This is a genomic window from Paraburkholderia fungorum, from assembly GCF_900099835.1.
In the GTDB taxonomy this organism is placed as follows: domain Bacteria; phylum Pseudomonadota; class Gammaproteobacteria; order Burkholderiales; family Burkholderiaceae; genus Paraburkholderia; species Paraburkholderia fungorum_A.
In genome coordinates, this window is sequence record NZ_FNKP01000002.1 from 1 (window position 1) to 227041 (window position 227041).

The 227041-nt window shown below is 61.6% G+C and carries 214 protein-coding genes, 3 tRNA genes, 3 rRNA genes, 2 pseudogenes and 1 riboswitch (1 of these 223 cut by a window edge); of the genes and pseudogenes, 138 read left to right on the top strand and 84 right to left on the bottom strand.

What is annotated here, in order from left to right:
- Positions 1-58 precede the first annotated feature (58 nt).
- The 5 genes from BLS41_RS39045 to BLS41_RS16275 all read left to right on the top strand — a co-directional run bounded on the left by BLS41_RS39045 (position 59) and on the right by BLS41_RS16275 (position 3334).
- Positions 59-217: a hypothetical protein gene (locus BLS41_RS39045; RefSeq protein WP_171910253.1), complete on the top strand. Its 159-nt coding sequence runs from the start codon at positions 59-61 to the stop codon at positions 215-217.
- 459 nt (positions 218-676) lie between these two features.
- Positions 677-970 carry a hypothetical protein gene (locus BLS41_RS16260; RefSeq protein ID WP_074766612.1) on the top strand — a complete coding sequence of 98 codons (294 nt, stop codon included), beginning with the start codon at positions 677-679 and terminating at the stop codon, positions 968-970.
- A gap of 153 nt (positions 971-1123) precedes the next feature.
- Positions 1124-2038 carry a 3-hydroxyacyl-CoA dehydrogenase family protein gene (locus tag BLS41_RS16265; protein ID WP_074766615.1) on the top strand — a complete coding sequence of 305 codons (915 nt, stop codon included), beginning with the start codon at positions 1124-1126 and terminating at the stop codon, positions 2036-2038.
- Between the two features lie 150 nt (positions 2039-2188).
- Positions 2189-2800: a flavin reductase family protein gene (locus tag BLS41_RS16270; protein WP_074766616.1), complete on the top strand. Its 612-nt coding sequence runs from the start codon at positions 2189-2191 to the stop codon at positions 2798-2800.
- Positions 2801-2899: 99 nt separating this feature from the next.
- Positions 2900-3334 (top strand): cupin domain-containing protein, encoded by a 435-nt coding sequence (locus BLS41_RS16275; protein WP_074766618.1) that lies wholly within the window; start codon positions 2900-2902, stop codon positions 3332-3334.
- A 138-nt stretch (positions 3335-3472) separates the two neighbouring features.
- On the opposite strand, the gene BLS41_RS16280 is transcribed toward BLS41_RS16275, so the two are convergent.
- The gene (locus tag BLS41_RS16280) at positions 3473-4945 is read right to left on the bottom strand and encodes a polyhydroxyalkanoate depolymerase (protein ID WP_074766620.1); all 1473 of its coding nucleotides are present in this window, start codon (positions 4943-4945) and stop codon (positions 3473-3475) included.
- 217 nt (positions 4946-5162) lie between these two features.
- On the opposite strand from BLS41_RS16280, the gene BLS41_RS16285 reads away from it, so the two are divergent.
- On the top strand, positions 5163-5834 hold the full coding sequence (locus tag BLS41_RS16285) for a glutathione S-transferase family protein (protein WP_074766623.1): 672 nt from the start codon (positions 5163-5165) through the stop codon (positions 5832-5834).
- A gap of 70 nt (positions 5835-5904) precedes the next feature.
- Here the strand turns inward: BLS41_RS16285 and BLS41_RS16290 are convergent, their stop codons facing one another.
- The 3 genes from BLS41_RS16290 to BLS41_RS16300 all read right to left on the bottom strand — a co-directional run bounded on the left by BLS41_RS16290 (position 5905) and on the right by BLS41_RS16300 (position 11728).
- A complete protein-coding gene (locus tag BLS41_RS16290) occupies positions 5905-7878 on the bottom strand; it encodes a methyl-accepting chemotaxis protein (RefSeq protein ID WP_074766625.1) in 1974 nt (657 codons plus the stop codon).
- A 369-nt stretch (positions 7879-8247) separates the two neighbouring features.
- The gene (locus BLS41_RS16295) at positions 8248-10944 is read right to left on the bottom strand and encodes a heavy metal translocating P-type ATPase (protein ID WP_074766627.1); all 2697 of its coding nucleotides are present in this window, start codon (positions 10942-10944) and stop codon (positions 8248-8250) included.
- A 115-nt stretch (positions 10945-11059) separates the two neighbouring features.
- The gene (locus BLS41_RS16300) at positions 11060-11728 is read right to left on the bottom strand and encodes an FMN-binding negative transcriptional regulator (protein ID WP_074766630.1); all 669 of its coding nucleotides are present in this window, start codon (positions 11726-11728) and stop codon (positions 11060-11062) included.
- 336 nt (positions 11729-12064) lie between these two features.
- Between BLS41_RS16300 and BLS41_RS16305 the strand changes: the two genes are divergently transcribed.
- The 6 genes from BLS41_RS16305 to BLS41_RS16330 all read left to right on the top strand — a co-directional run bounded on the left by BLS41_RS16305 (position 12065) and on the right by BLS41_RS16330 (position 22440).
- Positions 12065-13486 carry a DUF1254 domain-containing protein gene (locus BLS41_RS16305; RefSeq protein WP_074766632.1) on the top strand — a complete coding sequence of 474 codons (1422 nt, stop codon included), beginning with the start codon at positions 12065-12067 and terminating at the stop codon, positions 13484-13486.
- A 284-nt stretch (positions 13487-13770) separates the two neighbouring features.
- Entirely contained in the window at positions 13771-17529 is a 3759-nt protein-coding gene (locus tag BLS41_RS16310; protein ID WP_074766634.1) for a DUF748 domain-containing protein, read from the top strand.
- Positions 17530-17865: 336 nt separating this feature from the next.
- Entirely contained in the window at positions 17866-18924 is a 1059-nt protein-coding gene (locus tag BLS41_RS16315; protein ID WP_074766637.1) for an OmpA family protein, read from the top strand.
- 76 nt (positions 18925-19000) lie between these two features.
- Entirely contained in the window at positions 19001-19633 is a 633-nt protein-coding gene (locus tag BLS41_RS16320) for a response regulator transcription factor (RefSeq protein ID WP_074766639.1), read from the top strand.
- 81 nt (positions 19634-19714) lie between these two features.
- On the top strand, positions 19715-21379 hold the full coding sequence (locus tag BLS41_RS39615) for a hypothetical protein (RefSeq protein ID WP_253189686.1): 1665 nt from the start codon (positions 19715-19717) through the stop codon (positions 21377-21379).
- Positions 21380-21381: 2 nt separating this feature from the next.
- On the top strand, positions 21382-22440 hold the full coding sequence (locus BLS41_RS16330) for a hypothetical protein (RefSeq protein WP_074766641.1): 1059 nt from the start codon (positions 21382-21384) through the stop codon (positions 22438-22440).
- Between the two features lie 122 nt (positions 22441-22562).
- Here the strand turns inward: BLS41_RS16330 and acnA are convergent, their stop codons facing one another.
- The 6 genes from acnA to BLS41_RS16360 form a co-directional block, all read right to left on the bottom strand.
- On the bottom strand, positions 22563-25280 hold the full coding sequence (gene acnA / locus BLS41_RS16335) for an aconitate hydratase AcnA (RefSeq protein ID WP_074766643.1): 2718 nt from the start codon (positions 25278-25280) through the stop codon (positions 22563-22565).
- A 40-nt stretch (positions 25281-25320) separates the two neighbouring features.
- A complete protein-coding gene (locus BLS41_RS16340) occupies positions 25321-26772 on the bottom strand; it encodes a bifunctional 2-methylcitrate dehydratase/aconitate hydratase (protein ID WP_074766645.1) in 1452 nt (483 codons plus the stop codon).
- Positions 26773-26797: 25 nt separating this feature from the next.
- Positions 26798-27307, bottom strand: coding sequence for a hypothetical protein (locus tag BLS41_RS16345; protein ID WP_074766647.1), 510 nt, complete (start codon positions 27305-27307; stop codon positions 26798-26800).
- Positions 27308-27411: 104 nt separating this feature from the next.
- Positions 27412-28599 carry a bifunctional 2-methylcitrate synthase/citrate synthase gene (gene prpC, locus BLS41_RS16350; RefSeq protein ID WP_074766648.1) on the bottom strand — a complete coding sequence of 396 codons (1188 nt, stop codon included), beginning with the start codon at positions 28597-28599 and terminating at the stop codon, positions 27412-27414.
- 165 nt (positions 28600-28764) lie between these two features.
- On the bottom strand, positions 28765-29781 hold the full coding sequence (locus BLS41_RS16355; protein ID WP_074766650.1) for an HpcH/HpaI aldolase/citrate lyase family protein: 1017 nt from the start codon (positions 29779-29781) through the stop codon (positions 28765-28767).
- Between the two features lie 204 nt (positions 29782-29985).
- Positions 29986-30969, bottom strand: coding sequence for a malate dehydrogenase (locus BLS41_RS16360; RefSeq protein WP_074766652.1), 984 nt, complete (start codon positions 30967-30969; stop codon positions 29986-29988).
- 493 nt (positions 30970-31462) lie between these two features.
- Here BLS41_RS16360 and BLS41_RS16365 point away from each other — a divergent pair, with 493 nt between their 5' ends.
- From BLS41_RS16365 to BLS41_RS16475, 23 genes are all read left to right on the top strand, one after another.
- Positions 31463-32263: a GntR family transcriptional regulator gene (locus BLS41_RS16365; protein ID WP_074766654.1), complete on the top strand. Its 801-nt coding sequence runs from the start codon at positions 31463-31465 to the stop codon at positions 32261-32263.
- A 157-nt stretch (positions 32264-32420) separates the two neighbouring features.
- Complete coding sequence (sdhC, locus tag BLS41_RS16370) at positions 32421-32837, top strand: succinate dehydrogenase, cytochrome b556 subunit (RefSeq protein ID WP_074766656.1); 417 nt, start codon at positions 32421-32423, stop codon at positions 32835-32837.
- A 3-nt stretch (positions 32838-32840) separates the two neighbouring features.
- A complete protein-coding gene (sdhD, locus tag BLS41_RS16375) occupies positions 32841-33209 on the top strand; it encodes a succinate dehydrogenase, hydrophobic membrane anchor protein (RefSeq protein ID WP_074766658.1) in 369 nt (122 codons plus the stop codon).
- A gap of 4 nt (positions 33210-33213) precedes the next feature.
- Entirely contained in the window at positions 33214-34989 is a 1776-nt protein-coding gene (gene sdhA / locus BLS41_RS16380; RefSeq protein ID WP_074766660.1) for a succinate dehydrogenase flavoprotein subunit, read from the top strand.
- 24 nt (positions 34990-35013) lie between these two features.
- Positions 35014-35718: a succinate dehydrogenase iron-sulfur subunit gene (locus BLS41_RS16385; RefSeq protein WP_074766662.1), complete on the top strand. Its 705-nt coding sequence runs from the start codon at positions 35014-35016 to the stop codon at positions 35716-35718.
- Position 35719: 1 nt separating this feature from the next.
- Complete coding sequence (locus BLS41_RS16390) at positions 35720-35992, top strand: FAD assembly factor SdhE (RefSeq protein ID WP_074766664.1); 273 nt, start codon at positions 35720-35722, stop codon at positions 35990-35992.
- A gap of 72 nt (positions 35993-36064) precedes the next feature.
- Complete coding sequence (gene gltA / locus BLS41_RS16395) at positions 36065-37366, top strand: citrate synthase (RefSeq protein WP_074766666.1); 1302 nt, start codon at positions 36065-36067, stop codon at positions 37364-37366.
- A 472-nt stretch (positions 37367-37838) separates the two neighbouring features.
- Positions 37839-39248 carry a 3-isopropylmalate dehydratase large subunit gene (gene leuC / locus BLS41_RS16400; RefSeq protein WP_074766668.1) on the top strand — a complete coding sequence of 470 codons (1410 nt, stop codon included), beginning with the start codon at positions 37839-37841 and terminating at the stop codon, positions 39246-39248.
- A gap of 3 nt (positions 39249-39251) precedes the next feature.
- The gene (leuD, locus tag BLS41_RS16405; protein WP_074766670.1) at positions 39252-39905 is read left to right on the top strand and encodes a 3-isopropylmalate dehydratase small subunit; all 654 of its coding nucleotides are present in this window, start codon (positions 39252-39254) and stop codon (positions 39903-39905) included.
- Positions 39906-39981: 76 nt separating this feature from the next.
- Positions 39982-41049 carry a 3-isopropylmalate dehydrogenase gene (leuB, locus tag BLS41_RS16410; protein ID WP_074766672.1) on the top strand — a complete coding sequence of 356 codons (1068 nt, stop codon included), beginning with the start codon at positions 39982-39984 and terminating at the stop codon, positions 41047-41049.
- Between the two features lie 361 nt (positions 41050-41410).
- Positions 41411-42532, top strand: coding sequence for an aspartate-semialdehyde dehydrogenase (asd, locus tag BLS41_RS16415; protein WP_074766674.1), 1122 nt, complete (start codon positions 41411-41413; stop codon positions 42530-42532).
- Between the two features lie 139 nt (positions 42533-42671).
- On the top strand, positions 42672-45161 hold the full coding sequence (locus BLS41_RS16420) for a motility hub landmark protein FimV (RefSeq protein ID WP_083379995.1): 2490 nt from the start codon (positions 42672-42674) through the stop codon (positions 45159-45161).
- A complete protein-coding gene (gene truA, locus BLS41_RS16425; RefSeq protein ID WP_074766678.1) occupies positions 45158-45970 on the top strand; it encodes a tRNA pseudouridine(38-40) synthase TruA in 813 nt (270 codons plus the stop codon). Before BLS41_RS16420 ends, truA begins: the two co-directional genes overlap by 4 nt.
- On the top strand, positions 45967-46680 hold the full coding sequence (locus BLS41_RS16430; RefSeq protein ID WP_074766680.1) for a phosphoribosylanthranilate isomerase: 714 nt from the start codon (positions 45967-45969) through the stop codon (positions 46678-46680). The genes truA and BLS41_RS16430 overlap by 4 nt, the downstream gene beginning before the upstream one ends.
- Before the next feature lie 60 nt (positions 46681-46740).
- Positions 46741-47934 (top strand): tryptophan synthase subunit beta, encoded by a 1194-nt coding sequence (trpB, locus tag BLS41_RS16435; RefSeq protein ID WP_074766682.1) that lies wholly within the window; start codon positions 46741-46743, stop codon positions 47932-47934.
- An 11-nt stretch (positions 47935-47945) separates the two neighbouring features.
- A complete protein-coding gene (locus BLS41_RS16440; protein WP_074766684.1) occupies positions 47946-48854 on the top strand; it encodes a DNA-methyltransferase in 909 nt (302 codons plus the stop codon).
- A gap of 64 nt (positions 48855-48918) precedes the next feature.
- Positions 48919-49731, top strand: a complete 813-nt coding sequence (gene trpA, locus BLS41_RS16445) for a tryptophan synthase subunit alpha (RefSeq protein ID WP_074766686.1) — start codon at positions 48919-48921, stop codon at positions 49729-49731.
- A gap of 78 nt (positions 49732-49809) precedes the next feature.
- Complete coding sequence (gene accD / locus BLS41_RS16450) at positions 49810-50682, top strand: acetyl-CoA carboxylase, carboxyltransferase subunit beta (RefSeq protein WP_074766688.1); 873 nt, start codon at positions 49810-49812, stop codon at positions 50680-50682.
- A gap of 277 nt (positions 50683-50959) precedes the next feature.
- On the top strand, positions 50960-52270 hold the full coding sequence (gene folC / locus BLS41_RS16455; protein ID WP_074766690.1) for a bifunctional tetrahydrofolate synthase/dihydrofolate synthase: 1311 nt from the start codon (positions 50960-50962) through the stop codon (positions 52268-52270).
- 29 nt (positions 52271-52299) lie between these two features.
- Complete coding sequence (locus BLS41_RS16460) at positions 52300-53229, top strand: SPOR domain-containing protein (protein ID WP_074766692.1); 930 nt, start codon at positions 52300-52302, stop codon at positions 53227-53229.
- 7 nt (positions 53230-53236) lie between these two features.
- Entirely contained in the window at positions 53237-53731 is a 495-nt protein-coding gene (locus BLS41_RS16465) for a CvpA family protein (RefSeq protein WP_074766695.1), read from the top strand.
- A 159-nt stretch (positions 53732-53890) separates the two neighbouring features.
- Entirely contained in the window at positions 53891-55441 is a 1551-nt protein-coding gene (gene purF, locus BLS41_RS16470) for an amidophosphoribosyltransferase (protein WP_074766697.1), read from the top strand.
- A 288-nt stretch (positions 55442-55729) separates the two neighbouring features.
- Positions 55730-56920: an O-succinylhomoserine sulfhydrylase gene (locus BLS41_RS16475; RefSeq protein ID WP_074770997.1), complete on the top strand. Its 1191-nt coding sequence runs from the start codon at positions 55730-55732 to the stop codon at positions 56918-56920.
- Positions 56921-57057: 137 nt separating this feature from the next.
- Here BLS41_RS16475 and BLS41_RS16480 read toward each other — a convergent pair whose 3' ends face one another.
- Positions 57058-57837 carry an AraC family transcriptional regulator gene (locus BLS41_RS16480; protein WP_074766699.1) on the bottom strand — a complete coding sequence of 260 codons (780 nt, stop codon included), beginning with the start codon at positions 57835-57837 and terminating at the stop codon, positions 57058-57060.
- A 62-nt stretch (positions 57838-57899) separates the two neighbouring features.
- Positions 57900-58241, bottom strand: coding sequence for an FKBP-type peptidyl-prolyl cis-trans isomerase (locus BLS41_RS16485; protein WP_074770998.1), 342 nt, complete (start codon positions 58239-58241; stop codon positions 57900-57902).
- A gap of 206 nt (positions 58242-58447) precedes the next feature.
- Between BLS41_RS16485 and BLS41_RS16490 the strand changes: the two genes are divergently transcribed.
- Together BLS41_RS16490 and BLS41_RS16495 are read left to right on the top strand one after the other, a co-directional pair.
- Complete coding sequence (locus BLS41_RS16490; protein WP_074766701.1) at positions 58448-59257, top strand: sensor histidine kinase; 810 nt, start codon at positions 58448-58450, stop codon at positions 59255-59257.
- A gap of 91 nt (positions 59258-59348) precedes the next feature.
- A complete protein-coding gene (locus tag BLS41_RS16495; protein ID WP_074766703.1) occupies positions 59349-60692 on the top strand; it encodes a hemolysin family protein in 1344 nt (447 codons plus the stop codon).
- A gap of 103 nt (positions 60693-60795) precedes the next feature.
- Here BLS41_RS16495 and treY read toward each other — a convergent pair whose 3' ends face one another.
- The 8 genes from treY to BLS41_RS16535 form a co-directional block, all read right to left on the bottom strand.
- On the bottom strand, positions 60796-63657 hold the full coding sequence (treY, locus tag BLS41_RS16500) for a malto-oligosyltrehalose synthase (RefSeq protein ID WP_074766705.1): 2862 nt from the start codon (positions 63655-63657) through the stop codon (positions 60796-60798).
- On the bottom strand, positions 63654-65867 hold the full coding sequence (gene malQ / locus BLS41_RS16505; protein WP_074766707.1) for a 4-alpha-glucanotransferase: 2214 nt from the start codon (positions 65865-65867) through the stop codon (positions 63654-63656). The genes treY and malQ overlap by 4 nt, the downstream gene beginning before the upstream one ends.
- Complete coding sequence (gene treZ, locus BLS41_RS16510; RefSeq protein ID WP_074766709.1) at positions 65864-67789, bottom strand: malto-oligosyltrehalose trehalohydrolase; 1926 nt, start codon at positions 67787-67789, stop codon at positions 65864-65866. The genes malQ and treZ overlap by 4 nt, the downstream gene beginning before the upstream one ends.
- Before the next feature lie 100 nt (positions 67790-67889).
- Entirely contained in the window at positions 67890-70109 is a 2220-nt protein-coding gene (gene glgX, locus BLS41_RS16515; protein WP_074766711.1) for a glycogen debranching protein GlgX, read from the bottom strand.
- A gap of 111 nt (positions 70110-70220) precedes the next feature.
- Positions 70221-72431 (bottom strand): 1,4-alpha-glucan branching protein GlgB, encoded by a 2211-nt coding sequence (gene glgB / locus BLS41_RS16520; RefSeq protein ID WP_074766713.1) that lies wholly within the window; start codon positions 72429-72431, stop codon positions 70221-70223.
- Complete coding sequence (treS, locus tag BLS41_RS16525; RefSeq protein ID WP_074766715.1) at positions 72424-75870, bottom strand: maltose alpha-D-glucosyltransferase; 3447 nt, start codon at positions 75868-75870, stop codon at positions 72424-72426. Before treS ends, glgB begins: the two co-directional genes overlap by 8 nt.
- The gene (locus BLS41_RS16530; RefSeq protein ID WP_074766717.1) at positions 75867-79319 is read right to left on the bottom strand and encodes a maltotransferase domain-containing protein; all 3453 of its coding nucleotides are present in this window, start codon (positions 79317-79319) and stop codon (positions 75867-75869) included. Before BLS41_RS16530 ends, treS begins: the two co-directional genes overlap by 4 nt.
- A 488-nt stretch (positions 79320-79807) precedes the next feature.
- Positions 79808-80470 (bottom strand): DUF1345 domain-containing protein, encoded by a 663-nt coding sequence (locus BLS41_RS16535; RefSeq protein WP_074766718.1) that lies wholly within the window; start codon positions 80468-80470, stop codon positions 79808-79810.
- Between the two features lie 339 nt (positions 80471-80809).
- Between BLS41_RS16535 and BLS41_RS16545 the strand changes: the two genes are divergently transcribed.
- Positions 80810-81547 carry a metallophosphoesterase gene (locus BLS41_RS16545; protein WP_074766721.1) on the top strand — a complete coding sequence of 246 codons (738 nt, stop codon included), beginning with the start codon at positions 80810-80812 and terminating at the stop codon, positions 81545-81547.
- Between the two features lie 42 nt (positions 81548-81589).
- Here BLS41_RS16545 and BLS41_RS16550 read toward each other — a convergent pair whose 3' ends face one another.
- Positions 81590-82291, bottom strand: coding sequence for an RES family NAD+ phosphorylase (locus tag BLS41_RS16550; protein WP_074766723.1), 702 nt, complete (start codon positions 82289-82291; stop codon positions 81590-81592).
- Positions 82288-82725 (bottom strand): MbcA/ParS/Xre antitoxin family protein, encoded by a 438-nt coding sequence (locus BLS41_RS16555; RefSeq protein WP_074766724.1) that lies wholly within the window; start codon positions 82723-82725, stop codon positions 82288-82290. Before BLS41_RS16555 ends, BLS41_RS16550 begins: the two co-directional genes overlap by 4 nt.
- Positions 82726-82838: 113 nt before the next feature.
- Between BLS41_RS16555 and BLS41_RS16560 the strand changes: the two genes are divergently transcribed.
- A complete protein-coding gene (locus BLS41_RS16560) occupies positions 82839-83438 on the top strand; it encodes a hypothetical protein (protein ID WP_074766726.1) in 600 nt (199 codons plus the stop codon).
- 308 nt (positions 83439-83746) lie between these two features.
- Here BLS41_RS16560 and BLS41_RS16565 read toward each other — a convergent pair whose 3' ends face one another.
- A complete protein-coding gene (locus tag BLS41_RS16565) occupies positions 83747-84598 on the bottom strand; it encodes a LysR family transcriptional regulator (RefSeq protein ID WP_074766728.1) in 852 nt (283 codons plus the stop codon).
- A 99-nt stretch (positions 84599-84697) separates the two neighbouring features.
- Here BLS41_RS16565 and BLS41_RS16570 point away from each other — a divergent pair, with 99 nt between their 5' ends.
- Positions 84698-85081: a tautomerase family protein gene (locus BLS41_RS16570; RefSeq protein ID WP_074766730.1), complete on the top strand. Its 384-nt coding sequence runs from the start codon at positions 84698-84700 to the stop codon at positions 85079-85081.
- A 125-nt stretch (positions 85082-85206) separates the two neighbouring features.
- Here BLS41_RS16570 and BLS41_RS16575 read toward each other — a convergent pair whose 3' ends face one another.
- The gene (locus BLS41_RS16575) at positions 85207-85332 is read right to left on the bottom strand and encodes a hypothetical protein (RefSeq protein ID WP_436972003.1); all 126 of its coding nucleotides are present in this window, start codon (positions 85330-85332) and stop codon (positions 85207-85209) included.
- A 271-nt stretch (positions 85333-85603) separates the two neighbouring features.
- Here BLS41_RS16575 and BLS41_RS16580 point away from each other — a divergent pair, with 271 nt between their 5' ends.
- Entirely contained in the window at positions 85604-86440 is an 837-nt protein-coding gene (locus BLS41_RS16580; RefSeq protein ID WP_074766732.1) for a TOBE domain-containing protein, read from the top strand.
- A gap of 20 nt (positions 86441-86460) precedes the next feature.
- Here the strand turns inward: BLS41_RS16580 and BLS41_RS16585 are convergent, their stop codons facing one another.
- From BLS41_RS16585 to BLS41_RS16600, 4 genes are all read right to left on the bottom strand, one after another.
- On the bottom strand, positions 86461-87162 hold the full coding sequence (locus tag BLS41_RS16585) for a sulfate/molybdate ABC transporter ATP-binding protein (protein WP_074766734.1): 702 nt from the start codon (positions 87160-87162) through the stop codon (positions 86461-86463).
- Position 87163: 1 nt separating this feature from the next.
- Positions 87164-87838: a molybdate ABC transporter permease subunit gene (gene modB / locus BLS41_RS16590; protein ID WP_074766736.1), complete on the bottom strand. Its 675-nt coding sequence runs from the start codon at positions 87836-87838 to the stop codon at positions 87164-87166.
- Positions 87839-87863: 25 nt separating this feature from the next.
- Positions 87864-88637 (bottom strand): molybdate ABC transporter substrate-binding protein, encoded by a 774-nt coding sequence (modA, locus tag BLS41_RS16595; protein ID WP_074766738.1) that lies wholly within the window; start codon positions 88635-88637, stop codon positions 87864-87866.
- 182 nt (positions 88638-88819) lie between these two features.
- Positions 88820-89521, bottom strand: a complete 702-nt coding sequence (locus BLS41_RS16600) for a phosphatase PAP2 family protein (RefSeq protein WP_074766740.1) — start codon at positions 89519-89521, stop codon at positions 88820-88822.
- A 392-nt stretch (positions 89522-89913) separates the two neighbouring features.
- Here BLS41_RS16600 and BLS41_RS16605 point away from each other — a divergent pair, with 392 nt between their 5' ends.
- Positions 89914-91110, top strand: coding sequence for an extracellular catalytic domain type 1 short-chain-length polyhydroxyalkanoate depolymerase (locus tag BLS41_RS16605; protein ID WP_074766742.1), 1197 nt, complete (start codon positions 89914-89916; stop codon positions 91108-91110).
- A 108-nt stretch (positions 91111-91218) separates the two neighbouring features.
- Positions 91219-91395: a DUF3563 family protein gene (locus BLS41_RS16610; RefSeq protein WP_074766744.1), complete on the top strand. Its 177-nt coding sequence runs from the start codon at positions 91219-91221 to the stop codon at positions 91393-91395.
- Between the two features lie 116 nt (positions 91396-91511).
- On the opposite strand, the gene BLS41_RS16615 is transcribed toward BLS41_RS16610, so the two are convergent.
- From BLS41_RS16615 to BLS41_RS16645, 7 genes are all read right to left on the bottom strand, one after another.
- Complete coding sequence (locus BLS41_RS16615) at positions 91512-91970, bottom strand: TspO/MBR family protein (RefSeq protein WP_074766746.1); 459 nt, start codon at positions 91968-91970, stop codon at positions 91512-91514.
- Between the two features lie 48 nt (positions 91971-92018).
- Positions 92019-93518 carry a cryptochrome/photolyase family protein gene (locus tag BLS41_RS16620; RefSeq protein ID WP_074766748.1) on the bottom strand — a complete coding sequence of 500 codons (1500 nt, stop codon included), beginning with the start codon at positions 93516-93518 and terminating at the stop codon, positions 92019-92021.
- A gap of 209 nt (positions 93519-93727) precedes the next feature.
- On the bottom strand, positions 93728-94147 hold the full coding sequence (locus BLS41_RS16625; RefSeq protein ID WP_074766750.1) for an organic hydroperoxide resistance protein: 420 nt from the start codon (positions 94145-94147) through the stop codon (positions 93728-93730).
- Between the two features lie 170 nt (positions 94148-94317).
- Entirely contained in the window at positions 94318-94782 is a 465-nt protein-coding gene (locus BLS41_RS16630) for a MarR family winged helix-turn-helix transcriptional regulator (RefSeq protein WP_074766752.1), read from the bottom strand.
- Positions 94783-94953: 171 nt separating this feature from the next.
- Positions 94954-95760, bottom strand: a complete 807-nt coding sequence (locus BLS41_RS16635) for a BPSS1780 family membrane protein (RefSeq protein WP_074766754.1) — start codon at positions 95758-95760, stop codon at positions 94954-94956.
- Positions 95751-96746, bottom strand: a complete 996-nt coding sequence (locus BLS41_RS16640; RefSeq protein WP_074766756.1) for a homoserine kinase — start codon at positions 96744-96746, stop codon at positions 95751-95753. The genes BLS41_RS16635 and BLS41_RS16640 overlap by 10 nt, the downstream gene beginning before the upstream one ends.
- Positions 96747-97088: 342 nt before the next feature.
- Positions 97089-97484 carry a hypothetical protein gene (locus BLS41_RS16645; protein ID WP_074766757.1) on the bottom strand — a complete coding sequence of 132 codons (396 nt, stop codon included), beginning with the start codon at positions 97482-97484 and terminating at the stop codon, positions 97089-97091.
- Positions 97485-97682: 198 nt separating this feature from the next.
- On the opposite strand from BLS41_RS16645, the gene BLS41_RS16650 reads away from it, so the two are divergent.
- Complete coding sequence (locus BLS41_RS16650) at positions 97683-99209, top strand: AMP nucleosidase (protein WP_074766759.1); 1527 nt, start codon at positions 97683-97685, stop codon at positions 99207-99209.
- Between the two features lie 61 nt (positions 99210-99270).
- Here BLS41_RS16650 and BLS41_RS16655 read toward each other — a convergent pair whose 3' ends face one another.
- The 3 genes from BLS41_RS16655 to BLS41_RS16670 all read right to left on the bottom strand — a co-directional run bounded on the left by BLS41_RS16655 (position 99271) and on the right by BLS41_RS16670 (position 101367).
- Entirely contained in the window at positions 99271-99801 is a 531-nt protein-coding gene (locus BLS41_RS16655) for a chromate transporter (RefSeq protein ID WP_074766761.1), read from the bottom strand.
- Positions 99798-100367: a chromate transporter gene (locus tag BLS41_RS16660; RefSeq protein ID WP_074766762.1), complete on the bottom strand. Its 570-nt coding sequence runs from the start codon at positions 100365-100367 to the stop codon at positions 99798-99800. Before BLS41_RS16660 ends, BLS41_RS16655 begins: the two co-directional genes overlap by 4 nt.
- Before the next feature lie 256 nt (positions 100368-100623).
- Positions 100624-101367: an LOG family protein gene (locus BLS41_RS16670; RefSeq protein ID WP_074766765.1), complete on the bottom strand. Its 744-nt coding sequence runs from the start codon at positions 101365-101367 to the stop codon at positions 100624-100626.
- 1 nt (position 101368) lies between these two features.
- Here BLS41_RS16670 and polA point away from each other — a divergent pair, with 1 nt between their 5' ends.
- The 3 genes from polA to BLS41_RS16685 all read left to right on the top strand — a co-directional run bounded on the left by polA (position 101369) and on the right by BLS41_RS16685 (position 106571).
- Complete coding sequence (gene polA / locus BLS41_RS16675) at positions 101369-104110, top strand: DNA polymerase I (RefSeq protein ID WP_074766767.1); 2742 nt, start codon at positions 101369-101371, stop codon at positions 104108-104110.
- A 156-nt stretch (positions 104111-104266) separates the two neighbouring features.
- On the top strand, positions 104267-105619 hold the full coding sequence (locus tag BLS41_RS16680; RefSeq protein ID WP_074766770.1) for an NAD(P)/FAD-dependent oxidoreductase: 1353 nt from the start codon (positions 104267-104269) through the stop codon (positions 105617-105619).
- An 82-nt stretch (positions 105620-105701) separates the two neighbouring features.
- On the top strand, positions 105702-106571 hold the full coding sequence (locus tag BLS41_RS16685) for a dienelactone hydrolase family protein (protein ID WP_074766772.1): 870 nt from the start codon (positions 105702-105704) through the stop codon (positions 106569-106571).
- A 129-nt stretch (positions 106572-106700) separates the two neighbouring features.
- On the opposite strand, the gene BLS41_RS16690 is transcribed toward BLS41_RS16685, so the two are convergent.
- Both BLS41_RS16690 and BLS41_RS16695 read right to left on the bottom strand, forming a co-directional pair.
- Positions 106701-107570 (bottom strand): sulfurtransferase, encoded by an 870-nt coding sequence (locus BLS41_RS16690; protein ID WP_074766774.1) that lies wholly within the window; start codon positions 107568-107570, stop codon positions 106701-106703.
- A gap of 306 nt (positions 107571-107876) precedes the next feature.
- Entirely contained in the window at positions 107877-108983 is a 1107-nt protein-coding gene (locus BLS41_RS16695) for an aromatic ring-hydroxylating oxygenase subunit alpha (RefSeq protein WP_074766777.1), read from the bottom strand.
- Between the two features lie 287 nt (positions 108984-109270).
- On the opposite strand from BLS41_RS16695, the gene BLS41_RS16700 reads away from it, so the two are divergent.
- The 4 genes from BLS41_RS16700 to folE2 all read left to right on the top strand — a co-directional run bounded on the left by BLS41_RS16700 (position 109271) and on the right by folE2 (position 113499).
- Positions 109271-109579, top strand: coding sequence for an exodeoxyribonuclease VII small subunit (locus tag BLS41_RS16700; protein ID WP_074766779.1), 309 nt, complete (start codon positions 109271-109273; stop codon positions 109577-109579).
- Entirely contained in the window at positions 109576-110457 is an 882-nt protein-coding gene (locus BLS41_RS16705; RefSeq protein ID WP_074766781.1) for a polyprenyl synthetase family protein, read from the top strand. Before BLS41_RS16700 ends, BLS41_RS16705 begins: the two co-directional genes overlap by 4 nt.
- Before the next feature lie 85 nt (positions 110458-110542).
- Entirely contained in the window at positions 110543-112450 is a 1908-nt protein-coding gene (gene dxs, locus BLS41_RS16710) for a 1-deoxy-D-xylulose-5-phosphate synthase (RefSeq protein WP_074770999.1), read from the top strand.
- 242 nt (positions 112451-112692) lie between these two features.
- Positions 112693-113499 (top strand): GTP cyclohydrolase FolE2, encoded by an 807-nt coding sequence (gene folE2 / locus BLS41_RS16715; protein WP_074766783.1) that lies wholly within the window; start codon positions 112693-112695, stop codon positions 113497-113499.
- A gap of 100 nt (positions 113500-113599) precedes the next feature.
- On the opposite strand, the gene tsaD is transcribed toward folE2, so the two are convergent.
- The gene (tsaD, locus tag BLS41_RS16720; RefSeq protein ID WP_074771000.1) at positions 113600-114628 is read right to left on the bottom strand and encodes a tRNA (adenosine(37)-N6)-threonylcarbamoyltransferase complex transferase subunit TsaD; all 1029 of its coding nucleotides are present in this window, start codon (positions 114626-114628) and stop codon (positions 113600-113602) included.
- Between the two features lie 120 nt (positions 114629-114748).
- Between tsaD and BLS41_RS16725 the strand changes: the two genes are divergently transcribed.
- The 6 genes and pseudogenes from BLS41_RS16725 to BLS41_RS16750 all read left to right on the top strand — a co-directional run bounded on the left by BLS41_RS16725 (position 114749) and on the right by BLS41_RS16750 (position 121647).
- Positions 114749-115966 carry a BaiN/RdsA family NAD(P)/FAD-dependent oxidoreductase gene (locus BLS41_RS16725; RefSeq protein WP_074766785.1) on the top strand — a complete coding sequence of 406 codons (1218 nt, stop codon included), beginning with the start codon at positions 114749-114751 and terminating at the stop codon, positions 115964-115966.
- Positions 115967-116043: 77 nt separating this feature from the next.
- Positions 116044-116267: pseudogene (gene rpsU, locus BLS41_RS16730) on the top strand (30S ribosomal protein S21).
- A gap of 233 nt (positions 116268-116500) precedes the next feature.
- Positions 116501-116947, top strand: coding sequence for a GatB/YqeY domain-containing protein (locus tag BLS41_RS16735; protein ID WP_074766790.1), 447 nt, complete (start codon positions 116501-116503; stop codon positions 116945-116947).
- A gap of 83 nt (positions 116948-117030) precedes the next feature.
- Positions 117031-118905 carry a DNA primase gene (gene dnaG / locus BLS41_RS16740; protein WP_074766792.1) on the top strand — a complete coding sequence of 625 codons (1875 nt, stop codon included), beginning with the start codon at positions 117031-117033 and terminating at the stop codon, positions 118903-118905.
- A 127-nt stretch (positions 118906-119032) separates the two neighbouring features.
- Entirely contained in the window at positions 119033-121423 is a 2391-nt protein-coding gene (rpoD, locus tag BLS41_RS16745) for an RNA polymerase sigma factor RpoD (RefSeq protein WP_074766794.1), read from the top strand.
- A 136-nt stretch (positions 121424-121559) separates the two neighbouring features.
- Positions 121560-121647, top strand: a tRNA-Ile gene (locus tag BLS41_RS16750).
- 66 nt (positions 121648-121713) lie between these two features.
- Here the strand turns inward: BLS41_RS16750 and BLS41_RS16755 are convergent.
- The 12 genes and pseudogenes from BLS41_RS16755 to BLS41_RS16805 form a co-directional block, all read right to left on the bottom strand.
- The gene (locus tag BLS41_RS16755) at positions 121714-122724 is read right to left on the bottom strand and encodes a tyrosine-type recombinase/integrase (protein ID WP_074766796.1); all 1011 of its coding nucleotides are present in this window, start codon (positions 122722-122724) and stop codon (positions 121714-121716) included.
- A 225-nt stretch (positions 122725-122949) separates the two neighbouring features.
- Positions 122950-123195: a hypothetical protein gene (locus BLS41_RS16760; RefSeq protein WP_074766799.1), complete on the bottom strand. Its 246-nt coding sequence runs from the start codon at positions 123193-123195 to the stop codon at positions 122950-122952.
- Positions 123188-123688: a hypothetical protein gene (locus BLS41_RS16765; protein WP_074766801.1), complete on the bottom strand. Its 501-nt coding sequence runs from the start codon at positions 123686-123688 to the stop codon at positions 123188-123190. Before BLS41_RS16765 ends, BLS41_RS16760 begins: the two co-directional genes overlap by 8 nt.
- Complete coding sequence (locus BLS41_RS16770; protein WP_074766803.1) at positions 123685-123948, bottom strand: hypothetical protein; 264 nt, start codon at positions 123946-123948, stop codon at positions 123685-123687. Before BLS41_RS16770 ends, BLS41_RS16765 begins: the two co-directional genes overlap by 4 nt.
- Positions 123945-124562 (bottom strand): hypothetical protein, encoded by a 618-nt coding sequence (locus tag BLS41_RS16775; RefSeq protein WP_074766805.1) that lies wholly within the window; start codon positions 124560-124562, stop codon positions 123945-123947. Before BLS41_RS16775 ends, BLS41_RS16770 begins: the two co-directional genes overlap by 4 nt.
- Positions 124559-125146 (bottom strand): J domain-containing protein, encoded by a 588-nt coding sequence (locus BLS41_RS16780; protein WP_074766807.1) that lies wholly within the window; start codon positions 125144-125146, stop codon positions 124559-124561. The genes BLS41_RS16775 and BLS41_RS16780 overlap by 4 nt, the downstream gene beginning before the upstream one ends.
- Positions 125143-125403, bottom strand: a complete 261-nt coding sequence (locus BLS41_RS39620; protein WP_253189687.1) for a hypothetical protein — start codon at positions 125401-125403, stop codon at positions 125143-125145. The genes BLS41_RS16780 and BLS41_RS39620 overlap by 4 nt, the downstream gene beginning before the upstream one ends.
- Positions 125404-125496: 93 nt before the next feature.
- A pseudogene (locus BLS41_RS40090) lies at positions 125497-125691 on the bottom strand (hypothetical protein); the annotation flags it as partial.
- Between the two features lie 29 nt (positions 125692-125720).
- The gene (locus tag BLS41_RS16790) at positions 125721-126533 is read right to left on the bottom strand and encodes an adenine nucleotide alpha hydrolase family protein (protein ID WP_074766811.1); all 813 of its coding nucleotides are present in this window, start codon (positions 126531-126533) and stop codon (positions 125721-125723) included.
- Positions 126534-126580: 47 nt separating this feature from the next.
- Positions 126581-127033: a hypothetical protein gene (locus BLS41_RS16795; protein ID WP_074766812.1), complete on the bottom strand. Its 453-nt coding sequence runs from the start codon at positions 127031-127033 to the stop codon at positions 126581-126583.
- Between the two features lie 66 nt (positions 127034-127099).
- The gene (locus BLS41_RS16800) at positions 127100-128071 is read right to left on the bottom strand and encodes a hypothetical protein (RefSeq protein ID WP_253189688.1); all 972 of its coding nucleotides are present in this window, start codon (positions 128069-128071) and stop codon (positions 127100-127102) included.
- Between the two features lie 227 nt (positions 128072-128298).
- Positions 128299-128952: an ASCH domain-containing protein gene (locus tag BLS41_RS16805; RefSeq protein ID WP_074766816.1), complete on the bottom strand. Its 654-nt coding sequence runs from the start codon at positions 128950-128952 to the stop codon at positions 128299-128301.
- 42 nt (positions 128953-128994) lie between these two features.
- Here BLS41_RS16805 and BLS41_RS16810 point away from each other — a divergent pair, with 42 nt between their 5' ends.
- Entirely contained in the window at positions 128995-129186 is a 192-nt protein-coding gene (locus BLS41_RS16810) for a hypothetical protein (protein WP_074766818.1), read from the top strand.
- A gap of 14 nt (positions 129187-129200) precedes the next feature.
- Here the strand turns inward: BLS41_RS16810 and BLS41_RS39050 are convergent, their stop codons facing one another.
- The 4 genes from BLS41_RS39050 to BLS41_RS16825 form a co-directional block, all read right to left on the bottom strand.
- Positions 129201-129365, bottom strand: coding sequence for a hypothetical protein (locus BLS41_RS39050; protein ID WP_171910254.1), 165 nt, complete (start codon positions 129363-129365; stop codon positions 129201-129203).
- A 152-nt stretch (positions 129366-129517) separates the two neighbouring features.
- Entirely contained in the window at positions 129518-129727 is a 210-nt protein-coding gene (locus BLS41_RS16815) for a hypothetical protein (protein ID WP_074766820.1), read from the bottom strand.
- Between the two features lie 187 nt (positions 129728-129914).
- Positions 129915-130283: a hypothetical protein gene (locus BLS41_RS16820; protein WP_074766822.1), complete on the bottom strand. Its 369-nt coding sequence runs from the start codon at positions 130281-130283 to the stop codon at positions 129915-129917.
- A gap of 15 nt (positions 130284-130298) precedes the next feature.
- Positions 130299-131285 carry a helix-turn-helix domain-containing protein gene (locus BLS41_RS16825; protein ID WP_253189689.1) on the bottom strand — a complete coding sequence of 329 codons (987 nt, stop codon included), beginning with the start codon at positions 131283-131285 and terminating at the stop codon, positions 130299-130301.
- Here BLS41_RS16825 and BLS41_RS16830 point away from each other — a divergent pair.
- The gene (locus BLS41_RS16830; RefSeq protein ID WP_074766824.1) at positions 131284-131538 is read left to right on the top strand and encodes a transcriptional regulator; all 255 of its coding nucleotides are present in this window, start codon (positions 131284-131286) and stop codon (positions 131536-131538) included. The two genes, BLS41_RS16825 and BLS41_RS16830, sit on opposite strands and share 2 nt — an antisense overlap.
- 122 nt (positions 131539-131660) lie before the next feature.
- On the opposite strand, the gene BLS41_RS16835 is transcribed toward BLS41_RS16830, so the two are convergent.
- The gene (locus tag BLS41_RS16835; RefSeq protein WP_074766826.1) at positions 131661-131960 is read right to left on the bottom strand and encodes a hypothetical protein; all 300 of its coding nucleotides are present in this window, start codon (positions 131958-131960) and stop codon (positions 131661-131663) included.
- A gap of 98 nt (positions 131961-132058) precedes the next feature.
- Here BLS41_RS16835 and BLS41_RS39055 point away from each other — a divergent pair, with 98 nt between their 5' ends.
- From BLS41_RS39055 to BLS41_RS16920, 18 genes are all read left to right on the top strand, one after another.
- Positions 132059-132226: a hypothetical protein gene (locus BLS41_RS39055; protein ID WP_171910255.1), complete on the top strand. Its 168-nt coding sequence runs from the start codon at positions 132059-132061 to the stop codon at positions 132224-132226.
- A 139-nt stretch (positions 132227-132365) separates the two neighbouring features.
- Positions 132366-132806 (top strand): phage regulatory CII family protein, encoded by a 441-nt coding sequence (locus BLS41_RS16840; RefSeq protein ID WP_074766828.1) that lies wholly within the window; start codon positions 132366-132368, stop codon positions 132804-132806.
- A 2-nt stretch (positions 132807-132808) separates the two neighbouring features.
- A complete protein-coding gene (locus tag BLS41_RS16845) occupies positions 132809-133087 on the top strand; it encodes a hypothetical protein (RefSeq protein WP_143026298.1) in 279 nt (92 codons plus the stop codon).
- Positions 133084-133872, top strand: a complete 789-nt coding sequence (locus tag BLS41_RS16850; protein WP_143026299.1) for a helix-turn-helix domain-containing protein — start codon at positions 133084-133086, stop codon at positions 133870-133872. Before BLS41_RS16845 ends, BLS41_RS16850 begins: the two co-directional genes overlap by 4 nt.
- On the top strand, positions 133865-134380 hold the full coding sequence (locus BLS41_RS16855; RefSeq protein ID WP_074766834.1) for a hypothetical protein: 516 nt from the start codon (positions 133865-133867) through the stop codon (positions 134378-134380). Before BLS41_RS16850 ends, BLS41_RS16855 begins: the two co-directional genes overlap by 8 nt.
- Complete coding sequence (locus tag BLS41_RS16860) at positions 134377-134703, top strand: hypothetical protein (protein WP_074766836.1); 327 nt, start codon at positions 134377-134379, stop codon at positions 134701-134703. Before BLS41_RS16855 ends, BLS41_RS16860 begins: the two co-directional genes overlap by 4 nt.
- A complete protein-coding gene (locus tag BLS41_RS16865; protein ID WP_074766838.1) occupies positions 134700-135251 on the top strand; it encodes a DUF1064 domain-containing protein in 552 nt (183 codons plus the stop codon). The genes BLS41_RS16860 and BLS41_RS16865 overlap by 4 nt, the downstream gene beginning before the upstream one ends.
- Positions 135251-135721 carry a hypothetical protein gene (locus BLS41_RS16870; protein ID WP_074766840.1) on the top strand — a complete coding sequence of 157 codons (471 nt, stop codon included), beginning with the start codon at positions 135251-135253 and terminating at the stop codon, positions 135719-135721. Before BLS41_RS16865 ends, BLS41_RS16870 begins: the two co-directional genes overlap by 1 nt.
- On the top strand, positions 135718-136302 hold the full coding sequence (locus BLS41_RS16875; protein WP_074766842.1) for a hypothetical protein: 585 nt from the start codon (positions 135718-135720) through the stop codon (positions 136300-136302). Before BLS41_RS16870 ends, BLS41_RS16875 begins: the two co-directional genes overlap by 4 nt.
- Positions 136299-136667, top strand: coding sequence for a DUF4406 domain-containing protein (locus tag BLS41_RS16880; protein ID WP_074766844.1), 369 nt, complete (start codon positions 136299-136301; stop codon positions 136665-136667). The genes BLS41_RS16875 and BLS41_RS16880 overlap by 4 nt, the downstream gene beginning before the upstream one ends.
- Entirely contained in the window at positions 136664-137185 is a 522-nt protein-coding gene (locus BLS41_RS16885; protein ID WP_074766846.1) for a hypothetical protein, read from the top strand. Before BLS41_RS16880 ends, BLS41_RS16885 begins: the two co-directional genes overlap by 4 nt.
- 14 nt (positions 137186-137199) lie before the next feature.
- A complete protein-coding gene (locus BLS41_RS16890) occupies positions 137200-137625 on the top strand; it encodes a DUF1364 family protein (protein WP_074766848.1) in 426 nt (141 codons plus the stop codon).
- A 2-nt stretch (positions 137626-137627) separates the two neighbouring features.
- The gene (locus BLS41_RS16895; protein ID WP_074766850.1) at positions 137628-137957 is read left to right on the top strand and encodes a hypothetical protein; all 330 of its coding nucleotides are present in this window, start codon (positions 137628-137630) and stop codon (positions 137955-137957) included.
- Positions 137954-138208, top strand: a complete 255-nt coding sequence (locus BLS41_RS16900) for a hypothetical protein (protein WP_074766852.1) — start codon at positions 137954-137956, stop codon at positions 138206-138208. Before BLS41_RS16895 ends, BLS41_RS16900 begins: the two co-directional genes overlap by 4 nt.
- Positions 138205-138585, top strand: coding sequence for a phage protein NinX family protein (locus tag BLS41_RS16905; protein WP_074766854.1), 381 nt, complete (start codon positions 138205-138207; stop codon positions 138583-138585). Before BLS41_RS16900 ends, BLS41_RS16905 begins: the two co-directional genes overlap by 4 nt.
- Positions 138582-139181, top strand: a complete 600-nt coding sequence (locus tag BLS41_RS16910; protein WP_083379996.1) for a hypothetical protein — start codon at positions 138582-138584, stop codon at positions 139179-139181. The genes BLS41_RS16905 and BLS41_RS16910 overlap by 4 nt, the downstream gene beginning before the upstream one ends.
- 80 nt (positions 139182-139261) lie before the next feature.
- Positions 139262-139402 (top strand): type II toxin-antitoxin system HicA family toxin, encoded by a 141-nt coding sequence (locus BLS41_RS16915; RefSeq protein ID WP_366486423.1) that lies wholly within the window; start codon positions 139262-139264, stop codon positions 139400-139402.
- 93 nt (positions 139403-139495) lie between these two features.
- Positions 139496-139912 carry a type II toxin-antitoxin system HicB family antitoxin gene (locus BLS41_RS16920; protein ID WP_074766856.1) on the top strand — a complete coding sequence of 139 codons (417 nt, stop codon included), beginning with the start codon at positions 139496-139498 and terminating at the stop codon, positions 139910-139912.
- A gap of 104 nt (positions 139913-140016) precedes the next feature.
- Here the strand turns inward: BLS41_RS16920 and BLS41_RS16925 are convergent, their stop codons facing one another.
- The gene (locus BLS41_RS16925) at positions 140017-140283 is read right to left on the bottom strand and encodes a hypothetical protein (protein ID WP_074766858.1); all 267 of its coding nucleotides are present in this window, start codon (positions 140281-140283) and stop codon (positions 140017-140019) included.
- A 53-nt stretch (positions 140284-140336) separates the two neighbouring features.
- Here BLS41_RS16925 and BLS41_RS16930 point away from each other — a divergent pair, with 53 nt between their 5' ends.
- The 35 genes from BLS41_RS16930 (at position 140337) to BLS41_RS17105 (ending at position 168668) form a co-directional block, all read left to right on the top strand.
- A complete protein-coding gene (locus BLS41_RS16930) occupies positions 140337-140717 on the top strand; it encodes a hypothetical protein (RefSeq protein ID WP_074766860.1) in 381 nt (126 codons plus the stop codon).
- Between the two features lie 152 nt (positions 140718-140869).
- The gene (locus BLS41_RS16935) at positions 140870-141055 is read left to right on the top strand and encodes a hypothetical protein (RefSeq protein WP_074766862.1); all 186 of its coding nucleotides are present in this window, start codon (positions 140870-140872) and stop codon (positions 141053-141055) included.
- Positions 141052-141444, top strand: a complete 393-nt coding sequence (locus tag BLS41_RS16940) for an HNH endonuclease (RefSeq protein ID WP_143026300.1) — start codon at positions 141052-141054, stop codon at positions 141442-141444. The genes BLS41_RS16935 and BLS41_RS16940 overlap by 4 nt, the downstream gene beginning before the upstream one ends.
- 43 nt (positions 141445-141487) lie before the next feature.
- A complete protein-coding gene (locus tag BLS41_RS16945; RefSeq protein WP_253189691.1) occupies positions 141488-142072 on the top strand; it encodes a terminase small subunit in 585 nt (194 codons plus the stop codon).
- 3 nt (positions 142073-142075) lie between these two features.
- A complete protein-coding gene (locus BLS41_RS16950) occupies positions 142076-143791 on the top strand; it encodes a terminase large subunit (RefSeq protein WP_074766867.1) in 1716 nt (571 codons plus the stop codon).
- Positions 143792-143798: 7 nt separating this feature from the next.
- Positions 143799-145082 (top strand): phage portal protein, encoded by a 1284-nt coding sequence (locus BLS41_RS16955; RefSeq protein WP_074766868.1) that lies wholly within the window; start codon positions 143799-143801, stop codon positions 145080-145082.
- Complete coding sequence (locus BLS41_RS16960) at positions 145060-145905, top strand: head maturation protease, ClpP-related (protein ID WP_074766870.1); 846 nt, start codon at positions 145060-145062, stop codon at positions 145903-145905. The genes BLS41_RS16955 and BLS41_RS16960 overlap by 23 nt, the downstream gene beginning before the upstream one ends.
- A gap of 3 nt (positions 145906-145908) precedes the next feature.
- Positions 145909-147189 (top strand): phage major capsid protein, encoded by a 1281-nt coding sequence (locus BLS41_RS16965; protein ID WP_074766872.1) that lies wholly within the window; start codon positions 145909-145911, stop codon positions 147187-147189.
- Between the two features lie 64 nt (positions 147190-147253).
- Positions 147254-147412: a hypothetical protein gene (locus tag BLS41_RS39060; protein WP_171910256.1), complete on the top strand. Its 159-nt coding sequence runs from the start codon at positions 147254-147256 to the stop codon at positions 147410-147412.
- A gap of 3 nt (positions 147413-147415) precedes the next feature.
- On the top strand, positions 147416-147757 hold the full coding sequence (locus BLS41_RS16970) for a head-tail connector protein (RefSeq protein ID WP_074766874.1): 342 nt from the start codon (positions 147416-147418) through the stop codon (positions 147755-147757).
- Positions 147757-148110 carry a phage head closure protein gene (locus tag BLS41_RS16975; RefSeq protein ID WP_074766876.1) on the top strand — a complete coding sequence of 118 codons (354 nt, stop codon included), beginning with the start codon at positions 147757-147759 and terminating at the stop codon, positions 148108-148110. The genes BLS41_RS16970 and BLS41_RS16975 overlap by 1 nt, the downstream gene beginning before the upstream one ends.
- Complete coding sequence (locus BLS41_RS16980; protein ID WP_074766878.1) at positions 148103-148456, top strand: DUF3168 domain-containing protein; 354 nt, start codon at positions 148103-148105, stop codon at positions 148454-148456. Before BLS41_RS16975 ends, BLS41_RS16980 begins: the two co-directional genes overlap by 8 nt.
- 3 nt (positions 148457-148459) lie before the next feature.
- Positions 148460-148894 (top strand): phage tail tube protein, encoded by a 435-nt coding sequence (locus tag BLS41_RS16985; protein WP_074766880.1) that lies wholly within the window; start codon positions 148460-148462, stop codon positions 148892-148894.
- A gap of 3 nt (positions 148895-148897) precedes the next feature.
- On the top strand, positions 148898-149281 hold the full coding sequence (locus BLS41_RS16990; protein WP_074766882.1) for a hypothetical protein: 384 nt from the start codon (positions 148898-148900) through the stop codon (positions 149279-149281).
- A 2-nt stretch (positions 149282-149283) separates the two neighbouring features.
- On the top strand, positions 149284-149589 hold the full coding sequence (locus tag BLS41_RS16995) for a phage tail assembly protein T (RefSeq protein ID WP_074766884.1): 306 nt from the start codon (positions 149284-149286) through the stop codon (positions 149587-149589).
- The gene (locus BLS41_RS17000; protein WP_074766886.1) at positions 149582-149983 is read left to right on the top strand and encodes an HK97-gp10 family putative phage morphogenesis protein; all 402 of its coding nucleotides are present in this window, start codon (positions 149582-149584) and stop codon (positions 149981-149983) included. The genes BLS41_RS16995 and BLS41_RS17000 overlap by 8 nt, the downstream gene beginning before the upstream one ends.
- 79 nt (positions 149984-150062) lie before the next feature.
- On the top strand, positions 150063-152861 hold the full coding sequence (locus tag BLS41_RS17005) for a phage tail tape measure protein (protein WP_143026301.1): 2799 nt from the start codon (positions 150063-150065) through the stop codon (positions 152859-152861).
- Positions 152862-153197 carry a phage tail protein gene (locus tag BLS41_RS17010; RefSeq protein WP_074766890.1) on the top strand — a complete coding sequence of 112 codons (336 nt, stop codon included), beginning with the start codon at positions 152862-152864 and terminating at the stop codon, positions 153195-153197.
- A gap of 3 nt (positions 153198-153200) precedes the next feature.
- Positions 153201-154448 (top strand): hypothetical protein, encoded by a 1248-nt coding sequence (locus BLS41_RS17015; protein ID WP_074766892.1) that lies wholly within the window; start codon positions 153201-153203, stop codon positions 154446-154448.
- Entirely contained in the window at positions 154448-155128 is a 681-nt protein-coding gene (locus BLS41_RS17020) for a phage minor tail protein L (protein WP_074766894.1), read from the top strand. The genes BLS41_RS17015 and BLS41_RS17020 overlap by 1 nt, the downstream gene beginning before the upstream one ends.
- Entirely contained in the window at positions 155129-155872 is a 744-nt protein-coding gene (locus tag BLS41_RS17025; RefSeq protein WP_074766896.1) for a C40 family peptidase, read from the top strand.
- A gap of 3 nt (positions 155873-155875) precedes the next feature.
- A complete protein-coding gene (locus BLS41_RS17030) occupies positions 155876-156457 on the top strand; it encodes a tail assembly protein (protein WP_074766898.1) in 582 nt (193 codons plus the stop codon).
- Positions 156457-159726 (top strand): TipJ family phage tail tip protein, encoded by a 3270-nt coding sequence (locus BLS41_RS17035; protein WP_074766900.1) that lies wholly within the window; start codon positions 156457-156459, stop codon positions 159724-159726. The genes BLS41_RS17030 and BLS41_RS17035 overlap by 1 nt, the downstream gene beginning before the upstream one ends.
- Positions 159726-160031, top strand: a complete 306-nt coding sequence (locus tag BLS41_RS17040) for a hypothetical protein (RefSeq protein WP_171910257.1) — start codon at positions 159726-159728, stop codon at positions 160029-160031. The genes BLS41_RS17035 and BLS41_RS17040 overlap by 1 nt, the downstream gene beginning before the upstream one ends.
- Complete coding sequence (locus BLS41_RS17045; RefSeq protein WP_074766905.1) at positions 160031-160747, top strand: hypothetical protein; 717 nt, start codon at positions 160031-160033, stop codon at positions 160745-160747. Before BLS41_RS17040 ends, BLS41_RS17045 begins: the two co-directional genes overlap by 1 nt.
- A gap of 12 nt (positions 160748-160759) precedes the next feature.
- A complete protein-coding gene (locus tag BLS41_RS17050) occupies positions 160760-161074 on the top strand; it encodes a hypothetical protein (RefSeq protein ID WP_074766907.1) in 315 nt (104 codons plus the stop codon).
- 289 nt (positions 161075-161363) lie between these two features.
- On the top strand, positions 161364-161963 hold the full coding sequence (locus BLS41_RS17055; RefSeq protein WP_143026302.1) for a hypothetical protein: 600 nt from the start codon (positions 161364-161366) through the stop codon (positions 161961-161963).
- A 108-nt stretch (positions 161964-162071) separates the two neighbouring features.
- A complete protein-coding gene (locus tag BLS41_RS17060) occupies positions 162072-162386 on the top strand; it encodes a hypothetical protein (protein ID WP_074766912.1) in 315 nt (104 codons plus the stop codon).
- The gene (locus tag BLS41_RS17065) at positions 162383-162649 is read left to right on the top strand and encodes a DUF7940 domain-containing protein (RefSeq protein ID WP_074766914.1); all 267 of its coding nucleotides are present in this window, start codon (positions 162383-162385) and stop codon (positions 162647-162649) included. Before BLS41_RS17060 ends, BLS41_RS17065 begins: the two co-directional genes overlap by 4 nt.
- Positions 162636-163124, top strand: a complete 489-nt coding sequence (locus tag BLS41_RS17070) for a glycoside hydrolase family 24 protein (protein ID WP_074766916.1) — start codon at positions 162636-162638, stop codon at positions 163122-163124. The genes BLS41_RS17065 and BLS41_RS17070 overlap by 14 nt, the downstream gene beginning before the upstream one ends.
- Before the next feature lie 243 nt (positions 163125-163367).
- Positions 163368-163628 carry a hypothetical protein gene (locus tag BLS41_RS17080; protein ID WP_074766919.1) on the top strand — a complete coding sequence of 87 codons (261 nt, stop codon included), beginning with the start codon at positions 163368-163370 and terminating at the stop codon, positions 163626-163628.
- A 1434-nt stretch (positions 163629-165062) separates the two neighbouring features.
- Positions 165063-165278 carry a hypothetical protein gene (locus tag BLS41_RS17095; RefSeq protein ID WP_074766925.1) on the top strand — a complete coding sequence of 72 codons (216 nt, stop codon included), beginning with the start codon at positions 165063-165065 and terminating at the stop codon, positions 165276-165278.
- A 1329-nt stretch (positions 165279-166607) separates the two neighbouring features.
- Entirely contained in the window at positions 166608-167750 is a 1143-nt protein-coding gene (locus BLS41_RS17100) for a porin (RefSeq protein ID WP_074766926.1), read from the top strand.
- Between the two features lie 24 nt (positions 167751-167774).
- Positions 167775-167915: a hypothetical protein gene (locus BLS41_RS39065; protein WP_171910258.1), complete on the top strand. Its 141-nt coding sequence runs from the start codon at positions 167775-167777 to the stop codon at positions 167913-167915.
- A 399-nt stretch (positions 167916-168314) separates the two neighbouring features.
- Positions 168315-168668: a transposase gene (locus tag BLS41_RS17105; RefSeq protein WP_074766928.1), complete on the top strand. Its 354-nt coding sequence runs from the start codon at positions 168315-168317 to the stop codon at positions 168666-168668.
- A gap of 9 nt (positions 168669-168677) precedes the next feature.
- On the opposite strand, the gene BLS41_RS17110 is transcribed toward BLS41_RS17105, so the two are convergent.
- Positions 168678-169424, bottom strand: coding sequence for a Crp/Fnr family transcriptional regulator (locus tag BLS41_RS17110; protein WP_074766930.1), 747 nt, complete (start codon positions 169422-169424; stop codon positions 168678-168680).
- Between the two features lie 170 nt (positions 169425-169594).
- Between BLS41_RS17110 and BLS41_RS17115 the strand changes: the two genes are divergently transcribed.
- A complete protein-coding gene (locus BLS41_RS17115; protein WP_074766932.1) occupies positions 169595-171226 on the top strand; it encodes an acyl-CoA synthetase in 1632 nt (543 codons plus the stop codon).
- Between the two features lie 117 nt (positions 171227-171343).
- Here the strand turns inward: BLS41_RS17115 and BLS41_RS17120 are convergent, their stop codons facing one another.
- The 3 genes from BLS41_RS17120 to BLS41_RS17135 all read right to left on the bottom strand — a co-directional run bounded on the left by BLS41_RS17120 (position 171344) and on the right by BLS41_RS17135 (position 173027).
- The gene (locus tag BLS41_RS17120) at positions 171344-171568 is read right to left on the bottom strand and encodes a hypothetical protein (RefSeq protein ID WP_074766934.1); all 225 of its coding nucleotides are present in this window, start codon (positions 171566-171568) and stop codon (positions 171344-171346) included.
- A gap of 293 nt (positions 171569-171861) precedes the next feature.
- On the bottom strand, positions 171862-172065 hold the full coding sequence (locus BLS41_RS17130; protein ID WP_028225987.1) for a cold-shock protein: 204 nt from the start codon (positions 172063-172065) through the stop codon (positions 171862-171864).
- Between the two features lie 326 nt (positions 172066-172391).
- Positions 172392-173027, bottom strand: coding sequence for a LysE family translocator (locus tag BLS41_RS17135; protein WP_074766938.1), 636 nt, complete (start codon positions 173025-173027; stop codon positions 172392-172394).
- Between the two features lie 504 nt (positions 173028-173531).
- Here BLS41_RS17135 and BLS41_RS17140 point away from each other — a divergent pair.
- Both BLS41_RS17140 and BLS41_RS17145 read left to right on the top strand, forming a co-directional pair.
- The gene (locus BLS41_RS17140) at positions 173532-173795 is read left to right on the top strand and encodes an H-NS family nucleoid-associated regulatory protein (RefSeq protein WP_074766940.1); all 264 of its coding nucleotides are present in this window, start codon (positions 173532-173534) and stop codon (positions 173793-173795) included.
- A gap of 164 nt (positions 173796-173959) precedes the next feature.
- Positions 173960-175189, top strand: a complete 1230-nt coding sequence (locus tag BLS41_RS17145; RefSeq protein ID WP_074766943.1) for a serine hydrolase — start codon at positions 173960-173962, stop codon at positions 175187-175189.
- Positions 175190-175342: 153 nt separating this feature from the next.
- Here the strand turns inward: BLS41_RS17145 and pcaG are convergent, their stop codons facing one another.
- Together pcaG and pcaH are read right to left on the bottom strand one after the other, a co-directional pair.
- Positions 175343-175930, bottom strand: a complete 588-nt coding sequence (gene pcaG / locus BLS41_RS17150; RefSeq protein ID WP_074766945.1) for a protocatechuate 3,4-dioxygenase subunit alpha — start codon at positions 175928-175930, stop codon at positions 175343-175345.
- 3 nt (positions 175931-175933) lie between these two features.
- Entirely contained in the window at positions 175934-176638 is a 705-nt protein-coding gene (gene pcaH, locus BLS41_RS17155; protein WP_074766947.1) for a protocatechuate 3,4-dioxygenase subunit beta, read from the bottom strand.
- Positions 176639-176747: 109 nt separating this feature from the next.
- Here pcaH and pcaQ point away from each other — a divergent pair, with 109 nt between their 5' ends.
- Together pcaQ and hppD are read left to right on the top strand one after the other, a co-directional pair.
- Positions 176748-177758 (top strand): pca operon transcription factor PcaQ, encoded by a 1011-nt coding sequence (pcaQ, locus tag BLS41_RS17160; protein WP_074766949.1) that lies wholly within the window; start codon positions 176748-176750, stop codon positions 177756-177758.
- 243 nt (positions 177759-178001) lie between these two features.
- Positions 178002-179135: a 4-hydroxyphenylpyruvate dioxygenase gene (hppD, locus tag BLS41_RS17165; protein WP_074766951.1), complete on the top strand. Its 1134-nt coding sequence runs from the start codon at positions 178002-178004 to the stop codon at positions 179133-179135.
- A 46-nt stretch (positions 179136-179181) separates the two neighbouring features.
- Here the strand turns inward: hppD and BLS41_RS17170 are convergent, their stop codons facing one another.
- The 5 genes from BLS41_RS17170 to BLS41_RS17195 all read right to left on the bottom strand — a co-directional run bounded on the left by BLS41_RS17170 (position 179182) and on the right by BLS41_RS17195 (position 184126).
- Positions 179182-179820, bottom strand: coding sequence for a helix-turn-helix domain-containing protein (locus tag BLS41_RS17170; RefSeq protein WP_074766952.1), 639 nt, complete (start codon positions 179818-179820; stop codon positions 179182-179184).
- A 240-nt stretch (positions 179821-180060) separates the two neighbouring features.
- A complete protein-coding gene (locus BLS41_RS17175; protein ID WP_074766954.1) occupies positions 180061-180885 on the bottom strand; it encodes an isocitrate lyase/PEP mutase family protein in 825 nt (274 codons plus the stop codon).
- 399 nt (positions 180886-181284) lie between these two features.
- On the bottom strand, positions 181285-181584 hold the full coding sequence (locus tag BLS41_RS17185; protein ID WP_074766958.1) for a DUF4148 domain-containing protein: 300 nt from the start codon (positions 181582-181584) through the stop codon (positions 181285-181287).
- A 172-nt stretch (positions 181585-181756) separates the two neighbouring features.
- Positions 181757-182842 (bottom strand): aldose epimerase family protein, encoded by a 1086-nt coding sequence (locus BLS41_RS17190; protein WP_074766960.1) that lies wholly within the window; start codon positions 182840-182842, stop codon positions 181757-181759.
- Positions 182843-182875: 33 nt separating this feature from the next.
- A complete protein-coding gene (locus tag BLS41_RS17195; protein ID WP_074766962.1) occupies positions 182876-184126 on the bottom strand; it encodes a XylR family transcriptional regulator in 1251 nt (416 codons plus the stop codon).
- A 367-nt stretch (positions 184127-184493) separates the two neighbouring features.
- Here BLS41_RS17195 and xylA point away from each other — a divergent pair, with 367 nt between their 5' ends.
- The 6 genes from xylA (at position 184494) to BLS41_RS17225 (ending at position 192905) form a co-directional block, all read left to right on the top strand.
- Positions 184494-185816 (top strand): xylose isomerase, encoded by a 1323-nt coding sequence (gene xylA, locus BLS41_RS17200; RefSeq protein WP_074766964.1) that lies wholly within the window; start codon positions 184494-184496, stop codon positions 185814-185816.
- Between the two features lie 161 nt (positions 185817-185977).
- Positions 185978-187006 carry a D-xylose ABC transporter substrate-binding protein gene (gene xylF / locus BLS41_RS17205; protein WP_074766966.1) on the top strand — a complete coding sequence of 343 codons (1029 nt, stop codon included), beginning with the start codon at positions 185978-185980 and terminating at the stop codon, positions 187004-187006.
- 100 nt (positions 187007-187106) lie between these two features.
- Positions 187107-188666: a D-xylose ABC transporter ATP-binding protein gene (xylG, locus tag BLS41_RS17210; RefSeq protein WP_074766968.1), complete on the top strand. Its 1560-nt coding sequence runs from the start codon at positions 187107-187109 to the stop codon at positions 188664-188666.
- Positions 188663-189862 (top strand): sugar ABC transporter permease, encoded by a 1200-nt coding sequence (locus BLS41_RS17215; protein ID WP_074766970.1) that lies wholly within the window; start codon positions 188663-188665, stop codon positions 189860-189862. The genes xylG and BLS41_RS17215 overlap by 4 nt, the downstream gene beginning before the upstream one ends.
- 261 nt (positions 189863-190123) lie before the next feature.
- Positions 190124-192394, top strand: a complete 2271-nt coding sequence (locus tag BLS41_RS17220) for a xanthine dehydrogenase family protein molybdopterin-binding subunit (protein WP_074766972.1) — start codon at positions 190124-190126, stop codon at positions 192392-192394.
- 49 nt (positions 192395-192443) lie between these two features.
- Positions 192444-192905, top strand: a complete 462-nt coding sequence (locus BLS41_RS17225; RefSeq protein ID WP_074766974.1) for a (2Fe-2S)-binding protein — start codon at positions 192444-192446, stop codon at positions 192903-192905.
- 189 nt (positions 192906-193094) lie between these two features.
- On the opposite strand, the gene BLS41_RS17230 is transcribed toward BLS41_RS17225, so the two are convergent.
- The 8 genes from BLS41_RS17230 to BLS41_RS17265 form a co-directional block, all read right to left on the bottom strand.
- The gene (locus tag BLS41_RS17230) at positions 193095-194663 is read right to left on the bottom strand and encodes an efflux transporter outer membrane subunit (protein ID WP_074766976.1); all 1569 of its coding nucleotides are present in this window, start codon (positions 194661-194663) and stop codon (positions 193095-193097) included.
- Positions 194660-195700 carry an efflux RND transporter periplasmic adaptor subunit gene (locus BLS41_RS17235; protein WP_074766978.1) on the bottom strand — a complete coding sequence of 347 codons (1041 nt, stop codon included), beginning with the start codon at positions 195698-195700 and terminating at the stop codon, positions 194660-194662. Before BLS41_RS17235 ends, BLS41_RS17230 begins: the two co-directional genes overlap by 4 nt.
- Positions 195697-195906: a DUF1656 domain-containing protein gene (locus BLS41_RS17240; protein WP_074766980.1), complete on the bottom strand. Its 210-nt coding sequence runs from the start codon at positions 195904-195906 to the stop codon at positions 195697-195699. Before BLS41_RS17240 ends, BLS41_RS17235 begins: the two co-directional genes overlap by 4 nt.
- 45 nt (positions 195907-195951) lie before the next feature.
- Complete coding sequence (locus BLS41_RS17245; protein ID WP_074766982.1) at positions 195952-198054, bottom strand: FUSC family protein; 2103 nt, start codon at positions 198052-198054, stop codon at positions 195952-195954.
- Between the two features lie 6 nt (positions 198055-198060).
- A complete protein-coding gene (locus tag BLS41_RS17250; protein WP_074766984.1) occupies positions 198061-198705 on the bottom strand; it encodes a MarR family winged helix-turn-helix transcriptional regulator in 645 nt (214 codons plus the stop codon).
- A 335-nt stretch (positions 198706-199040) separates the two neighbouring features.
- Positions 199041-200699, bottom strand: coding sequence for an ATP-binding protein (locus BLS41_RS17255; protein ID WP_074771003.1), 1659 nt, complete (start codon positions 200697-200699; stop codon positions 199041-199043).
- Between the two features lie 5 nt (positions 200700-200704).
- A complete protein-coding gene (locus tag BLS41_RS17260) occupies positions 200705-202222 on the bottom strand; it encodes an ATPase domain-containing protein (protein ID WP_074766986.1) in 1518 nt (505 codons plus the stop codon).
- A gap of 77 nt (positions 202223-202299) precedes the next feature.
- The gene (locus BLS41_RS17265; RefSeq protein WP_074766988.1) at positions 202300-203217 is read right to left on the bottom strand and encodes a LysR family transcriptional regulator; all 918 of its coding nucleotides are present in this window, start codon (positions 203215-203217) and stop codon (positions 202300-202302) included.
- Positions 203218-203420: 203 nt separating this feature from the next.
- On the opposite strand from BLS41_RS17265, the gene BLS41_RS17270 reads away from it, so the two are divergent.
- The 5 genes from BLS41_RS17270 (at position 203421) to BLS41_RS17290 (ending at position 208613) form a co-directional block, all read left to right on the top strand.
- Positions 203421-204473, top strand: coding sequence for a porin (locus BLS41_RS17270; protein ID WP_074771004.1), 1053 nt, complete (start codon positions 203421-203423; stop codon positions 204471-204473).
- Between the two features lie 73 nt (positions 204474-204546).
- Positions 204547-205629, top strand: a complete 1083-nt coding sequence (locus BLS41_RS17275; RefSeq protein ID WP_074766989.1) for a hypothetical protein — start codon at positions 204547-204549, stop codon at positions 205627-205629.
- Positions 205630-205703: 74 nt separating this feature from the next.
- A complete protein-coding gene (locus BLS41_RS17280; protein WP_436972040.1) occupies positions 205704-206987 on the top strand; it encodes an MFS transporter in 1284 nt (427 codons plus the stop codon).
- A 48-nt stretch (positions 206988-207035) separates the two neighbouring features.
- Positions 207036-208043 (top strand): hypothetical protein, encoded by a 1008-nt coding sequence (locus BLS41_RS17285; RefSeq protein WP_074766993.1) that lies wholly within the window; start codon positions 207036-207038, stop codon positions 208041-208043.
- 129 nt (positions 208044-208172) lie between these two features.
- A complete protein-coding gene (locus tag BLS41_RS17290) occupies positions 208173-208613 on the top strand; it encodes a hypothetical protein (RefSeq protein WP_074771005.1) in 441 nt (146 codons plus the stop codon).
- Between the two features lie 64 nt (positions 208614-208677).
- Here BLS41_RS17290 and BLS41_RS17295 read toward each other — a convergent pair whose 3' ends face one another.
- Entirely contained in the window at positions 208678-209271 is a 594-nt protein-coding gene (locus tag BLS41_RS17295) for a histidine phosphatase family protein (protein WP_074766994.1), read from the bottom strand.
- Positions 209272-209365: 94 nt separating this feature from the next.
- Positions 209366-209452, top strand: a riboswitch (adenosylcobalamin (AdoCbl) riboswitch).
- A gap of 52 nt (positions 209453-209504) precedes the next feature.
- Here BLS41_RS17295 and BLS41_RS17300 point away from each other — a divergent pair.
- Together BLS41_RS17300 and BLS41_RS17305 are read left to right on the top strand one after the other, a co-directional pair.
- A complete protein-coding gene (locus BLS41_RS17300) occupies positions 209505-209726 on the top strand; it encodes a CbtB domain-containing protein (RefSeq protein WP_074766996.1) in 222 nt (73 codons plus the stop codon).
- An 11-nt stretch (positions 209727-209737) separates the two neighbouring features.
- Positions 209738-210478, top strand: coding sequence for a CbtA family protein (locus BLS41_RS17305; protein ID WP_074766998.1), 741 nt, complete (start codon positions 209738-209740; stop codon positions 210476-210478).
- Between the two features lie 277 nt (positions 210479-210755).
- Here BLS41_RS17305 and BLS41_RS17310 read toward each other — a convergent pair whose 3' ends face one another.
- On the bottom strand, positions 210756-212714 hold the full coding sequence (locus BLS41_RS17310; protein ID WP_074766999.1) for an FUSC family protein: 1959 nt from the start codon (positions 212712-212714) through the stop codon (positions 210756-210758).
- Between the two features lie 927 nt (positions 212715-213641).
- Here BLS41_RS17310 and BLS41_RS17315 point away from each other — a divergent pair.
- From BLS41_RS17315 to rrf, 5 genes are all read left to right on the top strand, one after another.
- Positions 213642-215172, top strand: a 16S ribosomal RNA gene (locus BLS41_RS17315).
- A 64-nt stretch (positions 215173-215236) separates the two neighbouring features.
- A tRNA-Ile gene (locus BLS41_RS17320) sits at positions 215237-215313 on the top strand.
- Positions 215314-215370: 57 nt separating this feature from the next.
- Positions 215371-215446, top strand: a tRNA-Ala gene (locus BLS41_RS17325).
- A 322-nt stretch (positions 215447-215768) separates the two neighbouring features.
- Positions 215769-218648, top strand: a 23S ribosomal RNA gene (locus BLS41_RS17330).
- Positions 218649-218814: 166 nt separating this feature from the next.
- Positions 218815-218928, top strand: a 5S ribosomal RNA gene (rrf, locus tag BLS41_RS17335).
- Together the 16S, 23S and 5S rRNA genes with 2 tRNA genes alongside form the textbook arrangement of a ribosomal RNA operon.
- A gap of 440 nt (positions 218929-219368) precedes the next feature.
- On the opposite strand, the gene BLS41_RS17340 is transcribed toward rrf, so the two are convergent.
- Positions 219369-219767 carry a carboxymuconolactone decarboxylase family protein gene (locus BLS41_RS17340; protein WP_074767001.1) on the bottom strand — a complete coding sequence of 133 codons (399 nt, stop codon included), beginning with the start codon at positions 219765-219767 and terminating at the stop codon, positions 219369-219371.
- A 148-nt stretch (positions 219768-219915) separates the two neighbouring features.
- On the opposite strand from BLS41_RS17340, the gene BLS41_RS17345 reads away from it, so the two are divergent.
- Positions 219916-220428, top strand: a complete 513-nt coding sequence (locus tag BLS41_RS17345; RefSeq protein ID WP_074767003.1) for a DUF3455 domain-containing protein — start codon at positions 219916-219918, stop codon at positions 220426-220428.
- A 45-nt stretch (positions 220429-220473) separates the two neighbouring features.
- On the opposite strand, the gene hmpA is transcribed toward BLS41_RS17345, so the two are convergent.
- Positions 220474-221655 (bottom strand): NO-inducible flavohemoprotein, encoded by a 1182-nt coding sequence (gene hmpA / locus BLS41_RS17350; protein WP_074767005.1) that lies wholly within the window; start codon positions 221653-221655, stop codon positions 220474-220476.
- 116 nt (positions 221656-221771) lie between these two features.
- Here hmpA and norR point away from each other — a divergent pair, with 116 nt between their 5' ends.
- Positions 221772-223376: a nitric oxide reductase transcriptional regulator NorR gene (gene norR / locus BLS41_RS17355; RefSeq protein ID WP_074767007.1), complete on the top strand. Its 1605-nt coding sequence runs from the start codon at positions 221772-221774 to the stop codon at positions 223374-223376.
- A gap of 144 nt (positions 223377-223520) precedes the next feature.
- Positions 223521-224375, top strand: a complete 855-nt coding sequence (locus BLS41_RS17360; RefSeq protein ID WP_074767009.1) for an HTD2 family dehydratase — start codon at positions 223521-223523, stop codon at positions 224373-224375.
- Between the two features lie 112 nt (positions 224376-224487).
- On the opposite strand, the gene BLS41_RS17365 is transcribed toward BLS41_RS17360, so the two are convergent.
- A complete protein-coding gene (locus BLS41_RS17365) occupies positions 224488-224817 on the bottom strand; it encodes a response regulator (RefSeq protein ID WP_253189693.1) in 330 nt (109 codons plus the stop codon).
- 1194 nt (positions 224818-226011) lie between these two features.
- A protein-coding gene (locus BLS41_RS17375; RefSeq protein ID WP_074767016.1) for a LacI family DNA-binding transcriptional regulator crosses the window boundary here: on the bottom strand, positions 226012-227041 show its 3' portion. It continues 44 nt past the right edge of the window; 1030 of the gene's 1074 nt are visible here — the last part of the coding sequence; the start codon falls outside the window, past its right edge — the gene reads right to left on this strand; its stop codon occupies positions 226012-226014.

Here is a 227041-nt window from a genome sequence, read left to right on the forward strand (position 1 = left end):
CCCTATACTTCTTCTTAAGGGAAAACCCTAGCAACGCAATCACCAACCGGGAGTCGCCATGAGCTTCATTTTTGCACTGTTCCAAAAGGTCAGCGATCTCTTTGCGTCGCCCCATCTGCCGCTGGATTCGGACTATTCGTTCGAGGCTCGCAGCCGCGAATCGGAGCGCGTGCGCAAGGCACAAGCAACGCTGTTCGGCATCAAGCTGACCGACTAAGAAAGCCACGTAGTACCAGCCCAATCGCGAAACAACGCGTATGGGCGCGCACGTCGGGTGCGCATTGAATTGATTGAGGCCACTGTTCGCAAACGCGTACCGTGGCTTTTTGTTTTGGGCAATCCAGAACGGGCGGGCGCTCTTGCTCGCTGTGTCTTAGCCGCGTTGCCAATTATTTCTCCTGCGAAATGAATGTAACGGAGCCTGACGTTCAGCCGACGTAATTTGCCTGCAATCTTTCGCGCAGGCCTTTGTTGGCAAGCGGGAAAGTCCGGCTGGGCGGCTTTTCATCCGTCCCTTACTCTGAAATGACCTCTTACAAGTGCTCACGTATTCGCGAGGTTTGCACCGCTAAAGTTGGTCTCAAGCGTACGGCGTCCGGTTCGATCCCGATGTCGCAGACCCAGGTCGAACGAACACGGACGCCGGCTTCGATACAAACTTTGATGGGAGGTCACAATGAAAACCTTTAACAAGACGTCGCGTTCGATTATTGCCACGCTGCTCGCAGGTGGCGCATTGCTCGCAGCAGGCAGCGCCTTCGCCCAGGAGCGGGTGTACATCGACAACGGCCCGGCCGCATACGGCCAGCCGCACATGACGCCGGTGGGCGTGTCGATCAACCTCGGCTGGCATGGCGACCGTTACTACGACGGTCACCGCTACTGGTCGCACGACGAATGGATGCGCAATCATCCGCACGACCGTGATCCGCACCATCACGACGATCATCGCGACCCGCACCACGATTAATGCGTGCATGACGCCGCCGCATCTGGCGGCGTGAAGTCCCCAAAGCCGGTCCTTCCTCGCGGAGACCGGCTTTGTTACGTTCGGCGCGGCGATCGGTGTGCTGCGTTATGCTTTTAAGCTTTCAATTCGATATTGGAAGCAAGGGAGAGTGTGGTGGACAAGGCGACAATCGGAGTGGTGGGCTCGGGGCTGATGGGCGTCGGAATCGCGACGCAAAGTGCGTTGCATGGACACAGGACGATCGTCCACGACGTCGACCCGGCGCGTCTGGCGAGCGTGGCGCCTAAAGCGGAAGCGGTGCTGGACGAACTGATCGACTGCGGGCGGATCGATCTCGCGGCGAAAACGGCCGCGCTGGCCCGCATCGAGACGCATACGCAGATCGATGTGATGGCGTCCGCGAACTTCGTGATCGAGGCGATTCCCGAGGTGCTCGAACTGAAGCATCGGCTGTATGCAACGCTGACCGGACTGCTCGCCGACGACGCGATTCTCGCCAGCAACACCAGCGGCTTCCCGCCCGACCAACTCGTCGCGCCGCTGCGCGCGAAAGAGCGTTTCGTGATCGCGCATTTCTGGAATCCGCCGCACATGATCCCGCTGGTCGAAGTCGTGCCCGGCACCGCAACCTTGCCGGAGGTCACGCAGCAAACCGCCGCGTTGATGAGCGCGATCGGCATGGAGCCGGTCGTGCTGGAAAAGGCGATTCCGGGCTTCGTCGGCAACCGGATCCAGTTTGCGGTGTTGCGTGAGGCGTTGAACATCGTCCGCTCCGGTGCGGCCACGGCGGACGAGGTCGATCGGGTGATGAAGGCGTCGCTCGGACGCCGGTGGAGCATCGTCGGCCCGTTCGAAGGCGCCGACATGGGCGGCCTCGATACTTTCCTCGATATCTCGTCGCATCTGATGCCCGAGCTTGCCAAGGACGAAGACGTGCTCGATCTGCTGCGCAAGCAGGTGGAGGCGGGGCGTGTCGGTGTGCGCAGCGGCGCGGGCTTCTACGAATGGGACGACTCGCATCTCGCGCAGGTCAGGGCGGGGCGTAAGAGCCTGATCAGCCGAGGCTGATGCAGCGTTAAAACCGGTGTGAAGCCGCATGCGTTGAAACCTAGATGCTCCACGCACGCGGCTTCGCACCAGGGCATGCCGGCATGCGCCGCCGCGCTGCGGTATAACTAGCCGTCCCGCCTCATCCACCGAATTTCCAAAATCACGCTCATGTCCCACTACTTCTACGACCCCGCCGCCGGTCACGGCCTGCCGCACGATCCGTTCAAGGCCATCGTCGCGCCGCGGCTGATCGGCTGGATTTCGTCACGCGCGACCGACGGCACGTTGAATCTCGCGCCGTACAGCTTCTTCGGCGCGTTCGCCACGTTTCCGGCGATCATCGGTTTTTGCAGCGAAGGGCGCAAAGACAGCGTGTCGAACATCGAGGCCACCGGCGAATTCGTGTGGAATCTGGCGAGCAGGCCGCTTGCCGAGCAGATGAACCGCTCGTCCGCGCCGGTCGCACCGCACGTCGACGAATTCGAACTCGCGGGGCTGACGCCTGCGCCCGGCCGCAATGTGTCCGTTCCGCATGTGGCCGAGTCGCCGGCCGCGCTCGAATGCAAATTGCTGCAAGTGGTGCGTCTGCATACGCTCGACGGCACGCCGATGGACAACTATCTGTCGCTGGGGCAGGTGGTCGGCGTGCATATCAACGAGGCGTATCTGAAAGACGGTCTGTTCGACACCCACGCCGCGCAACCGATCATGCGGGCGGGTTATCGCGCCGACTACGCGGAAATCGGCGAGATGTTCCAGATGTTCCGCCCAAACGCCTAGCCTTCCGCAGCAGTCGCGCTCACTGGCCCGCTTGATGCTTGCAACCGACGCTCCAACGCGTCGTTTTCAACTGCCGGCTCACTCTCCAGGAGCGCGATCATGTCCACCGAACTCGCTACGCAATTCAGTCATGTCCGTCCGCAAGACACGTCCTACGTGGATCAGGGCTTGCGGGACTTCTTTCTCTACCGCGATCTGGGCATCGCAGAGGCGACCGGCGGCAAGGTCCTCGCGCAACTCGTCAAGGCGAATCACGCACCAGAGCAAGGCACCGGCTGGCACCGTCATGAGGCCGATTTCCACATTGTGATCATGCTGAAGGGCTGGGCGCGCTTCATGTACGGCGACAAGGAGACGCTCGTCGCCGCCGGCGATTGCGTGCACCAGGCGCCGGGCATCGTCCACTACCTGTTCGATTACTCGCCGGATATGGAGTACATCGAAATCGTGTCGCCTGCCGATTTCAAATCGATCGATGCGGAAGGGCCGTGCGAAGTGCCGGGCGTGACGCCGTGGAAGAGCGTGGCGGCTTGAAGTCGGAGCCTGAAGGTCACGGCATGAAGCGTGAGGGCAGGAGCGCGGCCAACTTCGCGCTCTGGCGCAAACTGTTCGACGGGCGCGGCGCGAACCCGAGAAAAGGGTCCGCCGCGCGTTCGTAGAAACCGAACCTGTTCACTGCGCAGCCGGTGGCCGCCTGCGCGTCGCTCGCGTTGTCGACTGCGGCTTTGTCTTCGTCGTAGAAGCCCCGCTGCCGTTGACTCTCGCGGCAGAAGACCCATTCGACGCAGCCGCCTCCACCACGACATCGACCACTGCTGCGGCAGCCGGCGCAGCGGGCGCAACCTCGACAGCCGTAGCTACCGGCACAGACACCGGCTGAATCGTTCGCGCGCGCGAACTCACCAGTACCGCGCGCGGTTCGTTGTCGTAAATCACGGCCCGCACACGCGGATAAATCTGCCGCTCCCAGCGTCGTCCGTTGAATACGCCGTAGTGGCCGACGCCGGTTTGCACATGATGCGTCTTCAGATACGGCCTGAGTTTGTCGCACATATCCTGCGCGGCGAGCGTCTGCCCGACTGCGCAGATGTCGTCCTTCTCGCCTTCGACGGTCAGCAACGCAGTGCGCCGTATCTTCGACGGCTCGACCAGACGCCCTTGCACCTCGAGTTCGTGCAACGGCAGCGCATGCCGCTGAAAAACCGTGTCGACGGTTTCCAGATAGAAGTCGGCGGTCAGATCCATCGTCGCGAAATATTCTTCGTAGAACGTGTGAATCGTGTCGGCTTTCGCGGGATCGCCCTTCGCGCGTTCGTAGTACATCGTTTCGAACGAATCGAAATGGCGGTTCAGATTCATCGCCATGAACGCGGTCAGTTGCACGAACCCCGGATACACCCGCCGATGCGCGCCCGCAAAACCGAACGGCACCGCGCTGATCAGATTCCGCTCGAACCAGTCGAGCGGCTTGCTCTTCGCCAGATCGTTGACGCGCGTCGGATTGATCCGCGTGTCGAGCGGGCCGGCCATCAACGTCATGCTGGCCGGTTGCGCGGGATGATCGTCGGCGGCCATCAGCGCGACGGCGGCCAGCGCGGCCACGGTCGGCTGACACACGGCCAGCAGATGCGAGCCGGGTCCGATCTTCTCCGTGAAGTCGATCACGTGCTGCACGAATTCGTCGAAACCGAAGCGGCCCTGGCTGAGCGGCACGTCGCGCGGATTGTGCCAGTCGGTGATGTACACGTCGTGTTCGGCGAGCATCGTGCGCACGGTGCCGCGCAGCAGCGTCGCGAAGTGGCCGGACATCGGCGCGATGACGAGCACGCGCGGCTGCGGCGTGGCAGGCACGCTCGCCTTGCGGAAATGCAGCAGCGAGCAGAACGGCGTGCGGGCGGCGACTTCTTCGACGATCGCTACCGGCTTGCCGTCGCTCACCACGCTGTCGATCCCGAACGGCGGCCGCACGGGCGTCAGTCCCGCGAGCGTCAGCAATTCGCAGGACGCGCGGATCGAGCGGCCATGCGGCGAGTCGCCGAACGCGGGCCACGCATCGAGCGAGTGATTCATCAGCGCCGCGCTGTGCCGCAGCGGCAGCATCATGTCGGCGAAGGCCTGATAGGCCGGATATGCGAACAGGTTCATAACCTTCGCACGAGTGCAGGAAAGGAAGGAGTTCAAACAGAGGCAAGTCATGTGCCATGCATGCATACGCACTGACAGGGCGTGGTGCGCATTGGCATAGCATTTGCGCGCGTCAGTCGGATGGGCCGGAATTGCCGCGCTTTGGTGCGTGCGCGCACGACGGCGTGCATGGCGGCCGTCAGGCGTCGGTCGAACGCCTCATCTGGAGGAGAAACGTATGGCCAATACCCCGCAAACCTCGCTGACCACGCTCACGATCAGCAGCAAGAATTATTCGTCGTGGTCGCTGCGCGGCTGGCTCTTGACGAAATTCAGCGGCCTGCCGTTCGACGAAATCGTGATGCCGATCGACGACCCGGCGGCGCGCGCCGAATTGCTGCTGCTGTCGCCGTCGATTCTGGTGCCGTGCCTCGTTCACGACGGCATCAAGATCTGGGACACGCTGGCGATCGCCGAGTATCTGAACGAATTGAAGCCCGAGGCGGCGCTGTTGCCGAAGGACATTCGCGCGCGTGCGCATTGCCGCTCGATTTGCGGCGAGATGCATTCGGGTTTCGGCTCGCTGCGCTCGGCGCTGCCGATGAACCTGAAGGCGCACTTTCCGGGCTTCAAGGTCTGGGCGCGCGCGCAGTCCGATATCGACCGGATCGTGTCGATCTGGGGGGATTGTCTGAAGCAGTACGGCGGCCCGTTCCTGTTCGGCGAACGGACGGCGGCGGATGCGATGTACGCGCCAGTGGTGACGCGTTTCGTGACTTACGACGTGAAGCTCGACCCTGAGATCGTCGAATACGGGCAGCGGATCATGGCGCTGCCCGAGATGCAGGAATGGATCGCCGATGCGCAGCAGGAAGCCGAGGAGATCGACGAACTGGATGTCGAGTTCTGACGCCGTTGCGCTGCCGGCGTGGGTGCATTGAGACACACTGCGCCAGCAGCAGCTTTCATGACTCTACAAATCAATCGCGCGCGTTATCGAGCTTGAACACGCTGACCACCTGCGCAAGACGCGCAGCCTGATCGCGCAACTCGGCCGCCGCGATTTCCGCTTCTCCGACCATCGTCGCGTTTTGCTGGGTGGCCTCGCCGATCTGCGTGACGGCCAGGTTGATCTGTTCGATGCCGCCCGATTGTTCGCGCGACGCGACGCTGATTTCACCCATGATCGCGCGCACCTGCCCGACCTGTTCGACGATGCCCTGCATGGTCGCGCTGGCGTGTTCGGCAATCTTGAAGCCGCTTGCCACGGTCGCCGTCGACGTCGCGATCAGACTTTCGATCTCCTTCACCGAGGCCGCGCTGCGTTGTGCGAGCGCGCGCACTTCGGATGCGACCACCGCGAAGCCCTTGCCGTGCTCGCCCGCGCGCGCGGCTTCGACAGCCGCGTTCAGCGCGAGGATGTTGGTCTGGAATGCGATGCTTTCGATCACCGTCGTGATCTCGGCGATCTTCTGCGACGAGCGGCTGATTTCGCCCATCGTCGACACCACGCGTTCGACCGCGCGGCCGCCTTCGAGCGCGGCGTCGGCGGCGCGCGTGACGAGCGTGTTGGCTTGCGTGGCGTTGTCCGCGTTCTGCTGCACGGTCGACGTCATCTGCTCCATGCTCGCCGCCGTTTCCTCCAGGCTGCTCGCCTGCGTCGCGATCCGCATAGCGATGTTGCCGCTGCCTGTGGCGATCTTTTCGGTGCCGTGCGACATATCCGCCGATGCATGGCGCACCTGTGCAACGATTCGCGCAAGGCCTTCGCCGATGCCGTCGATCGACTGCATCAGCCGGCCGATTTCATCGGCGCGCGCGTTGCCGTGTTTTGCGACGCGCACCGAGAGATCGCCCGACGCGAAGCGCTCGGACGCGTTGGCGGCTTCGTCGAGCGGACGGCTCACGAGACGTCGCACCGCGATCAGGAACAGCACCGCGAAGCCGCCGACCAATGCGAAGCCGAGCAGCAGGAACTGATTGCGGGTCTTGACGACCTCGGCCAGCACCTCGTCGCGCGGCGCGATGCCGCCGACCAGCCATTGCCATTCCGGCACGGTCACGAACGATACGAACTTGTCGCGCGCGTTGGGCTCGCTGAGCGTGCTGTCGGCGGAACGGTAGTCGAGTTCGCCCTGTTTCAGGTCCAGCATCTGCTGATACGGGGCGTTCGCGTCGTCCGCTTTCTGGCCGGCGGCGGCCGGATGGACGATCAGCTTGCCGCGATCCGCGCCCTTCGACGCATCGACGACAAAGTAGTAACCGCTATCGCCGATCTTCAGATTGCGGATGCCGTCTTCGACCGATTGAATCTCCTTGTCCACGTTCACGCCGACGAACAGCGCGCCGATCACGCGGCCGCTCGCGTCGGTAATCGGCCGATATTGCGTAGTTAAACGTTTGCCAAAAAGCGCGGCCAGTCCCGTGTAAGACTGGTTCGCGAGCAGCCGCGCGTAAGCGGGTGCCTTGCGGTCGAGCAGCGTGCCGATCGCGCGGCTGCCGTCCTGTTTTTTCAGCGACGTCGTCACGCGGACGAAATCGTCACCCGTGCGCGCAAACACCGTGGCCACCGCGCCGCTGCGTTCGAGGAACAGGTCGGGGATCGTGAAATCCAGGTTCAGAACCTTGTCGCCGGCCTTGAGGGTGGGCGTCGCGATTCCGCCGATATCGACTTTTTGCGTTTCGTCGAGCGTGTAACTGGTGGGCAGGAAACTGGCGAACAGCGACATCGAGCGATCGACTTCCGCCGACAGCGCCTTGTCGAACAGCGTGATCATCGCGGCGATCGAGCGGTCCTTTTCGGCAATCCGTTGAAGAACCTGGTCACGGACCTGCTGGCTGGCGGAACGGGTGAGCGCCCACGTGAAGGCGGCGAAAATCAACGCTACCAGCGCGCACGACAGTACGGCGAGCCGGGCGCCAACGCTGGCGCGGCGAAGAGAGAGAAAATCCATTGGCAATCGCGGAGTAATAGGGGACAGGCGGATACGCGGACCATGCGCGGGCATGGCTGGCGTCGATGTCTGGTTAACGGCCGCGAAGGTGGTTGGCTTTAGTGGCGCGAAAGGGGTTTGTAATTGGGCGTGGGTTTGTTGCGGGTTGGGTGCGGCGCCGGGGTGCTTGCCACGCAGCTTGTGTGAACGCCAGCGCTTTATCGTTTTACGAATGACGTGACGTGCGTAGGAGTGGCGGAATTTCTCGTCACGCCACCCCACCCCACACGATTGCCACCACGCTGCCTTTTGTACGCGTCATCGCTGGCTCAGCCAGTGTCGGCTTCAGCAAGCCGTGCCAGATCTGCGGAGCAAATGGGGCCGCTCAGGTCAGCGCGCCCCGCGCCACGTCCGCAGCAGCAATGCGTTCGTCACCACGCTGACGCTCGAAAACGCCATCGCCGCGCCCGCCAGCATCGGATTCAACAAGCCCAATGCAGCCAGCGGAATGCCGATCAGGTTGTACACGAACGCCCAGAACAGGTTCTGCTGGATCTTGCGCCAGGTCTTGCGCGAGATGTCGATGGCGTCGGCCACCAGCGCCGGATCGCCGCGCATCAGCGTGATGCCGGCCGCGTGCATGGCGACATCGGTGCCGGTTGCCATCGCAATGCCGATGTCGGCGGCGGCGAGCGCGGGGGCGTCGTTGATGCCGTCGCCCGCCATCGCAACGATGCCCGCGCAGCGGATCTTCAGGTCGCGGATCACGCGGGCTTTATCGTCCGGGAGAACTTCGGCGTGGAATTCGTCGATGCCGAGCGCGTGGGCGACGCTCGCCGCGCTGCCGTGGTTGTCGCCGGTAATCAGCACGCTTTTGATGCCCATTTGCGCGAGCCGCTCGACGGCGGCGCGGGCGGTGGGCTTCACGGTATCGCCGAATGCGATGAGGGCGAGCGCGGCGACGTTGCCGGGGCTGCGCTGCATCAGCCAGGAAACGGTGTTGCCGGCGGCTTCGAGTTCGCTGGCGCGCGCGGCCGATTCAGGCGTGAGTTCGATGCCGAGTTCGTTGAGCCAGCGAGTACTGCCGAGCGCCAGCGTCCTGCCGTCCACGTTCGCTTCGACACCGCGACCGGCGATGGCGCGAGCGGCAGAGCCGGTTGGGACGGCTTGTTCAGCGGATTGGATCTCGGCTTGCGCAGCGGATGCAACCTGCACACCCGTTTGCATGCCCGCCGCCAATGTCGGCTCTGTCGCAGCCCCCACATCGGAGTTCCCGACTCCGCGCGCGATGAATGCAGCAAGCGCCGGATTTTGCGTTTCCGCCAGTTCGCCACGCTCGTCCGCTCCGGCCGCCACCGCTTCATACGCCTCGACCACCGCACGCGCCAACGGATGATCGCTGTGCCGCTGCACGGCCGCCGCCAATCGCAACGCCTCGTCGCGCGTAATCTGGCCGATTGGCTCGAATGCGGTCACCGATGGCCGGCCGAGCGTCAGCGTGCCGGTTTTGTCGAAGGCGACGATGTTCACCCGATGCGCCGTTTCCAGCGCTTCGGCATCCTTGATCAGCACGCCGTGCCGCGCTGCGACGCCGGTGCCGGCCATGATCGCGGCGGGCGTCGCCAGGCCGAGCGCGCACGGGCAGGCGATCACCAGCACGGCGACCGCGTTCAGAATCGCCGTTTCGCCGCCAGCCCCGGCGAGCAGCCAGCCGACCAGCGTGAGCGCCGCAATCGCCAGAATTGCCGGCACGAAGATTTCGCTGACGCGGTCCACCAACCGCTGGATCGGCGCTTTCTCAGCCTGCGCGCTTTCGACGAGGCGGATGATCCGCGCGAGTGTCGTCTCCGCGCCGATCGCCGTGGTCGTGACCGCAATCGCGCCCTCGCCGTTGATCGAACCCGCTGTGACCGCATCGGGCGCCTGCTTCGGCACCGGCAGGCTTTCACCGGTGATCAGCGATTCGTCGATATGCGTGCGGCCTTCGAGCACCGCGCCGTCGACCGGTACGCGTTCGCCGGGACGCACGATCACGACGGTGCCGACGCCCACCTGCGCGAGCGGCACGTCGCGTTCCTCGTGGCCGACGCGAATCCGCGCGCGATCGGGACGCAGCGCGTTAAGCGCGCGGATGGCGTCAGTCGTCTGACGCTTCGCGCGCGCTTCGAGCCATTTGCCGAAGCGCACCAGCGTAATCACGACCGCCGACGCCTCGAAATACAGATGCAGCGTGTCGCCCGGATGCCCCAGCAATTCGTACACGCTGATGCCATAAGCCGCCGACGTACCGAGCGCGACCAGCAGGTCCATATTGCCCGCGCCTGCGCGTATCGCCCGATAGGCCGCGCGATAGAAGCGCGCGCCGAAGCCGAATTGCACGATCGACGCAAGCGCGAATTGCAGCCACGGCGGCAGCATCGCGTGGATGCCTAACCATTCGCCGACCATCGGCGCGACCAGCGGCAATGTCAGCAAAGCGCACACGATGACGGCGACGAGGTCCTGGCGTGCCTGATCGCGTTTGCGGTCGGCGGGGGTGGCTTTGTCGGCGGTGTCCGCGGCGACAGGTGCTGCGGGCGGCGCGATTGGCTCGGCTTCGTAGCCGGCTTTCCTGACGGCGGCGATCAGCAAGGCGGCGTCCGGCGTCGCATCGTTCATGGTGACGGTGGCCGTTTCAGTCGCCAGATTCACCGATGCGCTCGCGACGCCCGGCACTTTCGCCAGCGCTTTTTCGACGCGCATCGCGCACGATGCGCAGGTCATGCCGCCGATCGCGAGTTCCGTCGCATGCGGAACGTGAGACGGCGCTGGTTCGGCGGAAACGGATGGCGTGGCGTCGTAGCCCGCCTTGCGCACGGCATTGGCGAGCGTTTCGGGATCGACGGTGTTGTCGCTTTCGATACGCGCCTGCTCGGTGGCGAGATTCACCGACGCACGCGTCACGCCCGGCACTTTCGCCAGCGCCTTCTCGACGCGCATCGCGCAAGACGCGCAGGTCATCCCGCCGATGTCCAGTTCGGTGGTGCGGCCGGGGAGTTGAGAAAGGGCAGCGCCTGCGGGGCGCTGCGTGTTGGCAAGTTCGGTCATGGTAGGTAAGGCTCGCAACGGCATGGGGCCGCATCGTGAACCCAGTATCGACCTTCCTATGATGGGAAGGTCAAGGACGGATTGTGTGGCGAGCCCCTTCAGGGCAAGTTCGGCCTCAGAATGCCGGCGGCGCATCGAGCATTGCCTGCCCGACGGCCTTCTGTTCGTCCGATGCGCGGTCCAGCAAAGTGTCGGCCGCCCCGCGCCGGTCCGCAGCTTCCTTGTTCTGCCCGAGCTTCCACTTGCCGACCAGCCGTGTCACCTCGATCTCGATCCCGACAATCGCCCCAAGCATCTGCTTGATGAAGTCAGCGGGCGCGTCGCCCATTTTCCATGGCACCGCTTCGCCGGCTTCCATCTTGCGCGTCAGCCTCGCGACCAGCCCGCGCACGAACGCTTCGTCATCGCGCACGGCAATCCGCCCATGCGCGTGCACAACGATGTAGTTATACGTAGGCACCTGCCGATGCGTGTCGTGTTTGCTCGGGTACCACGTCGGCGAAATGTAGGCCGCCGGCCCCTGAAAGATCACGAGCGCGTCGGGATTCGTCGCTGCTTCCTGCCAGACAGGGTTCGCGCGGGCGACGTGCGCACGCAGAATCAGGCGGTTTTCAGCCGATGCCGTCGCGTCGCCCGCTGCGGAAATCGTTTCGGCCTCGAACGGCAAATGGTTCGCGTCGAGCCCGTTCGGCCCATTCGTGATCAACGCGCCGAACGGCTGCTCGGCGATCAGGCGGTGGAGAACCTCTGGACGGTTCTCTTCGAAATGGGCGGGCATGTACATAAAACGCTCCGGATACGAAAAATAGGGGGACGAAAAAATGAAAATAAAAGCTAAATAAAGCGCCGGAAAGCCAGCGCGTAAAAACGACCCGTGACTCGCTCGCTGGCATAAGTGTCGCGAAAACCATCGACCGTACCGCAAATGACGCGCCCTGACGCGTTATCCCGCGCATTTCTTGCCTTTGCGCTTGCCTGACAGGCAAGGATACGATACAACCCGAAGTTGTCGGCATTGCGATCCGCAGACAGGCTGCGCTGGGCTTTGGGAGACCACGCAAACACGTATCGCTGCGCGCCGGCCTCTCCCATAGGACCGCACGTTCCGCCACCTCAACGAATGATAAAAAATCGCCGAGAACCGTTTTCGTTTCATTGGACCTGCGCATCGCTCGCAGGCCTCGCATTTCTGGCTGGTTGCGCTTCGTCCAGCCCGTCCGTGACGCCCAACAAGACTGGCTGGATCAAGGACGAAGTCGCCGATTCGTACGTCTTCGGTTATCCATTGGTGCTGATGGGCGTCGCGCGCGACGCGGCGGTCGGCACCGAGCCGGGGCAGGCTCCAATTAATACGCTGCGCCACGCGCAGGCGCTGCCGCCGATCGGCGCGGCCAATCCGACGCGCCCCAGTCTCGACACGCTCGACTCGACCGGCTGGCTCGACGTCGGCGCCGAACCGGTGATCATCTCTTTGCCCGATTCGCACGGCCGCTATGTCGACGCCCGCGTGCTCGACATGTGGACCAACGTGGTGTGGTCGACCAGTTCCCAGTTCGCCACGCGCGCGGCGGGCATCAAGGCGCAAAGCATTGCGTTCGTCAGCCCGGACTGGAAGGGTGATTTGCCGAAGAACGTGACGCGAGTCGACGTGCCGACCCACAACGCGTGGGTGAGCGTACGCATCCAGTCGAACGGCACGCGTGATCTGACGGCGGTGCGCAAGTTGCAACGCGCGATCCGGGTCGTGCCGCTGAGCGTCTACGTCGGCGACACGCATGCTGCCCAGGTTGCGCCGCCCCGCAGCAATTCCGCCGACACCGCCAGCGCCACCGCTACGACTCCGGCCGCGCAGGTCGCCGCGCTCGACGCGAACGGTTTTTTCAGCCGCCTCGCCGATGCGCTGCCTGACAATCCGCCGACACCAGCCGATCCGCACGCGCTGAAAATCCTCTCGGATTTCGGTGTGATACCCGGCGAACCGGTGAAGCTGCCGAACGCAACCGCCGTCGTCAACGCAGGTCTCGCGGACGGCCACGAGCGCGTCGCCACGCCGCCGACCAACGTGCTGAGCGCCAACGGCTGGAGCTGGTTCGGCGACGGCGTGGGCAACTACGGCCCCGACTACGCCTTGCGCGCTTATGCGGCGAGCACTCAGCCGGGCATCGGCACGAAGGACGACGAAGTACGCGCGGTCGTCACCCAGGACAGCGACGGTCACGCGCTGAACGGCGCGAACCGCTACGTGATTCACTTTGCGCCGAACCAGTTGCCGCCGGTGCGCGGCTTCTGGTCGATCACCGCGTACACGAAAGATGGCGCATTGGGTGAAAGTGCGCCTGCGCGCCTGGCGGTCGGCGATCGTAACGGCGCGCGCCGCAATCGCGACGGCTCGCTCGACGTGACCGTTTCGTCGACGCGCAGCAGAAGCGGCAACTGGCTGCCCGCGCCGCGCAGCGATCTGCAACTGGTGCTGCGTCTGTACGCACCGAAACCGCAGGCCACCGACGGAAGCTGGCAACCGCCCGCCGTCGTGCGTCAATGATGTGAGTCGATGCGATGCGTCGGTGACCGGATCACCGATGCATCGCGTCGCGCAAGACATTGCGTCCTGCGAAGTACGTCAGCGAGATGACAACGCGCTGTCAATAACACCTTGAATCGTGGTTTATTCGTTGCCTGATGGCGGCGGATAAACCACTCCGTCACGCGGATGTTTGTAAAACCGCGCTCGACATTTCTATCCCCCACGAGATTCACGTTTTATACTGCCGCTTGCGGGATTTTCGTTTTCGCGGCGGGCTTGCCGCCGCATTACCCAAGACCGAGATGGCAAGCCTTAATAAAGCATCACTAGCATCATCCATGCAGACCGTGCGCGAGGTTGCGCAGTCACGTCGCACGCGGCGGGTCCTGATAGGTCTGCTGATCTTTCTCGTATTGTTCGGTCTGCTCGGCTTTTTCGCGGCGCCCCCGCTGATCCGCCACATCGCCGCGCAACAACTCAGCAAGCAGCTCGACCGGCCCGCCTCGATTGGCCGCATCGCGCTCAATCCTTATACGCTCCGCCTCGAAGCCGACAACGTGCATATCGGCGAGCGCGGCGGCGCTGGCGATTTCATCGATATTTCGCGGCTGATCGTGAAGCCGTCGTGGAGTTCGCTGTTTCGCGGTGCGCCGATCGTCGATGAAGTGCAGGTCGACTCGCCACGCTTTCATATCGTTCGGTATGACGCGCAGCGCTTCAATTTCACCGATCTGATCGAGAAGTTTTCGAAGCAGCCCGCCAAGCCCGACAGCAAGCCGACGCTTTTCTCGGTGTCGAATATTCGTGTCGAAAACGGCCAGATTACGTTCGACGACAAACTGCTCGGCGCGACCCATGTGATCGACCAGTGGAAGCTCGGCATCCCGTTTATCGCCACGCTGCCTTCGAAAACCGATATTTTCGTCGAGCCGCTGCTGCGTGCGCGGATCGACGGCAGTCCGCTTGCTATCGACGGCCGGACCAAGCCGTTCGCCGCGTCGCGCGAGTCGGAAGTGTCGCTGCGTTTCGACGGGCTCGATGTGCCGCGACTGATCTCGTACGCGCCCACTACGCTGCCAATCGTCGTGCAGTCGGGCAAGCTCTCTACCGATCTCAAGCTCAATTTCGTGATGTCGAACGACGCGCCTTCGTTGCGCGTCGCGGGCACCGTCGATCTGAACGACGTGGATGTGCAGGACCGCAACAAAGCGCCGTTCTTCGCGGCGCGCGCGGTGCACGTGGCGGCGGCGTCGCTTGAACCGCTGAAAAGTCTTTACCACTTCGACGATATCCGTATCGACGCGCCCAGCGCCAATCTCGCGCGCGACAAAGACGGCGTGCTGAGTGTCGAGCGGATGTTTGCGCCAGCGCCTACGGCGCAGAATGCGCAGGCATCGGCGAGCGCGTCCGCGCCGGTCGCTGCGTCGGGCGCAGCGCCTGCCGCCAACACTAAAGCCGAAGAAAAGGCCGCCCCGCCTCTCGATCTATCGATCAAACGCTTCGCGCTCGCCGACGGCACCGTCAAGGTCCATGACGAGGCGGCCTCGCGCCCGGTCGACCTCGGTCTGCAAAAGCTCGCAGTCACGCTCACCGATTTTTCGACGCTCGCCACCACGCCCGCGCACTACACGCTGAACACGGAACTGGGCGACGGCGGTTCGCTCGGCGCCGAGGGTGCAGTGGGCCTCGTAGCGAAGACGGCCAGCGCGAAACTCGATCTGAAGTCGCTGAAGCTGCCGGTCCTGCAGCCCTACATCGATACCGCAACGGCGGCTCAGGTGACCGACGGCGCGCTGTCGGCGACGGTCAATATCGACGCGAACTGGTCGAAGTCGCCGGTCGCGTTGACGGTCGCCGATACGCAACTGGACGTGCAGTCGCTGAAGCTCGCCTCGCGCGACAATAAAGCGCCGGTGATCGCGCTCGCGCAGGGCCAGGTGGCGGTCAAGCAGGTGGACGTGGCGGCGCGTACGGCCGACATAACCAGCGTTGCCACCACTGGTCTCACGGTGGATGCGCAGCGTCTGAAAGACGGCAGCATCAACCTGAGTTCGCTCGCCGGGCCGCACGAAACCGCGCAGCAGCGCACCGCGATCCACGCGGCGAAAAAGGCGCACGAAGAAGGGCCGGCGTGGCACTACAAGATCGGCGAGTTGAACCTGAAAGACGCCACCGTCGATTTCACCGACAGCACCACGCCGCGTCCGGTCAAGCTGAGCATCACGCCGATGCAACTGAAAGTGCAGCAGATCAGCGACGACCTGAGCCGTCCGCTGCCGGTCGATCTGCAAGCCACGCTGAACAAAAAAGGCACGCTCGGCGTGAAGGGCGACGTCACGGCGACGCCGCTCAAGGTGGCCGTCAAGGTGAACGCGAACCGGCTCGACGTGGCGGCACTCGAACCTTACTTCGGCAGCAAGCTGAATGCCGTGATCGCGAGCGCGCTGCTCAACGCAAACGGCGATCTCGCGCTGAGCCAGGCGAAGTCGCTGAAAGCGAACTACCGCGGCGACGTGGCGCTCGTCGACGTGCGTATGCTCGACAAGGCGACTTCGGACCCGTTCGCGGGTTGGGGCTCGCTCGCGCTGTCCAACCTGAAGGCCGATTACGACGAACATGGCACGGTCGTGGACGCGGGCCGCGTCACCTTCACGAAGTTTTACGGAAGCGTGCTGCTCGACGCACAAGGCAAGCTGAATCTGAAGGACGTCGTCGCGCATGAAAGCGGCGCGGCGCAATCGCTCACACGAACCAAAGGGGGCACCGAACCCGTGCCGTTGACGCCGCCTGCGGCGTCGGCGGCGGTGGTTGCGTCCGCGCCCGTGGCGGCCTCGCCCGCCATGGTCACCGCGGCGACGCCGCCGCAAAGCCCGGTCAGGATGCACTTCGGCCAACTGGTGCTGCAACAGGGCCGCGTGACGTACACGGACAACTTCATCAAGCCGAATTACAGCGCGAACCTGGTCAACATTCAGGGTACGGTGGGCGCGTTCGGCACGCAGTCCACCACGCCCGCGCCGGTCGATATCGCTGCAAAGCTTGCGGCTAACGGTCCGCTGTCGATACGCGGCACGATCAATCCGCTGATCGCCAAACCGGCGCTCGATCTGACCGCGAGCGCGCACGATATCGAGCTGACCAACCTCACGCCGTATTCGTCGAAATATGCGGGCTATCCGATCACCAAGGGCAAGCTGAACGTCGATCTGCATTACAAGCTCGATAACGATCAACTGAATGCGGACAACCATCTGTTCATCGATCAACTCACGTTCGGCGATCACATCGACAACGATACGGCGACCAAACTGCCGGTGCGCCTCGCTATCTCGCTGCTGAAGAATTCGCGCGGTGAAATCGACGTGAATCTGCCGGTGTCGGGCTCGCTGTCGAATCCTGAGTTCAGCGTGGGCGGGTTGATCTGGCATGCCGTGCTCAACCTGTTGCAAAAGGCGGTGACTGCACCGTTCTCGCTGATCGCTCACGCGTTCGGCGGCAATGGCGAGGAATTGGGCTACGTCGAATTCGAGCCGGGTTCCGCGACGCTCTCGGATGCCGACAACAAGAAACTCGACACGATCGTGAAGGCGCTCGCCGATAAATCGTCGGTGAAGATGGACCTGATCGGCCGTGTCGATCCTGCTGTCGACGAACCGGCGTTGCGCACGCTGTACGTCGACCGCCTCGTCAAGCAGCAGAAGATCAAGGATGTGGTGGGCAACGGCGAGAGCGTGGATTTGTCGACCGTCACGCTCGATCCGAAGGACTACGACAAGTACCTGACCAAGGCCTACAAGTCCGCCGACTTCAAGAAGCCGCATAACTTTGTCGGCCTGACCAAGAGCGTGCCGGACAGCGACATGAAGGCGGCGCTCGCGGCCAATGCGCCGATCAACGACGCCAGCCTGCGCGAGCTTGCGCAACAGCGGGCGCAGAGCGTGCAGCAGTATCTGGACGGCAAGATCGACAGCAGCCGCGTGTTCGTCGTCGCGCCGAAGCTGAACGCCGATGGCATCAACGACAAAGGCGCGACCACGCGCGTCGATTTCGGCTTGAAATAAGGGCTTTTCTGAATGCGCATGCCGCAGCGTGTTGTACGCGCTGCGGCATGCAGGCGTGTCGAAAGCGCGTTGCCTTCTTGTTGTTCTTCCCCTCCCATGCATCGCTTTGCGGCAACCCTCGCCGCACGCGTTTTATCGCTCGATGCAAAGCCGATATGCACACTTTTTTACCTTGTATCGTGGCTGGTCATACAGCCGGATGACAGCCGCTATCCGATTCGCATGAAAGCGGTCGAAGCGTCTGATGGGAATCTAGGATTGCTCCCATTCCTTGCATGTCTTCTCGTATTCATACTCGGAGTCTTCTCCCGGACGATGCGCTAGACGCAGACCGCAATGACATTGCAGCTAACGACGCTGGTATGCGCTTTAGCCTTAACGGGCTGTGCAGGCCATGCAGCGCGTGAACGGCTCGGCATCCAGGATGCGAGCGTGCTGAAAACGGGCATTGGCGCCAGTCAGGGTGAAGCGGCGGGCGCGGCCAACTCTCAATGGGTCAACACCTACGCGTCGATCGGCAGCAGCCGCAAAGCATTGGCGTCGTTGCAAAAGCGTCTCGATCAGTTGCCGGGCGACAAAGACAACTACTTCCACGCCAAAGCGCAATGCTGGATCGACACCGCCAGGCAAACGCGCGACGCAAACGACGATTGGGGTTTCGTCGAAGAGGCCATCGGGCAGGCGGCTGAGATCACAATGAGCCTCGAGCGAGGCGAGCCGATTTCCGCTGCGAATCCCGCGCTACGTACCGTGTCCACGGTGCGGCCCGATCTGTGGAATATCGTCAACGCAATCAAGATGGATGCGGCCGTAGCCAGTTGTCCAGAAGCGCAACCGCTGCTCGCCTGCGCCGAAGTCGGGTTGATGCAGGCCGGTCACGATGCGTGGACCCGCAGCTTCGCCACTGCCGAAAAGCGCTTGCCGCAGATTCAGCAGAACCTGCGCGAATCGGCGGAATTGACCCTGCAATGCAAGACGGCGATGCCGCAGCGAATGTCAACGCCGGCTGAATCGTCGCCACAAAAGATGACGTTGCGCGCCGACTCGCTGTTCCGTTTCGGCGGCGCCGACAACAGCGCCATGCTTGCCGCCGGCAAGGTCGAACTGGACGCGCTAGCGGCGCACCTCAAGACAGCTTCTGTCACGAGCAAACTGAAAATTACCGGCTATACCGACCGGCTCGGCGGCAACGCCTATAACCGGCACTTGTCGCTGCAACGCGCACACACGGTCGAACAATATCTACGCGGACGCGGCGTGACATTGCCGATCAAGGTGCAAGGCCGGGGCAGTGAGAATCAGAAGGTGGATTGCCGGCAAACACAACGCGACGAACTGGTGCAATGCCTCGCACCGAATCGCCGCGTCGAGCTGGAATTTGCAGGCGCTGACTAGTCAGCAGCGCTTTTGCATCGGGGCGGCATGCAGCGCCAATAAACAACAGTGAGCGTTTTCACGAGGATAAAAAACCATGTCAACAACTCTGATTATCGATGACCATCCCGCATTCCGAATGATCATCAAAATGCAGCTCCAGCAGTTGCTGGGCATCGAAGAGGTAATCGAAGCGGACAACGGCCAAACCGCCGTTGAAATGGCCCGGCAGTTCACGCCGAAACTCGCCATTCTGGATCTGGATATTCCGCGTATCAGCGGACTCGATGTGATTCCACGGCTCAAGCTTGCTCATCCGCCCATTCGCGTTCTGGTGCTGTCCGGTCACGATCCCGCCACGTTTGCCCCGCGCGCAATGCGTTCGGGCGTTCACGGCTTTGTCGGCAAGTCGCAGGAAATGAAGGAGATCATGCGAGGCGTGGAGGCGGTGCTGGCGGGTTACACGGTGTTCCCGGTCACAGCCGGCGGCGGCGCGACGCCCAACATCAGCACCGAACACGAAGAAGACCGCGTGCGCATGCTGTCCGACAAGGAGCTCGTGATCTTGCAGATGCTGTCGAAAGGCATGTCGAACAAGGCTATCGGCGACGCGCTGTTTATCAGCGACAAAACCGTGAGCACTTACAAGAGCCGTATTCAGGAAAAGCTTGGACTGTCGTCGCTGGCCGCGCTGATCGAGTTTGCTTCGTTGCATAAGCTGATCGATTGAGTTTTGCGGTTTATGAATAACGTGACCATGGCGCGGTTTATCTTCGACTTCCGGTGCCCGTGCGTGCAAAAGGCGCGGCGCATGTCGATCCGTTTCGTGACGTTGTCGGGATGTTTCATTGCGTTTGTACTGCTGTTGTGTATGTTTCCGGCGCAGGCCAATGCGGCTTCGCGAGTTGGCGCCGCGTCAACGCCGGTACTCAACGGAAACTCCAGTCCCGCAGTTGAAGCGAACCAGCACGGCGCAGTCATCCCGTTGCCGCAACCGCTTGACGACATCGACGCACATGAAGGGGGCAGCTCCGGCCCCCCTCTCGCTACCATGGCGAGCGGTGACGGATCCGCGCTCGCTGAAACTGCACAGGACGATGCATTCGCGAGGCCTACGTGGTCGATCACGCTGGGGTTGGCGCTCGCTTTGTCGCTTGCGGCTGGTGTGAGCGTTGCGCTAATCGGCGCGTTTCTGTCCCGGTCTGCAACACGGCGGCTGGTTGAAAAGCAGAAACAGGTGGCCGACCAGTGGGCTCGTCGTTATGAGGCCGCAGACGCGCGATGGCGGACCGCGCAAATCCACGGATGGAATCACGCGCAAGCGCACGGCAATCCGTGCGCGGTTGACACTTCTAATTCGTTCGGGCTTTCCGGTGCGACACGTTTTCTTGTCGAGGCACCCTTGCTCGCAGTGGCGAATCTGCTCGATTGTTTCAACGTACCTGCCGTGCCATCCAGGCCTTCACCGCCACTGGCCACGATCCAATACGCGTTGCGGACGTGGAGTCAAACGCTCCGCGATCTGCTCGATACGTCTCCGCTGGAATCGCGCACTCTGGTTATCGACGAAAGCGAGACGAACCTGCGCGAACTCGCAGATGGAGTCGTCGGTTTATTGGCACCGTTTGCAGCGAACCAGGGTGTGCGTATCAGCGTGAATGTCGATCCCGCCGTGGCGGAGACGATTCTGGCCGACCATGCGCGCGTCGGCCAACTCTGTTTTCATCTGCTGGGCCGCGCGATTCAACTCAGCCGGCATCAGGAGATCGTGCTCATGGTGGGCGCTGAGCCTTTGAATGCGGGTTCGCAGCGAATCCTGATCGGCTTGATGGAGGCGGGTGAGAAAAGCGCGCCGGCTGAGCGACGTCCGCAGGCCGATTGCATCCTGTGTCAGCCAGACATGGCCGGCAAGCGGTCCGACGAAACGGATGCCTGTCTGCCACTGTGTCAGGCGCTTGCACAGCGCATGCAGGGTGAACTTTCAGTCTCGCGCGGGCTGGACGCAATCGCTAGCGTCAGCTTCGAGGCGCAGTTTGCCGTCGTGGAGAAGCGGTCGTTAGCAAGACCGGTTTGTGACGACGTGCAAACCTCCGCTTCCTCCATCGCGACGGGACTACCGGCTGACTCAGTCAGCGGCTCCTACGAGCCATTCGATCATCGTTTTCTGGATTCGCTGTCCGAAGAAGGGGTCAATCTTTCCATCTTTCTGGACGGCTGGCGACGAGCAATGGCCGACGACGTGGCACGCCTCGGCGTGTTGTGGCGTCAGGGTGAGCCTGATCATCTGCGTAGCGTGTTGCACCGGTTGAGCGGCGCTGTTGGCCTCGTCGGCGCGCGCAGCCTGATGGAAGCGTTGCGGCGGGCGAGTGTCTCGCCGCTGGAGCAAAGCACGATTTCGATTGAGTCGTTGATTGAACGGGCGAGGAACCTTGCGATGCAACTCGAAGCGCGGCCCGCAGCACCGGGGAGCACCTGAAGATGACCAGACCGTTGGCGCTGATTGAAGGCGATCTCGCGCTCCCAGACGCGCGGCTGCTGAGTAGCTTGCCGCCGCCGTTCGGTTTGCGCCCACAGCCAGCGCGCTCCACTGCGCAACGCGACGCGGAGCGAGTCGCCGCTGCCGCAGCACAAGAGGCAATCCGGACAACCGCGAGGCACAAGACGCCGGTGCGTCGAAAGCCGCTTCCGCCGGGCACCATGTTTCGCTTTTTTTACAAGGTGCGAACGCCACGCGACTATTCCGCTCATATCCAGGCACAACTGGACGAAGCGAGGTACTACCTCGAAGCCGGTAAAACACGTGTGCGTTCGTCGCGCCGAGATTACGTGCTGGGGGCGGGTATTTTCGCGGCTACGGGTATCGCGCTGGCCTGGTTGCTGACAACCACCGCAATGCGTGACGCTGAAAAAGCCGACGCGACGCTGATAGCGCGTCCCGCTGTGGTTCATTCGGAAGAAACGGCCTTGCAGGCTGAAGCGGCGTTCAAGGTTGCCCCGACGGTTGTGCAGAATGCGGCTTCGATGGCGAAACCGGTGCCTCTTGCCGTGCGTCCGGTTGAGTCCAAACCATCGCGTCAGGCTGCGCTTCCGGCCGAACTTGCGGCATCGTCGCGGCATACCGGGTCGTACAAGATCACGAGAACTCTGGCTTCCGACGCCGCTACTCGCCGCGCCAGTGCGAGCGTCAACGCTAGCATCGACACCAGGCCCAGCGCGCCGAGTTTGCATCTGGGCAAGACGCCGATCGACGATCGCCTGACACTAAGTCGCTCAGCAGATCCGTCCGCACAAGCTTCAACATCGGCGCAACCCGAGTGGACCGCACGCGTGCCTTCAACCGATGCGGCACCCGAGCAGGCCGCATTGCTCAACTGGGCCGCCCAGCAGCGGCGCACCTCGGCGGTTGCTGCGTCGACTACGATAACCCCGGTCAGCGCGTCGGCGACACCGGCCGACGTCACATGGAACGCCCGCATGACTCAGCGCCGGGTCACGGACAACCCTGGCGCGTTCAGCGCCAACGCATCCCAACGGTAAACAAAAAAAGCCCGACCAAAAGGTCGGGCTTCAAAGTCGGCTGCGCCCTCCACAGGACGCAGCCCCTGCAAAACAGCCATGCCGTTAGCCCGACCGTGAGGTCGGACTGAACTGAGTCGAGCTTAAGCAGCCAGCAGCGAACGCAGAACGAACGGCAGAATACCGCCGTGCTTGTAGTAGTCGACTTCGATCGGCGTGTCGATACGCAGCAGCACCGGCACGCGCTTCTCGCTGCCGTCCTTGCCGCGAATCACCAGCGTCACTTCCTGCTGCGGCTTGAAGTCCGAACCCAGGCCTTCGACGTCGTACGTTTCTTCGCCGGTGATACCGAGCGATTGCACGCTATCCGAGCCCTTGAACTGCAGCGGCAGAACGCCCATGCCGACCAGGTTCGAACGGTGAATCCGCTCGAAGCTGCGTGCGACCACAGCCTTCACGCCCAGCAGTTGCGTGCCCTTTGCTGCCCAGTCACGCGACGAACCCGTGCCGTACTCTTCGCCCGCGAACACGACAGTCGGAGTATCCGCGGCGATGTACTTCATCGCTGCGTCGTAGATCGATTCCTGTTCGCCGCTCGGCTGGTGAATCGTCAGGCCGCCTTCGACGCGCGAGCCGTCTGCCTTCGCCGGAATCATCAGGTTCTTGATCCGGACGTTCGCGAACGTGCCACGCATCATCACGTCGTGGTTGCCGCGACGCGAGCCGTAGCTGTTGAAATCGGCCTTCTGCACGCCGTTTTCCTTCAGCCAGCGGCCTGCCGGCGAGTCTTCCTTGATCGAGCCAGCCGGGCTGATGTGGTCGGTCGTGACCGAGTCACCGAAAATGCCCAGTGCGCGCGCGTTCCTGACCGGAGCGATGCTGTCGGCCGGCGTCATCGAGAAGTCGTTGCCGAAGAACGGCGGCTCAGCGATGTACGTCGACTTCGGCCAGTCGTAGACCTGACCTTCTTCGCCTTCGATCTTGCTCCACAGGTCGCCCTTCTTGGTCAGCGACGCGTAGTTCTTGCGGAACGCGTCGGCGTCCAGCGCGAACTTGAGCAGTTCGTTGACTTCTTCGCTGGTCGGCCAGATGTCGCCCAGGTAGATGTCCTTTCCGCCCTTGCCCTTGCCGACCGGTTCGGTCATCAGGTCGCGCGTGATGTTGCCGGCGATTGCGTAAGCGACGACCAGCGGCGGCGAAGCCAGGAAGTTCGCGCGGATGTTCGGGTGAATACGCGCTTCGAAGTTACGGTTGCCCGACAGAACCGCTGCCGCGACGATGTCGTTCTTCGTGATCGCTTCGTTCAGTTCCGGCGTCAGGTCGCCCGCGTTGCCGATACAGGTCGTGCAGCCGTAAGCGGCCAGCGTGAAGCCCAGCTTGTCGAGATACTTCAGCAGGTTGGTCTTCGTCAGGTACTCGGTGACGATACGCGATCCAGGGGCCAGCGAAGTCTTGATGTGCGGAGCGACCGTCAGGCCGGCTTCGACAGCCTTCTTCGCCAGCAGGCCAGCGGCCAGCAGCACGCTCGGGTTCGACGTGTTCGTGCACGACGTGATCGCGGCGATCAGGATGTCGCCGTTCTTCACGTCGACGCCGTTGGTCGTCGTGTATTGCGCGTCGAGGTCTTCAGCCTTCTTCGCGAAACCGTTTTCCGCGACCGGCTTCGAGAACAGGTCGCCGAAGGTCGACTTCACATTGCCGATTTCGATACGGTCTTGCGGACGCTTCGGGCCTGCCAGCGACGGAGCCACCGTGCCCAGATCCAGCGTCACGACCTTCGTGAAGTCGATGTCGCCGTCCTTCGGAACGCCGAACAGGTTCTGCGCCTTGAAGTAGTTTTCGAACGCCGAGATTTCTGCGTCCGTGCGGCCCGTGCCCTTGAAGTAGTCGATCGTCTTTTCGTCGACCGGGAAGAAGCCCATGGTCGCGCCGTATTCCGGCGCCATGTTGCCGATCGTCGCGCGGTCCGGCAGCGACAGCGTGCGCGTGCCTTCGCCGAAGAACTCGACGAACTTGCCGACAACCTTTTCCTTGCGCAGCAACTCGGTGATGGTCAGAACCAGGTCGGTCGCCGTCACGCCTTCGCGCAGCTTGCCCTTCAGGTTCACGCCGACCACGTCCGGCGTCAGGAAGTACACCGGCTGGCCGAGCATGCCGGCTTCAGCTTCGATGCCGCCCACGCCCCAGCCCACCACGCCGATACCGTTGATCATCGTCGTGTGGCTGTCGGTGCCGACCAGCGTGTCCGGGTAGTACACGGTGTCCGCGCCTTCGGCCTTCTTGTGCACGCCGCGTGCGAGGTATTCCAGGTTCACCTGGTGAACGATACCGACGCCCGGCGGCACGACCTTGAACGTGTCGAATGCCTGCATGCCCCACTTCATGAACTGGTAGCGCTCGTTGTTGCGCTGGAATTCCAGTTTCATGTTCAGATCGAGCGCGTTCTTTTCGCGGAAGTGATCGATCGTGACCGAGTGATCGACAACCAGATCGACCGGGACCAGCGGTTCGATCGATTTCGGGTCCTTGCCGACGCGCTGCGCGACACCGCGCATGGCAGCGATGTCGGCCAGCAGCGGCACACCGGTGAAGTCTTGCAGCACGACACGCGCCACGACAAACGGGATTTCGTCGACGCGTGCGCCGGTCGGGTCCCAGTTCGCCAGTTGCTTGATGTGTTCTTCGTTGACTTTCTTGCCGTCGTAGTTACGCAGCACCGATTCCAGCACGAGACGGATCGAAACCGGCAGACGGTCGATCTTGATGTTCAGTGCCTTGCCGAGTTGCGGCAGGGAGTAGAACTTGCCTTTGCCGGAACCGCTGTCGAATTCCTTGAGCGTTTTGTGGAGGTTGTGGGCCATGGTGTTTTCCTTGGTTTGATCGCGGAACTACAGTACTGAACTAGATGACGTAAAGATCGACATATTCATTGACCGGCATGGCTTCGAGCCTTGTCTGATCGAGCGACACGTCGAGAATCGCCAGTTGTTGCCTGACCGGAAAGCGCCGCGCGAGGTTGGTCCTGAACTTCTCGACCAGCAACGGAATCCCGTCTTCACGACGGCGCTTATGACCGATTGGGTATTCGACTACGACTTCGTCGAACCTTGATCCATCGTTGAATTCGACCGTCAGTGCATTGGCGATCGAACGCTTCTCGGGATCGTGGTAATCCTGCGTGAACTGCGCGTCTTCGACACATTCCATCCTGGCGCGCAACACATCGATACGCGCGTCCTGCGCGACCGAATCTTCGTAATCCGCGGCCGTCAGGCGACCGTGGATCAGCGGCACGGCGATCATGTACTGAATGCAATGATCGCGATCGGCCGGGTTGTCCAGCGGGCCCTTCTTGTCGATGATGCGGATCGCGGCCTCGTGCGTGCGAATCGTGATCCTGCTGATCTCGTCCACGCTCCGGCCTCGCGCCGCGAGTTGCGCGTTCAATGCGAGCGCTGCTTCCACCGCAGTTTGCGCATGGAATTCTGCCGGAAAAGAAATCTTGAAGAGTACGTTTTCCATCACGTACGAGCCATACGGACGCTGGAATCTGAACGCGTTGCCGTTGAACAGCACGTCGTAAAAGCCCCACGTCTTCGCCGTGAGCACCGACGGATAGCCCATCTCGCCGGTTTTCGACATCAGCGCCAGACGTACGGCGCGCGAAGTCGCGTCGCCCGCCGCCCACGATTTGCGCGAACCCGTGTTCGGCGCATGGCGATACGTGCGCAGCGCGTGCCCGTCGACAAAAGCCTGCGACACCGCGTTGATCAGCTCGTCGCGCGACAGGCCGATCATTTGACCGACCACCGCTGTCGACGCCACTTTCACCAGCAATACGTGATCGAGCCCGACCTTGTTGAAGGAGTTTTCGAGCGCGATACAACCTTGAATTTCGTGCGCCTTGATCATGGCGATCAACACGTCTTGCATCGTCAGCGGTGCTTTGCCCGCTGCGATGGCCGTGCGCGAGAGCCAGTCGGCTGTCGCGAGAATTCCGCCGAGGTTATCCGACGGATGCCCCCATTCGGCGGCGAGCCACGTGTCGTTGAAGTCGAGCCAGCGAATCATTGCGCCGATGTTGAAGGCCGCCTGAACCGGGTCGAGCTGGAACGATGTGCCTGGCACCTTGGCGCCGTTGGGGACGATCGTGCCCGGCACGATCGGTCCCATCAGCTTGGTGCAGGCCGGGTAGGAGAGCGCCTCGAGTCCACAGCCGAGCGTATCGATCAGGCAATGGCGCGCGGTTTCCAGCGCGAGCTTGCCGTCGATCGTGAAATCCAGAACGTAGTCGACGATATCGACCAGGACGGAATCCGGGTCGGGTCGTACGTTGGAAATCGGAGCGGACATCGGGGAGCGTTCCTGACGACGTTGTTTAGTTGGTGGTCCGGTTGATCGCGTTCGATTGCGTCGGAGCCGGCGCGCCTTGCGTCATCGCTGCCGTCTTGCATTCGTCGGCGAGGCGCGAGCTGTCCTTGTCCTGGAACAGCATTGCCTTGGTCGGGATCACGACCAGATCCATGCCCGTTGCGGCGTCGTGGAAGCGGTCTGCGCCGGTGGTGGTCGCTTCGCGCGGCAGATTGTAATTTTTGTTGGCCCAGTGAACCGTGACGATCTGGTCACGCTTCATGTCGCCCTTCAGGTCGAAAGCCAGACCTTCGGCGCACGACCACTTTTCCGAGCCGTCCGGTACCGGATCGACCTTCGCTTCCTTGGCCGGGTTAGCTTTGCGCTTGATCAGGCGACGCGGTTCCGGGCGCTTTGCCACGGCCTTCTTCGCTGCCGGCTTGGTGGTGGTCGCTGTTTGTGCGGCGGCTTCCGTCGACAGGGTCAGCATCGTCGTGGACAGGGCGCCAATCACGGCGGCGATCATCAGCTTTTTCATGGAGAAAACCTTTCTATCTAGTTTCAGTTAAACATTACGCGGGCTACCGGTCCTGGCGACCGCGTGGGTTGAACTGCACGCGCTTTGAAAGCGCACAGCGACCGCTATTTTCTCCTATTTAGCGGCAGGTACTTCAAATTCTCAGGTCCGGTGTAGTTCGCGCTGGGTCGGATGATCTTGTTGTCGACCCGCTGCTCGATGATGTGCGCGCTCCACCCTGCCGTGCGCGCGATCACGAAAATCGGCGTGAACATCGCCGTCGGCACGCCCATCATGTGATACGACACCGCGCTGAACCAGTCGAGGTTCGGGAACATTTTCTTCGCGTCCCACATCACCGATTCGAGCCGCTCGGCGATGTTGAACAGCTTCGTATTCCCCGCTTCCTTCGACAGCTTCTTCGCCACGTCCTTGATGACCACGTTGCGCGGATCGGAGATCGTGTACACCGGATGGCCGAAGCCGATCACGACTTCCTTATTCTCGACGCGCCTGCGGATATCGGCTTCCGCTTCGTCGGGCGTCTGATAGCGCGACTGGATTTCGAACGCGACTTCGTTGGCGCCGCCGTGCTTCGGGCCGCGCAATGCGCCGATCGCGCCGGTGATCGCCGAGTAAATGTCGGACCCCGTGCCTGCAATCACGCGCCCCGTGAAGGTCGACGCGTTGAATTCATGCTCTGCATACAGGTTCAACGACACATGCATCGCATCGACCCAAGCCTTCGACGGCTCGACGCCATGCAACAGATGCAGGAAATGGCCGCCGATCGAATCGTCGTCGGTTTCGACCTCGATGCGCTTGCCGTTGTGCGAATAGTGATACCAGTACAGCAGCATCGAACCGAGCGACGCCATCAGCTTGTCGGCGATATCGCGTGCGCCCGGCAGATTGTGGTCGTCCTTCTCCGGCAGCACGGTGCCGAGCACCGAGACGCCGGTGCGCATCACGTCAATCGGATGCGCAGCGGCGGGAATCCATTCGAGCGCGGCCTTGACGTTGGCGGGCAGGCCGCGCATGCCTTTGAGTCTGGTTTTATATGCCTGAAGCTCGGCCTGCGTGGGCAGCTTTTCGTGGACCAGCAGATACGCGATTTCTTCGAATTCGCAGGCGCTCGCGATGTCGAGAATGTCGTAGCCGCGATAGTGCAGATCGTTGCCGGTCTTGCCGACCGTGCACAGCGCGGTGTTGCCCGCCGTCACGCCGGACAGGGCGACGGATTTTTTGGGCTTGAAACCGCTTTGTGGGGTGCTGCCGCCTTGTGCGTCTGTGGATTGCGTCGTCTCACTCATCTCCCGCCATCTCCCTTGAGCTTGCGTGCGTTGGTCCTGCGAGCTATTTTCCCTACGTACTGCTGCTGCGCCAGCCGTATGTTCGACGCCGGTTTTTCATCGCCGCGAAGGCCTGTGCTGTGATCAAGGCAGCGCGCACCGGGCGCGATTGCATGCCCCGAACGCTCACGACGCAGCTTGTCCGTTAGCGCCCACTTCTGCGAAAAGCGGCGCGGCGTCTTGCGGAACCGCGCGGCCCGTCGCTTGCGCACGGCGCAGCACCGACCAGTAATAGCGATAGCTCGCGCGATCGTGCAGCGTGTCGTGATAGCGCGTCGGCCCCCATTGCGCCGACTGCGCGGCCAGCAGGATTTCAGTGGCCGTGGCGATCTCTTCGTCGCGCGGAGCAAATGCGGCGACGATCGCCTCGATCTGCGCCGGGTGAATGCTCCACATGCGCGTGTAGCCGAACTCGTTGCGGGCCCGCGCTGCGTCGTTCGCGACCACGCTCATGTCGCGCACTTCGGTGCTGACGTTATGCGACGGCACCTTGCCGTATGCATGACAGGCCGCCGAAATTTCCAGTTTCGCGCGACGCACCAGCGGATGATCGAACTGACCCGGAGAGCGCATGGCCGTGTCGGGAATCGCGCCGTTGTGCGCGGAGACGAAGTCCATCAAGCCGAAGCTCAATGCTTCGACGCCCGGCAGCGCGGCCAGATCGAACACGCGCGTGAGCGCACCGTGGGTTTCGACCAGCAGTTGCACCGGCACCGGCTGCGTGATGCCGAGCTCGCGCCGCGTCGCCTCGATGAACGCGACCATTTCGGCGGCATCGGGAACGTTGCGGATTTTCGGAAGGGTAATGTAAGCCGGCGCGCGCTTCGCGGCACGCAGAATGAGACGGACGTCGTCGCGCCAGTGCGCGTGATCGAAGTCGTGAATCCGTACGCCGACGCGCCCGAAACGGTCATGCTCGCTGCCCAGAAGCGACGCGACCAGTTCCGCGTGCTCCGCTTCGCGGCCGACTTGCGCACCGTCTTCGCAATCGAGCGTGATGTCGAACACCGGGCCGAGTTGCTGCTGCAGCGCGAGCGACTTCAGCATCAGCTTTTCGCTGCCGGCGTAGTGATCGCAGGCAGGTAGCACAAGCGGCGGCACTTCGCCGTCAAACAGCACTTCGGCGGGGGTGGGGGCGCGCATCGTCGGCGTCAGGGGCGTGGGGTTGTTTAGTGAAAATATGATTCGGATGAACTCTGCCTGAGCGTGACTGCTGTCAGGTGATTGCAAAGCGCATTCGGATCAGATGCGAAAGACCGGAATTGCATAAATTCCGGCATTCGCACGAAAAAAACCGGAACCCGCCGCGGTGAAGCTACGGAGTTCCGGTTTATCTGCATCAGGGGCTTAGCCGAGCAGGTGTTGAACGCCGTCGCGCTCTTCCAGCAATTCCTGCAGCGTGCCGTCCATCTTTTCGCGCGAGAACGCGTCGATTTCCAGACCTTCGACGCGCTTGTACTCGCCGTTTTCGCACGTAACCGGCACACCGTAGATGATGTCTTCCGGGATGCCGTACGAGCCGTCCGACGGAATACCCATCGTGACCCACTTGCCGTTCGTGCCCAGAACCCAGTCACGCACGTGGTCGATTGCAGCATTAGCCGCCGACGCCGCCGACGACAGGCCGCGCGCTTCGATGATCGCTGCGCCGCGCTTGCCGACGGTCGGGATGAACGTGTTGCGGTTCCATTCTTCGTCGTTGATCAGCTTGGTCAGGTCCTGACCTTCAGCCGTTGCAACGCGGAAGTCCGGGTACATGGTCGGCGAGTGGTTGCCCCACACAGCCAGCTTTTCGATCGACGCGACCGGCTTGCCCGACTTGGCAGCCAGTTGCGACAACGCGCGGTTGTGGTCCAGGCGCAGCATGGCGGTGAAGTTCTTCTTCGGCAGATCCGGCGCCGACTTCATCGCGATGTATGCGTTGGTGTTAGCCGGGTTGCCGACCACCAGAACCTTCACGTCGCGGCTGGCGACTTCGTTCAGCGCCTTGCCCTGAACCGTGAAGATTTCGGCGTTTGCCGACAGCAGGTCCTTACGCTCCATGCCTTTCGAACGCGGGCGTGCGCCGACCAGCAGGGCCACGTCTGCATCCTTGAATGCAACTTTCGGGTCGTCAGTGATCACGACACCCGACAGCAGCGGGAATGCGCAATCATCCAGTTCCATCACGACGCCTTTGACGGCGCCTTGCGCTTGCGGGAGGTCGAGCAGTTGCAGGACAACCGGCTGGTCCTTGCCGAGCAGATCGCCATTGGCGATGCGGAACAGCAGGGAGTAAGCGATTTGACCTGCGGCGCCGGTGACGGCAACGCGCTTTGCGGGCTTAGCCATTGAGAAATCTCCAGGACGATGCGTTAGACGCTAGGGAAAACGCCATTCTATATGCGCGTTCAGCGAAGCGTTATGAAACACGGCGGAATTCACTGTTCGCGTGCGGCCCTGTAATTCGACGGGGCCAGGCGGCGCGTTGCGGCAAGATCGCCGTGCCGGAAACCTTTACTGAGCGGGAGCGGAATAAGGTGGCGCCGAGGTAGCCGCTGCACGGTGCGGGCTCCTGCAAACAGCGCGTTTCGGCAAGCGTCTGACCAACGAATGGCGGCGAATCGAAACCTGAACTGCGAGGGAACTGCATGGTGCGCAGTGGCTGCCGAAGCGTCGCGGCGCTGTGTCAGAACAGCTGCCGAAAAACCCGCAAACCCTTGCTCGCCAAGGAGTGTAGGAGTCGTCATGCACAAAGTCAACATTATCTTATGTCTTATATAAGACACATCTATTGCGGGGAAAACCCTAGACGCACCCCAGCCCTTTATGATGAAATGCGCGCATGAATTCGAACCCGGCGAATACCACGAACCCGAGCGGCCAAGGGGCCGCGGGCGAGGGTGTACCCGCCAGCACTCCCGCCTCGTCGCCTACTTTTAGCCCCCTGTATCAGCAGATCAAAGGGCTGATTACGCAGAGCCTCGAAAGCGGTGAATGGAAGCCGGGCGAGATCATTCCTAGTGAAGTCGAATTGGCGGCAAGATACAAGGTCAGTCAGGGGACGGTGCGCAAAGCCATCGACGAACTGGCCGCCGACAACCTGCTGGTGCGCCGCCAGGGCAAGGGCACTTTTGTTGCGACGCACAACGAAGATCGCGCCCAGTTTCGCTTCCTCAGATTACTGGCCGATGACGGCGCGGAGCATCCGCACGTCAGCCGCCTGCTTGAATGCCGCCGTTTGCGCGCTTCTGCCGACATTGCCCGTCAACTCGATCTGAAGCCAGCCGACCCGGTGGTGCTGATCAAGCGTTTGCTGCAGTTCGACGGCGAAGTCACGGTCCTCGATGAAATCTGGCTGCCTGGCGCCGTGTTTCGCGGACTGACGCTCGAACGGTTGTCGGAGTACAAGGGTCCCCTCTACGCGATGTTCGAGACGGAATTCGGCACCCGCATGATTCGCGCCACGGAGAAAATCCGCGCGGTCGCAGCGGATCCTTCTGTGGCCGACCTGCTGCATGTGCCCGCGGGTTTTCCGTTGCTGTCGGTCGAACGCGTGTCCTATACCTATGGGGACCGGCCGGTTGAAGTCCGGCGAGGTTGGTATGTCACAACCGGGTATTACTATCAGAACGATCTGAGTTGAGTCGGGCTGAATGAAGGCGCGGCGTCCCACACGCGCGCCTGTTTGACGGCGTCTTTATCGCGTGTGCTGTAACGGACCTGTAGTGGTTTTCGCTGCAGCGCGATATAAAAAGGCGCTAAAATTGCGGATTAGTGTGACTACATAGTAGGGGTCTAGCATGGCAGAAGCCGTAAAAAAACCGAGGCCGGAATTCCGGAATATCGGTATTGGGCAGATATTGACGGCATACCGTCTCCCGCTCGCGGGGCGCGTGTCGATCTTGCACCGCGTGAGCGGTGGTCTTTTGTTTGTTTTCCTTCCGTTCCTGCTGTACCTCTTTGATCAGAGCCTGACTTCAGAATTGAGTTTCGAAGGCTTCAAAGGTTTCCTCTCCAATATCATCGTCAAGCTCATCACGCTCGTTCTGGCGTGGGGTTTCCTGTTCCACTTCTGCGCCGGCGTCCGCCATCTGATGATGGACACCAATCACGACTCCGTGACGAAGGAAAAAGGCAAGTCGACCTCCATCGTCGTTATCGTCGTGTCGTCGCTGCTCACCATCGCATTCGCGGCGAAACTGTTCGGAGCATTCTAAAAAATGTCATCAAATAACCGGATCGGTTCGAAGCGTCTCGTTGTCGGCGCGCATTACGGTCTGCGCGACTGGCTCGCGCAACGCATCACCGCCACGATCATGGCGGTCTACACGGTTATCCTGCTCGCCTGGTTCTTCGGCGCGCGCGATTTCTCGTACGACGGCTGGGCCTCGATCTTCGCGACGCAATGGATGAAGCTCGCTACGTTCGTCACGCTGCTTGCACTGTTCTACCACGCGTGGGTTGGTATCCGCGATATCTGGATGGACTACGTGAAGCCCGTTGGCGTGCGCCTGACCCTTCAGGTGCTGACGATCGTCTGGCTGCTCGCATGTGCGGGCTACGCTGCGCAGATTCTCTGGAGAGTGTAAAAGAATGGCTGCAATCAAGAATTCTCTGCCGCGTCGCAAGTTTGACGTGGTCATCGTCGGCGCAGGCGGCTCGGGAATGCGCGCTTCGCTGCAACTCGCGCGCGCCGGTCTGTCGGTCTGCGTGCTGTCCAAGGTGTTCCCGACGCGTTCGCACACGGTCGCGGCTCAAGGCGGCATCGGTGCCTCGCTCGGCAACATGAGCGAAGACAACTGGCACTACCACTTCTACGACACGATCAAGGGTTCCGACTGGCTCGGCGACCAGGACGCGATCGAGTTCATGTGCCGTGAAGCACCGAACGCAGTCTACGAACTCGAACACATGGGCATGCCGTTCGACCGTAACGCAGACGGCACGATTTATCAGCGCCCGTTCGGCGGCCACACCGCCAACTACGGCGAAAAGCCGGTGCAACGCGCCTGCGCGGCGGCTGACCGTACCGGTCACGCGCTGCTGCACACGCTGTATCAGCAGAACGTCGAAGCAAAGACGCAGTTCTTCGTCGAATGGATGGCGCTGGATCTGATCCGCGACGCCGACGGCGATGTGCTCGGCGTGACCGCGCTGGAAATGGAAACCGGCGACGTCTACATCCTCGAAGGCAAGACCACGCTGTTCGCAACGGGCGGTGCAGGCCGGATCTTCGCGGCATCGACCAACGCGTTCATCAACACCGGTGACGGCCTCGGCATGGCTGCGCGTTCGAATATCGCGCTGCAGGACATGGAATTCTGGCAATTCCACCCGACCGGCGTGGCCGGCGCGGGCGTGCTGATTACCGAAGGCGTGCGCGGCGAAGGCGGCATTCTGCGTAACTCGAACGGCGAGCGTTTCATGGAACGCTACGCACCGACGCTGAAGGATCTGGCGCCGCGCGACTTCGTTTCGCGTTCGATGGACCAGGAAATCAAGGAAGGCCGCGGCGTGGGTCCGAACAAGGACCACGTGCTGCTCGACCTGTCGCACATCGGCGCAGAGACGATCATGAAGCGTCTGCCGTCAATCCGCGAAATCGCGATGAAGTTCGCGAACGTCGATTGCATTAAAGAGCCGATTCCGGTTGTGCCGACCATTCACTATCAGATGGGCGGTATCCCGACGAACATCAACGGTCAGGTCGTCGGTACGGCGCGCGGCCACGAAGAAGTCGTCAACGGTTTCTACGCAGTGGGCGAATGCTCGTGCGTGTCGGTGCACGGTGCAAACCGTCTCGGCACGAACTCGCTGCTCGACCTCGTGGTGTTCGGCCGCGCGGCCGGCAACCACATCGTCAAGCACGTGCAGAGCATGAAAGAGCACAAGCCGCTGCCGGCCGATGCTGCCGACTTCGCGCTGTCGCGTCTGGACAAGCTCGACAAGTCGTCGTCGGGCGAGTACGCGCAGGACGTCGCGAACGACATCCGCAGCACGATGCAGGCTCACGCCGGCGTGTTCCGTACGTCGGAGTTGCTGGCGAAGGGCGTCGAGGCTATTCGCGAAGTGGCTGGACGTGTCGACAACATCCATCTGAAGGACAAGTCGAAGGTGTTCAACACGGCCCGCGTCGAAGCGCTGGAAGTGGCGAACCTGATCGAAGTGGCACGCGCCACGATGGTCTCGGCCGAAGCGCGCAAGGAAAGCCGTGGCGCGCACGCGCAGAACGACTTCGAACATCGCGACGACGAAAACTGGCTGCGCCATACGTTGTGGTTCAGCGAAGGCGACCGCCTCGACTACAAGCCGGTTCACATGCAACCGCTGACCGTCGAATCCGTGCCGCCGAAAGCGCGTACCTTCTAAGGCACCAGTCAAAGGAATTCAGAAATGGCAAAGCGTATATTTGAAATCTACCGCTACGACCCGGACAAGGATGCAGCACCGCGCATGCAAACGTACGAGATCGACATCGACTCGCACGAACGCATGCTGCTCGACGCGCTCCTGAAGCTGAAGGCCGTGGACGAGACCTTGTCGTTCCGTCGCTCGTGCCGTGAAGGCGTGTGCGGTTCGGACGCAATGAACATCAACGGCAAGAATGGTCTGGCGTGTCTGACGAACCTGAACGATCTGCCGCAAAAGATCGTGCTGCGTCCGCTGCCGGGCCTGCCGGTCATTCGCGACCTGATCGTCGACATGACGAACTTCTTCAACCAGTATCACTCGATCAAGCCGTACCTGATCAACGATACGCCGCCGCCGGAAAAGGAACGTCTGCAGTCGCCGGAAGAACGCGACGAGCTCGACGGCCTGTACGAATGTATTCTGTGCGCGAGCTGCTCGACGTCGTGCCCGAGCTTCTGGTGGAATCCGGACAAGTTCGTCGGCCCGGCTGGCCTGCTGCAAGCCTATCGCTTCATTGCGGACAGCCGCGACGAAGCGACGGGTGAACGCCTCGACAACCTGGAAGATCCGTACCGTCTGTTCCGTTGCCATACCATCATGAATTGCGTCGACGTTTGCCCGAAGGGCCTGAACCCGACCAAGGCGATTGGCAAGATCAAGGAATTGATGGTTCGCCGCGCGGTCTGAGATGGACGAAACATCGCATCAGTCCGACCCTCTCCGCCGGGCGCGCCTTCGTTGGCGTGCCCGGCGGGGCCTGCTGGAAAACGATCTGATCTTCGAACGTTTTTTCAGCCGATATGAGCATGACCTCAGCGATGCCGACGTAGGCGCACTTACGCGCCTGCTCGAGCTGAGCGATAACGACCTGATGGACTTGCTGCTTGTGCGCAAGGAACCGGAGGGCGAGCTTGCCGACCCGGATGTAATCCGTGTTCTGGAGCTGCTGCGCAACGCTTGAGCGCCGCCAGCCTGTTGTTCCAGGCGTGCAATTATCGAAACCCTGTTTCCATACTTCGATTGAGGATGTGCTATGACCCCGTCAGATGTTAAAGCCACGCTATCGTTCAGCGACAATTCGCCGAGCGTTGAAATGCCGATTTACAAGGGCACTTTGGGCCCGGACGTAATCGACATTCGCAAACTGTACGGCCAGACCGGCAAGTTCACGTACGACCCGGGCTTCATGTCGACGGCGGCGTGCAATTCCGCAATCACCTACATCGACGGCGACAAGGGCGAGCTGCTGTACCGCGGCTACCCGATCGACAACCTCGCTGAAAACGCAGACTTCCTCGAAAGCTGCTACCTGCTGCTGAAGGGCGAGCTGCCGAACGAGAAGCAGAAGGAAGAGTTCGTCAAGACCGTGACGAATCACACGATGGTGCATGAGCAAATGCACTTCTTCTTCCGCGGCTTCCGTCGCGACGCGCACCCGATGGCGATTCTGGTGGCTGCTGTCGGCGCGCTGTCGGCGTTCTATCACGACTCGCTCGACATCAATAACCCGCGTCACCGTGAAGTGTCGGCAATCCGCATGATCGCGAAGCTGCCGACGCTGGTCGCAATGGCGTACAAGTACAGCATCGGCCAGCCGTTTGCGTACCCGAAGAACGACCTGTCGTACAGCGCGAACTTCATGCACATGATGTTCTCGAACCCGTGCGAAGAGTACAAGGTCAACGACGTGCTGGTGCGCGCACTCGACCGCATCCTGATCCTGCACGCAGACCACGAACAGAACGCTTCGACCTCGACCGTGCGTCTCGCCGGTTCGTCGGGCGCGAACCCGTTCGCGTGTATCGCTGCAGGTATCGCCTGTCTGTGGGGCCCGGCGCACGGTGGTGCGAACGAAGCCGCGCTGAACATGCTGGAAGAAATCGGCTCGGTCGACAACATTCCTGAGTTCATCAAGCAGGTGAAGGACAAGAACTCGGGCGTGAAGCTGATGGGCTTCGGTCACCGCGTGTACAAGAACTACGATCCGCGTGCGAAGCTGATGCGCGAAACCTGCCACGAAGTGCTGGAAGAGCTGGGTCTGCACGACGACCCGCTGTTCAAGCTCGCCATGGCACTGGAAAAGATCGCTCTGGAAGACGAATATTTCGTGTCGCGCAAGCTGTACCCGAACGTCGACTTCTACTCGGGCATCGTGCAGCGCGCACTGGGCATCCCGACGTCGATGTTCACGTGTATTTTCGCGATGGCACGTACGGTCGGCTGGATTGCGCAGTGGAACGAAATGATCGCCGATCCGGAACAGAAGATTGGCCGTCCGCGTCAGCTGTTCATCGGCGACACGCAGCGCGAAGCCAAGCCGATCGCGCAACGTTGATTCGGTTGGAAGTTGTTTAGTTCGTAGCAGCAGTTTGCTGCGGGCAAAAGCAGTTTCGCAATCCGATGATGATTGAAAGACGCCCCAACGGGATTTATCCGTTGGGGCGTTTTGTTTTTTGCGCGGGAGACGGGCTGACTCTTTCGGGGTGCTCGCAAACGGGCATGCATCCATGAGCCCGACGCAATTGCAGATGGCGTGTGGGCGAGACCAAAGTGCCTTGGAGTCGTTGCGTTCGATAGAAACCGCTCCAGCTGTTTCAAAGCGCTTCATACGAATTAGCCGCATGCCGGCGCATGCACTCGCCGGTATGCTCACTCTTTCCGGGTGTCATCGATACAGGTATCGTCACTACCACCCAACTCCCTGTTTTTTATCGGTTTTTCCGCTGATGGAGGGTCGCGTGGCAAGGTTCTGCGTGGCATAATCGACTGACACAGTCAGCCCGAAAGCTATTACTACCCCGCATACCATGGCACAGACTCTCTACGACAAATTGTGGAACACGCACGTGATCCACACGGAAGAAGACGGTACTTCGATTCTTTATATCGACCGTCACCTGCTGCACGAAGTGACCAGCCCGCAGGCGTTCGAAGGCCTGAAGCTGGCTGAGCGTCCCGTGTGGCGCATCAGCGCGAACCTGGCCGTGTCGGACCACAACGTCCCGACTACCGACCGCACGCACGGTATCGCCGATCCTGTCTCGAAGCTGCAAGTCGACACGCTCGATTCGAACTGCGACGCCTATGGCATCACGCAGTTCAAGATGAACGATCTGCGTCAAGGCATCGTGCACATCATCGGGCCGGAGCAGGGCGCTACGCTGCCGGGCATGACGATCGTCTGCGGCGACTCGCACACGTCCACGCACGGCGCGTTCGGCGCGCTCGCGCATGGCATCGGCACGTCGGAAGTCGAGCACGTGCTGGCCACGCAAACGCTCTTGCAGAAGAAGAGCAAGAACATGCTGGTGAAGGTCGAGGGTCCGTTGCCGCGCGGCTGTACCGCGAAGGACATCGTGCTCGCGATCATCGGCAAGATCGGCACGGCGGGCGGTACGGGTTATGCCATCGAATTCGGCGGGTCGACCATCCGTTCGCTGTCGATGGAAGGCCGTATGACGGTCTGCAACATGGCGATCGAAGCAGGCGCGCGCGCCGGCATGGTCGCCGTGGACGACACCACGGTCGAATACCTGAAGGGCCGTCCGTTCTCGCCGGAAGGCGTCGAGTGGGATCACGCGGTCGAATACTGGAAGCAGTTCAAGTCCGACGACGGCGCGCATTTCGATCGCGTGGTCGAACTGAATGCCGCTGAAATCGTGCCGCAAGTCACGTGGGGCACGTCGCCGGAAATGGTCACGGCTGTTGACGGCCGCGTGCCCGATCCGGAACGCGAAAAAGATCCGGTCAAGCGCGACGCGATGGAACGTGCATTGAAGTACATGGCGCTCGAACCGAATGCGCCGATCGAGTCGATCAAGCCGGACAAGATTTTCATCGGTTCGTGCACGAACGCGCGTATCGAAGACATTCGCGCCGCGGCTTATGTCGTGCGCAAGCTCGGCCGCCGTGTTGCACCGAATATCCGTCTGGCCATGGTGGTGCCGGGTTCGGGTCTCGTGAAGGCGCAAGCCGAACGCGAAGGTCTCGACAAGGTCTTCACCGACGCCGGTTTCGAATGGCGCGAGCCGGGTTGCTCGATGTGCCTCGCGATGAACGCCGACCGCCTCGATCCGGGCGAGCGTTGCGCGTCCACGTCGAATCGCAACTTCGAAGGCCGTCAAGGCGCAGGTGGCCGCACGCACCTCGTGAGCCCTGCAATGGCAGCGGCTGCGGCAATCGAAGGTCACTTCGTCGATATTCGGAAGCTCGGGTAAATCATGGATAAATTCATCGTACACACTGGCCTCGTGGCGCCGCTCGATCGCGAGAACGTCGACACGGACGCGATCATTCCGAAGCAGTTCCTGAAGTCGATCAAACGCACTGGGTTCGGCCCGAACGCGTTCGACGAATGGCGTTATCTCGATCACGGCGAGCCGGGTCAGGACAATTCGAAGCGCCCGCTGAATCCGGATTTCGTGCTGAATCAGCCGCGTTATCAGGGCGCTTCGGTGTTGCTGGCGCGCAAGAACTTCGGTTGTGGCAGCTCGCGTGAGCACGCGCCGTGGGCGTTGCAGCAATACGGTTTCCGCGCGCTGATCGCGCCGAGCTTCGCCGACATTTTCTACAACAACTGCTTCAAGAACGGCGTGCTGCCGATTGTGCTGACCGAGCAACAGGTCGATCACCTGTTCAACGAAACGTACGCGTTCAACGGCTATCAGCTGATCGTCGACCTCGAAGCGCAAGTCGTGCGCACGTCCGACGGCAGCGCTGAATATCCGTTCGAAGTCGCCGGTTTCCGCAAGTACTGTCTGCTGAACGGTTTCGACGACATCGGCCTCACGCTGCGTCACGCGGACAAGATTCGTCAGTTCGAAGCAGAACGCCTGGCAAAGCAGCCGTGGTTGAATCACCGCATCGTCGGTTAAAGGTGTGCGGGCCTTTCGGGGCCCGTTCGCTGACTCGCGTTTGAAAAGTCCCGAAGAAAATCATCAAGGAATTCGCATGAAGATCGCAGTGTTGCCGGGCGACGGCATCGGTCCCGAAATCGTCAAGGAGGCTGTCAAGGTCCTGAACGTACTCGGTGAAAAGTTCGAACTCGAGGAAGCGCCGGTTGGCGGCGCGGGCTACGAAGCAAGCGGCCACCCGCTGCCGGATGCGACTCTGGCGCTGGCGAAAGAAGCCGATGCGATCCTGTTCGGCGCAGTCGGCGACTGGAAGTACGACAAGCTCGAACGCGCTCTGCGTCCGGAGCAGGCCATTCTGGGTCTGCGCAAGCATCTGCAACTGTTCGCGAATTTCCGTCCGGCTATCTGTTATCCGCAACTCACGGGTGCATCGTCGTTGAAGGAAGAGATCGTGTCGGGTCTCGACATCCTGATCGTGCGCGAATTGAACGGCGACATTTACTTCGGCGCGCCGCGCGGCGTGCGTGAAGCGCCGGACGGCCTGTTTGCGGGCTCGAAGGAAGGCTTCGACACGATGCGCTATTCGGAACCCGAAGTGCGCCGCATCGCGCACGTCGCGTTCCAGGCCGCGCAAAAGCGTGACAAGAAGCTGACTTCGGTCGACAAATCCAACGTGCTCGAAACGTCGCAATTCTGGCGTGACGTGATGATCGACGTATCGAAGGAATACGCGGACGTCGAGTTGTCGCACATGTACGTCGACAACGCGGCCATGCAACTCGTGAAGGCGCCCAAGGCATTCGACGTGGTGGTCACCGGCAACATGTTCGGCGACATCCTCTCCGACGAAGCCGCGATGCTGACGGGTTCGATCGGCATGCTGCCGTCGGCCTCGCTCGACAAGAACAACAAGGGCTTGTACGAGCCGTCGCACGGTTCCGCGCCGGATATCGCCGGCAAGGGCGTGGCGAATCCGCTGGCGACCATTCTGTCGGCCGCCATGATGCTGCGTTACTCGCTGAACAAGGCAGAGCAGGCGGACCGCATCGAAAACGCGGTGAAGAAGGTGCTTGAGCAGGGCTATCGCACGGGCGACATTCTCACGCCGGGTTGCAAGCAGGTCGGCACGGTCGCGATGGGCGACGCCGTTGTGGCGGCGCTGTAAAGCGCGTCGGAGCATCAACGGTAAGCAGGGCTGGCAACGGCCTTTAAAACGTAAATTGGCCTCTTTAGAGGCCAATTTACGCGTAAAACAGACAACAGCGACGGGCTGAAGCGGCGAACGACGTCGCCAGATCCCGGTTTTCGTGTATATTGTGACGATGGCGCAGATCTCAAAAATCTCCTCGATTTCCAAACTTCACGGCAAAACGGCCCGTGCGGTTGAACTCGCCATTACCACCATCAAAACGATTACCCCGAAAACGATCACGAAACGCTGATCGTCCGTCGTGCCCGCTCATCTTCCCCGCGCGGTCACTGCGGGCAAAGATGCGGGGAAGTTTCCATTCGAAGGGTATGAAGTCATGAACGTAGGTCTCGTAGGTTGGCGCGGCATGGTCGGCAGCGTCCTGATGCAACGCATGCAGCAGGAAGGCGATTTCGACTTGATCGAACCGGTGTTTTTCAGCACCAGCAACGCGGGCGGCAACGCGCCGTCGTTCGCCAAAAACGAGACCAAGCTCAAAGATGCGACAAGCATCGACGACCTGAAGAAGTGCGACGCGATCATCTCGTGCCAGGGTGGTGACTACACGAACGACGTGTTCCCGAAGCTGCGCGCAGCGGGCTGGAACGGTTACTGGATCGACGCGGCTTCGTCGCTGCGCATGAAGGACGACGCGGTCATCATTCTCGATCCGGTCAACCTCGACGTGATCAAGAATGCGCTGGTCAAGGGCCAGAAGAATTTCATCGGCGGCAATTGCACGGTCAGCCTGATGCTGATGGCGCTCGGCGGCTTGTTCCGCGAAGGCCTCGTCGACTGGATCACGGCTATGACGTATCAGGCCGCTTCGGGCGCGGGCGCGCAGAACATGCGCGAACTGCTGCAACAGATGGGCACGCTGTACGGTGCAGCCAAGGAAGACCTGGCTGATCCGTCGTCGGCGATTCTCGATATCGACCGTCGCGTGCTGGCTGCAATGAACAGCGACCGCATGCCGACCGACAACTTCGGCGTGCCGCTCGCCGGCTCGCTGATTCCGTGGATCGACAAGGATCTCGGCAACGGCATGTCGAAGGAAGAGTGGAAGGGCGGCGCTGAAACCAACAAGATTCTCGGTAAGCCAGCCATGGGCACGCCGGGCTCGATCCCCGTCGACGGCCTGTGCGTGCGGATCGGCGCAATGCGCTGCCACTCGCAGGCACTGACCATCAAGCTGAACAAGGACGTGCCGCTGGACGAAGTGAACAGCATCCTCGCGTCGGGCAACGACTGGGTCAAGGTCGTGCCGAACGAGCGCGAAGCCACCGTGCGCGATCTGTCCCCGGCTGTGGTCACGGGCACGCTGACGGTGCCGGTCGGCCGCGTGCGTAAGCTCGCGATGGGCGGTGAATATCTGTCGGCATTCACGGTCGGCGATCAGCTGCTGTGGGGCGCTGCGGAACCGCTGCGTCGCATGCTTCGCATTGTGCTCGACAAGTAAAGTAAACTACGCGCTCACGACGCGTAGAAAACTCAAGAAGCGTCGCGCTTGCGCGGCGCTTTTTTCATTGTGTGCTCCGAAAATCTTGTCTCTTTCCAATCGCAAAAAAGGGCTGCGCGCTGACGCGGCAGGAGTCCCGATGACCCTTCGACTCTCGTCCCTTCGGGCCATGTTCATTCATCGACGTAAGGGCCGTCTGGCGGCTGCGGCTGCACTGGCTTTGGCGCTAACCGGCGCGGGGCTGGGCAACGCGCTTGCCGCGCCGGATTCGACCGCGAGCGCGCCCGATGCCGCTTCGGTGTCGTATGCGGCGGGCAGTCAATACACGGTGAAGCCCGGACAGTCGCTGAATGACGTGGCGATCGCCGTCACGCAGTCACACGACAAGGCGACGCTCGCGCGGGCGTCGCACGCATTGTTCGACGCGAACCCGAATGCGTTTATGAGCCACGATCCGAGCCGGATGCGAGTCGGGGCGGCGTTGACGGTGCCGGCGCTGGATGCGACGGGTGCGTTGGCGGCTTCGGCTTCGTCGGCGGCCTCGGCTTCTGGGGCGGCTACGGCGACGACTGGCGCGACGCAGGCCAATGCGGCGGCGAGCAGCGCGGCAAGCGCTGTAACGCCCGCAACGGTTTCAGGGACGGCAAGCGCGACCACTGAGGCAAGCTCCCCGGCGCAGGCGGGTGCAGCTGCGAGCGGTGCGATTTCGTCGGCGCCGGCAGCAGGGTCGCAGCCGGCCGCTGTGTCTGCTAGCGACACACGCGCGTGGTCCGGGTCGGTTCAACCGTCAGCGAGCGAACCCGTTGCCGCGACACAGCCGCCGGCTACTGCTGCCGCGCCGGTGTCGGCTGCTCCACTGCCGGCATCGCAGCCGAAAGTCTCCAGTTTGCAGCAGTTGCTCGCGCTGAAAAACCGGGTGCTCATGGAGTTGCAGAAGCACGGCATTGGCGGCGCTCCGGCGGCGGGAGGGGCGGTGGCGACTAGCGGCGTGGCGTCGGCGGCTGGCGCTTCCGCGGCAACCCCGGTTGTGCCTGGTCATGGGGCGGCGACGGCTCCCACGTCGAATATTGGCGGGATGTCGCAACAGAATCTGAGCATCGCGGCAGCGATCGGCGCTGCGCTGGTCGTGCTGCTGACGGCATTGCGTATCCGTCGGCGTAAGCGCGAGAACGTCGCGGCGGCGCAAGCGGCGGCGGCAGATCGCGAGGTGGCGGCGCGGGAGGGCGAATCGCCGGCCATCGTTGCGACTCCCGACGAGACGTCGGTGTCCGACGCATCTGACGACAAGGACGCGGCCGTCATCTCGGCAGCAGCGCTGGCTGCCGCTGAACGCGAGGCGGCTGAGGGCGAGGCTGCGCAACGGGAAACAGCGGAGCGTGAGGCTGCGGAGCGCGAGGCGGAAGCCCGTCACGCGGCCTCGCAGGCGGCGGCCGAGCGCGCGGCAACAGAACAAGCCGCAGCAGAACAGGCCGCAGCCGAGCGTGCCACGGCAGAACGCGTGGCGGCAGAGCAAGCCGCAGCCGATCACGCACGCGCTCAGCAAGCAGAACACGAAGCAAAACAAGTAGCAGAGCACGAAGCCACAAATCACCCGTCACAAGCTGATGCGCTCTCGCAAGAGGCCAACCTGGCCGCGTCCAGCAATGTCTGGGAGGAGTCGCGTGCTACGACGCCCGCATCGGCCGAACCGGTTTCCGGGCTAAACCCGACTACCCCGCCGCCGGTCGACCTCGATTTCAGCCCGGAACCTCTACCTGAGCATCACCACGACCATATCGATGGGGCGACCACCGCAGCGAGCCTCGCTGCCGCGGCAGAACTCGGCGCCGAAGCTTTGCCGCTGACCGCACTCGAGCCAATCGATGAACCCATCCAGCAAGAGGAACTCGCTCGCCGCTTGCAATGGAATGACGAGCCGGCGCCGGGGGCGTCGGCGGAACAACAAGAACTATCGGCAGAGCCGCAAAACAATCAGAACGTACCACCACCTGTGATCGATTTTCCGCAACAACACGCCGAGCCGCATGCAATCGTGCCGCCCGGTCAGCCGTTCAATGACGCAAATCACGCCGACGCCGACGAAGCGAGCGATGTGCCGGTGCCTTCGGTTCCCACCATGTCGATACCGCCGGTGCCGACCGAATTCCCGGCCGATGCCATTGATGCCTTCAGCAGCCTCGACATGCCGCTGCCGCCGCGTATCGAATCGACGGCGGACGACATCCGCGCACCCGTCTCGCTGACGACCCAGCCGGTTGTGTCGCCGGAAACGACCGCCCAACAGGCATTCGCGCCGCGCGAGGACGACGCCCCCCATATCGCCGATGAAATCGCCGCCGGCACCGCAGGCCCGGCTGCTGTCGCGGGCCTCGGTGCAGCCGGTTTCGGCGCGCTGAAGCTCGACTTCGATCTGGAGTTGCCGCCGAGCCCGGCGCAGCCCTGGCCGGCGTTCACCCCGACCGATCTGATCCGTATCGCCCGCAACAAGCTCGATCTGGCCTCCGAGTACATCGAACTCGGCGACCTGTCCGGCGCGCGCACGCTTATCAACGAAGTGATCGAGGCGAACGATCCGGCCACCCGCACCGAGGCTCGCGCGTTGCTCTCGACTCTCGCCCCGTTGTCGTGAAGCGGGTTGCATTAGGCGTCCAGTACGACGGCGCGGCATTCGGCGGCTGGCAGATGCAGCCGCACGGCAATACCGTGCAGAACGTGCTCGAACACGCGTTGGCCGAGTTCGCGCGGACGCCCGTGCGCACGGTGGTGGCAGGTCGCACGGATGCGGGCGTGCATGGAATCGGCCAGGTCGTGCATTTCGACACCGAACTCGACCGCGCCGACAGTTCGTGGGTTCGCGGCACGAATGCGTTCCTGCCGAAAACGATCGCCGTGCAATGGGCCAAGCCCATGCCGGATGAATTTCACGCGCGCTTTTCGGCGTTCGAGCGAACCTATTACTACGTGCTCTACGTCAATCCCGTGCGCTCGCCGATGCTGGCGACGCGGGCCGGCTGGGTGCATACCCCGCTCGATGTCGACGCGATGCGTGCGGGCGCCGCGTATCTGATCGGCGAGCACGATTTTTCGTCGTTCCGTTCGTCGCAATGTCAGTCGAAAACGCCGATCAAACACCTGTATCAGATCGACGTCAGGCAGCAGGGCGATTTCATCCACTTCCGCTTCAGGGCGAATGCTTTTTTGCATCATATGGTGCGTAACCTGATGGGCTGCCTTGTCAGTATCGGACGAGGCAATTACCCGCCCGAATGGATGGCCGAGGTGCTCGCGGCTCGTAGCCGTGATTGCGCCGCGCCGACGTTTATGCCGGATGGGTTGTATCTGGCGCAGGTGGGCTATCCTGAGCAATTCGCCGTGCCCGCGCCGCAGACTGGCAGCGTGCCATGGAGCACTGTATGGACCGAGCAGGCGCAAACATGAAAGCAACCGAAAATCTGGTGAATTCCGCCGATGCCGCCGCGCCGCAGCAGCGCGCGCCGCATCGCACGCGAATCAAATTGTGCGGGCTGTCGAAGCCGGAAGATGTCGCACACGCGATCGATCTTGGCGCCGACGCGATCGGCCTCGTGTTCTATCCGCCGAGCCCGCGCTCGGTGAGTGTCGCGCAGGCGGTCGAACTGGTGCACGATGTGCCGCCGTTCGTGTCGGTGGTCGGCCTGTTCGTCAACGCGACGCCGGAGTGGATCAGCGAGGTGGTCAGCAATGTCGGGCTCACGTTGTTGCAGTTCCACGGCGACGAGACGCCGGAGCAGTGCGAAGCGCTCGCCAGCGTTGCGGGTTTGCCTTGGTTGCGTGCGTTGCGGGTTGCGGCGGATACTCAGCCGGCTGATTTGGTAAAATCAGCTTCCAACTATTCAGCAGCCAGCGGCCTCCTGTTCGACACCCATGTCGAAGGCTATGGCGGCGGCGGGAAGGTTTTCGATTGGTCACTTATTCCAGCAGAGCTCGCGCGTCGGGCCGTTTTGAGTGGTGGGTTGAACGCGCAAAACGTCAGTGATGCGATCCATCGCGTGCGCCCGTACGCGGTCGATGTCTCGAGCGGCATCGAAGTAGAGGGCGCCAAGGGCGTGAAAGATCACGCCCGGATGGCAGCGTTTGTACGCGCAGTGCGCGCGGCAGACGCCGAATGATTCAGGCGGCCGGTTTTCCTCCTGCGAAAACCTGGCGCCACACTGATAAGAGTGATCACCATGTATAACTTGCCTGACGAAAGAGGCCATTTCGGCCAATATGGCGGCGTGTTCGTCGCTGAAACGCTTGTGCACGCACTTACCGAGCTGCGTGAAGCGTACGAGAAATTCCAGAAAGATCCTGAGTTCGTCGCGGAATACGAGCGCGAGTTGAAGCATTTCGTCGGCCGTCCGTCGCCGATTTATCACGCGAAACGCTGGAGCGAAATGGTCGGCGGCGCGCAGATTTTTCTGAAGCGCGAAGACCTGAACCACACCGGCGCCCACAAGATCAACAACGTGATCGGCCAGGCATTGCTGGCGAAGCGCATGGGCAAGCCGCGCGTGATCGCGGAAACGGGCGCAGGTCAGCATGGCGTGGCGACAGCTACCATTGCCGCGCGTTTCGGTATGGAATGCGTGGTCTACATGGGCGCGGAAGACGTGCGCCGTCAGGCCGCTAACGTGTACCGGATGAAGCTGCTCGGCGCCACGGTCGTGCCGGTCGAATCGGGCTCGCGTACGCTGAAAGACGCGCTGAACGAAGCCATGCGCGACTGGGTGACGAACGTCGAAAGCACGTTCTACATTATCGGCACGGTGGCTGGTCCGCATCCTTATCCGATGATGGTGCGCGACTTCCAGCGCGTGATCGGTGACGAATGCAAGGTGCAGATGCCGGAAATGGTGGGTCGTCAGCCAGACGCCGTGATCGCGTGCGTTGGCGGCGGTTCGAACGCAATGGGTATTTTTTACCCGTACATTGACGACACTTCGGTGAAGTTGATCGGCGTCGAGCCAGCTGGTGACGGCATTGAAACCGGCCGTCACGCGGCGTCGCTTCTTGGCGGCACACCTGGCGTGTTGCACGGAAACCGTACCTATCTCCTTCAGGACGAAAACGGTCAGATCATGGAGACGCACTCGGTGTCCGCTGGTCTCGACTACCCGGGCGTGGGTCCCGAGCATGCGTGGCTAAAAGACAGCAAACGCGCTGAATACGTCAGCATCACCGACGAAGAAGCGCTTAAAGCGTTTCACGACTGCTGTCGCATCGAAGGCATTATTCCGGCGCTCGAGTCCAGTCACGCGCTGGCGTACGCCGCGAAGCTCGCGCCGACGCTGCCGAAGGACAAGGTCCTTCTGGTCAATTTGTCGGGCCGTGGCGACAAGGACATGCATACGGTCGCCGAGCGATCGGGCATTCAGTTCTGAGCGCCGCGACGATGCGTGACGAGTTCGACGAGCCGCAGCAGGCGATTGAAACGACGAGTCCGGCCACCGACGTAGCGGTGGCCGAGGCGCCCGCGCCTTTGCTGGCGCAGGTGCCTGCCGGCATTCAGCTGTTGAACCGCGATTTTCTGACCGATGTGGCGAACATTCCGGACGGGTCGATCGATCTGATCGTCTGCGACCCGCCTTACGGATTGGGCAAGGACTACGGCAACGACTCCGACATGCGCACCGGCGAGGATTTTCTCGCATGGACGCGTGCCTGGCTCGAGCTGGCGGTTCCGAAGCTCAAGCCGTCCGGCTCGCTCTACATTTTCTGCACCTGGCAGTATTCGCCGGAAATCTTCAGTTTCCTGAAGACCAAACTCGTGATGGTCAACGAGATCATCTGGGACCGGCGCGTGCCGAGCATGGGCGGAACGGTGCGCCGATTTACTTCGGTGCACGACAACATCGGCTTTTTCGCGGTATCGAAGGATTATTTCTTCGATCTCGATCCCGTCCGCATCCCGTACGATGCAGTCACGAAGAAGGCGCGTTCGCGTAAGTTGTTTGAGGGAAGCAAGTGGTTGGAGCTTGGCTATAATCCAAAGGACCTCTGGTCGATATCGCGGCTGCATCGGCAACACGCCGAGCGCGTCGCGCATCCGACCCAGAAGCCGCTGGAAATCGTCGAGCGAATGGTGTTGTCCAGTTGTCCGAAGGGCGGGCGCGTGCTCGACCCGTTCATGGGCAGCGGCACTACCGCCGTCGCTTGCGTCCGTCATCAGCGCGAATTCGTCGGCTATGAGATCAATGAAAGTTACTGCGCGATAGCGCGCGAGCGCGTCAGCGCCGCCGCTGCTCCTCCCGTGGCTCGCCGTGCCAAAGGCAAGGCGGCCCGGCAAGCCGAAGTCCAGTGAGCGAAGCGCTGCTCAAGTCAGCGCGCGCAAATCACGCGCAGTAGCCCAAATTCGAGAAAATTCCATGTCCCGTATCAAGAACACGTTTGCCGCGTTGTCCGCTGAAGGTAAGAAAGGCCTGATTCCGTTCATGACGGCCGGCGATCCGGACCCAGCTCGCACGGTCGAATTCATGCACGCGCTCGCCGCTGGCGGCGCGGATGTGATCGAGCTCGGTGTGCCGTTTTCCGACCCGATGGCCGATGGTCCGGTGATTCAGCAGTCGTCCGAACGCGCTTTGGCGCATGGCGTGTCATTGCGTCACGTACTCGCCGACGTCAAGCGATTCCGTGAAACAAACGACAAGACTCCGGTCGTGCTGATGGGTTATGCCAATCCTATCGAGCGGATGGGCGCCGAAGCCTTCGCGAAAGCCGCGCAGGATGCTGGCGTCGATGGCGTGCTGGTTGTCGATTACCCGCCGGAAGAGTGTGCTAACTTCGCTGATCAGATGCGATCTGCGGGGATCGATCCGATCTTCCTGCTTGCGCCGACTTCGACGGACGAGCGTATTGCCGAAGTTGGTAAAATCGCCAGCGGCTATGTCTACTATGTGTCGCTGAAAGGCGTGACCGGATCGGCAAATCTGGACGTTTCCAGCATCGCGAGTAAAATCCCGGCCATCAAGTCGCGCGTACCCCTGCCGGTGGGCGTCGGTTTTGGCATTCGTGACGCGCAAACGGCGCGTTCGGTGGCCGAAGTGTCCGATGCCGTCGTGATCGGCAGCCGTATCGTCCAATTGCTCGAACAGGCGGCTCCCGAAACCGCCGCCGAAACGCTCACGCGTTTCATCGCTGAAGTGCGCGAGGCGCTCGATAGCGTCGCGACTGCCCGATAACAGTTATTTTGTCGCTGTAGTGTGTGCGGCGGGTTTATCCCGCCGTTTGCACGACTGTTGACCCCAGAAGGATTCAATATGAGCTGGCTCGATAAGCTGCTGCCGCCAAAAATCAAACAAACCGACCCGAAGAACCGCAAGGGGATTCCGGAAGGCTTGTGGATCAAGTGTCCGTCATGCGAAGCCGTGCTGTATCGCAACGACGTCGAGGCGAACTTGCATGTTTGCCCGAAGTGCGACCATCACATGCGGATTGGTGCGCGCGAGCGGCTCGACGGCCTGCTCGATCCGGAAGGGCGCTACGAAATCGGCCAGGAAATCGTTCCGGTCGATGCGCTGAAGTTCAAGGACAGCCGTAAGTACCCGGATCGTCTGAAAGAAGCAATGGACGACACCGACGAAACCGACGCGATGGTCGTGATGGGCGGTGCGATCCACACGATTCCCGTGGTGGTGGCGTGCTTCGAGTTCTCGTTCATGGGCGGCTCGATGGGTTCGGTAGTCGGCGAGCGCTTTGCGCGCGGCGCACAGAACGCGCTCGAACAGAAAGTGCCGTTTATCTGCTTCACCGCTTCGGGCGGCGCGCGGATGCAGGAAAGCCTGCTCTCGCTGATGCAGATGGCGAAGACCACGGCCATGCTGACGAAGCTCGCCGAAGCCAAGCTCCCGTTCATCTCCGTGTTGACCGATCCGACGATGGGCGGTGTGTCCGCGAGTTTCGCGTTCCTCGGCGACGTGGTGATTGCCGAGCCGAAGGCGCTGATCGGCTTCGCCGGCCCGCGCGTGATCGAGCAGACTGTTCGCGAAAAGCTGCCGGAAGGCTTCCAGCGCGCCGAGTTCCTGCTGACGAAGGGTGCGGTCGATATGATCGTCGACCGTCGCAAGCTGCGGGAAGAGATTGCCCAATTGATGGCGTTGTTGAGCCATCAACCGGCCGACGCGGTCGCTTAAACATTCGATCGCACGGAAATTGACAGTGGTCCGCTGCTGAAGCGCGGCCCTCTCAGGCAGGAAAAGTAGTTAAAAATAGCGCGCCGCGTGAGTGATCAAGCGGCGCGCTGTCATTTCCGGGATAATCACGGTCTCGCAACGCGGCGGAGTTGTCCCAGTAGCTTGAGCGTGGCTTTGTGCGCATAAAGTCTGCGTCAGGCGTCGCTCCAGGGTCAAAGCCGGGCCGCCCCGCGCTCATCCGTACCACCGCCTAACCGATTTACTCGCGATTCACTCGATGACCACATTCCCCTCCCTCGACGCGTGGCTCACGCACCTTGAATCCGCGCATCCTGTCGGCATCGACATGGGTTTGGGACGCATTAGCCAGGTACGCGACGCGATGCAACTGTCGTTCGCGTGCCCGGTCATCACGGTCGGCGGGACGAACGGCAAGGGCTCGACGTGCGCGATCCTCGAATCCATTCTGCTGCGCGCCGGTTTCACCGTGGGTTGCCACACGTCGCCGCATCTGCTGACGTTTAACGAGCGCGCGAGGGTGAACGGCACCATGGCGAGCGACGCCGAACTGCTGCTGCACTTCGAAGCGGTCGAAACTGCGCGCCTCAGCCTCGCCGAGCCGGTTTCGCTGACTTACTTCGAATTCACAACCTTGGCGATCATGAGCCTGTTCGCATCGCGCGGACTGGACGCAGTGATTTTCGAGGTGGGCCTAGGCGGCCGGCTCGACGCGGTGAATATCCTCGATACGGATTGCGCGATCATCACGAGCATCGATATCGATCACACGGAATATCTCGGTGATACGCGCGAGAAAATCGCGTTCGAAAAAGCAGGCATTTTCCGTCCGGGCAAGCCGGCGATCTGCGCCGATCCGGTACCACCGCAATCGTTGATCGACCATGCGGAGAAAATTGGCGCCGAATTGTGGTTATTTGGCCGCGATTTCCGCTACGAAGGCCAGGCGGGCAGCGAGCGCCAGCAATGGAGTTACGTCGGTCCGACCATGCGTCGCTCGGCACTCGCCTACCCGGCATTGCGCGGCGCGAATCAGTTGATCAATACGTCGGCGGCATTGGCGGGGCTCGAGGCACTGCGCGACCGTTTGCCCGTGTCGGCGCAGGATATCCGCCTCGGTCTCGCCAACGTGGAATTGCCCGGACGTTTCCAGGTGCTGCCCGGCAAACCCGCGATCGTGCTGGACGTCGGCCACAACCCGCACGCCGCCGCGGTGTTGTCGCAAAACCTCGGCAACATGGGTTTTTTCCCGTACACCTACGCAGTATTCGGCGCGATGCGCGATAAGGACATCGCCGGCGTGCTGACGCATCTGAAGGGCGAAATCGACCATTGGTGCGTGGCCGATCTGCCTACTCCGCGAGCGGCATCGGCAGAAGAACTTGCTGCGGCGTTGCGCGAGCAGGGTATCGAAGACGGCGCCGACAGCAGCGTCACGCGCTACGCAACACCTGCAGAGGCTTTCCAAGACGCGCTAAAACGAGCGTCAGAGAATGATAGAATCGTGGTTTTCGGCAGCTTCTACACGGTAGCAGGCGTGATGGCCTACCGTAAATCGCAGCAACACTGAACGGGCGCCAGGCTCGAACCAAGCGATTCATGGGAATTTTCTCGTTCGGCAAGAAAGACGACGCACCTACCCGGCGCGGCGCAAACACCAGTTCCAATCGGGCTGCCCGTGGTGAGCGCGTGGAGCGGCGAACCCGCCGCACCGAGCGCCCCGTCGACGCAGACGCGATGCTGCTCGACCCCACGTTGCCGGAAAAGCAGCGTGCGCGGCGCCGGCTCGTTGGCGCGATCGCGCTGGTCGTGGCGGCCGTCATCATTCTGCCGATGGTGTTGGACTCGCATCCGAAGCCCGTCACAGACGATATCTCCATCGACATCCCCAGCCGCCCTGCGCCAAAAGTCTCACGCGCGGTCGAAGACACGCAGGCTGGCGTAGCGCCCGACAACCCAACGCCTGACGCAGGCCTCGCCGCGTCCGCGCTGGCGCCGGCAACGGCGGCGAACTCGGGCAAGAGCTCGACAAAGCAGGGCACAGACACCACGGCAGCGGCCTCGACGCCAGCAACGAAGCCAGCGGCGGCGAAACCGCAGGCACCGGCAACCGCAGTCAATGCCGCACCGGCTGCGCCTGTCGCGGCAGCCAAGCCGGCGGCCAGAACGCCGTCCACGCAATCGTCAGCGCGTAATACCGAAAGCGCAGCCACCGCCGGCGACGAGGACACCAACACAGCCGCCGCTAGCGCAATTGCGAACTCCGGCACGCCGGCATCGCCTCCTGGCAGCCGTTTCGCGGTTCAACTGGGTGCTTTCGCCGACGAATCCAATGCGCGTAACTGGGCAAGCAGGTTGAAAGCGGCGGGCGTGCCCGCATATACCGAACATCGAAAGCAGGCTGACGGCACAACGCTTACGTTGTTGCGCGCCGGTCCGTTTGCCGACCGTGCAGCGGCCACCGCCGCGATTGCGAAGGTTCGTGCGGCCGGCTTGACGTCGAGCTCGAACAGCGGCACGGCACAGTAAGCCAGCGATGTTCACTGCCTTCGACTACGCTGTAATGGCGGTGATCGGTTTGTCGGCGTTGCGCGGCACGTGGCGCGGTTTTTTGTCTGAGATATTCGGGCTGATCGGCTGGATAGCGGCGTTTTTCATTGCCTGCCGCTTTGTCGGTTACGTGGTGCCGCATATCCCGTCCACGTGGCCCGGCGGCGCGTTGACCCAGTGGCTGGTCGCTTTCGCGCTCGTGGTGATCGGTGTGGTACTGGTAGTGGGCGTGCTGAATGCACTGCTGAGCCGCATCGTGCAGGCAACCGGCTTGAGCGGCGTGGACCGCTCGCTCGGTTTGATGTTCGGCCTCGTACGCGGGGTGATTCTGGTGCTGATTCTGGTCGCCCTTGCTGGCTTGACCGAACTCCCGGAACAGGATTTCTGGCGCAACGCCCTGCTTCGGCCCTATGCGGTCGAGGGCGTGCACGTAATGAAACCGCTGCTTCCCGAGACGCTTGCTGCCTACGTCCGAGTGTGACGATCAGGTGAGCGGTCGGAGGAACATAGCAGGACTCCGGCGCAGCCGGCTGCCTTGATGCGACAACGCGCGTAACACCGCGCTTCGTCACATGACTTCGCGACCCTCATCGCAGGCACCGGACGCCATGACGAATTTCGTACCTTTGAAGGACATGCCATGTGCGGCATCGTAGGCGTAGTTTCCCACTCCCCGGTCAATCAGCTGATCTATGACAGCTTGCTGCTCCTGCAGCATCGCGGTCAGGATGCCGCCGGTATCGCGACAGCGGACGGCAGCAATTTCCACATGCATAAGGCGAACGGCATGGTGCGCGACGTGTTCCGCACGCGCAACATGCGCAGCTTGCCAGGCACGACCGGTATCGGCCAGGTCCGTTACCCGACTGCCGGTTCTGCATCGAGCGAAGAAGAGGCCCAGCCGTTCTACGTGAACGCGCCGTTCGGCATCATCCTCGCGCACAACGGCAATCTGACCAACTGGCAGCAGCTGAAAGATGAGATGTTCCGCATCGATCGCCGCCACATCAACACGAATTCCGACACCGAAGTCATGCTCAACGTGCTCGCGCACGAATTGCAGCTGTCCAGTTCGGGTCTGCAACTCGATCCGGCCGCGCTGTTCAAGGCGGTGTCGGGCGTGCATCGCCGGGTGCGGGGTTCGTACGCGATTGTTTCGCTGATCGCCGGTTACGGACTGCTCGGCTTCCGCGACCCGTTTGGTATCCGTCCGCTGTGCCTCGGCAAGCAGGAAACGGCTGAAGGCGTCGAATGGATTCTGGCGTCGGAATCGGTCGCGATCGAAGGTATCGGCTTCGAATTCGTGCGCGATATCGAGCCGGGCGAAGCGATTTTCATCGACATCGAAGGTAATCTGCACTCGCAGCAATGCGCGACGAACCCGAGCCTGAACCCGTGCATTTTCGAACTCGTGTATCTCGCGCGTCCGGACTCGGTGCTCGACGGCGTGCCGGTCTACAACGTGCGTCTGCGCATGGGCGACTACCTCGCCGAGAAGATCAAGCGCGAGCTGCCCGACGTCACGATCGACGTTGTGATGCCGATTCCCGATTCGTCCCGTCCGGCCGCGATGCAGGTCGCGAAGAAGCTGGGCGTCGAGTATCGCGAAGGCTTTTTCAAGAACCGTTACGTCGGCCGTACCTTCATCATGCCGGGTCAGGCAGTGCGCAAGAAGTCGGTGCGTCAGAAGCTGAACGCAATGGGCATCGAGTTCAAGGGCAAGAACGTGCTGATCGTCGACGACTCGATCGTGCGCGGCACGACCTCGCATGAAATCGTGCAGATGGCGCGCGATGCAGGCGCGAACAAGGTGATTTTTGCGTCGGCGGCGCCGCCGGTGAAATTCCCGAACGTCTACGGTATCGACATGCCGACGCGCGGCGAACTCGTCGCCCACGGCCGCACGGACGAAGAAGTTGCGCGCATGATCGGCGCGGATCACCTCGTGTACCAGGACGTCGAAGCGCTGAAGCAGGCTGTGCGCGACACGAACCCGGCGCTGAAGGAGTTCGAAGCATCGTGTTTCGACGGCAACTACGTGACCGGCGACATCACGACCGAGTACCTCGACCGCATCGAAACCGCGCGTCTCGCACCTTCGTCGCAATCGGATCGCGACGCAGCGAGCGAAGCGATCGACGGTGGCGCCCCGGCGCGTTCGCAACTGCATCTGCAGTTGTCGGTGGGCTAAACGCCCGTCACCGCTCGCGACGTGGCCCGCTGCACGCCACATCGCGAGCGTGTTAGCATGACGGCTTGCGTCGATTTGATCTCAGCTTGCGGACGCGGGGCAACCCGAAACAGCTAAAGCGAAAGGTGGGAAAGCCGCAATTATCCGCCTCCGCTCCAGCTTTCCCGCACATGAAGCCCGCTTATGCCGACGCAAAAGCGGGCTTTTTTGTTGCTGCCGTTCGTGGTCGCGCCTGGTTTGCCGAGGCGCACCGGACGCAGCCATCGAACATTGGAAACCAGAACCAACATGGACGACTCCCTGAATTTCGATACGCTGGCAATCCGCTCGGGTACAGCGCGCAGCGACTTCAACGAGCACTCGGAAGCGATTTTCCTGACCTCGAGCTTCGTGTTCGAGAGCGCCGCGGACGCAGCCGAACGCTTCAAGAACTCCGAAGACAACTTCACCTACTCGCGTTTCACGAACCCGACTGTGTCGATGTTCCAGGACCGGCTGGCCGCGCTCGAAGGCGGCGAGGCGTGTATGGCGACGGCGTCGGGCATGGCCGCGATCATGTCGGTGGTGATGTCCACGTTGCAGGCCGGCGACCATCTGGTCAGCTCGCAGGCGCTGTTCGGCTCGACGCTCGGCATGTTCTCGCAGATCTTCAGCAAGTTCGGCATTACGACCACCTTCGTCGATCCGACCGATCTGGACGCGTGGCAAAACGCAGTGCGTCCCGAGACGAAGATGTTCTTCCTCGAAACGCCGTCGAATCCGCTGACCGAAGTGTCCGACATCGCCGCAATCAGCAAGATCGCGAAAGCGGCGAACGCGGTGTTCGTAGTCGACAACTGCTTCTGCAGCCCGGCGCTGCAACAGCCGCTGAAGCTCGGCGCGGACGTCGTGATGCATTCGGCCACCAAGTTCCTGGATGGTCAGGGCCGCGTGTTGGGCGGCGCGCTGGTCGGCTCGAAGAAATTCATCATGGAAAAGGTGTTTCCGTTCGTGCGTAGCGCCGGGCCGACGCTGTCCGCGTTCAACGCGTGGGTGCTGCTCAAGGGCATGGAAACGCTGTCGTTGCGCGTCGATAAACAGTCGGCGAATGCGCTCGAAATCGCGCGCTGGTTAGAGACGCATCCGGCCGTGAATCGTGTGTTTTATCCGGGGCTGGAGTCGCATCCGCAGCATGAGTTGGCGATGCGTCAGCAGAAGTCGGGCGGCGCGATTCTGTCGTTCGAATTGAAGGGCGACACGCCGGAGCAAATGCGCGCGAATGCATGGCGCGTGATCGACAGCACGAAGATCTGCTCGATTACCGGCAATCTCGGCGATACGCGCACGACCATCACGCATCCGGCCACGACCACGCACGGCCGTGTGACGCCGGAAGCGCGTGCAGCGGCGGGTATCAGCGAAGGTTTGATCCGGCTGGCCGTGGGTCTGGAACATCCCGGCGATATTCGCGGCGATCTGGAGCGCGGTCTGGCGGGTTGATCTGCGGAGTAGGGGCGGGCGCGGGTTTCTGCGCCCGATGGTTCAGCGGGCCCCGGCACTCATTGAAGCAGGAATCGAAGCTACAAAAGCGGGCCGTTCTGTTCCGGGCGGCTCGCGCCATCCAACTCTCGTCAGACTCAATGACGCAACGCGCGCCACTGCCCGGGCGCGAGCCCGAAACGCCGCGTGAATGCGTGCGTGTACGCGCTCTGATCGCCGAAACCGATGTCTAGCGCGATATCGGTCAACGAAAGACGCGGGTCTGCGAGTAGCGTGATCGACGTGTCCAGGCGCAGCCGCTGCAAATAGCGATGCGGTGTTTCGCCGAAAGCGTCGATAAAAAGCTGATGAAAGCGCCGCATGCCGAAGCCGCAATGCGCGGCAAGATCGGCGATACGTAACGGCTCCGACAGATGCGCGCGCAGCCAGAGGTCAATGCGCGCAAAGTCGAGCCCCGCGCCGGTTGCCTGCATGCCGGCCGTCGTGCCCGCATCGGCGATCAACGCAGCGCCCAGGCGGGCCGCTGCATCCCAATGAAACCGCCGGCTGTCGAGGTCGTCGCCCTGTGCGCCGCCGGTGGCGTGCGCCGCGATCCGATGCACGAGTTGCGCTAGCGATGTGTCGACCGTCACGGCGCGTGCGCGGTCGAACAGGCGTTCCGGCACGGCCAGCGACGTAGCCGGTAAATCCAGCACCAACTGCCGGTTTTCGCCGACACCCGCATAGTCGTGCCGCGCGCCGGCCGGAATCAGCCACGCCGAGCCGGCGTCGATTTGCTGCGCGACGCCGTCTACCGCCATCACCATCGCGCCGTCCAGCCCGAGCACGACCTGGTGAAAGTCGTGCACGTCCGACGCCTCGATCGCGCCGTAACGGCGCAGCGAAACGCTAGGGGCAGTGACGGCAGCGTGGCTCATTCGCGTGCTTCAGCTTCGGCTTCAGTTCAGCGCAATGCGCAAAACCGAAAACAGCGAAAAACTTAAACGTCGAGCAATTCGACTTCAAACACGAGCGTCGCGTTCGGCGGAATCACGCCGCCCGCGCCGCGCACGCCGTAGCCGAGTTGCGGCGGAATGGTCAGCTTGCGGGTGCCGCCGACCTTCATGCCTTGCACGCCTTCGTCCCAGCCCTTGATGACCATGCCGCCGCCCAGCACGAACGCGAACGGGTCGTTGCGGTCCTTGCTCGAGTCGAACTTCTGGCCGTCGGTCAGCCAGCCGGTGTAGTGCACGCTGACGGTCTTGCCCGCGACGGCTTCAGCGCCGCTGCCTTCAACGATGTCTTCGTACTTCAGGCCGGATTCGGTAGTCACAGTCGACATGTGTCGCTCCTTGATCAATTCGTAAAAACCGACATTGTAGGCGTGTTGACGGCTTGCCGGCCACGATTGCCGACGAATGCCGCGTGGCACGCGGATTGCGTGACGCCAGCATGGCAATTAGCCATCCGGCCAGGCTGGTCGTGCCGGACGCCGTGCCTATAATGGGGCTATTTCAATCATCATGCACTGCCTGAGAGGGCTCGATTGTGACAACGTCTTCAACCGGCGCTGCTGGCGCATCGCCGGTGTCTTCTTCCGGCTTCGCCGTATCCGAACGCACGGCCCATCTTCGGGCAGAAACCGCACTGTTCATGCGCGATCATGTGCTGTCACTGGTGTCGCACGACTTGCGCGGCCCGTTGAATGCCATTCATAGCTGGGCGTATGTGCTCGAGCGCAAACTCGACGCGAACGATCCCAACGCGCAACGCGCGGTCACCGGTATTCGCAATGGCGTTGACCAGCAGGTGAAACTGCTGGAAACCATCGTCGACGCGACGCGCGCCGAGACCAAATCGCTGGCGCTCGCATACGCGCCGTTCCCGCTGCATCCGCTGCTCGACGAAACTGCGGAGGAGGTCCGCTCCGGCCTCGCCCGTTCGCGCGGCGTCGAAGTCGCGGTCGACTCGCAACTCGCCACCGAACAACTCAATGGCGACCGCGAACGCCTCGCTGCCGCGCTGTGGGTCATGCTCGCGTTCGCGGTCGAAGCGAGCGCCGAAGGCGCGGCCGTCACGCTGTCTGCGCGCGCGGACAGCGGCGCGTGGCACGCCACCGTCACCTACGTTTCGAACGAAACCGCGCTGAACGATCCGGCGCTGCCTCATCTGCTCGAAGCATTCGCGCGCAAGCAGGCCGGCGAGCCGCGCGAAGCGAAGCGGATCGCGTGGGTCTTTGCGCTTTGTAAACGGGTCGCGGAAGCGCATGGCGGCAATTTCGAGCAAAGCGATTCGAGCGGCGGCGAGCCGGTCACGCTTTCGTTACGTGTTCCGCTGAGCGCGGTCGGACCGAAGTGACGCGCGCCATTGCGGCATCTCGTGCGCGCGTAACTTTTCATCGAGCTTTCACCCTCTATACTGACAACTTTTGTTGCCGGAGCCCTTTGCTTTGATCCAGGTTGTCGCTCTCATTGGTGCGTTGCTTCTCGTTGCCCTCAACGGTTTTTTTGTCGCCGCTGAATTCGGCCTGGTCAAACTCCGGCAAACGCGCGTGCAAAGCCTCGCCACGCGGCACGGTTTGCGCGGACGTTTGCTCGCGAAGGTTCATGGGCGTCTCGACGCTTATCTGTCCGCGTGCCAGCTGGGTATCACGCTTGCATCGCTCGGGCTGGGCTGGATCGGCGAACCGGCATTTGCCGAGTTGATCACGCCGCTTTTCAAGCTTGTCGGCGTCGAGTCGGAACGGCTGATTCACGGTATCTCGCTGTTCTTCGCGTTCTCGTGCATTTCGTTCCTGCATATCGTGGTGGGTGAACTTGCGCCGAAGTCGCTGGCCATTCGCGAGGCGGAGAAGGTGTCGCTGTGGGCGGCCATGCCGCTCTACGGTTTCTACTGGGCGATGTATCCGTTCATCTGGGTGCTCAATTCGAGCGCCAATGCTGTGCTGAGAATGGCGGGTCTGGACGCCGATCACGGCCACGATTCGCATTATTCGACCGAAGAACTGAAGCTGATTCTGCGCGGACGTCGCGCGAATGTGGCGACTGAACTCGGTTCGCCTGCAGACGCGTATAGCCAGGACGAGTGGAACACAATTGCGCACTCGCTCGATTTCTCGCGTATGACCGTGTCGGACCTGATGCGCCCCGCGTTCGAGATGGTCGGCTTGCGGCGCGACCTGCCGTTGCGCGAGAACATGCAGATCGTCGCGCAGCATCGTTTCAGCCGTTATCCGCTGTTCGACGATGCGTCTGGCGAACGGGTGACCGGCATGATCCATTTGAAGGATCTGCTGCTCGCGCGTCACGCGGGCAGCACGCTTGACGACCTGTCGAAATATGCGCGGCCGGTTCAATACGTGAAGCCTGAAATGCCGGCGCTCGAACTGTTCCGGCGCTTCCGTAAAGGCGCGCCGCACCTCGCGCTGGTGGGTCACAAGAACGCGAAGCCGATCGGTTTCCTGACGCTCGACAACCTGCTCGGCGCGCTGGTCGGTCAGATTCACGACGAGTTCCGTCAGGGCGATGCCGACTGGACTCGCATGGACGACGGCACGTTGATGGGCAAAGGCAGTTTGCCGGTAGTGTCGCTGGAGCGCGCGTTGGGGATCGATATCGACGAGGGGAAAGCCGAATCGGTTGGCGGGCTGGTGATTCAGGCGCTCAACGATCTGCCGTCGGAAGGACAGCGGGTGGAGTTCGATCGCTTCGACGTGGTGGTCAAGAAAATGAAGGGGCCGCGTATCGTGCTCGTGCGCGTGTATCCGCGAACCTTCGACGACGAAGGCGGTTGATTTACGCGCCACTCGCGACAAGTCATCCAGTAAGAAAAGAGCACGCAAACCACGCGTGCTCTTTTTATTTCAAGGGTCGCCCGGAGCCAGCGCGGGCGAGTCCTCAACTGCGCGGCACACCGTCCTCGACCAGCACGGCAATCGGCATCGCCGCCAGCGCATCGCGCAAATACAGCAGGCCGTTTTCGTCGACCTTCGGCGCGGCAGGGCTCAGCCAGTCGAACAGCGCCCGCGATGATAGATCCGACGGCACTTCCACGGCCGTGTCCCCCCACTTCGCGGCGTCCACCAGCGGCAGTTCGCCGTCGTCGCCGAGTAGCCCCGCGGCCAGCCGGCTCGCCACCACCACTGCCCACGCATTGCCATGACGCCGCGCAAACGCAATCACGCTCGACGCATGCGTGCCGCGCACCGTCAGCGGCAAATAGGTGCTTTGACTCAGCAACTCCGGCAGATGCTCGCGCAACGCAAGCACACGTTGGACGACCGCCAGCTTCACACGTCCGTCGTGCCAGGTGGATAGAAATTCCGACGGCGGCGTCTGAACCAGTAACGCCTCGCGCTTCGCGAAATCGACGGGACGCCGATTGTCGGGATCGACGAGGCTGAAGTCCCACAGTTCGGTGCCTTGGTAAAGGTCGGGAATCCCAGGCGATGCGAGCCGCAACACCGTCTGCTGCAAGCTGTTCAGCGCGCCCGCCCGGCCGATTCGCGCGACAAACGCCGCCAGTTCCTTCAGGAAGCCATCGCGCCGCTGCGGCGCGAGTATGTCGAACAGGAAATCGCGGCAGCCCGCCTCGTAGGCTTCGTCGGGCGCGAGCCAGTTGGTTTGCAGCTTCGCTTCCCGCAGCGCCTTCAGCTGCCATTGCGCGACGCGCTCGGCCAGTTCCTTGACGCCCGCTTCGTCGTCCGGCTGCAGATCGGGTGGCCAGCACCCCACCAGCGTCTGATACAGCATCGCTTCGGCCGCCGCGCCGGGCGCCCAGTCGTCGCTGCGGTCCTGACTCACGCTGCTAATCGGCTCGCCATCGAGCGCACGACGATGCGGCACATTCAGCGTCGACCACGCGCGCAACGTCGCGCTCCAGTCGTCCGCGATTTCGCTCAGCACCGCGAGCCGCGCACGCACGTCCTCGCCGCGCTTGTGATCGTGTGTGGCCGTAGCCAGCAACGCGTGCGGAAACCGCTGCGAACGTTCCAGATTGGCCGCGTGAAATTGCTCGACCGACAAAGCGAATTCGCCCGGATCGGAGCCAACCTCGTTACGCGACAGCAACCGTCCATAGCGATAACACGCTGTATCTTCAACCGCCTTCGCAGCGACCGGCGCGGTCAGTTGCGAAAATAGCGTCTGCGCGGTGCGGCGTGACGAGCCTGCATGCGGCGGCGGTCCGCCACTCTGACCCGGCTGCTGCGGTTGCGCGCCGGGTCGTGGGTTCGGCATTTCTTCCGCGCTGCCGCCGAGCCACGCATTTACGCGCTCCAGCACGACGTGATCCGCGCGCGACAATGTTGCCTTCGCGCTCGCCAGAGCCTGATCGAAATAAATGTTGTCGGTCGCGCTGCGCAAGCCGTTCTGCGGATAAATCCGGTACACCGGAAAATGCACGACCAGTTCGGTCAGCACGCGGCGCAGCGTGGTGAACGTGAAGTCACGCGTCGTCAGCGAATCGCGTGCGATGCGATGCAATGCGCGCGCCGCGCGATCCAGTTCCGCCGACAGGTTTTCCGCGAGAATCTTGCGACGCGCGGCCAGTGCTTCGTCTTCGAAACGCGGACTGCGGCCGGTCAGTTCGGTCCACGTGCGCGCGAGCGGTTCCGCGCCGGCCGGGTCGTGCAGCAGCGCGCCGACGTCGCTCATGAAGTCGTAGCCCGTGGTGCCGTCCACGGGCCAGTCGTCTCGCAACGGCTCGCCCCGGCCGAGAATCTTTTCGACCACGACATACGGCGCCGTGTCGCGCAATTCCGTGAGCCGCTGCCGCAAGCGCTGACAATATTCGCGCGGTTCCGCGAGTCCGTCGACGTGGTCGATCCGCAGGCCATCCACCACGCCTTCCTGATACAGCCGGAAAACCAGCGCATGCACGGCGTCGAATACTTCGGGTCGCTCGACGCGCACGCCGGCCAGCGTCGAGATATCGAAGAAGCGCCGCCAGTTCACTTCATCGGATGCGGTGCGCCACCACGCGAGGCGGAAGTGCTGCCGCTCGATCAGACGATGCAAGCGGTCGCGCGTCACCGGATCGTCGGGCGCATACGCTTGCAGCACGAACTCGATCGCCGAGCCGCCGTGCTGCGCGACGAACTCGCGCAACGCATTGCGCGCTTCGGCGGCGCGCGGCTGGTCGGTCGGTTGCGTCGTCAGTCCCTGGAAACGCTCGGCGAGCGCGCTGAGGTCGGCGCGGTCCGCGCTTTGCAGGATCGACGCGTAATCGATCGGGCAGATCGGGAACACATGTGGGCCATAGCCGATGTAAAAGCGGCCCGTGTCGGCGGCGAAATGCAGCGCGATGCGGCCCGCCGCGAGTTCCTCACCGTAGGGCGCGCCGAGCGTGGGCTGCAGCACCTTGCCGCGCAAGGCCGGATCGGGTGAATGCCAGTCCACGTCGAAATGGCGGGCATACGCGCTATGGCGTCCCCATTCGAGGATGTCGAGCCACCACGCGTTGCTCGATCCGCCGACGCCCATGTGGTTCGGCACCATGTCGACGATCAGCCCCATGTTGTGCGCGCGCAGTTTGTCGACGAGGCGCTTGAGGGCCGCCTCGCCGCCGCATTCGGCGCTGACCTGGTTGTAGTCGACGGTGTCGTAGCCGTGCATCGAGCCGGGCTCGGCGGTCGTGATAGGCGATGCGTACAGATGGCTGATGCCGAGCGCCGCGAAGTAGTCGACGTGCTTCGCGGCGTCGTCGAAAGTGAAACCGCGGTGGAACTGGAGGCGAAGCGTGGAGCGCGGGACGGTCATGGCGTATCAGGCTCCGAAGAAGCGTTGGAAGAGGGAGTGGCAACCTGGGCGGCGCGGCGCGCGCGATCGACGGCGAGCAGGCGATCGCAGAAGGCCTCGTCGTTGAACAGTTCGTCGACCGGCAGGCTCAGACGACGCCGCCAGTTCGGGTGCTCGTCGATCGAACCGGGCAGATTCGGCTGATCGACCAGCGCAAGCAGATCTTCGAGCGGAAACGTGACGAGCGGGCCTGGGGTCGCCGCGACGAAGGCCAGCGCCTCGTCCACGGGCGCGCTGTCGGCGGGCGGCGCGCTCACGCCCGGTGCGGCCACGCCCGCCTGCTGGAACGCGCGCCACAACTCGACGCGTTCCTTCGCGCGTTCCTCCTGCGCAGCTTCTTCGGGATCACGGCCGTCGGCGCGCGCCATCGTCTGTCCGATTTTGTTGCGCCATGTGATGTCGCTGCCGCGCCACCAGCCGGTCACGGTCGGCAGATCGTGCGTGGTCGTGGTGCCGACCGCGTTGCGGTCCCACTCGCGCGGCGGCTTGAAACCGGGGCCGTCGTGCGCGCCCTCGAACCACAACACGCGAATACCGGCGATGCCGTGTTCGTCGAGCCGTTCGCGAAAACCGGGCGGCACGGTGCCAAGGTCTTCACCGATCACGATTGAGCGATGCCGCCACGATTCCAGCGCGATCAGCCGCAGCAGGTCTTCGAGCGGGTAGCGCAGATACGCGCCGTTGCGCGCGCTCTCGCCTTCGGGCACGAGCCATAGCCGCCGCAAGCCGAGAATGTGATCGATGCGGATGCCGCCCGCATGTGCGAACGCGGCGCGCAGCATGTCGATGAACGCGGAGAAGCCTTGCGTGCGCATCGCGCGCGGCGAGAAGGTGGTGAGCCCCCACGCCTGACCGGCCTGATTGAACAGGTCGGGCGGTGCGCCAACCGACACGCCTTGCAGCATGTCGTCGCGATACGACCACGCGTGACTGCCCGCACTGTCGCAACCCACCGCGAGATCGGCGATCAGGCCGACCGCCATGCCCGCGTCGTGCGCGGCTTGCTGCGCGTGCGACAAACCTTTCGCGGCAAGCCATTGCAGAAACAGGTGGAAGTCGACTTCGTGACGATTCGCGTCGGCGAACGCGTCGACTTCCGGGCTGCGCGGATCGCGCAATGCGTCGGGCCAGTCGCGCCAATGTCCGTGGCCGCCTTCCTGCGACAGTTGCGCCGCCTGCAGCGCTTCGAATCGCGCGTGGTCTTCGAGAGCACGGCCGGCGCGTTCGCAGAAGCCGTGAAATTCCAGCGCGCGCGGCGTGTGCTGCGGGCGTTCGTGTTCGCTGAAATGCTCGTACAGCGTGCGCAACACCTTCAGCTTCAAGACGACTGCGTTCGGCCAGTCGATCAACTGCAGGTCTTCGAGTCGTGACCAGGCATCCGCGGCCTGCGCGGCATTGAGCGCATCGCGCGCGGCGTCGGCGCCGAACACTGCAGCGGGATCGATATGCGTGACGTTCAGCCACAAACGCGACGACGGCGAATACGGGCTGAAGCGATTCGGCTCCGCGCTGAACATCGCGTGAGTGGGGCTGATGGCGAGCGCGTGCGCACCGCGTTTCCCGCTCTCGACGGCGACTTGCGCGAGCGCCGAGTAATCGCCGATGCCGCCGTCGCCGGACCGGCGCAGGCCGTACAGTTGCGCGGCGACGCCCCACAGCGGCGGCGTTTTCTTCGCGCTTTCGGGATGCAGCGTGCGCCACGCGTCGTCGACGGTGTAGCAGCGATGCGGCGCGACGGCCAACGTCACGCGTTGCTCGTTGATCACAAGCGTGTGATAGCCGGGTTCGTCGATCGGCGCGAGCAGCGCTTCTTCGCCTTTCGGCGAGGTAAAGCGTCCGTCGATGATCGAGCCGCTCTCCAGTTCAATCCGGTAATGGCTGCCCGACTTCACGGCGGCCATCGGCAACGCAATGCCGCGCCCGACTTCGGCCGTCATCAGCGGCGGCATTTTCTTGCCCGACAATTCGGCTTCGAGAGCCGCAGCGCTTTGCCGGATCTGCGTGGCGTTGCCGCACGGCAAACCCATTCGTTCGAGCAGCACCGCGAGGGTGCTTTCGGGCACCTGCTGCGTCGTGTGATGCGCGTCCTGCCACTCCACCTCGAAACCCGCGCGGGCGGCGAGGGTGACGATGGTTTCGTTAGGACGGCGGTTGGTTACTCGTGTCGTCACGCGTTGCGCTCCTGTTTTCCTGCGATGCGCGCATCGTGGCCGATCGCGTAGTCGCTGACGTCGCCGGTCATCCACGCGACGAACGCGTTTGGCGGCAACGTGCCGGCGGCGGCCTGTTCGCGTACGCGCGGCGGCGTTTCGAAAATCACCTTGCCGTCGGGCACGCGCTCCAACGCCACGTTTTCCTTCGACAGATTCAGCGCCATCGACAACGTCTCGCCGTCGCCCATTTTCCAGCGCGCAATCAGCGCGTTCGCGTCGCCGCCATTGGCTGCGGCGAGCACGGTTGCACCGAGCGCCTTGCCGTGCTTCAGGCGCGGCGTGATCAGCTTTGCGCGCACGGCGAGCGCGGATTTGTAGAAGTGCATCCAGTCGAGGCGGTCTTTCGCCTGCGTGTCGTCGTCGGCGGCGCGCGCTTTGTGAGGCGCGGGCGGTGACGACGCGTTAAACGTCTTCACGTCGTTCGGATCGGGAATCTGCGCGCGCTTCTTTTCGTCGCTGAACGACGAGAAGCGCGCGAATTCGCGGCGCCTTCCTTCGCGCACTGCGTTGGCGAGATCGCCGGTGTAATCGGTGAAGAAGAGGAAGGGCTGGGTCGACCCGTATTCCTCGTCCATGAACAGCAACGGGATTTGCGGTGACAACAGCAGCAGACCGGTGGCGGCGCGCAAGGCGTCGTCCGAAGTCAGCTTGCGCAGACGTTCGCCGAAAGCGCGATTGCCGATCTGATCGTGGTTCTGCAAAAACATCACGAACGACGTAGGCGGCAAATGTCCGCTCGATTCGCCACGCGGCGCACCGTCATGAATCGGCGACGGGTCGCCCTGATACGCGAAGCCTTCCGACAACACGCGCGCGAGACGGCGAATCGGCTGATCTTCGTATGCGTGGTAGTAGCCTTCCGTTTCACCGGTCAGCAGAACGTGCAGCGTGTTGTGCGCGTCGTCGTTCCATTGCGCGTCGAAATGCGTGTCCAGCAGGCTCGCGCTGTTGTGCTCGTTTTCGAGCACCAGATGCACGTGCCGTCCATGCTGGACGCCCGCGCGGATATGGTCGGACAATTTGCGCAGCCATTCGTGATTGTCGATCGCATGCACGGCGTCGAAACGCAGCCCGTCGATCCGGTATTCGTTGATCCAGTAGATCGCGTTATCGGTGAAAAAATCGCTCACTTCATTGCGATTGAAATCGATTGCCGGACCCCACGGCGTATGCGTGCCTTCGCGGAAGAACGAACGCGCGTAGGCGTGCAGATAATTGCCGTCGGGACCGAAGTGGTTGTAGACCACATCGAGGAACACCATCAGGCCGAGACCGTGCGCGGCGTCGATCAGCGCTTTGAGTTCTTCCGGGCGGCCATACGCGGAATCGGGTGCATACGGCAGCACGCCGTCATAGCCCCAGTTGTGCTTGCCAGGGAAGTCGTTCAACGGCATCAACTCGATGGCAGTCACGCCGAGCGCGGCGAGTTCGGGCAGGCGCTTCTGCACGCCCGCATAGCCGCCCATCGCGCCGACGTGCAATTCGTACAACACCGTTTCTTCCCACGGCCGCCCGTGCCAGCCGGTGTTTTCCCATCGATACGCGCGCGGGTCGATCACTTCGCTCGGTCCGTGCACGTCCTGCGGCTGAAACCGCGATGCCGGGTCCGGCACCGTCTGCTCGCCGTCGAGACGGAAGCGATACAACGTACCCGCGCCGCAATCGACGGTCGCTTCGAACCAGCCGTTGCCGGTGGGCGTCATATCGTGCGTACCCTGCGCCGCGCCGTTCTCTATCGCGATCTGCACGGTCTTGCACGAGGGAGCCCAGAAACGGAACCGCGTGCGCGGCTTCGTGCCTGTCGCGCCGAGTAACTGCGCGCTGAAGGGCAGGCAATGCGCGTGATGATGCGCATGAGGATCAATCGGACTTTCGGACATGATTCTTCACCATTCGAATGTGCTGTCGAGCCGCGTTTTACACGTAGGTCATGCCAACGATTCCGCGCATACCGTCATGGCGCGCTGCGCGCCGCGCCGTCTAGGTGCTCGGCGACGTGTCGCTACCGGGCGGATGCGCACCGGGATCGGGCGGTAGCGCAGTCAGAAGCCGTGGCCCGTGCTGCGCGCCGGCCATCCATCCGGCCTGCCAGTCCGCTTCGCCGACCGGTTGCGCGGCCAGCATCACCAGACCGTGCGCGGCCACTTCCACGTCCGCCGCTGCCAGCCGGTACGGCGCGTTGGCCGGTTCAGCCGTATCTAACAGCACGTGCCATTCCAGGTGCGGCGCGGGAGGCGTGAATCGCAGCGTTTCCTCGTTTGCGTTGAGCATCATCAACAATACTTCGGTTTCGCCGTTCGAACCGGGCCCCGCGCGACGCAGCGTGAACGCGCGGCCTTCGGGGTCCTGCCATGCTTCGATAGTGAGCGGATCGCCATGTTCGTCGAACCAGCCGACATCGAATAATCCCGGCAGTACTTCGCGGTCGCCGAACAGAAAACGCGTTTCGCGCAGTAGCGGATGCTGCTTGCGCAGCGCGATCACGCGCGCGACGAAGTCGGTCATCTGACGGCCGTCGGGTGAATCCGCGCGCTCCCAGTCGATCCACGATATGTCGTTGTCCTGGCAGTACGCGTTGTTGTTGCCGTTCTGCGTTCGCAGCGATTCGTCGCCGGCCAGCACCATCGGCGTGCCGAGCGCCATCAGCAGCGTGGCGATCAGCGAACGGGCGACGCGTTTGCGCGTGGCGAGAATCGCGGGATCGTCGGTCGGACCTTCGACGCCCCAGTTGCGGCTGCAATTCTCGTTATGCCCGTCGTTGTTGTCTTCGCGATTTGCTTCGTTGTGCTTCTGCTCGTACGCAGTGACATCCGCTAACGTAAAGCCGTCGTGTGACGTGACGAAGTTGATCGACGCCCACGGTTTTCTGAAGCGCCGGTTGAACAGATCCGCCGAGCCCGTCAGACGCGCGGCGAGGTCGGGCCGCAAGCCTGCGTCGCCGCGCCAGAAACGGCGCACGGTGTCGCGAAAACGGTCATTCCATTCGCTGAATCCCGGCGGATGATTGCCTAGCTGATAACCGCCAGGCCCGATGTCCCACGGTTCGGAAATCAGCTTGCGCTGCGACAGAACGGGGTCCTGGCGCAGCGCGTCGAAGAAACCCGAACCGGGATCGAAACCGTGCTGCTCACGGCCGAGCGTCACGCCGAGATCGAAACGGAAGCCGTCGATGTTGAACGCCGTCGACCAGTAACGCAGCGAATCCATCACCATCTGCAATACGCGCGGATGCGGCAGGTTCAGCGTATCGCCACAACCGGTGTCGTTAATATGGTGACGTTCATCGCCTGGAATAAGGCGGTAATAGCTGGCATTGTCGAGTCCGCGCCACGAGATGGTCGGCCCCATTTCGCTGCCTTCGCAGGTGTGGTTGTAGACCACGTCGAGAAACACCTCGATGCCGGCCGCGTGCAACTGGCGCACGGCGATGCGCATTTCGTCGAGCCGGTGCGTGCTCAGATACGACGGCTCGGGCGCGAAAAACGCGGCGGTGTTGTAGCCCCAGTAATTGCGCAGGCCGCGCTCCACCAGAAAGCGGTCGTTCAGAAACGCATGGACCGGCAACAGTTCGACGGCCGTCACGCCGAGCTTCAGCAAATGCTCGATGAACTCCGGCGACGACAGCGCCGCGAACGTGCCGCGCTCGTGCTGACGCAAATCGGCGCGCAACATCGACGCGCCGCGCACATGCGTTTCGTAAATAACCGTCTCTCCCCACGGCACGTTCGGGCGTTTATCGTGCGACCAGTCGAACGCTTCGTCGATCACCACGCACTTCGGCATCGCAGGCGCGGAATCGCGCCGGTCGATGGAAAGGTCCGCGCGATTCGAATGCACGCGATAACCGAACAGCGCATCCGACCAGCGAAACTGGCCGACGAGCTTGCGCGCATACGGATCGAGCAACAGCTTGTGCGGATTGAAACGATGTCCCTGATGCGGCTGATACGGCCCGTGCGCGCGAAAACCGTAAGCGGTGCCCGGGTGCGCATTCGGCAGATAGCCGTGCCAGACTTCGTCGGTACATTCGGGCAGCGTGTAGCGCCTGATTTCCTTGCGGCCCGTGGGGTCGAACAGGCAAAGCTCGATTTTCTGCGCATTCGCCGAGAACACGGCGAAGTTGACGCCCAGTCCATCCCAGCTGGCACCGAGCGGATACGGCGAGCCCGGCAACAGCCGGTCGGGCATTGCATGCGACATGATTCCCCTTCCTGTTCTAGTTTGTGAACGCTCGTTTGGGTCTTCATGCAGCGGACCGCGCGGAGCCAAGGCCGCGCGATCCGCTTTACAGCACTCTTTTCAATCGACGGCTCATTCTGCGCGCAATACGATCGTGGCGAGCGGCGGCAAAACGAGTGACGCGGAATGCGGTCTGCCGTGGCTCGATATTTCGTCGGTATGAATCAGGCCGCCGTTGCCCATGTTCGACCCGCCGTACACGCCTGCGTCGGTATTCAGCACTTCGGCCCAGCGTCCGCCGCGCGGCATGCCGATCCGGTAGCCCACGCGCGGCACCGGCGTCATATTGCAGACGACGACTACTTCCCGGCCTGCGCCGTCGGTGCGTCGATACGCGTAGACGCTGTTGCCGCTGTCGTCGCCGATCAACCAGTCGAAGCCGCCCGGTTCGCTGTCGAGCAGGTGCAACGCGGGCTCGCTGCTGTACAGATGGTTGAGGTCGCGGACGAGTTTCTGCACGCCATGATGATTCGGATCGTCGAGCAGATGCCAATGCGGCGACGTGTCGTGGTTGAATTCCGCCATCTGGCCGAATTCGCCGCCCATGAACAGCAGCTTCTTGCCCGGATGCGTCCACATGAAGCCGAAGTACGCGCGGAGATTCGCAAAGCGCTGCCATGTGTCGCCGGGCATCTTGCCGAGCAGCGAGCCTTTGCCGTGCACCACTTCATCGTGTGAAAGCGGCAGGACGAAGCGCTCCGAGTACGCGTACACCATCCCGAATGTCATCTGGTGATGATGGTACTGGCGATACACCGGATCCTCTTCCATGTAGTGCAGCGTGTCGTGCATCCAGCCCATGTTCCACTTGAACTGGAAGCCGAGTCCGCCGTCTTCGACGCTCGCTGTCACGCCAGGCCACGCCGTCGATTCTTCGGCGATCGTGATCGCGCCCGGCACGCCTGGCACATAGCCGACTTCGTGATTGAGCCGCTTCAGGAATGCAATCGATTCGAGGTTTTCACGTCCGCCGTAAATGTTCGGCACCCACTCGTTGGCGGCGCGCGAATAGTCGCGATACAGCATCGACGCGACTGCGTCGACGCGCAGGCCGTCGACGTGATAGCGCTTCAACCACGCGAGCCCCGACGCGACCAGGAACGCGCTCACCTCGTTGCGGCCGAGGTTGTAGATCATCGTGTTCCAGTCCTGGTGATAGCCCTCGCGCGGGTCCGCGTGCTCGTAGAGCGGCGTGCCGTCGAAGTCGATCAGGCCGTGTGCGTCGTTTGGAAAATGCGCGGGCACCCAGTCGAGAATCACGCCGAGTCCGGCTTCGTGCGCGCGGTCGACGAACAGCGCGAACTGCTCCGGCTTGCCGAACCGCGCGGACGGTGCGAACTGCCCAAGCGGCTGATAACCCCACGATCCGCCAAACGGATGTTCCGCGATCGGCATGAACTCGACGTGCGTGAAGCCCATGCTTTTCACGTACGGAATCAGCCGGTCGGCGAGTTCTTCCCAGTTGAGACCGCGCTGACCTTCTTCGGCGACACGAATCCACGATTCAGCGTGGACTTCGTAGATCGTGATCGGCGAGCGCGGGGTCTGCTTTTCAGCGCGCGACTGAATCCAGTCGTGATCGGTCCACGGAAACTGCTCGATCTCGTCGACATGCGCAACCACCGACGCCGTGCCCGGCGGCTTCTCCGTTTGCATCGCGCACGGATCGGCCTTGAGCGGCAGCGGATGGCCATCGCGCGACAGCAATTCGTACTTGTAGCGCGTGCCCGCACCGACGCGCGGCACGAACAATTCCCACACGCCCGCCTGATGACGCAACCGCATCGGATGACGCCGTCCGTCCCACGCGTTGAAGTCGCCAACCACCGACACGCGCCGCGCATTTGGCGCCCACACGGCAAAGCGCACGCCCGGCACACCGTCGACTTCCATCGGACGCGAGCCGAGCAGTTCGAGCACCGCGTATGGATCGCCGTTGGCAAGACGGCCTAGCGGTTCGTCGCCGAGAACGGGGCCGAATGAATAGGTATCCTCGACTTCCTGAATCACGCCATGCCAGTCGATCCGCAAACGATACGGCGCAGCCGACGTCACGCGGCCCGCGAACAGCCCCGGCCGCAGTTGCTCCAGTTCGCCGAGCGTCGCACCGTCCGCACGCGAAATCACCGTGACGTGCGCGGCATTCGGCAACAGCGCCCGCACCACTGGACCGATGTCCGTCTGATGCAGCCCGAGTTGCGAAAAAGGATCGGGGTGACGCGCTTCGACGAGCGCGTCGATCTCGACAGGTTGAAGGCCAACGGCCGGATCGTGCTCACTCATAATCGCCCTCGGCCGGGTTAGGCGGTGTGTCGGCGCCAGGCGCCGGGGTGGATGGGGTTTGCGACGCTGTGCTGCCCGTATCGCCGAGCAGACGGCTCGCGAGCGCGGCCAGGCCACGCACCGGCAAGCCGAGCCACGTCGGACGGTTGGCCGCTTCGTAGCGGATTTCGTACGCGGCCTTTTCGATCAGGAACAGATCGAGCAGCGCCTGCTCCGCTTCGGGTGCGACCAGCGGCGTCGGCGACTCCGCGACGGCGGCACGGTACTGCTGCAAAAACGCCTCGGTTGCGTGCACACGGAAGCGGTCGAACAACGCGCGCTTGCGATCGGCGGTTTGCTGCGGCGCCGCTTCGGTGGTGGACTGCGCCGCCGCGCTCGCATACGACAGCGAGCGCATCAGCCCGGCCACGTCGCGCAGCGGGCTCGACTTCTGCCGACGTTCTTCCAGCGAACGCGCCGGTTCGCCTTCGAAGTCGATCAGATACGCGTCGCCCTGTGCGACCAGCACCTGGCCGAGGTGGAAGTCGCCGTGAATGCGGATGCGCAGCGCCTGCGAGTCGGCGGAAACGAGTTGGTCGACCGCAGCGACAAGCGCCTCGCGACGATCGATCAGGCTCTGCGCGAGCGCCTTCGTCTCCGGGTCGCTCATCTGCTCGATACGCGGCGCGAGCAGATCGAGCGCGCTCGCGAGCATCGACTGCGTACCGTCGACCCATGCCTGCACCTGGGCCGCGTCGGCGGGTTCGGGCGAGAACGCGGGATCGTCGGTCGGCGACGCGAGCGCGACATGCAATTCGCCGAGCCGTCTGCCGATAATGCCCGCCAGTTCGCTATAGCCTTCGAGCAGAATCGCTTCGTTTTTCTCGGTATCGACGGCAATCGCGAGTTCGTCGACCGAGCGGCGCAGCGTGTCGAGCGACCAGTTCCACGCATCGCCCTGGTTGTCGATAAAGCCTTGCAGAATGCACAGCGTATGCGGCACGCCTTCGGGATCGACGCGCACCACTTCGCCATACAGCGGCGCGGTGTTCGCATAACCGAGATGCGTCAAATAGCGGCTGATTTCCGCTTCCGGGTGGATGCCGCTCACGAGCCGGCGCACGAGCTTCAGCACCGCAGCGTCGGCGATGATCAGCGAACTGTTGCTCTGTTCGGCAGCGAGCCAGCGGATTTCCGGACGATCGCCGAGATTGTCTAGTTCGGCGAAACGCTCGGTCGGCAGGAACTTGATTTCGCTCTTCTGCACGGTCGGCACCACCGCGCGTTCGCGCAGCTTGCGCATCACGTTGTGGGCGAAGATCGGCAACGCAAACGCGTCGGTCAGATGACCGACATTGCGGCCGCGCCGCACGCGCGCGAGCGCCAGTTGCATGAATAGCGGCGTGGTGGTTTCACCGCCCCACGTGATCGCAATCGGCACCACGTAACGCTCGGTATGGTCGCCCACGTCCACTTCGATTTCGGTGAACGCAAAGCCGCCGTTCGGGATCGTTGTCAGCGCGGCGAGCCGCACCGCATGCATCTTCTGATCCTTCGACGCAAACCAGCGGCGCCGGCTGAGCCATGACGGCAGCACTTCCGATTCGAGCAGACGCACGTTCTCCGGCGTCGGACCCGCTTGCCCTTCGCGAATCACGATCGTGACGAACTCCGGCAGCGGTTCCGAATGCGCCTGCGCCCACGTCGGACGCTGGCCGCCTGGGCACAGCATGAACCACAGGAAGCCGTACGGCGGGAACGTCAGCAGATAGGTGAGCTGGCCGATCGCGGGGAACACCGAATCGGCGGTCATTTCAATCGGCACGGAGCCGTTGAATTCGGACAGATCGAGTTCGACCGCCTGCGGCGCGCGCGAAAGATTCGCGACGCACAGAATCGGCGGCTCGCCCGGCATTTCCCGCAGATACGCGAGAATCTTGCGGTTTTCGGGCTTCAGGAAGCGGATCGTGCCGCGCCCGAACGTCTGCTTCGCGCGACGCGTGGCAAGCATGCGGCGCGTCCAGTTCAGCAGCGAATGCGGATCGCGGCTTTGCGCTTCGACATTGACCGCATCGAAGCCGTAGAGCGAGCCCATCACCGGCGGCAGCACCAGTTGCTCGGGATCGGCGCGCGAAAAACCGCCGTTACGATCCGACGACCATTGCATCGGCGTACGCACGCCGTCGCGGTCGCCGAGGTGGATGTTGTCGCCCATGCCGAGTTCGTCGCCGTAGTAGATCACGGGCGTGCCGGGCATCGACAGCAGCAGCGAATTGATCAACTCGATGCGGCGGCGGTCGCGCTCCATCAGCGGGGCGAGACGGCGGCGGATACCGAGATTCAGGCGGGCGCGGCGGTCGCTTGCGTAGGTGTTCCACAAGTAGTCGCGCTCGGAATCGGTGACCATTTCGAGCGTGAGTTCGTCGTGATTGCGCAGGAAAATCGCCCACTGGTTCGTCGATGCGAGATCCGGCGTTTGCCGCATGATGTCGGTGATCGGGAAGCGGTCTTCGCTCGCAATCGACATGTAGATACGCGGCATCAGCGGAAAGTGGAATGCCATGTGGCATTCGTCTTCGTCGCCGAAATATTCCTTCACGTCTTCCGGCCACTGATTCGCTTCGGCGAGCAGCATCCGGTTCGGATATTCGGCATCGATGGTCGCGCGAATCTTCTTCAGGATCGCGTGCGTTTCCGGCAGGTTCTCGTTGTTCGTCCCTTCGCGTTCGACCAGATACGGCACCGCGTCGAGCCGTAGCCCGTCGATTCCCATGTCGAGCCAGAAGCGCATCACCTGCAGCACTTCCTTCAGCACGGCCGGATTGTCGAAGTTCAGATCGGGCTGATGCGAGTAAAAACGGTGCCAGTAATAGGCGCCTGCTACCGGATCGTGCGACCAGTTCGACGGTTCCGAATCGATGAAGATGATCCGCGTTTCCTCGTACTTCTGATCGGTATCGGACCACACATAGAAGTTGCGATGATTCGAACCCGGCTTCGCGCGGCGTGCGCGCTGAAACCACGGGTGCTGATCCGACGTGTGGTTGATCACCAGTTCGGTGATCACGCGAATGCCGCGCGCGTGCGCTTCCTGAATGAAGCGCTTCACGTCGGAAAGCTGACCGTAGTCGGGATGCACGTTGCGATAATCGGCGATGTCGTAACCATCGTCGCGCCGTGGCGACGGATAGAACGGCAGCAGCCAGATCGCGTTCACACCGAGTTCGGCGATGTAGTCGAGCTTCGCGATCAGGCCGGGAAAGTCGCCTACGCCGTCGTTATTCGCATCGAAAAACGACTTGATGTGCACCTGATAAATGATCGCGTCCTTGTACCAGAGCGGATCGTCGCTCAGTGCCGCGGGTTTGCCGCGCCGGTTCGGGCGTGCTTTGGCCGTATTGCCGGGAGCGTTGCCCACCGGCGACTGCACTGTGGTTTGGGCTGGATCGTCACGCTTCATATCGCACCTTCCGTAGGGGTTGGGTTGCCAGCGTCGGCGTGAAGAGCGCTGTTGGAGTCGCTGTCGCTTTCATCGGGACGTTCGGCAGGCAAACCGCCGAGCGGCGCGATGCGCCAGATCGAGAACGGCTGACCGGACCCGAGTTGAACGTGCTGCCAGCGGCCATGCCATTCGAAGCGCGCGCCGGTCATCTGATCGGTCACTTCCAGCGCGCCATGATCGTGAAGATTCCATGTCTGGAAAGTCTCCCACGACAATTCAATATCCGCGCCCTGTTCGTTGAACGCATCGAGATTGATGGCGACGACGATCACGTTGTCGCGCGATTCCGTCGCCTTCTCGAAGAACAGGATGTTGTCGTTGTGCGCCGTCAGGAACGTGAGACCGAGATGCGTCTGCAGCGCGGGGTTCGCGCGGCGAATGCGATTCAGCGCGGTAATTTCGCCGGTGATGTTGCCGGGCCGGTTCCAGTCCCACGCGCGCAACTGGTATTTCTCGGAGTTCAGATATTCTTCGCTGTTGGGCAGCGCGGCGGCCTCGCATAACTCGAATCCGCTATACACGCCCCACAAACCGGCGAGTGTCGACGCGAGCGCCGCGCGAATCAGGAAGCCCGAACGCCCTTGTGATTGCAGATGGCGCGGGTTGATATCGGGCGTATTCACGAAGAAGTTCGGCCGATAGAAATCACGCGCGCTTGTCTGCGTGAGTTCGCTCATGTACTCGATGAAATCGCGCTTCGATTCGCGCCACGTGAAATACGTGTACGACTGCGAGAAGCCGATCTTGCCGAGCCGGTTCATCATGCGCGGACGCGTGAAGGCTTCGGCGAGGAAAATCGTGTCGGGGAAGCGCGCACGCACGTCGCCGATCACCCATTCCCAGAACGGCAGTGGCTTCGTGTGCGGATTGTCGATGCGGAAAATATGCACGCCCGCGTCGATCCAGAACAGGAACACGTCGCGCAACGCAAGCCACAGGTCGGGCTTTGCGTCGTGCGCGTAGAAGTCGGGATTGACGATGTCCTGATACTTCTTCGGCGGATTTTCCGCGTAGCGCAGCGTGCCGTCGGGACGCCACGCGAACCACGTCGGATGCTCCTTCAGCCACGGATGATCCGGCGAGCACTGCACCGCGAAATCGAGCGCGATTTCGAGGCCGTGCGCATGTGCGGCGGCGAGCATTGCCTTGAAGTCGTCGAGCGTGCCGAGTTGCGGATGCACGGCGGTGTGTCCGCCTTCCGCGCCGCCGATGGCATACGGGCTACCCACATCGCCCGGTTGCGCAGTGAGCGTGTTATTGCGGCCCTTGCGATTCGCGACGCCGATCGGGTGAATCGGCGGGAAATACAGCACGTCGAAACCCATATCGCGGATGCGCGGCAGCTTCGTGATCACGTCCGCGAAGGTGCCGTGGCGCGATTCGTCGTCGCTCATCGAACGCGGGAAGATTTCGTACCAGCTTGCGAAGCGCGCGGCGGTGCGCTCGGCGTCGATCCGGTAGATCACCGGATCGCGACTCAGGAACGGACGATGACGCGCGGCGGTCATCGCCTTCGCGGTGGTCGGCGCGAGCAGCAACGCGAGCTTCGTCGCCGCGTCGGACTTCGTGAACTCCTTCACGATATGTTCGAGCGGCGCGGTCACTGCGCCTTCCACCGTCTCGACCTCGGCCAGCACCAGCGCGAATAGATGCGACGCTTCGTCCAGTTCGAGTTCGACGGTTTGGCCCGCCTTCAGCTTCTTCTGAACGTGCTCGACCAGCGACGCGAAATCGTCGCGCCACGCAATCACGGTGAATTCGTGACGGCCCATGCGTTCGAGCGGAATCCGCGCTTTCCAGATATCGAGCCCGGCGGGTTGGGCGGGAGCCATCAGCACTTCGTGCCACGCGGTTTCGTCGGCGGCTCGCCAGATCACGGCGGCGGCGATCTTGTCGTGTCCCTCGGCGAAAATCGCCGCGCTGATTTCAGTGTGCTCGCCCACATTGCGCTTGACCGGAAAGCGGCCGTTATCGAACGAGGGCATCACGCTTTCGATCGCCACGCGCGGCGCGGCAATCGCTTCGACCACGGTCTTGCGGCCGCTGCGCTTGCTGTTGGCTTTGTCGATGGGAGGCGCGAGCCGGATCGGCTTTTCGGTGACCGCGCGGAACAGCCGCACGGCGCCTGCTGCCAGCGTGAACGGCGTCAGCGTGGCCGGCGACGTGCCGGCCGGTGCGTCGAGCGGCACGAAGCGCGTGAAGTTGCCGGGCACGCCCGCAAGGAAGCGCGCGGGATCGACGCGCACCGCCGCGCCGAGTTCGGGATTGACGACGATCAGGATCGACTCGTCGGCGTCGCGCAGGTCGGCCTGGTCCGCGCGCAGCAGGACCGCTGCGGGTGCACCGGGGCCGCTGAGCGGGCGCAATTCCCCGTTCGCGTGCAGTGTCTTCAGTTGGCTCGCGACTTCGTTCACATGCGTGACGGCGGCCGTGAGGTCGAACTTTTTCGCCTGGGCGGCGAGCGCGAATTGCGCGGCGTCGCCGCGCGTTTGCGACATCGGTTCGGTGATGCCGTATTCGAATCCCATCGGCATCATCCAGCCCGTGCCGATCACCGCCGACGTGAACAGCGCGCGGCGATAAGCGCGCTCGACAATCGCGGCATCGTGGACATCGGTCAGTTCGGCGGCGAGTCGGGTGCCATACGGCGCTTCGGGGAATGCAATCGGCGCGCCGATGCGAGCGAGCGCGGCGTGTTCCTCGACCATCCAGCTCGCGCGGAAATCCCACCAGCGCACCGACGAAAACGCGCTGTCGAAGCCCGCGCCTTCGAGACCCGGCAGGTCGCCGCGAGAGAGTCCCGGCGTCGCGGCCAGAAAGCGCACCTCGGGATGCTTCGCACGCACTGCGTCGAAGAGTTGCCGCCAGACGTCGGCGGGAACGCGATGCGGTGAATCGAAGCGGAATCCGCCGATGCCCGCGTCGGCGAGCGCCAGCAACTGCTGCGTCCACCAGCCGACGAGCGCGGCACGGCTACCCGGGTCGTCGAAGTTGGCATACGCGACGTTGTCTTCGCGATGCACATGGCGCGGATCGAGCCGCGCTTCGTCCGATTCGGACGGATGAAACCAGTCCGCATGCTCGGCGTAGAGCGCGCCGTCGGCGGCCATCCGGTCGATCACCAGGTCGGCCAGCAAGGTCAATCCGTTCTGCTTTGCCGCGCCGGCCAGCGTGCGGATCGCTTCGGACGCCGGCTGCTGCGTCTCGAACACCGGATGCAGCTTGGCGTGATTGCCGACCACTTGCCCGTGTCCCGCCTGGCCAGGTTCGAACAATCCGCCGATCAACGCATGATCGAAGCCGAGCGAGCCCGCATGTGCGAACTGCGCGGGCCAGGCATCGAGCGGCCCAACGAGGAGTGAATGAAAAAAGTAAATCCGCGGCGCGTACCCGTTTGGAGATTCCATCGGTGGTTTCCAGATTCGTCCTGCTGCGGTGTGGATGCAATTGGCATGCGATCACAGCGCTCATTGGGCTTCCAGAGCCGGTTGGCGCGCGATGCCGAAGCGAAGGCGCGCACAGGTCAATGTAGTGCAAAGATCGTCACGCCGCTGGCCAGTCGCAGGTGCTTAGACGCCAGACATCGGCTGCACGCGGCTCGCCAGAACTATTCGCAAGACGCAGCAAACGCTGTGCCAGTGAGGTCGGCACAGGATCGGCGGAAGGGGGAAGCGGGTGCCCCGCAGGAGGATGCGCGGCAAAGCGGCGAGGCAGGGCGAGAGCGGGATTCTCGCGCCGCGCATGTAAAACGGGTGGAGGTCGTCCGGGTTTTACATGGGGCGCGAGGAAGGCGATGTTATTACCGCAAAAGGCGAATTCGTTGCGGCGGGTTGGGGCAGATGGAGATTGTGTCAGCCGCGTTTATTCGCTGTGTCAGCGAGGTGACGAAGCAGGTTCACGAACCCAGCAGCCCTGCCGCGATGTTCACGCACAGGCCGAGCACCGCGACGTTGAAATAGAACGACAGAATGGATTGCGCGAGCCCGGCGCGGCGGATCGTGCGCGAACGCAGCACCACGTCCGAGGTTTGCGAAGCGACCGCAATCGTGAACGAGAAATACAGGAAGTCCCAGTAGTTCGGTTCGAGCTTGTGATCGGGGAACAGCAGCGCGGTTTCCTTCGCGTCGGTGTCGTAGTAGAGCCGCGCGTAATGCAGCGTGAAGATGGTCGGTATCAGGAACCACGCGCCGATCAGCGTGAAGCCGGTCAGCAGATAGTGCCAGAGGCCCGTTGCGCCGCCCGCGCCTTTTGCCGATGCCAGTTCGAGCACGATCGCCGCAATACTCGCGATAGTCGCCACGCAGATCACGAACAGCACGACGCCCGCGTTTTCATCGTCGCGTACGGCGTATTCGCGGACCAGGTGTTCATCGGCGACGGCCATGTGGATCCAGATCATCACCAGGTAGCTCCAGACGGCAGCGTCCCAGCCGATCAGCACCCGCGCCATCGTCGTGGTGTGCATGGGAATCAGCAGCGCGACCACGATGCCGATCGCGAGACCGATCACCGTGCGCGGCCGGTTGCGGAGAACCTGCGGATAATATTTGATGAGCATGGAGTCAGATTTGAGGCCGATAGTGTCGCGGATTCTACTCGCGCTGCGACGAATGTTTGCCCTATATCACGCTCTCTGGCGTCGCGCTGGCGAGAGTCTTTCGCGGCTTCTTGCGCGACGCTTTCAATCGGGTTTCGGGTTCGCCATCGGCAGGCTTTCTGTTTCGTTTCAGCGCGCGGTGCGCGCGGCAAGAGTGACTATCGGTAGGCGGCCGATTGGTGAGGCATCCCCGAAATACGCCATTTTTGCGTCGTTTCTGGTCATTTTCGTCCAACGACGCGTTCAGATACGATAGGCACCGCGCATACGGCCCTGTGTGAGCGGCACTATCATTGACGCATGGCTTCCGTCACCGTCAACCCTGTCGAGCATCATGCCGCCAACGAGAACGGCCGCGATTTCGTGGTCGGCGATCTGCACGGCTGCATGGATGCCTTGCGTTTCCTGCTACGCGTGATCGCGTTCGATCCGACGCGCGACCGGCTCTTTTCGGTCGGCGATCTGGTGGATCGCGGCGAGCATTCCGAGCAGGCGCTGGCGTTGCTCGACAAGCCCTGGTTCTATTGCGTGCTCGGCAATCACGAAGACACGCTGTGCGCGGTCGCCGAAGGACGCTTGCGGCCGCAGTGGTGGTATGGAATCGGCGGCATGTGGGCGATGGATTTGCCCGACGAGCGCCTGAAGCACTACGCGCAACGGCTGCGGACGCTGCCGCTCGTGCGTGTGGTGGGCAGCGGCAAGGAGCGCTTCAATATTCTGCATGCCGAATTCTTCGGTTCGGACGCCGATCTCGACGCAGGCAATTTCTCCGACACGACTCGCCAGCAATTGCTGTGGGGCCGCGAACTGGCGCTGGGCAACGCCGATCCGCAGCGCCAACGCGGGCTCTCGCTGACCTATTGCGGCCATACGCCGATGCAGGATATCAAGCAGACCGGCTCGCAAGTGTTCATCGATACCGGCGCATTCAGCCCGGACGGCAAGCTGACCATCGTGCAACCGCAGGCATTGCGCCGCTGGTCGATTTCAGTCGACGAAGCGCGAGCGGAAGGCGCGGCGGCTTTGGCGTTGCCGTGATGGCGCGCGCCTCCGCGCTTCGCCGCCTTTGATCACGTCGAATTACCCGACCTGATTCAGTTCGAATACCATATCGACGGTCGTGCCGTTCCAGTTGTATTCCAGATATGCCGCGTGATGGCAGTCGCGCAACAGCGTGGTGCGGAACGCGGCCAGACATTCGCCTTCTCTATCCCGCACCGACCGGTACACGATGCCGGGCGCATCCGCTTCGCGCACCGCACGTCCGAGCGACTGACCCGCCAGATAATCGTCCGGCGACAACACCGCGAGATCGAGCGAAGGATCGTCGCGGATATCGACCACCTTGCCTTGCGCGACCACCGTATAAAGCCGCATCTGCTGACGCATGGGCGGTTGGGCGGTCGCCTCCAGAAACTTGCCCGTGTGATAACGCGTTTCGGCAATCGCCGTGGCGCGCGAACGGGCGCAGTAGAACACTCCGTAGGTGCCGTCGGAAAAGCGGCTGCCTAGCGGGTTCAGATGCGTCAGCGCGGCCATGATCGGGCCGTAACCCGGACCAAAGCGGCGCTCGTCGCGCGGCACCAGATCGAGTTCGCCGACTTCGGTGCGCAGGCGGTCGTTGGTCATCGCTTCGAGCGCGTACAGCGCGTCGAAATCTTCGGGCGACGCGACGCGGTCGAATAGATTCACAGCTGGAAAGCGCGTGGGAATCACCCGGTATGCGGGCGACCAGTCGAGCGGCGCAACGGGCCAGCGGTCCTGCCAATGCGGTTTTGTCACGCCCAGCCGCCTCGCATCGCGTCGAGATACTGGCGCACGGCCACGAGATCGCTGATATTGCCCGCCAGCATACGGTCGAGCGCGCGACGGCCGCCGAACGGCGGCGCGCTGTTCGGGCGCTTGACCCAGGTGTCGGCGGCATTGGGTTGCGGCAGCAGGATTTGCAGCGCCTTGTAGATGCCGAGCAGCAGCGACAGCCGCTCCAGCGTGTCGCGCCCCAGCCGGGCGGTCTCGGGCGACGACTTCCATTTGAAGTAAGTGGAGCGGCCCGGCGAGCCGAGCAGCACGATCTGCTCCTCCGCGTTCAGATCCCAGTCGCGCGCAATGTTGAAGAAAGCGCGCAAACCTGCTGCGGACATTTCAGTCAGCGTAGGTTCCGAAGCGGGCCGTCGAATCGGCTCTTCAGGCGTGGAAAGGCGGGCAGCGTGAGCCATGAATAGGTTGGTCCTAATTTGTACTTATTGAAGATGTTAGTCCATATATAGATTAATGCAAGAGAATATAATCCTGGCTCGTTAAGTAGTCGAAAGATCAGGAGAAGCAGGTGATGTGGTTTCGAGCAGTAGCAGCGGCGCTGGCCGTTTGGGGTGTATCCGGCGCGGCAATGGCTGCGGGGTACACGGAAGTGTGGAATCCGCCGGAAGCCAGCGGGCATGCGGCGCCGAAGAGCGCGAAGAAGAAGCCGGCGGCGGTTAAGGCCAAAGCTGGCGCGAGTCGCAAGGGGGCCGGGCATGCGCCTCGGAAGGCGGCGCGCGGTGCATCGGTAAAGACGCACATCGGCGAGAAAACAGCGGCGCGCGGCAACCTGAAGACAGTCGCGGCCAAGGGGACGAAGGGCGGCGTCAAGCCGGCGGCCGTCAGTGCAGGCAAGGCCCGGCCGAAAACCGCCGTAGTCGCGCAAAGCAAAAAGCCACACGCGCAACTTGTTCACGCTAAAGCGGGGCAGGGCAAGGTCGTTCGCGCTGATCTGACGCATCCGGTTCGTCCGCATGCCGTTAGCGTGGCGGCGAAAAGCGCCGCTGCGAAACCGGTGGTGTCGCATTCGGCTTTGCCGGTTGCGTCCGCTAACTTCAACAGCGGTTCAGCGGATGCATCGACGAATCCGGCCACCGCGAGCAGCGGTTCGTTGCCGCCGATCATTCATTGATTGAGGTTCATGCGCGGGCGACGGGGTGACACCCGTGCGGCGCATGTAAAGCCGTCTGACCTGACATCTGCGATTCGAGCCCCGGCCATAAGGCGCTACAGTTAACGGCGCCTTCCTTGCAGCCGGGCGTTGCTTCAGATTCCGGCAGATTGACGTGGCCTGATGGCGCGGACCGCCATCGCTTCGGGTTCACTTTGGCGGCATCACTGCGCGTCGAACACAAGCCGCGCCATTTCTCCATCCCGCTTTTTTTAAGGTTGAATCTGGCCTGCTCGCCAGATCGGCCCGGCCTCCGCTCGGTCGCCCCGTTACTGCGACGCCAGCCCATTCGCCACCAGCCTCAGCGTCTCCACCGACTGCCGGTCGCGCACCCGCGAATGCAGCGTCACGCGAGACTCCGGCAGCGTCGGCAAACCCAGCCGCGCGCCGACATCGACCAGCCCGCGCGGCGCCACCCGACGCGCCAGCGGCGACACCGCCAAACCCGCCGCCACCGCCGCGCCAACGGCAGCCACCCCGCCGCCGACGAACACCTCCTGCCACGCCACCCCGTTTTCGGTGAGCGTGCGCAGCGCGATATCGCGGACGTTGCACGGCGGGCTCAACAACGCCAGCGGCAACGGCTCGCCGACCCGCGGCAACCAGGCAGCCGCCGCCAGCCAGACGAGCGGCTCGCTGAACAACACTTGCGTATCGTCACGCGGCGGTTCGTCGACGCCATAACGGACGATCACCGCATCGAGCCGGCGCTCGTCGAATTGCGCGAGCAGCGTGGACGACGAACCCAGATGCAACTCCACCACCAGCCGCGGATCGTGCGCATTGAGCCTGCCGAGCAACTGCGGCAGATCCGGTCCCGCGACGTGCTCGCTCAACCCCAGCGCGAGCCGCCGACGCTCCACCGACAGCGCCCCCAACGCGCGCTCATGCGCATTCAGCAGATCGCGCGCCGCGCCGAGAAACGCGTTTCCATCGACGGAAAGCCGGACCACGCGCGGCGTGCGCTCCAGCAATTGCTTGCCCAGATGGGCTTCCAGCCGCTTCAGCTTCAGGCTCACGGCTGATTGCGTGGTGTCGAGCGCGTCGGCGGCGCGCGTGAAACTGCGCAGATCGGCGACCAGCACGAAGGCCCGAACTGCATCGAGATCGAGAACTTTCATTTCATTTGAATATGGATGAAATAGCCAATGATGTCTGTTTATTATGGCTGAGCGAGCCTAAGCTGTGTTCACCCACCCAGCAAACAAAGGAGTTTCATCATGCCGCTTAGCCGAATTTCACTACGCGCAGGCAAGTCCGCCGAATACCGGAAGCAGTTGACCGAGGGCATCCAGCGCTCGCTGGTCGACATTTTCAACGTGCCGAAAGACGACGTCTTCATGCTGATCACCGAGCATGACGCCGCCAATCTGATCTATGACAGGCAGTATCTGAATATCGAGCGAAGCGACGATTTCGTCGCGATCCAGCTGACGGTGACGAATTCGCGCACGCTCGAGCAGAAGAAGGCGCTGTACAAGCGGATCGTCGACGAACTGGCGGAGTCGCCGGGCGTGCGGCGAGAGGATGTTTTCATCAGCCTCGTCGAGGTCGCGAAGGAGAACTGGTCGTTCGGCAATGGGATCGCGCAGTACGCGGTTTGAGCGTGACGGCCCTATAGAAAAGCCAGTCGCTGGGCCGATCGATCGCCAATGCAATGTCAATCGACCCAGCCGGCAATCAGGCGATCGCATCGCTCACTCCGTCGTCGGCCCGCAGCGCCGCGCGCTTAGTCGCCGAGGCCTGCGGCGAGCGTACGTACGCCACCATCATTCGCGGCCTCTTCAGTGATTGCCGCCCGCTGGATGATCGAACTGCTGCGATGCTCGCGCACGAATTCGGTGGTGGTAGCCACAACATGGGACACGTGTGGGACATGCCGGAAAATGCAAAGCGCGGAGTGCCCGCAAGACGTTCTCCGCGCTCACGGCGTGCGGAGCTTGCGAAGCGTCGAGCAGAAGGTATTCCATCGATCCTCTAGCGGTCGGCGGTCGGCGGTCAGCGGTCAGCGGTCGGCGCAGATTCCAACACGCATTCGCGTGAGACTGCGTCGTTATAATGATTCACCGTCCTTTACCCGACGCTCTTCTGCCCGTCCCCTCCAGCCTCGCTCCACGTTTCCAGCCATGACATCCGACCGCATCGACCCTTCCCGCGAATCACTCGAACTCAGCGGCTCCGTCTGGTTTCAGTCCGGCGGACATACGCTCGGCGGCGCGTCGCGAATTGCGCTGCTGGCTGCGATAGGCGAGACCGGCTCGATCACGAGCGCGGCGAAAGCGGTCGGCATGAGCTACAAGGGCGCGTGGGATGCCGTCGATACCATGAACAACCTCGCGGGCGAGCCGCTTGTCGTGCGTCTGACCGGCGGCAAAGGCGGTGGCGGCACCACGCTGACACCGCGCGCGATCAAGCTTATCGACACGTTTCGCGCGGTCGAGCGCGAGCATCGGCGTTTTCTCGAACGGGCGGGCGCGGCGATCGAGGGCTTCGAAACGGATTGGGATCTGATTGGCCGCATCGGCGTGAAGACGAGTGCGCGCAATCAGTTCTACGGCACGGTGTCGTCGATCACGCGCGGCACGGTCAACGACGAAGTCGTGCTCACACTCCCCGGCGGCCATACGATCGTCTCCGTGCTCACGCACGAAAGCACCGAGACGTTGGGCCTCGCTGAAGGCGTGGCGGCGTTTGCGCTGATCAAGGCGTCGTGGGTCGTGCTGTTCGTCGACGGCGAAAACGGCGCACCGCTCAAGCTATCGGCGCGCAATCAGTTGCGCGGCACGGTGTTGAGCGTGAAGCGCGGCGCGGTGAATGCCGAGGTGTCATTGGGACTGGAAGGCGGCGCGGTCGTGACGGCGGTCGTCACCAACGAGAGCGCCGAAACGCTCGGTCTCGTGGAAGGCGGTAGCGCGGTTGCCGTGTTCAAGGCGTCGAGCGTGATACTCGGCGTGAAAGACTAGGCGTCCCGTGAAGACGCGCTTTATGACCCACTGCGCGCATAACCCGTGAACGTCGGATTCTCGCGCACACAACCATCGCTGACCTGCACCACCTGATCGCCGAATGCGGCGACATCGTCGGGATCGTGCGTGATGAGCACCATCGGTATATCGAGCCGCGTTTGCAGATCCAGCAACTCGCGCCGCATCCGCTGACGCAACGCGCTATCGAGTGCGGAAAAGGGCTCGTCCAGCAACAGCAGGCGCGGTTGCGCAACCAGCGCCCGCGCCAACGCCACGCGCTGCTTCTGTCCACCCGAAAGCTGCGCCGGATGGTTGCCCGCTACGCTCCGCAATTCCAGCGCGTCGAGCCAGTAATCGACCTGCGGATGCGCCCGCCGCGCACCCGGATTCAACCAGCCCTGCTGCAAACCAAAGCCAATGTTCTGCCGCACGTTCAGATGCGGAAATAGCGCGTAGTCCTGAAACAGAAACGCGATCTTGCGAGCTTGCGGTTTCAGATCGATGCCTCGCGCGCTGTCGAACAACGCATTGCCGTGCAGCGTGATCGCGCCTTCGTCGGGGCGCAGCAGGCCGGCAATCGCCTGCAAGGTCAGACTCTTGCCCGCGCCGGACGGCCCGAACAGCACGACGCGCTGCGAGCTCGCGCGGAACGACACGTCGAGCAGGAAATGCCGCTCGGCGCTCACGAAGGTCTTGCGGATATCGACGGCGAGCAGCATGTCAGCGCGAGGTCAGAAGCGTGTGCTGCGGCACCAGCCGGCCCGCGAGCAACAGGATCACGACGCACGTCACCGAGGTTACGAGCACGAGGAAATTGGCGGTGCTGTCGTCGCCGGCCTGCACGGCGGCGTAGACCGCGACGGAGAGCGTTTGCGTGCGTCCAGGCAGGTTGCCCGCGATCATCAGCGTCGCGCCGAATTCGCCGAGCGCGCGGGCAAAGGCCAGCAGACCGCCCGCGAGAATGCCGCGCGAAGCCAGCGGCAAGGTCACGCGAAAAAACACTGCAGTCTCGCTGACGCCGAGTGTGCGCGCGGCGCGTTCGAGTTGCGGATCGACGGCTTCGAATGCGGCGCGCGCCGACTTCAATACGAGCGGAAAAGCCACCACGGTCGATGCGATCACCGCGCCCTGCCAGGTGAATACCAGCTGGATATCGAATCGGTCGAGCCATGCGCCGATCACGCCGCGCCGTCCGAGCAGCACGAGCAGGTAGTAGCCGAGCACGGTGGGCGGCATGACGAGCGGCAGCGTCAGCAGCGAATCGACCAGATCGCGCGCGCCGGAGCGCCAGCGCGACAAACCGAAACCCGCCGCGACGCCGAACACCAGGTTGAGCGCGGTGGCCCAGCCCGCTACTTTCAGCGACAGGAGCAGCGGAATCCAGGCGTGTTCCATGGGCGGCTTTTTATCGCGAGCGGAATCAGTGCGCGGGCTTGAAGCCGTACTTCGCGAGCACCGCCTGGCCGGCCGGCGACAGTACGAAGTCCGTGAAGGCCTGGGCGTCGGCCGCGTGGCGGCTGCCTTCGACCTGCGCGATCGGATAGGTGATCGGCGTTTGCGTCGGCACGTTCAGCGCGACCTTGACCTTGTCGGGCATGATCGCGGCGTCGGTGCCGAACACGAAACCGGCGTCGACTTCGCCGCGCGCCACGTAGTCGAGGCTTTGTCTCACATTCGACGCCAGCACCGCTTTGGCCGACACCGCGTCCCACACGCCCGCCGCCTGCAACGCGCCCTGGGTATAGCGGCCGACCGGCACCGAAGCCGGATCGCCGAACGCCACGCGTTTTACCGTCGCGGCGGTCAGATCGTTCAGCGCGGCGGGTGCGAAACGGCTGTCGGCTGGCACGATCAACACCAGCGAGTTGGCCGCGAAGTCGCGGCGCGTGGCAGGCACGATCACTTTTTCGGCGGCGGCTTTGTCCATCGCTTTCTGATCCGCGGATGCAAACACGTCGGCGGGCGCGCCCTTGACGATTTGCTGCATCAACACGTCGGACGCGCCGAAGTTCAGCAGCACCTTGGTGCCCGGACGCTGCTGCTCGAAGGCGTCGCTGACTGCCTTGAACGCGTTGGTCAGGCTCGCGGCGGCGGAGACCACCAGCTCGTCGGCGCGCGCCTGCACACTGACGACCACGGAGAGCATGCTGGCGATAAACAGCGCATTTTTCAGAAGGCGGCGGGACAGGGTCATGATGGCCTGAAGTCCGGCGAGGAACCGGAACGATGGGTTAAACCGCTATCGTAATATATGAAAGGATATAACGGACACCATGACAATTATTCGGCCACGAGCATGAAGCGGCCTGTGAAGCGGCTTGTGAAGTGGCCGGTGAAGCGACTTGTGACGCGACTTGTGAAACGGCGGGGAAATGCTCAGGCGTCGGACGACGAATGCGGCGCGAGCGTATTGAGCGTTTGCGACAACGGCGCGATGGACGGACGCACATCGCGCACCGCCTTCCACTTTGCGCGGATATACGGCCGGTCACGGCCGGACACTTTCAGCGCGATGTCGGTGACCCAGCGCTGGGTCGGCACATGCACGCCGTGCATCAATACCGCGAGGACCAGCATGCTGACGGTCACAGGCAGCACCGACAGACGCCCCGGCTCCGCATTCCACGCCATGCGCACGAACAGCAGCGCGGCGAGTGCGCCGACCAGACATCCGGTAACGGCTTCGGACGGCGAATGCGCGCTCAGCACGACGCGCGACAAACCGACCGCGATACCTGCCGCGAGCCCGGCCAGAACACCGATTAGCCGGATCGCGGGACGCGCCGGCAGAAGCAGCAGGAACAGGGACACGGGATAAACGGCGGTAGACAGCATGGCATGACCGCTGACGCCGGTGAAATCCAGCTCCTTCACGCCGACCCCCCAGCCGAGGAACGCCAGCTTGGTCACCGTTACCACGCCGATTGCCGCGCCGAGCAGCACCAGCCAGCCGGCGGCCATGCGCCACGAGTAGCCGACCGCCAGCCAGATCGCGATGGCGAACGCGAGCGGCAGCGTCATGCCGGCGCCGCCGAGGCTGGTGATGGCGTACCACAGATGGACTGGTAAATCGGGCATGGCAGGTTAGCGGCTCAGGCCGCGCGGAATCGGGTTGGCAAAATTCGCAAAAAAGTCGGGCTGATAAAGATTCAACGCGCGAGCGGTGCAAATCGCCGACGCGGGAAAAATCTGCGAAACACGTTGATTAAGCGTCAGTATAGACGGGTGTTGCAGCGCGGTCTTGCCATGCGCGGCGCATTTTGGCCTTCGCTCGTGGGCTGCCGAACAGGTGACGCAGCGGTTTGACGCCAGGCTCGCGCCAAGGTTCGCCGATCAGAAATTTCGACGGCCAATGAGTGCGCCAGCCTCCAGCATGGCCCGAAGAATGATGTTATTGTGCATTGCACAAGATATGTCGTTCGGGGTTTTTATCGTGCGGCACCTGTCCCTTTTTGCGAGGTTTTCCGCCGATGGCAAAAAGTCTATCGAAAATCTGGCTGCGCGGTCTTAAGCGGCTGCTCGCCATTCAAACCGAGCACGCTCAGAAGACCACCAAGCGCACTACGGCACGCCCGGCGCGGGCTGCCACGCCCAAGCCGTCCGCCAAGGCGCGTCCGCTGAAGCCCGCTGCCACGGTTCGCGCATCCGCCAAGCGCGAAGCGCCACGCCCGGCGGCGCGCGAGTCGCGGGTTCGTCCGCGCGCGTCCGCGTGGGCGAGCGGTTCGTGGACGCGCTCGTTCCACTCGGCGCCTGCCGCGCCGGGGCGGCTCGTCAATCATCTGCAATACGGTTTGTATGTTCCTTCGGGACATGCGCTCGAGTCCATGCCGCTGCTCGTGATGCTGCACGGCTGCACTCAGTCAATCGACGAATTCGCCGAGGGCACGCGCATGAACGTCCTCGCTGACCGCTTTGGCTTTGCCGTGGTGTATCCCGAGCAATCGAAGCATGTGCACTCGCACCGCTGCTGGCACTGGTATGACGCCGGCGACAGCGCGGGTGGGGCGGAGGCGCGCGCGGTGGTGTCGCTAGTGGATGCGCTGGTCGCGCAGCACGGTTTTGACCCCGAGCGCGTTTATGTGGCGGGCATTTCCGCTGGTGCGGGTTTGACGGCGTTGCTGGCGGTCAACTATCCGGGGCATTTCGCCGCAGTGGCGCTGCATTCCGGCCCTGCGTTCGGCGAGGCACGTTCGGGCATTACCGCCATGGACGTGATGCGCCGCGGCGCGCGCCGCGATCCGGCTCAACTGGTCGACGAAGTGACTAATGTGGCCCGTTATCCCGGCATGCCGGCGATCGTGATCCACGGCGATTTCGATCATGTGGTCGCGCCGGTTAACGCAGACCAACTGGGCGAGCAGTTTCTCCGCCTGAACCGCATGGTCGACGCAAACGGTGCGCGTAAATCCGGCGAAGTTCGCGAGGAGCGCAAAGGCGGCGTAGTAATGCGCGATTACGTTCGCAGCGGCCGGCGTGTCGTGCGGGTTTGCCGGGTGCAAGGTCTGGCGCACGCGTGGAGCGGGGGTGACGAGGCCGTGCCGTTCCATTCCGCCAAAGGCCCGGATGCGAGCGCCATGATCTGGGAATTTTTCAAGCATCAACGTCGCACGGGCGCGGGCCAGATCGCGGAAACCGCCGCCACGACGGGCTCTTCAGCCGATCGGTGAGTTTTGAGCAACACTTCGAAAATGAGCAGTGGCGCAACACTAGGGTTTTCCCTATAATACGGGTTATCCCCTAGGCGTTAACGCCTAAACTCATTGCCGAGGTAGACCATGTACCTGCTTAGCCGCCTTTTCCTGTTTCTGACCAAATCGCCCGACCAACTCGCGAAAGAACGCGCGGACGCATTCCTCGCCGAAGCTACGGACCTGTACGACCTGGAATTCCGTATGCGCAAGCTGGACCGTGAAGCGAATGTCCGCCAGCCGTCGTGGATGAGCCAGCACTAAGCTCGAGTCTTTGCGAAGTACAAAGCATCGGTGGGTCGTGAGACGCCGGTGTTCGGGGTAGGTCAATCTCCCCACGCTGTTTTCGACCGCTCAGTCGAAGTCGAACTGACGCAGGCTCACACAGCCGGATTCAATTGCCACAACGCGTGATTCAAAACCGCGGCGAACGCCACCCAGGCGACGTAAGGCACCAGTAGTCCGCCTGCCCAGCGGTCCCGTCGCCAGAACGCGAAAGTTAGCGCGACGATCAGAACCAGCAGAATTACGATGTCGGCCAATGCGGCCCCTGCTTGATGCAGACCGAAGAAGAGCCACATCCACGCTGCGTTGAACAGCAACTGAACCACCCATAAAACGATCGCCGCACTCAGGCCGTCGCGTTTCCACACGCGCCACGCGGAAATCGCCATCAGCACGTACAGTACCGTCCATGCTGGCGGGAACACCCAGTTCGGTGGATTAAACGCGGGCTTTTGCAGTCCTGCGTACCATGCGTCGGGCAGAAAACGGCTCGCTACCAAGGCAGCGGCCAGCGTCAACAGAAGAAATACCAGCAGCGACGGCAAACGGCGCATGCTTCACCTCCTTCAAGCGTCATCCATCAATTCGATGTAAGCGGGTACTCACTTGCCGAAACGGGCCAGTGTGCGCGCGCGAGCTTCCGCATGGTCGACAATCGGCTCGGGATAATCCTTGCCCAGCACGACCCCGAATTCCGCGAGGCGCTCCCGACCTGCCAGCCACGGCGCGTGAATCCACTTGGCCGGGACTTTTTCCAGCTGCGGCAGATAGCGCTTGATAAAACGACCTTCGGCGTCGAATTTTTCCGATTGCGTGATGGGATTGAAGATCCGGAAATACGGCTGCGCGTCGCATCCCGTGGATGCCGCCCATTGCCAGCCGCCGTTATTCGCCGAAAAGTCAAAATCGTTCAGCAGGTCGGCGAAATAGCGCTCGCCGAGCCGCCAGTCCACGCCCAGATCCTTGACCAGAAAACTCGCCGTCACCATGCGCAAGCGATTGTGCATGTAGCCGGTGCGGTTCAGTTGCAGCATCGCCGCGTCGATCAGCGGGTAGCCGGTGCGGCCGTCGCACCAGGCGGAAAACGCTTCGTCGGCTTCGGAGCCGCGTTCCCAGCGCAGCCGGTCATATTCCTCCTTGAACGACGCCCCGCTCGCCAGCCGCGGATGATGCGACAGGATCATGAAGTAGAAGTCCCGCCAGATCAGCTCCGACAGCCACGTGGCCGAGCCCTTGCCGTCGGGTTGCAACGACATCTCGTGCGCGATTCGCGCGAGCGTGCGGATCGATACGGTGCCGAAGCGCAAATGCATCGACAGATAGCTGGGGCCTTTGGCGGCGGGAAAATCGCGCCGATCCGCATAACTGTCGATGCGGCTCATGAAGTCGTCGAGCAGACTTTGCGCGCCGCTCATGCCCGTGGGCAGCTTCAGTTCCGCGAGGTTGCTCGGTGCGAAGCCGAGTTGCTTGAGCGTCGGCAACTCGCGATGCAGCTTTTTTGGCACCGCAGCCAGATGTTTCGCGTACTTTTCGACGGGATACGGCTTCAGATCGAAAGCCGTCAGCTGTTTGAGCCACGCATTCTTGTACGGGGTGAACACGGTGAACGGCTTGTTCTGGCCGGTCAGCACCTCGTCGCGCTCGAAAATCACCTGATCCTTGAAGGTCAGCCACTGTCGGCCGGCTTCGGTGAGTTGCTCGCCCACCTTTTCGTCGCGCTCGATCGCGACCGGCTCGTAATCGTGATTCGTGAACACCGCGTCGACGCCGAGTTCGGCGGCGAGCTTCGGAATCAGATCGGACGGATCGCCGTACAGCACGATCAGGCCGCCGCCTTTCGCGCGCAGCGCGTCGTCCAGTTCGCCGAGTGCGGCGAGAATGATCTCGATCCGCCGATCCTGCACCTGCTCATCGGGGTGACGGGCCTGCCAGGTTTCCAGCAGCGGTTGCAGGATCGTCGTATCGAACACGAATGCGCACCAGACGCGCTCGCAGTGCTTGAGCGCGTAGTAGAGCGCGGCGTTGTCCGTGTGACGCAGGTCGCGGCGGAACCAGACCAGACCGGTGTCGAAGGAGTCGTTCAGGCGTCGGGCGCGTGTCATTTAGGCGTGGGTCGAAGGTGAAAGGGCGCTCATGCAAAGGCCGGGGCGTCGGTATATGACCGGCGTTGCAGATTACATGCCGCGTCCGCAAAACGGAACAGCGCCCGCCCCAATGGTGAAAGGGCGGGCGCTGTTCATGGTGACGCGGTTGTGCCGCGCCGCCGTTTGCAACTCATTGCAGACTTTTCGGCATGCGCCGACGCCGCAGCTTACGCGACTTGCAGACGAACTTCGACGTTGTTGCGCGTGGCGTTCGAGTACGGGCAGACCTGATGCGCTGCGTCGACCAGTTCCTTGGCGGCGTCGGCGGCCAGGCCCGGCAGCGACACGCGTAGATCGATGTCGAGCGCGAAGCCGCCCTTGTCGTTCGGACCGATGCCAACCTCTGCTGTCACTTGTGTGTCGGCGGGCAAAGTCTGCTTGCGCTGGCCGGCGATGAATTTCATTGCGCTCAGGAAACACGCCGAGTAGCCGGCGGCGAAAAGCTGTTCCGGGTTAGTGCCCGCAGCGCCCGTGCCGCCCAGTTCGCGCGGTGCGGCCAATTTCACGTCCAGTGCATTGTCCGACGACACAGCACGGCCGTCACGGCCACCGGTACTCGTTGCAGTTGCTTTGTAGAGGATGTTCATGGTGCTGCTCCTTAATCTGGATTGTCAGGATTTGCATGCTTGCCGCCATTGAGGCCGCCGTTCTGGCGGAGCGCTATCGAAGCGGCATGTCGCTAAGATAGTGTACAAATCATTTGTGTGCAAATGATTTTTTAGATGGATGTGATAGCCGCTGGTTTGCAAGCTGTCCGTCAGTCGTCCGGGTGATCCATGTAATCGTTGAGCGTGGCGCGCAGGCGGGTCAGATCGTCCCGCAGGCGCAGCAGGAATTCCGGCGACTGCTGGGTCGCGCAGAAGATTTCCGCGGGCACTTCACGCGCCTGGCGTTTGAGAGCCGAGCCGGCTTTAGTGAGGCGGATATAGACCAGGCGCTCGTCGTCGACACCGCGTACGCGCTCCAGCAGTCCCTGTGCTTCCAGGCGTTTGAGCAGCGGCGTGACGGTGGCCGAGTCGAGATTCAGGCGTGCCGCCATGTCCTTGACGGTGACGTCGTCGGTTTCCCACAGCACCAGCATGGTCAGATATTGGGGATACGTGAGTCCCAATTTCTCGAGCAAGGGCTTGTACGCCTTCGTCATCGCGAGCGAGGTCGAGTAGAGGGCGAAGCAGAGTTGCTCGTCGAGCGTGAAGGGCAGGGTGACGGGGCGCTGGGTCATGATGCATCTCGTATGAAAGAGCGTGCAAATGGATTGCGCGCAAACTATTGTGCCGCAAATCGGCGTGGGTTGACGAGCGTGCAGCGAGGGGGACGGGAGATGGGATGTGGCTGAGGTTGCCACGGGAGACGGAAAGACGGACGCCAGACCGGCGTCCGCCACAGGTAATGCTTAAGCCGCCGGGGTGGTCGGCAGATCCGGCGTTTCGGGCGTCTGGACGCCGAAGCAGCCGCGATACGTTGCGTAAAACGAGCAGTACAGCATCGTCGTGACGATCATCGTCGCGGGCATCAGGATCGCGAACGCGAAGTCGCCCGCGCCGAGCGCCTGCAGCAGCGTGGACAAACCGAGCGACACAATCATCGCCACCGCAAACCACAACGCGCCGAACACGATGAACGCGCCGCGATTACGCCAGCAACTGACGATGCTGAAGAACATCGCCTTGACCGGCGGCACGTCGTGCCAAGCGGTGAGAATCGGCGAAAACCAGAAAATCATCGCCACCGGGATATAAAAAGCGAAGGCCGTGATGACCGCCAGCGAAATGTTGCTGTTGGCAATCGTGTCCTGATCCATCGTCGCGCCGCCGAGCATCACCTTGAGCAGCATGCCGCCGTCGGCGAGCGCCGATCCGGCCAGCACCAGGCCCATCGCGACGACATACGCCACTCCGAGCACCAGCAGGCGTTTCGCGACCACCGGGCCGTATGAGTGAAAGCCGTCCACCAGAATGGTCGGGAACACCGGTTTGCCCGCGATCGTATTGCGGCACGCCGCCATGAAGCCGACCGCGACGCCCGGAATGAACGCCAGCGGCAATACGCCACCGACCACCGGAATCTGCGCGACCAGCGTCATCACCAGCAGGTAGGTGAAAAACAGTGTTAGAAACGCGAGCGGGTTCTTGCGGAACAGCCAGATACCCTGGCGGAACCACACATAGCCGGTTTTCGCCGGGACTTCGATCAGTTGCATGGAGTGTGGGTGCCTGGATGTGGAACGCCGGCAAGGCGTTCGCGCAGAATGCGCTCGAAATGGCCCGGATCGTGCGGTTTGAGCAACTCGGCCGCACGCGGCAGGTGAAAGTCATACAGGCGCGAAACCCAGAAGCGGTACGCGCCTGCTCGCAGCATATCGCCCCAGTGGCGGTTTTCTTCGGCGGTGAACGGGCGCACGGTCTGGTACGCGCGCAGCATCGCTTCGGTGCGCGACTCGTCGAGCTTGCCGGTGGCGAGGTCGACGCACCAGTCGTTGACCGTCACCGCGACATCGAACAGCCACTTGTCGCAGCCCGCGAAATAGAAGTCGAAGAAGCCGCCCAGGCGTACTTCGTGGCCCGTTTCCGGCGCGGCATGCGCGAACATTGCGTTGTCGCGGAACAGGTCGGCGTGGCAAGGGCCTGCGGGCAATGCGGCGTAGTCGGCGGAGGCGAAAAAGGCTTCCTGATGCGCCAGTTCGGACGACAGCAACTCGCGTTGCGCGCCTTCCAGAAACGGCAAGACGGTCGGCACGGTTTCGCGCCACCACGGCAGGCTGCGCAAATTCGGCTGATAACCGGTGTAATCGCGCCCGGCGAGGTGCATGCGCGCCAGCATCTGTCCGACTTCAATGCAGTGCTCGACGCCCGGCGTCATTTCCGGCGCGCCTTCGAGCTTGGTGACGATCGCGGCGGGCTTGCCGAGCAGCATGCCGAACAGCGCGCCGTCTTCGCGCGGCATCGGATCGGGCACCGGCACGCGATGCGCGGCCAGATGACGCATCAGATCGAGGTAGAAGGGCAGTTGTTCAGCCGTCAGCTTTTCGAAAATCGTCAGGACGTATTCGCCGCGCGTCGTCGTCAGAAAGAAGTTGCTGTTTTCAATACCGGATGAGATGCCGCGAAACTCGACGACATCGCCGAGATCGTAGTGACGCATCCATTCTGCTAGTTGGGATTCGTTGACAGCGGTGAAGACAGCCATGCGGGGAACGTCGGATCAGGTTGGTCGGGCTGGCGCGGTGCGGCCAGTGCGATTTACGGCAAATTCGGTGGCAAACAACTTCTGGCAGATGCCGCTAACCGGTACGGTAGGCAAATGCAGCGGTGATACGTGGGCGGCGCCTCGGCGACATTCCGGCAATATGGCGAGGAAAACGCTGTCGAGCGGACGCCCGATTACGGTGCAGGCTGGCGAGCGCGATATTTCCACCTCACCCCGCCGAACTGACGCCGTGCAAACCGCTTGAACAACCCGGACGCCGCTTCGCGTCCACCCTCACAAAACCTGGACGGCAACCACGCCCGGCAGCCACCCAGGCACGAATCAATAGCTCAAATGGACCGACGGCAAGCGCGTGCTCGCGCGGCCATTGTCGCGCACCGTAGGCGACGTGTCGGCAGGCGCGCTCATCTGGTAACGCGTGCCGAAGTTCGACCTTACGTTGATTTCCACCGGCTTGCCCTTGTCGCGGTATTCGGTGATTTCAGTGCCGTTCGGGCTGGTTTCCTGAAAGCTCGGCGTACGCGGGACGTTGATTTCGACCTTCGAGCTGACCTCGGCGGCCGGACGATTGATCTTCGCCAGGTCGGGCAGACCGGCCCGCTCGTTGGCGGACTGAGGCGCGTCTGGCGAAGGGGTGTCGTCGACAGGCTGGGCAGCCATCGCGGCGTTGCCAAAGGCGAGGGCCAGTGCAACGGCGACGGGAAGGAGCGGCTTCATGGTGATTCTCCAAAATGGTCCCCGATTCTAGCAAATCCAGTCTGGCGTACGGGGCGCGATCGCCTTATTTTGCGCCGCTTTCACGCGATCTGCCCGCAATCCCGCCGGGGCGCGGCGACATGTGTTGCAACGCCGCCAGGTCATTTGGCTATCACGGGTTCCGTGGTAATGTCGTCTCATCAATAGGGGCACATGAAGATGAAGAACGATACCAATCAACGTGCAGTGCAAACTCCTGCCAACACCTTCCCAACCGAATCGTTCGATGACGCGACCGACGCCGTCACGCGTCTCTCGGCGATCTACGAAGCGAACACTTCGTTTTTGCGCGACGCCTTCGCGCGCTATCGCAGGAACGAGTCGTTCGAAAGCCGCGTGCGCGCGTGTTATCCGTTTGTGCGCGTGTGTACCGAGGTCAACACGCATATCGACTCGCGTCGCTCGTATGGTTTCGTGGCCGGCCCGGGCGAGTTCGAAACAACCGTGACGCGCCCCGATCTGTTCGGCGATTACTACCGCGAACAGTTGCGTCTGCTGGCGAAAAACCATCATGTGAAGATCGAAGTGGGCGTGTCGGATCAGCCGATTCCGATTCACTTCGCGTTCGCCGAAGGCATTCATCTGGAAGGCGATCTCGACCGCGAGCGTCTGTTCCTGATGCGCGACGTGTTCGACACACCCGACCTCGCGCTGCTCGACGACCGCATTGTGAACGGCACGTATGAACCGGGGCCGGGCGAGCCGCATCCGCTCGCGCTGTTCACGGCGGCGCGGGTCGATTTCTCGCTGCATCGGCTGAAGCATTACACCGCTACGTCGCCCACGCATTGCCAGAATTACGTGCTGTACACGAACTACCAGTTCTATATCGACGAGTTCGTCAAACTCGGCCGCACGATGATGGCCCATACCGACGACGCCGAATTGCGCGCGTATCGCAGCGAATACACGTCGTTTGTCGAACCGGGCGATGTGGTCACGTACAACGAGAATCTCGGCGAGCAATCGCAGGAAGGTACGGCGCCGCCGCGTCTGCCGCAAATGCCTGCGTATCACCTGAAGCGCGCGGACGGCAGCGGCATCACGATGGTCAACATCGGCGTGGGACCGTCGAACGCGAAGACGATCACCGATCACATCGCCGTGCTGCGTCCGCACGCGTGGATAATGCTCGGCCACTGCGCGGGTCTGCGCAATACGCAGCGTCTCGGCGACTACGTGCTCGCACACGGCTACGTGCGTGAAGACCACGTACTCGACGACGATTTGCCGCTGTGGGTGCCGATTCCGGCGCTCGCCGAAGTGCAGGTTGCGCTGGAGCGTGCGGTCGCGCAGGTTACGCAACTGGACGGCGTCGAGTTGAAGCGCGTGATGCGTACGGGCACGGTCGCGAGTGTCGATAACCGCAACTGGGAGTTGCGCGATCATCGTGAGCCGGTGCAGCGGCTGTCGCAAAGCCGCGCGGTCGCGCTCGATATGGAAAGCGCGACGATCGCCGCGAACGGCTTCCGTTTCCGCGTGCCTTACGGCACCTTACTCTGCGTGTCGGATAAGCCTTTGCATGGCGAACTGAAATTGCCTGGCATGGCGGATCAGTTTTATCGCGCGCAGGTCGACCAGCATTTGCAGATCGGCGTGAAGGCGATGGAGTTGCTGCGGATGAATGGGCTGCATCGTCTGCATAGCCGGAAGCTGCGGAGTTTCGCGGAAGTGGCGTTCCAGTAAGCGCTGGTCAGGTTTGCGGGCGTGCGAAAAAACCCCCGTGCGCCTGCAAACCGCTTCAACGTCATAGCTGCCCGAAACCCGTCAACCCGATCAGGCTCCCCGCTGCCAGCAGCCACAACGGATGAATCCGCGTTTTCATCGCCATCACGGCGGTGAACGCGGTGATTGCCCACGCAATCGCCGTCGGGTCCGACGCGCGGGCGATCAACGCCGCACTCGCCGCGACGATGCCGGCCGTCACCGGCACCAAACCCAGCTGCGCGTAGCGCCGCCACGGACGGTCCTTGAACCGCTCCCACGCATGCAGCGCGAGAATCGTCACGATCGACGACGGCCCGAACTTCGCGATCGACGTCACCAGCATCCCGGCCCACCCGGCCACATGCCAGCCGATCAGCGTGACGATCATCAGATTCGGTCCTGGCGCGGCCTGCGCAAGCGCGAACAACGCGCTGAATTCGCTGGCCGGCATCCAGTGATGCACGTCTACGACCTGACGTTGCATCTCCGGGAGAATCGTATTGCCGCCGCCGAACGCGAGCAGCGAAAGCTGGCTGAAAATAACCGCAAGCGAAATGAGCGTGTCGTTCATCGCGCGCTCCTCGATGCGATATAGATGCTGAGCGGTGTCAATACGAGCATGGTGGGCAGAAGCGGTAATCGCAAAACAGCAATCGCGACGAAGCCGAGCACGGCGATGAGTGCGGCCATCGGTTTATTGCGCAACGGCAGCACGATTTTGACGGCCATCGAGATGAGCACGCCCGCTGCGGCAGCGGCAAGTCCTGCAAACAGATGGCGAATATGCGGATCGTTTTGCGTGCGCTCATAGAGCACGCCCAGTCCGATCACAACGAGCGATGGCCCCGCGATCAGGCCTAACAAACCGGCCAATGCGCCGGGTACGCCGCGAAAGCGCATGCCCATTGCCACCGACAGATTGATCACGTTGCCGCCCGGCAAAAATTGGCATAAGCCGAGCAGATCGGTGAAATCGTCGGCGCTCAGCCAGCGGCGCTGTTCGACCAGCGCGCGGCGTGCGAGCGGCAGTGCGCCGCCAAAAGAAATCAACCCGAGCCCGAGAAAGCCGCCGAAGATTTGCCGTAATGTGGGCGTAGGCGCGAGTGCGGGTTCGGTCGAAGTGAGATCGTGATTCATGTCGCTGAGCTTCCGGTTCAAGCTCAGCAGGTTAGCGCCGAACGGGCGGCGAGCGGAAGGATTTTTTGCGGGCTGCGCAGCGATTCTGCCTGCCTTGCAAGCCGTAATGCACGGCCGTTTCGTCGCGCCTGTTCAGTCGATGAAACGAAAACGGGCAGCCAGATTCTGGCTGCCCGCTAAAGGTCATGTGCCGCGCTACCGCATACTCACTTCGCGCCTGTTGGACGCAAAGTAACGCACAGCACCAGCCTCGACATCACAGATAAAACATCCGGTCTTCATCCGATTTCGCCGGATGCGGCTCCGTCTCCTCACGGTCTTCATAAAACTTCAGCACCGCTTCGAGCACCTGATCCGGATCGTCGATCACCTGCATCAGATCCATGTCGGTCGGATTGATCAGGCCCATCGGCGTGAGCGAATTCTTGAACCACGCAAGCAGGCCTTCCCAGAACTCCGCACCGACCAGAATGATCGGAACGTGGCGCGACTTCTTGGTTTGAATCAGCGTGAGCACTTCGGCGAGTTCGTCGAGCGTGCCGAAGCCGCCCGGCATCACGATGACCGCGTCCGAGTTCTTCACGAACGTGACCTTGCGCGTGAAGAAATGGCGGAAGCGCAGCGAGATGTCCTGCCACTGATTGCCCGATTGCTCGTGCGGCAGTTCGATATTCAGACCGACCGACGGCGCCTTGCCCGCATGCGCACCCTTGTTGGCCGCTTCCATGATGCCGGGGCCGCCACCCGAGATAACCGCGAAGCCTGCGTCCGACAACTTGCGCGCGATTTGCGTGGCGAGTTTGTAGTACGGCGAGTTCGGTTTCAGTCGCGCCGAACCGTAGATGCTGACGGCCGGGCGAATCTCCGAGAGGTACTCGGTCGCCTCGATAAACTCTGCCATAATCGTGAACATCTGCCACGATGCGCGGGCCTTCTTGGCCGTTGCGCGCTCTTGATCTGCGAGTGATCGCAGGCTCGGAATCACTTTTCTCTTAGTCATAATGCCTGAAGAACGAAGCCTTGAAGGTAAGACCCTGCTATTGGTCGACGGTTCGAGTTATCTGTACCGGGCCTACCATGCGATGCCGGATCTCCGCGGCCCCGATGGTGGTCCAACGGGTGCGCTCTACGGAATGATCAACATGCTGCGGCGCATGCGCAAGGAAGTCACAGCAGAGTATAGCGCGTGCGTGTTCGACGCCAAGGGCAAAACATTTCGCGACGACTGGTATCCCGATTACAAGGCGAATCGTCCGTCGATGCCCGACGATCTGTCGCGTCAGATCGAGCCGATTCACGTGGCCGTGCGCGCGCTCGGCTGGCCGTTGCTGATGATCGAAGGCGTCGAAGCCGACGACGTGATCGGTACGCTCAGCACCGAAGCCGAGAAGCGCGGCATGAACGTGATCGTGTCGACTGGGGACAAGGATCTGGCGCAGCTCGTGTCGGATCATGTCACCCTCATCAATACGATGACGAACGAAAAGCTCGACCGCGCCGGCGTGATCGCCAAATTCGGCGTGCCGCCGGAGCGCATCATCGACTACCTGTCGCTGATCGGCGATACCGTCGACAACGTGCCGGGCGTCGATAAGTGTGGGCCGAAAACCGCGCTCAAATGGCTCACGCAATTCGACTCGCTAGATGGCATCGTCGCACACGCGGACGAGATCAAAGGTGCGGTAGGAGACAATTTGCGGCGGGCTCTCGACTTTCTGCCGATGGCGCGCAAACTCGTCACCGTCGAGCGCAATTGCAGTTTGACCGACCATATCGTGTCGATTGAGGAAAGCCTGCAAAGCCGGCCCGAATCGCGCGAGGAATTGCGTGACGTGTTCACGCGGCACGGCTTCAAGACCTGGCTGCGCGAAGTCGAAATCGCCGACGCGGTCGAAGGTCCTGAAACGGATGTGCCGCCCGCATTGTCGGTGGATCACGAGAAGCACTACGACACCGTGCAGACGTGGGAGCAATTCGACGCGTGGCTCGAGAAAATCAACGCGGCCGAGCTGACTTCGTTCGACACCGAAACCACGTCGCTCGATCCGATGACCGCGCAGATCGTGGGCCTGTCGTTCTCCGTCGAGCCGGGCCGTGCCTGTTACGTGCCGGTTGCGCACCGCGGTCCTGACGCGCCCGTGCAGCTTCCGCGCGACGAAGTGCTCGCGAAGCTCAAACCGTGGCTCGAAAGCGGCGACCACAAGAAGGTCGGTCAGCATCTGAAATACGACGAGCAGGTGCTGGCGAATTACGGCATCGAAATGCGCGGTATCGAACACGACACGCTGCTGCAATCGTACGTGCTCGAATCGCATCGCACGCATGACATGGACAGCCTCGCGTTGCGCCATCTCGGCATGAAGACGATCAAGTACGAAGAGGTCGCGGGCAAGGGCGCGTCACAAATCGGCTTCGACGAAGTCGCGCTCGAACAGGCGGCCGAATACGCAGCGGAAGACGCCGACATCACGTTGCGTCTGCATCTGGCGATGTATCCGCAAGTGGCGGCCGAGAAGGCGCTCGATCACGTGTACAAGGCGATCGAGGTGCCGACGTCACGCGTATTGCGCAAGATGGAACGCACCGGCGTGCTGATCGACGCCGAAAAACTGCGCGCGCAAAGCAGCGAAATCGCCACGCGTCTGATCCAGCTGGAAAGCGAAGCGTACGTGCTGGCCGGCGGCGAATTCAATCTGGGTTCGCCGAAGCAGATCGGACAGATTTTCTTCGAGAAGCTGGAGTTGCCGGTCGTCAAGAAGACCCCGAGCGGCGCACCGTCCACCGACGAAGAAGTGCTGCAGAAGCTCGCCGAAGACTATCCGCTGCCGAAGATCCTGCTCGAACATCGTGGCTTGTCGAAGCTGAAGTCGACCTACACCGACAAGCTGCCGCGCATGGTCAACGCGCAGACCGGACGTGTGCATACGAACTATGCGCAAGCCGTTGCGGTCACGGGGCGTCTCGCATCGAACGATCCGAATTTGCAGAACATTCCCGTGCGTACCGGCGAAGGCCGCCGCATTCGTGAGGCGTTCATTGCACCGCCAGGACATAAGCTGGTGTCCGCCGACTATTCTCAAATCGAATTGCGGATCATGGCGCATATTTCCGGCGACGAATCGTTGCTGCGCTCGTTCTCGCAAGGCGAGGACATTCACCGTGCAACGGCTGCGGAAATTTTCAGCGTGACGCCGCTCGAAGTGTCGAACGATCAGCGCCGGGTGGCGAAGGTCATCAACTTCGGCCTGATCTACGGCATGAGCGCGTTTGGCCTCGCGGCGAATCTCGGCATCACGCGCGACGCGGCGAAGATGTATATCGACCGCTATTTCGCGCGTTATCCGGGTGTCGCGCGATATATGGAAGAAACGCGTTTGAGCGCGAAGGCGAAGGGCTATGTCGAAACGGTGTTTGGCCGCCGCTTGTGGCTGCCGGAGATCAACGGCGGTAATGGCCCGCGTCGTCAGGGCGCAGAGCGCGCAGCCATCAACGCGCCGATGCAGGGCACGGCCGCCGATCTGATCAAGCTGTCGATGATCGCGGTACAGAAGTGGATCGAAGAATCGAAGATCGGCACGCGCATGATCATGCAGGTGCACGACGAATTGATCCTCGAAGTGCCGGACGCGGAATTGTCTGAAGTGCGCAAGCGTCTGCCGGAACTGATGTGCGGTGTCGCCCAGCTGAAAGTGCCGCTGGTCGCCGACGTGGGCGCCGGTCTGAACTGGGAAGAAGCGCATTGATGCGCAGGTAGCCACACGCGATAACGTCGTGCGCATGTCACACATGTGCACTGACGGCTTGTGACAACCCGTGCTGCTCGCGGACAATCGCTGGAAGGCGGCGCGCCCAGGCGCGTCGTCACGACGGATAATTCATCGGCAAACACGGAGAGTGCAATGCATCGATTTATCGTCGTTGGCGGGGGAGCAGGGGGGCTGGAACTGGCCACGCGTCTTGGCGACCGCTATGGCTCCGGCAAGAAGCGCGGCGAGCGCGCGCTGGTCACGCTGGTCGACCGCAATCCCACGCACATCTGGAAACCGCTGCTGCATGAAGTCGCAGCCGGCAGCATGGACCCGTTCACGCAGGAACTCGAATATGCCGCGCAAGCCCGCTGGCACGGCTTTGAGTTTCAACAGGGCGATCTGACCGGGCTCGATCGAACGAACAAGCGTCTCACACTGGGTATCGTGCTCGACGACGATGGCGCCGAACTGCTCCCCGAACGCGTACTCGAATACGACACGCTGGTGATTGCGATTGGCAGCACCACGGCGTTCTTCGGCGTGAAAGGCGCACCCGAGTTCTCCCTCGCACTCGATACAGTCGGCCAGGCCGAGCGCTTCCGCAAACGCCTGATCGCAGCATGCATGCGCGCCGAGCATCAGGTGCATGAGCCGGTCGAATCGCGACCGGGGCCGGGCACGTCGACCGCCAGTGAGCCGCGCATTCAGGTCGCGATTGTCGGCGGCGGGGCGACGGGTGTCGAACTGTCGGCGGAATTGCGCAACACCGCGCAGGTGCTGTCCGCGTATGGGTTGCACAAGCTTGATCCGCGGCACGATGTGGGCATCGTGCTGATCGAGGCGGGGCCGCGCATCTTGCCGGCGTTGCAGGAACGCGTTTCCACCGCCACCGCCGAACTGCTCACCAAACTCGGCGTGAAGCTGATGATTGGCGAGACGGTGGCGGAAGTCGCGCCGGGCATTATCCGCACGGCAAGCGGCCATACGGTGCGCGCCGATCTGACCGTGTGGGCGGCGGGCATCAAGGCGCCGCCGATTCTCAGTCAGCTCGACGGCCTGCCGGTCAACCGGCTCGGTCAACTCGTCGTGCGCCGCACACTGCAAACCGAAATCGACGACGACATTTTCGCGCTCGGCGATTGCGCCGCCTGCCCGTGGCCCGGCAACGAGCGCAACGTGCCGCCGCGCGCGCAGGCCGCGCATCAGCAGGCCAGTTTCCTGATGAAAGCACTGGCGGCGCGGCTCGGCAACCAGCCGCTGCCGGAATTCACCTATCGCGACTTCGGCTCGCTGGTGTCGCTCGGGCATTTCAGCGCGGTCGGCAATCTGATGGGCGGGGTGATCGGCGGAAATATGCTGATCGAGGGGCTGTTCGCGCGCTTTATGTATATGTCGCTGTACCGGCTGCACATTGCGGCGCTGCACGGCTATGCGCGGATGGTGCTCGATACCTTCGCGCACTGGCTGCGCCGCTCCACGCTGCCGCGCGTCAAGCTGCACTGAGCGCTCGCGGACGGTTGCTTCTGCAACAGGATGCGCGTCCGGCGTATCCTGTTGCATCAAATAATCTATCTAGGAGCGCTGGATGCTGAAACCCGAAATCGATAGCCTGGTTCCACACGTCCCATTCAACCGCCGTACCTTCATCAAGGCCGCGCTCGGCACTGGTTTTGCGGCAGCGGTGCTGCCGGTGTCGGCGCAAACCATCCATACCGATAGCGACGGCCTCGAAGCCGGCGAAATCGCCGTGCATTCGGGCGGCACGCTGGTGCCCGCCTATCGCGCGCAACCGAAGGGCAAGACGCACTTGCCGGTGATCATCGTCGTGCATGAGATTTTCGGCGTGCACGAACATATCGCCGATGTGTGCCGCCGCTTCGCCAAGCAGGGTTATCTGGCGATTGCGCCGAATCTGTACGAGCGCGAGGGCGATCCGACCGTCTACACAAGCATGCAGCAGCTCAACGAACAACTGGTCAGCAAGGTGCCGGACGAGCAGGTGCTGGCCGACCTCGACGCAACGGTCGCCTGGGCCGGCGAGAACGGCGGCGATCTGAACCGGCTCGGCGTGAATGGCTTCTGCTGGGGCGGGCGGATCGCGTGGCTGTACGCCGAGCACAACCCGCGTCTGAAGGCGGGCGTGGCGTGGTACGGGCGTGTCACGGGACAGAAAACCGCCAACACCCCCGCCAATCCGCTCGACGAAGTGGCGCAGTTGCACGCGCCGGTTCTCGGTCTGTATGGGCGGCAGGATCAAAGCATCCCGCAAGACACGCTCGAGCAGATGAAGCAGGCGATCGCGCAAGGTCCGGAGGCGGGGCGCGGCTCGCAGTTCGTCGTGTACGACGACGCGGGCCACGCGTTTTTCGCGGATTATCGGCCGAGCTACAAGAAGGCCGATGCCGAGGATGGCTGGCGTCGGGCGCTGGTGTGGTTCAAGCAGCACGGCGTGTGAGTTGATGCGGGGCGCGGCTGGACACGCGCTGCAATAGCCGGCGCCCTTTGCTTGAGATAAAAAAAGGCCGTTGCCGCATGTCCGCGGCAACGGCCTTTTGATTTTCCTTCGACTTACAGCTGCCCGCGCTTACGGATTAGGACCCGTCGCCACCGGCCGCTTCGAATCCGAACTCCACTCGCTCCATGAGCCCGCATACAACGCAGCGCCGTGCAGGCCGGCGACTTCCATCGCCAGGGCATTGACGCAAGCCGTCACGCCCGAGCCGCATTGCAGGACCACATGCTCCGGCGGCGTGTCGGCCAGCAGCGCGTGAAACTCCTCGCGCAACGTGTGCGCGGGCTTGAAGCGGCCGTCGGCGGTGAGGTTGTCCTTGAAGAAGCGGTTCAGCGCGCCGGGAATATGGCCGCCGACGCGGTCCAGTGTCTCGTTCTCGCCGCGATAGCGATCGGCCGCGCGGGCGTCGACCACCACGCGTTCTTTAGAGCCGATATTGCGTTCCACGGCCTGTGCGTCGACCGTCACGGCGAGCGGCGCGCCAGCCTTGAAGTCGCCGGTGTTCTGTGCGGGGACGTCCTGCGTCAACGATTGGCCGGCGGCCTGCCATGCCTGCAATCCGCCGTCGAGCAGAGCCACCGCGTCGTGCCCGAGCCAGCGCAACAGCCACCAGGCGCGGGCGGCGTACATACCGCCTTGTGCGTCATAAGCGATCACTTGCTGACCTTGCTTGAGCCCGCGCGACTCCAGCGTTTCCACGAGCCGCGCGCGATCCGGCAATGGATGCCGGCCATTCGTGCCGGTCTTCGGTCCCGACAGATCCCGATCGAGATGCAGATAATGCGCGCCCGGCAGATGCCCGGCCAGATACGCTTTCTCTCCCGCTTCCGGGTCGGCCAGATCGAACCGGCACTCGATGACGAACACGCTGCCTGGCGCGGCCGCGAGCCGTTCCGCGAGATTCGCCGCGGATATCAGTGTGGTGTAGTGAGTGTGGGGCATGACGTCTCCTGTCGACCAGAGTTGGCACTTTAGCGCCTGGCTATGGTTCCATGAAAGCTCGAATCGGGCGATGGCGGCTCCGTTCCGGCGTACTGATGTTCAGGCGCGTAAACGGATGGCCGATCCCGCTAGTCTAAACAAAAAAAGACGGGCCGAAGCCCGTCTTTCTTGTGCTGCCCGAAGGTAATGCGTGAGCATTTGCTCCGATCTCGTGCGAGATTTTGCCGCGAAGAATTTGTCTGCCGGAGAAGCGGATCAAACGCGAACGGCACAAGGCCGTGGCGTTGAAAAAGCTCCCGCAACGGATCAGATCTCGCCCAGTTCGCGCCGCAAAAATTCGTGGAAGTGCTGCATGCCGTCTTCCATCGGACTTTGATAAGGACCGACCTGCGATTCGCCGCGATTCATCAGCGCGCGACGGCCGGCGTCCATGCGTTCGGCGATCTCGTCGTCCTCACGGGCGGTTTCCATATAGGCGGCGCGTTCGGCCTCAACGAAATCGCGTTCGAACAGCGCGATTTCCTCAGGGTAATAGAACTCGACCACATTGGTGGTTTTCTGCGGACCGCGCGGAATCAGCCACGACACCACCAGCACATGCGGATACCACTCGATCATGATGCCGGGGTAGTACACCATCCAGATCGCGCCGAATTCCGGCGGATTGCCGTCACGGAAACGCAGCACCTGGTCGTGCCACTTGCGGTACGTCGGGCTGCCCGGCTGTTCCAGATCCTTGTGCACGCCAACTGTCTGGACGCTGTACCAGTCGCCGAACTCCCAGGTCAGATCGTCGCAGTTGACGAAACTGCCGAGGCCCGGATGGAACGGCGCGACGTGATAGTCCTCCAGATAGACCTCGATGAAGGTCTTCCAGTTGTAGTTGCACTCGTGCACCTCGACGTGATCGAACATGAAGCCCGAAAAATCGAAGTGCTGTTTGGTGCCCAGACGAGCCAGATCGCGCGCGACGTCGCGGCCCTGCGCTTCGAACAGCAGCCCTTGCCAGTTCTGCAACGGCGTGGCGCCGAGATTCAGGCAGGGGTTGTCTGCGAAATGCGGCGCGCCGAGAAGCTCGCCTTTGAGATCGTAGGTCCAGCGATGCAACGGGCAGACGATGTTCTCCGTCTGGCCGCGACCATTGAGCATGATGGCCTGCCGGTGGCGGCACACGTTCGACAGCAATTCGACCTGCGACTGCTGGTTGCGGACGAGCACGCGCCCCTCGCTTTCGCTGGGCAAGGCAAAATAATTCCCCGCTTCGGGCACCATGAGATCGTGGCCGATGTAACGAGGACCTTTCTTGAAAAGGGTTTCGATTTCGCGCGTAAGGAGCGCTTCGTCAAAGTAAGCCGTGACTGGCAGCTGGCTGTGAATAGACCGCAACTGCAATGCATTGCTCAGATTGGACATTCCCACTCCCGTGAAGACGTGAAAGCAGTGAACAACCCAACCATCGATAGATTCGATTTAGGGAGCCTGCGATTATAACAGTTTCGCCATGTCTGGGGCGCTTAAGTGCCTGATTTGGGTCAAAAAAGTCATGAAAGTTCGACCTTTTAGCCGCAGACTGATCGTTTTTTTTCTGCGAGACTGCTGGGGCGGCGCGGGATTCACGGGTGAGAGGGAAGGCGGCGAGCGGATCGGAATTGTCGCTTTTGCCGTAGAATGTCCGACTTGTTTTAATTTTGCGACTATTCATGGCGAAGACCGCGTCGAAAGAACCTGCAGCCGCGCCTGCTGAAGGCGTCGATAACACGCCGTTGCCCGGCAACTACGAGGCCGCGCAGGCAGAGCTGGAAGAGCTGGTTGCGCGCATGGAAGGCGGCAGCCTGAGTCTCGAAGAGTCGCTCACCGCCTACCGGCGCGGTGCGGCTCTGGTGGCGTTTTGTCAGCAGCAGCTCGAAAAGGTCGAGCAGCAGGTCCGCGTGCTCGATGGCGAGACGCTCAAGCCTCTGCCCATGAATACCGCAGGCACAGCCGCTACTGAAAGCGGGGACGACCTATGACATTCGAACAATGGACGCGCTCGGTACTCGAACGCGTCGAAACGGCACTTGAACACTATCTGCCGACCGAGGCGACCGAGCCCGCGAAACTGCACGAGGCCATGCGCTATGCGGTGCTGGGCGGCGGCAAGCGGGTTCGCCCGCTGCTGTGCCATGCGGCCGGCGAGCTGACCGGCGCGCGCGCCGAATGCCTGGATGCGGCAGCGGCAGCGCTGGAAATGATCCACGTGTACTCGCTCGTGCACGACGACATGCCCTGTATGGACGACGACGCGTTGCGTCGCGGCAAGCCGACGGTACACGTCAAATATGACGAAGCGACGGCATTGCTGGTCGGCGACGCGCTGCAATCGCAAGCTTTCGTTGCGCTGACGTCCGAGGTTCTGGCGCCGGCGCAGCAGGCTTCGCTGGTGCGTGAACTGGCGTTGGCGAGCGGCTCGATCGGCATGTGCGGCGGTCAGGCAATCGATCTTGCTAGCGTCGGCCACACGCTGACGCGTCCGCAACTGGAAACCATGCATCGGCTGAAAACCGGTGCATTGCTGCGCGCCGCGGTGCGCATGGGCGCACTGGCGGGCGAAACGCCGGACGCGGAAGCCATGCGTGCACTCGACGCCTATTCGGCCGCTGTCGGCCTCGCGTTTCAGGTCGTCGACGACATTCTCGACGTCACGACCGACTCCGCGACGCTCGGCAAGACCGCAGGCAAAGACGCGAAGGACGGCAAGCCGACCTACGTGTCGATTATTGGCCTTGACGCTTCCCGTGCGCTCGCAGCGCAACTGCGCAGCGACGCCCACGCCGCGATTGCGCCGTTCGGCGCACGCGCGCAGCGTCTTGCCGAATTGGCCGACCTGGTAGTGAACCGGGTTAGCTGAACGCGAAAGCCCGCCGCCGCGCACCTTTATCCCCGGGTGCATGTATGAAGTGCGGGCGCGTAAGTTTTCCTACAATGGAACGACGATGTACGACTTGCTGAAAACCATTGACGACCCGGCAGCCTTGCGCCGCCTCGATCGCCGCCAGTTGCAACCGCTTGCAGACGAGTTGCGTGCCTTTGTGCTCGACAGCGTATCGCAGACGGGCGGCCATCTTTCGTCCAACCTCGGCACGGTCGAGTTGACCATTGCTCTGCACTATGTGTTCGACACACCGCGCGACCGGATTGTCTGGGACGTCGGTCATCAAACGTACCCGCACAAGATCCTGACGGGTCGCCGCGACAAGATGCACACGCTGCGTCAGCTCGACGGGATTTCGGGCTTCCCGAAGCGCGACGAGTCGGAATACGACACGTTCGGCACCGCGCACTCCAGCACGTCCATTTCGGCTGCGCTCGGCATGGCGGTCGCGAGCAAGCTGCAGGGCGATAACCGCATGGGCATCGCCGTGATCGGCGACGGCGCCATGACGGCTGGCATGGCTTTCGAGGCGATGAACAACGCCGGTGTCGAAGACGACGTGCCGCTGCTGGTCATCCTGAACGACAACGACATGTCGATTTCGCCGCCGGTCGGCGCGCTGAATCGCCATCTCGCGCGCCTGATGTCGGGCCGTTTCTACGCCGCCGCGCGTGCGGGCGTCGAACGCGTGCTGCGCGTCGCGCCGCCGATGCTCGACCTGGCTCGCAAGCTCGAAGAGCACGCTAAGGGCATGATCGTGCCGGCCACGCTGTTCGAAGAGTTCGGCTTCAACTACATCGGCCCGATCGACGGTCACGACCTCGATTCGCTGATCCCGACGCTGCAGAACATCAAGGAACTGCGCGGTCCGCAATTCCTGCACGTCGTCACGAAGAAGGGTCAGGGCTACAAGCTGGCCGAGGCCGATCCGGTGCTTTACCACGGCCCGGGCAAGTTCAACCCGGCGGAAGGCATCAAGCCGGCCACCACACCGTCGAAGAAGACCTACACGCAAGTGTTCGGCGAGTGGCTGTGCGACGCGGCCGAGCTGGACGCGCGCGTCGTCGGTATCACGCCGGCCATGCGCGAAGGTTCGGGCATGGTCGAGTTCGAGAAGCGCTTCCCGGAGCGTTACTTCGACGTCGGCATTGCCGAGCAGCACGCCGTGACCTTCGCGGGCGGTCTGGCTGCGGACGGCATGAAGCCGGTCGTGGCGATCTACTCGACCTTCCTGCAACGTGCGTACGATCAGTTGATCCACGACGTCGCGCTGCAAAATCTGCCAGTGGTGTTCGCGATCGACCGCGCGGGTCTGGTCGGCGCGGACGGCGCCACGCACGCAGGCGCTTACGATCTCGCGTTCCTGCGCTGCATCCCGAACATGACGGTGATGGCTGCGTCGGACGAAAACGAATGCCGTCAGATGTTGTACACGGCGTTGCAGCAACCGAATCCGACGGCGGTGCGTTATCCGCGCGGTGCGGGTACGGGTGTCGCCACCGTCAAGCAGATGGCGGCGTTGCCGATCGGCAAGGGCGAAGTGCGTCGCGAAACCTCGCAGCCGGCCGGCAAGCGCATTGCGATTCTGGCGTTCGGCACGATGGTTGCGCCGTCGCTCGCAGCCGCTGAGCAACTGGACGCGACGGTCGCGAACATGCGCTTCGTCAAGCCGCTCGACGCCGAACTGGTCCGCCAGCTGGCCGAAACGCACGACGCCATCGTCACCGTCGAAGAAGGCTGTGTGATGGGCGGTGCAGGTTCGGCTTGCGTCGAAGCCCTGCTTGAAAGTGGGGTTATTCGTCCCGTACTACAATTGGGCCTCCCCGACCAGTTCATCGATCATGGGGATCCGGCCAAGCTGCTCGCCGCGTGCGGTCTCGACGCTACGGGCATCGCCAAGTCGATTCGCGAGCGCTTTCTGTCGAGCGGCGCGGTCGGCGGTCAATCTTCGGTGAAGCGCGTCGCTTAATTGCGCTGCCGTTTGCCATGTTGCCGCTGTGTCAGCGCGGCCATGGCGGTTTCCCACTTGAATCGGTGAGCCTCTGGCCCATCTTAAAACGCCGGCCCAGGCCGGCGTTCGCCGTTGCGCATCCTGATTCGCACGGCCGCCGAGCACCCCATCCGGTCGACTCGCGACAGCCCTCGATCCCCAACGGGATCGTCGGGCGCGGACAACCTGGGCGGCCCGGCGTCTCCTGAAAGGACAAAAAAATGAACCAGATGAATCCCGCCTTTGTGATGCCCGACGTGCAAAGCACGCCCGATACGCGTCAAATTCCGATTCAACGAGTCGGCGTCAAGGGCGTGCGTCATCCGTTGACGGTGCGTACGCAAGCCGGCGAAGTGCAGCCGACGGTCGGCACGTGGAACCTCGACGTGCATCTGCCGGCTGAGCAGAAGGGCACGCACATGTCGCGTTTCGTCGCGTTGCTCGAAGAGAACAAGGCGCCGCTCGAATCGGCCACGTTCCGCACGATGCTCGCGGCGATGCTCGACAAGCTCGAAGCCGAAGCGGGCCGTATCGAAGTGTCGTTCCCGTACTTCGTGAACAAGACCGCGCCGGTGTCGGGCGTGCAAAGTCTGCTCGACTATGAGGTCACGTTGACCGGCGACGCGCGCAACGGCGCGACGCGTCTGTTCCTGAAAGTGCTGGTGCCGGTCACGAGCCTGTGCCCGTGTTCGAAGAAAATCTCGCAGTACGGCGCGCACAATCAGCGCTCGCACGTGACGATCAACGCCGAACTCACGGGCGATGTGGCCGTTGAAGAACTGGTGCGGATCGCCGAAGAAGAGGCGTCGTGCGAACTGTGGGGCCTGCTCAAGCGCCCGGATGAGAAGTTCGTCACCGAGCGCGCGTATGAAAATCCGAAGTTCGTCGAAGACCTCGTGCGCGACGTCGCGCAACGTCTGAATGCGGACGAGCGGATTGTCGCGTATTCGCTCGAAGCCGAGAACTTCGAGTCGATTCACAATCACAGCGCGTATGCGGTGATCGAGCGGGACAAGCGGGTGGCCTGACCGTCACGCAGCGCACTGCCTTAGCAGCGCAAGAAAAAAGCCGCTTTTCAAGCGGCTTTTTTTACGGCTCGAGTTGCCCGGGTAGGCCCGGATGCGCAGCCTAGCGCGCGAGCGACGTCAGATCCCAGCGCGGCTTCACGGTGAACGCGTAATCCTTGCCCGACTGATCCGGCCAACGCTGCAAACGCAACGCGCCGGCCAGCGCGATCATCGCGCCGTTGTCCGTGCACAGCGACAGGTCGGGGTAATGCACGTAGAAATTGCGCTTCTTCGCGGCAGCGGAGAGCGCTTCGCGCAGTTGACGGTTCGCGCCCACGCCGCCCGCGACGACCAGCCGGTTGAGCTTCGTCTTCTTCAGCGCAGCCAGCGATTTGGCGGCCAGCACGTCAACCGCTGCATCGACGAAACCTCGCGCCAGATCGGCTTTCGCCTGTTCGCAGATGTTCGCGCCGCCGAGCTTTTTGGCGTTCGTCAGCACCGCCGTTTTCAGGCCGCTGAAGCTGAAATCGAGGTCGCCGGAATGCAGCATCGGGCGCGGCAGAACCACGGCGCCCGGTGTGCCGAATTCGGCCATGCGCGAGACTTCCGGGCCGCCTGGGTAGCCGAGGCCGAGCAGCTTCGCGGTTTTGTCGAAGGCTTCGCCGGCGGCGTCGTCGAGCGTTTCGCCGAGCGTCTCGTAGACGCCCACGTCGGTCACGCGCATCAATTGCGTATGTCCGCCGGACACCAGCAACGCAACGAACGGGAACGGCGGCGGTTCATCCACGAGCAGCGGCGACAGCAAATGGCCTTCAAGGTGATGGATGCCGATGGTCGGCTTGTCCCACGCCATCGCCAGCGAATTGGCGACGCTCGCGCCGACCAGCAGCGCGCCCGCGAGCCCCGGCCCTTGCGTGTAGGCGATCGCGTCGATGTCGCTGCGCACGGTGCCCGCGCGTTCCATCACCTCTTCGAGCAACGGCAGCGCGCGCCGGATGTGATCGCGCGACGCCAGTTCCGGCACGACGCCGCCGTACTCCCGATGCATCGCGATTTGCGAGTGCAGCGCGTGCGCGAGCAGGCCGCGCTCCGTGTCGTAGAGCGCGAGACCGGTTTCGTCGCAGGAGCTTTCGATGCCGAGAACGAGCATGATGGGTGGTTTGAACGGCGCAAAAGTGGTGACCGCGCGCGCGTCCGAAAGAAAAAGGTAAGCCTGAAAGTATAGCAGCGTGGGTAAGCGCCCGCAGACGCGCGGGTACAATGCGGCCCCATGGAATCCTTCGATATCGCAGTGATCGGCGCGGGCGCGGCCGGCATGATGTGCGCGGCCGTGGCCGGGCAACTCGGCCGCCGCGTGGTGCTGATCGACCACTCGCAGCGTCTCGCGGAAAAAATCCGCATTTCCGGCGGCGGCCGGTGCAATTTCACGAATCTTTACGCGGGGCCGAATAATTATTTGTCGGCGAATCCGCATTTCTGCCGTTCGGCGCTGGCTCGCTACACGCCGCGCGACTTCATGGCGCTGCTCAAGCGGCATCACGTGACATGGCACGAGAAGCACAAGGGGCAGCTTTTCTGCGACCAGTCGAGCGACGCGATCATCAACGTGCTGAAGGCCGAGTGCGATGCGGGCCGGATTGCGTGGCGCACACCGCTGTCGGTGGAAGAAGTGCGTCAGGACGCGCAAGGCCGCTTCACGCTGGACACCCCGTCGGGTCCGATCACCGCGAGCGCGCTGGTGGTGGCGACCGGCGGCCTGTCGATTCCGAAAATCGGCGCGACCGATTTTGCTTACCGGCTCGCCAAGCAGTTTGGTCACAAGCTGATCGACACGCGCCCGGCGCTGGTTCCGCTGACTTTCGCCGCAGCCGACTGGGCGCCGTTCGCGGCGCTTTCGGGCGTCTCGCTCGACGTGCAGCTGGCGACCGGCAACAAGAAAACCGGTGCCGAATTCAACGAAGACCTGCTGCTCACTCACCGTGGTTTGTCCGGCCCAGGCGTGCTGCAGATTTCGAGCTACTGGCAGCCTGGCGAGCCGATTCATATCAATCTGCTGCCTGAACGCGACGCCACCGCCGACCTGCTGGAGGCGAAAACGGGTACCAAACGCCAGATCGCCAACCTGCTGTCCGAGTGGGTGCCGCAGCGGCTCGCGCACGTCTGGCTCGACACCCACCAGATTCCCGCTGAGGCGCGCGTGGCGGATCTGCCGGACAAGACGCTGCGGCGAGTCGGCGACGCGCTGTCGCGCTGGACGCTGACGCCGAACGGCACCGAGGGCTATCGCAAGGCGGAAGTCACGCGCGGCGGTGTCGATACGCGCGGTTTGTCGTCGTCGACGATGATGAGCGAACGCACGCCTGGCCTGTATTTCATCGGCGAGGCGGTCGATGTGACCGGCTGGCTCGGCGGCTACAATTTCCAGTGGGCATGGGCCTCTGGCGTGGCTGCCGGGCAGGCCGCCGCCGAGTTCGCGCGGGCAGCATAAAGGGCTTGACGGCGCATTAGCTTTGTGAGAAAGCTCTGCTATACTCCTGAACCTCTGCGGGGTTTCGTTGTTGAAAAATGACGATAATCCGCGTGAAAGGCAACGAGCAGACAACGAGCCGCTTTAGGTCGCCATGCGCCGTTTCAGGCGCACCGCGGAGAAAAACGGCTTGCTGACCGAGCTTCGCGCTCGCGGGTTTTGCAAAAAACCTACGGCTGGGCGCAAGCGCAGGAAGGCGGCTGCGGTGAAGCGTCATTTCAAGCGTCTGCGTGGTCAGATGCTGCCAAAGAAGTTCTACTGATTCTGGCGTTGCCGCGGTTCCGTCTGAACGGAGCGGCGACATCCAACCGGTGGCGGCACAGCAGGTGCCATCACGGAAACACGGCCCTTCGGGCCAGCCGGCAGGGTCGCATCCACTACGCATATTGCGCCAACCCGCTTGAGGAAGCAGTCCCCAAGCGGGTATTCGTGTTGATGCAGCGGAGTGGTGTCCGCCCCGCCGGTTTTTCAAATTTCAACGCATTCAGGTGAGTGATGACTCTCAAGGACCGGATCAACGACGATATGAAAGCTGCCATGCGGGCGCGCGAGACCGAGCGTCTCGGCACGATCCGTCTGCTGCTCGCCGCCATCAAGCAACGCGAAGTCGATGAGCGCGTGACGCTCGACGACACCGCGATCACGGCGGTCGTCGACAAGATGATCAAGCAGCGCAAGGATTCGATCAGCCAGTTCGAAGCCGCCGCCCGCACGGATCTCGCCGACAAGGAAAAGGCCGAGCTGGCCATCCTCGCTGCGTACATGCCGGAGCAGATGTCCGAAGCGGAAATCGTTGCCGAAGTTCAGGCAGCGGTCGCGCAAACCGGCGCAGCCGGTCCGCAGGACATGGGCAAGGTGATGGGCGTGCTCAAGCCGAAGCTGGCCGGCCGCGCCGACATGACTGCGGTTTCGGCGCAGGTCAAAGCTGCGCTCTCGAAGTAATTTCTGTTTGACCCCGGCCTGCGCGCCACGCCGCCCGACGGCGGCGCGCGCAGCGTTGAGCTTTTAAGGTAGCGTCATTTACTGTGATTCCACCGTCATTCCTGCAGGACCTGCTCAACCGCGTCGATATCGTCGACGTGGTCGGCCGGTACGTGCAGTTGAAAAAGGGCGGCGCGAACTTCATGGGGCTTTGTCCGTTCCACAACGAGAAAAGCCCTTCGTTTACGGTTAGTCCGACTAAACAGTTCTATCACTGCTTCGGCTGCGGCGCGCATGGCACGGCCATCGGCTTCCTGATGGAGCACGTCGGTTCCTCGTTTCCCGAGGCGGTCAACGATCTGGCGCAATCGGTCGGCTTGACCGTGCCGAACGAACCGTCGCCGGGATATGGCGGTGGCTCGGGCGGTTCCGGCGGTTATTCGTCGGGGGCGTCCAAAGCCGTCACGACCGCGCTGTCCGACGTCATGCAAACCGCCTGCGATTACTACCGCAAGCAGCTGCGCAGCGCGCCCAATGCCATCCAGTATCTGAAGAAACGCGGCTTGACCGGCGAAATCGCGGCCCGTTTCGGCCTCGGCTATGCGCCGGACGGCTGGCAGAATCTCGAGCCCGCATTTCCCAATTACCGGGACGATTCACTGGTCGAATCGGGGCTGGTTATCGTCAGCGAAAAGTCGGATGCGCAAGGGCAGAACCGCCGTTATGACCGATTTCGAGAGCGGATCATGTTCCCGATCCGCAATGTCAAAGGGCAGGTGATCGGCTTCGGCGGCCGCGTGCTGGACGGCGGCGAGCCCAAGTATTTGAATTCGCCCGAAACGCCGCTATTTAACAAAGGCAGCGAGCTATACGGCCTGTTCGAGGCGCGGCTAGCGATTCGCGAGCAACATTACGTGCTCGTGGTCGAAGGCTACATGGACGTGGTTGCGCTGGCCCAGTTGGGGTTCCAGAACGCGGTTGCCACGCTCGGTACGGCCTGCACACCGATTCACGTCCAGAAACTGATGCGCCAGACCGACACGGTCATCTTCAGTTTCGACGGCGATTCGGCCGGCCGTCGCGCCGCCCGTCGCGCGCTGGACGCCTGCTTGCCGCATGCGGCGGACAACCGGACCATCCGCTTCCTGTTCCTCCCGTCCGAGCACGACCCCGACAGCTATGTACGCGAATTTGGCACGGAGGCGTTTGCCGAACAGGTCGAACGCGCGATGCCGCTGTCGCAATTCATGCTGAACGAAGTGCTCACGGGCAAGGAACTGGATCAGCCGGAAGGCCGTGCCCGCGCGCTGTTCGACGCCAAGCCGCTGTTGCAGGCCTTGCCGGCCAACGCGTTGCGCGCGCAGATCATGCATATGTTTGCCGACCGGCTCGACGTGCCGTTCGACGAAGTTGCCGCTCTTTGCGAAGTCGATTCGCGAATCGCAGCGGCTGCGCGCCAGGCGCCCGCTCGCAAGGATCGACGCAGCGTCACGGGAATCGAGGAAAAGACCCTGCGCAATCTGGTGATGTATCCGCGCACGGTGGCCGTGCTCGACGAAGACGCCGAACAGGCGCTTCTGAGCGTGACCCGGCACGGCGAACTGTTCGAGGAAGTGACGACGCACGCACGTGCACTCGGCGATTCGGCGGAGTTTCAGTTGTTGTCCGACCTATTGCGAAACGGCGCAAACGCCCCAACTTTCGAGGAAATCTTTCGCAAAATTCTGGACTATGATGAAAATGTCCGGGATTTGCTGCTAAAAGATCCCGAGGATGCGACTGTTATCGAGGAGCGGCGGGAGCAGGAGCGGATCGTGGGTGAGGAACTGAAGGCCGCGATCCTGAAGATGCGGTATGACGCTTACTGCGAGCGTCTCGAGCAACTTTCGCGGCAATCCCGGCACACGCCGGAAGAGTTCGCGGAGCTCTCGGAACTGAACAGAAAGCGGGCTGACATGAAGCGTCAGCTAGGCCTGTAAAGGGCTTGGCGGAAGGACTGACAAAGGATTCACAAAAAGGTTGACAAAAAACCCAAGTGCTATAATTGAGGGTTTCCAGCGGTTTGTTTTTCAAGGGTTTTCCTAGCAAAGGCGAAAAGGCGATGCGATGGCAAAGACTACGGGCGGAAATAAAGCGACAGGCACAGGCTCCACGGAGCCGACCAGAAAGGTCACCGAGGCCAGGTTAGTTTCTTCCGCCAGAAAAACGTCTACCGTCAGCGTTACGCCAGTTGCCGGGAAGAACTCATCGACCACTTCGGCCGCGCGCGCGGATCCGGTCAGGGCAGCGAAAGCTGCACCACAACCGGCCACTACGGGGTCAGGTGTCAGAAGCGAAAGGGAAGCGCCTGCTGTGCAGGACGAGGCGGCGGCGCGTGAGATTCCAGTATCCACGGTTCAACCGGCTGTTGTCCAACAGCCGCGAGTCGAGACTACAGCCGGTACGGCGAACTCCATGACGAAAAAGCTGACTGAAGTATCCGTCGATGACGAAGCACCCCAGACCGAAGAGACTCCTGCCGCGCCTCCTGGCAAGGTCGAAAAGGTCAAGGCTCGTGACCGTCGTGCCAAGGAAAAAGCGCTGCTGAAAGATGCATTCGCGTCGTCGCAGCCGGGCACGGTCGAGGAGCTCGAGGAGCGCCGTTCGAAACTGCGCGCGCTGATCAAGCTCGGCAAGGAGCGCGGCTTCCTCACCTACGCTGAAATCAACGATCACCTTCCGGACAACTTCACCGAAACCGAGGCGATCGAAGGCATCATCAGCACGTTCAACGACATGGGCGTGGCGGTCTACGAGCAAGCCCCCGACGCCGAAACGCTGCTGCTGAACGACAACGCGCCCGCCGCTTCGTCAGACGACGAAGTGGAAGAAGAGGCGGAAGTTGCGCTGTCCACCGTCGACTCCGAATTTGGCCGCACCACCGACCCCGTCCGCATGTACATGCGCGAGATGGGTACGGTCGAACTGCTCACCCGCGAAGGCGAAATCGAGATCGCGAAGCGGATCGAAGACGGCCTCAAGCACATGGTGATGGCCATCTCCGCGTGCCCGACCACGATCGCCGACATCCTCGCGATGGCGGAGCGCGTCGCGAACGAAGAGATCCGCATCGACGAACTGGTCGATGGGTTGATCGACTCAAACGCTGAAGACGCCGATGGCTTCTCCGAACAGGAAGCGGAAGCGATCGAAAGCGAAGACGAAGAAGTCGAAGAAGAAAGCGACGAAGACGAAGAAGAGGACGACGGCGCGGCGCAAGCCACCGCCAACGCGGCGCAGATGGAAGCGCTCAAGCGTGCGTCGCTCGAAAAATTCGCGATGATCAGCGAGTGGTTCGACAAGATGCGTCGTGCGTTCGAGAAGGAAGGCTACAAGTCGAAGTCGTATCTGAAGGCGCAGGAAACGATTCAGAACGAACTGATGACGATCCGCTTCACCGCGCGCACCGTCGAGCGTTTGTGCGATACGTTGCGCGCGCAGGTGGACGAAGTGCGTCAGGTCGAGCGTCAGATTCTGCATACCGTGGTCGACAAATGCGGTATGCCGCGTGCGGAATTTATCGCGCGTTTCCCGGGCAGCGAGACGGATCTGGAGTGGGCGGACAAGATCGTCGGCGAAGGTCACGCATACAGCGCGATCCTCACGCGGAACATTCCGGCCATTCGTGAACAGCAGCAACGTCTGCTCGATTTGCAGGCTCGTGTGGTGTTGCCGCTGAAAGACCTGAAGGAAACCAACCGTCAGATGGCGGCCGGTGAACTGAAGGCGCGTCAGGCAAAGCGCGAGATGACCGAGGCTAACTTGCGTCTCGTGATCTCGATCGCGAAGAAGTACACGAACCGTGGTCTGCAGTTTCTCGACCTGATTCAGGAAGGCAACATCGGTCTGATGAAGGCGGTGGACAAGTTCGAATATCGTCGCGGCTATAAGTTCTCCACGTATGCCACGTGGTGGATTCGCCAGGCCATCACGCGTTCGATTGCCGACCAGGCGCGCACCATCCGGATCCCGGTTCACATGATCGAAACGATCAACAAAATGAACCGTATTTCGCGGCAGATTCTGCAGGAAACCGGACTCGAACCGGACCCGGCGACGCTGGCCGAGAAGATGGAAATGCCGGAAGACAAGATCCGCAAGATCATGAAGATCGCGAAGGAGCCGATCTCGATGGAAACGCCGATCGGTGACGACGACGATTCGCATCTCGGCGATTTCATCGAAGACAACAATACAGTTGCGCCGGCCGACGCGGCTCTGCATGCAAGCATGCGCGATGTCGTGAAAGACGTGCTCGACTCGTTGACGCCGCGCGAAGCGAAGGTGTTACGCATGCGCTTCGGCATCGAGATGAGCACCGATCACACGCTCGAAGAAGTCGGCAAGCAGTTCGACGTCACGCGTGAGCGGATCCGTCAGATCGAGGCGAAGGCGCTGCGCAAGCTGCGTCACCCGAGCCGGTCGGACAAGCTCAAGTCGTTCCTCGAAGGGAATTGATCGTTGCGACTGTTGGGTAGCAGGTAATGAGTAGTTTGAAGGGGCCTCCTCGTTGTTTCGCGGAGGCCCCTTTTTCGTGTAGTATGTCGGCCAATCAGCGAATGGGCCCGGCCTTCACGACCGGGTCTTTTTTCTTGGGCCGGACGCCGTGCTGGTTGCAGGCAGCGGACTCATAATCCGCCTCCGAAAGGACATCGTCGGTTCGAATCCGACCCGGCCCACCAATATTTATAAGGCTTTGGCAGTTTTACCCAAGGCTTCTCAGAAACAGGGGTGTGGGTTTTTCTGCCTCAGCCCTGACTCCGTATCCGCTTACTTTCACCGATCCTCCCTACGGCCTCAGCGAGTCTACCTGTGACCAGGTGCGAGTAACGTTTCGTTGAAACTGTCGATTTGTGCCCAAGTACGCCGCCGACGGTGAACAGATCGATCCCAGCATTGATCATCTCCGAAGCCGCCCCGTGACGCAGGTCATGAAATTTCGTCGATGGGTGCCCCGCCGCGACGCGTGCGAACTGCCATTCATCCTCAAATCGCCATATCGGAATCGTGAAGCGTATCCGCCGCGCGAGCACGGCAATGCGCGGGTGAATTGGGATAATGCGTGGCCGGCCGTTCTTCGTGGTCTCCAGCGAAAAGCCATTGCGCGTGACTCTCGCTCGCAATATCTCCGCCCGGCGCATCCCAGAGTAGAAAGCGATACGGATTGCGGCACGCACCTCGCGGTCGCGACAGGCGTGTGCGATGCGAAGCATTTCGGCCCGCTGCGGGTAGTGGTGTCGCTCATTATTAACTGAAGGGATCAGCATGCGCGCGGTTTGGTCTGTCTCGATCATTCCGACCTTATGCGCGTATTTCAACGCGGCCCGAATGTAAGCCAGCACGTTTCTTATCGCCCCATCGCTTAGCGGTCGTTTTTTCTTCCCGCTGCGATCGACGCTGGCGCGCGCGAACCCCACGAACTCCTTAGACCATTCGTGCAAATCAAGCGCATCCTGATCGGCATACTCCGGTGCCCACTTCTCCAAGATCAGGATGCGCTTTTCGGCATCTTTCCAGCCTGCGGCCTTGTCGGCGACGTGCTTACGCACGCAGCTACCGATCGTGACGACAGCTTTCTTCGCGCCGCTCGCGACGGCGTAAAGATCCCGCTCCCATCGCCTGGCTAACTCGTCTGCTTCCTTGGCAGAAATTCCCGCAGGGAGAAGTTTGGTTTTTCGTACGCGCTCATCCTCAATGACACGTTCGAACGTCCAGCGGTAGCGCCGGCGACCGGCTTTTGTAATGGTTTCGATTGGCATGAGGCAAGGAACCGGTAGAGCGATTCGAGTTCGTAGACGTGTGTTTTATGACCGAGCTTGTACCGCTGGATTATTTCTCCGGCGCGGTCGATCCGACTTATGGCGTAACGCGGCACGCCGAGAACCTTGGCGGCTTCGGTGGCGCTTACGCGCTTTCCTTCTGCGATGCCCATTTGATACCCCATTGTTTGCGCGTTGTTTCGATCATTCGTTGTGCTGCTGCGGTCATGCCGTTTTGTTCTGTTCGAGCCACGCATTCAACTGCGCGACGTATTCATCGTGGGTTGGGCCGTCGGACATCGTGAGCCACTGCTCATACCCGGAGTCATAGCCACCGCTGACCGAGTGCGACGACAGGCCTTCGTGATCGATCTGGATCGCCAGATTGAACAGAACGTCAGCCAGCGCGCGCCGGCTGTCGGCGCCGACCTCAAGGCGAAACTGCACGGCCCGCTTTGGAATCTCAGCCATGATCACCTCCGCTTGCTGGCTGCGCGGCGGCCATCTGATCGCGTGCATCGGTCACAAGAATTTCCGTGACAGCATCCGAGCGAAGATGGTCGTACGGGGCCGGCCAGTCTTTGACGTGGCCGTGCAGATACCCAAGGATGAATTCCCGAACGCCAATCACGAGCTTGCGCAGGTTGGCGTCACTCTGCGTCGCCGTGGCTTGCGGGGATGCGGCGCGGGCATCGCACCATTCAATGAAACTATGGTGCTTCTCCGCTTCGGCAATCCTGCCACCTTCGAACAGGCAGCGGACTCGCTTAAGCGGATCAGACGACGACTTAAACCAGCCAACGCGATAATCCGCCGCCCGCTCACCGTCCAGCACCACGGCGGATTCGCTGTCGAGAATCTGCTCGATTGCGCGGGCTGCGTAGCTGATGGCCGGATGGTGCTTGCGAATGATCGCGGCCGCATCTTTCAGGTGCGAGCGCAGTTCGCCCGTGAGCTTGATCATTCCGCATCCCCTTCCAAAGCTTTGTGTGTGTTGACGATTTCGCGCAGAACATTGCGGCCATGCCCCGTAATGCCCCAGCAAAGCGCCGCCCATCTGTCCGATCCGAAACGGAAGCTGCTAACTATGCCCTGACGCTCTAGGCCACGCAGGGCGCTATTGATCGCGATGTGGGCGCTCTTAACGTGGGGTACGAGCGCTTGGGACGACGACCCCGGCGACCGATCAAGGGCCATCAGGCAACGCTCTTGAAATTCAGTCATTGCGAGTCTCCTTTAGCCGCGCTCCAAGTGAACTCCATAACCGTTTTCACCGAATAACTCGCCATCAAGAATCGGCCGAACTCCTCGTACCATTCATTGAACGCCTCGCCAGCTTTCACGGGCTGGGTGGGTTGAGGGGCGGAGAATGCTTCGAGTGCATCCTCAATCGCCGTGTTGTAGCCAAGTTGGTATTGCGATTCCGGCTCGTCAGACGGCCCTAATTCGCCTTCCGGCCACGGTTGAAACAGAGTGCGAATCCGATCTACCGCCTCCCCCGATTGCGCTGGCGCGGCAATTTGCGGCGTCCGATAGAGCGGCACACTTCGAAATTGGCTCTGCGTTCGCTGAATTCCTGGCGTACGGTCTGGGCCGGCGGTTTCATCGTCGGGCAGCATGCTATCCAGTTCGAAGCCGTTCACGTACGCGGCAGGTTTGCTTGCAGATAGCAGGGCGATTTGCGCAACCATCCGCTCGATAGTGTCTGCGGCATCGTTATCGATATTGCCCCACCCGAAGTGGCCTTCTTTGGCGATTTGCGCGGCCTGCTTTCTTAGGGAATCGATAATATTTTTTGCGTCGGTCATCATCGCTCCGAGCTGGTTAGAGGTGGTCATGGGTTCAGTTCCTTCTCGGCCTGTGCAAGCGCTGCGTTCAATTCGGTCATGGTTTCGTGAGAACCGCCTTTGTCCGGATGGTGACGCGACGCCAGAACCCGGTAAGCGGCGCGGACCAGAGACATATCCCGAGCATCTGCAGCTACGCCGAGCACCTCGCGCCACGTACGCACCGTGGTCGGCGACGGCAGTGCCGTGAAGCCAGTAAATGCCGCTTTCATCATGTCGCCGGTGCCCCAGCGGGCGATGCCACGCAACGCATCGATGGTCTTTACGATGGCGTGCATGTTGTGCTCGACCCGATCCCACCGATCGCACGCAAAGCTCATTTGCTCGCCGTCGAGCGTGAAGTACACAGCGACACCCTCGTCGTCGATCTTGCGATAGCTGGCGTAGGGCAACCCGTCCTGGCGAAGTGGCACATTCGTCGAGATCACCAGATTTCGGCCGCCGAGCCGTTTGACTTCTGCCAGCAGGTTGTCGCGTGCCACTGCGAACGATGTGGTGAAGTTGGCACGCGCCCGGCGATGTGCAGCAGTTCTCGGGCGTCCAGCAGGCCACTGGAGCGGGTATGAGGTCGTCACGATTTTTTCTCCGCGTCCGATTGAGCGGTAGCGGCGAGAGCGCGGATGTCGTTCGCGCAGCCCGCAGCGGCGCAAGCCTGCCCGCGGCAATCGTCTTTCACATACCAGTCCTCACGCTCGTCACAGAGCTTTGCCGCCTCTTCCAGAATCGCGTTGCGGTCGGGAGTGGGAGCGACGGGTGCGGCGATAACAGCGCGCATCTTCGTGAGCAGACTAGCTGCCCGCTGCCGGTTCGCTGCGTCGGCGTATGCAAGCATTCGGATTATCGAATCGATGTCGCGCCAGTCGCTATCGTTTGCAAGCGGTGTCGGCGCTTGCGCTACATCGGAAGTAAGAGCGGCGCGGCGGTTCCATGCGGCAGCGAGCAATTCACATTGACCCGGCATTTGTGGCACGGTCGGCGCATGGCAATCGTCCATGATGCAATCGGAATCGTGATGTGCGACGATGCGCCACCAATCTCGAGCGACTTTGTGCATCGTTGCCGACGCGCCGCAAAACGGGCATGGCTTCAGCGTCACTGCTTCAGTATTAGATTCGGTCATGATTATTTGGGCGGTAAGGGGTTAGGCGGTTAGGACATGCATTCGCACGGCTTGGCGTCGAAGATCGGCCGTACCGCAATGATCTTTTTCGCTTGAGCCCAGAAACGCTGTGGCTGGATGTGTTCGGTCGCCGGAATGCCGGCCGCCTTCATGCGCGCGAAACGGTCTTCCATGTCTTCGAGATAGACGGCGCCAGTTTCGTCGTGGTGAATCGAATAGCCGATCTCGTCCTCGGCCCACTTTCCCTTCAGCCAGATGTCGGGCCGCGTGCAGTACACGACGTACCAGTGCTGCCATCCAGCCTTGAGGCACCCGACGCAGTTCGCGTGCTTGAATACGCCATATGTGTTCGGCAGGGAAACGCCGATTTCCATGGTACTGACGATCGTACGGTCCGCCCACAGGGCAACGGGATAGTCCGTCTTCCAGCCCATTGCGCCCATGATCGAAGAACGTCGCTGGATGCGTCCGGCTTCGTTGGAGTCGAACCCGTAGTAGCAGACCGTGTTTTCCGGGTTGGCGTTGGCCGCCATCCACTTCATGAACGGCTCAGTCTTCAGCACGCTGGTGCAGAACTCCTGACCGCCGTCCACCTTGAACGCCTTCTTCGCGACAGTCACGTCGAACTGGTCGAGCTGCGCGTTTGCGTAGCTTGCATACGTCACTGGCAGGCCGAGATGGTCAGCGACCTCTCGCTTGAACCGCTTGATGTCGGCGTCTTCAGTCCAGAACGGCAGATCGTGGTTCAGCAAGACGATCTCGTCGCCAGCGAACCGGCGAGCGACCTCGATCGCTACAAGCCCTGAACTGTGGCCGCCGGAATAGCAGACAACTCGTTTCATATCGTCTCTCTCAGTCAATCGCAGAAAAAGCGTTTATCTGTGGGGCGTCAGAACGGCAGATCATCGTCAGGATCGCCGGTCAGTCCGGGTTCGCTATCTGGTTCCGCATGCACCCGAGGGACCGCCTTCACGCGGATGCAGATCAGGTCTTTGCCTTCGAGGTCGTAGCAGTCGCTCAGATCAACGAAAGCCTTGTATCTGGCCTTGCTGCGCGTGCTGGCGCTCACAGTGAACACTGCCGGGCTATCCCAGTCATCCCACCTGTCGCGCGGCAGCAGACACTTCCATTCGCGCAGCGCGGGGGCGTCGATGATGTCGCCGTAGACGACCTTGTCGACGGGGTGATAACGGCGCTCTTCCTCGCTCTTGTCGCCGTCGATGACCACGCAGAGGTAATGACCATCTGCGCCCACGATCACACCGGTTTCGCCGTAACACGTGACCTGACGACCGCGCTCAGCGGGCACGCCGTAGTGTTTGCGGATGTAGTCGAAGCTCATATTCGTCTCGCGTGAAGGTTTATCTGTGTGGCGAATAAACGCCGTTTATTCGTTTGGCGAATATCGCTAACTGGGCGCTTCGGCGATCTGTTTGCGGATGGCTGAAGCAGTCTTCTGCGCTACGCCGAGGTATTGCTGCAGGTCACGTACGGTCGCGCGGGTTTCGCCGGCGGCGATACCGTTGCGGGCGCGAGTCACGTCCCGCTGAAACTTGTCGTCTGCCTGCTCGATCACAGGCAGTTGCAGAACCGGCGCGGGCTCGGTCACGTCTTCTGCGACTGGCGCGGCGTTACTCGTCACCGTGACGGCTGTTACTGGCGCGACGTGACTGCCTTGTGTAACGGGCGTTGCAGCGATTTCAGTCACGACGACGGGGCGAAGCGTAAGCATCCACGCGAAGCAGGCGACAGCTTCGAGCACGGCGGCGAAGGCGAGGCCGGCAATGAGATCGGCATGCGCTGCGGTCACGCCAAAGGCCGTCATTGCGCCGGTCACTGGGTCAGCGAGCGCGGCGTCACGAGCAGCAGTCGCGCGGTCCTGAGCGGCCTCGGCGCGACGCGCTTCGGCTTGTTCGATGTCGAGCGCGTCGACGCGGGCGGCGGCAGCGGTGCGGTCGGCGATCAGCTTCGGGCATGGTTCGACGCAGCGACGCGCATTGGTGCGGGCCAGTCGCGTTACTGCGTCTGCACGGTCACGTGCAATCTCAGCCAGACCGCGTCCCTTAGCCGTGACTACCGGCACCGCGGCGGCTCGCAGATCACCCGCATGCTTCTGCGCCATAAGAAAGAAAACAGCGTGGCCGTAGCAGGTGGCCGCAACACAGGCCAGCCAGATCACGGCGCCGACAATACGGATGCGCCAGCCATGCGACCGGACGAGCGCGGGCAGCAGGTGAGCCGCGACGACGAGAACGACGCCGACGGCGACCCACAGCGCACGCTCAGCGACAAAGCCACCGCGTTGCAGGCCTGCTTGAATGGAGAGGCACGCTGCAGTCAGAGTTGCTGCGACTGCGAGGGATGCCGATTGCGTTTTCATTGGCATAGCGTTGTCGTTTTTGAGGTCGATCGTGATTTGCTACAATTCGCGTCGGAGAGCTGCCGGACAGGAGTTGAAGGACGGTTCCCGGAGTCTCCCAATTCCCCTTTGCAGGGAGTCGCCTCTAAGCCCGCGTCTGCGGGCTTTTTCATTGCCAGCCACCCCATCCCCAAACCTGTCAGCGCAGCTCCGACTACAGCGAGCGCGAGCCATCCAATAGCTGTCATTCAGGTGACTCGCTTGAACTCAACGACCCAGACCCACGGGTTGGCTTGCCAGTCGGTGACCGGCGGAGCTAGGCTGTCCCAAAGTTCAGAGAACCACGCCATGGAGTCGAGGCTGTTGTCGTCGGTAAAGCCCGGCCAGCCTTCGGCGGCAGCGTCCGTATCGCTGATCTCGTTGAGGCGCTCGACGCGCACGTCGGTTACTTCGAGCGTGATGCGCGACGCCCAGCGCGGCATGTGGATGCTCGGGCGCCAAGGTTCGCTGTCGCGCGGTTGCGTCGCTTGGAACTCCACGCGGCGGCAGTGTTGTTGATCCGGCACATACCGGGCGACTGCCAGCTCAGTAGATTCGCCGGGCGGAGTGATAGCTACGACGCCGCGCCACGTCTCGCGCACCCACAGACGATCACCGGGCATGCCAAAAGGGCTGGGGATCAGGTCGACTTGCGGAAAGTCGGTGCCGATACCGCGCCGAATGAAAGCTCCGAAGCGGTCTTTCTTGGGATGCGGCGACGTGATGCGACCGAACGCCGGCGGCGTTTCGAAGGCCCAGCCGTTGGTGGGCTGCTGAGCGACGATGCGGCGCGTCTGCGTCTTGCTGCCGTCGAGCAGAGCGCGCACCATCGGGCCGCTGAAGAGGATCGGACGTTCTTGCATGCTATTCTCGTGCTCCGTAGATTCAGTTAAAGAGTGCGTCTCATGAACGATCAAATGCGCCGCGAAAAAGTCGAAGCCGCTTATAAAAACTGGCTCGAACAAAATCACTTCGAAGCCTCTCAGGACAAAGCGGCGTATTTTGCTGCTGTGATGACCGAACACGGCACTCAAAAATTCTGGAACCTGAGTGAGACGGCTGTAGTTGAAATACTGCGCGGCAGTCACTGGTTCTGATCAACCATCAAGCCTTATTCGTAAAAACGCGGGTAAGGCGCATCGCATTCGTATTCAAAATCGCCCGACAGATACGGGTCTGCTGCATCTGCTTTCTTCGCTGCCTGAACCATCCGCAGCGCAACGAAGGTTCCTAAAAACAGAAGTAGTCCTAACCAGCCAAGAATGTCGTCAAGCATCGGTGAGCCTTTACGGGATCAGGTGCAGCGCGATAGGCAGGTGAGGGCAGTACTCGCGCCCTGTTCATCCCATTGCTGCACGGTTGCGCAGAGCAGAACGACAATCGCGAGTGCCGAGGTCGTTGCCGCAACGTATTTGGCAAACGCCCACATCACCAGGCACCCAGCAGACGGCAGATTCCTTCAGCGATGAAGGGGATCGCGGCGATGATCGCGAAGCAGAGCAGCGGGCGCTTCGTCGTGCGGCGCGCGTACTGCTCCAGCTCTGCGTCGCTCATGCCGCCGTCGGCGAAGTACTCGATCTCGTTAGTGGCGCGCGTTGCTGCGGTGAAGCGTGGCGCCAGTGCTGGCAAGGTGCTCATCTCAAGGTCTCCCGGTAGGTCGGTGAGTGCATGAGATGGATATTAGGCGATGCCTAGATATGGTGTCAAGGCACTGCCTAATAATTTTTTCACTAGCCGGCTGTACCTCGAGGAGCGAAACGGATGCGTGGCGCTTAGGCAACAAAAAACCCGCCGAAGCGGGTTTGAGTGTTGAGTAGCGTGACGTTCAGTCGAGATGGCAGCCAGTCCGGACCTTGGCGACGCTCAAATGTCGGGCCTCGATCTGCCTTTCGAGCTTCGCGATGGTTGCATCGCATTGAGCCCCTTCATTCGTCGCCTGTCCAGCGGCGCGATTGTTTGCTATAGATGTGGCAATGTCCGGCTGATAGCGCTGGCTATTCAGGCTTTCCAATTTGTCGGCAGTGTCCGCATGGATCTGTGCTTTCCGAGATTCCAAGACACTTATGCAATAGGCAAATTCGAGATCATTCCTCTTCATTGCCTTCAGTTCTGAGAACTCATATTGCTGGCACGCTGCCATTGCAGCAGCGGGCGCGAGCAAAACGCCCGCCAGCAGGATGGTTATTGTTTTCACTGTGGTTTTGTCTCTTTAATCTGGTCGCCACGCAGACGGCTTTGCAATCCAGCCCACGTAGTGCATCTTCTCAATTTCTTCGTCTGAGAACGCGATGTTCCCGTGCGTCTCGTTGACCGAGGCGAGGTGGTACCGGCCGCCGCGTTTGTATAGAAATTCCTTCACCATGACGCGCCCGTCCTTCGATTTTACGAGCACCTCGTCGCCCGGCTCGATGTCGTGATTTGGCTCAACCACAACAAATTCGCCATCCTTGATGCGCGGACGCATCGAGTCGCCTTTGCAGCGCAACGCGTAAGCATCCTTGTCTTTGCTCGGTACGTCGACAAACCCGTCGCCATGCCCGACGGGATATTCCACGTCGGCCCAAAAACCCCCGTCTCCCAATTGCGCCATACCCACCACCGGAATTCCCCGCCAGCCCGTGACGGGGATAGGGTTCCATTCGTCGTTATAACGGACAGCCGTCGTCCGCCGCCCCTTTCCGAGCATCAACCACACAGAGTTGACCCCGTACTTTTCTTGTAGAGCGACGGCCTCGTCGACGCCTATCGTCGCTGTGTTGCCTGCCAGCCAACCTGCCACGACGGCTTCGGTTGTGCCAGCGGCGGTTGCGACGGCCGAAATGTTACCGCCGGCTTCATCCAGCACCGACTTAATTCTATCGGCCAAACCCGGTGCTCCCATTGAGGGAACAGGGGGCAAAACTGCGTTCTCATCGCCGGTTATCCACCACTCGGCGGATTTTCCTGACATCTCAACCAAGCCCGGGATGTGCTTTTTGGCGATCCGTCCAAACTTAAGCCAATCGTAAACTGAGGGATTTTTGACCCCAAAGCGCTCTGCGACCACCGTGGGAGTTAGCCCAAGGCGGTCCATTTCTTGGCGAAGCCGGTCGCCGATGTGCTGCGGTGTTTTAGGCATTGCCTCTATATAAGCCACGTCTACAAATTCGGCAATGCCTTGACATCCAATTAGGCGATGCCTAGAATTAGTTTCCATGGACAAGACCTCTATTTCCGCTGTTAGTCGCGCCTGCCAAATCGTTGGCGGCAAGTCGGCGCTCGCGCGCGCGGTAGGGGTAAAGCCGGCGACGGTTGCCCAGTGGTGCAGTGGCGAGCGACCTGTGCCCCCAGGCAAGTGCATCAGCATTGAAAAGGCGACGAAGCGGTCTGTCCGAGTCGAACAGATCCTGCCGGAACTCGATTGGGGTTTTATCCGCGGTTCCGCAAACCAGATTGTGGAGGCAGCCTGAAATGATGAAGCTGTATGCGCGACTCGCGTTGCGTCTTTCGGCGCCTAAGCTGCATGCGCCGACCGAGAGTGAGAGCCCCGCGACGGGCCGCTCGGATATTAAGAATCTACGCTCCGAATTGGCTACTGCGAAAGCGTCAAATGAAGTTTTTCTTCGAAGATCTGGCGCATTTTTGCAGCGTGTTCGCGGTCGGGCGCGTTTCTGACGATCTCCGAAATGGCGTCTTCCAAAGTTTTGCGTTTGTCCGGTGGCAAAAGACTCATGACCAAGGTCATGCACATCATCAAAGGTGATATGTCGTCCATGTTCGAGATGACATGGTCTTTTAGTGCATTGAGCATTTCGCCGTGCTGCGTTACGACTCGCTCGATCTCTGCAATGCGCGGTTCTGAGATTTGAGGTTTTTCGATTCGATTGAACATGAGGATCCCCGTAGAACTTGGTTGTGTGAGAACTCCAAATTCTACTGGCGAAAGCCGGGATCCTCACCCCAATACGCATAAAGCTGGAGATATAGAGCATGGCGCTCACGGCAACGGAACAGAAGCAGATTCGAGAGGCGTTGTGCGCGATAGCAGTACGCGGCGCTCGATACCCGGATGAATACGAGACGGCTCGCAAGAATCTGACGGCACAGTTCGAAATGCTGAAAGTGGCTGCAGCGCAACCAGCAGAAGCAAAGAAGTAACTGCCGCGCGTCCATCGGGCGCGGCGGCAGAAAGAGATTCCCGTAGCGTTGTCATTTTTTCTTATCCCTGATTTTCTTCTTGTCAAGTTGCACTTTAGTTGTCCTAAGCGCAACGAAACACGTTTGTGTGGAGCAGCAATTGAACATCCTCGACACCCTGCACGCAGTTGCGCATGACTATCCCGGCGGATGCGAGTCGCTGGCACCGCGCATCGATATGTCGGCCGCCGTCCTTCGCAGCAAAGTCAACGTCAACAACGACACGCACAAGCCAACGCTCATGGAGGCGGTGCGTATCACGGACGTTTCCGATGACGACCGAGTACTCGAAGCGTGGGCACGCGAGCGCGGTTATGCGCTGGTCAAAGTGCCGAACATCGAGGGTTGCACCGACGCCGCAATTGTCGAGCTGATGGGCGAGGCCTGGTCGACGCACGGCGATGTCGGGAAAGAGATCGTGAAGACGCTCGAAGACGGCAAGGTCGAGTTCAAAGAGGTGGATCGCGTCGAAGGCCGGATCTTCAAACACGCGCAAGTGCTGTTCAACATCGCTGCGCGTCTGCGCGGTATGGCGGAGTAACCATGCGAGCCACACACACTCAATTGGCCGGCTATGACTCGGTCACCGGTACGAAGCGCTGCACACAGAAGCAGATGATCCTCGATCTGTTCTACAGCACGCACCTGACGCTGACGCGGCAAGAGATTTCCGAACGTACGAATCTTCGCTTGTCGAGCGTCTGCGGCCGCACGTTCGAATTGCTCTCCGAAGAAAAACTCGTGAAGCGCGGCACGCAAAAGTGCGCAGCAACGGGCGTCGATAACGAGACGCTGGGTCTGCCGGTCGAGGTGGTCGCGTGAGCGTTCAAGCAATGGCATGGGCCATCGAACAGCAAGACGTACGCGATTCGCACGCGCGCCACGTCCTACTGTGCTTGGCTAACTACGCCGACAACAAGGGCAAGGCAGCATTCCCGTCGACCGCGACTCTCACGCAGGACACCGGAATGTCTGAGAGCACGATTCGTCGCAAATTGGACTTGCTCGAAGAGCAGGGGCTGATTGTGAAAGGCAATCAAGCCGTCGTCGCTGCGTACATCGCGCGTGGTGATCGCCGACCGGTTTGCTACGACATGTCGATGAAAAAGCGGGGTGTCACGGAGACAGGTCGTGACGAACGGGGTGTCAGCGAGGAAGGAACGGGGTGTCAGCCTGCATCGAACGGGGTGTCAGCGGAGAGCGAACGAGGTGTCACGGTGACACCCAATCCATCCTTAACCATCCATAAACCATCCATAAACCAAAAGAATAAGGCCGCTGCGCGTCCTTCGAGCACTCGCAAGAATGCACCGGCGAAGACGTCGATCCCTGAAGACTTCGCAGTAAGCGAGCGCGTCGCAGCGTGGGCAGCCGAACACGGCCACAAGCAGATCGAGGTTCATCTCGCGTCGTTCATCGGCAAGTGCAAAGCCAAGGGCTATGTCTATGCGAGCTGGGACGACGCCTTTATGGAAGCGATCCGCGCCGATTGGGCCGGGCTCGCGAAGTCTCGAAACCATTCGGCAGGCGGCCGCAACGACCGCAGCGCGGCGGCTGCAGCGATCTTCCCGAAACAATCCCAGCAATCCGAGGTGATCGATGTCTGATGTCGTCGACGAAAACCAGATCCGCAAACTCTTCATGTTGCTCCACGGCATGTATGGCAACTCGGTGCTCGACAAGTACCGAATCGGCCAGGTCGAGAACGGTGAAGACGTCGGCATGATGTCGGCGCGGCAAGTGTGGCTGAACGGCTTGCGCGAGTTTCCGCAGGCGCTCGTTTTGAGAGCACTCGCGAAATGCTCGGAAAAGCACAAGACGTTTCCGCCGACGTTGCCCGAGTTCCGCGACATCTGCAAGTCGTTGATGCCTCGCCAGTGGACGGCGAGCAACGAAGCTCCGCGCCTCGAAATGAGCGAAGCACTCCGGTCTGAGCAGGTCGAGCGTGCACGCCGCGCGATCTCAGAGACCCGCCTGCATCGCGAAGGCGGCTTGAAGACGGAAGACGGCATTCGCGGTCTTCACATTCTGATCGCAAAGGCAGTGGGGCACGCGGGCGGCGACGAGGCCGCGACGTTGCTGGCGCTCGACTCGAAGATTGCGGGTGTCGCATGAACGCACGAACACTCGCACGCGCCATTGCGTTCGACATCTTCCTTGGCATGTGCCTCTACCTGTGGCTCGTGCGCGGCAACGACGGTGCGCGCGTTTTGGCAATCGGCTATCTCGGCTTCCTCACCGCGTTCATCTGGATCGCCGCGCTGTTTGTGCCGGCTGAGAAGTTCGAGAGAGGATACGTGGTGAACGCCGCATACGACATCGTCAGCACGCTGGCAGTGATCGTCGTGCTGGCGTGCAACGGTGAGCCGTGGCTGGCGATCGCCTTGCTGATCCCCTACATCGTGACGCTTGCAAAGCGGGAGGCCGCGAAAGCATGACTAAGCGCGCACCCTGGCCGATGGTGGTCCCAGCCGGTACGACGACGGTCGGCACCGCCCGCGTGCGCGACGACGCACTGCCGCGCATGACGACCGCGCAACGCCGGATATACGAGAAGACCGGCAACCCGCCGCAGACGTCCGCGCTCGACGATCCGCTCGACCCGTTCCCAGCGCACCAGCAGCATCCCGTGTCGCTGGCCGCGAAGAAGCCAGCGAAATACCGCAACACGAAGTGCGAGCACGAAGGCATCAAGTTCGACAGCCAGAAAGAGCGTTCGCACTGGTTTCACCTGGTCGAGCAGCAGGCGAAAGGGCTGATCAGCGATCTGAAATTGCAGGTCAAGTTCGAATTGACGAAACGCAACCAGCGCGATGACGGAACTTGGGAGCGCGCATCGAGTTACATCGCCGACTTTACCTACGTCCGCGACGGAAAGCTGGTGGTCGAGGACGTCAAATCGAGCATCACGAAGAAGAATCGCACGTACATCGACAAGCGGAAACAGATGCTTGAGAAGTACGGAATTTCGGTACAGGAGGTCTGATGGGACGCTCAACGAAACCCCGCAAAGCATATCGGCCGCGCATTGTCAGCCGCACTGCCGGTCTCGACGTGATCGAGCGGCTCACGCCGATGGACATCAACCAGACGACGGATCTCGGCATCGCGTATCACGTCGCGCTCGACGAGATGATCCACGGTCGCGGCACGGAAGAACACTGGTCGACGGTGGCATGCGCGTTGAACATTGGGCTTGTTCTCGCCGAAATGGGTTGCGCGGCGCTCTACATCGGAATCATTAAAGACGCGCTCGACGGTGCGGTGCGCACGCGTGACCGGGCACGGCAAATAGGCCGCTGGGGATTTGACGGCGACGCGCTGCTCGCCGTAAAGCACGCGCTGGAGATCCACGACGCGCAGATGGCGATCGTTACGAAGGCGACGATTATCGCGGCGCTCGCCGAAGTGCATCGACGGATCGACGCGGGCGACGTGTTCAAGGAGGCTGCGTGATCGAGAACCTTACCCGCCAGCCATGGACGCCCGAAGCCGATGCTTTGTTGCGTGAGGTGTGGGCAGCGCCCGAGGCGCTGAAAACCGTCCTCGATCGCTTCCCGGGCAGAACCGAGAAAGCGCTGATGACTCGCGGGCATGAGCTGGAGCTTCCTGATCGCCGGATTGCCATGGCAGCAGCGCGAGCCGAACAGTCGACGGGCGCCCGCCTGAAAGCCGCCATTGCGTTGACTCCTCGGACCGTCGATCAAATGGCGGCTGTCGCTGGCACGTCGACGACGACGGCGCGCCGATTCGTCAATCGCCACCGCGCTGAAATGCACATCAAAAAATTCGACGTCGCACCAGACGACGGGTATGCGGCCGCCATGTGGATCTGGGGCGCTGGTGTGGACGCTAAGCGACGCGGCGCGCAATCGCAACCGCAGATCAGCGCGCGCTATTACCGGAAGCTGAAGCGCGAGCGGCCAGAAGTAATCGACAAGATCAAGGCGAAAAACCGGATTCGATACGCGGAGAAGGTCGGCAAGTTGGTGCGGCGCGACCCGATGACGTCAGCATTGTATGGAGACGCGGCATGAAGCTATACCTCGCCGGCCCGATGACGGGCTATCCCGAACTGAACTTCCCGCTTTTTCATTCCGAGTCCGCGCGGCTCAGAGCGCTTGGGTTCGAGATCGTCAACCCAGCTGAGTTGAACGCCGGGAGCGATGGCGACTGGCTTGCCTGCATGCGTGTCGACATCGCCGCGATGATGACCGAGGAGTGCGATGGCGTCGCTTTGCTGCCTGGCTGGGAGCGTTCGCGCGGCGCGCCGATCGAGCACAACCTGATGCGCGATCTTGGTCTGCGCGTGATGCAGGCGAAGCACATCGTCGGGCTCGCTGGCGACATGCCGGTGATCTCGCAAGCCGCTGTTGTCGAGTTGACCGAGGTGGACGCATGAGCACAAACAACGTGACTAGCGAAGAGCACAACGCCGCACGCGACGCAGTCAAATTTTCGATGGGCGTCGTCGGTTGTGACGTCGAGCTGCGGGCTTTGAACGAAGAGCTTGCTCGTCCGTTCGGCGATGTGCCGCTGTATGCGCGCTGCTTTGCCTTCGCATTGTGGCAGCAAGGCTATCCGATCGAATTCTCGATCGGCGGTGAGCGATGGAACTTGACACCGTCTCCGCAGTGGGGAGCGAAAGGCCGCTATCGCGTTCGCCCTAAGCGCGAGGATCTCGTGCTGCCGTCGATCGACTGGAGCCACGTCGTGGCGAAGTGGAAGTGGCTGGCGCAGGACGAAAACGGGGAGCTTTGGGTTTTCAGTGAGCGGCCGGAAATCTCTGCGGCTGCGAAGTGGTGGTTCGTTGCCGGGGGGAAGAGTACCGAGATCCAGGCAGTTGCAGCGCTCGCATCGGCTAAGAGCGGCTCGGGAGACTGGCGAAAGCTGATCGTGCAACGCCCGGAGGGCGAGTGAAGCGGTCGACACCGATGAAGCGTACCGGGTTTAAGCGCCCGGAACCCGGCGTATTCAAGAAGCAACTCGACCGCAACACGCAATTGCAGCGCACCAAGGCGATGAAGAGCAAGCCGAGGCGGCCAGCAGTCGCCGAGGGTTCGAAGTATCTCGCAGCGTGCCGAGGCGAACCCTGCTACCTGAATGTGAAGTGTGCGCGGTGCGATTGGGCCGATCCGACTGTCGTTCCGTGCCACGACAACCGCCTGAGCGCGGGGAAGGGCATGGGGCTGAAGGCAAGCCACGAACGCACGTTGCCGGGCTGCATGTTGTGCCATGCATGGCTGGACCAAGGCAGCGCGACTCGCGAAGAGAAGTTCGCACGGTTCGACGCCGGGTTCGCGCGCTGGGTTGTGCGCCGCGCTCGAAAGATGGGATTGGAAATGCAGGAGGCAGCTTGAGAATGTTGGTTGATATTCCTGACGGCGTGGGGTATTTCCGGCACGGCCGTCGCATCGGTCGTGCAGTCGTCACCACGTACGCGAGGACAAGGAAGATCGAGACGACGGTGTACCGCGTTGCGCTTGTCAACAACGAGCCAGGCCCGAAGCGCGTACGGGTTGATGTGTGGGTGCCGGAGCATCACCGAGGCGGCTTCATTCCCGGAGATCTTTCGTGGGTTGGCGACGGCATTTACCGGACCTTTGCGTATGTGGACGAAAACAGGAACACCTTGGCCGCGTTTCTCGCCAGTGGTGATCAGGAATGGGACGTGAGGGAGCAAGAAGCATGAGCGAGATCAAGTTCAACACGGCACGCACCAACACGCAAACGCATCGCGCCGTGCTTGGCGTCGACGACATTAAGCGCATCCTCGCGCGCGAAGTCTGCGCAGCCGCCGCCGTGCCGATGGGCGCCGATAGCACGCGCGTGAATGTTCAATTGAGCAGCCGCATGGGTAATTGTGGTTCTGAATATGAGGCGGTCGTCACGGTGACTATTGATTTCGAAAAGCTGCCGAACGTGATCGGAGCTTCGGAATGAACGTCAATGAGCTGAAGGGCGCGGCTCTCGATTGCTGGGTCGCGCGCGCCGAAGGCTTCAATGCCGAGTTGGTCAAGGCGAACGGCATGGAGTATTGCCGCATCGACGTCGAAACGGTCGGCCACCAGTTTTACCAGCCGACGCAGAACCCGAATATCACGTCGCCAATCCTATTCCGCCAGCGCTACACCCTGTATCCGCTCGACGAGATCAGCAGCAAAGGCGCGGGCACGCGGCGAGTGTGGATCGCTGAAGCGCAGATGAACCCGGAATTTCACGATCTGTACCGCGACGAGCAGCCGATGGTCGCGGTTTGCCGGTTGCGCGTCGCGGAAGCGATTGCGGCAGGGATCGTCAAACCGGACGACACCGCATGAATGCTCGCTTGCGCGGCCCGTACCGCGACCCGCTGCTTATCCTGATCGACGCCGAGCAGCCACGCTGCAACGGCTGCCCGCAAGAACGTACTTACGAATTCATTGGCGACATGCAAACCATCTGCGCACTGGGCAAACCACACGGCAATCGTTGCGAACAATACGGAAAGAGGCAACCCAACATGACGACAAGCGCCATTGCGGCAGATGAGATCGACGCGGTTCTGACGGAATGGTACGAATGGAGCCAGGCGTATGAACCCGCGCTCGGTCATGGCCGCGCGTCGGCGAGCTGCCGCGACTTCAAGATCAGCAACCAGTGGATGGACTATGACGACCTGTCGGAAACGGTTGATCGTCAGCTACGCGCCGCTACCGGCGAAGCCGTCGATCCGCTCATCCAGAAGCTTTCACTCGGTCATCGAGTCGCGGTCATGACGGCAGTGCGCAACTTCGTCGCTGGCTCGCTGGTGTTCCGCAACCCGCGCAATCCCGCGACCCAAGATGCGGACTATGCAGAAGCGAAGCGTCTGCTGCGTCCGGGATTGATCGCCAAAAACCTGATCGCCACGAGTAATCGCCCTTCGAATCAATAAACAAAAAAGTTTATGAAAGTGCTTGCGTGGTTAAACATTAGTGTTTAATATAAACACATGTTCAACAACACGGAGGGACGGTGAAACAGAAAGAGTTCAAGCGGTGGTTAGAAGAGCAAGGCGTTGTAGTGAAAGATGGGACGGGCCACTGGAAGGCCTACTACAACGGCAAGCAAACCACCCTTCCTCGGCATCCAAGCCACGAAATAGGCGAAGGTTGAGGCAGCGAATACTAAGGCAACTCGGACTAAAGTGAGGGGAGCCCCCGAAAGGGGCTTTCTCCGCACCGTTTCTCAAAAGCGATGGAGTGATATATGTTGCGTTATCCAGCATTGATTGAGCCGGATGGTAGTGGTTTCATGGTTTCGTTTCGGGACATCCCGGAAGCTTTGACCGGTGGAACGTCGATTGAAGAAGCGCGTGCTATGGCCGCTGACGCGTTGCTATCGGCGATGGATTTCTATTTCGAAGACAAGCGACCTGTTCCGGCCGCGTCGAAAGCGAAAAAGGGTGAGGAGTTGGTCGCGTTACCGGCGAGCGTGTCGGCGAAAGTCTTGTTGCTCAACGAGATGATCGCGCAGGGCGTTACGCCGTCAGAGTTGGCGCGGCGACTCAACACGCGACCACAAGATGTAAATCGCATCGTCGATCTGAAGCACACGACCAAGATTGATACGATCGCAGATGCCTTGGCTGCGCTGGGGAAAAACTTGGAGTTGGCGGTGTCGTAAAAAGGGCTTGTAAACCCTGAAAAGTTTTGCTAATGTTCTGTCCGTGGTGAGTTCGCTCGTCCAAAGAAAAGCCCGCTAGGTGAAAATCTAGCGGGCTTTTTGCGTTAGACGCTCAGTCCTGATACTTGTGTCGCAAGATAATTAGGACGCAATTGGTCGTGCCCTTGCCAAGTCAGTCGGATCGCTGCCGGCTCCGAAATGTTGAGATAGCCAACGTCGCCCATGATGTAGACGTGATGGGTCACTTCGTCGCGCTTGACTTTATCGTCACCTGCAATGGTGGCTCGAATGGTGTCTATGGACAGCGATCTTCTGTCGCTGTCTTCTAGCATCTTCAGGATTTTCGTCACCAATTCGTTGTTTCGTTTCATGTAGTTTCCTTTCGCGCTGGCCCATTCCATCGCGATCAAATTCTAACTTTGCCATGAACCTCAAAGCCATCATTCAGAAGATCGCCTCGTGGTTCAAGAGCGAGACAGCAGCCATCGAGCAGCGCGTCGAGATCGATGTCACTCAACTCGAATCCACGATCAAGGCCGATGTCGCTGAAGTACGCGCATCCGCGCCGACGATGACACTCGATGAAATCAGCGCAGAACTTCACCAAATCTACGAAAGGGCTATTCTCATGAGCACTCCCGCAGCAGACACTCAAGCCGCTGTCGCAACGACCGGCAACAACGTGAACACCGCAGTGCAACTCGCGCTTGCACTGAAGGCAATCGACCCATCGCTGTCGGTCGAAGCAGTGCAGGCCGCAACCAGCGCTGCACTCACCGCGGCGTATCCGGTCGCTGCTGCCTGATCATGCGAAAGCTAATCGAGGCGGTCATCCGGGGCATCACAGGCAAGAGTGATGCTGAACTTGCTGCGGCATGGACGTGGCATCACTTCTGCACTCGTTCGCACGTGCGCGCGTATTGGCGCACGCTGCGTTACTCCATCTGAACGCGAGCCATGCCGACTAACGAACCGAAATTATCGGTCTCGATCGACCGGCTGGGTGATGCCGTCAGCGCTGGTCGCATTGAGATCACCGTTCACATGAAGGTGGACGGCGTCACGCGCGTGGGCAGGATGTTGATCGAAGGCAGGACGTTGAGCCCATACACACGCGCGCTCGAATGGGATGACGAAGCCTGATGCCGCGCCTTCGCACGCTTCCGACTCGACTGCAATCGCTGCCGAGTCGTGTTGTCGTTGCGGAGTCTGTCTCGTGGCGCACTGGCAAGACCAGCAGCGCAGCGCGAGGTTATGACTATGCCTGGCAGAAGCTTCGTGCCAAGCATCTCGCAGCACATCCGCATTGCGTGTTCTGCCTTCGTGACCTTGGCATGCTCGGCATGTCACCAGCTGATGTGGTGCTGGCGTGCGCCACACGTGGTCTAGCTGAGCCGCTGGGCAATATCGGTGATCACATCGTGCCGCATCAAGGCGACGATCGGCTGCGTCTCGATCCGGCTAACGTTCAGACGCTCTGCAAGCCGCACCATGACGGTGAAAAGGCACGGTTGGAGCGCGGAAGACGCTGACTTTCAGCGGTTTTGTTGTTAAAAACCAACGAAAGCGCGGGATTTGTTGCTTTTTAGCGACATGCACCAAGGGGGTGCAGAAAGTCTGAGGGCTCGACCGTCCCAGACCGACCGTTCCCGCACGCGCAGAAAAAATTCCCTTTTGAGGATTTTGTTAATGGCTTTAACAGCGAAAAAGAGGCTTTTCGCCGACGCTGTTTTGGCCGGCAAAGCCAATAAAGACGCGGCAATCGCCGCAGGTTACAGCGCCGCAACGGCGTCGGCCGCCGGGTCGCGGCTTGTTAAAGACAAAGACGTGGCGCTGTACATGGCTGCGCAGCGCATCGAACAGGAGGCGAAGGCCGCAGCAGCTGCAAAACCTCCCGTTGATCGCTCGCCGCCGCCGGATTTCGATCCGTACGCGATGACGAGCTTCACCGACCCGAAGGCTTTCCTCATTGCTGCGATGAACGACGGCCGGACGGAGCCGAAACTGCGCGTCGACGCCGCCAAGGCGCTGATGCCGTTCGTGCACGCCAAGGTCGGCGAGACGGGCAAGAAGGATGCGAAGGGCGCGGCAGCAGAGAAAGCCGCGAACAAGTTCGCTTCGCTCGCGACGCCGAAGCTCGTAGTCAACAACCGGAAATAGCGGATGGAATGGTCGACAGCATGCCCGGACTGGCCCGAGCGGTTGCGGTCTGGGCGCTCGATCATTCCACCGCCGATCTTTCCGGAGCAGGCAGAGATCGCGCTGAACGTTTTCAAGCAACTCAAGATCGTCGATGCACCGGGCAGTCCGACGTTCGGCGAGTCGTGCGCGCAGTGGGTGTTCGATCTCGTCGCATCGATCTTCGGCGCGTACGACCCTGATAGTGGTCGACGCCTGATCACCGAGTGGTTCGTGTGTATCCCGAAGAAGAACAGTAAGTCGACGCTGGCCGCCGGGATCATGATGACGGCGATGATTCTGAATTGGCGGCAGTCAGCGGAGTACGCGATTCTGGCGCCGACGATCGAGGTGGCGAACAACAGCTTCGCGCCGAGCCGGGACATGGTGAAGCACGAGGAAGACCTCGATGAACTGTTCCAGGTGCAAACGCACATCAAGACGATCACGCATCGCGTCAGCGGCGCGGCGTTGAAGGTCGTTGCCGCCGACGCGAACACGGTCAGCGGGAAGAAGAGCGTCGGAACGCTGATCGACGAACTGTGGCTGTTCGGCAAGCAGCCGAATGCTGAAGACATGTTGCGGGAAGCGACGGGCGGACTCGCATCGCGTCCCGAAGGCTTCATCATCTACCTGACGACGCAGTCGAACGATCCGCCGGCGGGGGTGTTCCTGCAGAAGCTGCGTTACGCGCGCGACGTGCGCGACGGAAAGATCGTTGATTCGTGCTTCGTGCCGGTGATCTTCGAGCACCCGCCGGAGATGGTTAAGCGCAAGGAGCACCTGAAGGTCGAAAACCTTGCAATGGTGAATCCGAACTTCGGGTTCTCTGTTGATCAGGCATATCTGGAGCGCGAGTTCCGCAAGGCGCAGGAAACCGGCGAAGAGTCGTTTCGCGGCTTTCTCGCGAAGCATGCAAATGTAGAAATCGGACTTGCGCTGCGCAGTGATCGCTGGGCGGGTGCCGAGTTTTGGGAGGCGGCCGCGCAAGTGCCCGGCGTGACGCTCGATCAACTGATCGACCGGTGTGAGGTGATTGACGTGGGCATCGACGGTGGCGGTCTCGACGACTTGTTGGGGCTCGCGGTCGTCGGTCGAGAGAAGGGCACGCGGAACTGGTTGGCCTGGACGCACGCGTGGGCGCATCCATCGGTGTTCGAACGCCGCAAGGAAATTGCCGACACGCTGCGTGACTTCGAGCGCGAAGGCGATTTGACTGTCGTCGAGCAAATTGGCGACGACGTCGAGGACGTTGCCCAGATCGTCGCGACGATTCACCAGGCGGGACTGCTGGACAAGGTTGGCGCGGACCCGGCCGGAATCGGTGGCGTGCTCGACGCGCTCGGCGCGGCAGGTGTCCCTGAAGACAGGGTGATCGGCATCTCTCAGGGTTGGAAGTTGTCGGGTGCGATCAAGACGACGGAGCGTCGCGTTGCGGCAGCGAGCGGGCGACGCGCTGACGATGGCGGCGAGAAGCCCGACGGCACCTTGATTCACGGCGGCCAGCGCATGATGGCGTGGGCCGTCGGCAATGCGCGCGTCGTACCTGTCGGAAACGCTGTGAACATCACAAAACAGGCCAGCGGGACGGGGAAAATCGACCCGCTGATGGCTATTTTCGATGCGGTATCGCTGATGGCGCTCAATCCGCCGGCTCAAGGGCCGTCGGTGTACGAGTCGCGCGGCATCCGATTTCTTTGAGGTGTGAATGGGTTGGTTCGATTTCATCCGGCGGGGCAACCAGCCGGAGGCCCAAACTCGCCCGGAAAACGCCGCCCCTCGCGCTGAAATCCCATCGGGCAGCGTGACTTTCACTGGCTTGGACGATCCTCGCTTGCTCGAATACATCCGGCGCGGCGAGTTGGACGGGCGCGATCCGCGCGCGGCGCGTGCGCTGCGAAATATGGCGGTATTGCGCTGCGTGACGCTGATCTCCGAAGCGATAGGCATGCTGCCGCTCAATCTTCAGAGCAGCGACGAGACGAAGCAGGTTCAGACCAACGACCCGGCGCATCGGCTGCTCAAGTACAAGCCGAACGACTGGCAGACGCCGATCGAATTTAAGAGCCTGATGCAGTTGCGCGCGTTGCTCGACGGACAGTCGTTCGCGCGAGTTATCTGGTCGGGCAATCGGCCGATTCGACTGATTCCGATGGATCGCGGATCGACGAAAGCGCGGCTGACGGCTGCATGGCAGATCGTCTATGACTACACGACGCCGGGCGGCGACGAAATAACGCTGCAAGCGCGTGACGTTTTTCATCTGCGCGATCTCTCGCTTGATGGTGTGAACGGAATTTCGCGTATCAGGCTGTCGCGCGAAGCGCTTGAGCTTGCGGAGCAGGCCGAGCGCGCGGCGTCGCGCACGTTCCGTACCGGCGTGATGGCTGGTGGTGCGATCGAGATCCCGAAAGAGCTTTCCGACACTGCATATAAGCGCATGAAGGAATCGCTCGCCGATAACTACTCTGGCGCAGAAAACGCTGGTAACTGGATGCTGATCGAAGAGGGCGGCACGGCCAAGCAGTTCACGGCAACGGCTGTTTCAGCGCAGCAGATCGAGACGCGCAATCATCAGATCGAAGAGGTTGCGCGCATGTATGGTGTGCCGCGTCCGCTTCTCATGATGGACGACACGAGTTGGGGCAGTGGCATCGAACAACTGGCGATCTTCTTTATTCAGTACGGCCTCGGTCACTGGTTTGTCTCGTGGGAGCAGGCTGCTGCGCGCAGCTTCATCCCTGACAGCCAGCTTGGTGCTCGGCAATTCAAGTTCAACGAGGGCGCGCTGCTGCGCGGCACGCTCAACGATCAGGCGTCGTTCTTTTCGAAGGCGCTTGGCGCTGGCGGCCAGTCGCCATGGATGTCGCAAAACGAAGTGCGCGAACTCTCCGACCTGCCCAAATCCGATGATCCGCAGACCGACGCATTGCGGAATCCAATGACACAAAAACCGAAGGGGACCGGCGATGAGCCTCCTGCAACTGCCTGAGATTCGTGCCGATTTCCGCTTGGGCGCGGCGCAGTTTGATATGCGTCCGGACGCGCTGGAGCGCTGGGAACCCGAGGTACGCGCGGCAAACGATGGATCGCCGTCGATTTCGATATACGACACGATTGGCGACAATTGGGAAGGCACTGGCGTGACCGCGACGCGCATCTCTGCCGCGCTGCGCAGCATCGGCGCGAATCAGGCCGTTACGGTCAACGTGAATTCGCCCGGTGGTGACTTTTTCGAGGGCGTCGCGATCTACAACCTGCTTCGCCAACACCAGGCCAAGGTCACCGTGCAGGTGCTGGGCCTTGCGGCGTCGGCGGCATCGGTTATCGCAATGGCTGGCGACGAGATCCTGATGGGCGAAGGCTCGTTCCTCATGATCCATAACGCGTGGACGGTTGCAATTGGCAACCGGCACGATCTCGCACAGGCGTCGCAGACGCTCGAACCGTTCGATTCAGCGATGGCGAACTTGTACGCAAAGCGTGCGGGCATCACGCAGGACGCTGCCGCGAGCCTGATGGACAAGGAAACGTGGATCGGCGCCGACCAGGCTGTGAGTGACGGCTTTGCAACCGGACTGATCGAGTCCGCCGAGGTTAGCAAGACACAGACGTCCTCATCGGCAACGCGAAAGACTCTAGCGATTGTCGAGGCGTCGATGGCGAAGGCGGGCTACTCGCGCTCGACCCGTCGCGAAGCAATCAAATCCCTTTTGTCCGGCACGCCGAGCGCTGCTGGAAACCCTGCCACGCCGAGCGCTGGCGAAGACGTTGCAGAAACCCTGCAAAACCTCCTCAACGCAATGAAAGGCTGAAAAATGAACAAACGCATCCTCATCGCCGCGCTTGCGGCATCGCTGGCTGGGCAAGTTGGCGCAGTCACTCGCGGCATCGTCGTGGTGCGCGCCGATAGCGGTCCCGGCGACGTCAAGGCGCTTATCGAAGGTGTGAACAAGGCTTTTGCCGAGTTCAAAACCGAGCACACGAAGCAACTCGACGCGGTTAAGGCTGGTCTGCCGGCGTCGGACATCACTGCGAAGGTCGAGAGGATCGGCGCAGATCTGGACGCATTCCAGAAGGCGCTCGACGAGCACAGCATCAAGATGGCCGCTCTCGAGATGGGCGGTGGTGGCGGCACCAAACTGCGCGACGCCGAATATACAGACGCCTTCAAGGCACACGTAAAGAAGGGTGACATCAATGCGGCGCTCAACAAGGGCGCCGACGAACAGGGTGGCTACCTGACGCCGGTCGAGTGGGACCGCACGATCACCGACAAGCTCGTGCTCATCTCGCCGATGCGCCAGATTTGCCGAGTGCAACCCACGTCGAAGGCAGGCTTCTCGAAACTGTTCAACATGCAGGGCACGTCGAGCGGCTGGGTCGGTGAAACGTCGGCCCGTCCGCAGACCAATACGGCCACCTTCCAGCCGCTGGCATTCACGACCGGCGAAATCTACGCGAACCCGGCCGCGACGCAGCAGATCCTCGACGACAGCGAGATCGATCTGGAAACGTGGTTGGCCGGCGAAGTGCAGACCGAGTTTGCGAAGCAGGAAGGTCTCGCATTCGTGTCGGGTGACGGCACCAACAAGCCGAGCGGCATCCTGACGTACATCACCGGCGGCGCCAATGCGGCAAAGCATCCGTTCGGCGCAATCGAGGTCGTCAACAGCGGTGCGGCCGCCGACATCACGTCGGACGGCATCATCGACATCATCTACGACTTGCCGAGCGCATTCACCGGCAACGCGCGATTCACGATGAACCGCAATACGCAGCGCTCGATTCGCAAGCTGAAAGACGGTCAGGGAAACTATCTCTGGCAGCCCACCTTCGTCGCGGGCCAGCCGGCGACGGTGGCCGGCTATCCGATCACGGAAGTGCCGGACATGCCGGACATCGCTGCGAACTCCACGCCGATCATGTTTGGCGATTTCCAGCAGTCGTATCTGATCGTCGATCGTATCGGCATCCGCGTGCTGCGTGACCCGTACACCAACAAGCCGTACGTCATGTTTTACACGACGAAGCGCGTGGGTGGTGGCCTGCTGAATCCGGAACCGATGCGCGCGATGAAGATCGCTGTCGACGCATAACCGTATCTCCGTAGCGTGTGGTTTAGGGGCGTCCAAGTGACGCCCTATTTTTTTGGAGGCAGACATGCCGAAGTTCATTAAGCCGTTCCGCGGCGTGCCGGAAGGCGAGATATATCCGAAGCAGTTCGATGCGGGCGACGAATGCCCGTCCGAGCTGGAGGCCGGCGCAAAGGAAGTCGGCGCGCTGGAAGGTTCGGACAAGCCGGCTAAGGCGACCAAGTAATCGATGGCGCTCGTTGATCTCAGTCTGGCGCTTGGCTTCTTGCGTCAAGACGCAGGCGTCGAGGATGACGTCGTGCAGGCGCTGCTCGACGGCGCAACGCAATCGGCCGTCGACTATCTGAATCGTCAAGTGTTCGAAGACGACGACGCGATGGCGGCGGCGGTGGCAGCTGGCACTGCGGGCGATAACCCGATGGTGGTCAACGGCGCAATCAAGGCGGCGATTTTGAAGTCGACCGCGGAGTTGTACTCGAATCGCGAAGACTCGTCAGTTTCGAAATTGGTCGAGTTGCCGTTCAACGCGCGGACGTTGTTGCGTCCGCATCGAATCATTCCGGGCGTCTGATGCGTGCTGGCGATCTCAACCGGCGCGTGCGCATCGAGCGCCGCGACCAGTCGCAAGACGACCTTGGCCAGCCGGTCGACACGTGGGTGGAGGTGGCGACGGTCTGGGGCAACGTGCGCATGCTCACCGGCAAGGAGACCTTGACGGCTGACGCCGACGTCGCCAGCGCGACGGCGAGCATTCGGATTCGCTATCGCACGAACATTGATAACTCCATGCGCGCGGTGGTGCTCAAGTTCGTTGACGGCCAACCGGTCGAAGACGTCATCTTCAACATTCTCGCGCCGCTGCCGAATCTCGCCAGCCGCGAATACACGGATCTGGCCTGCTCGGCCTTTACGAACAATGGCTAGCGCCGAATCCGTCACAGCGGGCGCGATCAAGGCGTTGGCAGGTGGTCGCGTCTATCCGGACGTCGCGCCGGCGACGGTCGCCAAACCGTACATCGTCTATCAGAGCGTTGGAGGTGTCGACGAAACCACGTTCGACGGCGCCGACACGTTGCAAAACAGCCGCATGCAGGTCGCTGTGTGGTCAACCACGCGCGCCGAGGCGGCAACCATCATTCAACAGGTGCGCGCTGCGCTGACTGCCGCGCCTGTCAATGGCACGCCGATTGGTGCGCCTGTGTCGGTCTACGAAGACGACACGAAGCTTTACGGCAGTCGGCAAGACTATTCAATCTGGTATCAGGAGTGAAACATGCCCAGCACCGCAATTAGCGCCCAAGGCAGCAAATTTTCCATCGACACCGCCGCCAACGGCGCAACCGATCCGACTTGGACGGCAGTGAAAAACGTCAAGTCGTACAGCGGCTTCGACGGCACCGCGACCGAGATCGACACCACGGACCTCGATTCCGAGGCGAAAGAAAAGATGCTCGGTCTGATCGACAACGGTTCGTTCTCGATCGACGTCAACGTCAACATGACCGACCCGGGGCAGATTGCGCTGAAAGCGGCTCAGAAAGCATTGACGCTGCAGAAGTTCAAGCTCACCTACCCGGACGGTTCGAGCGATTCGTTCTCGGCATTCGTGAAGAGCTTCCCGATCGCGGGCGCAACCGACGCTGTCATCACCTCGACGATCGCATTGACGATCTCGGGCGCAGTGACGACCGCAGCTGCCGGAGCGTAATGCATGCTGACGAAAGAGCAGATCCTCGCCGTGCGGGACCTCGGGTTCGAAGTCGTCGTCGTTCCCGAGTGGGGCGGCGAGGTGACCGTCTCCGAGATGGGCGGCAAGGCGCGTGACGCACTGATGGAAGCGCTCGCGGAGCCGCAACCTACTGCGCGCTTTCAGGCGCTCGTGCTGTCGAGCACGGTGGTCGACGACGGCGGTTCGCCGATTTTCACCGCCGATGACATTGAGCAATTGAGCGGAAAGAACCCGGAAGTTCTCACCCGCCTCGTCGCTATCGCGATGCGTTTGAACAAAATCGGCACGAAGGCAACGGAGGAAGCCGAAAAAAACTCCGAAGCCGCCCTGAGCGGCTCTTCTGGTTCCGACTCGCTCGCGAGCTAGGCATGTCGGTCGCACGCTGCCAGTCGGAAGTGAGCAGCGCTGAGTTCACCGACTGGCTGGCGTATCACCAGGTCGAACCGTTTGGCACTCAAATGGACGATCTCCGAGCAGGCGTAGTCACCGCAGCGATCTACAACGTCAACCGGAACGCGGAGAAACATCCGGAACCGTTCGGAGCATCTGACGTAATTCCGTGGCTTGGAGGCCTATCTACGCAGTCCGAGCCTGAGCCGGTGCTTTTCGATGATCCAGTAGCGCAGACGGCAATGCTGCGGGCATCGCTCTTCGGAAAAGCTGCAAATGGCTAAGGCGTTCGAAACGTCCAACCCGGGCGCGTTGACCGCGCAACTGGATGCGCTGGACGACGCTGTGAGCGAATCGACGCTGCGGAAGGCCGCGCTCGTCGGCGCAAACATTTTTCTCGCGGAAGAGAAGTTGAGAATTCCGCGCGACACCGGCAAGGGAGCCGACTCTCTCGTCATTGCATACGACGCGGAGAAATCGGTGCCGGGGAAGTTGGCCTCGTACATCGTGACGTGGCTGAAAGATGCCTATTACCTGCGATTTGTCGAATACGGCACTTCTCATTCGGCTGCGCATCCGTTCAAGCGGCCCGCATATGAAGCAAAAAAGACGGTTGCGGCGCAAGCCGTCGCCGATGCACTCGACTCTGAAATAAAGGCGAAAACCAGTGGCAAATGAGAGCGTAACGCGGGTCACAGCCGACGCAAGTGGCTATCGGTCCGAGTTGGATTCCGCGCGCAAGTCGGCTCAGGCCTTCATGCAAACGCAGGATCAGGCAGCGCAGCGCGTCGCCGTCGCTCAGAAGGCCATTTCAGAAGCCGCAGTGAACGGCAGCCAGGCGAGCACCAGAGAGATCAATTCGTTCGTCTCATCGCTGACGCGCGCGGCTGACACTGCGGGGAAAACGCGCTCCGAACTGCTCGCGATGAAGGCTGCTCAGCTCGGCATATCGGATGCCGCGGCGGAGTCGGTTGCGAAACTGAAGGCCGTCGAAGAAGCCTCCAATGCGAATAGCGAGGCCGCCCACGGATTCAGTTTGAATTCGGCTGCCGCACGTCGCGAACTTGCCGTGTTGGCTCACGAAGCATCGCAAGGTTCCTGGAAGAATTTCGGCGGCTCACTGATGGTGCTGGCCGAACGTACTGACGCACTCTCTGTCTTGATGAGTCCATTGGGGATCGCGATCGGCGCTGCGGCTGGTGCCGTCGCGTTAATGATTCATTCGATCTCTGAGGGTGCGTCGCAATACGACGCGTTCCAGAAGTCGATCGTTAGCACTAATGGTGCGCTCGGCCTGTCTGCCGAGCAGATGATCAACATTTCGAACACGCTGAACGACTCGAAAACGTCGCTGTCTGCGGCTCGCGAGACGCTCGCGTCGCTCGCTGACACCGGCCGTTTCGCGGGTGACGATCTGGCGCTTGCAGGGCGTGCCGCTGTCGCGATGAGCGAAGACACCGGCGTCAGTGCGGATCAGGCCGTCGAATCGATGGTTAAGCTGCACGACAACATTCTCGAATGGCTCGCGGCATATCAGGAGCAGCATCACACGTTCTCGGCGGCGCAAGTCGACGAGATCGAAGGATTTGTGCGCGCTGGCGACGCGGCCGCCGCTCAAAAGGCCGTCATGCTCGACCTCATCAGTGCGCACGAGCAGGTGGCCGCGTCGGCGAAGACGCAAACCGGTTTCATCGCGCAGGGCTGGCGAGACATAGTCGAAGTCGTGACCATGTACAAAAACATGATCATGAACATCGGCGTGCCCGACGGTATCACGAAGCAAGTCGGCGACCAGCTCGCGCGCGTCGAAGCGGCGCAGCGCAATCTCGATCAGTTGCAGGGCGGATCGTCGTTCAGCGTCGACGCCGCCAAGCAGCAGCTCGCGGTGGAGACCGAGAAGCTGAACGTGTTGCGCGACCAGCAGGCGGTGCAGTTCAAAACGCAACAGGCGGCCGAGAAGCGAGCAACGGGCGGCGATGCCGCTGTTGCGGTGAACAAGTATCTCGGCAGCACGCAATACGCTTCGCCGCTCGATCAGCGGAACCTCGCGATCAAGAAGGAAAACGCCGATTTCGCCGAGGCGACCAAGGATCTTGATAAGACGGCGACAGACTTCGTTGCTGCAGAGAAGCGGCACGTCGACAACCTCGCGCAGATCGACAAGCAATATCAGAGCCGGAATGGTTCGAAGGCTGCGGCAAGCGCTGCAGCGGCAGCGGCGCAGAATGCAATTAGCGCGCAGCTCGCCGCTCTCGACCAGCAGCAAAAGGACATCGAAACAAAGCTCAAGACGTCGCTCGATCACATCAAGAGCTTGCAGGATCAAGGCTTGATCACACAAGAGGATGCGCTGCAGCAGATGCATGACGCGCGCTCGGCGGCCCTGCAAGATGAGCTGAAGATCGAGCAGCAGGAAGTTGAAATCGCGCAGGGCAAGAAGCAGAAGGCTGCAATCGAGAAGTACGCCGGCGAGGTGAAAACCACGCAGGACAAGATCGCGGCAAACGACCAGCAGTTCACCGACGATTCGGGGAAGCTGGCGGCGAAGCGCGCGGCTGACCTGAAGGTGTACACCGACGCGCTGCAGCAGCAACTCGCCACGCAGCAATCTGCGGCCGACCAGACGCTAGCCGGTCTTAGCATGGGCACCAATGATCGGGCCGACTACGACAAGCTGTTGTCGTTGCGCCAGGACTACGATCGGAAGGTCGCCGATCTGACCAAGCAGCGCACAACCAACCAGATTGGTCCGCAACAGTACGCCGATGAACTGGCGGCTACGCAGGACTATTACGACAAGTCAGTGGCGATCGCGCAGAAGTCGTCAGCGGACATTCGCGCTGCAAATGCGGACTGGACGACCGGCGCTAAGCGGGCACTTGCCGACTATTCCGATGAAGCGGCGAACGTCGCGGCGTCCACCGCATCGACGTTTCAAGATGCATTCCGCGGCATGGAGGATGCGTTCGCGAAATTCGTGACCACTGGCAAGCTGAGCTTTTCCGATCTGGCTACCAGCGTGATCTCGGATATTGCGCGCATGCAGGCACGCGCGGTGATCTCCGGCCTCTTCAATTACGCCGCGAGCGCCATCGGTTCGTACTTTGGCGGCTCGACCGCGGGCGCAACCGTGACTGCTGGCGAATCGTCAGCAGTCTATGCGGCGACGGGCGGCCATGTTACCGGCCCGGGTTCGGCTACGTCGGATTCGATCCCAGCGTGGCTCTCGAATGGCGAATACGTCATGAGCGCCGCAGCGGTACAGCGCATCGGCATTGGAAATCTCGACGCGGCGAACAGCGGGCGCAGCGTGCACGGCGCCGCGCGTTTCGCGAGCGGTGGTTACGTTGGCGCGGCGTCGAGCACGACGTCGTCGCGCGGCGGCGACATCAGCATCAGCGCGCCGGTCTCAGTTCAGGGCGGCTCAGATCCAAGCGCAAACGCGTCCAACGCCGCACAGTTGCAGAAGCAGATCACCGACGCTGTTAAGGCCGTCGTCGCGAAAGAGCGGAAGCAAGGCGGCACGCTCTGGAAGATGCAACAAGGGATCAAGTAAATGGCCGACACATTCGCTTGGGTTCCGACCGTTGCCAACTTCACGGGCACGCCGACATTCAAGGTGCGCACCGCGCAATTTAGCGACGGCTACGCGCTGCGCGTGGCCGACGGCCTCAATAACCGGTCGTCCGTCTATTCGCTGCAGTTCATCGGCGACGAAGACAAGATGACCGCGATCATCGCTTTTCTCGACACCCAGGCCGGCGCGACCAGCTTCTACTGGACGCCGCCGTTCCGCGCGCAATCCCTGTTCACCGCGACATATACCGAGCCGACCAAAGACGGCGACGTGTACACGATGACCGCGACGTTCACACAGACTTTCGCTCCCTGACCTATGACAGCACTTCAGTCGATCAATCTAGGAACCGCGCCGGCGGGTTCCGACGGCGATACCACGCGCGCAGCGAGCGTAAAGGCGAATTCGAACGTTGCGGTGCTCAATGCGCAGGCGACGCTCACAAGTGCGCCGGTCACGATTACGGCAGCGTCAGCGCTGACCGCAGCACTGCACCTCGGCAAGCGCGTCAATATCGCGCTGGCCGCGGCTGGGATAGTCAATGTTCCAGCCGCGTCGACGTGCGGCGCCGATGGCGTGTTGCATTTGCGGAACGTCGGCACGACCGTGGTCACGCTCGCAATTACCACTGGCTCGGGCGACACGCTGGCGATCAGCAAGCTGAACCCGGGTGAATCCGTTTTGCTCGACACGGATGGCGTGCACGCGTGGACGGTGCTGTTGCGTGGCCGCACGAACAGCGACAACGAAACGGTCAACGGCGCACTGACGGCCGGCAGCTTGACGGTCAACGGCCTGGCGACCGTTTCGGGCCTGACAATGCCAAACGGAATCATCACGTTTGCCGATGGCTCGAAGCTGAGCGGCAGCCAGCAAGCCAGAAACTACCTCGATAACGCGTGCGGGCTGATCAACACGCGTGGCTATGTGAGCGGTACGGCGACCACGGCAGCGAATCAGTACACGCTTGACCGGTGGCGCGTCGTCACGGCAGGGCAGAGCCTTCAGTTCACTACCGGGACCGTTTATTCGATCGTCATGACCGCGCCGGCGGGCGGGGTTGAGCAGGTCATGGACGCATTCAGTACCGACGGGGGCACCTTCACACTGTCGTGGACGGGAACGGCGACAGCGACGATCAATGGCGTAGGCGTGGTAAATGGCGGCTCTGCGGTTCTGCCCGCGTCTGGTTTCACGTCGATCAAGTTCTTTAGCGGCACCTTCAGCAATCCGCAACTTGTGAAAGGGACGGTCGTTCTGCCGTTCACGCCAACGCACCCGGCAGTAGATCGCACTGTTTGCGCGTGGTACTGCCGCTCGCTGCGTTACGACGAACACGGATATGCAACGGCCGGCCTTTATATGGTGCGGAATCTGTCGTATGGGGCTCCGATGCGGTCCGCGCCGACCGTTACCGTAATCGGCACGCCGACCTACGCGGGCATTGCCTCGCCGCCTAGCGTGACGGCAACCGCGGGATTCTTGCTGATGTATTTAAATCAGGGCACTACGGCGGGCGCGTGGGGTGTTGACAACTACAACATGCTGCTGTCGGCGGATATGTAATGACGATCACGGCCGACATTCAGCAGCTCGAGCCGGGCCGCCTGATCGAGTTGTTTGAGGTGGACTGCACGGCGATTGGCGGCGACATGCTGCGCTTTCACGGCCACCTGCAATCGACGTCGATCTTCTGGCAGGGCAACGAGTACAAGCCGTGGGCAATTCAGGCGAGCGGCTTCGAACACACGTCCGATGCGCAACAGCCTGAACCGACGCTTACCGTTGGAAACGTTGGCGGCACGATCTCGGCTCTGTGCGTCTACCTCGACGATATGGTGGGCGCGAAGGTAACGCGGCATCGCACGCTGTCGAAGTATCTCGATGCGGTGAACTTCCCGGACGGTAATCCGTCGGCAGACCCTGCCGAGGAAATGCCGATCGAGCTTTGGTACGTCGAGCAGAAGAGTAGTGAGACCAACGTCGAGATCGAATTCACGTTGTCGTCGGCGCTCGATTTTGGCGGCCAGCAATTGCCCGCGCGGCAGATCGCCAGCCTCTGTCAGTTCGAATATCGCGACGCGTATTGCGGCTGGACCGGCACAACCTACTTCACCATCGACGACCAGGCGACGGACAACCCGGCGCTCGATAAGTGCAGCAAGCGGATCAGCGGCTGCGAATGCCGATTCGGCGTCAATGAACCGCTGAGCTTCGGCGGCTTCCTGAGCGACACCCTTTCCTAAATGAACGAACAGATCAAGAACGCGATCGCGGAACACGCGCTCGCGGCCTACCCGCGTGAGTGCGTAGGACTGGTCGTGGTCGTTGGCGGCGCTGAAACGTACGTGCCCTGTATCAACTCGGCCACGACGCCGGCTGAGCACTTCGTGCTTTCCGGGCAGGAGTACGCGGCCGCCGAAGATCACGGCGAGATAGTCGCGCTCGTGCATTCGCACCCGGGCGCACCGGCGCGGCCGAGCATGGCCGACAAGACGATGTGCGAGCAGAGCGGCATTGCGAAATGGATCATCGTTTCGCTCGGGGTGCAGACGGACGGCTCGATTGGCATCGACGACTGGTGCGAGTTCGGTCCATCTGGCTATCAGGCTCCGCTACTCGGGCGGCAGTTCGTCCATGGCGTGCACGACTGCTATTCGCTCATCCGCGACTGGTATCGCATCGAGCGCGGCGTCACGCTGCCGGACTTCCCGCGCGCGGATAAGTGGTGGGAAGACGGCGCGTCGAATCTCTATCTCGACAACTTCGCAAAAGCTGGCTTCGCTGATCTCGGGCAAGACGCGCCGGTCGAAGTCGGCGACGTTCTGCTGATGCAGATCCGCAGCAAAAACCACGTCCCCAATCACGCAGGCATCTACATCGGCAACGGCCAGATGCTGCACCACTCGTATGGCGCTCTGTCAGGCCGCACGGTGTGGGGCGGTATGTGGTCCCACAGCTTGCGCACAGTACTCCGATACCAGGGTTAAGCAATGAGCGAAACACTCCGAACCGTACGTCTCTATGGCGTCGCGGGGGCAAAGTTCGGCCGCATGCATCGGCTGGCTGTGTCGTCGACGCGCGAAGCGGTACGCGCGCTGTGCGTCATCGTGCCGGGTTTCGAGAAGTTCTTGATGAACGCCAAGGATAACGGGCTGACGTTCGCGGTGTTCAACGGCCGCCGGAATCTCGACGAAGAGGGTCTTGCACATCCGGTCGGCGCCGACGAAATCCGTATCGCTCCGATCCTGATCGGCAGCAAGAGCAGCGGCATCTTCCAAACGATCCTCGGTGCCGCGTTGGTGGTCGTCGGTGCTGTTGCTTCCGCATACGGGCAAGCGTGGGGCGCTAACGTCATAGCGCTGGGCGCTTCGATGATGTTGGGCGGCGTTATGCAGATGCTGAGCCCGCAAACGTCGACGTCGAGCAATGACGCGGGAAATGGCGCGTCGTATTACTTCGGCGGTGCCGTGAACAGTTCGGCGGAAGGTGATCCTGTGCCGACTGCATACGGCTGGATGCGCGTCGGCTCAAAGGTCATCAGCTCCGGTATCTACGCAGAGGATCAGGCCTGATGCAGATCGTCGGAGCAAAGGGCAGCAGCTCGTCGTCGGCGAGCGAAACCGCTGATTCGCTGCTGTCGATCGCCTATGCGAAGGTGCTCGACCTGATTTCGGAAGGGCCGATCTATGGCCTGGTGAATGGGGCGCAGTCCGTTTATCTGGACGACACGCCGATCCAGAACGCCGACGGCTCGCTGAACTTCACGAACTACTCGCTCGATACGCGGGTTGGCACTCAGGATCAAACGTTCCTTTCTGGCTTTCCGGCCGTCGAGAACGAGTCAACTGTCGGTATCGAGTTGCGCGCGGATACGCCTTGGGTGCATGCGATCGAGAACACCCAGCTTACCGCGGTGCGCATCCGGCTGGCAGTGCCAGCCCTGTCGCAGACGAACACCTCGACGGGCGACATCACAGGCTACGAGATCGATTATGCGATCGACCTGTCTACGGACGGCGGCTCATACGCGACAGTCCTGAGCGCGTCGTTTAACGGCAAGACGACAAGCCTGTACGAGCGCAGCCATCGCATCGAGCTTGGCACTGCGACCACTGGTTGGACGGTCCGCGTGCGCCGTATCACACCGAACACGGCCAGTGCCTACATCGCGAACACAACGAATATTGAGGCAATCACCGAGATCATCGACCGGAAATTCCGGTATCCGATGTGCGCTGTCGCCGGCATGTCCTTCGACGCTTCGTCGTTCTCGTCGGTGCCGACGCGCGCGTATGAAATCAAAGGGCTGCTAGTTCGCGTGCCGTCGAACTATGACCCAGATACCCGGGCGTATTCGGGCGCGTGGGACGGCACTTTCAAAACGGCGTGGACGAACAATCCAGCATGGGTCTTTTACGACTTGGTGCTGAACGACCGGTATGGGCTCGGGAAGCGCATTGATGCCTCGATGCTCGATAAGTGGGGGCTGTACACGATTGCGCAGTATTGCGACGTCATGGTCGCCGACGGCAAGGGCGGCACTGAGCCGCGCTTTACGTGCAACTGCTATATCCAGAGCCGCGCGGACGCATACAAGGTATTGCAGGACATCGCCGCGATCTTCCGGGGCATTTCGTACTGGGGTCCAGGCGCTGTCGTTGCCGGCTGCGACATGCCCGGCGACACGTTGTACGTGTACACGGCGGCCAACGTCGTCAACGGTCTGTTCACCTATGTGGGCTCGACGCTGAGCACGCGCTACACGACGTGCCTCGTGACGTGGAACGACCCGGCGAACAACTACGAGCAGGCAGTCGAATACGTCGCCGATCAGGACGGCATTGCGCGCTACGGCGTCAACAAGGTAGAAATCACCGCGTTCGGCACGACGTCGCAGGGGCAGGCGCACCGCCTCGGCCTGTGGACGCTTCTCACGAGCCGCTATGAAACGAACACGGTCACCTTCTCTGTCGGGCTCGACGGAACGCGCTGCTCGCCGGGGCAGGTGATCGCGATTGCAGATCCGGCGAAGGCTGGCCGGCGTATCGGCGGCCGGATCAAGTCGGCCGTTGGGCGTGTCGTGACGCTCGACAAGGCGCCGACCACGGTAGCCGGTGACACGCTGACCGTCATTCTGCCGACGGGTGTCGCGCAGGCGCGCACGGTGCAGTCTGTAAATGGCGATGCGGTCACGGTGACCGATCTATTTGACGACGATGCAGTGCCGGGCGCGGTGTGGATGCTGGAAAGCGCCGACCTAGCCGCGCAGACCTATCGCGTCGTGAGCGTGACCGAGAACGACGACGACGGCCAGATCACATACACGGTCTCGGCGACGCAGCACGAACCGGGAAAGTTCGACGCGATCGACAACGGCGCGGCGATTCAGGTCAAGCCGACCACGGTCGTCCCGCCGTCCGTGCAGCCGCCGCCGACGAATGTGCGGCTGTCCACCTATTCGACAATCGACCAGGGTATCTCCAAAACCACAATGGTGATCGCGTGGGACGCCGCGGCGAGCGCGACGTCGTACGTCCCGATGTGGCGGAAAGATAACGGCGAGTGGGTCAAGATGAACGCCGTCGGCGGCCTGCAGGTCGAGGTGCCGGGCATCTATCAGGGCACCTATCTGGCAGGCGTCTATGCCGTGAATGCGATGGGCGTCTCGTCGGCGATCGCGTATGGCACGGACACGGTTCTCACCGGCAAGACGAGCGCGCCACCCGCGATCACGTCGCTTACGGCCACGTCGCAGGTTTTCGCGATCCAACTCGATTGGACGTATCCCGCCGACGGCACCGCGAACGACACGTCATACACGGACGTCTGGTACAGCAAGACGAACGACCTGACCACTGCGACGCGGCTTTCGACCTATCCGTTTCCGCAGGCACGCGCGAACCTTATGGGTCTTGCTGCCGGGCAATCGTTCTTCTTCTGGGCGCGGCTGGTCGACACGACAGGCAACATCGGGCCGTGGTATCCGACCGGTAGCGGTGTGAACGGGCAAAGCAGCAGCGATGCGACTGAGATTCTGACCTACCTCACGGGTCAAATTACGAAGTCGCAGCTCGGTCAAGACGTACTGGCGCCGATCCAGTCGATTACGCCGCCGATGGCCGGACAAGCCACGATTTATGCGGGCGACGACACGTCGTATGCGGGCGTCTGGTCACTGCAGTCCGCGAGCCAAGAAGCGGATCTCGCGCAAGCACAGCGCACCGATACAGTCGCGGCGCAACTCAAGACGTCGACGGACACGCTCAATGCAGCGGTTCAGACGGAATCCAAGGCGCGCGCCGATGCGGATAGCGCGCAGGCGTCGCAAATCACAACGGTTCAGGCTCAGGCAAACGCGAACACCGCGGCGGTCCAGACAGTCGCGGCGTCGTATGCGGACCTTAATGGCCGCGTCGCGGCGTCGTACCAGATCAAGACGCAAATCACCTCGAACGGTCGGACGTACATCGCCGGGATAGGCGTCGGCGTTGACAACAGCAGCGGCGTTGTCGAGTCGACGGTGCTTCTGTCGGCGAGCCGCGTCGCGATCATCGACCCAAATGGCAGTGCGGTGACGTCACCGTTTGTGGTGCAGGGCGGTCAGGTGTTTATCAGCCAGGCGCTCATCGGTACGGGCTGGATTACCAACCTGATGATCGGCGACATCGTCCAGTCGACCGCCGTCGGCGCGAACGGTCAACCGCGTTGGAAGCTGGATAAGAACGGTACCTTGACGTTGAACGGTGCGAACGGTGGCGCTGGGTACATGACTCTCAGCGATTCGACGCTGCTCGTGTACGACAACAACGGGACATTGCGCGTCCGCTTGGGCCTCTGGTAATGACGGCGGGCCTTCAGATCTGGAATGCGTCAGGGCAATTGCTGCTTGACGCCACGTCGCGAGTGGGGCGCATCAAGGGTTCGCAGCAGATAAGCGGTGGATCTGGTTCCATCGCGATGGACCTCTCAAGTGGCACGCCGTTCTGGTCGTTTCAACCAGACTTTCTATTCGCGCACATCAACGGCAATTCACCGGTTCCGGTGGTGTCGATTTCTTCAACGGGCATCAGTTGGACATATAGTTCGCCGCCCACTACCAGCTATCTGTATCCGATCACCGGCTGGCTGTTTTGGGGAGTGTACTGATGACCGCGGGCTTTCAAGCTTTTACGGATACCGGTGTCGTTCAGATTGACGGCCTCACGCCAAACTATCAGTTGATCGCGACGTTCGCGCAGGTGACGCAGCAGGAGAGCATTCCGACGGTCTTCAATAACGTCAACACCCAGTTTTACGCAACCCTATGGCACACGACATTCACCTTTACGGCCAGCCGGCCGTTCTTTGCATTTCGAGCGGACGGCGGTGTCATGGCGACGCCGTGGAAATTCTCAAAGATCGGAACGAATACGTTCACAGCCGAATTCATCTCGGCTAGCCAAGCGACGATCCGGCTTTATGTGTTCGACCAAGTTCCCGTGACCGCCAACAATTTCGGCCTTCAGGTGTTCGATGCGTCGGGCGCGCTGATTGCAGACGCGGCCAATCCATTTACTCGAGTGATCGATGTGATCGAAGGCCAGTATCAAGCTGGTCTTGGGTGGCAAGCATCCGGCAACTCGATTCCTGGCCTAAACACGCAATCGAAGTCGTACAGCGTACCGGTCGCGTTCGGCGGAGCGATGGCTGCGCACTTCTTCCTGAACACCAGTCCGTTCATCTTGTCGGCGTTCGGCGCGAACGGTGGCGCGATCAGTTGGGAGTTTCATCAGTACGTCGGCAACAACAGTGGCACGTTCGTTGGTTTTGCCGAGGCAACCCGTTACCGGTTCATGGTTCTGGACATGACCGGCATCACTTAAAGGGAAATTCATATGCCGCTTCAAATCGATTTCGTTACCCCGTCGACCGGCGCGACCGCGAGCTATCACGTGGTGCAACAGGTCGGCCTTGACTACGAGTCAGGATTCACAAACGCCACCGTCGCGTCCTACCTCAGCGCGGATGCGAAGGCCGCCGGCAAATTCTCGATGTACGTTCAGCAGATTCAGATTTCGGGGTTGCCGGACAAGGGCACGGACGCTCGTGATTCGGCGGAAGCCCTGTTGATCGCGGCGCCGCCGACTGACGGCACAACCCAAGGCGCATCAAATCGATATACGTTCGCGGGCGCTGAAATCGTACAGTAGCGTCCCGGTAATTTCCGTGTAAACTTTGCTCGCTTGTAAGAACTTGAAAGATCTATATACGGGGGCGGAAATGCTGAAGAAAGTGGGTGCTTTAATGCTTGTCGCATTGAGTGTTGCGGCGTGCGGCGGTGGTGGCGACAGCGGAAGTTCGGCGCCGACCGCGAAGACAATGAAGCTTTCGCTCTATGGGCAACCCCTCGTCAATTCATCGACAGCAACCGCTCACGTTCAATCCGTTGCGCATGATGCTTCGGCGCCAGTGGCCGCGAGCGATGCGAACGCTTCGGTCTTGGCTCTCCAGGATGCGCTGACCGCGCGCGGCGTGCCGGCCGATGTCACCGCGCAGGTGATGGATGGCACGACGCTGCATCAGATCGTGATGGGCGAGAACAACGGATTGCCGCCGACGCCGGATCAGTTCAAGACAGACCCGAGCGGGTATCTGATCGTCAATTTTCAACTGGACGACATGACGACGCCGTGGAGCGATCCGGCTCAGATCGCGGCGGTTCAGCAGTTCGTTCAGGATCTCACGGTCTTCGCGCAGCGCGCGTCGGTCAGCGGAAAACTGGTTTATGCAGTCGCGCCTATTCAGACGTGCGACAGCTCAGGAGGTGCGGCCTATGCGCTTCAGTCCGCAATTACTCAAGCTTCGCAGAAGACACTGATCGCCCAGATTGGTGTTATCCCGTTCGGGTTCGCGTTTGACGGCACCGGCAACGTCATCAACACAGCAGACGAGGTGCATCTCGGCGCGGACTGCCGGACGCCGGACGCGTATCTGCTCGACATGCGTACGAACGCAATTGCGGATTACATTGCGGCGCTCTACAAAGATACGGCGTCGACCGCCAGTGCAGCGAGTGGAGCATCAGCAGCAGGGACATAACGACTACCAGACAGCAGATCAAAAGCCAGCCTTCGAGCTGGCTTTTTTATTGGCCGCCTTCGGGTGGCTTTTTTTATGGACGCGCAGTTTTTAAAGGAGAGGCGCGCGATGCAAGAACGGCAACCGGGGGCGGTGCTGCAGGCAGGTGGGCGGCAATGGTCGTTCGACAAGTCGGTGAACATTCCGACGCTCATTACGTTGGTCGGGCTGATGGCCGGCTGCTTGGCTTCGGGCTTCGGTTTGTACCTGAGCTTCGACCGGCGCATCAGCAGTCTCGAAGATCGGACGACTCACGTCGAGAAGGACCAGAGCGAACAGAAATCCGACAACAAGGAACAACTCCGCGCGATCAACGAGAAGCTGGACCGGCTTCTCTATGACCGCGCTGGCGTGCGTCCTGAGACGCGGGGGTGGACCAAATGAAATTTCGAGTCTCGCTGGCCGACGGCTGGCAGAAGTTGCACACGCGCGGCACGGTGATTTTCTCGACGGCGGTCGGCGTGGTTGCGCCGCTCGGCGCCGTGTTGCGTGAGACGTGGAACGGTATGCCTGACGACCTGAAGCAGTATCTGCCGCACAGCGTGCAACAGGCAATCAGCTACACGATCCTGTGCGCGACGTTCCTCGCGCTGCGTTACACGACGGTGCGCCGTGTGCCGCGGGAGGGTGACGATGGCCCGCATTGACGCCGCGACGGCGGGCGGTGAGAACCGCGTCGCCTTCCTCGACATGATCGCAGTCAGCGAGATCGGCAATCAGCTGCTGGCGCTGAGCGACGACGGCTACAACGTGCTGGTCGGCAGCACGCCGAGCAAGCCGCTGTTGTTCACGTCGTATGCCGATCACCCGAACATCTACAACGCCGGCTGCAATTCGACGGCGGCCGGCCGCTACCAGATCCTGATCAAGTGGTGGCGCATCTACAAGGCGCAGATGTTTCTCCGCGACTTCTCGCCGATTTCACAGGACCGGTACGCCCTGCAGCAACTGCGTGAGCATGGCGCGTTTCCGTTGATCGACGCAGGGCAGTTTCAACTGGCGGTCGCAAAGGTCGCCAACGTGTGGGCCAGTCTTCCCGGCGCCGGATACGGCCAGCACGAAAACCAGATGGCGCATTTGCAGGCTGCATATCAGGCGGCAGGCGGGAGCATTTCGACATGACGGAAGCAATTGAACTCGCGTTCAAATTTGGGCCATGGATTCTCACGGCGCTCGTCGGCGTCTTCGCACTGATCACGCATGCGAATTCAAAGGCAAAGGTCGCGGTGGCCGATCAGAAGGTCGCCGAGGCTCAAACCAGCGCCGCGCAGGCGCAAACCCAAACCGCCGAGGTGCGTGATGCCGAGGCCCAAGCGAACGCGGCAGCAGCGCAACAAGGCGCGGCCGCAGTCAAGGAGAGAACCGATGTTGAAAGTGACGTTGCTGCTTTGCCTGCTGGGTCCGCTGCTGACCAGTTGCGCAACGAATGGAGCCGACCAGGCGAAGACGCAGGTCGAGGAACCGCAGGTGCAGGTCAAGACCCGGTTCGTTGATACGAGCTGCGCCATCTTTAAGCCGGTCTACGTCAGCAAGGGCGACATTCTGGCCGACGAAACGGCTAAACAGATTCTGGCGAACAACCTCGCAGGCGCTACGCACTGCGGGTGGAAGCCGACTGGCAAGTAATTAGTCGCACGCTGCCGGGTCAGGCTCCGGTGGCGGTGACTCTTCGCCACGCATGATCCTCGGAAGGCCCGGAAAGTAGACGTCACATCGTTCGTGATGGGCGGTGGCGTTCCGTCGTGGGCACGCTGACAACTCAGAACCGAGATTCGTCATTGGGAAGTCGCGCCCAAGTTCGGCCACCAATTTTGCGACGCGATACCGACCCTTGCGCTCGCAGCGAGAACACGCCACATCCAGGTGGCTAGATCGTTCCGCGACCTCGCCGAGCGAAACGCTCCCGCTTTTCACGCCCCACCTTGCGCCGCCGGCGTAGCGCCGGCATCGGCAATCCACTCGGGTGACTCGTACTCGTCGTCATAGTCGTTCACGACGCAATCGCAGTCGCCGCACGCCCAACGATTCGGCACGTCTCCCACAGCTGGTTGAAATTCGTCGCGCGCGAGCCTGCGTGCGCAAATTGGACACGACATCGCCGCCATTTGTGATCTCCCTCGGTTCGCTTAAATACTGTATGGATGTACAGTATAACGACTGCCCAAGGGGTGTGGGTTTTTCTGCCTTAAAACTGCAAACACTGTTCGTATACACAGCATTCAGATACCCCGCAAACCCTTGATGCACCGTAGTTTCCAGAGTTATAGGCTGTTCATGCATACAGTATTGCAGGACTCATAATCCGCCTCCGAAAGGACATCGTCGGTTCGAATCCGACCCGGCCCACCAAAGGGTTTCAGCAGTTTTTGAAACTTCATTCTCGCTCCGCAAAAGCTGGATCGTTCCGCAATTCGGCTGTCTGATATCTCCGGCCTCGACTGGCCGGATCATTCGTTACCCTTCGTTTGCGTCCATTCTGACTCGGCGATCAGCGCCAGTTCGTTGGCCCTTCCCTAGCTGCCCCTTCGATCGCGGACGTGATTCCCCCCGTTTTGATTTCGAGTGATGCAGAGCCGCGCTATCTGCTGAGCTGATTGAGTCGCCGCTGAAATGTTTCGAAACCGTTTCGGTTATCGACATGAAAGAAGACAAAGCGGATTTATTGGATGCGACAATATGGCGCTTGTGTCGCGGGATTAATTCGTTCGACGGGAAGTTCGGCTGATTTAGTTGGGCCGCTCATATCGTCCACTCTGGTGAATTCGTCGGCGCTTTATATTCGCCTCTCGCGTGCGATCCGATGGCGATAATCGAGGACGTTCCGTCCGTCTCAATCGCGTCATTCTCGCCGACACCTGAATCGCAAAATCCCCGCCGCTTAATCTTCTTTCCATGGTGATTCCTCTGGCGCGGGCGTGCTCTCCGTTGGCGGTCTGCCGCACAGAGTGAGCGGGGACTCGCCGCTAGGCTGGTCGTCAGCTGGTCCGCAGTTCATCGTCTGGGAGTGGCACGTCGTTTGCGTATTCTCGGCTTCCAGACCATATTAATAAAGAGACCACCATGCGCTCCGACCACACCGCTGCCGAGTTTGCCCAGCCTCAACCTCAACCCGTGCTTGCCACGCCGCTGCAAGCTGCTGACGAAATCACGTCGCAAGAGCCAATGCGCTTGTTGACGCGAGTCACGTTCTGCTTTGCGTGGCTGTTCGGTTTGGAGGCTTTCCTGACGGGTTACGCTGACGATGCTCCGCGGTCGACGCTCGATCGCCATTACTGATCCACTGACCTGAGCCGTCTTGCTGCGGCCATGGCGTCCTCCGGATGGTCATTGAAAGTTTCGCCAGCGAGTCGGCGAAATTTCTACAGAGCGGCAGCGACATCGGCGGGGCGATTGCGGCGTCCTCGAAGACTACAAGAATCTGCGTCCTCTCTCGTCTATTGCCGGGAATAGCTGTTGCGCGCCTGACGGCGGGAGACTTTCCCATCCGACAAGGCGCTTATCATGCAGACCGTTCCCACCGTCGACCCGATTGCGGATCCGCCCGACCCACCTCTCGAGGTGCCCACCGAGCAACCTTCGCCAAGTCCCAGCACTCCGCCGGATACCAAACCGCTTGCGCCGGACTCATCGCCGCAGGACGAGGCGGCGCTTAGGCGCAAATAGGCTGGCCATAAACGCCACTTCTGCAGAAATTAGGGAAACTCCGTGTAAAAACGGGGACGGCTACGCCGTTAAATGAGTCAGGAAGGCTGTTCGATGCATGCCATCCGCTTTCAGCTCGGGTCTTGTCACGCGTCGGTCGGCGCCGCAATTCACCTCCGGGCAATACCCGTGCTGAAGGCTTTCCCTTTTCGTCGACGTCGCAGCGATTGCGGTACATGAAGTGTGGCGAGGCTTGGAGGTTGCCGAAGCCAGTTGCCGCACGAAAAGAAAAACCGCCTTATGGCGGTTTTTTCACGTTAGACCTTCACGTTAGTCCCTTACGCGGGCGTGCTGTTGCACAGATCCAGACGTGCGCCGCGCAACCGATCTCCGGCGAGACGACATATCTCAGAACCAACAATTCAACTTAATTCGAAAATGAGTTAATCGGCAATTGGATAAGCGGATTAATTTGCCATCACGCGAGTGACATTATTAGTCCATCAAAGTTCCCGGTTTTCTTAAATAAATTTATAACCGGTCGATTACGCTTCATTTCATTGCCTCTATTCCTGGCAATGCAGAAATTCCATATTCCGTAATTGTTCCGACCCGATTACGTCAGGCGTATTAAAGCACTGTTGCATACGCACAACTTTGAATATTGAGACGTTGCAAATTACTTATGACCAGAGCAGGTGAATCAGGTCCGGAAAATCGCGATAAATTCCTATAAAACAACGACTTAATACAATTGTCATTTGGATTGTTGCTGATTCTGAAAAATCCTGTTGTGGAAATTGCGCCCGTCGCAACTAGGGTGTCCCCCTACACTCACGCTTCGTTTCAAGGGTGCCCAAGGCCGATCCGGAATGGTCGGCGAACAGGGCAGCAGCCCATGCTTTCATGCGCTGCTGAGGCAGGTCCCGCTCCCCGCGTAAATTTTCCGAACAGGAGTCCCACATGAAGAAGAGTCTCATCGTCGTCGCGGTTGCCGCATCGTTCGCATCCGTCGCTCACGCACAAAGCAGCGTTACCCTGTATGGTCTGCTCGACGCAGGTCTGACGTACACCAGCAACGTTGCTGGCAACTCGAAGTGGGCAGCCGGTAGCGGCGGCATCAATCAAAGCATGTTCGGTCTGCGTGGCTCGGAAGATCTGGGCGGCGGTCTGAAGGCAATCTTCACGTTGGAAAGCGGCTTCGGCATCAACAACGGCACGCTGGGTAACAACGGTGGCCTGTTCAACCGTCAAGCCTTCGTCGGCCTGTCGAGCGCGCAATACGGTACGGTCACGCTGGGTCGTCAGTACGACGCAGCTCAAGACTACCTCGCACCGCTGACGGCAACGGGCAGCTGGGGCGGCACGTTCTTCGCGCACCCGTACAACAACGACAACCTGAACACCAACGGTGGTCAGTCGGTCAACAACTCGATCAAGTACTCGAGCGCTAACTACGCTGGCTTCACGTTCGGCGGCACGTACGGCTTCTCGAACCAGGCTGGTGCATTCGCTGACAACCGCCAGTACAGCATTGGTGCTGCATACCAGTGGCAAGGCCTGCACCTGGGCGCTGCTTACGCACAGCAAAACAACCCGGCTGCAAACACGAGCGGCGCTTCGAGCGGCACGCTGGCAAACATCGGCGGCGAAATGACGGGCGACTTCCGTCAACGTCAATTCGGCGCAGGCGCTTCGTACTCGTTCGGCCCGGCAACGGTCGGCGCAGCATTCACGCAATCGCGTGTTGACAACCTGGTCGGCGCAGAAGCTGGTCAACGCCCGGGTCGTTCGAACAACTACGAAGTCAACGGTAAGTACAACCTGACCCCGGCCCTGGGCCTGGGCGTTGCTTACACGTTCACGGACGCAAAGGGCTACGGCTCGAACGGCGACGGCAGCGAAATGAAGACCCGCTACCACCAGATCGGCGTTCAGGCTGACTACTCGCTGTCGCGTCGTACGGACGTCTACGCTGAAGCCGTGTACCAACACGCAATGGGCGACGGCGGTGTTGCTTCGATCTACAGCGGCGACAACACGGTTTCGCCGTCGTCGTCGAAGAACCAGACGGCTGCTACGATCGGTCTGCGTCACCGCTTCTAAGCTTCGGCTTAAGCTGGTTGCAGTATGAAGAAGGTGCCGCTTGCGGCACCTTTTTTATGGGCGCAAGATTCGGATGTCGCGCGTCTGGCGGTAAAAACTTCGCTGGCCTTGCCAGAATCGGCGATTGAGAAAATCGTCCGCAGACCGAGTGCAATGCCGGTCTGATTGTTGCGATTCGGTGCTCCGGCAATTCGACCGATCCCGCGTTAAACACCTTGTCGGAATCGATCGCGCCTTCCCATCTCGGTGCACTTCGGCAGCGCGCGCTATGAACGTGTAGCGATATCCGCCAGCTCACTTCGCAGTTCGAAGCCCTTTCATTCAACCGCGACGTGCGAGGCGAGCCTATGCGCGGACTCGCGGATGACAGACAGCCGCCTTCTCTCCGCCATCAATCCGTCAGCGCCATCAATCTTTTGCGATCTCTAACCCTCGCACCGACACGTCTAACAAGAGTTAACTTTCACGCGAGCGCTCTTCGGGTAATCTGAAAATGCCCTAATTCATAGACTCTTTCTTCGCGATGACGCCAGCGCATTTGCTGTACGTGCACGCCATGACTCCATGAATATTTTCGTTGTTATGCCTCCGCCCCGCCAGGATCCGATCCAGGATCTGACTGACGAACAATGGCAGCGCATTGCACCGTTGCTACCTGAGGCGCTGGAGCACGCCCCCCGACGCGGTCGTCCTACGATGGACCCGCGCCGGGTGTTGAACAGCGTGATGTGGGTTCTGCGCACGTGCGAGCCGTGGAGCGCGATGCCCAGGCGCCACGTGCCCTATCAGACCGCCCACCGTTATTACCTGCGCTGGAAGCGTTCAGGCGTGCTGGGCCGTGTCGTGCTCGCGCTGTTCAACACCGACGCGATGCTGGAGCGCCGCATCACGCGTAAGAGCGATACGCGCGCGCTGTAAAGCGAAGCGCTAGATCTGCTCCTGACCAAACGCGCTCAAACGTTCGAGGTCGAGCACGTCGATCTGGTTGTACGACAGACGCAAAATCTCCAACCGCTCAAGATTTTGCAGCGCCTGATTGATTCGCTGACGCGACACCCCCGCCAGAAGCCCGACTTCCTCCTGTGAAATGGCGAGCGTCCGACCGGTGTCGGGATACAGATCGGGATTGAACAACTGCGCGAGCGATTGCGCCACGCGCGCATCCACGTCGAGCAGCCGGCTGTTCTGGATCGACGCGATGAACTCGCCCATGCGGTTATTCAGTTGCCGGATCACGAAGCCCGTGAACGGCAGGCTCGACTCGAGCAGCGCATGGAACGTGGCGGACGGCACGAACATCACGAGTGACGGCTGGATCGCGGCCACGTCGTATTTGCGCAATTCGCGCTTGATCACGCTACCTTCGCCGAACCAGCCGCCTGGCGGCACGCCGGACAGCGTGCAGCTCCGCCCGGACGCGTTGTAAATCGCGAGTTTGATCAAGCCGGAATGGACCCCGATCCAGTAGTCCGATGGTTCCTGACGGCGCGCAATCCATGCTCCGCCTTCCAGATGCTCCGCGTGCGCACTGGCGAGGACCATCGCCTGATGCTCGGCGCTGAGCGCCCGAAACCACGCGCAGGTGGCGAAAAGCCGCGCCAGGTCGGCGCTTGCTACCCGCGCGGGCGGAGTGGAGCGGGCGTCGGCGGAGGCAGTCAGCAGTGTGTCGTTCATAAATAGTCGAAGAATGCGTCAGGCTAATGCCGGGGCAGGAAATTGCCGCCGCGCCACTCTGTCATTTGAATGACAGACAGTTCAGCATCACAATTGCTAGGCTAGCTTACCCATCAGAATAATCGACGAAAACAGGCGGCGGCGCGCCCGGCGCCTTAGGAGACAACGCGATGAAGCACATGTTCGAGGAAGGCCTGGAGCGCCGCGCGGCCAATTATGTCCCGCTGACGCCGATCGATTTCATCGTCCGCGCGGCGCAAGTCTACGGCGAGCGGCCGGCGGTCATCCATGGGGACATCCGCCGCAACTGGCGCGAGACGTATGAGCGCGCGCGGCGCCTGGCCAGCGCGCTGCGGCAGGTTGGGATCGAGCGTGGCGATACCGTCGCGGCTTTGCTGCCGAATATTCCGCCGATGATCGAAGCGCATTTCGGCGTGCCGATGGCCGGCGCTGTGTTCAATACGTTGAATACGCGACTCGATGTGTCGTCGCTGCTGTTCATGCTGCGTCATGGCGAGGCGAAGGCGCTGATCGTCGACACCGAATACGGCGAGTTCGCGCATCGGGCCGCGCTGGAATTTCCCGGCCTGCGCGTGATCAGCGTGGCCGATGCGATGCCCGCCGACGCCGCGCAATTCATCGGCGCAACCGACTACGAAGCGTTCCTCCAATCGGGTGACCCGGAGTTCGCATGGACTCAACCGGCCGACGAGTGGGACGCCATCGCGTTGAATTACACGTCGGGCACGACCGGCGATCCGAAGGGCGTGGTCTACCATCATCGTGGCGCGTATCTGAATGCGCTGAGCAATATCCTCGAATGGGACATGCCCAAACACGCGGTCTACCTATGGACCTTGCCGTTATTTCACTGCAACGGCTGGTGTTTTCCGTGGACCGTCGCCGCGCGCGCCGGCGTTAATGTGTGTCTGCGAAAGTTCGATGCGAAGACCGTGTTCGAACTGATTCGTCGCGAAGGCATCACGCACTATTGCGGCGCGCCGATCGTGCAGAGCGCGCTCGCGAATGCGCCCGCCGAATGGCGCGAGGGCATCACGCACCGCGTCTCGACGATGGTGGCGGGCGCAGCGCCTCCGCCTGCGGTGATCGCGAAAATGAAGGAAATTGGCTTCGATCTGACACATGTGTACGGGTTGACCGAAACCTACGGGCCGGCGGCCGTCTGCGCAAAACAGGAATCGTGGGAATCTCTCGATGACAGCGCGCGTGCCGAATTGAACGCGCGCCAAGGCGTGCGTTATCACTTGCAGGCTGCGGTAACCGTGCTCGATCCCGACACGCTCGCGCCCGTTCCAGCCGACGGCGAAACGCTTGGCGAGATCATGTTCCGCGGCAATATCTGCATGAAGGGCTACTTGAAGAATTCGCGCGCGACCGAAGCGACTTTCCGCGGCGGCTGGTTCCACACCGGCGACCTCGGCGTGCGGATGCCCGATGGCTACATCCGTATTCGCGACCGCAGCAAGGACATCATTATTTCGGGCGGTGAGAACATCTCGAGTATCGAGGTCGAGGACACGCTGTATCGTCACCCGGCGGTATCGGTAGCTGCCGTGGTGGCGATGGCCGATCCGAAGTGGGGCGAAGTGCCGTGCGCGTTCATCGAACTCAGGGAAGGCGCGCAGGTTAGCGAGGAAGATATCATCGCTCACTGCCGGCTGTTTCTGGCGGGATATAAGTTGCCGAAAGCGGTGCGCTTTGGCGAATTGCCGAAGACGTCGACGGGGAAAATTCAGAAGTTCGAACTACGTGCGCGAATCAAGGCGGAGCGAAGCGAATAGGGCGCGCTACCAACGCTAATAAATAAAGCTAATGCTTTTTATGTTCTGCCCAGCGTCGCAAGATGCGCGGGCAGATTCCACCGAATTAATTACGCGTTATTTCGCAGAGCCGCACGCTTAACCGCGTGTGTCGACCCAGTGATGCGCCCAATGCGCCGAGTGTCGCAATGCCTGTTCTTCGTTCGGGAAATAGTCGAGCGAATAGAACTGGTAGCGCCCTTCGGTGCGTGCGCTATCTGCGCGTTCGAGCAGCAGGTTGGATGAGAAGCTACCGTCGGGCAAACGATGCGCCGAGGGTTTGACGGCATAGCCGTTGTAATGATGAATATGTTTGTTTGTCATTTTATATTTTAATGATTATTCGAGTGCGAGCCGGCCGTTCGAACCCGTAAAACGAGTATCGCGGACGAGCTGATTCGAGCCATTGCGAGCCGAATCGAAACGCAGTCGGAAAGCGAAAAAAAGGGCGTTAAAGCCGGAGGGGAGAATGAGGTGCAACGAGGCGTTTGGCGCTTGGGCTAGCTGCTTGAATACGTGCAGCCAAAAAGCGAATCGCGCCAACTGTGGGAGACAAAAGCTCCGCGAGGGTGTCGCTGCAGCCCGATGTCCGTTGCCGGACACCGAGCCCTTCAAACTTACAGCGGCTTGATGTTAGCCGCTTGCAGACCCTTCGGGCCTTGCTTCGTTTCGAAGCTCACCTTCTGGTTTTCAGCCAGCGTCTTGAAACCGTCGCTGCGAATTTCCGAGAAATGCGCGAACAGGTCGTCGCCGCCCTTGTCCGGGGTGATGAAGCCAAAGCCTTTGCTGTCGTTGAACCACTTAACGGTACCGGTATCCATGAAGAATCCTTGAGGTAAAAATTGAAGAGTTTGCTCGGTGAAAGAGCGCTTGAAGCGTCAAGGAAGGGAGAGGACAACGAATACCGCTGAGGGAGCGAGACATTGATGAACAGCAATCGAACTTCTTGAACTTCGGGTGCCACATTAACCGCGAGGGCATATCAGCGTCAACAGTTAACTTGTAACTGTTTTGCGAGGAGCGGCGGATCGGTCAGGTTTGCAGGGTGTTGGTTGGAAGTGCCAATCCTTTACCAGCGCGCGTTGCGTCGCCTCGCCGTGTTCGGCGGCGAGGCACGCTGAAGGCAAATCACAGCGCAGCGTTATTTTCAGATGCCCACTTTGTGTGCAGTCAGGATCAGGCGTAATCCGAGCGCGGCAACCGCGCTTGCCGCGACCCGATCGATCCACGCTTTCCATTGCAGATAGACCTCACGCGGACGTTTGCTCGAAAAGCACAGCGCGACGATCGTGTACCAGCCGGCTTCGATCGCGAAAATTGCCGGGGGCAACGCAAAGTAGCACCACATCGGCGGATGCTGCGGAAGCAGCGCTGCGAAAATGCTGCCGTAGTAAACAGCCGTCTTTGGATTGCTGAGTTGCGTACTCAAGCCGATCCAGAACGATTTGCGCGGATTCGCAGCGGAGGCCTGCGCAGCATCGAAAGCGAGCGGCTTGGCTGCGCCGCGCCAGATTTTCGACGCCAGGTAGACCAGATAGATACCGCCCGCGATTTTCAGGCCGACATAGAGCCACTCGACCGTGGCCAGCAACGTATAGAGGCCGAGCAGCGCGATGCCGCTAAAGAACACGCCGCCGATGCCCATGCCAAGCGCCGTAGCGAGTCCGTCGCGGCGCGACAGTCCGATCGCATTGCGGGCGACGATCACGAAGCTCGGACCCGGACTCATGGCACCGAGCAGGAGCGCAGCCAGAATGGTAAGGATGGCGGTTGAGGCGGGCATGGTCGTGTCTCCTATGCGCGTATGGGGGTGATGTTTGCGTAGTGTATGTAGAAGTATGACGCAGCAGAACACAGGATTGCAGCAGAAGGCTTTGTCCTGCTTCTTCCGTTGACAGTTATTGCCCGTTCTATCGCCTAGCCGGTACGCCGATAAAGGAATACGAACGGAAAACCCCAATTTGTCATTCAGCGTCCCCTCGCTGCAAACAGAATAAATTGAATGCTAGAATTACTTTCCATACGCTGAAGCCGATGCCTCCTGGCAGCATGAACACAGCATGCGGAGAGGCTGGCAGCAGAAGCGATTCGAGCCAGTCGCCTTAGAATTCTCTTTAATCCAAGATTGACCAGGCCTGATATCCGGGTGCAAGTTTTACGCATCGGGAGTCATATCGCGGGTTCGAATCGCAATCTATTCCGATGAATCATCGCATGAGCTTCGCGTCGTTTAGCGAAGTATTCGTTTGTCTAACGCGAACATAAATAGCAGCGATACCGGTACGTTATGAAAGTGCGAGAAGAACAAGGGTTGCTCGATTTCGATGGCAATGCGCGTGAGCGTCTGGTCGCGTGGATACGCCGGCGTATGGACGACTACGGCATCACGCTCGAGGCACTCGCAGACTCGCTCGAAGCCGATGCGAACGCCGTCCGTGCAGTGATGTATCGCGATGCGTACGGGAATTCGTGGGACGGTCATGGCGATAAACCCGACTGGCTCGCGCGCGCGATTCACGCCGGGCAGAACCTCGATTTCTTCCGTTGCTAAAGCGGTTTTTCCGCAGGTTTTCTGTTGCAGACGGATGGTCTGTCCATCATTCTCGAGGTCCGTTCTGCGTTGATCGTATGCAGGTTCTGTCTTAACATCGGCGGGTCGTTGCCGACGCGGTGCCCATTATTTTCGAACTCGCGCGGCACAGAACTGGAAACTGCATGCCGTACGGTCGTCGAATTTCTCCATCTGAATTTCCTGCTCATCACCTCTTAACTTGGCTTCGCTATATCGCGATATTCGGCCTGCTGTGGCTGACTATCGGCGAGTCTTCTGGTGCGACTCACGAGACGGCGCGGCAATCTTCCGCGCGCGTTGGCAGACAGGTTACGCCATCTGTTGCGCGTAAGTCGCGAGCAAAAATCGAGGCACACGGTAAAGCGAAACGGCCTGGCGTCGGCAAAGCGCGGCGTCGTGTCGCGCACAAACGCAAGCGCGCGACGAGTGCGGTACAGCCCATGCATCACAGCAAGATCACGCCGAAACATCGTCGTCAGGCTGCGCGCATGGTCAACGGGTCACGCGGCGCACGTTCGATAAAGGAGCCGGGCAGTGCGCAACGTGTTGCGCGGCAGCCAGCAGCGGCGTCGCGTGCTCCGGGGCTTCGTCTGCTGGCGCGCTGCGGTTATACGCGGCAATCGCGCGCCTTGCTCCGCGCGCGATCTGTGTATGTCGTCGATGCACGCACGCGCACCGTGCTTACCGAAAAGCAGGCCGAGCAGATAGTGCCGATTGCTTCGATATCCAAACTAATGACGGCGGTCGTTTCGCTCGATGAAAAGCATGCACTGAACGCGCCGCTCGACGTCACCGACCAGGATCAGGATTTCGACAAGTTCACCGGCTCACGGCTGAGTGTCGGCTCGCGATTGTCGCGTCACGACATGCTGCACATTGCGCTGATGTCGTCGGAAAATCGCGCGGCCGCCGCGCTCAGCCGGGATTACGCGGGCGGGCGGCCTGGCTTCGTCGCGGCGATGAATGCGAAAGCGCGTGCGCTGGGCATGCGCCGAACGTCGTTTGTCAACGGCACGGGGTTGTCTGCGCAGAATGTGTCGACCGCGAAGGATCTCTCATTGCTGGTTGCGGCGGCCAGTCGCTATCCGCTGATTCGTGCTTATTCGACGGACCGCTCGCAGATCGTGTTCCCCGGCGGACGCCGCGCGAGCCTGAGTTATCACAATTCGGACGCGCTGGTGCGAGGCGGCGACCGGTCTATCGTGTTGCAGAAAACCGGCTTCATCAACGAGGCGGGACATTGTGTCGTCATGCGGATGATCGTGCACGGCAGGCCGATCGATATCGTCGTGCTCGGCGCGCCGGGGCCGCACGACCACATTGCCGATGTGATCAGGATTCGCGGCTGGCTGCGCTGCTCACTGGCACATTGAGCGGAAAAAGCGCAAAAAAAAGCCCGCGCGAGGCGGGCTTAACTACTCTACTCGGAGTATCGCGATCCAGTCGCTAAACTGAATCGTAGCCAGTGTATGTGAAAGCTATATGAAAGTATAGAAATACCCGGAATAGCTTTCGCCGGCTTCACATCACAGGTCGAAGAAAACGGTTTCCTTGTCGCCCTGCATGTGGATATCGAAGCGATACACGTTGGCGCTGTCCGGCTCGCGACGCGCGATCAGCGTGCCGCGACGTTCCGCCGGAACCGCTGCCAGCACCGGGTCCTGCTCGTTCGCCGAGGTTTCGTCGTCGAAGTAGATGCGCGTAAACGTGTGCAGCAGCATGCCGCGCATCGTCAGGATCACGTTGATGTGCGGCGCTTCGTCCGGGTTCGCACGGCCAGGCTTCACCGTTTCGATGATGAAGCGCTTGTGCGGGTCCGTGCCCGTGCCCATGCGCGCGAAGCCGTGAAAACCGGTCTTCAGGATTTCCTCGCGCGACTGCGGATAGTGGCCGTTGGCGTCCACCTGCGACATCTCGATCATCGCGTCGCCAATCACCTTGCCGTCGCCGTCGAACACCTGACCGACGATCGAAATATGCTCGCCAGCCGCTTCGCGGTCGGCCAGAACGGACGTGAACAGGCTCTTGTAGTCGAAATCGTATTGCTGCGGGCACAGACCGTAAGCGAAGTACGGTCCAACCGTTTGCGAAGGCGTTTGCTTGAGAGTGGTCATGGCTTAGCGCTCCATCGGCGTTTCGTTCGGGCCGCGCAGCACGATGTCGAAATCGTAGCCGAGCGCATAGGCCTCTTGCGTGGTGTCGAGCGAGAAATTCGCGATCATGCGTTCACGCGCGCCTTCCGGCGTGCCCTGATAAATCGGGTCGAACGCGAGCAGCGGGTCGCCGGGGAAATACATCTGCGTGACGAGACGCGAGCCGAAGTGATCGCCGAACAGCGAGAAGTGAATATGGTTCGGGCGCCATGCATTCGGATGATTGCCCCACGGATATGCACCCGGCTTGATCGTCAGGAAGCGGTAGCGGCCTTCGTTGTCGGTGATGCAGCGGCCCGCGCCGAGGAAGTTCGGGTCGAGCGGCGCGTCGTGCTGGTCGGCCTTGTGCACATAGCGGCCGGCTGCATTCGCCTGCCAGATTTCGACCAGCGTATTGCGCACCGGGCGGGCGTTTTCGTCGAGCACGCGGCCCGTCACGATGATGCGCTCGCCGAGCGGCTCGCCGTTACGCACGGCGTTTTTCGTCAGATCGTGGTCGAGCGCGCCGAGGTCGTCGGTGCCGTAGACGGGCACGCGCTGGTCGCGCAGTTTCTCTTTCAGGGGGATCAGCGGCAGTTTCGGGCCGCGTTTGGCCGAAGAACCGTAGCTGGGATAGACGTAGTCGGGGTGGGATGGGAAGTCGCGCGGACTGAGCAAGGAATCGTCCATCAGTGTCTCCTTCGAGGAATTGTGGGATAAGGCGTTATGGCTGCGACTGTATCTAACCTGCGCGGTTATGAAAAATGACGTTTTCGCCCGTTTCATATAACCTTCCGTTATGCAACGCAGTCTCGCGGATAGCCGCGTCAAATTTCGCCATCTCCAGTGCTTTCTGGCCGTCGCCCAGTTCGGCAGCGTCCAGCGGGCGGCCGACAGCCTGTCCATCACCCAGCCCGCCGTCTCCAAGACGGTCGCGGAACTCGAAGCGATTCTCGGCGTGAAGCTGTTCGAGCGCGGCAGGCACGGCGCCGTGCCGACCCGCGAAGGTCAGCTTTTCATGCCGCACGCAAGCGCTTGTGTCAGCGCGCTGCGCCAGGGCGTCGATCTGCTGGCGCGCGCGGAAGGCGCGGCCGCCGCCACGCTGGAGGTCGGCATTTTGCCGACCGTCGCGGCCGCGCTGATCCCGCCGGTGCTGAAGCAGTTCGCCACGCTGTGGCCGCGCGTGATCGTGCGCCTCGCGACCGGCGCGAATCCGGAATTGCTCGAGCGTCTGAAAGCAGGCACGATCGAATTCGCGGTCGGGCGTCTGGCCGATCCCGAGCGCATGGTCGGCCTCAGCTTCGAACAGTTGTTTACCGAGCCGATGATCGCGGTGGTGAGAGCGGGGCATCCGCTGACGCAGGGTCTCAGCTTGCCGGCGACGTCGCTGGAAGATTTTCCGGTCGTTCTGCCGCCGTTCGGCACGCTGATCCGGCAGTCGGCGGAGAGTTTGCTGAGTGCGTGGGGCGTGCCGCCGTTGTCGGCGTTCGTCGAAGTGTTGTCGGTTTCCACAGGGCGGGCGCTGACGCTCGAAAACGGCGCGGTCTGGTTCGTGCCGTTGAGCGCGGTCGAATATGAGCTGGCGCACGGCATGCTGGTGCGTTTGCCGCTGCCCTTTGCCGGTACTGGCGAGCCGGTCGGGCTGATCCGGCGCTCGGACACGCAGCCGTCGCCGGTGGGGCGGGCGTTCATCGACGCGGTGCGCGAGGTCGCGCAGCAGCGGATGGCGGCCATCGCGGGCAAGATGGCAGGCAAGGTTGCCGGTAAAGATCAGCGCAAGCGCAGCCGGGCCAGGTCGGCGAGTAGTTGAAGTAGACAGCGGTGGTGCGTGTGCGCCAGCGCGTCCGATCCATCACGCATGAACCATTCAGTACAAAATGAAAGTTGCGAACGCCCTGCTACCCGGTGTACAAACACGGTGCAAAAGCCGTCGGTAGCCGCGTTTGCTGCGGCACACCATGCGTGAACTGCTGTAGGGCAGGTAGATCGACGGTGCACACCAATCATCGGAAACACCGGATTTAGCGTCGAAAGACTGTACAAGGAGATTGCCATGCCCAGCGACTTGCCCACACCAGACGCCGCGCTGCGCGCCGTGTCGGCGCCTGAGCACAATCCGCTCGGCACTGCCGGCCTCGAATTCGTGGAGTTTGCCGCGCGCGATCCGCAGGCGCTCGGCGAAACCTTCGCCAAGCTCGGCTTCAAGGCGGTCGCACGTCATATCAGCAAGGACGTCACGCTCTACCGGCAGGGCGAGATGCAGTTCCTGCTCAACGCGGAACCCGACTCGTTCGCCGCGCGCTATGCAGAGGAATACGGCGCCGGCATTTGTGCAATCGGCATTCGGGTGGCCGACGCGCAGCGCGCGTTCGACCGCGCGATCGAACTCGGCGCGTGGGCGTTCGAAGGCGAGAAACTCGGCATAGGCGAGTTGCTGATTCCGGCGATCCAGGGCATTGGCGATTCGCACATCTATTTCGTCGACCGTTGGCGCGGCCGTGGCGGCCAGCGCGGCGGGCTCGGCGATATCTCGATCTTCGACATCGATTTCCGGCCCATCGAAATCGACACGGCGCACGCCGATCTGAGTCATGTGGGCAACGGCCTCATTGCGGTCGATCATCTGACGCAAACGGTCGGCGAAGGCCGGATGCAGGAATGGATCGACTTCTATCGCGACCTGCTCAATTTCCGCGAGATTCACGAGTTGCACGCGAACTGGCATGTATCGGCGGAATCGCGGGTGATGGTGTCACCGTGCGGCGCGATTCGCGTGCCGCTCTATGAAGAGGGCACGCGCCGGACCAGTCTGATGCACGAGTATTTGCCGGATCACCCGGGCGAAGGCGTGCAGCACATCGCGCTAGCCACCGACGACATCTTCGCGTGTGTCGAGCAGCTACTCGCGAACGGCGTCCAGTTCGTCGAGCCGCCGCCGCGTTATTACGAGCAACTCGACGCGCGTCTGCCGGGTCACGGACTCGACGTGGAACGGCTCAAGCGCACACACGTGCTGGTGGATGGCGAAATTGGCGCGGACGGCGCGCCGTTACTGTTTTTCCAGACCTTCGTGCGCCGCGGAACCGGCGAGATCTTCTTTGAGATCGTGCAACGCAAAGGACATCATGGGTTTGGCGAAGGCAATCTGAGCGCGTTGGCGCGAGCCCGCGAACAGACCGGGACCTGAGTCGGAAACACAGGGCTGCATGCATACGCTGCAGCCCGCGCCCGCGTTATTTCTTCGACGACTCGGCCGCGCCGGTGGCGGGCACTTGCGGAATATCCGCGCTGGTCGCCATCCACAACACTTCGGCGTCTTCTTCGCTGGTTGAAACGGCCGCATGCCCGGTGCGGCTGTCGAAGTACAGGCTGTCTCCCGCGTTCAGATGGGTCGGCGCATATAGCTCCGAATAAAGACACACGCTGCCGCTGATCACATACAGAAATTCTTCGCCTTCGTGGCGGCCCCAGTCGTCGAATGCGTCTAGCGTGTGCGCGGAAATGCGGATGCGAAACGGCAGCATTGCCTTGTGCGCGAGATCGGTCGCCAGCAATTCCATCTGATAGCCGCGGTACGCGTGGCGTTGACCTTCGTTTTTGCGGGTCAGCGCGCGGCGTCCATTCGCGCTGACTTTAGGTGTGGAGCCGAACAACTCGCCAATTTCGATCTTCAATCCGAGGACGATTTTCTGCAGCACGTCGAAAGTGGGGGACATCAGGCCGTTTTCGACTTTCGAGAGCGTGGAGCGCGAGACGCCGCACAGGCGGCTTGCGGTCTCCAGCGTCAGGTCCTGTGCCTGGCGCGCGGCGCGCACGCGGCGGCCGAGGTCGGTGGTCGAGGGCTCGGCGGGCTTCGTGAGGTGGGTGTCCATGGGGTTTGCTGCTTGTCCAGTACGCGCTTTTTCGATGGCGGATTGTGTTTCCGATAATAACATCGGCCATCGCGATTGAATCTCTGCAAGAGGCGAGAAAAGGCGTGGTTCGGACCTGCAACGACCCCGCGCTTTTCTCTCATCGGAAACGTTTGCCGGTTTACTCGTCTCCGCTATGCCGGCACGTTTACGAAGATCCGCGCGTGTGCGCCGCGGCGAGTACTAAAAGGACACCGCTCCTCACGCGCGGTCCTTGAACAGATCGTTCAGTTGCGAGCCGGGTGCCGCGCTGTCGAAACCGTCGAAGCGGCCTTCGGCCAGCACTTTCGCAGCCTGTATGAAGCCGCCCCACGCCGCGCGGGCCAGCGCGCCGCCGACGCTGATCCGCCGTACGCCGAGCGCGGCCACGTCCTGCAACGTGAATGTCGATGACGAGCCGAGCAACAGGTTGACCGGCTTGGGCGCGACCGCCGCCACCACCGCCTCGATCTGCTCGCGGGTCTGGATGCCGGGCGCGTAGAGGCAATCGGCACCGGCTTCGGCATAGGCCTTGAGCCGCGCAATCGCGTCTTCCAGATCCGGGCGGCCGGCGACGAAATTCTCCGCCCGACCCACCAGCAACGTATCGCCGCCGGTTTCGTCGATCGCACGGCGTGCCGCGCCGAGCCGCGCAACCGCGACATCGATCGGGAAAAGCGGAGCGTCGGCGTCACCGGTCGAGTCTTCGATCGACAAACCCGCCACGCCGGTTCCGACTGCCAGCTTGACGCTTTCGGCGACCTCCGCAGGATCGCGGCCGAAGCCGTTCTCGAAGTCGGCATTGACCGGCAGGTCGGACGCTTCGACCAGCTCGCGCAGATGCGCGAGGATGGCTTCGCGGGGCAGCGAGTTGTCCGCGTGTCCGGTGGACCATGCAAAGCCCGAACTGGTAGTGGCGAGCGCCTTGAAGCCGAGGGAGTCCAGATAGCGGGCGCTGCCCGCATCCCACGGATTGGGCAGCACGAAACAACCGGCACGATGCAATTCACGGAAAGCGGCGCGTTTCTCGGCGGTGGTGCGGGACATGACGTGTCTCCTGGTATGGGCGGAGGCGAAGCTCCGCGTGGATCAGGCAACTGCGGTATTGACCACTGGGAAGTCTATTTTCGTATCGAACGCAATGGTTGATGAAAATCGCCGTCGTGTAATGCGCGTTCAGCGTGATGAATTCGACGATGTTCTCATCGAACCATTTTCGGGCGATTAAAAACCACCCGCGCGAGGAGGGAATTTTGCACTGTAAAAGAGTTGAACGAGCAGCAGCAGAGGGTGCAAAAAGAAGGGCTTAAAGCGGGGAGATACGTGAAAAGAGTCGTCAGAAAGCATGCCGAAAAACATGCTCCAAAAAATCAGAAGCGAGTGCAGGTCTGAAAACCCGCACTCGCCGCACCATCGCGAAACGATGAACTGTCGATCAACCGCCCGTTATTGAGCCGGACTTGCGGCGCCATTACCACCCGTTTGCGACGACCCGGTCGCCGTCGTCCCATAGCCGGTTGTATCCGCTTGTGCCGCGTTTTTCGCCGCGACGCGCGCTTCGGCTGCCTGGATGTCGGCGGGATAGACGGCATCCGTCGCGACAGCGGGCTTGTAGCCCACGTCTTCGAGTTGCTTTAACTGAGCCGTGACCTGTGCACGCGTGAGCGGCTGCTCCGATTGTGCAAACGACACCACCGGGGCCACGACAACGACAGCTAGCGCTACTGCTTTGATCAACGATTTCATGATGCTTCCCTCCGGGATTGTTTTGTCCGGCACTGCGACACTTTCCAGTACCTGTTTACGGAGTCTAGGAAGTGTGCGAGTTGGGGGAAACCATTGGTCAGCTAATTCAGTATTGCTTCAAACAGTAAGTCGGGGCGATGTAATGTGCGCTGTAAAAATACGACGAATCGCGTTAAACGCCTTTGCGCACGTCGACGCGGTAGGCCGTGACCTGGCGGTACGTATCGCCGGGACGCACGATCACCGCTTCCTGCCCGTCCATATTGATCTGATTCGGAAATCCGCCTGCTTCAAGGCACAAACCGGCATGTGTCTGGTACTTGATGCCGCCGCGTCCCGCGTCGCCGTTCAGGAAGTTACCGGAGTAAAACTGTAAGCCGCGCTGATCGGTGAGCACCGTCAATTCGCGGCCGCTGCCCGGATCGTAAGCGCGCGCGACTTCGCGCACCGATGGCGAGCTTTCCGCGCCCGTTGCACCGGACGCCTCGCGCAGCACATAACAATGATCGAAGCCGCCGGCTCGCGCGAGTTGCGAATGCGGCCAGTCGAGCCTCGCGCCGATTGGCGCGCTCTGCCGGAAATCGAAAGCGGTGCCCGTGACTTCGGCCAGGTTGCACGGGATCATCGTGGCGTCGACCTCGTAGAACCGGTCGGCGTCGATCGACAACATATGGCCGCGCACGTCCGCGCCCGGGCGCCCCGTCAGATTGAAGTACGCATGATTGGTCAGATTCAGCGGCGTCGCGGCGTCGGTGATCGCTTCGTATTCGATGGTCAGCGTGCCGTCGTCATCGAGCGAATAACGGACCTGGGTGGTCACGTTGCCCGGAAAACCCGCGTCGCCTTCGGGCGACTCCAGCCGCATCACCAACGCGCCGTTATCTTCGCTCACGTCCCACAGCGCACGATGAAAACCCACCGTGCCGCCGTGCAGCAGGTTGGTGCCTTCGTTGCGGTCGAGCGTGTATTCGATGCCGTCGAGCCGGAAGCGTGCATTGGCAATGCGGTTCGCCCAGCGGCCGATCAGGCCGCCTATGTAAGTGGTCGCCGCCACGTAGTCGGCGGGCGTGTCGTGGCCGAGCAGAATATCGCCGAGACGTCCCGCACGATCCGGCGCGTGCCATGAAACCAGCGTCGCGCCGAGGTCGCTGATGGCGACTTTCATCCCGTGCGCATTACGCAGCGTATAGAGGCGGACGCGATCGCCGCCATGCAATGTGCCCCACGGCTCGGAAGATAGTTGTGCGATGCTGATCATGTCGTCGGTGGGATTAAAAGAGAAAGGGCAGGCTTAACCGGGTGTGGGCGCTGCGGGTGTCGCGGGCGTTGTCGGCGTTGCAGCGGCGTTCGCGCGCTCCTGATATTCGCGCGGCGTACAACCCAGTTCGCGGCGAAATACCGCGTACATGTATTGCAGCGACGTGAAGCCGCAACGAATCGCCACTTCGGCACTCGACGCATCGCGCTTCGCGAGTAGCGCCTTCGCGACGTCGAGCTTATGGCGCAGGATTTCCTGATGCACGGTGCACTTGCGTTCGCGCCGGAAGTACTCTTCGAGCGATGAACGCGACACGCCCACGTAATCCGCTACCTGTTCGGTGCGAATGCCCTGACACGCGTACTGGCGGATGAAATGCCGCGCGCGCATCACATACGGACTCGTCAGCGGCTGATGCTGAGTCGATTCGAGCACGTTGATGCCGACCGGCGGCACCAGAATGCGCCGCCCCGGAAAGCGCGCGCCGTGCAGCATCTGATGCAGGATGTGCGCAGCGGTGCGGCCCATTTCGCCGGTCCCCTGAATCACCGACGAAACCGGAATACGGGTGAGCGTGCGCGTAAGCGGGTCGTTGTCGATGCCGATAATCGCGACTTCTTCCGGTACGGAAATGCCCGCCATCAAGCACGCCTGCAGCAGATGCCGCGCACGCGCGTCGGTCACCGCGATGATGCCGACGGGCTTGGGCAATTGCTGCAACCATGCGGTGAGCTGTTCAATTGCCTGGTTCCACGACGGCGCGCTGGTCGACAGGCCGCGATAGACCTCGGCGTCGATTTGCGCGGTGCTGCGTCCATCGGCGCGACGCAAGTGCGCGAACGCGAGTTCACGCTGTTGTGCCCAACGGTTTTCCTGCGCCTGCGGCAAGCTGTACAAAGCGAAATGTTCGAGACCCGCGCCGATCAGATGCGTATAGGCGAGTGAAACGAGCTTGCTGTTATCGGTGGCGATATAGGGTAAATCCGGGGGATAGTGCGCCGGATCCTCAAACGACGAACCCACCGCGACCACCGGCAAGCGGCAATCGCGCAGTGCTTCGCCCACGGCGGGATCGTCGAAATCCGCGATGATGCCGTCGCCGTCGAAACGCTCGATACCGGCCAGCCGGCAACGGAAATCTTCTTCGAGAAAAAGATCCCATGCCACGCGCGTCGACAGCAGGTAGTTGCCGATGCCGGCGATGATCTCGCGGTCGTAGACTTTGTTCGCGTTGAACAGCAGCGCGATCCGGTGGGTCGTCTGTGGAGTTGGCGGGCGGGTCATGGCGATGGGCGGCGCGCGGCGCGTACTGACAGTCAGTACAAACCCGAGCGCCTGTGTCTCCTGTTGGTGGCGCTTTACGCAGCACCGTTTTTTAAGCGTCCGGTTATTCTAGGCTGCGAATCGCGCGACGGGACGAAACAAACGCGCGGGCGGTAAGAAACATCAAGCGTGCTGCGCAATTTCGCAATTGCCTATGCATCTGGCAAGCGGCAGCATGGCGTCACCTTGTCGACCGGTACGATCTTTATCGCGCGAGTTGCGGTGCAGCATGGGACCGGCAGAAAGCGCTGAAGCGCGTCGACAGCTTTGCATGGGACGGCAGTAAGCGCTGAAGCGCTAACTCCCGTCGACATAAACGGAGACGCCCATGTCCTACTTCGAGCACATTCCCGAGATTCGTTACGAAGGTCCGCAATCGGATAACCCGCTTGCGTATCGTCATTACGACAAAAACAAACGGGTACTCGGCAAGACGCTCGAAGAACATTTGCGGATTGCCGTGTGCTACTGGCATACGTTCGTGTGGCCGGGTGTCGATATCTTCGGTCACGGAACCTTCACACGACCCTGGCAGCAACCCGGCGATGCGATGGAGCGCGCGCTGCAAAAAGCCGATGCCGCGTTCGAGTTCTTCTCGAAGCTCGGTGCACCGTTCTACACGTTTCACGATACCGATGTCGCGCCCGAAGGCACGAACCTGAGAGACTATAGCGAGAACTTCCTGCGCGTGACCGACTACCTCGATCGCAAGCAGCAGGAGACCGGCATAAAACTGCTATGGGGCACGGCTAATCTGTTTTCACATCCACGGTATGCGGCTGGCGCGGCGACCAGTCCCGACCCGGAAATTTTCGCGTACGCAGCGACCCAGGTGCGTCACGCACTCGAAGCGACACAACGGCTCGGCGGCGCGAATTATGTGTTGTGGGGCGGTCGCGAAGGTTACGACACGCTGCTCAATACCGACCTCGTGCGCGAGCGCAATCAACTCGCGCGCTTCCTGCATATGGTCGTCGAGCACGCGCACAAGATCGGCTTCAAAGGCTCGCTATTGATCGAGCCGAAACCGCAGGAACCGACCAAGCATCAATACGATTACGACGTCGCGAGTGTGCATGGCTTTCTATTGCAATACGGACTCGAGAAAGACATTCGGGTAAACATCGAAGCCAATCACGCGACACTTGCTGGACACTCCTTCCATCACGAAATTGCCACTGCTTATGCGCTGGGTATATTCGGAAGCGTCGATGCGAATCGCGGCGATCCGCAAAACGGCTGGGATACGGATCAATTCCCAAATAGTGTCGAAGAACTCACATTGGCTTTCTACGAGATTCTCCGGCACGGCGGGTTTACCACGGGCGGCATGAACTTCGATTCGAAAGTACGGCGCCAGAGCGTCGATCCGGAAGATCTGTTCTACGGCCATGTGGGTGCAATCGATAACCTCGCGCTAGCAGTCGAGCGCGCTGCGGTATTGATCGAAAGCGACCGGCTCGACCGGTTCAAACGTCAGCGATATGCGGGCTGGGATGCGGAGTTCGGCCGCCAGATCATGTCCGGCGACTATTCGTTGTCCACGCTCGCAACCGAAGCATTGGCGCGCGGTATCAGTCCGCAGCATGTCAGCGGTCAGCAGGAGCGGATGGAAAACATCGTGAATCAGGCTATTTATAGCGGACGCTGAGAACACGCAGCGTGCGTAATAAAAACGAAGCACCACAAGAAAGCACGCGGACACGTTGATCGCGTGAAACGAGAAGTTTGGGGTTGTCGCCTGTCCGGTTTGTGGCTTGATGCCCAGGCCGTCCAATCCGGTATTCCGGCTATTAGAAAATGGAGAGAGACATGAAATTTGCAAAACGTCGTGCCGTACTGAGTACTCTCGTGAGCGGTGCCGTGCTCGCGAGTCTGAGCCTTGCCGCGCCGCTCGCGCATGCGAGCAAGGACCATCCGGAAATTGGCTTCTGTATCGACGATCTGCGCGTCGAGCGCTGGTCGCGCGATCGTGACTATTTCGTCGCCGCAGCGGAAAAGCTCGGCGCGAAAGTGTCGGTGCAATCCGCCGATGCGAGCGAAGAGCGTCAGGTTTCGCAGATCGAGAACCTGATCTCGCGCGGCGTCGACGTGATCGTGATCGTGCCGTTCAATTCGAAAGCACTCGGCAATGTGGTCGCCGAAGCGAAGAAGGCGGGCATCAAGGTCGTGTCGTACGACCGCCTGATTCTCGACGCCGATGTCGACGCGTATATCTCGTTCGACAACGAAAAGGTCGGCGAAATGCAGGCACAAGGCGTGTACAACGTACAGCCGAAGGGCAACTACTTCCTGCTAGGCGGCGCACCGACCGACAACAACGCGAAGATGCTGCGCGCAGGCCAGTTGAAGATTCTGCAACCGGCTATCGACAAGGGCGACATCAAGGTGGTCGGCCAGCAGTGGGTGCCTGAATGGAGCGCATCGACGGCGCTGCGCATCGCCGAAGATGCACTGACCGCGAACAACAACAAGATCGACGCAATCGTCGCGTCGAACGACGGCACGGCGGGCGGCGCGATCCAGGCGCTGGCCGCGCAGCATCTGGCGGGCAAGGTGCCGGTTTCGGGTCAGGACGCGGATCTCGCGGCCGTCAAGCGCGTGATCGCCGGAACCCAGACGATGACCGTGTACAAGCCGCTGAAGCTGATCGCCGGCGAAGCGGCGAAACTCTCGGTGGCGCTTGCCAAGGGCGAAAAGCCTAACTTCAATGCGCAATACGACAACGGCAAGAAGAAGGTCGACACGGTGCTGCTGCAACCTACGTTGCTGACCAAGGCCAACGCCGATATCGTCGTCAAGGACGGTTTCTACACCCAGGCCCAGCTCGCGAGCCAGTAACCGTAACGCGCGTGCGATCAGCCGCGATACGCACGACGCGTATCGCGGCATATTGCGATCTGTCGCGATCGATCGCGCGCCTTGCAGCGAGGCACTTCGAATGACGCAACCTCTGTTGACGATGCGCGGCATCGTCAAAACTTTTTCAGGCGTGAAAGCGCTCGACGGTATCGACCTGACGGTCGCGCCGGGCGAGTGCGTCGGTTTATGCGGCGAGAACGGCGCAGGCAAATCGACGTTGATGAAAGTGCTGTCCGGCGTGTATCCACACGGTACCTGGGATGGCGAAATAACCTGGGAAGGCGAAACATTAAAAGCCACCAGCGTGCGCGACACCGAGCGTGCCGGGATCATCATCATTCACCAGGAATTGATGCTGGTGCCGGAGTTGTCGGTCGCGGAGAACATTTTTCTCGGCAATGAAATCACGCTGCCGGGCGGCCGGATGAATTACGCCGCGATGTATCAGCGCGCCGACGAATTGCTGCGCGAACTCGGTATCAGCGGCATCAATGCCGCGCAGCCGGTGATGAACTACGGCGGCGGTCATCAGCAGTTGATCGAGATCGCCAAAGCGCTCAACAAGCGCGCCAAACTGCTGATTCTCGATGAGCCGTCGTCGTCGCTGACGTCGTCGGAGATCGCCATTCTGCTGGACATCGTGCGCGATCTGAAGCGGCGCGGCGTGGCGTGCGTGTATATCTCGCACAAGCTCGACGAAGTGGCCGCCGTGTGCGACACGATCAGCGTGATTCGCGACGGCCGGCATGTCGCGACCGAACCCATGCACTCGCTCACAACCGACCGCATCATCTCGCTGATGGTGGGCCGCGAAATCAAGAACCTGTTCCCACGTGAGCCGCATCCGATCGGCGACGTGATCTTCGAAGCGCGCAACGTCACCTGTTTCGACGTCACCAATCCGCGCCGCAAACGCGTGAACGATGTGTCGTTTTCGCTGCGGCGCGGCGAGATTCTGGGTGTCGCCGGTCTGGTCGGCGCGGGTCGCACGGAACTGATGCAGGCGATCTTCGGCGCGTATCCCGGCGTGAGCGAAGCGACGGTCGTGCTGGAAGGCAAGCCGCAAAAAATTCGCGCGCCGATCGACGCGATTCGCGCGGGCATCGGCATGGTGCCGGAAGATCGCAAACGTCATGGCATCGTGCCGGGCCTCAGCGTCGGGCACAACATCACGCTGGCGGTATTGCAACGCTTTGCGAAAGGTGGACGGATCGATTCCGCCGCCGAACTCGACACGATTCACACGGAAATGAAGCGGCTGTCGGTGCGTGCCGCAACACCGATGCTGTCGATTGCGAGCCTGTCGGGCGGCAATCAGCAGAAGGCCGTGCTGACCCGCATGCTGCTGACCGATCCGAAGGTGCTGATCCTCGACGAACCCACACGCGGCGTCGATGTCGGCGCAAAGTATGAAATCTACAAACTGATTTTCCAGCTGGCACAGCGCGGCATGTCGATCGTGATGGTGTCGTCCGAATTGCCCGAAGTGCTCGGCATCAGCGATCGCGTGCTGGTGATCGGCGAGGGCGAATTGCGCGGCGACTTCGCCAACGACGGCCTCACGCAAGAGGACATTCTCAGCGCCGCGATCCGCCCCGTGCAGCCATTCCCGAACCCAACCGCAGCGAGTGCCGCATGACCCCCGACGTTACTACCCAACGCGCCGACGCGACTGCTCCCCGAGGTGCATTCGGCAGTTCGCAGCGCATCCAGCAACTGTTCGCGCGCTACAAGATTCTCGCGCTCTTGATCGCCGTGGCCGTGATCTGGATTTTCTTTTCCGCGCTGACGCATGGCGCGTTCGTCACGCCGCGCAATCTGTCGAACCTGCTGCGGCAAATGTCGATCACCGGCATGCTCGCTTGCGGCATGGTGTTCGTGATCATCGCGGGCGAAATCGATCTCTCCGTCGGCTCGCTGCTCGGTCTGCTCGGCGGCGTCGCGGCGATTCTCGATGTGAACCGGCACTGGCCGATCGGCGTCACGGTGCCTGTCGTGATGCTGCTCGGCGTGCTGGTCGGCATGTTCAACGGATGGTGGTCGACCTACCGCCGCGTGCCGTCGTTCATCGTCGGGCTCGGCGGCATGCTCGCGTATCGCGGCATTCTGCTCGGCGTGACCGGCGGTTCGACGATCGCACCGGTCTCGGACGATTTCGTATTCATCGGACAAGGCTACCTGCCGCGTCTCGCGGGCGATTCGCTGGCGGTCGTGCTGTTCCTGCTGCTCGCGTTCCTGACGGTACGTCAGCGGCAAAACCGCGAGCGTTATCAATTGCGCGTGGTGCCGGTCTGGCAGGACGTCGCGAAAGTGGTCGGCGCGGGCGCGATTCTGGCGGGCTTCGTCGCGACCCTTGACCGTTACGGCGGCATTCCCGTGCCGGTTCTGCTGCTGCTCGCACTGCTCGGCATTTTCACGTGGATCGCGACGCAAACCGTGTTCGGCCGCCGCATTTACGCGGTCGGTTCCAATCTCGAAGCGACGCGTCTGTCCGGCGTCAACACGAACCGCGTGAAGCTCGCGATCTTCGCGCTGATGGGTTTGATGTGTGCGTTCGCCGGGATCATCAACACGGCGCGGCTCGCGGCCGGCTCGCCGTCGGCGGGATCGATGGGCGAACTCGATGCCATCGCCGCGTGCTTTATCGGCGGAACCTCGATGCGGGGCGGCTCCGGCACCGTGTACGGCGCGCTGATCGGCGCGCTGGTGATGGCGAGCCTCGACAACGGCATGTCGATGCTCGACGTCGACGCGTACTGGCAGATGATCGTGAAGGGCGGCATTCTCGTGCTGGCCGTGTGGATCGACGTCGTGTCGGGCTCGAACCGCCGCTGATCGAATGAAGCAAACGACGGTGCGTCGGCACGAAACCGGGGCCGACGCACCGCGCGATTTAATGAAACGCCCCGCGATTTAAGTCCTTCCGCACCAATCGCCTCATCCCCCGTCCCAAGCCCGCTCGGCCTGAGCGCGCGAATTTAAGTCTCCCGCGCCTTCAGCCGTCTTATTACCATTCCGAAGAAACAGCGCGACGCAATTCATTGCGCGCGCCTGGCACAGCTTTCCTGCTCTCGCGAAAGCGGATCGAGTCACGTCATGTTGAAGCGCAGAACTTTCCTGCTCGGCGGCGCCGGCGCTTTAGGCGCGCTGCTGGTCGGCTGGTCGGTGCTGCCGCCGGGTCAGCGTTTGACCACCTCGACGCCGCTGCCCGCAGAGGGCACGCAGGCCGCGCTGAACGGCTGGGTCAAGATCGCCGCCGACAACAGCGTGACGATCATGATGTGCAAGGCGGAAATGGGGCAGGGCATTCACACGGGGCTCGCCATGCTGCTCGCCGAGGAACTCGACGCGGACTGGTCGCAGGTGCGCGTCGAAGATTCGCCGATCGACAATATCTACAACAGCGTGCAGAGCATTATCGACGACCTGCCGTTTCGTCCCGACGACGACAGCCTGGTCAAGCGCACGACGGTCTGGTTCACCCGCAAAGCCGTGCGCGAGGCGGGCACGATGATGACCGGCGGGTCGTCGAGCATCAACGATCTGTGGACGCCGATGCGCGAAGCCGGCGCGTCGGCGCGCGCGATGCTGATCGGCGCGGCGGCCGAGCAATGGCACGTACGCGCCGACGAATGCCGCGCCGAAAGCGGCCACGTATTGCATACGTCGGGCCACAAGGCGAGCTTCGGCGAGTTGTCGTCGATGGCCGCGCAACAGCCGCTGCCGCGCCACGTCACGCTGAAGAATCCCGCCGATTTCAAGCTGATCGGCAAGCCGGTGCGCCGCCTCGAAGCGGCGTCGAAGATCAACGGCACGGCGCGTTTCGGCATCGACGTGCTGCCCGATGGGCTGCTGTATGCGAGCGTCGTGATGTGCCCGACCTTGGGCGGCTCGGTCGCGCATTTCGACGCAATACCGGCTGCCGCGCTGCCGGGTTTCATCAAGGCGTTCGCCGTGCCGCCGTTCGGTGGCGGAACGGGCGGCGTCGCGGTCATCGCGGACAACCCGTTTCGCGCGATGAACGCCGTCAGCGCGATCAACGTGGAGTGGGCGAACGGCGCGGCGTCGGCGGTATCGAGCGCGGACGTGGATCAGCGGCTCACCAGGGCGCTCGACGAAAGCGACGGTCACGCGTACTTTCATCGCGGCAATGTCGAGGCCGCGATGACCGGCGCGGCGCGTACCGTCACCGCCGACTACCACGCGCCGTACCTCGCGCATGGCGCGGTCGAGCCGGTCAATTGCACGGTGCAGGTCGCGGACGGCGCGGCGACGGTCTGGGTGTCGACGCAAGTGCCCGCGCTCGCGCGTCAGCATGTGGCGAAGGCGCTGGACATCGACGCCGATAAGGTCGACGTGCAAACGCAATTGTTGGGCGGTGCGTTCGGGCGTCGGCTGGAACTCGATTTCATCGCGCAGGCGGCGGTGATTGCGCGCGAGGGCGGCGGCCGTCCGGTGCAGACCATCTGGTCGCGGGCGCAGGATTTTACCCACGACTTTTACCGTCCGGCCTGCGTGTCGAGGCTGACGGCGGGGTTCGATGCGGGCGGCAGGCTGGTTGCGTGGCGCAGCACGTCGGCGAGTCAGGCGATCGTGCCGGAAGCGCTCGCCCGCTATTACGGCGTGCCGCGCATTCCGATCGACAAAACCACCTGCGAAGGCGCATTCGATCAACCGTACGAATGGCCTGCCGCGCGGGTTGCGCACAAGATCGTCGAGTTGCCGGTGCCGGTCGGTTTCTGGCGCTCGGTCGGCCATTCGCACCAGGCGTTTTTCACCGAGAGTTTCACTGATGAACTCGCCGTCGCGACCGGCCAGGACCCGATTGCGTTTCGCGTGGCGCTGCTCGCGCAGCATCCGCGGCATGTGGCGGTGTTAAAGCGTGTTGCTGCGCTGTCGGGCTGGGGGCATCCGTTGACGCATGCCGCCGACGGCGCTCCGCGAGCGCGCGGTGTTGCGCTGCACGAGGCGTTCGGCAGCGTCGTCGCGCAGGTGGCGGAAGTGTCGATCGGGCCGGATAAGAAGATTCGCGTGCACCGGGTCGTGTGCGTGATCGATTGCGGTTTGCCGGTGAATCCGAACCTGATCCGGCAGCAGATGGAGAGCGGGATCGTGTTCGGTCTTTCGACCGCGCTGCAGGATGAAATCACGATTGTCGGCGGCCAGGTGCAGCAGAAAAACTTCGTGGATTTCCCGGTCGTGCGCATGAACGATTGTCCGGTGATCGAAACCGACATCATGCCGAGTCAGATGCATCCGCAGGGTGTCGGCGAACCGGGCGTGCCGCCGGTTGCGCCAGCGGTTGCGAACGCGGTATTCGCGCTGACGGGCAAGCGCTTGCGCAGCTTGCCGCTGAAGCTTGCATAAGCGCTGGAAGATTCAAGGCGACTGAAAAATAGCCACTCAGGAGACAAGCATGGGATCGCTCAATATCAACGGACGGGCCGTCGCCGTGCAGGCCGACCCGGACATGCCGCTGTTATGGGTGCTGCGTTGCGACCTCGGCATGACCGGCACCAAGTTCGGCTGCGGCGTGGGGATTTGCGGCGCGTGCACGATTCATCTGGACGGCGCCGCGTGCCTCGCCTGTCAGACGCTGATGTCGAGCCTGCATACGCAGAAGATCACAACAATCGAAGGCGTACAGGGCCCTGAAGCACAGGCGCTCAAAGCCGCGTGGATCGACCTCGACGTGGTGCAGTGCGGCTATTGCCAGAGCGCTCAACTGATGGCGGCGAGCGCGCTGCTCAAACAAAAACCGCATCCCACTGACGCGGATATCGACGCGGCCATGAGCCATATTGTGTGCCGTTGCGGCACGTATCCGCGAGTGCGGGCGGCGATTCACCAGGCGGCGGGGAGTCGGCCTCCCGGCTAAACCCGCTCAATTCGCCAGCATTTCCACGACAGCAACCACCGCTGTGAAGATGCCGATGCAGCCACCCAAAGAAACTACGCCGCGCATGAAATCCGACATACGTGCCCCCGAAAGTGCGTGATTGGTGGCTCGTATTTAATCGGAATTGAAAGCTAAAAGAAAGCTTTTCAAAAACAATTTGTCGGCCAGTCAGGGCGCTTTTGCGGGTGTCGCGGCTGCTGTGGTTGGCGCGGTTGGCGGTGTTGTCGGCGGCGACGAAATTGAAGCCGAAGCCGGAACACTCTTCGCGGAGGCCGCCGCCGCACCTTGCGCATCCGTCTCCCAGCCGCCGCCCAGCGCGAGGAACAGATTCACCTGATCGACCGCCACCTGGCCTTCCGCCGCTGCCACTTGCGATTTCGCCGACGTCAGCGTGCGCGTCGCGTCCAGATCCGAGATGAACGACTCGCGTCCCGCCAGATACAGCCGGTGCGTTTCATCCGCCGATTCACTCGCCGACTTCACCGCCGCGCGCAGCGACTCGGCGCGCGCATAGTCGGATGCGTAAGTGGCGAGATTGGTTTCGGTTTCGCGCAGTGCGGTCAACACCACGCCGTCGAACTTGGCGAGCGCAACGTTGCTCGACGCCTCCGCCTCGCGCACGCGGCCGCGCGCGCCGTTGGTCGGGAAATTCCAGTTGAGCAGCGGACCGAACGCCCAGCGCGCGGTCGGCAAGGTCGGGATGTCTTCGAGAATCCCCGTATATCCCGCCGATGCCCCGAAGCTGATGGTCGGATACAGCGCGCCAGTCGCCACGCCAATGCGTGCCGTCGACGCCGCCAGTTGGCGCTCGGCCTCGCGCACGTCCGGACGGCGCTTGAGCAGCCCGGCACCGTCGCCGACCGGAATCGGCTGATGAATTTGCGGCAGCCGGTCGCAAGCCAGCACGGCCGGCGGCAGGCTCGACGGCGCGCGTGCGAGCAGCGCGGCGAGCCGGTATTGCGCGATCTTGCGGCGTGCCGTGTAGCGCGGAATATCGGCGGTCAACGTATCGACCTGAGTCTGGCCGCGCGTCACGTCGGGCTGATTGCCACGGCCCGCATCCCGCAGACGGCGCGACACATCCACGCGCTGCTTCTGCAACGCGAGCGATTGCTGCGCGATCCGCAGTTCTTCGGCAGCCGAACATTCCTCGACGTAAGAGCGCACCACGTCCGCGACCACGGTGATTCGCGCGAGATCGCCCGCGGCCTGGACCGATTCGGTGTCCGCCTGCGCCGCTTCTACGCCGCGCCGCAGCTTGCCGAACAGATCGAATTCGTACGAGATGCTGATGCCGAAGTTGCCTTCGTTGGCGACCGGCAGCTTCTCGAACAACAGGTATTGTTCCGCCGATTCCTGCGCGCGCTCGACCGCCGCCGACGCGCTGCCGGAAAAGCCGCCCTGCGCCTGCGCAACACCCAGCGCCTCACGCGAGCGCGCGAGATTCGCGGCGGCGACGCGCAGGTCGGTGTTCGATTGCAGCGCCTCGTCGACGAGACTGTTCAGCACCGGATCGTCGTACATCTTCCACCAGACGGCCGGCACGTTCGCGTGCGAAGTCAGCGCGGTGTCGGCGCCGTCGATCGGGCCGTTGGCGAGCGGCGCGTTGATCAGCGCCTGCTGCGGCAGCGCGTAGTTCGGGCCGACGGTCGTGCAGCCGTTCAGCGCAACAGCCAGCGGCAAAAGTGGCAGAAGCGGCAGCCACGGCAATGAGGGCAGGGAGCGCGACAGCTTCATTGCGATGCGCCCGAAGTAACGGTAGCTGCCGAAGCAGGCTGCGCGGAGGAGGCCGAAGGCGTCACCGGGCTAGCCGAAGCCGAACCTGCTGACGAACCCGAAGCAGCAGCCGACGCCCCCGACGCATCCACGGTCCCCAACGCCTCCGGCGTCGCCCGCCGTTTCACCGGCGACAGATCCCGCACCGACACCGTCGCCGTGCGTCCGGCGATCATCCGGAAGTCGGCCGGCACTTCGTCGAGCGCGACCCGCACCGGAATCCGTTGCGCGAGCCGCACCCAGCTGAACGCCGGATTCACGTTCGGCAGCAGATTCGTGCCCTGCGTCCGATCACGGTCTTCGATACCGGCGACGATGCTCTGCACGTGCCCGCGCAGCGGCGTCGGCTCGCCCATCACCGAGATATCGACCGGCTGGCCGATGTCGATGCCGCGCAACTTGGTTTCCTCGAAATACCCATCGACGCGGAACGAATGCATGTCCACCACCGCGACCACCGCGCGTCCCGCCGACACGAATTCGCCCGCACGCGGCGCGCGATCGTTCAGATAGCCGTCGACCGGACTCATGATCGTCGCGCGCTGCAGGTTCAGTTTCGCGGTGTCGATCGCGACGTTTGCGTCGGCGAGCGCGGCTTCACCGGCTTCGACGCGCGAGCGGCTTTCTTCCGCGACTTCGGCGGCGACCAGGTTGCCGAGCTTGCGGTTACGCGCATCTTCGCGGCGCGCCTGATCGAGCGTCGCGCGACGCTGCTGCGCGGTGGCCTGCGCCTGGCGCAGCGCCAGCGTGTAGCGCGCCTGATCGATGACGAACAGCACCTGGCCCTGCCTGACCTGCTGATTGTCGACCACTTCGACCGACGAGATCAGCCCCGAGATATCCGGCGCGACCTGGATGACGTCGGCTCGGACGTGTCCGTCGCGGGTCCACGGCGCGAACATGTAATAGGCGACCAGCTTCCACAGCACGAGGGCTGCCACCACGACGACGATCAGCGTCAGCAGAATCTGACCGAGAGAGAACCAGGTTTTTTTCACGTTATTAGTCTGTGCGAAACAACAACGACAAGGCCCAGCACCAGCACATAGATGCCGAGATCGAAGATGGAGCGATGCCAGACGAGCCGGTAGAAACCGACGCGCGCCAGCACCGTGCGGATAACCAGGTTGATCAGATAGGCGATCAGCATCAGCACGAGAATGGCCGGTACGAACACGCCGAAGATATCGATTTCACCGATCATCGCGATAACTGGAAAAGAGGGGGGAACGGGGGCGGGTTGCGTGCATCAGGCAGCGGCCTCCGGTTCGGGCGGCGTCGGTTTTACCAGCGTGGCCGGAAACAGCGAAAGACGCAAGCCGACCAGCGCATGCAGCGCCTCGCGCAACAGCCGCGCCGAGGTGGGCGACGTCGCGGTCGGCGCGGCGGCGTTGGCGAGCCCTTGCGAGACGACGCGCGCGAGCGCGGTGTCGATTGACGTCATCAAACTTTCCGGCACTGTGACACGCTTGCGGTCGTTGACGCAGTCTTCGTAGTAAATACGCACTCCATCCAGCACGTTGGCGATCGCGGCCGGCGATTCGCCGCCGAGCTTGCGGGTCAGTCGCCGCAGATCGAGCGCATTGAAGGCAATGCGCAGATCGCGAAAGCTTTCGATCGACGGATGCCGGTGGTCGTCGGTGGCGGCAAGGCGCGGGATCAGCTGCATCAGGCGGTCGAGCATGCGCGCGGCCAGATTGCGCGGATCTTCGATCGGCGACGTCGAGGCCGTGAGCGCCACGTCCGCCCAGCTGGAGCGCAACAGACGCGACGCCGCGAGTTCTGCGCCGAACGGGCGCGTCACACGGGTCCACAGATACGCGTACAGCAACCCGGCCAGGCCCGCGAGATTGCTGTTCATGAACACGAGGAAGTTGGCGTCGTACGCGTCCTGAATGCTGATGAAGGTGGCGGTGTTCACCGCGACCAGCACCGTCGCCATGTTGAACTGCGGACGCGGAATCAGCGTGCCGACCAGGATAAACGGCGCGGCGAACAGGATCACCAGCATCGGGAAGTCGTGCACGTGCGGCAGCACCGCAAACAGATAGATACCCGCCGCGACCACGCTGATGCCGGTCGCGAGGAAAAAGCGCATCACCATCGGCGCGGGTTCGTCGAGCGCGGCGAAGAAGCAGACGGCCACGGCGGCCAGCGTCACCGCGCCCGCGCCGTCGTTCCAGCCGGAGCTGATCCAGATGCTGCACGCGAGTATCACCGCCGCCGCCGCCGAGCCGGTCGAGAACAGCATGATGCCGCGATCGTAGAAACGTTCGGTACCGCCCAGCCGCCAATGACGGAAATGCGGCCGCCACGAACCCTCTTCGCGCGTGATGATGACGCGCAGCGAGCGGCAGTCCTGCCACACGTCGATCACCTGTCTCATGCGCCACAGCGCGTTCGACAGGAGCGCGCCGTCCCAACTGGTCAGCGCGGCGGCGGGCGGCTTCATCGCCGCGATGCGGGCGCGCAATGCGTTGGCGGTTTCGTCGGCGTGATAGCCCTGACTGGGCGCGGGCAGCGGCTGCCCGAACCACTTGATCACATCGTTGAGCAGCGCTTCGAGACCTTCCGGCCAGGTCTGCCGGCCGCTGTTGTACAGCGCCACCAGCGGATCGGCGAGCGACGACATGATTGGCAGAAACAGCTGCATGCGCCCGCGCAATTCGTGCGCGCGCCCCACTACGTCGGGTCGCGTGTGGTCGTAGGCGAGCTGGCTCAGCAGCAGCTCCAGACCGTTGATGATGCCCGCCAGCCGTTGCCGTGCACCGGAAATCGCCGAGCCGGCGATCCGGCCGGACAGCGTTTCGGTCGCGTAGAACGCGGCGTCGCGAAACCACGCATCGGTCCGCTCGATGATGGTCGGCGCCAGCCGGCTCGGCAACAGCACACTCCCCACCACGCTCGCGCACACGATGCCGACCAGAATTTCTTCGGTACGGCTGACGGCGAGATCGAACACGCCGGCCGGATTGGTGACCGACGGCAGCGCGATGATCGGCATCGTGTAGCCGGCCAGCATGAACACGTAACTCCGCGCGGTGCGGTCCGACACGGCCAGATAGAGCAGCGTGCCGGTCCACAGCGCGACGATTACGCTGAACAGATACGGCGATTCGACAAACGGCGGCACCAGCAACACCGCCGCCGATGCGCCGAGGGCGGTACCCAGCGCCCGGTACAGCGCCTTCGAGCGGGTCGCGCCGACAAACGGATTCGATACGATGTAGACGGTGGCCATCGCCCAATACGGACGTGGCAGCTCGAAATAGAGGCCGATGTAGAGCGCGATCATCGCCGCAGCGAAGGTCTTGACGGAGAACAGCCAGTCGCGAAGGGTGGGATAGACCATAAACCGTTACGCCGGATCGTCGGCGTCTTGCGGCGCCGCTTTGTCTGCGTCGCGTTGATTGTTTCGCGCTTTGGCGGCTCGTGTGATTTTGGCGGGGGATTTGCGTTCAGTGCGCTCCGTGCGCCGGTCATGCGTCTGACTGCGTGGCTGACGTGGCTCGCGTTCTACGCTGCCCGGATCGGCACGGCCAGTATCGGCACGGCCAGTCTCGGCATGGTCGGCGGGGTCTGCGGTGAACGCCGCCAGCACGCGCAGCGCCGCTTCGAGATCGCTACGCGACACGTCTTTCAAAGCTTGCGCGCGCAGCGTGACGAGTTCTTCTTCCATTTTCGCGGTGACGGCGCGGCCTTCGTCGGTCAGCGCCACGGTTTTCGCGCGACGGTCTTCGGGATCTTCGTCGCGACGCATCAGGCCGGCCGCGCACAACTGATCGAGCAGACGCACGAGCGACGGCCCCTCGATGCCGACGTGATCGGCCAGCGTGACCTGACGCACCGCCGAGCCGAGTCGGCTGGCGGTGAGCAGCGGGGTGGCGCACGCTTCTGACACATTGAAAGCCGCCAGCACGCCATGGCTCGTGCGCCGCCATTTTCTGGCAGCGACGACCAGGGTGCTGCTGACAGTCCGGCGCAGGGTATCGAGGTTCGGCATGGCCGGTATTGTATTTCCAAAAGATTCGTTAGCAAGCTATTGAATTGCAAATTTTTGTGTGACGGCGACGGGATGCGGCGGGAACGCAACAACGGCATTCAGATGGACAAGACGTCGCACGCATGACAAGCCGGCGGCCGCATGCGTATTGAATTACGCGACTTTGGGGATCGACGGGATTTGGAAGGCAGTGTGACTGCGGAATTTGACAGCGCGACGTGTGTCACGCGCGAAGTGATGAGCAACGCAAAGCTGGGCGCCGTCAATGATGCAACTAACTGTCAGTGACAGGCGCGCCCGCCTTTGCCCGCCAAAAACCCGCGGCCCAACACAAATCAGGCCGCCAGCCCCAACCGCACCGTACGCGCCAGATCGTCGAGCTGGAAAGGCTTGCGCAGAATCGTGCAGCGTTTCACTGCCAGGCCTGAAATGTCCACGTCGGCGTAACCGGTTGCCAGAATCACCGGCAGATCCTCACGCATCTTGCGCGCCTCGGCGATCACGTCGATGCCGTTCATCCCCGGCATCGCGAAGTCGACCATCAGCAGATCCGGCTTGTCGTCTTTCAGGCGGTTAAGGCCCGACTGGCCGTCCGCTGCCTCGGTCACCGTGTAGCCGAGCATTCTCAGCGACTCGACCAGCATTGCCCGCACCTCGCCGTCGTCCTCGACGACCAGCACGCGCTTTTCGCCGACCGCGTTCGCCTCGGCGTCGGACGCCGCTTCGGCTTGCGGCGCGACCGGTTCGCGCAACGGCAGCCAGATTTCGACAGTGGTGCCCGCGCCTTCCTCGCTGAAAAGGCGCGCGGTGCCGCCCGCCTGCCGCGCGATTCCGTAGACCTGGCTCAAACCGAGGCCCGTGCCCTTGCCGATCGGCTTGGTCGTGAAAAACGGGTCGAACACGCGCGACACTACGTCGGGCGGCACCCCCGTACCGGTGTCGGCGACTTCGAGCACGACGTACTGGCCGTCCGCAAGTGTCTGATCGGGCGCGGTGCGCTCCTTCACGCGGATGCCGAGCTGACCGCCGCCCGGCATCGCGTCGCGTGCGTTGATCGCCAGATTGAGGATCGCCAGTTCGAGCTGGTTGGCGTCGGCCTGGGTCCACATTTCGTCAGCGTCGAATTCGTTGGCGTAGCGAATGCTCGACCCCAGCGACACCGTGATGATGTCGCGCATGCCTTGCAGCAGCGCCACCACGTTGACCGCTTTCAGATCGAGATTGCTATTGCGCGAGAACGTCAGCAACTGGCCGGTAAGCTTCGCGCCGCGTTCGGTCGCGCGCTTGACGGTGGCGGCCATGCCGCGAATCCGCTCATCGCTGCTGACCCGCGCGATCAACTCCGAGTTGACCATGATCACGTTCAGCAGGTTGTTGAAGTCGTGCGCGATGCCGCCGGTGAGCTGCCCAAGCGCTTCCATCTTCTGCGACTGCACCAGCACCGCCTGCACCTTGGCGCGCTCGTGAATCTCCATCATCAGACGGTTGTTCGCGGATGCGAGTTCGTGCGTGCGTTCGGCAATACGGCTTTCGAGCGAATCGTTCAGCTGCACCAGCGCCTCTTGCGCCTCGATCCGCTCCGCGAGATGGCGGCGCGACTGGTACTGCCGCGCGCGCGCCCGCAGCGACGACGCCACCGCGCGCCGCAGCGTCTCCGAATTCAGCGGACGTTCGAGCACGACCACGTTGCCGAGCTGTTCGAGCACGTCGAGTCCGCTCGCCGAACGATGCCCGAGCCGCGACGCGGCGAGCAGGATGAACGGAAAATCGGACCATGCCGGCTGCTGCCTGAGCCACGCGAACAGACGCGACGCATGATTGCCCGCAAGCGCTTCCTCGGCGATCAGCGCGGCACCCGCACCGACGTCGAGCGCCTCGGAAAGCGCGTCGGCGTCGCGGCAGGTCACGCAGATCCGCGAGTCCTTTTGCAGCACTTCGGCAATCACATCGGCGTCGCGGCCGAACGGCGCCAGGATGAGGACGCGTTGCTCCATCGCCATTACTGCCGGACCGTTTCGATGACACGCTCCGTCGCGCCGAGCAGCGCGGTGCTGCCGCGATACGAAGGCAGTCCGGACAGCACGCCTTCGAAGTCGCGCAACGCTTCGCCGACCTCCACGCCCCGCACGCCCAGACGGAACTGGCGGATCGAGCGCTCGTGCGCATTGGCGCGGCTTTTCACGGCGGTGACGGCGGTCAGCACTTCGCCGTGGTGTTCGAAGTAGCGGAACAGCACGACCACGTCGCTGAGGTAACTGATGTCGATATCGTTCTGCACTTCGCCGATGATGCCGTGCTGCCCCAGCACGAGCATCGTGATCACGCCTTGCTGGTTCAGATAGCCGAGCAGTTCATGCATCTGCAGTAGCAGGTAGCGCTCGCCGGGCATCGCCTGCAGATAGGCGTTGAGACTGTCGATCGCGACGTAGCGCACGTTGTCTTTCTCAACCGCGGTGCGCACGTTGCTCGCAAACTCGCCCGGCGAAATCTCGGCGGGATCGATCTGGCGCAGCGTCAGCAAGCCGCTTTCGACGTGCGGCGCGAGCTGCATGCCGAGTGTCGAGCAGCGGATCATCAGTGTGGTGAGCGTTTCGTCGAACACGTAGTAAGCGCAGCGTTCGCCGCGTTCGAGCGCGGCGATCAGGCAGGACACCACGGTGGTCGTCTTGCCGACCCCCGACGGGCCGATCATCAGCGCGTTGGTGCCCGGAATCAGGCCGCCGCCAAGCAGCGCATCGAGTCCGTCGGTGCCGGTGCTGACGACTTGCGTGTCGAACTCGGCGTGATGCTCCGCCGCCACCAGGCGCGGATAGACATTGATGCCGCCCGTGTCGAGCGTGAAGTCGTGGTAGCCCTCGCGGAACTTGATGCCGCGCATCTTCGCGATGCGCGCGCGGCGCCGGTTGCCGCCGTAATCGTGGGCGATGTTGTCGAGGCTGATGACACCATGCGCGATGCTGTGCAACTGCACGTCGCCGGGCTCGGACGAGTTGTCGTCGAGCAGCAGGACCGTGCATTCGCGGGTCGCGAAATAGCGCTTGAGCGCGAGAATCTGCCGGCGATACCGCAACGGATTCTGCGACAGCAGCCGCAATTCCGACAGGCTGTCCAGCACGATCCGCGTGGGCTTGAGGTCGTCGACCTGCTTGATCACGTTGCGCACGGTCTCGCCGAGTTCGACCTCGGCCGGATGCAGCACGGTCTGCTCGTATTGCGGATCGAGGCCTTCGTCCGAAAGCAGTTCGAGAATCGTGAAGCGGCTGACGTCCCAGCCATGACTTTCGCCGACCGCGATCAACTCGGAGCGTGTCTCCGACAGCGTGATATAGAGGCCGCGCTGTCCTTCCTCGACACCTTTAAGTAAGAATTGCAACGCGAGGGTAGTTTTGCCGGTGCCGGGCGCCCCTTCCACGAGGTACATGCGACGAGGTGTCAGGCCCCCGCCCAGAATGTTATCGATCCCGTCGATTCCGGAGGAAAGGCGGCCGGTCGTACCAGCGGCAGGTTTGTTTGACATGGCGTAGCGGTCTGCGTCGTATTGGAATGGCGGGCGTTTGCCCGTCCGGTACGGCGAGATTGCAATTTACGTGCCATTCAATTGCGAACGCGCTCCTGAACTAACTGGATAAACCGCGTCGCCGCGCTGTTGTGCAGCGCTTCGGGGTAAGCGAGATGCAGCGGCGCGCTCAACCCGGACGGGTTGGTCAGCGTGCAATACACGGTGCCGAGCTGGTCGTAACGTTGCATCGACGCGGGCACCAGCGTCACGCCCATGCCCGTCGCGACGAGGTTGATACCCGACACCATGCGCGGCACCTCGCGCGCGACTCGCGGGACGAACCCCGCCTGCCGGCACGCGGCGAGGATATCCGCGTACATGCCTGGCGCGCCGGGGCGTCTCACGAGAATGAAATCTTCGTGCGCGAGCGCCTTCAGCGAAACTTGCGGCGGCTTCCTGCCGTCTTTCCCGCGGCCTTTGAGCAGCGGATGCCCGACCGGCAGCACGACGACCATCGGTTCGTCGAGCAACAGTTCGAACGCGACGCCCTCGCGCACATCGACCGGTTTGCGCAGAAACGCCGCCTGAATCTGGCCCGCCGCGAGGCGCTCGATAATCTCCGCCGCGTTGAGTTCGGCGAGTTCCACCGACACCTCGGGATACACGGCCCGGAACTCGCGGATCGTCTCGGTCGTGAACGGATGGAACGCAGCAGAACTGGTCAACCCGATAGAGATCGTGCCGAGCTCGCCGCGCGCGATCCGGCTGGCTTTGTCCACCGAGGCTTGAAGGTTTTGCAGCAGACGTTGTGCGTCGTCCGCGAATGCGTGGCCTGCCGGTGTGAGCGTCACGCCGCGCGGCATGCGGATAAACAGCTCGAAGCCGATCTCTTCTTCCAGCGCGCGGATCTGTTGCGAAAGCGGCGGCTGTTGCATCGACAGCCGTTCGGCGGCGCGCGTGAACTGGCCTTCTTCGGCGACCGTCAGAAAGTAGCGCAGATGGCGCAGTTCCATGGTGTTCCGTCTCCTTGCTGGCAGTGGCCGTCGTCCGTTTCGACGCGACTCAATGCCATATCTAATAAATATGGACAGTGCATAAAACAGGTATTTTACATTTGCCAGCGGCGCTCCTACGATCTCGTCCATCGCATCGATCCAGCCCTTCCAGGGGGGGCGCTGAGACATGCGAAGAACAAAACGAAATGGAGACGACCTCGGTGAAAAAACAATACGCAGCGGCCGCGCTGGCCATGGTGAGTTGTGCAGGCGCGCACGCGCAGTCGTCGGTGACGTTGTACGGCGTAATCGACACCAACCTCGAATTTCTCAACCATGCGGGCGCGGACGGCGGTTCGCTGGTGCGTCAGAATTCCGGCGGCCTGAGCAATTCGCGCTTCGGCTTCCGGGGCGACGAAGACCTCGGCGGCGGCAATCGCGCGTTCTTCATTCTCGAAGGGGGATTCAACGGCAACGACGGCACCAATGCGAGCGCCGGCGTGCTGTTCAACCGGACGGCGGCGGTCGGGTTGGCGAATGCGTACGGCGCGGTGTCGGCGGGTTTGCAGTACACGGCCATGTACGACACGCTGATCAAATACGATCCGATGGTGTTCGGCCAGCAATACACGTGGATGCCGAGCACCGGCCTGTCGGACAGCTTTTCGTTCAAGGCGCGGGTGAACAATTCGGTCAAGTACGTAGGCCACTTCGGCGGATTGACGGCGACCGGCGTCTACAGTTTCGGCGGCTCGGCGGATTCGTTTCAGAGCAGTGCCGCGTATGGCGGCGCGCTCGACTACAACATCGGCAGCTTCGCGGCGGCGCTCGCGTACGACTACCGCAACGGCGCGATCAATTCGAGCAACCTGTGGACCAAATCGCGCAACTGGAGCGCGTCGGCTCGCGAGCAGATCGGCGACGCGACGCTGATGGGCGGCTACGAGCACTATCTGTATAACCCGACTAAAGGCAAGTCGGTGTCGTCGGCATTGTGGTTTGGCGGCGTGCGTTATCTGGTCAAGCCGGAACTGCGCGTGACGTTGGCCGCTTACTACCAGAGCAACAAGGCGGACAACGTGTCGAACGCGCTGATGGGCGTGCTGGGCGCGGACTATATTCTGTCGAAACGAACCGACGTCTACGCGACCGTCGCCTACGCTGCGGCCACCCGTTATGCCGATGGTCAGTACACGCCGGTCGGCGTGACGAGCGACACCGCGTTCGGTCCGGATCAGACCGGCGTGACGCTCGGCATCCGGCATCGTTTCTAACTTTCGTTTCCATAAACGGATTCGGCGACGCGCTGCGTTTAACCCACTGCACGGTGATCAGGAGTCAGGCTGGATGATTATCAATTTCTCTCGATATCTCGCGCGACTGTGCGCGGCTGCTTCGGCGAGCAGCGCGATGCTGCTGTCGTTCGCGCAGCCTGCACTTGCGGTGCATGCGTACGAGCCGCATCTGAAGCCGGTGGCGACGATCGCGGACACGCGCTTCACGCTCGACACGCCGCAAGGGCACGCCGAATTTCCGTTGTATCTGTCGAAAGACTGGAGCGTCGCGCAGCCGCAGATCACGCGCGCGGTGATCGTGATTCACGGCAAGTTGCGCAATGCGGACGTGTATTTCCGCACCGCGCAGAAGGCCCGCGACGCGGCGCATGCGGACCCCGACGCGACGTTGCTGATCGCGCCGCAATTTCTCGCCACGCTCGATCTGCGCATTCACGACGAGCCCGCCGATCTGCTGCGCTGGAGCGGCAACGGCTGGATGGGCGGCGAAGCGGCGCAAGCGCCTGTGTCGATCAGTTCGTACGACGTGCTCGACGCGATCGTCACGCGTCTCGCCGATCGGAAGCTGTTCCCGAATCTGCGGCACGTCGTGTTCGCCGGACACTCGGGCGGCGCGCAGGTCGTGCAGCGCTACGCGGTCGCCGCACGCAACATCGCCGCGCTGACCGATGAGGGCATCGACGTGCGTTATGTGGTGGCGAGCCCGTCCACGTATGCGTATTTCGATGCGCAGCGGCCCAACGCGCAAGGCGTCGCCGCGCCGTTCGATGCAGCACAGTGCCCCGATTTCAATCAATGGAAATACGGCATGGACCAGCGGCCGCCTTATCTCGACGACCGCTCGCCTGCGCAACTCGAAGCGGCCTATGCCGCGCGCCGGATCGATTATCTGGTCGGCGGCGACGATGACGATCCGCAGCAAAGCGCGCTCGATAAAACCTGTGCCGCCGAGGCGCAAGGGCCGCAGCGCGTCGCGCGTGCCGAAGCGTATTACCGTTATATCCGCGCGCGTCATACGGATCATCTGCAACAGAGTTTTCATATCGTGCCGGGCGTCGGCCACAACGGCGCGCGGATGCTGACGTCGGTCTGCGCGCTCGCGGCGATGTTCGATACCCAAGGATGCGAGCCATGAGCGAAGCGACTTTCCATCGACGCGAAGGCGCAAGCTCCGCCAACGACCACACGCCAAACGCTTTGAGTCCGGCGATGGTGCGGCGCGCGATCTTCGCGTCAGTGCTCGGCAACGGGCTCGAGTGGTTCGACTTTCTGATCTACGGCTACTTCGCGAAGATCATCGCGCAGGTGTTCTTTCCTGGCGGCAACGGCTTCGTGTCGATCATGCTGACGCTGGCCACGTTCGCGGTCGGCTTCATCGTGCGGCCGATCGGCGGCATTCTGCTCGGCATTTACGCGGATCGCGCCGGGCGTCGCAAGGCACTCTCGCTGCTGATCATCTCGATGGCCGCCAGCACGCTGCTGATGGGCCTCACGCCCGGTTACGCGCACATCGGTATCGCGGCGCCGTTGCTGGTAGTGCTCGCGCGGCTGCTGCAAGGGCTGTCGGTCGGCGGACAGTTCGCGACCGCGTCGGCGATGCTGGTCGAGTACGCCCCGCCGCACAAGAAGATGTTCTATGGCAGCTTCAACATGTCGGCGCAGGCGTTTGCGTTGCTGCTGTCGTCGGGCGTCGGCTACCTGCTGACCACGCAATTGACGCATGAACAACTGGTGTCGTGGGGATGGCGTCTGCCGTTTCTGTTCGGCGCGCTGGCGGGGCCGTTCGGGTTTTATATCCGGCATCGCGTGGCGGAGTCGCCGGAATTCGAACGCCTGCGCGATAGCAAGGACAAGCCGCCGCGCGTCACCGTCCGGCAGTTTTTCCGCGACAACGGCGATGCGGCGATCTGCGCGATGGGCGTGATCATCGTCGGCGCGGCGACGAATTACGTGTGGCACTCGTATCTGTCGGTGTATGTCGAGCGGCAATTGCATTTGCCGTTATCCACCGCGCTGCTCGGCGCGTTCGTGTCGGGCGTGCTGAATCTGTTCCTGTTCCCGCTGTCGGGCAAGCTTGCCGACCGCTACGGCGCTTACCGTCTGTTCTATCCAATCGTGATTGCGTGGATGGTCTGCGTGTATCCGCTGTATCAGTTCGTCGTGACGAATCCGACGCCGGGGCATCTGTTCATCGCGCAACTCGTCGCCACAGTGTTTCTCGCGGCGATGTCCGGCTCGCATCCCGGCATGCTCGCGACGCTGTTCCCGGTGCGCAGCCGCTCGGCGGGCGTGGCGCTGTCGTACAACATCGCGGTGACGCTGTTCGGCGGCATGGCGCCGCTCACCATCACCGGTCTGACGCGCGTGACCGGCAGCAGTCTCACGCCCGCGTTCTACCTGATTTTTGCCGGCTTCGTTTCGCTTGCGATGGTGTACTTCACGCGCTCGGGACGCGAGCCGCGCGGCACGGCGGCGCGACCCGCCGCTCATTAGCACGGTGGCGCGCGGCGCCCCCTGGCAGATTAACCACGAGCTCATTGCATGACCCAGCCTTTGATTACAGACGACGAGCGCGCGCCCAATGAACGTCCGGTGGCGGTCGTCGCGAACCGGCATCTGACTGTCACGACCGATGCGGGCAGCGGCACCGTGCCGGTGTTCGCGAACGGCGACTGGCTTCTCCCCGCGCGCGGCATCGAACGCGCGGTGATTCTGATTCACGGCCGCCTGCGCAATGCCGATACGTATTTCGACCTCGCACAGCGGGCCTGCGCGCTGGCGGGCGGCAGCGCCGCCGATACGCTGCTGATCGTGCCGCAGTTTCTCGCGACCGCCGATGTGGCCGCGCATGAGGTCCCGCCATCCACGTTGCATTGGGAGTGGACCAGCTGGATGGGCGGTGGCGAGGCCGAAGGTCCGGCGCCGCTCAGTTCGTTCGACGTGCTCGATGCCATCGTGCAGACGCTCGCTTCGGACGACCGCTTTGCATCGCTGACCGAGGTCGTGATCGCGGGGCATTCGGGCGGCGCGCAGGTGGTGCATCGCTATGCGGTGGTGGCGCGCGAGCAGGCGTCGCTGGCCGCGCGGGGTGTCGGGTTGCGGTATGTGGTCGCGAATCCGTCGTCGTATGTGTATTTCGATGCAATGCGTCCGACGGCATCCGGCGAGTTCGCTGCGTTCGATGCGGCTCGGTGTCCGTCGTTCAATCGCTGGAAATATGGGCTCGAAGATTTGCCCGCTTACACGCGTGGCGAAGATGGCGCGGCATCCGCCGACGGGCTCGAAGCACGCTATGCGCGCTCCGATGTCACCGTGCTGCTGGGCGGCGCGGATTGCGATCCGCAGCATCCCGCGCTCGACCGCTCATGTGCGGCGATGACCCAAGGCACGAACCGGCTTGAGCGTGGGCTCGCGTACGCGCGGTATATGGCGTTGCGGCATCCGCAAGGATTGGCGACCCACCGGACGTTCGTGATCGATGGCGTCGGGCACGATGCGAACGGGATGTTTGCTTCTGAGCAGGGGCTGGCGGCGGTATTTGGCGTCTGACGGTGTTCGCGATGAGCCTTGGCGATCACGTCGGTCGGGCCAGCATGGGCACAAAGCCTGCTACCGCAGCAGTGACCACGCGGATCGATGTTGATGATCCGCACGCCACCGTCCGAGGAGCGTGTCGACATGAACAAAACCCGAATACTCGCCACCGCGCTTGCCGCTGCATCGCTAGGTGCGCTGTTGCCCTGCAGCGCACAGGCCGACGATGCCCCCAGCCCGTGCGCGTCGCTCAAACGAATCGTGGCGGCGGCGCCGGGCGGCCTGGCTTCAATGACACCCGAGGATGGCAAAGGCATCGCGCAACCCTACGGCGACGATGCCCAATGTGCTGCGAGCCCAGGCAGCTACCAGTGCACGTGGACGCCGCATCACGACGCCGGTTCGAATGCCGCCGCGTTGCAGGCGGTCGCAGCCGACATCGCGTCGTGTCTGCCCGAAGCGACTCACGATCAGAATTCACCGGGACGCCAGCACTTTTATGTCGGCGATAAAGGCAAGCGGACCGGCATCACGCTGACGCCCACGGGTTCGAACAAACTGCGGCTGGTGGTATCGGGTCAGTGACCGGCGGGCTAGTTAATGAGTAGCTGCGGTGTCCCGATAAATTGAAGTTGAACGGCGGCGACAGTCAGCTTGCCGACGGCCGCCATGTCCAGCCGCGCGACGAGCGCCGCAATTCGACCAGCGACAGCGGCGCGATTTCAATCCGCGCAAATATCTCGGGCGATGCCCCCAGCGCATGCACAATCGCGGCCCGCAGCAGCGGGGCATGCGTGACAGCAACGACATGGCGCGGATGGTTCGATGCGTGGTCCGCAGTCGTAGGGTTCAACGCGTCGAGCCACGCTCCCACCCGCTTCACGAGCGCAGCGAACGACTCGCCTCCGGGCGGCGCGGCGTCGGGATCGCGTGTCCATGCGGCGAGTTCCTGGGGCGCTTCGTTGGCTATGTCGATGAGCCGCTGGCCACGCCATCTGCCGTAATTTATATCCGCCAGAGCTTCGTCGACCGTCGCGGCCAGTCCGAGTGCTGAGGCCGTTTCGCGCGCGCAAACCGCCGGGCTGACGAACGCGGCGGCATCGCCGGAAAAGGCCATACGCGCCCGCACAGCTTCCGTTTCGCCGATGCTACGGGCGTCGAGCGCGTCGTCGTCGATGGGAAAGCGGCCTGCGCGCTGCGCGGCCGTCGACGCGTGGCTGACCAGTAACAGTCGTAGGTCCATTCTTTTCATTTCCGTTCAAACGATGCCGAAACGCGGCGCGGACGGCACGTCCAGGGTCGCGGAGGCCCGAGTTTAGCGCGTAGAATAGCGGGACTGCGAAGCACGGAAGCCGGTGAGAGCCCGGCGCGGTCGCGCCACTGTAATCGGCATCGCAAGCCGAAAGCCAGACCTGAGCTTCGCACCATTCCTTTGCAATCGACTTTCGGGGCGCGCTACCCCCAGGAGATGTCACTATGAACGACACCGTTTTCAATTCCGCGACCCAGCCCGTTGCGCAACCCACGCCTATCCCGTTGCGTGAGTTGCTGCCTTGGGTCGTATTCGGCGGCTTGCTGTTATTGCTCGCGATTTACTTCGTTGGTGCAGAAGAAGGTGCCACGTCGCTGGTGCCCGGCATGTACGTGCATGAATTCGTGCACGACGGTCGCCATCTGCTCGGCTTTCCCTGCCACTAACGGAGCCGGACATGGTTGGTAAATTGTTGGTACGCGGGATGCTCGCCGGCATCGCCGCGGGACTGCTCACGTTCGGCTTCGCGCGACTGGTAGGCGAGCCGCAGGTCGATCAGGCCATTTCGTTCGAAGAAAAGGCAGACGCCGCCAAAGGCGAAGCGCCCGAGCCTGAACTCGTGAGCCGCGAGACCCAGGCGGGCCTCGGATTGCTGACCGGCGTGGTGACGTTCGGCGCGGCGGTCGGCGGTCTGTTCTCGCTGGTGTTCGCGTATGCGTACGGACGTGTCGGCGTGCTGGGCGTGCGCGCGTTGTCCGCGTGGCTCGCGCTGGCGGCGTTCATTGCGCTGGTGATCGTACCCAATATCAAGTACCCGGCTAATCCGCCATCGGTAGGCGACCCCGAGACGATCGGGATGCGCACGGGCCTGTTCTTTCTGATGATCGCGATCTCGATCGCCGCGATGGTGTTCTCGCTGAAGGTGCGACGCCGCGCGGTGCTGAAGCTGGGCGCGTGGAACGGCTCGATTGTCGCGGGACTGGTGTTTATCGTGATCATCGCGGCAGTGCAACTGTCGATGCCGGTCATCAACGAAGTGCCGGCGGCTTTCCCGGCGGTGCTGCTGTGGAAGTTCCGGGTGGCCGCGATCGGCATGCAGGTCATCATGTGGACGACGATCGGGCTGCTGTTCGGCGCGCTGGTCGAGCGCAGCGATTTCGCACGGCTGAATGTGCGTGGCGTGGCGAAGTCGGCTTGAGGCTGGCCTGGCACTGGGGCGCTTGTCGGTACTTCTGGCGCTCCGGTGCTTACGGCGCGACTGTGTAAGCGGTCGCGCCAGGTGCGCAAGGCTCGACTCTGGTTTGGTATCAAGGACTTGGCCCGGTTGTGGATAGGTTATCCACAGGCTTGCGAACATTTTCTGTGGACAAGTTCGCCGGGTTTCTCGTGTTGGCCGGTAGCTGTTCCTGTATTCGTCTCCGTAGTTGCCGCGAGTTGCCGCGATAAGCACGCAGACGCGGCAACTCGCCCTCGTCTCACACCCCTTTTCCCCGCAACGCCCAGTTGAACATGCGTCGCGCTTTCCCGGTAGGCTGCGTCAACCGGTCGAACAGTTGCGCGACCGCGCCATCCAGTTGAGCCAGCGCCGGTGATTTTGCCGGATCGACCTCGATCCCCACTGCAGCCGACGCACGCTCGTTCGTTGCATCACGCGCCGAACCGCTCGGCTGTCCGTTGTATCGGGCGATCAGCGAGTCCAGTCGCGCCACGATCGATTCGACATGGGCCGCGCTGATATCCGCCGCATTGAGCGCCGCCGCTTCCTCGTTAGACGGCATCCCGCGCCGCGCCGGATCGCTCAACACCCGCGCCCAATGCAGGCAGCACAGCAGCGAACCCGTGGCTAGTTCGACATCGGGATTCCACGTCACTACACGCTGGGTTTGCAGCGGCTTTAATGCAATCCGAAGATCGTGCCAGCCACGATCCAGCCGGCGCATGGCAGCACGCGTTTCAGACGCGCTCACGCTAGCAGCACCAGCACCAGCACCAGCACCAGCACCCGCACCCGCACCCGCCGCAAGCCGGACCACCTCGCGCAGCGCTCCGAGCACAGCGCCCAGCCGAACCTCGACATGACGGGTGGCCGAAAGCGGCATCATCAGAATGGCGACGGCGAACGACACGATGCAGCCCACCAGCACTTCCTCGATCCGCAATTCGACCAGCGGTCCCATGGCGAAACCCAGTTCGCCGTAGACCAACCCCACGAGCACGGTAATGAAGAACACCCCCGGCGCGTAAGCGCTGAGGATGAAGTACGCCCAACCGAACACGCAGAGCACCATCGCAGCTACTAATAGTGTCGGCGAGTCGTGCAGCGGCGCGACCAGCATGACGCTGACCAGCGCGCCAGCCAGCGTGCCGACCAGACGCTGCGCGCCGCGATAGACCGTATCGGCGCGAGATCGCGTACCGAGAAACACGACGAATGTCGTGATGACGGCCCAGAACCAGCGCTCGGGGGAGAGCGAATGGCCGATCAGCATCGCCAGAAACGCCGCAGTCGTGGCGCGTGTGGCAGGCAACCAGCAGAGTTTGGCGCGCATGTCGGCGAGGCGTCGGGAGAACGGCGAAGCGATCGCGTTGTTGCTGGCCGGCACAAACGAAGCGTGCCGATGCGTCAGTTCCCTGAGCCGCGTCATCGCGTGACGAAGCATGTCGGCTGTGGTCGGGGCGTTGTGCCCGGCGGCGTGGCTCGACGCGAAGGCATGCTGCCCGGCCGCCACTTCGACTTCGACAATCCGCTCGCGAACCGTGCCCGCGTCGGATGGGTTGAGCAACGCGAGCTGCTCCTCCAGCGACAGCGCGGCTTCGTTCAACGCGGAGAGATTGGCGGCGGCTGGCGTATGGAGCACACGCGACGCACGCAGCGTCAGCGTGTGAATGGCGAGCCGGAACGTGGCAGCAGGACGCAGCGGCAAGACCACGCGGCCGATCAGCGCGACCATCAACGGGCCGAAGGCGGAAAACATCAGCGATTGCGTGAGATGCGCGATCGACGGATGCAGATACAGGCCGAGGTAGAAACACACGACGCCCAGCATCGCGCAACCCAGCGCACGCGGGCCGCAGGCCTGGCAAAGCATGCCGATGAACATCACGAGCAGAAAGCCCGCATCGGCGGCCAACGGGTAGCGACTCAGCACGGCCGCGACGGCGAAGCACGCGCAAGCGCACAGATAGAGGTAGGTGAGTGTGGCGAACCAGGCGGAGCGCCGGGCGTCGCGCAGGAACAGCGGCGCGACCATCGCGAACAGGACGCCGGGCGCAGCGAGGATGACGGGTTGGCGATGGGCGACGGTCCACGCGATGCTCGCCACGCCAGTCAGCAGGCAGGCAAGCGCGACGCGCAGCGCGGTGTGGAGGCGCACGAGTCCGGGGTCCGCGGCTAGCAGACGGTCGGCGACGCGCGAAAACGCGGCAGCAATCATGATCGATGATGTCCAGGCTAAGTGGCCGCCATCGGCTTTTGGCCGATCGCGGCAGGGCGGATCACGCGGGACCCGCCACCTTTGTATCGCCGGATTGGACCCTCGTGCCGGGATCACCGGCTGAAAGCCCCGTCCGACGACGGGCGATAACCTCGAACAAGCACGCCGGACGCGCTGCAAAGGGTGGGGCAGCACATCGGCAGGTTCGGGTTTTCCCGGATGATAGCTTGTCAAAATTGAGGCGGCGAATATTTGGGGACCGTGGTGCTCTTTGGCTCCTGGTTCGCGGCGCGCGGATTGGTTGCGGACTGCGGTGGACAAATAGCAGTTGCGTGTGGGAGCGGCGGCGATCTCTACACATATAGACGGCGCGAGCGCCCTGAGTTACCTGCCATCGTTCGACCGGGCTCGTGACGAGGCTGACGTTCATTCTCGGTCGGCCACGTGTCCATGTCCCGATGCTCGGGATGTCGTTACGGATGTGCTGTCGTTTTAGGCACGCTATAACAGCGCATCTCAAATTGAGTCGGATGACTAACTAATTTGCAATTGGTGCGAAAGTGCCTATTTTTATAGCGCTCTTATTTTTTAGAAAATAATTGCACAAGAGGGTTGACGGGGTTCGGTCTGATCGCCATAATCTCGTTTCTCTGCTGCAGACGCAGCGACGCAGAACGAAGCGGTGCCGGGTGGTTGAAGTGGGCGCAGTTTTGTGAGCGGATCGATCTTTAAAAATTAACAGCCGATAAGTGTGGGCGCTTGATACGCGATGCGAGTGGATCCTTCGGGGTCTGCTGCAAAGCAAAAGCATCAAGTCTCACACAGTAATGAAAGGAAGGTTTTTCTGTCCTCGGACAGATGAATCATTCGTCAGTACGTTGAGTGAGCGACCGGTTCTTAACGGAACCGAAAAACAGTAACAGGTTTGAACTGAAGAGTTTGATCCTGGCTCAGATTGAACGCTGGCGGCATGCCTTACACATGCAAGTCGAACGGCAGCACGGGGGCAACCCTGGTGGCGAGTGGCGAACGGGTGAGTAATACATCGGAACGTGTCCTGTAGTGGGGGATAGCCCGGCGAAAGCCGGATTAATACCGCATACGCTCTACGGAGGAAAGGGGGGGATCTTAGGACCTCTCGCTACAGGGGCGGCCGATGGCAGATTAGCTAGTTGGTGGGGTAAAGGCCTACCAAGGCGACGATCTGTAGCTGGTCTGAGAGGACGACCAGCCACACTGGGACTGAGACACGGCCCAGACTCCTACGGGAGGCAGCAGTGGGGAATTTTGGACAATGGGCGCAAGCCTGATCCAGCAATGCCGCGTGTGTGAAGAAGGCCTTCGGGTTGTAAAGCACTTTTGTCCGGAAAGAAAACTTCCTGGTTAATACCCGGGGAGGATGACGGTACCGGAAGAATAAGCACCGGCTAACTACGTGCCAGCAGCCGCGGTAATACGTAGGGTGCAAGCGTTAATCGGAATTACTGGGCGTAAAGCGTGCGCAGGCGGTTCGCTAAGACAGATGTGAAATCCCCGGGCTTAACCTGGGAACTGCATTTGTGACTGGCGGGCTAGAGTATGGCAGAGGGGGGTAGAATTCCACGTGTAGCAGTGAAATGCGTAGAGATGTGGAGGAATACCGATGGCGAAGGCAGCCCCCTGGGCCAATACTGACGCTCATGCACGAAAGCGTGGGGAGCAAACAGGATTAGATACCCTGGTAGTCCACGCCCTAAACGATGTCAACTAGTTGTCGGGTCTTCATTGACTTGGTAACGTAGCTAACGCGTGAAGTTGACCGCCTGGGGAGTACGGTCGCAAGATTAAAACTCAAAGGAATTGACGGGGACCCGCACAAGCGGTGGATGATGTGGATTAATTCGATGCAACGCGAAAAACCTTACCTACCCTTGACATGTATGGAATCCTGCTGAGAGGTGGGAGTGCCCGAAAGGGAGCCATAACACAGGTGCTGCATGGCTGTCGTCAGCTCGTGTCGTGAGATGTTGGGTTAAGTCCCGCAACGAGCGCAACCCTTGTCCCTAGTTGCTACGCAAGAGCACTCTAGGGAGACTGCCGGTGACAAACCGGAGGAAGGTGGGGATGACGTCAAGTCCTCATGGCCCTTATGGGTAGGGCTTCACACGTCATACAATGGTCGGAACAGAGGGTCGCCAACCCGCGAGGGGGAGCCAATCCCAGAAAACCGATCGTAGTCCGGATCGCACTCTGCAACTCGAGTGCGTGAAGCTGGAATCGCTAGTAATCGCGGATCAGCATGCCGCGGTGAATACGTTCCCGGGTCTTGTACACACCGCCCGTCACACCATGGGAGTGGGTTTCACCAGAAGTAGGTAGCCTAACCGCAAGGAGGGCGCTTACCACGGTGGGATTCATGACTGGGGTGAAGTCGTAACAAGGTAGCCGTATCGGAAGGTGCGGCTGGATCACCTCCTTTCTCGAGCTAACGCATCAAGTGTTGAGCGCTCACGCTTATCGGCTGTAAATCAAGACAGACTCAGGGGTCTGTAGCTCAGTCGGTTAGAGCACCGTCTTGATAAGGCGGGGGTCGATGGTTCGAATCCATCCAGACCCACCACTGTTTCTGCGGTGGCTGCACTAATCGATAAAAAACCTCTGTGATATCTGTATGACTGGGGGATTAGCTCAGCTGGGAGAGCACCTGCTTTGCAAGCAGGGGGTCGTCGGTTCGATCCCGTCATCCTCCACCAATCTTCAATGCCTAGTGTTCTGTGAATGCGCAGAACGTTATGCATTGGCGATTGAGCCAGTCAGTAGGGATACGCGGTTATAGCAATCGCGATATCGGCTGTCGTTCTTTAACAATCAGGAAGAAGTAGTAAAGAGATTCACGAAAGCATACTTAGAGATGGGTGTGTGAGTAGGTGGATCAGGGTTGTGATTGTATCAATGTATGAAAAGGTGATCGAAAGATTGCCTTGGAATACGGCGCAACACGAATACTCAACCTGTAGCGAGTGTGAGAAAACGCGGTCTTCCCAGTGAAGACGGCGGGAGACACACCCGTTATAGGGTCAAGCGAACAAGTGCATGTGGTGGATGCCTTGGCGATCACAGGCGATGAAGGACGCGGTAGCCTGCGAAAAGCGGGGGGGAGCTGGCAAACGAGCTTTGATCCCCCGATATCCGAATGGGGAAACCCACTCCTAATGGAGTATCCATAGCTGAATACATAGGCTATGAGAAGCGAACGCGGTGAACTGAAACATCTAAGTAACCGCAGGAAAAGAAATCAACCGAGATTCCCAGAGTAGTGGCGAGCGAAATGGGACCAGCCTGTACTCTTTATCTTCATTGTTAGTCGAAGGCTCTGGAAAGTGCCGCCATAGCAGGTGATAGCCCTGTAGACGAAAGCAGCGAGGAAGAACTAGGTGTACGACAAGTAGGGCGGGACACGTGAAATCCTGTCTGAAGATGGGGGGACCATCCTCCAAGGCTAAATACTCGTGATCGACCGATAGTGAACCAGTACCGTGAGGGAAAGGCGAAAAGAACCCCGGGAGGGGAGTGAAATAGATCCTGAAACCGCATGCATACAAACAGTAGGAGCCTCGCAAGGGGTGACTGCGTACCTTTTGTATAATGGGTCAGCGACTTACATTCAGTGGCAAGCTTAACCGATTAGGGCAGGCGTAGCGAAAGCGAGTCCGAACAGGGCGATTCAGTCGCTGGGTGTAGACCCGAAACCAGGTGATCTATCCATGGCCAGGATGAAGGTGCGGTAACACGTACTGGAGGTCCGAACCCACTAACGTTGAAAAGTTAGGGGATGAGCTGTGGATAGGGGTGAAAGGCTAAACAAACCTGGAAATAGCTGGTTCTCTCCGAAAACTATTTAGGTAGTGCCTCGTGTATCACCTTCGGGGGTAGAGCACTGTCATGGTTGTGGGGTCCATTGCGGATTACTACGCCATAGCAAACTCCGAATACCGAAGAGTGCAATCACGGGAGACAGACATCGGGTGCTAACGTCCGGTGTCAAGAGGGAAACAACCCAGACCGCCAGCTAAGGTCCCCAAATATTGCTAAGTGGGAAACGAAGTGGGAAGGCTAAAACAGTCAGGAGGTTGGCTTAGAAGCAGCCATCCTTTAAAGAAAGCGTAATAGCTCACTGATCGAGTCGTCCTGCGCGGAAGATGTAACGGGGCTAAGCAATATACCGAAGCTGCGGATGCACATTTATGTGCATGGTAGGAGAGCGTTCCGTAAGCCTGCGAAGGTGCATTGAAAAGTGTGCTGGAGGTATCGGAAGTGCGAATGCTGACATGAGTAGCGATAAAGGGGGTGAAAAGCCCCCTCGCCGTAAGCCCAAGGTTTCCTACGCAACGTTCATCGGCGTAGGGTGAGTCGGCCCCTAAGGCGAGGCAGAAATGCGTAGCTGATGGGAAGCAGGTTAATATTCCTGCACCATTGTTAAATGCGATGGGGGGACGGATCGCGGAAGGTTGTCCGGGTGTTGGAAGTCCCGGTCCTTGCATTGGAGAAGGCGCTTAGGCAAATCCGGGCGCGGAATTCAAGGGTGTGAGGCCATTCACTTAGGTGAAGAAGCAATCGGAAGTGGTTCCAAGAAAAGCCTCTAAGCTTCAGTTTAACAAGACCGTACCGCAAACCGACACAGGTGGGCGAGATGAGTATTCTAAGGCGCTTGAGAGAACTCGGGAGAAGGAACTCGGCAAATTGGTACCGTAACTTCGGGATAAGGTACGCCCCTGTAGCTTGATGCCCCTGCGGGCAAAGGGTGAAGGGGTTGCAATAAACTGGTGGCTGCGACTGTTTAATAAAAACACAGCACTCTGCAAACACGAAAGTGGACGTATAGGGTGTGACGCCTGCCCGGTGCCGGAAGATTAAATGATGGGGTGCAAGCTCTTGATTGAAGTCCCGGTAAACGGCGGCCGTAACTATAACGGTCCTAAGGTAGCGAAATTCCTTGTCGGGTAAGTTCCGACCTGCACGAATGGCGTAACGATGGCCACACTGTCTCCTCCCGAGACTCAGCGAAGTTGAAGTGTTTGTGATGATGCAATCTCCCCGCGGCTAGACGGAAAGACCCCATGAACCTTTACTGTAGCTTTGCATTGGACTTTGAACCGATCTGTGTAGGATAGGTGGGAGGCTATGAAGCGTGGACGCCAGTCTGCGTGGAGCCAACCTTGAAATACCACCCTGGTTTGTTTGAGGTTCTAACCTTGACCCGTTATCCGGGTCGGGGACAGTGCATGGTAGGCAGTTTGACTGGGGCGGTCTCCTCCCAAAGTGTAACGGAGGAGTACGAAGGTACGCTAGGTACGGTCGGAAATCGTGCTGATAGTGCAATGGCATAAGCGTGCTTAACTGCGAGACCGACAAGTCGAGCAGGTGCGAAAGCAGGTCATAGTGATCCGGTGGTTCTGTATGGAAGGGCCATCGCTCAACGGATAAAAGGTACTCTGGGGATAACAGGCTGATACCGCCCAAGAGTTCATATCGACGGCGGTGTTTGGCACCTCGATGTCGGCTCATCTCATCCTGGGGCTGTAGCCGGTCCCAAGGGTATGGCTGTTCGCCATTTAAAGAGGTACGTGAGCTGGGTTTAAAACGTCGTGAGACAGTTTGGTCCCTATCTGCCGTGGGCGCTGGATATTTGAAGGGGGCTGCTCCTAGTACGAGAGGACCGGAGTGGACGAACCTCTGGTGTACCGGTTGTCACGCCAGTGGCATCGCCGGGTAGCTATGTTCGGAAGAGATAACCGCTGAAAGCATCTAAGCGGGAAACTCGCCTTAAGATGAGATATCCCCGGGGCTTTAAGCCCCTTGAAGGGTCGTTCAAGACCAGGACGTTGATAGGTCAGGTGTGGAAGCGCAGTAATGCGTTAAGCTAACTGATACTAATTGCCCGTAAGGCTTGATCCTATAACAGGTGTGTCTTGCTCCCGCAAAGGGACACGAGACGCACGGTTGAGATCAGTGTTGTGCCAGAAACAGCACAACCCCAAAAGCTTCTCTGGTGAGCATCACCAGAAACTACTTCTTCCAGATTGGTTGTGTTGCCCCAAAGGCGACACGACAACAAGTCATGCCTGATGACCATAGCGAGTCGGTACCACCCCTTCCCATCCCGAACAGGACCGTGAAACGACTCCACGCCGATGATAGTGCGGATTGCCCGTGTGAAAGTAGGTAATCGTCAGGCTCCCCAGCAGTATCAGAAACCCCACCCCGCAAAGGTGGGGTTTCTGCGTTTACAGGCCAGGTTCTGATAACTCCGATTGCTACGGCAGTTGTAGCGCAAGCGAGCAGGAATAACCGAGCGCTTCGCAGTGGCCGCGAGTGCCCTCAGCCATCCGATGCTGACGTCGGCAGATTTAAGCGCCAGACGTTGATCTATTTGGCGCGCCAGATCTATTTGAAAAAGCGATGTGTAGACGGATGAAATTACTCTCCGCTCGCCGTTTGTGCGTCGGTTAACCGCCGAAATGTGCAGAGAAACGCGGCATCATCGTTTGCGCGCGTGCTAAAAAGCGATGAGCAAATAGACCCACTTTCGCCAGTCACAATTTCAGGCAAGCTGGAATCCCAATTGCTGCAGTCAATCCGCGAGCAAAAGCAGCAAATCTCCCTTCCCGAAGTACTCTAAAAACCTTCGTCGGGAATAGAAAGTCCGAGTTCATCAAGAACTTCGCGCGCACTTCGAAACGCTTCCACCGCCGCGGGCGCGCCTGCGTAGATCGCGCTATGCAGCAGTACCTCGCGAATCTCGACGACGCTAGCGCCATTGTTAATCGCGCCACGTACGTGTCCCTTGAGCTCCGTGCTCTTACCAAGCGCCGCGAGCATCGCACACGTGCACAGACTGCGCGTCTTCAGATCAATACCCTCCCGAAGCCAGGTACTGCCCCACGCATGTTCGTTGAGCCACTCTTGCAGCGGTCGATTGAACGCGTCCAGTCCATTCATCGCGCGATCAACGAAGGGCGCTCCCATCACCTGAGTACGACGCGCTTTGCCCGCGCTCTGTTCCTGATCGCTCATGCTGTTCTCCCGAGACAATGTGACGAAACGAAGTGACGTACCGCATCGAATCTTAGTGTAGTGTGAGCCGGACAATACTCAGAAGCCGAGCTCGTCGACTGAGTACAGCGCGCCCTTATCTCACCCTTCCTCTCCGCAAGGTGAATCCATGCCCAGCAATCGTTTGTCGCTAATCTTCGCTGCCGTCGCCGGGTCGTTGCTGGCAGCATGCACGACAACATCGTCATCACCCGTCGCTGCTTCCATCGATCCACCTCAAGCCGAACGCGTGATGAGCCTGGCGGCATCCGGCGTGCAAACGTACTCATGCGAGTTCGACACTCAGCATCGCCTGGGATGGGTATTCAAAAGCCCGCAAGCAATCCTGTTCGACACAAGCGGGCATGCGGCCGTCCGCCATGGTGCGGGGCCGTCCTGGGAAGCGGAAGACGGAAGCCGGATTCAGGGGCGCGTACTCGCACAGCAGCCCAGCGCCACCCCGGCAAGCATCCCGCAGCTCCTGCTGGAGACGCATAGCACGGCCGGCAGCGGCACGCTTTCAGCGATCCGCTATGTCCAGCGCGTGCATACGGTCGGCGGGCTGACGCCTTCGGCTTCATGTTCGACGGAACACCAAACCGGAAGCTCGCCTTATCTCGCCGACTACATTTTCTACCGATAACGGAATAAGGCATTAATGCCTTATTCCGCCCGTCACCTCGCCAACCTATTCAAGCGCTGAAGCCGGTCCAAAAAACTCATACCGGCTTTGCGATTCCGGCACGCCAATCGCCTTGAGGTGCTTTTTGATAGCCTTCATGAAAGCAATCGGCCCGAGATAATACACATCGACGTCACGCGTTTCCGGCAACCATTCTCCCAATCTCTTCTCGTCGATATAGCCGACACCGTGCGCATTTGCATCGCCTGTGCGGTGCTGTTCATAGCAATAGAAGCGCTTCAATTGCGGATGATGCGCGGCCAACGCGTCAATCGCATCGCGAAAGGCATGCACGCCGCCATGACGGGCCGCGTGAATAAAATGCACGGCGCGATTGGTTTTCAGCGCAGCTTGAAGCATAGCGAGAGTCGGCGTAATACCGACGCCGCCGCTAATCAGCACCAGCGGCTTATCGTTAGGTTCGAGTTTAAAATCACCGGCCGGCGCAAACAGTTCGACCGCATCGTTTTCATTAACGCGCTCATGCAGATAGTTCGAGACTTTCCCGTTCGGTTCGCGCTTCACGCTAATGCGGTACTCGTGACCATTTGCCATTGCCGAGAGCGAATAATTGCGCCGCACTTCTTCGCCGTCGATCATTAACCGTACGCCGATATATTGCCCCGGATAAAACGCCAGCAACTCGCCGTTGTCGTCCGGACGCAAATAAAACGACATGATCTCTTCGCTTTCCCGCACTTTTCGCGCGACGCGGAAAACCCGCGTACCACGCCATCCGCCCGGCGCTGCTTCTCGCTCCGAATACATCTTCTCTTCGAGTCCGATCAGTAAATCGGCGAGTTGCTGATAAGCAGCGGCCCACGCTTCGATCACCGCATCCGTCGCGATTTCCGCGCCGAGCACTTCGCGGATCGATCTCAGCAGACACTGTCCGACGACCGGATAATGCTCCGGCTGGATATTCAGCGCGACATGCTTGTTGATAATCTGCGAGACGAGTCCGCCAAGCTGTTCGAGTTGATCGATATGGCGCGCGTACATCAGCACGCCGTTGGCCAACGCGCGCGGTTGCGCGCCGCTGGCCTGATTGGCCTGATTGAACAGAGGACGCACTTCGGGATGTTCACTCATGAGCATCTTGTAGAAATGCGTGGTCAGCGCTTCGCCCCCGCTTTCGAGGAGGGGAACCGTGGCTTTGATGATGGCGCGGTGTTCGGCGGTGAGCATGGTGACGTTCCTGTGTGATGGATGAGCAGTCAGCCGGACTGCGGCTGAACGCGTCTATCTATCCATGATTCGTGCCAGGTATAAACTGTAGGTAAATCAACGATCTGGATTCGATAATGGTCGATTCGACCCTGGTCAAAGAGACCAGTAAGGCAGTCAGTTTGACTGCAGAAGCGCTGCTGGATGCTCTCACGCCGCTGATCCTCGACCTGTCGCGCGAGTTGTCCGATCGCGAGCGCTATCGCCGCTTGCTCAGCAGTCTGCGTACGCTGTTTCCCGGCGATGCCGCCGCGTTATTGCGTCTGGAGGGCGACACGCTGGTGCCGCTCGCTATCGACGGCTTGAGCAGCGACACGCTCGGCCGGCGTTTTCGCGTCGGCGATCATCCGCGTTTCGCGCAGCTTTTATCGCGCGCCGAACCCACCCGTTTCGCCGCCGATTCCGATTTGCCCGATCCCTACGACGGCCTCGTGCAAGGTGTCGCCGGCAAACTTCATGTTCACGATTGCCTCGGCTGTCCGCTGTTTATTCGTGGACAACCGTGGGGCCTGCTCACGCTCGACGCACTGGACCCGGCGCGTTTCGATTCGCTCGACATGGCCTCGTTTCGCGCCTTCCTCAGCCTGGCGGCCGCGACCGTCAGCGTCGTGGAGCGCATCGACACGCTCGCGCGCACCGGCGAGGAGGAGCGTCGCCGCGCCGAAGCGTATCGCCAGGCGAGCAGCGGCACGCATCGTGAGTTGATCGGCAGCAGCGATGCTCAAAGTCAGCTGGTCAAGGAAATCGAGGTCGTCGCGGGCAGCGATCTGACCGTGCTGATTACCGGCGAGACGGGCGTCGGCAAGGAGCTTGTGGCCAACGCGATTCACGCGTTGTCGTCGCGCGCGAACAAGCCGTTGATCAGCCTGAACTGCGCGGCATTGCCGGATACGCTGGTCGAGAGCGAACTTTTCGGCCACGTGCGCGGCGCGTTTTCTGGAGCGTCGGCGGATCGGCGCGGCAAATTCGAACTCGCGGATGGCGGCACGATCTTCCTCGATGAAGTCGGTGAGTTGCCGCTCGTCGCGCAGGCAAAACTGCTGCGGGTTCTGCAGAACGGACAACTGCAACGGATCGGCTCCGATAGCGAACACAAGGTCGATGTCAGGCTGATCGCCGCAACGAATCGCGATCTCGCGGAAGAGGTGCGCGCGGGCCGGTTTCGTGCGGACTTTTATCATCGGCTGAGTGTTTATCCGCTACGTGTGCCGCCGTTGCGCGAACGCGGCCGCGATGTGTTGCTGCTGGCCGGGTATTTCCTCGAAGAAAATCGCTCGCGGCTTGGGCTGTTGAGCCTTCGTCTCGCGGCAGATGCGCAGGCTGCGTTGCTGCGCTATTCATGGCCGGGAAATGTGCGTGAACTCGAGCATCTGATCGGCCGCAGCGCGCTCAAGGCACTCGCCGCGAATCGCGAACGCCGGCGCATTCTGACTTTGACCGCCGCCGACTTTGCGTTGTCCGATGCATCGGCATTGATATCGGCGTCGGCTCAGGAAACAGCGGCGGCTGACGGAGCGCAGAACGTGTCGAAGGATTTTCGCAGCGCAGTGACGGAATTCGAGCGAAACATGGTTCTCGATACGCTGGCGCGTCACAACCAGAATTGGGCTGCAGTGGCGCGCGAGCTAGGGCTCGATCGGGCCAACCTGAACCGCCTCGCGAAACGTCTCGGCCTTAAATAAGCTGTGGCGTTTCATTCACAGGCTGTCGAGCGAGCCTTAGGAAAAGCCCGAGGACCGCTGCAAAAATGCGAACTTCGCAGACCGTAGCGCCTCGTTCATAGTACGGTTCAATCAACTCAACAAGCGCATCTGGAGACTTGGCCCATGTCTGCTTCCTCAGAGAAACTCGACGACTGGCTCGACAAGGAAGAGGTGGTGAAAGACGACATCGCTGCTTTTCCGCTGACGGCGATGGCAGCCACGCTTGATTGCGAATCGAGCGGCTCAGCCAACGGCGATACGTTGCCCCCGCTCTGGCACTGGCTGTACTTTCTGCCGGTTTCGCCGATGTCCGATGCCGGTCCAGATGGTCATCCGAAGCGCGGCGGTTTTTTGCCGCCGGTGCCGTTGCCGCGTCGCATGTGGGCCGGCGGCCGGCTGACGTTTCACGCGCCGTTGAAAGTCGGTGAGCAGGCCACGCGCACGTCGACGATTGCGAATATCGAAGACAAAACCGGCCGTTCAGGCCGTCTCGTGTTCGTCACGGTTCAACATACGATCGAAGTCGGCGGAGAACTGAAGCTCGAAGAAGAGCACGACATCGTCTACCGCGATGCATCGCAGGAAGGCGCGCGGCCGCAACAGCCGCAACGCGCGCCGGACGGTGAAACGTGGCAACGCACGATCGACGCGGACGCGGTGATGTTGTTCCGCTACTCGGCGCTGACCTTCAACAGTCATCGCATTCACTACGACTACCCCTATGCCACTCAGGTGGAGGGCTATCCCGGCCTGGTCGTGCATGGTCCGCTGATCGCGACGTTGCTGGTCGAACTCGTGCGCCGCGAGCTTCCCGGCGCGACGTTGCAAAGCTTCGCGTTCAGAGCGTTGCGCCCCACTTTTGCAGGTCAACCGTTCACGGTATGCGGCCGGCTTTCCGCCGATGGCACGACCATCGACCTGTGGGCCAAAGATCACGAGGGTTATCTGACCATGCGGGCTACGGCGGCCATCGCCTGAACCCGGGCGGTAATCGCATGGTCGCAGCGGCCCGATAAACCAGCCGATGCCTCGTTGCTGCGCTTATCGGTCTAACGTCTGCCCCAAATGAGTGCGCGACGCTGTGGAAGTATCAGCAGACGGCGGGTGCCGTCATGCCGTTTTCGCATTCGGCCAGCAGTGACAGCAGCTTGTCCAACGCGAACGGTTTCCTGAGAAAACCTTTCACTGGCAACGATGGGGTTTCGCCGCTGCCACTTGTCAGGATGACGGGCACGGATGCCAGTTCACTTCTCGTCTGCATCGATTCGATCAGCCCGGCGCCGTCCATGTTGGGCATGCGCCAGTCACACACCACGGCGCTTACGCGCGTGCGCTGCAGGCGCTCGAAAGCTTCGGCGCCGTCCGCTGCGGTGGCCACCGTGTAGCCACGGCCGACCAGCACGGCGCGTAGCGCGGACAATGCTTCGGGTTGGTCATCTACCAGTAAAACGCGACTCATATTGCTTATGCCTGAAAAATTCGGTTGGGGTGGCCGTCGCTCATGCGTTGGGCCGCCCTGACAGCGGTGCGGGCGAAATCGCACCGCTTTGTGTCCTGCTGTCGAGCCGCACAATTAAGCAAGTGCTGTGCCTGTTTGTTTTAATCGATATGTTCACGCGCTTTTGCGTGCGAGGATCTGGCGTGTGCGGCCTGTTTGAACGCCGCGCGTGCGGGTCATTCGCCCGGAGTGTGCGCGAATAGCGTACGGGCGCATTCGATACAGCGGCTCACCATTCGCCCAGAGCGAGTCGAAGCTCGCGGTAAGCGGTTCAACCTTTACCGGTAAATGGGGACGAGGCGCGTGAGCTGAGAGGGGCAGTCGATTTTGTGCAGGTGCTCGGCGCGAGCTTCGTCAGGCTGCTGACATCGAGCATGATTCAGGGCGTTCATCATCAGCGTCGCCCGATGTGCTCGAGGCACGTCTGACATTGCGCATCGAGGTGGGTTAATTTCGAAGCCGCGTGCCGGAGTCGGCTGCATTGTGGCAAGGAAGCACAATTCAGATATCCATCGGCCGTGTGAGAGTGATCTATAGGCCGGACGCAAAGCTCAATCTCGAGATCTGCTGCACGCAGTGCAAAGAACCCGCCATCTGTCGCGCGTGCTTTAGCCGACCGGCTGATGTCGCTCTGTCTGAAATACTGCCTTGCGCGGAAGCGGCTGGAATGCCCGATGGCGCTCGCCTAAACTGAAGACTTCATTCCAATCAACGATTGGCCCGCGACCGGACTGCTGACTGCTGCGTCAAGCAGGTCCCGCCGTCGAGACCGATCGATCAGGGCGTACCCATCATGAAGCCATTCAAACCGCTGCTCCTGCTTGGCGCGCTGCTTTGCGCCGCCGCGACCCAATCGGCGCAGGCCAATCCAGACGTGTCGTCCGAACGGGGTCAAGCCGTGACGGCTCAATGCGACTCGGTGAGCTTCGCTTCGGGGTCGCCGGCCAACCGCGCCGCTTGCCGGCGAATCTTTGCCCGCCAGATTCGACCTACTGTGCAAACTTCGCCGTTGACCGCATCGGACTTCAGCTCCTGATTGACGCAGTAATGACGCAATAAAGCAGGATTAAAACGCGCGACACGCTTCGCACAACATGCGCGGCCCGCATGTCGTCTTCACACGTCGCGCGATGTCTCGCTGCTTTGCCGCGTCACCAGCTGAAAGCCGACATCGACCACTTTCGGCTCTGCCGCTCCGGCGTTTTCGTCGGCAGGCGTGTCGAGTTGCGACAGCAACTCTTGAGCGATCCGCAAGCCGATCGACGCGGCATGCGGCTGGATCGTCGTGAGCGGCGGCACGCAGACCTGGCTGAACGGCAAATCGCCGAAACCGGTGACCGCCAGTTGCGCAGGCACGTCGATCCCGCGCCGCTGTGCTTCGAACAACACGCCGAGCGCCATCACGTCGTTGGAACAGGCAATGGCCTGCACATCCGGCATGCCGTCTAACGCAGCGGCCAGGGCTTCGCCGCCGCTGGTCGGCGACGCGCCGCTCTGCAAATCGACGACGAACACGTCCACGCCTTTTCTCGCCAGCCAGTCACGCAGACCGTCGCAACGTTGCCGCGCGCGCAAGTCGCTGGTCATTCGCGCGCCCGCGAAGGCAATCCGCTGCGCGCCCAATTCGTACAGATGCGCGGCCAGCGTCTCGCCAACCGCGCGGTGCGAAAACCCCACCTGCAGATCGAACGGCTCGCCGCCGAGTTCCCACATCTCGGCGACCGGCGCGCGCGCCTGGCGCAACAGCATACGCGTCGCGTCGTCGTGCCGGCAGCCAGTGATCACCAGCGCGGTAGGCGACCACGACAGAAACGTGCGCACCAGTTCGGTTTCGCGGACGGCATCGTAGTCGGTCGCACCGAGCAGCAACTGGTAGCCGTGACGATCGAATTCCTTCTGCATCGCCGCGACGGTTTCCGAAAAGAACGCGTTGCCGAGCGACGGCACTACCACGCCAATCGCGCGAGTGCGGGCGGCCGCCAGGCTGCCGGCGAGCAGGTTGGGCACGTAGCCGAGCACGTCGATAGCCTGCTTGATACGCGGTGCGATGCGCGGCGACACCGCTTCGGGATTGCGCAGGAACAGGGAAACGGAACTGGGCGAGACGCGCGCGCGCGCCGCGACGTCGTCCATCGTCACGCGGTTA

What these genes read in the sequence shown, in the direction of transcription:
- BLS41_RS16260 (WP_074766612.1), top strand. Translation starts at nt 677, where the DNA reads ATGAAAACCTTTAACAAGACGTCGCGTTCGATTATTGCCACGCTGCTC.
- purF (WP_074766697.1), top strand. Translation starts at nt 53,891, where the DNA reads ATGTGCGGCATCGTAGGCGTAGTTTCCCACTCCCCGGTCAATCAGCTG.
- BLS41_RS16900 (WP_074766852.1), top strand. Translation starts at nt 137,954, where the DNA reads ATGAGCGAGATCAAGTTCAACACGGCACGCACCAACACGCAAACGCAT.
- xylG (WP_074766968.1), top strand. Translation starts at nt 187,107, where the DNA reads ATGACGCAACCTCTGTTGACGATGCGCGGCATCGTCAAAACTTTTTCA.
- BLS41_RS16465 (WP_074766695.1), top strand. Translation starts at nt 53,237, where the DNA reads ATGTTCACTGCCTTCGACTACGCTGTAATGGCGGTGATCGGTTTGTCG.
- BLS41_RS16810 (WP_074766818.1), top strand. Translation starts at nt 128,995, where the DNA reads ATGAACGATCAAATGCGCCGCGAAAAAGTCGAAGCCGCTTATAAAAAC.
- BLS41_RS16895 (WP_074766850.1), top strand. Translation starts at nt 137,628, where the DNA reads ATGTTGGTTGATATTCCTGACGGCGTGGGGTATTTCCGGCACGGCCGT.
- BLS41_RS16910 (WP_083379996.1), top strand. Translation starts at nt 138,582, where the DNA reads ATGAATGCTCGCTTGCGCGGCCCGTACCGCGACCCGCTGCTTATCCTG.
- BLS41_RS16570 (WP_074766730.1), top strand. Translation starts at nt 84,698, where the DNA reads ATGCCGCTTAGCCGAATTTCACTACGCGCAGGCAAGTCCGCCGAATAC.
- BLS41_RS17145 (WP_074766943.1), top strand. Translation starts at nt 173,960, where the DNA reads ATGCCGTACGGTCGTCGAATTTCTCCATCTGAATTTCCTGCTCATCAC.
- folE2 (WP_074766783.1), top strand. Translation starts at nt 112,693, where the DNA reads ATGAACCAGATGAATCCCGCCTTTGTGATGCCCGACGTGCAAAGCACG.
- BLS41_RS16320 (WP_074766639.1), top strand. Translation starts at nt 19,001, where the DNA reads ATGTCAACAACTCTGATTATCGATGACCATCCCGCATTCCGAATGATC.
- BLS41_RS17020 (WP_074766894.1), top strand. Translation starts at nt 154,448, where the DNA reads ATGACGATCACGGCCGACATTCAGCAGCTCGAGCCGGGCCGCCTGATC.
- BLS41_RS16655 (WP_074766761.1), bottom strand. Translation starts at nt 99,801, where the DNA reads ATGAACGACACGCTCATTTCGCTTGCGGTTATTTTCAGCCAGCTTTCG.
- BLS41_RS16545 (WP_074766721.1), top strand. Translation starts at nt 80,810, where the DNA reads ATGGCTTCCGTCACCGTCAACCCTGTCGAGCATCATGCCGCCAACGAG.
- BLS41_RS16950 (WP_074766867.1), top strand. Translation starts at nt 142,076, where the DNA reads ATGGAATGGTCGACAGCATGCCCGGACTGGCCCGAGCGGTTGCGGTCT.
- BLS41_RS17010 (WP_074766890.1), top strand. Translation starts at nt 152,862, where the DNA reads ATGGCCGACACATTCGCTTGGGTTCCGACCGTTGCCAACTTCACGGGC.
- rpoD (WP_074766794.1), top strand. Translation starts at nt 119,033, where the DNA reads ATGGCAAAGACTACGGGCGGAAATAAAGCGACAGGCACAGGCTCCACG.
- BLS41_RS17060 (WP_074766912.1), top strand. Translation starts at nt 162,072, where the DNA reads ATGCAAGAACGGCAACCGGGGGCGGTGCTGCAGGCAGGTGGGCGGCAA.
- BLS41_RS17130 (WP_028225987.1), bottom strand. Translation starts at nt 172,065, where the DNA reads ATGGATACCGGTACCGTTAAGTGGTTCAACGACAGCAAAGGCTTTGGC.
- BLS41_RS17280 (WP_436972040.1), top strand. Translation starts at nt 205,704, where the DNA reads ATGGTGCGGCGCGCGATCTTCGCGTCAGTGCTCGGCAACGGGCTCGAG.
- BLS41_RS16925 (WP_074766858.1), bottom strand. Translation starts at nt 140,283, where the DNA reads ATGAAACGAAACAACGAATTGGTGACGAAAATCCTGAAGATGCTAGAA.
- BLS41_RS16365 (WP_074766654.1), top strand. Translation starts at nt 31,463, where the DNA reads ATGAATTCGAACCCGGCGAATACCACGAACCCGAGCGGCCAAGGGGCC.
- BLS41_RS16280 (WP_074766620.1), bottom strand. Translation starts at nt 4,945, where the DNA reads ATGAACCTGTTCGCATATCCGGCCTATCAGGCCTTCGCCGACATGATG.
- BLS41_RS39615 (WP_253189686.1), top strand. Translation starts at nt 19,715, where the DNA reads ATGTCGATCCGTTTCGTGACGTTGTCGGGATGTTTCATTGCGTTTGTA.
- BLS41_RS17000 (WP_074766886.1), top strand. Translation starts at nt 149,582, where the DNA reads ATGGCTAAGGCGTTCGAAACGTCCAACCCGGGCGCGTTGACCGCGCAA.
- BLS41_RS16360 (WP_074766652.1), bottom strand. Translation starts at nt 30,969, where the DNA reads ATGGCTAAGCCCGCAAAGCGCGTTGCCGTCACCGGCGCCGCAGGTCAA.
- BLS41_RS16765 (WP_074766801.1), bottom strand. Translation starts at nt 123,688, where the DNA reads ATGATCAAGCTCACGGGCGAACTGCGCTCGCACCTGAAAGATGCGGCC.
- polA (WP_074766767.1), top strand. Translation starts at nt 101,369, where the DNA reads ATGCCTGAAGAACGAAGCCTTGAAGGTAAGACCCTGCTATTGGTCGAC.
- hmpA (WP_074767005.1), bottom strand. Translation starts at nt 221,655, where the DNA reads ATGCTCACCGCCGAACACCGCGCCATCATCAAAGCCACGGTTCCCCTC.
- BLS41_RS16965 (WP_074766872.1), top strand. Translation starts at nt 145,909, where the DNA reads ATGAACAAACGCATCCTCATCGCCGCGCTTGCGGCATCGCTGGCTGGG.
- BLS41_RS16620 (WP_074766748.1), bottom strand. Translation starts at nt 93,518, where the DNA reads ATGACACGCGCCCGACGCCTGAACGACTCCTTCGACACCGGTCTGGTC.
- BLS41_RS16960 (WP_074766870.1), top strand. Translation starts at nt 145,060, where the DNA reads ATGAGCCTCCTGCAACTGCCTGAGATTCGTGCCGATTTCCGCTTGGGC.
- BLS41_RS16880 (WP_074766844.1), top strand. Translation starts at nt 136,299, where the DNA reads ATGAAGCTATACCTCGCCGGCCCGATGACGGGCTATCCCGAACTGAAC.
- BLS41_RS16645 (WP_074766757.1), bottom strand. Translation starts at nt 97,484, where the DNA reads ATGAAGCCGCTCCTTCCCGTCGCCGTTGCACTGGCCCTCGCCTTTGGC.
- BLS41_RS17300 (WP_074766996.1), top strand. Translation starts at nt 209,505, where the DNA reads ATGAACGACACCGTTTTCAATTCCGCGACCCAGCCCGTTGCGCAACCC.
- BLS41_RS16755 (WP_074766796.1), bottom strand. Translation starts at nt 122,724, where the DNA reads ATGCCAATCGAAACCATTACAAAAGCCGGTCGCCGGCGCTACCGCTGG.
- norR (WP_074767007.1), top strand. Translation starts at nt 221,772, where the DNA reads ATGGTCGATTCGACCCTGGTCAAAGAGACCAGTAAGGCAGTCAGTTTG.
- BLS41_RS16580 (WP_074766732.1), top strand. Translation starts at nt 85,604, where the DNA reads ATGACATCCGACCGCATCGACCCTTCCCGCGAATCACTCGAACTCAGC.
- BLS41_RS16865 (WP_074766838.1), top strand. Translation starts at nt 134,700, where the DNA reads ATGACTAAGCGCGCACCCTGGCCGATGGTGGTCCCAGCCGGTACGACG.
- BLS41_RS39050 (WP_171910254.1), bottom strand. Translation starts at nt 129,365, where the DNA reads ATGCTTGACGACATTCTTGGCTGGTTAGGACTACTTCTGTTTTTAGGA.
- BLS41_RS16705 (WP_074766781.1), top strand. Translation starts at nt 109,576, where the DNA reads ATGACATTCGAACAATGGACGCGCTCGGTACTCGAACGCGTCGAAACG.
- BLS41_RS17030 (WP_074766898.1), top strand. Translation starts at nt 155,876, where the DNA reads ATGAGCGAAACACTCCGAACCGTACGTCTCTATGGCGTCGCGGGGGCA.
- BLS41_RS16305 (WP_074766632.1), top strand. Translation starts at nt 12,065, where the DNA reads ATGATAAAAAATCGCCGAGAACCGTTTTCGTTTCATTGGACCTGCGCA.
- BLS41_RS16295 (WP_074766627.1), bottom strand. Translation starts at nt 10,944, where the DNA reads ATGACCGAACTTGCCAACACGCAGCGCCCCGCAGGCGCTGCCCTTTCT.
- dxs (WP_074770999.1), top strand. Translation starts at nt 110,543, where the DNA reads ATGTACGACTTGCTGAAAACCATTGACGACCCGGCAGCCTTGCGCCGC.
- BLS41_RS16635 (WP_074766754.1), bottom strand. Translation starts at nt 95,760, where the DNA reads ATGCAACTGATCGAAGTCCCGGCGAAAACCGGCTATGTGTGGTTCCGC.
- BLS41_RS16990 (WP_074766882.1), top strand. Translation starts at nt 148,898, where the DNA reads ATGCTGACGAAAGAGCAGATCCTCGCCGTGCGGGACCTCGGGTTCGAA.
- BLS41_RS16555 (WP_074766724.1), bottom strand. Translation starts at nt 82,725, where the DNA reads ATGGCTCACGCTGCCCGCCTTTCCACGCCTGAAGAGCCGATTCGACGG.
- acnA (WP_074766643.1), bottom strand. Translation starts at nt 25,280, where the DNA reads ATGGCCCACAACCTCCACAAAACGCTCAAGGAATTCGACAGCGGTTCC.
- BLS41_RS17250 (WP_074766984.1), bottom strand. Translation starts at nt 198,705, where the DNA reads ATGCCGAACCTCGATACCCTGCGCCGGACTGTCAGCAGCACCCTGGTC.
- xylF (WP_074766966.1), top strand. Translation starts at nt 185,978, where the DNA reads ATGAAATTTGCAAAACGTCGTGCCGTACTGAGTACTCTCGTGAGCGGT.
- BLS41_RS16285 (WP_074766623.1), top strand. Translation starts at nt 5,163, where the DNA reads ATGGCCAATACCCCGCAAACCTCGCTGACCACGCTCACGATCAGCAGC.
- BLS41_RS16310 (WP_074766634.1), top strand. Translation starts at nt 13,771, where the DNA reads ATGGCAAGCCTTAATAAAGCATCACTAGCATCATCCATGCAGACCGTG.
- BLS41_RS16480 (WP_074766699.1), bottom strand. Translation starts at nt 57,837, where the DNA reads ATGAGCCACGCTGCCGTCACTGCCCCTAGCGTTTCGCTGCGCCGTTAC.
- tsaD (WP_074771000.1), bottom strand. Translation starts at nt 114,628, where the DNA reads ATGCTCGTTCTCGGCATCGAAAGCTCCTGCGACGAAACCGGTCTCGCG.
- BLS41_RS17135 (WP_074766938.1), bottom strand. Translation starts at nt 173,027, where the DNA reads ATGCCCGCCTCAACCGCCATCCTTACCATTCTGGCTGCGCTCCTGCTC.
- BLS41_RS17095 (WP_074766925.1), top strand. Translation starts at nt 165,063, where the DNA reads ATGCGCTCCGACCACACCGCTGCCGAGTTTGCCCAGCCTCAACCTCAA.
- BLS41_RS16795 (WP_074766812.1), bottom strand. Translation starts at nt 127,033, where the DNA reads ATGAGCTTCGACTACATCCGCAAACACTACGGCGTGCCCGCTGAGCGC.
- glgX (WP_074766711.1), bottom strand. Translation starts at nt 70,109, where the DNA reads ATGTCGCATGCAATGCCCGACCGGCTGTTGCCGGGCTCGCCGTATCCG.
- BLS41_RS17215 (WP_074766970.1), top strand. Translation starts at nt 188,663, where the DNA reads ATGACCCCCGACGTTACTACCCAACGCGCCGACGCGACTGCTCCCCGA.
- BLS41_RS16390 (WP_074766664.1), top strand. Translation starts at nt 35,720, where the DNA reads ATGGACGAAACATCGCATCAGTCCGACCCTCTCCGCCGGGCGCGCCTT.
- BLS41_RS16530 (WP_074766717.1), bottom strand. Translation starts at nt 79,319, where the DNA reads ATGGAATCTCCAAACGGGTACGCGCCGCGGATTTACTTTTTTCATTCA.
- BLS41_RS17230 (WP_074766976.1), bottom strand. Translation starts at nt 194,663, where the DNA reads ATGAAGCTGTCGCGCTCCCTGCCCTCATTGCCGTGGCTGCCGCTTCTG.
- treY (WP_074766705.1), bottom strand. Translation starts at nt 63,657, where the DNA reads ATGACCGTCCCGCGCTCCACGCTTCGCCTCCAGTTCCACCGCGGTTTC.
- BLS41_RS16775 (WP_074766805.1), bottom strand. Translation starts at nt 124,562, where the DNA reads ATGACCACCTCTAACCAGCTCGGAGCGATGATGACCGACGCAAAAAAT.
- leuD (WP_074766670.1), top strand. Translation starts at nt 39,252, where the DNA reads ATGGATAAATTCATCGTACACACTGGCCTCGTGGCGCCGCTCGATCGC.
- BLS41_RS17035 (WP_074766900.1), top strand. Translation starts at nt 156,457, where the DNA reads ATGCAGATCGTCGGAGCAAAGGGCAGCAGCTCGTCGTCGGCGAGCGAA.
- BLS41_RS17065 (WP_074766914.1), top strand. Translation starts at nt 162,383, where the DNA reads ATGAAATTTCGAGTCTCGCTGGCCGACGGCTGGCAGAAGTTGCACACG.
- BLS41_RS16975 (WP_074766876.1), top strand. Translation starts at nt 147,757, where the DNA reads ATGCGTGCTGGCGATCTCAACCGGCGCGTGCGCATCGAGCGCCGCGAC.
- glgB (WP_074766713.1), bottom strand. Translation starts at nt 72,431, where the DNA reads ATGAGTGAGCACGATCCGGCCGTTGGCCTTCAACCTGTCGAGATCGAC.
- BLS41_RS17190 (WP_074766960.1), bottom strand. Translation starts at nt 182,842, where the DNA reads ATGATCAGCATCGCACAACTATCTTCCGAGCCGTGGGGCACATTGCAT.
- BLS41_RS16885 (WP_074766846.1), top strand. Translation starts at nt 136,664, where the DNA reads ATGAGCACAAACAACGTGACTAGCGAAGAGCACAACGCCGCACGCGAC.
- modA (WP_074766738.1), bottom strand. Translation starts at nt 88,637, where the DNA reads ATGACCCTGTCCCGCCGCCTTCTGAAAAATGCGCTGTTTATCGCCAGC.
- BLS41_RS17105 (WP_074766928.1), top strand. Translation starts at nt 168,315, where the DNA reads ATGAATATTTTCGTTGTTATGCCTCCGCCCCGCCAGGATCCGATCCAG.
- BLS41_RS16650 (WP_074766759.1), top strand. Translation starts at nt 97,683, where the DNA reads ATGAAGAACGATACCAATCAACGTGCAGTGCAAACTCCTGCCAACACC.
- BLS41_RS16725 (WP_074766785.1), top strand. Translation starts at nt 114,749, where the DNA reads ATGGAATCCTTCGATATCGCAGTGATCGGCGCGGGCGCGGCCGGCATG.
- BLS41_RS16600 (WP_074766740.1), bottom strand. Translation starts at nt 89,521, where the DNA reads ATGCCCGATTTACCAGTCCATCTGTGGTACGCCATCACCAGCCTCGGC.
- BLS41_RS16920 (WP_074766856.1), top strand. Translation starts at nt 139,496, where the DNA reads ATGTTGCGTTATCCAGCATTGATTGAGCCGGATGGTAGTGGTTTCATG.
- BLS41_RS16985 (WP_074766880.1), top strand. Translation starts at nt 148,460, where the DNA reads ATGCCCAGCACCGCAATTAGCGCCCAAGGCAGCAAATTTTCCATCGAC.
- BLS41_RS17115 (WP_074766932.1), top strand. Translation starts at nt 169,595, where the DNA reads ATGAAGCACATGTTCGAGGAAGGCCTGGAGCGCCGCGCGGCCAATTAT.
- BLS41_RS16930 (WP_074766860.1), top strand. Translation starts at nt 140,337, where the DNA reads ATGAACCTCAAAGCCATCATTCAGAAGATCGCCTCGTGGTTCAAGAGC.
- hppD (WP_074766951.1), top strand. Translation starts at nt 178,002, where the DNA reads ATGCCCAGCGACTTGCCCACACCAGACGCCGCGCTGCGCGCCGTGTCG.
- BLS41_RS16660 (WP_074766762.1), bottom strand. Translation starts at nt 100,367, where the DNA reads ATGAATCACGATCTCACTTCGACCGAACCCGCACTCGCGCCTACGCCC.
- asd (WP_074766674.1), top strand. Translation starts at nt 41,411, where the DNA reads ATGAACGTAGGTCTCGTAGGTTGGCGCGGCATGGTCGGCAGCGTCCTG.
- BLS41_RS16690 (WP_074766774.1), bottom strand. Translation starts at nt 107,570, where the DNA reads ATGCCCCACACTCACTACACCACACTGATATCCGCGGCGAATCTCGCG.
- sdhC (WP_074766656.1), top strand. Translation starts at nt 32,421, where the DNA reads ATGGCAGAAGCCGTAAAAAAACCGAGGCCGGAATTCCGGAATATCGGT.
- BLS41_RS17040 (WP_171910257.1), top strand. Translation starts at nt 159,726, where the DNA reads ATGACGGCGGGCCTTCAGATCTGGAATGCGTCAGGGCAATTGCTGCTT.
- BLS41_RS17345 (WP_074767003.1), top strand. Translation starts at nt 219,916, where the DNA reads ATGCCCAGCAATCGTTTGTCGCTAATCTTCGCTGCCGTCGCCGGGTCG.
- leuC (WP_074766668.1), top strand. Translation starts at nt 37,839, where the DNA reads ATGGCACAGACTCTCTACGACAAATTGTGGAACACGCACGTGATCCAC.
- trpA (WP_074766686.1), top strand. Translation starts at nt 48,919, where the DNA reads ATGTCCCGTATCAAGAACACGTTTGCCGCGTTGTCCGCTGAAGGTAAG.
- BLS41_RS39620 (WP_253189687.1), bottom strand. Translation starts at nt 125,403, where the DNA reads ATGCTTGCATACGCCGACGCAGCGAACCGGCAGCGGGCAGCTAGTCTG.
- BLS41_RS16565 (WP_074766728.1), bottom strand. Translation starts at nt 84,598, where the DNA reads ATGAAAGTTCTCGATCTCGATGCAGTTCGGGCCTTCGTGCTGGTCGCC.
- BLS41_RS16860 (WP_074766836.1), top strand. Translation starts at nt 134,377, where the DNA reads ATGAACGCACGAACACTCGCACGCGCCATTGCGTTCGACATCTTCCTT.
- BLS41_RS16700 (WP_074766779.1), top strand. Translation starts at nt 109,271, where the DNA reads ATGGCGAAGACCGCGTCGAAAGAACCTGCAGCCGCGCCTGCTGAAGGC.
- BLS41_RS17275 (WP_074766989.1), top strand. Translation starts at nt 204,547, where the DNA reads ATGATTATCAATTTCTCTCGATATCTCGCGCGACTGTGCGCGGCTGCT.
- BLS41_RS16870 (WP_074766840.1), top strand. Translation starts at nt 135,251, where the DNA reads ATGGGACGCTCAACGAAACCCCGCAAAGCATATCGGCCGCGCATTGTC.
- BLS41_RS16685 (WP_074766772.1), top strand. Translation starts at nt 105,702, where the DNA reads ATGCTGAAACCCGAAATCGATAGCCTGGTTCCACACGTCCCATTCAAC.
- BLS41_RS39065 (WP_171910258.1), top strand. Translation starts at nt 167,775, where the DNA reads ATGAAGAAGGTGCCGCTTGCGGCACCTTTTTTATGGGCGCAAGATTCG.
- BLS41_RS16535 (WP_074766718.1), bottom strand. Translation starts at nt 80,470, where the DNA reads ATGCTCATCAAATATTATCCGCAGGTTCTCCGCAACCGGCCGCGCACG.
- BLS41_RS17005 (WP_143026301.1), top strand. Translation starts at nt 150,063, where the DNA reads ATGCAAACGCAGGATCAGGCAGCGCAGCGCGTCGCCGTCGCTCAGAAG.
- trpB (WP_074766682.1), top strand. Translation starts at nt 46,741, where the DNA reads ATGTATAACTTGCCTGACGAAAGAGGCCATTTCGGCCAATATGGCGGC.
- BLS41_RS16680 (WP_074766770.1), top strand. Translation starts at nt 104,267, where the DNA reads ATGCATCGATTTATCGTCGTTGGCGGGGGAGCAGGGGGGCTGGAACTG.
- BLS41_RS17245 (WP_074766982.1), bottom strand. Translation starts at nt 198,054, where the DNA reads ATGGTCTATCCCACCCTTCGCGACTGGCTGTTCTCCGTCAAGACCTTC.
- BLS41_RS16905 (WP_074766854.1), top strand. Translation starts at nt 138,205, where the DNA reads ATGAACGTCAATGAGCTGAAGGGCGCGGCTCTCGATTGCTGGGTCGCG.
- BLS41_RS17140 (WP_074766940.1), top strand. Translation starts at nt 173,532, where the DNA reads ATGAAAGTGCGAGAAGAACAAGGGTTGCTCGATTTCGATGGCAATGCG.
- BLS41_RS16955 (WP_074766868.1), top strand. Translation starts at nt 143,799, where the DNA reads ATGGGTTGGTTCGATTTCATCCGGCGGGGCAACCAGCCGGAGGCCCAA.
- BLS41_RS16735 (WP_074766790.1), top strand. Translation starts at nt 116,501, where the DNA reads ATGACTCTCAAGGACCGGATCAACGACGATATGAAAGCTGCCATGCGG.
- BLS41_RS17045 (WP_074766905.1), top strand. Translation starts at nt 160,031, where the DNA reads ATGACCGCGGGCTTTCAAGCTTTTACGGATACCGGTGTCGTTCAGATT.
- BLS41_RS16830 (WP_074766824.1), top strand. Translation starts at nt 131,284, where the DNA reads ATGGACAAGACCTCTATTTCCGCTGTTAGTCGCGCCTGCCAAATCGTT.
- BLS41_RS17185 (WP_074766958.1), bottom strand. Translation starts at nt 181,584, where the DNA reads ATGAAATCGTTGATCAAAGCAGTAGCGCTAGCTGTCGTTGTCGTGGCC.
- BLS41_RS16890 (WP_074766848.1), top strand. Translation starts at nt 137,200, where the DNA reads ATGAAGCGTACCGGGTTTAAGCGCCCGGAACCCGGCGTATTCAAGAAG.
- BLS41_RS16770 (WP_074766803.1), bottom strand. Translation starts at nt 123,948, where the DNA reads ATGACTGAATTTCAAGAGCGTTGCCTGATGGCCCTTGATCGGTCGCCG.
- BLS41_RS17175 (WP_074766954.1), bottom strand. Translation starts at nt 180,885, where the DNA reads ATGTCCCGCACCACCGCCGAGAAACGCGCCGCTTTCCGTGAATTGCAT.
- BLS41_RS16420 (WP_083379995.1), top strand. Translation starts at nt 42,672, where the DNA reads ATGACCCTTCGACTCTCGTCCCTTCGGGCCATGTTCATTCATCGACGT.
- modB (WP_074766736.1), bottom strand. Translation starts at nt 87,838, where the DNA reads ATGGAACACGCCTGGATTCCGCTGCTCCTGTCGCTGAAAGTAGCGGGC.
- BLS41_RS16475 (WP_074770997.1), top strand. Translation starts at nt 55,730, where the DNA reads ATGGACGACTCCCTGAATTTCGATACGCTGGCAATCCGCTCGGGTACA.
- BLS41_RS39060 (WP_171910256.1), top strand. Translation starts at nt 147,254, where the DNA reads ATGCCGAAGTTCATTAAGCCGTTCCGCGGCGTGCCGGAAGGCGAGATA.
- BLS41_RS16340 (WP_074766645.1), bottom strand. Translation starts at nt 26,772, where the DNA reads ATGTCCGCTCCGATTTCCAACGTACGACCCGACCCGGATTCCGTCCTG.
- BLS41_RS16330 (WP_074766641.1), top strand. Translation starts at nt 21,382, where the DNA reads ATGACCAGACCGTTGGCGCTGATTGAAGGCGATCTCGCGCTCCCAGAC.
- BLS41_RS39045 (WP_171910253.1), top strand. Translation starts at nt 59, where the DNA reads ATGAGCTTCATTTTTGCACTGTTCCAAAAGGTCAGCGATCTCTTTGCG.
- xylA (WP_074766964.1), top strand. Translation starts at nt 184,494, where the DNA reads ATGTCCTACTTCGAGCACATTCCCGAGATTCGTTACGAAGGTCCGCAA.
- BLS41_RS16815 (WP_074766820.1), bottom strand. Translation starts at nt 129,727, where the DNA reads ATGAGCACCTTGCCAGCACTGGCGCCACGCTTCACCGCAGCAACGCGC.
- pcaG (WP_074766945.1), bottom strand. Translation starts at nt 175,930, where the DNA reads ATGACCACTCTCAAGCAAACGCCTTCGCAAACGGTTGGACCGTACTTC.
- BLS41_RS17015 (WP_074766892.1), top strand. Translation starts at nt 153,201, where the DNA reads ATGACAGCACTTCAGTCGATCAATCTAGGAACCGCGCCGGCGGGTTCC.
- BLS41_RS17240 (WP_074766980.1), bottom strand. Translation starts at nt 195,906, where the DNA reads ATGATCGGTGAAATCGATATCTTCGGCGTGTTCGTACCGGCCATTCTC.
- BLS41_RS16760 (WP_074766799.1), bottom strand. Translation starts at nt 123,195, where the DNA reads ATGGCTGAGATTCCAAAGCGGGCCGTGCAGTTTCGCCTTGAGGTCGGC.
- BLS41_RS17220 (WP_074766972.1), top strand. Translation starts at nt 190,124, where the DNA reads ATGTTGAAGCGCAGAACTTTCCTGCTCGGCGGCGCCGGCGCTTTAGGC.
- BLS41_RS17225 (WP_074766974.1), top strand. Translation starts at nt 192,444, where the DNA reads ATGGGATCGCTCAATATCAACGGACGGGCCGTCGCCGTGCAGGCCGAC.
- BLS41_RS17340 (WP_074767001.1), bottom strand. Translation starts at nt 219,767, where the DNA reads ATGAGCGATCAGGAACAGAGCGCGGGCAAAGCGCGTCGTACTCAGGTG.
- BLS41_RS16290 (WP_074766625.1), bottom strand. Translation starts at nt 7,878, where the DNA reads ATGGATTTTCTCTCTCTTCGCCGCGCCAGCGTTGGCGCCCGGCTCGCC.
- BLS41_RS17050 (WP_074766907.1), top strand. Translation starts at nt 160,760, where the DNA reads ATGCCGCTTCAAATCGATTTCGTTACCCCGTCGACCGGCGCGACCGCG.
- BLS41_RS17025 (WP_074766896.1), top strand. Translation starts at nt 155,129, where the DNA reads ATGAACGAACAGATCAAGAACGCGATCGCGGAACACGCGCTCGCGGCC.
- BLS41_RS16855 (WP_074766834.1), top strand. Translation starts at nt 133,865, where the DNA reads ATGTCTGATGTCGTCGACGAAAACCAGATCCGCAAACTCTTCATGTTG.
- BLS41_RS17310 (WP_074766999.1), bottom strand. Translation starts at nt 212,714, where the DNA reads ATGATTGCTGCCGCGTTTTCGCGCGTCGCCGACCGTCTGCTAGCCGCG.
- BLS41_RS17100 (WP_074766926.1), top strand. Translation starts at nt 166,608, where the DNA reads ATGAAGAAGAGTCTCATCGTCGTCGCGGTTGCCGCATCGTTCGCATCC.
- BLS41_RS17170 (WP_074766952.1), bottom strand. Translation starts at nt 179,820, where the DNA reads ATGGACACCCACCTCACGAAGCCCGCCGAGCCCTCGACCACCGACCTC.
- BLS41_RS17255 (WP_074771003.1), bottom strand. Translation starts at nt 200,699, where the DNA reads ATGGAGCAACGCGTCCTCATCCTGGCGCCGTTCGGCCGCGACGCCGAT.
- BLS41_RS16615 (WP_074766746.1), bottom strand. Translation starts at nt 91,970, where the DNA reads ATGCGCCGTTTGCCGTCGCTGCTGGTATTTCTTCTGTTGACGCTGGCC.
- BLS41_RS17110 (WP_074766930.1), bottom strand. Translation starts at nt 169,424, where the DNA reads ATGAACGACACACTGCTGACTGCCTCCGCCGACGCCCGCTCCACTCCG.
- BLS41_RS16845 (WP_143026298.1), top strand. Translation starts at nt 132,809, where the DNA reads ATGCGAGCCACACACACTCAATTGGCCGGCTATGACTCGGTCACCGGT.
- BLS41_RS16315 (WP_074766637.1), top strand. Translation starts at nt 17,866, where the DNA reads ATGACATTGCAGCTAACGACGCTGGTATGCGCTTTAGCCTTAACGGGC.
- BLS41_RS16835 (WP_074766826.1), bottom strand. Translation starts at nt 131,960, where the DNA reads ATGTTCAATCGAATCGAAAAACCTCAAATCTCAGAACCGCGCATTGCA.
- BLS41_RS16610 (WP_074766744.1), top strand. Translation starts at nt 91,219, where the DNA reads ATGTACCTGCTTAGCCGCCTTTTCCTGTTTCTGACCAAATCGCCCGAC.
- BLS41_RS17285 (WP_074766993.1), top strand. Translation starts at nt 207,036, where the DNA reads ATGACCCAGCCTTTGATTACAGACGACGAGCGCGCGCCCAATGAACGT.
- BLS41_RS16805 (WP_074766816.1), bottom strand. Translation starts at nt 128,952, where the DNA reads ATGCAAGAACGTCCGATCCTCTTCAGCGGCCCGATGGTGCGCGCTCTG.
- BLS41_RS16270 (WP_074766616.1), top strand. Translation starts at nt 2,189, where the DNA reads ATGTCCCACTACTTCTACGACCCCGCCGCCGGTCACGGCCTGCCGCAC.
- treZ (WP_074766709.1), bottom strand. Translation starts at nt 67,789, where the DNA reads ATGTCCGAAAGTCCGATTGATCCTCATGCGCATCATCACGCGCATTGC.
- BLS41_RS16345 (WP_074766647.1), bottom strand. Translation starts at nt 27,307, where the DNA reads ATGAAAAAGCTGATGATCGCCGCCGTGATTGGCGCCCTGTCCACGACG.
- folC (WP_074766690.1), top strand. Translation starts at nt 50,960, where the DNA reads ATGACCACATTCCCCTCCCTCGACGCGTGGCTCACGCACCTTGAATCC.
- BLS41_RS17290 (WP_074771005.1), top strand. Translation starts at nt 208,173, where the DNA reads ATGAACAAAACCCGAATACTCGCCACCGCGCTTGCCGCTGCATCGCTA.
- BLS41_RS16995 (WP_074766884.1), top strand. Translation starts at nt 149,284, where the DNA reads ATGTCGGTCGCACGCTGCCAGTCGGAAGTGAGCAGCGCTGAGTTCACC.
- BLS41_RS16300 (WP_074766630.1), bottom strand. Translation starts at nt 11,728, where the DNA reads ATGTACATGCCCGCCCATTTCGAAGAGAACCGTCCAGAGGTTCTCCAC.
- BLS41_RS39055 (WP_171910255.1), top strand. Translation starts at nt 132,059, where the DNA reads ATGGCGCTCACGGCAACGGAACAGAAGCAGATTCGAGAGGCGTTGTGC.
- prpC (WP_074766648.1), bottom strand. Translation starts at nt 28,599, where the DNA reads ATGAGTGAGACGACGCAATCCACAGACGCACAAGGCGGCAGCACCCCA.
- sdhA (WP_074766660.1), top strand. Translation starts at nt 33,214, where the DNA reads ATGGCTGCAATCAAGAATTCTCTGCCGCGTCGCAAGTTTGACGTGGTC.
- BLS41_RS17120 (WP_074766934.1), bottom strand. Translation starts at nt 171,568, where the DNA reads ATGACAAACAAACATATTCATCATTACAACGGCTATGCCGTCAAACCC.
- BLS41_RS16560 (WP_074766726.1), top strand. Translation starts at nt 82,839, where the DNA reads ATGTGGTTTCGAGCAGTAGCAGCGGCGCTGGCCGTTTGGGGTGTATCC.
- BLS41_RS17295 (WP_074766994.1), bottom strand. Translation starts at nt 209,271, where the DNA reads ATGGACCTACGACTGTTACTGGTCAGCCACGCGTCGACGGCCGCGCAG.
- BLS41_RS16695 (WP_074766777.1), bottom strand. Translation starts at nt 108,983, where the DNA reads ATGTCCAATCTGAGCAATGCATTGCAGTTGCGGTCTATTCACAGCCAG.
- treS (WP_074766715.1), bottom strand. Translation starts at nt 75,870, where the DNA reads ATGAAGCGTGACGATCCAGCCCAAACCACAGTGCAGTCGCCGGTGGGC.
- BLS41_RS17195 (WP_074766962.1), bottom strand. Translation starts at nt 184,126, where the DNA reads ATGACCCGCCCGCCAACTCCACAGACGACCCACCGGATCGCGCTGCTG.
- BLS41_RS16430 (WP_074766680.1), top strand. Translation starts at nt 45,967, where the DNA reads ATGAAAGCAACCGAAAATCTGGTGAATTCCGCCGATGCCGCCGCGCCG.
- BLS41_RS16460 (WP_074766692.1), top strand. Translation starts at nt 52,300, where the DNA reads ATGGGAATTTTCTCGTTCGGCAAGAAAGACGACGCACCTACCCGGCGC.
- BLS41_RS16825 (WP_253189689.1), bottom strand. Translation starts at nt 131,285, where the DNA reads ATGGAAACTAATTCTAGGCATCGCCTAATTGGATGTCAAGGCATTGCC.
- BLS41_RS16625 (WP_074766750.1), bottom strand. Translation starts at nt 94,147, where the DNA reads ATGAACATCCTCTACAAAGCAACTGCAACGAGTACCGGTGGCCGTGAC.
- BLS41_RS17265 (WP_074766988.1), bottom strand. Translation starts at nt 203,217, where the DNA reads ATGGAACTGCGCCATCTGCGCTACTTTCTGACGGTCGCCGAAGAAGGC.
- leuB (WP_074766672.1), top strand. Translation starts at nt 39,982, where the DNA reads ATGAAGATCGCAGTGTTGCCGGGCGACGGCATCGGTCCCGAAATCGTC.
- BLS41_RS16670 (WP_074766765.1), bottom strand. Translation starts at nt 101,367, where the DNA reads ATGACTAAGAGAAAAGTGATTCCGAGCCTGCGATCACTCGCAGATCAA.
- BLS41_RS16385 (WP_074766662.1), top strand. Translation starts at nt 35,014, where the DNA reads ATGGCAAAGCGTATATTTGAAATCTACCGCTACGACCCGGACAAGGAT.
- BLS41_RS16275 (WP_074766618.1), top strand. Translation starts at nt 2,900, where the DNA reads ATGTCCACCGAACTCGCTACGCAATTCAGTCATGTCCGTCCGCAAGAC.
- BLS41_RS16485 (WP_074770998.1), bottom strand. Translation starts at nt 58,241, where the DNA reads ATGTCGACTGTGACTACCGAATCCGGCCTGAAGTACGAAGACATCGTT.
- accD (WP_074766688.1), top strand. Translation starts at nt 49,810, where the DNA reads ATGAGCTGGCTCGATAAGCTGCTGCCGCCAAAAATCAAACAAACCGAC.
- BLS41_RS16355 (WP_074766650.1), bottom strand. Translation starts at nt 29,781, where the DNA reads ATGCGCGCCCCCACCCCCGCCGAAGTGCTGTTTGACGGCGAAGTGCCG.
- BLS41_RS17070 (WP_074766916.1), top strand. Translation starts at nt 162,636, where the DNA reads ATGGCCCGCATTGACGCCGCGACGGCGGGCGGTGAGAACCGCGTCGCC.
- BLS41_RS17305 (WP_074766998.1), top strand. Translation starts at nt 209,738, where the DNA reads ATGGTTGGTAAATTGTTGGTACGCGGGATGCTCGCCGGCATCGCCGCG.
- BLS41_RS16970 (WP_074766874.1), top strand. Translation starts at nt 147,416, where the DNA reads ATGGCGCTCGTTGATCTCAGTCTGGCGCTTGGCTTCTTGCGTCAAGAC.
- sdhD (WP_074766658.1), top strand. Translation starts at nt 32,841, where the DNA reads ATGTCATCAAATAACCGGATCGGTTCGAAGCGTCTCGTTGTCGGCGCG.
- pcaQ (WP_074766949.1), top strand. Translation starts at nt 176,748, where the DNA reads ATGCAACGCAGTCTCGCGGATAGCCGCGTCAAATTTCGCCATCTCCAG.
- BLS41_RS17260 (WP_074766986.1), bottom strand. Translation starts at nt 202,222, where the DNA reads ATGTCAAACAAACCTGCCGCTGGTACGACCGGCCGCCTTTCCTCCGGA.
- BLS41_RS16585 (WP_074766734.1), bottom strand. Translation starts at nt 87,162, where the DNA reads ATGCTGCTCGCCGTCGATATCCGCAAGACCTTCGTGAGCGCCGAGCGG.
- BLS41_RS17360 (WP_074767009.1), top strand. Translation starts at nt 223,521, where the DNA reads ATGTCTGCTTCCTCAGAGAAACTCGACGACTGGCTCGACAAGGAAGAG.
- BLS41_RS16630 (WP_074766752.1), bottom strand. Translation starts at nt 94,782, where the DNA reads ATGACCCAGCGCCCCGTCACCCTGCCCTTCACGCTCGACGAGCAACTC.
- BLS41_RS16605 (WP_074766742.1), top strand. Translation starts at nt 89,914, where the DNA reads ATGGCAAAAAGTCTATCGAAAATCTGGCTGCGCGGTCTTAAGCGGCTG.
- BLS41_RS16935 (WP_074766862.1), top strand. Translation starts at nt 140,870, where the DNA reads ATGCCGACTAACGAACCGAAATTATCGGTCTCGATCGACCGGCTGGGT.
- BLS41_RS16800 (WP_253189688.1), bottom strand. Translation starts at nt 128,071, where the DNA reads ATGAAAACGCAATCGGCATCCCTCGCAGTCGCAGCAACTCTGACTGCA.
- pcaH (WP_074766947.1), bottom strand. Translation starts at nt 176,638, where the DNA reads ATGGACGATTCCTTGCTCAGTCCGCGCGACTTCCCATCCCACCCCGAC.
- BLS41_RS16640 (WP_074766756.1), bottom strand. Translation starts at nt 96,746, where the DNA reads ATGGCTGTCTTCACCGCTGTCAACGAATCCCAACTAGCAGAATGGATG.
- BLS41_RS16980 (WP_074766878.1), top strand. Translation starts at nt 148,103, where the DNA reads ATGGCTAGCGCCGAATCCGTCACAGCGGGCGCGATCAAGGCGTTGGCA.
- BLS41_RS16440 (WP_074766684.1), top strand. Translation starts at nt 47,946, where the DNA reads ATGCGTGACGAGTTCGACGAGCCGCAGCAGGCGATTGAAACGACGAGT.
- BLS41_RS16790 (WP_074766811.1), bottom strand. Translation starts at nt 126,533, where the DNA reads ATGAAACGAGTTGTCTGCTATTCCGGCGGCCACAGTTCAGGGCTTGTA.
- BLS41_RS17080 (WP_074766919.1), top strand. Translation starts at nt 163,368, where the DNA reads ATGTTGAAAGTGACGTTGCTGCTTTGCCTGCTGGGTCCGCTGCTGACC.
- gltA (WP_074766666.1), top strand. Translation starts at nt 36,065, where the DNA reads ATGACCCCGTCAGATGTTAAAGCCACGCTATCGTTCAGCGACAATTCG.